The organism is Microbacterium sp. NPDC056044 (assembly GCF_042267145.1).
In the GTDB taxonomy this organism is placed as follows: Bacteria; Actinomycetota; Actinomycetes; order Actinomycetales; family Microbacteriaceae; genus Microbacterium.
In genome coordinates, this window is record NZ_JBHJWZ010000003.1 from 128269 (window position 1) to 351198 (window position 222930).

At 71.3% G+C, this 222930-nt stretch carries 218 protein-coding genes, 3 tRNA genes, 1 other RNA gene, 1 pseudogene and 1 riboswitch (2 of these 224 cut by a window edge); of the genes and pseudogenes, 88 read left to right on the top strand and 135 right to left on the bottom strand.

What is annotated here, in order from left to right; translation table 11 throughout:
• The 5 genes from ACFC1I_RS09340 to ACFC1I_RS09360 form a co-directional block, all read left to right on the top strand.
• Positions 1-472: the 3' portion of a metallophosphoesterase gene (locus tag ACFC1I_RS09340; protein ID WP_376008274.1), read on the top strand. Its footprint begins 461 nt before the window's first position; only the last 472 of its 933 coding nucleotides appear in the window; its start codon lies off the left edge, out of view; its stop codon occupies positions 470-472.
• Between the two features lie 105 nt (positions 473-577).
• On the top strand, positions 578-829 hold the full coding sequence (locus tag ACFC1I_RS09345) for a hypothetical protein (protein WP_376008276.1): 252 nt from the start codon (positions 578-580) through the stop codon (positions 827-829).
• Positions 826-2424, top strand: coding sequence for a hypothetical protein (locus tag ACFC1I_RS09350; RefSeq protein ID WP_376008278.1), 1599 nt, complete (start codon positions 826-828; stop codon positions 2422-2424). Before ACFC1I_RS09345 ends, ACFC1I_RS09350 begins: the two co-directional genes overlap by 4 nt.
• 18 nt (positions 2425-2442) lie before the next feature.
• Positions 2443-2519: transfer RNA gene (locus tag ACFC1I_RS09355), tRNA-Pro, on the top strand.
• A gap of 51 nt (positions 2520-2570) precedes the next feature.
• Positions 2571-3347: an HAD-IIB family hydrolase gene (locus tag ACFC1I_RS09360; RefSeq protein ID WP_376008280.1), complete on the top strand. Its 777-nt coding sequence runs from the start codon at positions 2571-2573 to the stop codon at positions 3345-3347.
• Between the two features lie 68 nt (positions 3348-3415).
• Here the strand turns inward: ACFC1I_RS09360 and ACFC1I_RS09365 are convergent, their stop codons facing one another.
• Both ACFC1I_RS09365 and ACFC1I_RS09370 read right to left on the bottom strand, forming a co-directional pair.
• Positions 3416-4804: an alpha-hydroxy-acid oxidizing protein gene (locus ACFC1I_RS09365; RefSeq protein ID WP_376008282.1), complete on the bottom strand. Its 1389-nt coding sequence runs from the start codon at positions 4802-4804 to the stop codon at positions 3416-3418.
• 18 nt (positions 4805-4822) lie between these two features.
• Positions 4823-5572 carry a FadR/GntR family transcriptional regulator gene (locus ACFC1I_RS09370; protein WP_376008284.1) on the bottom strand — a complete coding sequence of 250 codons (750 nt, stop codon included), beginning with the start codon at positions 5570-5572 and terminating at the stop codon, positions 4823-4825.
• Between the two features lie 144 nt (positions 5573-5716).
• Between ACFC1I_RS09370 and ACFC1I_RS09375 the strand changes: the two genes are divergently transcribed.
• Positions 5717-6547 (top strand): DUF1295 domain-containing protein, encoded by an 831-nt coding sequence (locus ACFC1I_RS09375; RefSeq protein WP_376008286.1) that lies wholly within the window; start codon positions 5717-5719, stop codon positions 6545-6547.
• A 27-nt stretch (positions 6548-6574) separates the two neighbouring features.
• On the opposite strand, the gene ACFC1I_RS09380 is transcribed toward ACFC1I_RS09375, so the two are convergent.
• From ACFC1I_RS09380 to ACFC1I_RS09400, 5 genes are all read right to left on the bottom strand, one after another.
• Entirely contained in the window at positions 6575-7222 is a 648-nt protein-coding gene (locus ACFC1I_RS09380; protein ID WP_376008288.1) for a thymidine kinase, read from the bottom strand.
• A gap of 74 nt (positions 7223-7296) precedes the next feature.
• Positions 7297-9351 (bottom strand): DUF2207 domain-containing protein, encoded by a 2055-nt coding sequence (locus ACFC1I_RS09385; protein ID WP_376008290.1) that lies wholly within the window; start codon positions 9349-9351, stop codon positions 7297-7299.
• A gap of 68 nt (positions 9352-9419) precedes the next feature.
• On the bottom strand, positions 9420-10934 hold the full coding sequence (locus tag ACFC1I_RS09390; RefSeq protein WP_376008292.1) for a malate:quinone oxidoreductase: 1515 nt from the start codon (positions 10932-10934) through the stop codon (positions 9420-9422).
• 146 nt (positions 10935-11080) lie between these two features.
• Positions 11081-12151 (bottom strand): aspartate-semialdehyde dehydrogenase, encoded by a 1071-nt coding sequence (locus ACFC1I_RS09395; protein WP_376008294.1) that lies wholly within the window; start codon positions 12149-12151, stop codon positions 11081-11083.
• 114 nt (positions 12152-12265) lie between these two features.
• Positions 12266-12835, bottom strand: coding sequence for a dihydrofolate reductase family protein (locus ACFC1I_RS09400; RefSeq protein ID WP_376008296.1), 570 nt, complete (start codon positions 12833-12835; stop codon positions 12266-12268).
• 78 nt (positions 12836-12913) lie between these two features.
• Between ACFC1I_RS09400 and ACFC1I_RS09405 the strand changes: the two genes are divergently transcribed.
• Positions 12914-13549 carry a TetR/AcrR family transcriptional regulator gene (locus ACFC1I_RS09405; protein WP_376008298.1) on the top strand — a complete coding sequence of 212 codons (636 nt, stop codon included), beginning with the start codon at positions 12914-12916 and terminating at the stop codon, positions 13547-13549.
• 106 nt (positions 13550-13655) lie between these two features.
• Here ACFC1I_RS09405 and ACFC1I_RS09410 read toward each other — a convergent pair whose 3' ends face one another.
• Positions 13656-14942 carry an aspartate kinase gene (locus ACFC1I_RS09410; protein ID WP_376009329.1) on the bottom strand — a complete coding sequence of 429 codons (1287 nt, stop codon included), beginning with the start codon at positions 14940-14942 and terminating at the stop codon, positions 13656-13658.
• A 154-nt stretch (positions 14943-15096) separates the two neighbouring features.
• On the opposite strand from ACFC1I_RS09410, the gene ACFC1I_RS09415 reads away from it, so the two are divergent.
• Positions 15097-15585 carry a hypothetical protein gene (locus tag ACFC1I_RS09415; protein ID WP_376008300.1) on the top strand — a complete coding sequence of 163 codons (489 nt, stop codon included), beginning with the start codon at positions 15097-15099 and terminating at the stop codon, positions 15583-15585.
• Positions 15586-15588: 3 nt separating this feature from the next.
• Here ACFC1I_RS09415 and ACFC1I_RS09420 read toward each other — a convergent pair whose 3' ends face one another.
• From ACFC1I_RS09420 to ACFC1I_RS09430, 3 genes are all read right to left on the bottom strand, one after another.
• Complete coding sequence (locus tag ACFC1I_RS09420; RefSeq protein ID WP_376008302.1) at positions 15589-16524, bottom strand: DMT family transporter; 936 nt, start codon at positions 16522-16524, stop codon at positions 15589-15591.
• Between the two features lie 202 nt (positions 16525-16726).
• Positions 16727-17320: a recombination mediator RecR gene (gene recR / locus ACFC1I_RS09425; RefSeq protein ID WP_116196093.1), complete on the bottom strand. Its 594-nt coding sequence runs from the start codon at positions 17318-17320 to the stop codon at positions 16727-16729.
• Positions 17321-17323: 3 nt separating this feature from the next.
• Positions 17324-19660: a DNA polymerase III subunit gamma and tau gene (locus ACFC1I_RS09430; RefSeq protein WP_376008304.1), complete on the bottom strand. Its 2337-nt coding sequence runs from the start codon at positions 19658-19660 to the stop codon at positions 17324-17326.
• A 110-nt stretch (positions 19661-19770) separates the two neighbouring features.
• Positions 19771-19865, top strand: a riboswitch (TPP riboswitch).
• Between ACFC1I_RS09430 and thiM the strand changes: the two genes are divergently transcribed.
• The 3 genes from thiM to thiD all read left to right on the top strand — a co-directional run bounded on the left by thiM (position 19856) and on the right by thiD (position 22826).
• Positions 19856-20674 carry a hydroxyethylthiazole kinase gene (gene thiM, locus ACFC1I_RS09435; protein WP_376008306.1) on the top strand — a complete coding sequence of 273 codons (819 nt, stop codon included), beginning with the start codon at positions 19856-19858 and terminating at the stop codon, positions 20672-20674. (Overlaps the previous riboswitch by 10 nt.)
• Positions 20671-21342 carry a thiamine phosphate synthase gene (thiE, locus tag ACFC1I_RS09440; protein WP_376008308.1) on the top strand — a complete coding sequence of 224 codons (672 nt, stop codon included), beginning with the start codon at positions 20671-20673 and terminating at the stop codon, positions 21340-21342. Before thiM ends, thiE begins: the two co-directional genes overlap by 4 nt.
• Positions 21342-22826, top strand: coding sequence for a bifunctional hydroxymethylpyrimidine kinase/phosphomethylpyrimidine kinase (gene thiD / locus ACFC1I_RS09445; RefSeq protein ID WP_376008310.1), 1485 nt, complete (start codon positions 21342-21344; stop codon positions 22824-22826). Before thiE ends, thiD begins: the two co-directional genes overlap by 1 nt.
• A 177-nt stretch (positions 22827-23003) precedes the next feature.
• On the opposite strand, the gene ACFC1I_RS09450 is transcribed toward thiD, so the two are convergent.
• The 4 genes from ACFC1I_RS09450 to pta all read right to left on the bottom strand — a co-directional run bounded on the left by ACFC1I_RS09450 (position 23004) and on the right by pta (position 29724).
• Positions 23004-25529 (bottom strand): glycoside hydrolase family 65 protein, encoded by a 2526-nt coding sequence (locus tag ACFC1I_RS09450; protein ID WP_376008312.1) that lies wholly within the window; start codon positions 25527-25529, stop codon positions 23004-23006.
• A complete protein-coding gene (locus tag ACFC1I_RS09455) occupies positions 25526-26257 on the bottom strand; it encodes an HAD family hydrolase (RefSeq protein ID WP_376008314.1) in 732 nt (243 codons plus the stop codon). The genes ACFC1I_RS09450 and ACFC1I_RS09455 overlap by 4 nt, the downstream gene beginning before the upstream one ends.
• 98 nt (positions 26258-26355) lie before the next feature.
• A complete protein-coding gene (locus tag ACFC1I_RS09460) occupies positions 26356-27582 on the bottom strand; it encodes an acetate/propionate family kinase (protein WP_376008316.1) in 1227 nt (408 codons plus the stop codon).
• Positions 27583-27585: 3 nt separating this feature from the next.
• Entirely contained in the window at positions 27586-29724 is a 2139-nt protein-coding gene (gene pta / locus ACFC1I_RS09465) for a phosphate acetyltransferase (protein ID WP_376008318.1), read from the bottom strand.
• 111 nt (positions 29725-29835) lie between these two features.
• On the opposite strand from pta, the gene ACFC1I_RS09470 reads away from it, so the two are divergent.
• Positions 29836-30507, top strand: a complete 672-nt coding sequence (locus tag ACFC1I_RS09470) for an NUDIX domain-containing protein (RefSeq protein WP_376008320.1) — start codon at positions 29836-29838, stop codon at positions 30505-30507.
• Here ACFC1I_RS09470 and ffs read toward each other — a convergent pair.
• An RNA gene (gene ffs / locus ACFC1I_RS09475) (signal recognition particle sRNA small type) lies at positions 30502-30598 on the bottom strand. The two genes, ACFC1I_RS09470 and ffs, sit on opposite strands and share 6 nt — an antisense overlap.
• Positions 30599-30778: 180 nt before the next feature.
• Between ffs and ACFC1I_RS09480 the strand changes: the two genes are divergently transcribed.
• The 5 genes from ACFC1I_RS09480 (at position 30779) to ACFC1I_RS09500 (ending at position 36790) form a co-directional block, all read left to right on the top strand.
• Positions 30779-31804, top strand: a complete 1026-nt coding sequence (locus tag ACFC1I_RS09480) for an AAA family ATPase (protein ID WP_376008322.1) — start codon at positions 30779-30781, stop codon at positions 31802-31804.
• 7 nt (positions 31805-31811) lie between these two features.
• Positions 31812-33071 carry a DUF58 domain-containing protein gene (locus ACFC1I_RS09485; RefSeq protein WP_376008324.1) on the top strand — a complete coding sequence of 420 codons (1260 nt, stop codon included), beginning with the start codon at positions 31812-31814 and terminating at the stop codon, positions 33069-33071.
• Complete coding sequence (locus ACFC1I_RS09490; RefSeq protein ID WP_376008326.1) at positions 33058-35337, top strand: transglutaminaseTgpA domain-containing protein; 2280 nt, start codon at positions 33058-33060, stop codon at positions 35335-35337. The genes ACFC1I_RS09485 and ACFC1I_RS09490 overlap by 14 nt, the downstream gene beginning before the upstream one ends.
• Before the next feature lie 41 nt (positions 35338-35378).
• Positions 35379-35466 (top strand) — tRNA-Ser (locus ACFC1I_RS09495).
• 262 nt (positions 35467-35728) lie between these two features.
• Positions 35729-36790 carry an FUSC family protein gene (locus ACFC1I_RS09500; protein WP_376008328.1) on the top strand — a complete coding sequence of 354 codons (1062 nt, stop codon included), beginning with the start codon at positions 35729-35731 and terminating at the stop codon, positions 36788-36790.
• Here ACFC1I_RS09500 and ACFC1I_RS09505 read toward each other — a convergent pair.
• Positions 36787-37029, bottom strand: coding sequence for a hypothetical protein (locus tag ACFC1I_RS09505; RefSeq protein ID WP_376008330.1), 243 nt, complete (start codon positions 37027-37029; stop codon positions 36787-36789). The genes ACFC1I_RS09500 and ACFC1I_RS09505 overlap by 4 nt on opposite strands.
• A 225-nt stretch (positions 37030-37254) precedes the next feature.
• Here ACFC1I_RS09505 and ACFC1I_RS09510 point away from each other — a divergent pair, with 225 nt between their 5' ends.
• The 5 genes from ACFC1I_RS09510 to ACFC1I_RS09530 all read left to right on the top strand — a co-directional run bounded on the left by ACFC1I_RS09510 (position 37255) and on the right by ACFC1I_RS09530 (position 42075).
• Positions 37255-37599, top strand: a complete 345-nt coding sequence (locus ACFC1I_RS09510) for an ATP-dependent DNA ligase (RefSeq protein ID WP_376008332.1) — start codon at positions 37255-37257, stop codon at positions 37597-37599.
• A 165-nt stretch (positions 37600-37764) separates the two neighbouring features.
• Entirely contained in the window at positions 37765-38811 is a 1047-nt protein-coding gene (locus ACFC1I_RS09515; protein ID WP_376008334.1) for a CorA family divalent cation transporter, read from the top strand.
• A gap of 95 nt (positions 38812-38906) precedes the next feature.
• Positions 38907-39956: an acyl-CoA dehydrogenase gene (locus ACFC1I_RS09520; protein ID WP_376008336.1), complete on the top strand. Its 1050-nt coding sequence runs from the start codon at positions 38907-38909 to the stop codon at positions 39954-39956.
• The gene (locus tag ACFC1I_RS09525; protein WP_376008338.1) at positions 39953-41305 is read left to right on the top strand and encodes a PIG-L family deacetylase; all 1353 of its coding nucleotides are present in this window, start codon (positions 39953-39955) and stop codon (positions 41303-41305) included. Before ACFC1I_RS09520 ends, ACFC1I_RS09525 begins: the two co-directional genes overlap by 4 nt.
• A complete protein-coding gene (locus ACFC1I_RS09530) occupies positions 41302-42075 on the top strand; it encodes a glycosyltransferase (protein ID WP_376008340.1) in 774 nt (257 codons plus the stop codon). Before ACFC1I_RS09525 ends, ACFC1I_RS09530 begins: the two co-directional genes overlap by 4 nt.
• A gap of 41 nt (positions 42076-42116) precedes the next feature.
• Here the strand turns inward: ACFC1I_RS09530 and dinB are convergent, their stop codons facing one another.
• Entirely contained in the window at positions 42117-43313 is a 1197-nt protein-coding gene (dinB, locus tag ACFC1I_RS09535) for a DNA polymerase IV (protein WP_376008342.1), read from the bottom strand.
• A 210-nt stretch (positions 43314-43523) separates the two neighbouring features.
• Between dinB and ACFC1I_RS09540 the strand changes: the two genes are divergently transcribed.
• Positions 43524-43883, top strand: coding sequence for a PRC-barrel domain-containing protein (locus ACFC1I_RS09540; protein WP_376008344.1), 360 nt, complete (start codon positions 43524-43526; stop codon positions 43881-43883).
• A gap of 89 nt (positions 43884-43972) precedes the next feature.
• Here ACFC1I_RS09540 and ACFC1I_RS09545 read toward each other — a convergent pair whose 3' ends face one another.
• Both ACFC1I_RS09545 and ACFC1I_RS09550 read right to left on the bottom strand, forming a co-directional pair.
• On the bottom strand, positions 43973-44548 hold the full coding sequence (locus ACFC1I_RS09545) for a Dps family protein (protein ID WP_376008346.1): 576 nt from the start codon (positions 44546-44548) through the stop codon (positions 43973-43975).
• Between the two features lie 441 nt (positions 44549-44989).
• Entirely contained in the window at positions 44990-45970 is a 981-nt protein-coding gene (locus ACFC1I_RS09550) for an FUSC family protein (RefSeq protein WP_376008348.1), read from the bottom strand.
• 91 nt (positions 45971-46061) lie between these two features.
• Between ACFC1I_RS09550 and ACFC1I_RS09555 the strand changes: the two genes are divergently transcribed.
• From ACFC1I_RS09555 to ACFC1I_RS09565, 3 genes and pseudogenes are all read left to right on the top strand, one after another.
• Positions 46062-46397, top strand: coding sequence for a DUF6804 family protein (locus ACFC1I_RS09555; protein ID WP_376008350.1), 336 nt, complete (start codon positions 46062-46064; stop codon positions 46395-46397).
• A 165-nt stretch (positions 46398-46562) separates the two neighbouring features.
• The gene (locus ACFC1I_RS09560) at positions 46563-47450 is read left to right on the top strand and encodes a hypothetical protein (protein WP_376008352.1); all 888 of its coding nucleotides are present in this window, start codon (positions 46563-46565) and stop codon (positions 47448-47450) included.
• Positions 47451-47462: 12 nt separating this feature from the next.
• A pseudogene (locus ACFC1I_RS09565) lies at positions 47463-48032 on the top strand (DUF222 domain-containing protein); the annotation flags it as partial.
• Here the strand turns inward: ACFC1I_RS09565 and ACFC1I_RS09570 are convergent.
• Positions 48033-48914, bottom strand: coding sequence for a metalloregulator ArsR/SmtB family transcription factor (locus ACFC1I_RS09570; RefSeq protein WP_376008355.1), 882 nt, complete (start codon positions 48912-48914; stop codon positions 48033-48035).
• 85 nt (positions 48915-48999) lie between these two features.
• Positions 49000-49524, bottom strand: a complete 525-nt coding sequence (locus tag ACFC1I_RS09575) for a TetR/AcrR family transcriptional regulator (RefSeq protein WP_376008357.1) — start codon at positions 49522-49524, stop codon at positions 49000-49002.
• 99 nt (positions 49525-49623) lie between these two features.
• On the opposite strand from ACFC1I_RS09575, the gene ACFC1I_RS09580 reads away from it, so the two are divergent.
• Positions 49624-50337 carry an MBL fold metallo-hydrolase gene (locus ACFC1I_RS09580; protein ID WP_376008359.1) on the top strand — a complete coding sequence of 238 codons (714 nt, stop codon included), beginning with the start codon at positions 49624-49626 and terminating at the stop codon, positions 50335-50337.
• 28 nt (positions 50338-50365) lie between these two features.
• Here ACFC1I_RS09580 and ACFC1I_RS09585 read toward each other — a convergent pair whose 3' ends face one another.
• From ACFC1I_RS09585 to ACFC1I_RS09595, 3 genes are all read right to left on the bottom strand, one after another.
• Positions 50366-51760: an FAD-binding oxidoreductase gene (locus ACFC1I_RS09585; protein ID WP_376008361.1), complete on the bottom strand. Its 1395-nt coding sequence runs from the start codon at positions 51758-51760 to the stop codon at positions 50366-50368.
• A gap of 133 nt (positions 51761-51893) precedes the next feature.
• A complete protein-coding gene (locus ACFC1I_RS09590; RefSeq protein WP_376008363.1) occupies positions 51894-52385 on the bottom strand; it encodes a bifunctional nuclease family protein in 492 nt (163 codons plus the stop codon).
• Positions 52386-52496: 111 nt separating this feature from the next.
• Positions 52497-53717, bottom strand: coding sequence for an MFS transporter (locus ACFC1I_RS09595; RefSeq protein ID WP_376008365.1), 1221 nt, complete (start codon positions 53715-53717; stop codon positions 52497-52499).
• A gap of 137 nt (positions 53718-53854) precedes the next feature.
• Between ACFC1I_RS09595 and ACFC1I_RS09600 the strand changes: the two genes are divergently transcribed.
• A complete protein-coding gene (locus ACFC1I_RS09600) occupies positions 53855-54307 on the top strand; it encodes a MarR family winged helix-turn-helix transcriptional regulator (RefSeq protein ID WP_376008368.1) in 453 nt (150 codons plus the stop codon).
• A gap of 25 nt (positions 54308-54332) precedes the next feature.
• Here ACFC1I_RS09600 and ACFC1I_RS09605 read toward each other — a convergent pair whose 3' ends face one another.
• Positions 54333-55286 carry an aldo/keto reductase gene (locus ACFC1I_RS09605; protein WP_376008370.1) on the bottom strand — a complete coding sequence of 318 codons (954 nt, stop codon included), beginning with the start codon at positions 55284-55286 and terminating at the stop codon, positions 54333-54335.
• Positions 55287-55421: 135 nt separating this feature from the next.
• On the opposite strand from ACFC1I_RS09605, the gene ACFC1I_RS09610 reads away from it, so the two are divergent.
• From ACFC1I_RS09610 to ACFC1I_RS09635, 6 genes are all read left to right on the top strand, one after another.
• Positions 55422-56453 carry an LLM class flavin-dependent oxidoreductase gene (locus ACFC1I_RS09610; RefSeq protein WP_376008372.1) on the top strand — a complete coding sequence of 344 codons (1032 nt, stop codon included), beginning with the start codon at positions 55422-55424 and terminating at the stop codon, positions 56451-56453.
• Between the two features lie 87 nt (positions 56454-56540).
• Positions 56541-56897, top strand: a complete 357-nt coding sequence (locus tag ACFC1I_RS09615) for an SPW repeat protein (protein WP_376008374.1) — start codon at positions 56541-56543, stop codon at positions 56895-56897.
• Positions 56898-56963: 66 nt separating this feature from the next.
• Positions 56964-57575 carry a TetR/AcrR family transcriptional regulator gene (locus ACFC1I_RS09620; RefSeq protein ID WP_376008376.1) on the top strand — a complete coding sequence of 204 codons (612 nt, stop codon included), beginning with the start codon at positions 56964-56966 and terminating at the stop codon, positions 57573-57575.
• A 149-nt stretch (positions 57576-57724) separates the two neighbouring features.
• The gene (locus tag ACFC1I_RS09625) at positions 57725-58666 is read left to right on the top strand and encodes a helix-turn-helix transcriptional regulator (RefSeq protein ID WP_376008378.1); all 942 of its coding nucleotides are present in this window, start codon (positions 57725-57727) and stop codon (positions 58664-58666) included.
• A 110-nt stretch (positions 58667-58776) separates the two neighbouring features.
• The gene (locus tag ACFC1I_RS09630) at positions 58777-59103 is read left to right on the top strand and encodes an ATP-dependent DNA ligase (protein ID WP_376008380.1); all 327 of its coding nucleotides are present in this window, start codon (positions 58777-58779) and stop codon (positions 59101-59103) included.
• A gap of 83 nt (positions 59104-59186) precedes the next feature.
• The gene (locus ACFC1I_RS09635) at positions 59187-59522 is read left to right on the top strand and encodes a cupin domain-containing protein (RefSeq protein WP_116196053.1); all 336 of its coding nucleotides are present in this window, start codon (positions 59187-59189) and stop codon (positions 59520-59522) included.
• 30 nt (positions 59523-59552) lie between these two features.
• On the opposite strand, the gene ACFC1I_RS09640 is transcribed toward ACFC1I_RS09635, so the two are convergent.
• The 3 genes from ACFC1I_RS09640 to ACFC1I_RS09650 are packed head-to-tail and all read right to left on the bottom strand — an operon-like array spanning position 59553 to position 62261.
• A complete protein-coding gene (locus ACFC1I_RS09640; protein ID WP_376008382.1) occupies positions 59553-60641 on the bottom strand; it encodes a DNA glycosylase AlkZ-like family protein in 1089 nt (362 codons plus the stop codon).
• The gene (locus tag ACFC1I_RS09645) at positions 60638-61861 is read right to left on the bottom strand and encodes a glycosyltransferase (protein WP_376008384.1); all 1224 of its coding nucleotides are present in this window, start codon (positions 61859-61861) and stop codon (positions 60638-60640) included. The genes ACFC1I_RS09640 and ACFC1I_RS09645 overlap by 4 nt, the downstream gene beginning before the upstream one ends.
• A gap of 37 nt (positions 61862-61898) precedes the next feature.
• Positions 61899-62261: a winged helix-turn-helix transcriptional regulator gene (locus ACFC1I_RS09650; protein WP_376008386.1), complete on the bottom strand. Its 363-nt coding sequence runs from the start codon at positions 62259-62261 to the stop codon at positions 61899-61901.
• A 110-nt stretch (positions 62262-62371) separates the two neighbouring features.
• On the opposite strand from ACFC1I_RS09650, the gene ACFC1I_RS09655 reads away from it, so the two are divergent.
• Complete coding sequence (locus tag ACFC1I_RS09655; RefSeq protein ID WP_376008388.1) at positions 62372-63247, top strand: SDR family oxidoreductase; 876 nt, start codon at positions 62372-62374, stop codon at positions 63245-63247.
• A 63-nt stretch (positions 63248-63310) separates the two neighbouring features.
• Here ACFC1I_RS09655 and ACFC1I_RS09660 read toward each other — a convergent pair whose 3' ends face one another.
• Together ACFC1I_RS09660 and ACFC1I_RS09665 are read right to left on the bottom strand one after the other, a co-directional pair.
• On the bottom strand, positions 63311-63712 hold the full coding sequence (locus ACFC1I_RS09660; protein ID WP_376008390.1) for a PPOX class F420-dependent oxidoreductase: 402 nt from the start codon (positions 63710-63712) through the stop codon (positions 63311-63313).
• A gap of 44 nt (positions 63713-63756) precedes the next feature.
• Positions 63757-65403: an ATP-binding cassette domain-containing protein gene (locus ACFC1I_RS09665; RefSeq protein WP_376008392.1), complete on the bottom strand. Its 1647-nt coding sequence runs from the start codon at positions 65401-65403 to the stop codon at positions 63757-63759.
• A gap of 242 nt (positions 65404-65645) precedes the next feature.
• Between ACFC1I_RS09665 and ACFC1I_RS09670 the strand changes: the two genes are divergently transcribed.
• Positions 65646-66221: a DUF2510 domain-containing protein gene (locus ACFC1I_RS09670; protein ID WP_376008394.1), complete on the top strand. Its 576-nt coding sequence runs from the start codon at positions 65646-65648 to the stop codon at positions 66219-66221.
• 12 nt (positions 66222-66233) lie between these two features.
• On the opposite strand, the gene ACFC1I_RS09675 is transcribed toward ACFC1I_RS09670, so the two are convergent.
• Positions 66234-66971 carry an NUDIX hydrolase gene (locus tag ACFC1I_RS09675; protein ID WP_376008396.1) on the bottom strand — a complete coding sequence of 246 codons (738 nt, stop codon included), beginning with the start codon at positions 66969-66971 and terminating at the stop codon, positions 66234-66236.
• 91 nt (positions 66972-67062) lie between these two features.
• Between ACFC1I_RS09675 and ACFC1I_RS09680 the strand changes: the two genes are divergently transcribed.
• Entirely contained in the window at positions 67063-68754 is a 1692-nt protein-coding gene (locus tag ACFC1I_RS09680; protein ID WP_376008398.1) for an FAD-dependent oxidoreductase, read from the top strand.
• A 13-nt stretch (positions 68755-68767) separates the two neighbouring features.
• Here the strand turns inward: ACFC1I_RS09680 and ACFC1I_RS09685 are convergent, their stop codons facing one another.
• On the bottom strand, positions 68768-70069 hold the full coding sequence (locus ACFC1I_RS09685) for a M18 family aminopeptidase (protein ID WP_376008400.1): 1302 nt from the start codon (positions 70067-70069) through the stop codon (positions 68768-68770).
• A 262-nt stretch (positions 70070-70331) separates the two neighbouring features.
• On the opposite strand from ACFC1I_RS09685, the gene ACFC1I_RS09690 reads away from it, so the two are divergent.
• The gene (locus ACFC1I_RS09690; protein ID WP_376008402.1) at positions 70332-71303 is read left to right on the top strand and encodes a lytic transglycosylase domain-containing protein; all 972 of its coding nucleotides are present in this window, start codon (positions 70332-70334) and stop codon (positions 71301-71303) included.
• Between the two features lie 58 nt (positions 71304-71361).
• Here the strand turns inward: ACFC1I_RS09690 and ACFC1I_RS09695 are convergent, their stop codons facing one another.
• The 5 genes from ACFC1I_RS09695 to ACFC1I_RS09715 form a co-directional block, all read right to left on the bottom strand.
• On the bottom strand, positions 71362-71913 hold the full coding sequence (locus tag ACFC1I_RS09695) for an NYN domain-containing protein (protein WP_376008404.1): 552 nt from the start codon (positions 71911-71913) through the stop codon (positions 71362-71364).
• A gap of 50 nt (positions 71914-71963) precedes the next feature.
• The gene (locus ACFC1I_RS09700) at positions 71964-72308 is read right to left on the bottom strand and encodes a DUF2200 domain-containing protein (protein WP_376008406.1); all 345 of its coding nucleotides are present in this window, start codon (positions 72306-72308) and stop codon (positions 71964-71966) included.
• Between the two features lie 257 nt (positions 72309-72565).
• The gene (locus ACFC1I_RS09705) at positions 72566-73525 is read right to left on the bottom strand and encodes an NAD(P)-dependent alcohol dehydrogenase (RefSeq protein WP_376008408.1); all 960 of its coding nucleotides are present in this window, start codon (positions 73523-73525) and stop codon (positions 72566-72568) included.
• 91 nt (positions 73526-73616) lie between these two features.
• Positions 73617-75635 (bottom strand): acyltransferase family protein, encoded by a 2019-nt coding sequence (locus ACFC1I_RS09710; RefSeq protein ID WP_376008410.1) that lies wholly within the window; start codon positions 75633-75635, stop codon positions 73617-73619.
• A gap of 93 nt (positions 75636-75728) precedes the next feature.
• Complete coding sequence (locus ACFC1I_RS09715) at positions 75729-77390, bottom strand: alpha-amylase family protein (protein ID WP_376008412.1); 1662 nt, start codon at positions 77388-77390, stop codon at positions 75729-75731.
• 226 nt (positions 77391-77616) lie between these two features.
• On the opposite strand from ACFC1I_RS09715, the gene ACFC1I_RS09720 reads away from it, so the two are divergent.
• The 4 genes from ACFC1I_RS09720 (at position 77617) to ACFC1I_RS09735 (ending at position 81330) form a co-directional block, all read left to right on the top strand.
• Entirely contained in the window at positions 77617-79119 is a 1503-nt protein-coding gene (locus ACFC1I_RS09720) for a SulP family inorganic anion transporter (protein ID WP_376008414.1), read from the top strand.
• 106 nt (positions 79120-79225) lie between these two features.
• Positions 79226-79693: a peptide-methionine (R)-S-oxide reductase MsrB gene (gene msrB, locus ACFC1I_RS09725; protein WP_376008416.1), complete on the top strand. Its 468-nt coding sequence runs from the start codon at positions 79226-79228 to the stop codon at positions 79691-79693.
• On the top strand, positions 79690-80244 hold the full coding sequence (msrA, locus tag ACFC1I_RS09730; RefSeq protein ID WP_376008418.1) for a peptide-methionine (S)-S-oxide reductase MsrA: 555 nt from the start codon (positions 79690-79692) through the stop codon (positions 80242-80244). Before msrB ends, msrA begins: the two co-directional genes overlap by 4 nt.
• Before the next feature lie 135 nt (positions 80245-80379).
• Positions 80380-81330 carry a hypothetical protein gene (locus ACFC1I_RS09735; RefSeq protein WP_376008420.1) on the top strand — a complete coding sequence of 317 codons (951 nt, stop codon included), beginning with the start codon at positions 80380-80382 and terminating at the stop codon, positions 81328-81330.
• A 3-nt stretch (positions 81331-81333) separates the two neighbouring features.
• On the opposite strand, the gene ACFC1I_RS09740 is transcribed toward ACFC1I_RS09735, so the two are convergent.
• The 3 genes from ACFC1I_RS09740 to ACFC1I_RS09750 all read right to left on the bottom strand — a co-directional run bounded on the left by ACFC1I_RS09740 (position 81334) and on the right by ACFC1I_RS09750 (position 83763).
• Positions 81334-81954 carry a GyrI-like domain-containing protein gene (locus ACFC1I_RS09740; RefSeq protein ID WP_376008421.1) on the bottom strand — a complete coding sequence of 207 codons (621 nt, stop codon included), beginning with the start codon at positions 81952-81954 and terminating at the stop codon, positions 81334-81336.
• Positions 81951-83039 (bottom strand): phosphogluconate dehydrogenase (NAD(+)-dependent, decarboxylating), encoded by a 1089-nt coding sequence (gnd, locus tag ACFC1I_RS09745; RefSeq protein ID WP_376008422.1) that lies wholly within the window; start codon positions 83037-83039, stop codon positions 81951-81953. Before gnd ends, ACFC1I_RS09740 begins: the two co-directional genes overlap by 4 nt.
• Before the next feature lie 70 nt (positions 83040-83109).
• Positions 83110-83763: a DUF1345 domain-containing protein gene (locus tag ACFC1I_RS09750; protein ID WP_376008423.1), complete on the bottom strand. Its 654-nt coding sequence runs from the start codon at positions 83761-83763 to the stop codon at positions 83110-83112.
• Positions 83764-83844: 81 nt separating this feature from the next.
• Here ACFC1I_RS09750 and ACFC1I_RS09755 point away from each other — a divergent pair, with 81 nt between their 5' ends.
• The gene (locus ACFC1I_RS09755; protein ID WP_376008425.1) at positions 83845-84387 is read left to right on the top strand and encodes a hypothetical protein; all 543 of its coding nucleotides are present in this window, start codon (positions 83845-83847) and stop codon (positions 84385-84387) included.
• A gap of 50 nt (positions 84388-84437) precedes the next feature.
• Here ACFC1I_RS09755 and ACFC1I_RS09760 read toward each other — a convergent pair whose 3' ends face one another.
• From ACFC1I_RS09760 to ACFC1I_RS09770, 3 genes are all read right to left on the bottom strand, one after another.
• Positions 84438-86138, bottom strand: coding sequence for an ABC1 kinase family protein (locus ACFC1I_RS09760; RefSeq protein ID WP_376008427.1), 1701 nt, complete (start codon positions 86136-86138; stop codon positions 84438-84440).
• 121 nt (positions 86139-86259) lie between these two features.
• Positions 86260-86817: a PadR family transcriptional regulator gene (locus ACFC1I_RS09765; RefSeq protein WP_376008429.1), complete on the bottom strand. Its 558-nt coding sequence runs from the start codon at positions 86815-86817 to the stop codon at positions 86260-86262.
• 127 nt (positions 86818-86944) lie between these two features.
• A complete protein-coding gene (locus tag ACFC1I_RS09770) occupies positions 86945-87439 on the bottom strand; it encodes a DUF427 domain-containing protein (protein ID WP_376008431.1) in 495 nt (164 codons plus the stop codon).
• Between the two features lie 137 nt (positions 87440-87576).
• On the opposite strand from ACFC1I_RS09770, the gene ACFC1I_RS09775 reads away from it, so the two are divergent.
• Positions 87577-88182: a flavodoxin family protein gene (locus tag ACFC1I_RS09775; RefSeq protein WP_376008433.1), complete on the top strand. Its 606-nt coding sequence runs from the start codon at positions 87577-87579 to the stop codon at positions 88180-88182.
• 6 nt (positions 88183-88188) lie between these two features.
• Here the strand turns inward: ACFC1I_RS09775 and ACFC1I_RS09780 are convergent, their stop codons facing one another.
• The gene (locus ACFC1I_RS09780; protein ID WP_376008435.1) at positions 88189-89607 is read right to left on the bottom strand and encodes a dihydrolipoyl dehydrogenase family protein; all 1419 of its coding nucleotides are present in this window, start codon (positions 89605-89607) and stop codon (positions 88189-88191) included.
• Between the two features lie 153 nt (positions 89608-89760).
• Between ACFC1I_RS09780 and ACFC1I_RS09785 the strand changes: the two genes are divergently transcribed.
• The 5 genes from ACFC1I_RS09785 to ACFC1I_RS09805 all read left to right on the top strand — a co-directional run bounded on the left by ACFC1I_RS09785 (position 89761) and on the right by ACFC1I_RS09805 (position 94503).
• Positions 89761-90588, top strand: coding sequence for an ABC transporter ATP-binding protein (locus tag ACFC1I_RS09785; RefSeq protein WP_376008437.1), 828 nt, complete (start codon positions 89761-89763; stop codon positions 90586-90588).
• Entirely contained in the window at positions 90585-91256 is a 672-nt protein-coding gene (locus tag ACFC1I_RS09790) for an ABC transporter permease (protein WP_376008439.1), read from the top strand. Before ACFC1I_RS09785 ends, ACFC1I_RS09790 begins: the two co-directional genes overlap by 4 nt.
• Positions 91253-91981 carry an ABC transporter permease gene (locus tag ACFC1I_RS09795; protein WP_376008442.1) on the top strand — a complete coding sequence of 243 codons (729 nt, stop codon included), beginning with the start codon at positions 91253-91255 and terminating at the stop codon, positions 91979-91981. Before ACFC1I_RS09790 ends, ACFC1I_RS09795 begins: the two co-directional genes overlap by 4 nt.
• Positions 91982-92009: 28 nt before the next feature.
• Entirely contained in the window at positions 92010-92927 is a 918-nt protein-coding gene (locus ACFC1I_RS09800) for an ABC transporter substrate-binding protein (RefSeq protein WP_376008444.1), read from the top strand.
• Between the two features lie 154 nt (positions 92928-93081).
• Positions 93082-94503: a hypothetical protein gene (locus tag ACFC1I_RS09805; protein WP_376008445.1), complete on the top strand. Its 1422-nt coding sequence runs from the start codon at positions 93082-93084 to the stop codon at positions 94501-94503.
• A gap of 19 nt (positions 94504-94522) precedes the next feature.
• Here the strand turns inward: ACFC1I_RS09805 and ACFC1I_RS09810 are convergent, their stop codons facing one another.
• Complete coding sequence (locus ACFC1I_RS09810; RefSeq protein WP_376008447.1) at positions 94523-94924, bottom strand: DUF3054 domain-containing protein; 402 nt, start codon at positions 94922-94924, stop codon at positions 94523-94525.
• The gene (locus ACFC1I_RS09815) at positions 94921-95664 is read right to left on the bottom strand and encodes a sulfurtransferase (protein ID WP_376008449.1); all 744 of its coding nucleotides are present in this window, start codon (positions 95662-95664) and stop codon (positions 94921-94923) included. The genes ACFC1I_RS09810 and ACFC1I_RS09815 overlap by 4 nt, the downstream gene beginning before the upstream one ends.
• 138 nt (positions 95665-95802) lie before the next feature.
• Here ACFC1I_RS09815 and ACFC1I_RS09820 point away from each other — a divergent pair, with 138 nt between their 5' ends.
• Positions 95803-96024 (top strand): hypothetical protein, encoded by a 222-nt coding sequence (locus ACFC1I_RS09820; protein ID WP_376008451.1) that lies wholly within the window; start codon positions 95803-95805, stop codon positions 96022-96024.
• A 59-nt stretch (positions 96025-96083) separates the two neighbouring features.
• Here ACFC1I_RS09820 and ACFC1I_RS09825 read toward each other — a convergent pair whose 3' ends face one another.
• Complete coding sequence (locus ACFC1I_RS09825) at positions 96084-97511, bottom strand: amidase (protein WP_376008453.1); 1428 nt, start codon at positions 97509-97511, stop codon at positions 96084-96086.
• Between the two features lie 326 nt (positions 97512-97837).
• On the opposite strand from ACFC1I_RS09825, the gene ACFC1I_RS09830 reads away from it, so the two are divergent.
• Positions 97838-98209 carry a hypothetical protein gene (locus tag ACFC1I_RS09830; RefSeq protein ID WP_376008455.1) on the top strand — a complete coding sequence of 124 codons (372 nt, stop codon included), beginning with the start codon at positions 97838-97840 and terminating at the stop codon, positions 98207-98209.
• 57 nt (positions 98210-98266) lie between these two features.
• The gene (locus ACFC1I_RS09835) at positions 98267-98875 is read left to right on the top strand and encodes an ArsR family transcriptional regulator (RefSeq protein WP_376008457.1); all 609 of its coding nucleotides are present in this window, start codon (positions 98267-98269) and stop codon (positions 98873-98875) included.
• 13 nt (positions 98876-98888) lie between these two features.
• On the opposite strand, the gene fdhD is transcribed toward ACFC1I_RS09835, so the two are convergent.
• Both fdhD and moaA read right to left on the bottom strand, forming a co-directional pair.
• The gene (gene fdhD / locus ACFC1I_RS09840; RefSeq protein ID WP_376008459.1) at positions 98889-99818 is read right to left on the bottom strand and encodes a formate dehydrogenase accessory sulfurtransferase FdhD; all 930 of its coding nucleotides are present in this window, start codon (positions 99816-99818) and stop codon (positions 98889-98891) included.
• Between the two features lies 1 nt (position 99819).
• Entirely contained in the window at positions 99820-100917 is a 1098-nt protein-coding gene (gene moaA / locus ACFC1I_RS09845) for a GTP 3',8-cyclase MoaA (protein WP_376008461.1), read from the bottom strand.
• A 230-nt stretch (positions 100918-101147) separates the two neighbouring features.
• Here moaA and ACFC1I_RS09850 point away from each other — a divergent pair, with 230 nt between their 5' ends.
• Positions 101148-102593 (top strand): cytochrome ubiquinol oxidase subunit I, encoded by a 1446-nt coding sequence (locus ACFC1I_RS09850; protein WP_376008463.1) that lies wholly within the window; start codon positions 101148-101150, stop codon positions 102591-102593.
• A gap of 18 nt (positions 102594-102611) precedes the next feature.
• Positions 102612-103646 (top strand): cytochrome d ubiquinol oxidase subunit II, encoded by a 1035-nt coding sequence (gene cydB, locus ACFC1I_RS09855; RefSeq protein ID WP_376008465.1) that lies wholly within the window; start codon positions 102612-102614, stop codon positions 103644-103646.
• A 49-nt stretch (positions 103647-103695) separates the two neighbouring features.
• Here cydB and ACFC1I_RS09860 read toward each other — a convergent pair whose 3' ends face one another.
• Complete coding sequence (locus ACFC1I_RS09860; protein ID WP_376008467.1) at positions 103696-104982, bottom strand: alpha/beta hydrolase; 1287 nt, start codon at positions 104980-104982, stop codon at positions 103696-103698.
• A gap of 88 nt (positions 104983-105070) precedes the next feature.
• On the opposite strand from ACFC1I_RS09860, the gene cydD reads away from it, so the two are divergent.
• The 3 genes from cydD to ACFC1I_RS09875 are packed head-to-tail and all read left to right on the top strand — an operon-like array spanning position 105071 to position 109422.
• Positions 105071-106774 (top strand): thiol reductant ABC exporter subunit CydD, encoded by a 1704-nt coding sequence (gene cydD / locus ACFC1I_RS09865; RefSeq protein ID WP_376008469.1) that lies wholly within the window; start codon positions 105071-105073, stop codon positions 106772-106774.
• Positions 106771-108468, top strand: a complete 1698-nt coding sequence (gene cydC, locus ACFC1I_RS09870) for a thiol reductant ABC exporter subunit CydC (RefSeq protein WP_376008471.1) — start codon at positions 106771-106773, stop codon at positions 108466-108468. The genes cydD and cydC overlap by 4 nt, the downstream gene beginning before the upstream one ends.
• Positions 108469-108477: 9 nt before the next feature.
• Complete coding sequence (locus ACFC1I_RS09875; protein ID WP_376008473.1) at positions 108478-109422, top strand: capsular polysaccharide synthesis protein; 945 nt, start codon at positions 108478-108480, stop codon at positions 109420-109422.
• Between the two features lie 6 nt (positions 109423-109428).
• Here the strand turns inward: ACFC1I_RS09875 and ACFC1I_RS09880 are convergent, their stop codons facing one another.
• From ACFC1I_RS09880 to ACFC1I_RS09970, 19 genes are all read right to left on the bottom strand, one after another.
• Complete coding sequence (locus ACFC1I_RS09880; RefSeq protein ID WP_376008475.1) at positions 109429-111024, bottom strand: SDR family oxidoreductase; 1596 nt, start codon at positions 111022-111024, stop codon at positions 109429-109431.
• 66 nt (positions 111025-111090) lie between these two features.
• Positions 111091-111702 carry a GNAT family N-acetyltransferase gene (locus ACFC1I_RS09885; RefSeq protein ID WP_376008478.1) on the bottom strand — a complete coding sequence of 204 codons (612 nt, stop codon included), beginning with the start codon at positions 111700-111702 and terminating at the stop codon, positions 111091-111093.
• A 36-nt stretch (positions 111703-111738) separates the two neighbouring features.
• A complete protein-coding gene (locus ACFC1I_RS09890; RefSeq protein ID WP_376008480.1) occupies positions 111739-112827 on the bottom strand; it encodes a sulfate/molybdate ABC transporter ATP-binding protein in 1089 nt (362 codons plus the stop codon).
• Positions 112824-113654, bottom strand: a complete 831-nt coding sequence (locus ACFC1I_RS09895; RefSeq protein WP_376008482.1) for an ABC transporter permease — start codon at positions 113652-113654, stop codon at positions 112824-112826. The genes ACFC1I_RS09890 and ACFC1I_RS09895 overlap by 4 nt, the downstream gene beginning before the upstream one ends.
• Positions 113651-114460: a molybdate ABC transporter substrate-binding protein gene (modA, locus tag ACFC1I_RS09900; RefSeq protein ID WP_376008484.1), complete on the bottom strand. Its 810-nt coding sequence runs from the start codon at positions 114458-114460 to the stop codon at positions 113651-113653. Before modA ends, ACFC1I_RS09895 begins: the two co-directional genes overlap by 4 nt.
• A 1-nt stretch (position 114461) precedes the next feature.
• On the bottom strand, positions 114462-114854 hold the full coding sequence (locus tag ACFC1I_RS09905) for a molybdopterin-binding protein (RefSeq protein WP_376008486.1): 393 nt from the start codon (positions 114852-114854) through the stop codon (positions 114462-114464).
• Positions 114855-114998: 144 nt separating this feature from the next.
• A complete protein-coding gene (locus tag ACFC1I_RS09910; RefSeq protein ID WP_376008488.1) occupies positions 114999-116354 on the bottom strand; it encodes an MFS transporter in 1356 nt (451 codons plus the stop codon).
• A gap of 238 nt (positions 116355-116592) precedes the next feature.
• Entirely contained in the window at positions 116593-117315 is a 723-nt protein-coding gene (locus tag ACFC1I_RS09915) for a helix-turn-helix domain-containing protein (RefSeq protein ID WP_376008490.1), read from the bottom strand.
• A 67-nt stretch (positions 117316-117382) separates the two neighbouring features.
• The gene (locus tag ACFC1I_RS09920; RefSeq protein ID WP_376008492.1) at positions 117383-117913 is read right to left on the bottom strand and encodes a gluconokinase; all 531 of its coding nucleotides are present in this window, start codon (positions 117911-117913) and stop codon (positions 117383-117385) included.
• A gap of 1 nt (position 117914) precedes the next feature.
• Complete coding sequence (locus tag ACFC1I_RS09925; protein ID WP_376008494.1) at positions 117915-118976, bottom strand: L-idonate 5-dehydrogenase; 1062 nt, start codon at positions 118974-118976, stop codon at positions 117915-117917.
• Positions 118966-119739: an SDR family oxidoreductase gene (locus ACFC1I_RS09930; protein WP_376008496.1), complete on the bottom strand. Its 774-nt coding sequence runs from the start codon at positions 119737-119739 to the stop codon at positions 118966-118968. Before ACFC1I_RS09930 ends, ACFC1I_RS09925 begins: the two co-directional genes overlap by 11 nt.
• A gap of 11 nt (positions 119740-119750) precedes the next feature.
• The gene (locus tag ACFC1I_RS09935) at positions 119751-120800 is read right to left on the bottom strand and encodes a D-2-hydroxyacid dehydrogenase (RefSeq protein ID WP_376008498.1); all 1050 of its coding nucleotides are present in this window, start codon (positions 120798-120800) and stop codon (positions 119751-119753) included.
• A gap of 18 nt (positions 120801-120818) precedes the next feature.
• On the bottom strand, positions 120819-122084 hold the full coding sequence (locus ACFC1I_RS09940) for a Glu/Leu/Phe/Val dehydrogenase (RefSeq protein WP_376008500.1): 1266 nt from the start codon (positions 122082-122084) through the stop codon (positions 120819-120821).
• Positions 122084-123319: an aspartate transaminase gene (locus ACFC1I_RS09945; protein WP_376008502.1), complete on the bottom strand. Its 1236-nt coding sequence runs from the start codon at positions 123317-123319 to the stop codon at positions 122084-122086. Before ACFC1I_RS09945 ends, ACFC1I_RS09940 begins: the two co-directional genes overlap by 1 nt.
• Positions 123316-124005 (bottom strand): 4-carboxy-4-hydroxy-2-oxoadipate aldolase/oxaloacetate decarboxylase, encoded by a 690-nt coding sequence (locus ACFC1I_RS09950; protein ID WP_376008504.1) that lies wholly within the window; start codon positions 124003-124005, stop codon positions 123316-123318. Before ACFC1I_RS09950 ends, ACFC1I_RS09945 begins: the two co-directional genes overlap by 4 nt.
• Before the next feature lie 11 nt (positions 124006-124016).
• Positions 124017-124772: an SDR family oxidoreductase gene (locus ACFC1I_RS09955; protein WP_376008506.1), complete on the bottom strand. Its 756-nt coding sequence runs from the start codon at positions 124770-124772 to the stop codon at positions 124017-124019.
• The gene (locus tag ACFC1I_RS09960; protein ID WP_376008508.1) at positions 124769-125776 is read right to left on the bottom strand and encodes a biotin-dependent carboxyltransferase family protein; all 1008 of its coding nucleotides are present in this window, start codon (positions 125774-125776) and stop codon (positions 124769-124771) included. The genes ACFC1I_RS09955 and ACFC1I_RS09960 overlap by 4 nt, the downstream gene beginning before the upstream one ends.
• Positions 125773-126483 carry an allophanate hydrolase subunit 1 gene (locus ACFC1I_RS09965; RefSeq protein ID WP_376008510.1) on the bottom strand — a complete coding sequence of 237 codons (711 nt, stop codon included), beginning with the start codon at positions 126481-126483 and terminating at the stop codon, positions 125773-125775. Before ACFC1I_RS09965 ends, ACFC1I_RS09960 begins: the two co-directional genes overlap by 4 nt.
• Positions 126480-127262 (bottom strand): LamB/YcsF family protein, encoded by a 783-nt coding sequence (locus tag ACFC1I_RS09970; protein WP_376008512.1) that lies wholly within the window; start codon positions 127260-127262, stop codon positions 126480-126482. The genes ACFC1I_RS09965 and ACFC1I_RS09970 overlap by 4 nt, the downstream gene beginning before the upstream one ends.
• A 189-nt stretch (positions 127263-127451) precedes the next feature.
• Here ACFC1I_RS09970 and ACFC1I_RS09975 point away from each other — a divergent pair, with 189 nt between their 5' ends.
• The 8 genes from ACFC1I_RS09975 (at position 127452) to ACFC1I_RS10010 (ending at position 132965) form a co-directional block, all read left to right on the top strand.
• Positions 127452-128459: a LacI family DNA-binding transcriptional regulator gene (locus ACFC1I_RS09975; protein ID WP_376008514.1), complete on the top strand. Its 1008-nt coding sequence runs from the start codon at positions 127452-127454 to the stop codon at positions 128457-128459.
• Positions 128460-128497: 38 nt separating this feature from the next.
• Entirely contained in the window at positions 128498-128860 is a 363-nt protein-coding gene (locus ACFC1I_RS09980) for an MmcQ/YjbR family DNA-binding protein (RefSeq protein WP_376008516.1), read from the top strand.
• 108 nt (positions 128861-128968) lie between these two features.
• Positions 128969-130117, top strand: coding sequence for a ThiF family adenylyltransferase (locus ACFC1I_RS09985; protein ID WP_376008518.1), 1149 nt, complete (start codon positions 128969-128971; stop codon positions 130115-130117).
• Complete coding sequence (gene glp, locus ACFC1I_RS09990; RefSeq protein ID WP_376008520.1) at positions 130114-131358, top strand: gephyrin-like molybdotransferase Glp; 1245 nt, start codon at positions 130114-130116, stop codon at positions 131356-131358. Before ACFC1I_RS09985 ends, glp begins: the two co-directional genes overlap by 4 nt.
• Positions 131355-131846 (top strand): cyclic pyranopterin monophosphate synthase MoaC, encoded by a 492-nt coding sequence (moaC, locus tag ACFC1I_RS09995; RefSeq protein ID WP_376008522.1) that lies wholly within the window; start codon positions 131355-131357, stop codon positions 131844-131846. Before glp ends, moaC begins: the two co-directional genes overlap by 4 nt.
• Positions 131843-132466, top strand: coding sequence for a molybdenum cofactor guanylyltransferase (locus ACFC1I_RS10000; protein WP_376008524.1), 624 nt, complete (start codon positions 131843-131845; stop codon positions 132464-132466). Before moaC ends, ACFC1I_RS10000 begins: the two co-directional genes overlap by 4 nt.
• The gene (locus tag ACFC1I_RS10005) at positions 132463-132732 is read left to right on the top strand and encodes a DUF6457 domain-containing protein (RefSeq protein ID WP_376008526.1); all 270 of its coding nucleotides are present in this window, start codon (positions 132463-132465) and stop codon (positions 132730-132732) included. The genes ACFC1I_RS10000 and ACFC1I_RS10005 overlap by 4 nt, the downstream gene beginning before the upstream one ends.
• Positions 132732-132965: a MoaD/ThiS family protein gene (locus tag ACFC1I_RS10010; protein ID WP_376008528.1), complete on the top strand. Its 234-nt coding sequence runs from the start codon at positions 132732-132734 to the stop codon at positions 132963-132965. Before ACFC1I_RS10005 ends, ACFC1I_RS10010 begins: the two co-directional genes overlap by 1 nt.
• 406 nt (positions 132966-133371) lie before the next feature.
• Here the strand turns inward: ACFC1I_RS10010 and ACFC1I_RS10015 are convergent, their stop codons facing one another.
• From ACFC1I_RS10015 to ACFC1I_RS10045, 7 genes are all read right to left on the bottom strand, one after another.
• Positions 133372-133812, bottom strand: a complete 441-nt coding sequence (locus ACFC1I_RS10015; RefSeq protein WP_376008530.1) for a molybdenum cofactor biosynthesis protein MoaE — start codon at positions 133810-133812, stop codon at positions 133372-133374.
• Positions 133812-134291, bottom strand: coding sequence for a molybdenum cofactor biosynthesis protein B (locus ACFC1I_RS10020; protein ID WP_376008532.1), 480 nt, complete (start codon positions 134289-134291; stop codon positions 133812-133814). The genes ACFC1I_RS10015 and ACFC1I_RS10020 overlap by 1 nt, the downstream gene beginning before the upstream one ends.
• A 27-nt stretch (positions 134292-134318) precedes the next feature.
• Positions 134319-136835, bottom strand: a complete 2517-nt coding sequence (locus tag ACFC1I_RS10025) for an FdhF/YdeP family oxidoreductase (RefSeq protein ID WP_376008534.1) — start codon at positions 136833-136835, stop codon at positions 134319-134321.
• Positions 136836-136903: 68 nt separating this feature from the next.
• Positions 136904-137515, bottom strand: a complete 612-nt coding sequence (locus ACFC1I_RS10030; RefSeq protein ID WP_376008536.1) for a hypothetical protein — start codon at positions 137513-137515, stop codon at positions 136904-136906.
• A 124-nt stretch (positions 137516-137639) separates the two neighbouring features.
• Positions 137640-138284: a DUF305 domain-containing protein gene (locus ACFC1I_RS10035; RefSeq protein ID WP_376008538.1), complete on the bottom strand. Its 645-nt coding sequence runs from the start codon at positions 138282-138284 to the stop codon at positions 137640-137642.
• A gap of 45 nt (positions 138285-138329) precedes the next feature.
• Positions 138330-140354, bottom strand: a complete 2025-nt coding sequence (locus ACFC1I_RS10040; protein ID WP_376008540.1) for a helicase HerA-like domain-containing protein — start codon at positions 140352-140354, stop codon at positions 138330-138332.
• A 4-nt stretch (positions 140355-140358) separates the two neighbouring features.
• A complete protein-coding gene (locus tag ACFC1I_RS10045) occupies positions 140359-141024 on the bottom strand; it encodes a phosphatase PAP2 family protein (protein ID WP_376008542.1) in 666 nt (221 codons plus the stop codon).
• Positions 141025-141277: 253 nt separating this feature from the next.
• Between ACFC1I_RS10045 and ACFC1I_RS10050 the strand changes: the two genes are divergently transcribed.
• Positions 141278-141775, top strand: a complete 498-nt coding sequence (locus tag ACFC1I_RS10050; RefSeq protein ID WP_376008544.1) for a nitroreductase family deazaflavin-dependent oxidoreductase — start codon at positions 141278-141280, stop codon at positions 141773-141775.
• Between the two features lie 16 nt (positions 141776-141791).
• Here ACFC1I_RS10050 and ACFC1I_RS10055 read toward each other — a convergent pair whose 3' ends face one another.
• Positions 141792-143102, bottom strand: coding sequence for a multidrug effflux MFS transporter (locus ACFC1I_RS10055; RefSeq protein WP_376009332.1), 1311 nt, complete (start codon positions 143100-143102; stop codon positions 141792-141794).
• Positions 143103-143569: 467 nt separating this feature from the next.
• On the opposite strand from ACFC1I_RS10055, the gene ACFC1I_RS10060 reads away from it, so the two are divergent.
• Entirely contained in the window at positions 143570-144280 is a 711-nt protein-coding gene (locus ACFC1I_RS10060; protein WP_376008546.1) for a DUF3105 domain-containing protein, read from the top strand.
• Between the two features lie 9 nt (positions 144281-144289).
• Positions 144290-144964 (top strand): DUF305 domain-containing protein, encoded by a 675-nt coding sequence (locus ACFC1I_RS10065; RefSeq protein ID WP_376008548.1) that lies wholly within the window; start codon positions 144290-144292, stop codon positions 144962-144964.
• Positions 144965-145039: 75 nt separating this feature from the next.
• Here ACFC1I_RS10065 and ACFC1I_RS10070 read toward each other — a convergent pair whose 3' ends face one another.
• The 3 genes from ACFC1I_RS10070 to ACFC1I_RS10080 form a co-directional block, all read right to left on the bottom strand.
• Entirely contained in the window at positions 145040-146023 is a 984-nt protein-coding gene (locus tag ACFC1I_RS10070; RefSeq protein ID WP_376008550.1) for a carbohydrate ABC transporter permease, read from the bottom strand.
• Complete coding sequence (locus tag ACFC1I_RS10075; protein ID WP_376008552.1) at positions 146020-146988, bottom strand: carbohydrate ABC transporter permease; 969 nt, start codon at positions 146986-146988, stop codon at positions 146020-146022. The genes ACFC1I_RS10070 and ACFC1I_RS10075 overlap by 4 nt, the downstream gene beginning before the upstream one ends.
• A gap of 80 nt (positions 146989-147068) precedes the next feature.
• Positions 147069-148412, bottom strand: a complete 1344-nt coding sequence (locus ACFC1I_RS10080; RefSeq protein WP_376008554.1) for an ABC transporter substrate-binding protein — start codon at positions 148410-148412, stop codon at positions 147069-147071.
• 239 nt (positions 148413-148651) lie between these two features.
• On the opposite strand from ACFC1I_RS10080, the gene ACFC1I_RS10085 reads away from it, so the two are divergent.
• A complete protein-coding gene (locus ACFC1I_RS10085; protein WP_376008556.1) occupies positions 148652-149701 on the top strand; it encodes a LacI family DNA-binding transcriptional regulator in 1050 nt (349 codons plus the stop codon).
• A gap of 11 nt (positions 149702-149712) precedes the next feature.
• Here ACFC1I_RS10085 and ACFC1I_RS10090 read toward each other — a convergent pair whose 3' ends face one another.
• From ACFC1I_RS10090 to rplJ, 7 genes are all read right to left on the bottom strand, one after another.
• Positions 149713-150819 carry a Gfo/Idh/MocA family protein gene (locus ACFC1I_RS10090; RefSeq protein ID WP_376008558.1) on the bottom strand — a complete coding sequence of 369 codons (1107 nt, stop codon included), beginning with the start codon at positions 150817-150819 and terminating at the stop codon, positions 149713-149715.
• On the bottom strand, positions 150816-152672 hold the full coding sequence (locus ACFC1I_RS10095; protein ID WP_376008560.1) for a DUF6807 family protein: 1857 nt from the start codon (positions 152670-152672) through the stop codon (positions 150816-150818). The genes ACFC1I_RS10090 and ACFC1I_RS10095 overlap by 4 nt, the downstream gene beginning before the upstream one ends.
• A 215-nt stretch (positions 152673-152887) precedes the next feature.
• Positions 152888-154225 carry an ABC transporter substrate-binding protein gene (locus tag ACFC1I_RS10100; protein ID WP_376008562.1) on the bottom strand — a complete coding sequence of 446 codons (1338 nt, stop codon included), beginning with the start codon at positions 154223-154225 and terminating at the stop codon, positions 152888-152890.
• A gap of 95 nt (positions 154226-154320) precedes the next feature.
• Positions 154321-155244 (bottom strand): carbohydrate ABC transporter permease, encoded by a 924-nt coding sequence (locus tag ACFC1I_RS10105; protein ID WP_376008564.1) that lies wholly within the window; start codon positions 155242-155244, stop codon positions 154321-154323.
• Entirely contained in the window at positions 155231-156157 is a 927-nt protein-coding gene (locus ACFC1I_RS10110) for a carbohydrate ABC transporter permease (protein WP_376008566.1), read from the bottom strand. Before ACFC1I_RS10110 ends, ACFC1I_RS10105 begins: the two co-directional genes overlap by 14 nt.
• 307 nt (positions 156158-156464) lie before the next feature.
• Complete coding sequence (rplL, locus tag ACFC1I_RS10115) at positions 156465-156851, bottom strand: 50S ribosomal protein L7/L12 (protein ID WP_203580323.1); 387 nt, start codon at positions 156849-156851, stop codon at positions 156465-156467.
• A gap of 42 nt (positions 156852-156893) precedes the next feature.
• On the bottom strand, positions 156894-157409 hold the full coding sequence (gene rplJ / locus ACFC1I_RS10120) for a 50S ribosomal protein L10 (RefSeq protein WP_045300342.1): 516 nt from the start codon (positions 157407-157409) through the stop codon (positions 156894-156896).
• A 359-nt stretch (positions 157410-157768) separates the two neighbouring features.
• Between rplJ and fdhA the strand changes: the two genes are divergently transcribed.
• Together fdhA and ACFC1I_RS10130 are read left to right on the top strand one after the other, a co-directional pair.
• Complete coding sequence (gene fdhA, locus ACFC1I_RS10125) at positions 157769-158989, top strand: formaldehyde dehydrogenase, glutathione-independent (protein ID WP_376008569.1); 1221 nt, start codon at positions 157769-157771, stop codon at positions 158987-158989.
• A gap of 55 nt (positions 158990-159044) precedes the next feature.
• Positions 159045-159449, top strand: a complete 405-nt coding sequence (locus tag ACFC1I_RS10130) for a heme-binding protein (protein ID WP_374975342.1) — start codon at positions 159045-159047, stop codon at positions 159447-159449.
• Positions 159450-159476: 27 nt separating this feature from the next.
• Here the strand turns inward: ACFC1I_RS10130 and ACFC1I_RS10135 are convergent, their stop codons facing one another.
• Positions 159477-160112 (bottom strand): VOC family protein, encoded by a 636-nt coding sequence (locus ACFC1I_RS10135; RefSeq protein ID WP_376008571.1) that lies wholly within the window; start codon positions 160110-160112, stop codon positions 159477-159479.
• A 106-nt stretch (positions 160113-160218) separates the two neighbouring features.
• Here ACFC1I_RS10135 and ACFC1I_RS10140 point away from each other — a divergent pair, with 106 nt between their 5' ends.
• Positions 160219-160923: a YqaJ viral recombinase family protein gene (locus ACFC1I_RS10140; protein WP_376009335.1), complete on the top strand. Its 705-nt coding sequence runs from the start codon at positions 160219-160221 to the stop codon at positions 160921-160923.
• 23 nt (positions 160924-160946) lie between these two features.
• Here ACFC1I_RS10140 and ACFC1I_RS10145 read toward each other — a convergent pair whose 3' ends face one another.
• From ACFC1I_RS10145 to ACFC1I_RS10170, 6 genes are all read right to left on the bottom strand, one after another.
• A complete protein-coding gene (locus tag ACFC1I_RS10145) occupies positions 160947-161450 on the bottom strand; it encodes a 2'-5' RNA ligase family protein (protein WP_376008573.1) in 504 nt (167 codons plus the stop codon).
• Between the two features lie 46 nt (positions 161451-161496).
• Positions 161497-163386, bottom strand: a complete 1890-nt coding sequence (locus ACFC1I_RS10150; RefSeq protein ID WP_376008575.1) for a dipeptide ABC transporter ATP-binding protein — start codon at positions 163384-163386, stop codon at positions 161497-161499.
• A complete protein-coding gene (locus ACFC1I_RS10155; protein WP_376008577.1) occupies positions 163383-164246 on the bottom strand; it encodes an ABC transporter permease in 864 nt (287 codons plus the stop codon). Before ACFC1I_RS10155 ends, ACFC1I_RS10150 begins: the two co-directional genes overlap by 4 nt.
• Positions 164243-165199, bottom strand: coding sequence for an ABC transporter permease (locus ACFC1I_RS10160; RefSeq protein ID WP_376008579.1), 957 nt, complete (start codon positions 165197-165199; stop codon positions 164243-164245). The genes ACFC1I_RS10155 and ACFC1I_RS10160 overlap by 4 nt, the downstream gene beginning before the upstream one ends.
• Positions 165200-165272: 73 nt before the next feature.
• A complete protein-coding gene (locus ACFC1I_RS10165) occupies positions 165273-166922 on the bottom strand; it encodes an ABC transporter substrate-binding protein (protein WP_376008581.1) in 1650 nt (549 codons plus the stop codon).
• 48 nt (positions 166923-166970) lie between these two features.
• Positions 166971-168728: an amidohydrolase gene (locus ACFC1I_RS10170; protein WP_376008583.1), complete on the bottom strand. Its 1758-nt coding sequence runs from the start codon at positions 168726-168728 to the stop codon at positions 166971-166973.
• Between the two features lie 166 nt (positions 168729-168894).
• Here ACFC1I_RS10170 and ACFC1I_RS10175 point away from each other — a divergent pair, with 166 nt between their 5' ends.
• Entirely contained in the window at positions 168895-169581 is a 687-nt protein-coding gene (locus ACFC1I_RS10175; RefSeq protein WP_376008585.1) for a TetR/AcrR family transcriptional regulator, read from the top strand.
• A gap of 123 nt (positions 169582-169704) precedes the next feature.
• Here the strand turns inward: ACFC1I_RS10175 and ACFC1I_RS10180 are convergent, their stop codons facing one another.
• Positions 169705-170694 carry a hypothetical protein gene (locus tag ACFC1I_RS10180; protein WP_376008587.1) on the bottom strand — a complete coding sequence of 330 codons (990 nt, stop codon included), beginning with the start codon at positions 170692-170694 and terminating at the stop codon, positions 169705-169707.
• 351 nt (positions 170695-171045) lie between these two features.
• Here ACFC1I_RS10180 and ACFC1I_RS10185 point away from each other — a divergent pair, with 351 nt between their 5' ends.
• Both ACFC1I_RS10185 and ACFC1I_RS10190 read left to right on the top strand, forming a co-directional pair.
• Positions 171046-172791: a DHA2 family efflux MFS transporter permease subunit gene (locus ACFC1I_RS10185; protein WP_376008589.1), complete on the top strand. Its 1746-nt coding sequence runs from the start codon at positions 171046-171048 to the stop codon at positions 172789-172791.
• An 11-nt stretch (positions 172792-172802) separates the two neighbouring features.
• A complete protein-coding gene (locus ACFC1I_RS10190; protein ID WP_376008592.1) occupies positions 172803-173267 on the top strand; it encodes a MarR family winged helix-turn-helix transcriptional regulator in 465 nt (154 codons plus the stop codon).
• Between the two features lie 23 nt (positions 173268-173290).
• Here the strand turns inward: ACFC1I_RS10190 and ACFC1I_RS10195 are convergent, their stop codons facing one another.
• Positions 173291-173587, bottom strand: coding sequence for a Dabb family protein (locus tag ACFC1I_RS10195; RefSeq protein ID WP_376008594.1), 297 nt, complete (start codon positions 173585-173587; stop codon positions 173291-173293).
• A gap of 186 nt (positions 173588-173773) precedes the next feature.
• Between ACFC1I_RS10195 and ACFC1I_RS10200 the strand changes: the two genes are divergently transcribed.
• Positions 173774-174799: an NADP-dependent oxidoreductase gene (locus tag ACFC1I_RS10200; protein WP_376008596.1), complete on the top strand. Its 1026-nt coding sequence runs from the start codon at positions 173774-173776 to the stop codon at positions 174797-174799.
• Between the two features lie 15 nt (positions 174800-174814).
• Here ACFC1I_RS10200 and ACFC1I_RS10205 read toward each other — a convergent pair whose 3' ends face one another.
• A complete protein-coding gene (locus ACFC1I_RS10205; protein WP_376008598.1) occupies positions 174815-175708 on the bottom strand; it encodes a LysR family transcriptional regulator ArgP in 894 nt (297 codons plus the stop codon).
• 71 nt (positions 175709-175779) lie between these two features.
• Between ACFC1I_RS10205 and lysE the strand changes: the two genes are divergently transcribed.
• A complete protein-coding gene (gene lysE, locus ACFC1I_RS10210; RefSeq protein WP_376008600.1) occupies positions 175780-176526 on the top strand; it encodes an L-lysine exporter in 747 nt (248 codons plus the stop codon).
• Positions 176527-176545: 19 nt separating this feature from the next.
• On the opposite strand, the gene ACFC1I_RS10215 is transcribed toward lysE, so the two are convergent.
• Complete coding sequence (locus ACFC1I_RS10215; RefSeq protein ID WP_376008602.1) at positions 176546-176923, bottom strand: iron chaperone; 378 nt, start codon at positions 176921-176923, stop codon at positions 176546-176548.
• Here ACFC1I_RS10215 and ACFC1I_RS10220 point away from each other — a divergent pair.
• Positions 176922-177245 carry an acylphosphatase gene (locus ACFC1I_RS10220; RefSeq protein WP_376008604.1) on the top strand — a complete coding sequence of 108 codons (324 nt, stop codon included), beginning with the start codon at positions 176922-176924 and terminating at the stop codon, positions 177243-177245. The genes ACFC1I_RS10215 and ACFC1I_RS10220 overlap by 2 nt on opposite strands.
• A 19-nt stretch (positions 177246-177264) precedes the next feature.
• Here ACFC1I_RS10220 and ACFC1I_RS10225 read toward each other — a convergent pair whose 3' ends face one another.
• From ACFC1I_RS10225 to ACFC1I_RS10255, 7 genes are all read right to left on the bottom strand, one after another.
• Positions 177265-178311 (bottom strand): NAD(P)H-dependent flavin oxidoreductase, encoded by a 1047-nt coding sequence (locus tag ACFC1I_RS10225; protein ID WP_376008606.1) that lies wholly within the window; start codon positions 178309-178311, stop codon positions 177265-177267.
• 209 nt (positions 178312-178520) lie between these two features.
• On the bottom strand, positions 178521-179213 hold the full coding sequence (gene rplA / locus ACFC1I_RS10230; RefSeq protein ID WP_376008608.1) for a 50S ribosomal protein L1: 693 nt from the start codon (positions 179211-179213) through the stop codon (positions 178521-178523).
• A 14-nt stretch (positions 179214-179227) separates the two neighbouring features.
• Positions 179228-179659: a 50S ribosomal protein L11 gene (gene rplK / locus ACFC1I_RS10235; protein ID WP_116195954.1), complete on the bottom strand. Its 432-nt coding sequence runs from the start codon at positions 179657-179659 to the stop codon at positions 179228-179230.
• Positions 179660-179788: 129 nt separating this feature from the next.
• On the bottom strand, positions 179789-180910 hold the full coding sequence (gene nusG, locus ACFC1I_RS10240; protein ID WP_376008611.1) for a transcription termination/antitermination protein NusG: 1122 nt from the start codon (positions 180908-180910) through the stop codon (positions 179789-179791).
• Positions 180911-180992: 82 nt separating this feature from the next.
• Positions 180993-181262, bottom strand: coding sequence for a preprotein translocase subunit SecE (gene secE / locus ACFC1I_RS10245; protein WP_376009338.1), 270 nt, complete (start codon positions 181260-181262; stop codon positions 180993-180995).
• A gap of 90 nt (positions 181263-181352) precedes the next feature.
• A tRNA-Trp gene (locus ACFC1I_RS10250) sits at positions 181353-181425 on the bottom strand.
• Between the two features lie 175 nt (positions 181426-181600).
• The gene (locus ACFC1I_RS10255; RefSeq protein ID WP_376008613.1) at positions 181601-182038 is read right to left on the bottom strand and encodes a pyridoxamine 5'-phosphate oxidase family protein; all 438 of its coding nucleotides are present in this window, start codon (positions 182036-182038) and stop codon (positions 181601-181603) included.
• Between the two features lie 63 nt (positions 182039-182101).
• Between ACFC1I_RS10255 and ACFC1I_RS10260 the strand changes: the two genes are divergently transcribed.
• Positions 182102-182725 (top strand): hypothetical protein, encoded by a 624-nt coding sequence (locus ACFC1I_RS10260; protein WP_376008615.1) that lies wholly within the window; start codon positions 182102-182104, stop codon positions 182723-182725.
• Positions 182726-182808: 83 nt separating this feature from the next.
• On the opposite strand, the gene ACFC1I_RS10265 is transcribed toward ACFC1I_RS10260, so the two are convergent.
• The 5 genes from ACFC1I_RS10265 to gabT all read right to left on the bottom strand — a co-directional run bounded on the left by ACFC1I_RS10265 (position 182809) and on the right by gabT (position 189491).
• Positions 182809-184170 carry an NAD-dependent succinate-semialdehyde dehydrogenase gene (locus ACFC1I_RS10265; protein ID WP_376008617.1) on the bottom strand — a complete coding sequence of 454 codons (1362 nt, stop codon included), beginning with the start codon at positions 184168-184170 and terminating at the stop codon, positions 182809-182811.
• A 28-nt stretch (positions 184171-184198) separates the two neighbouring features.
• On the bottom strand, positions 184199-185776 hold the full coding sequence (locus ACFC1I_RS10270) for an APC family permease (RefSeq protein WP_376008619.1): 1578 nt from the start codon (positions 185774-185776) through the stop codon (positions 184199-184201).
• Positions 185776-186657: a universal stress protein gene (locus ACFC1I_RS10275; protein WP_376008621.1), complete on the bottom strand. Its 882-nt coding sequence runs from the start codon at positions 186655-186657 to the stop codon at positions 185776-185778. Before ACFC1I_RS10275 ends, ACFC1I_RS10270 begins: the two co-directional genes overlap by 1 nt.
• Entirely contained in the window at positions 186654-188015 is a 1362-nt protein-coding gene (locus tag ACFC1I_RS10280) for a flavin monoamine oxidase family protein (protein ID WP_376008622.1), read from the bottom strand. The genes ACFC1I_RS10275 and ACFC1I_RS10280 overlap by 4 nt, the downstream gene beginning before the upstream one ends.
• Positions 188016-188114: 99 nt before the next feature.
• A complete protein-coding gene (gene gabT, locus ACFC1I_RS10285) occupies positions 188115-189491 on the bottom strand; it encodes a 4-aminobutyrate--2-oxoglutarate transaminase (protein WP_376008624.1) in 1377 nt (458 codons plus the stop codon).
• Between the two features lie 93 nt (positions 189492-189584).
• On the opposite strand from gabT, the gene ACFC1I_RS10290 reads away from it, so the two are divergent.
• Both ACFC1I_RS10290 and ACFC1I_RS10295 read left to right on the top strand, forming a co-directional pair.
• The gene (locus ACFC1I_RS10290) at positions 189585-191120 is read left to right on the top strand and encodes a PucR family transcriptional regulator (RefSeq protein ID WP_376008626.1); all 1536 of its coding nucleotides are present in this window, start codon (positions 189585-189587) and stop codon (positions 191118-191120) included.
• Positions 191121-191297: 177 nt separating this feature from the next.
• Positions 191298-192689: an NAD(P)/FAD-dependent oxidoreductase gene (locus ACFC1I_RS10295; RefSeq protein WP_376008628.1), complete on the top strand. Its 1392-nt coding sequence runs from the start codon at positions 191298-191300 to the stop codon at positions 192687-192689.
• Positions 192690-192693: 4 nt separating this feature from the next.
• Here ACFC1I_RS10295 and ACFC1I_RS10300 read toward each other — a convergent pair whose 3' ends face one another.
• Entirely contained in the window at positions 192694-194172 is a 1479-nt protein-coding gene (locus ACFC1I_RS10300; RefSeq protein WP_376008630.1) for a helix-turn-helix domain-containing protein, read from the bottom strand.
• 231 nt (positions 194173-194403) lie between these two features.
• Here ACFC1I_RS10300 and aceB point away from each other — a divergent pair, with 231 nt between their 5' ends.
• A complete protein-coding gene (gene aceB, locus ACFC1I_RS10305; RefSeq protein ID WP_376009341.1) occupies positions 194404-196044 on the top strand; it encodes a malate synthase A in 1641 nt (546 codons plus the stop codon).
• Positions 196045-196070: 26 nt separating this feature from the next.
• Entirely contained in the window at positions 196071-197666 is a 1596-nt protein-coding gene (locus ACFC1I_RS10310) for an isocitrate lyase (RefSeq protein ID WP_376008633.1), read from the top strand.
• Positions 197667-197723: 57 nt separating this feature from the next.
• Here ACFC1I_RS10310 and ACFC1I_RS10315 read toward each other — a convergent pair whose 3' ends face one another.
• The 5 genes from ACFC1I_RS10315 to ACFC1I_RS10335 form a co-directional block, all read right to left on the bottom strand.
• On the bottom strand, positions 197724-198356 hold the full coding sequence (locus ACFC1I_RS10315) for a response regulator (RefSeq protein WP_376008635.1): 633 nt from the start codon (positions 198354-198356) through the stop codon (positions 197724-197726).
• Positions 198353-199615: a sensor histidine kinase gene (locus ACFC1I_RS10320; protein ID WP_376008637.1), complete on the bottom strand. Its 1263-nt coding sequence runs from the start codon at positions 199613-199615 to the stop codon at positions 198353-198355. The genes ACFC1I_RS10315 and ACFC1I_RS10320 overlap by 4 nt, the downstream gene beginning before the upstream one ends.
• Positions 199616-199645: 30 nt before the next feature.
• On the bottom strand, positions 199646-200506 hold the full coding sequence (locus ACFC1I_RS10325; RefSeq protein ID WP_376008639.1) for an ABC transporter permease: 861 nt from the start codon (positions 200504-200506) through the stop codon (positions 199646-199648).
• Positions 200503-201405, bottom strand: coding sequence for an ABC transporter ATP-binding protein (locus tag ACFC1I_RS10330; RefSeq protein WP_376008641.1), 903 nt, complete (start codon positions 201403-201405; stop codon positions 200503-200505). The genes ACFC1I_RS10325 and ACFC1I_RS10330 overlap by 4 nt, the downstream gene beginning before the upstream one ends.
• A 121-nt stretch (positions 201406-201526) precedes the next feature.
• Positions 201527-201862 carry a hypothetical protein gene (locus tag ACFC1I_RS10335; protein ID WP_376008643.1) on the bottom strand — a complete coding sequence of 112 codons (336 nt, stop codon included), beginning with the start codon at positions 201860-201862 and terminating at the stop codon, positions 201527-201529.
• A 150-nt stretch (positions 201863-202012) separates the two neighbouring features.
• Between ACFC1I_RS10335 and ACFC1I_RS10340 the strand changes: the two genes are divergently transcribed.
• Positions 202013-203215, top strand: coding sequence for a pyridoxal phosphate-dependent aminotransferase (locus ACFC1I_RS10340; protein ID WP_376008645.1), 1203 nt, complete (start codon positions 202013-202015; stop codon positions 203213-203215).
• Between the two features lie 240 nt (positions 203216-203455).
• Here the strand turns inward: ACFC1I_RS10340 and ACFC1I_RS10345 are convergent, their stop codons facing one another.
• From ACFC1I_RS10345 to ACFC1I_RS10370, 6 genes are all read right to left on the bottom strand, one after another.
• Positions 203456-204592, bottom strand: coding sequence for a UDP-N-acetylmuramate dehydrogenase (locus ACFC1I_RS10345; RefSeq protein ID WP_376008647.1), 1137 nt, complete (start codon positions 204590-204592; stop codon positions 203456-203458).
• 5 nt (positions 204593-204597) lie between these two features.
• The gene (locus ACFC1I_RS10350; RefSeq protein WP_376008649.1) at positions 204598-205011 is read right to left on the bottom strand and encodes a MaoC/PaaZ C-terminal domain-containing protein; all 414 of its coding nucleotides are present in this window, start codon (positions 205009-205011) and stop codon (positions 204598-204600) included.
• Positions 205008-205457 (bottom strand): MaoC family dehydratase N-terminal domain-containing protein, encoded by a 450-nt coding sequence (locus ACFC1I_RS10355; protein WP_376008651.1) that lies wholly within the window; start codon positions 205455-205457, stop codon positions 205008-205010. The genes ACFC1I_RS10350 and ACFC1I_RS10355 overlap by 4 nt, the downstream gene beginning before the upstream one ends.
• Positions 205458-205466: 9 nt before the next feature.
• A complete protein-coding gene (locus ACFC1I_RS10360; protein WP_376008653.1) occupies positions 205467-206306 on the bottom strand; it encodes a sulfite exporter TauE/SafE family protein in 840 nt (279 codons plus the stop codon).
• Complete coding sequence (locus ACFC1I_RS10365; protein WP_376008654.1) at positions 206303-207136, bottom strand: DUF2510 domain-containing protein; 834 nt, start codon at positions 207134-207136, stop codon at positions 206303-206305. The genes ACFC1I_RS10360 and ACFC1I_RS10365 overlap by 4 nt, the downstream gene beginning before the upstream one ends.
• A gap of 86 nt (positions 207137-207222) precedes the next feature.
• Positions 207223-209370, bottom strand: coding sequence for a heavy metal translocating P-type ATPase (locus ACFC1I_RS10370; RefSeq protein WP_376009344.1), 2148 nt, complete (start codon positions 209368-209370; stop codon positions 207223-207225).
• A gap of 184 nt (positions 209371-209554) precedes the next feature.
• Between ACFC1I_RS10370 and ACFC1I_RS10375 the strand changes: the two genes are divergently transcribed.
• Positions 209555-210937, top strand: a complete 1383-nt coding sequence (locus ACFC1I_RS10375) for an alpha/beta fold hydrolase (protein ID WP_376008656.1) — start codon at positions 209555-209557, stop codon at positions 210935-210937.
• 19 nt (positions 210938-210956) lie between these two features.
• Here ACFC1I_RS10375 and ACFC1I_RS10380 read toward each other — a convergent pair whose 3' ends face one another.
• The 8 genes from ACFC1I_RS10380 to ACFC1I_RS10415 are packed head-to-tail and all read right to left on the bottom strand — an operon-like array spanning position 210957 to position 218074.
• Positions 210957-211451 (bottom strand): GNAT family N-acetyltransferase, encoded by a 495-nt coding sequence (locus ACFC1I_RS10380; RefSeq protein WP_376008658.1) that lies wholly within the window; start codon positions 211449-211451, stop codon positions 210957-210959.
• Positions 211452-211492: 41 nt separating this feature from the next.
• Positions 211493-213130 carry a CDP-alcohol phosphatidyltransferase gene (locus tag ACFC1I_RS10385; protein WP_376008660.1) on the bottom strand — a complete coding sequence of 546 codons (1638 nt, stop codon included), beginning with the start codon at positions 213128-213130 and terminating at the stop codon, positions 211493-211495.
• The gene (locus ACFC1I_RS10390) at positions 213127-213870 is read right to left on the bottom strand and encodes a RibD family protein (RefSeq protein ID WP_376008662.1); all 744 of its coding nucleotides are present in this window, start codon (positions 213868-213870) and stop codon (positions 213127-213129) included. Before ACFC1I_RS10390 ends, ACFC1I_RS10385 begins: the two co-directional genes overlap by 4 nt.
• Positions 213867-214820, bottom strand: a complete 954-nt coding sequence (locus ACFC1I_RS10395) for a lysylphosphatidylglycerol synthase domain-containing protein (protein ID WP_376008664.1) — start codon at positions 214818-214820, stop codon at positions 213867-213869. The genes ACFC1I_RS10390 and ACFC1I_RS10395 overlap by 4 nt, the downstream gene beginning before the upstream one ends.
• Entirely contained in the window at positions 214808-215644 is an 837-nt protein-coding gene (locus tag ACFC1I_RS10400; protein ID WP_376008666.1) for an SAM-dependent methyltransferase, read from the bottom strand. The genes ACFC1I_RS10395 and ACFC1I_RS10400 overlap by 13 nt, the downstream gene beginning before the upstream one ends.
• A complete protein-coding gene (locus ACFC1I_RS10405; protein ID WP_376008668.1) occupies positions 215641-216657 on the bottom strand; it encodes a glycosyltransferase family 4 protein in 1017 nt (338 codons plus the stop codon). The genes ACFC1I_RS10400 and ACFC1I_RS10405 overlap by 4 nt, the downstream gene beginning before the upstream one ends.
• Positions 216651-217046: a 6-pyruvoyl tetrahydropterin synthase family protein gene (locus tag ACFC1I_RS10410; RefSeq protein ID WP_376008670.1), complete on the bottom strand. Its 396-nt coding sequence runs from the start codon at positions 217044-217046 to the stop codon at positions 216651-216653. The genes ACFC1I_RS10405 and ACFC1I_RS10410 overlap by 7 nt, the downstream gene beginning before the upstream one ends.
• The gene (locus ACFC1I_RS10415) at positions 217043-218074 is read right to left on the bottom strand and encodes a zinc-binding alcohol dehydrogenase (RefSeq protein WP_376008672.1); all 1032 of its coding nucleotides are present in this window, start codon (positions 218072-218074) and stop codon (positions 217043-217045) included. Before ACFC1I_RS10415 ends, ACFC1I_RS10410 begins: the two co-directional genes overlap by 4 nt.
• Positions 218075-218094: 20 nt before the next feature.
• Here ACFC1I_RS10415 and ACFC1I_RS10420 point away from each other — a divergent pair, with 20 nt between their 5' ends.
• Both ACFC1I_RS10420 and ACFC1I_RS10425 read left to right on the top strand, forming a co-directional pair.
• Entirely contained in the window at positions 218095-218847 is a 753-nt protein-coding gene (locus ACFC1I_RS10420) for a CDP-alcohol phosphatidyltransferase family protein (RefSeq protein ID WP_376008674.1), read from the top strand.
• Between the two features lie 4 nt (positions 218848-218851).
• Positions 218852-219274: a hypothetical protein gene (locus ACFC1I_RS10425; RefSeq protein WP_376008675.1), complete on the top strand. Its 423-nt coding sequence runs from the start codon at positions 218852-218854 to the stop codon at positions 219272-219274.
• Between the two features lie 71 nt (positions 219275-219345).
• Here ACFC1I_RS10425 and ACFC1I_RS10430 read toward each other — a convergent pair whose 3' ends face one another.
• From ACFC1I_RS10430 to ACFC1I_RS10445, 4 genes are all read right to left on the bottom strand, one after another.
• Positions 219346-220716, bottom strand: a complete 1371-nt coding sequence (locus tag ACFC1I_RS10430) for an MFS transporter (protein WP_376008677.1) — start codon at positions 220714-220716, stop codon at positions 219346-219348.
• 168 nt (positions 220717-220884) lie between these two features.
• Positions 220885-221064, bottom strand: a complete 180-nt coding sequence (locus ACFC1I_RS10435; RefSeq protein WP_376008679.1) for a hypothetical protein — start codon at positions 221062-221064, stop codon at positions 220885-220887.
• Positions 221065-221194: 130 nt separating this feature from the next.
• Positions 221195-221401 (bottom strand): hypothetical protein, encoded by a 207-nt coding sequence (locus tag ACFC1I_RS10440; RefSeq protein WP_376008681.1) that lies wholly within the window; start codon positions 221399-221401, stop codon positions 221195-221197.
• Between the two features lie 52 nt (positions 221402-221453).
• A complete protein-coding gene (locus tag ACFC1I_RS10445) occupies positions 221454-222284 on the bottom strand; it encodes a zinc-ribbon domain-containing protein (protein ID WP_376008683.1) in 831 nt (276 codons plus the stop codon).
• Between the two features lie 145 nt (positions 222285-222429).
• Here ACFC1I_RS10445 and ACFC1I_RS10450 point away from each other — a divergent pair, with 145 nt between their 5' ends.
• Positions 222430-222930, top strand: partial view of a LuxR C-terminal-related transcriptional regulator gene (locus ACFC1I_RS10450; protein ID WP_376009347.1) — the 5' end (the start) only. 1734 nt of this gene lie beyond the right edge of the window; the window shows 501 of its 2235 coding nt (coding positions 1-501); it begins with the start codon at positions 222430-222432; its stop codon lies beyond the right edge, outside the window.

Sequence of the window (222930 nt, forward strand, 5' to 3'; positions counted from 1 at the left end):
CCTCGCCCGGGAACTCGGCTGGCTCGATCTCAACAACAGGGTCGGATCGTTGGATGCTGCGGGCCTGCGTATCGCCGCCTTCGGCGTGAGCGACGCCCATCGTGACTGGGATCGCCTCGAGACGCTTCCCGAGCCGCTGGCCGCGCTCCGCGCCCGGGAGTCCGCAGACCTCTCGATCGGCGTGACGCACGCTCCCTACCGCCGCGTGCTCGACGACTTCGTCGACCTGGGTGCCGACGCGATCTTCGGCGGCCACACGCACGGCGGCCAGGTCCGTGTGCCCGGCTTCGGCGCGCTCGTAGCCAACTGCGACATCCCGCTGCGTCAGGCGCGCGGCCTCAGCACCTGGACGCACGACGGCCGCTCGGTGCCGCTCAACGTGAGCGCCGGCCTCGGCCACTCGATCTACGCTCCGGTGCGCTTCGCGTGCCGCCCCGAGGCGTCGCTGATCACCTTCGTTCCGCGGGCGTAGCGGCAGCCCGAGCACGCCTCCTCCCCAACCGCGCCCGGCGGTCGATCGTCCACAGTTCGCACGGAACCGTCGCCACCGCCGGCGCGCGGCATCGATCCTCGATGCATGGCTGCTCCACGATCCCACCGACCCGACCCCGAGATTCTCGGCAACTCGCTCGTCACCACGACGGCGATCCACGGGATGGGCCTGCCCGTGCGTCTGCGACTGCTCGCGCTGCTGATCGCCCTCGTGATCGCGGCTGTCTCCGCGCCGTTCGCGTCCGCGACGGGCGGCGCCGACCGCGTCGACGGCCACCGCCTCCACGGCGTCGGCCGCCACGGCCCGTTCCTCCCCGTCATCGAGGATGCCGAGTGAACGCGCCCGTCACGGACTTCTCCGCCGCTGCGGTGCCGCACTCCGTCCGCCCGCGCGCGATGCCTCTGCCCGCGGTCCTGCTCGTCATGGCGGTCTTCGTGATCGGCATCGCGATCAACCCATTCATGTCATCCCGCGCCGACGCCGCCGAACGCGGCACGGGGTTCGGCACGTGGGCACCGATCTCCACCTACGGCTGGCACGGCTCGATGCTCGTCGGCGGTGTGCACACGTACTGCATCACCCCGGGCGCACCCGCCCCGACCGGTCAGACCACCGACCACGGCGTCCACGGATCGGCCGCCGGCCTGTCACCCCAGCAGCTCGCCGGGATCAACCACCTCGTGACGACGTACGGCCAGACGGAGGATCCTGTGCAGGCGGCCGCGGTGGCGTGGGCGGTCAAGGCGATCGCCGACCGCGAAGAGACGCTGCACGCCTTCGGGTACCGCGGCGACTCGCTCGCCGGGGCGATCCACTGGACGATGTCGGCACTCTCTCCCTCGCACGATCGCGCGGTGCAGGAGCGGGCCGTGGCCTACTACGACGAGGCGTCTCGTCTCGCGCCGGGCACCGCGAGCGCGACCGGCACGATGGTGTTCGAGACGGATGCTGCGGACCACCGCAGCGGGACCGTCCGCGTCGACGCGACCGCCGCGGCGACCGGAACGATCACCCTCACGAACGCGGTGTTCGCGGAGTCCGGTTCACCCACGCTGAAGAATGCGGCCGTCGGCTCGACCTACACCATCCGAACCTCGCCGCCCGCGGAGGGCCACCCGTATTCGGTGACCGGGACCGGCCGCTTCGACGCGGGTCTGGCGGCCGCCGTGCGCCACCACACGACTCCCGGCGGCCAGGAGACCGCCGGGCCCGCAGGGCACGTGCAGTTCGACGTGTCGGGTGCGGACGCCGCCCCGCGCATCCCCCCGTTCTCGCCGGCCATCTCGACACTGGTCGCCGCCCGGGACGCACGCAGCGGTCCGTACGTCGACGACGTCACCTTCACCGCGGGCGACACCTCCTGGCCGCGCGCCGACGACGGCTCGTACCTGCCGGTGACCGCGACCGCCGTCGTGTACCGCACCGACACCGAGCCTGTCGTGGGTTCCGACGCACCCGGCAGGGAGGCCATCGTCGGCACCCTCGAGGTCACCACCGACCCCGCAACGGGTCCGACTGCGCCGTACACCGTCGCCTCCCCGTGGGAGATGACAGCGCCGGGCTACTACACGGCCGTCTGGAGCCTGCGCGCCGCCGACCAGCTGCCGTCCGTCGCCGCCCACACGGGCGCAGACTTCGCCTGGACCGAGCGGTTCGGCGAGCCCTCCCAGGTCGCGGTGATCGCCCCGCCCCCACCACCCCCGCCGACCCCCACGCCCGCGCCCGCTGCCCAAGCGCCACAGGCACCGGCACCGGCAGCGGCACCGGCACCGGCACCGGCGGAGCCACGCCCCGCGGAGCTTGCTGCGACAGGGACGGATGCTGCCGCCCTCCGCGCGCCCGCCGCCATCGCGATCGCGCTGCTCAGCCTCGGCGCCGCGATCACCGCGTCGAGACGGCCGTGGTCAGCAGCACCCCTGACGATCGGTTAGACTCGGAGGGTTGCAAAACGGGGTGTGGCGCAGCTTGGTAGCGCGCTTCGTTCGGGACGAAGAGGCCGCAGGTTCAAATCCTGTCACCCCGACCACAGAGAGGCTCCGCCGGAAGGCGGAGCCTCTCGCATGAAAGGACGGACGACATGGCCCAGACCACCCCGCCCCTTCTCGTCGCGTTCGATCTCGACGACACGCTCGCGCCTTCCAAGAGCCAGATCGACCCCCGGATCGGCGAGCTGCTGATCGCCCTCGCCGAACGCGTCGAGGTCGCCATCATCTCCGGCGGTCAGCTCCTGCAGTTCACGACGCAGGTCGTCGACCGCCTTCCGGACGCCTCCGCCGACGCTCTCGCCCGCCTGCACCTGCTCCCGACCTGCGGCACGCAGTACTACCGGCTCGCCGAGGACGAGGTCGTCACGGTGTACAAGCGCTCCCTGACCGAAGACCAGAAGTCCCGCGCCCTCGCGGCCGTCGAGGGCGAAGCACGCCGCCTCGGGCTCTGGGAGTCCGAGACGTGGGGCGACATCCTCGAGGACCGCGGCTCGCAGATCACCTTCTCGGCGCTCGGCCAGCAGGCTCCGGTCCCCGCCAAGACCGCATGGGATCCCACCGGCGAGAAGAAGAACGGCCTGCGCGCGGCCGTCGCGGCGCTGCTGCCCGACCTCGAGGTGCGCTCCGGCGGCTCGACCTCGGTCGACATCACCGAGCGCGGCATCGATAAGGCCTACGGCATGCGCCAGCTCGCCGAGCAGACCGGCATCGCCCTCGACGACATGTTGTTCGTCGGCGACCGCCTCGATCCCGACGGCAACGACTATCCCGTCCTCGCGATGGGCGTGCGCTGCCATGCGGTCGACGGCTGGGAAGACACCGTCGTCTACCTCGAGCAGCTCATCCCCACGCTTCCCGTCCGCGTCTGACACCGCCGGACACACGGAGAGGGCGGGTTCCCACGGGAACCCGCCCTCTCCGCTTCAGCGTCGGGTGATCAGGCCTTCGCGCGCGAACCGGTGCTCTTCGCGGCCGGGGCCTTCGCGGGACGGGATGCCGCAGCATCCGTCTTCGCAGCGCTCGATGCCGTCGCGGCACGAGCGGCGCGCGGGCGGGGAGCCGAGGCCACGGCCGCCTCGGCCGCGGGGGCCGACACGGCGACCGGAACCAGTCGCTGCAGCTGCGTGACGTGGCGCGGCTCGAGCTCGGCGATCGACGAGACGCCGAGGAGCTTCATCGTGCGCTCGATCTCGCTGCTGAGGATCGCGATGGTGCGGTCGACGCCCCGGCGTCCGCCCGCCATGAGGCCGTAGAGGTACGCACGGCCGATCAGCGTGAACTTGGCGCCGAGTGCGATCGAGGCGACGATGTCGGCGCCGTTCATGATGCCGGTGTCGACCATGACGGTGGCGTCCTTGCCGACCTCGCGCACGACCTCGGGCAGGAGGCGGAACGGGATCGGCGCGCGGTCGAGCTGACGGCCGCCGTGGTTCGACAGGATGATGCCGTCGACACCGGCGTCGATGAGGCGCTTCGAGTCGGCGACGTTCTGCACGCCCTTGATCACGATCTTGCCCGGCCAGATCTCGCGGATGATCGCGAGGTCGTCGTAGCTGATGGTCGGGTCCATGGCCGAGTTGAGCAGTTCGCCCACGGTGCCGCCCGTGGTCGAGAGCGACGCGAACTCGAGCTTGGGCGTGGTGAGAAAGTCGTACCACCACCAGGGGCGCGGGATCGCGTTGACGATGGTGCCGAGCGTCAGCTGGGGCGGGATCGAGAAGCCGTTGCGCTTGTCGCGCAGGCGCGCGCCGGCGACCGGCGTGTCGACGGTGAACTGCAGCGTGTCGAAGCCGGCCTCGGCGGCGCGGCGGGCGAGGCCGTACGAGATCTCGCGGTCGCGCATGACGTACAGCTGGAACCAGTTGCGGCCGTTCGGGTTGGCGGCCTTCACGCCCTCGATCGACGTCGTGCCGAGCGTCGACAGCGTGAACGGGATGCCGGCGGCACCCGCGGCTCCCGCACCGGCGATCTCGCCCTCGGTCTGCATGAGACGCGTGAAGCCGGTCGGCGCGATGCCGAACGGCATCGCCGACGGGCCGCCGAGGATCTCGGTCGACATGTCGACGTTCTCGGCCGGGCGCAGCACGTCGGGGTGGAACTCGATGTCTTCGAACGCCTGACGCGCGCGCGACAGCGACAGCTCGCCCTCGGCGGCGCCGTCGGTGTAGTCGAAGGCGGCCTTGGGCGTGCGGCGCTTCGCGATGTCGCGCAGGTCGTAGATCGTGAGCGCGGACTCGAGGCGGCGCTTCTTGCCGTCGAGCTCGGGCTTCTTGAACTGCATGAGCTCGAGCAGCTCTTTGGGGTTGGGGAACTGGCGGGTGACCATGAGTACCTCTCCGATGGGTCAGATCTGGGTGCGGGCAGCGGCCTCGCGGGCGAGACCGGCCGCTGCGTAGTAGCCGACGATGTGGTCGTGGACGAGGGTGCGCGCGAGCGCGGGATCGCCCGCGTCGACGGCGTCGAGGATCGCGTGGTGCTCGCGGCGCAGGCGGTCGGCCGCAGCATCCCACTCCGCGATCCCCGCCGCGCCCGCCTGCACGTACGACTCGATCGCCGTGCGCAGGCCCGCCATCATCGCGGCGATGACGACGTTGCCGGACGCCTCGGCGAGGGCGAGGTGGAGCTGGGCGTCGAGGGCGAGGAACTCGGGGGCCGTGAGGTCGTCGGCGTCCATCGCGTCGAGCACGGCGCGAGCGCCCGCGGTCGAGCGCTCCTGGTCGGCGGCGAGCGCGTCGACGACGGCCGCCTCGAGCACGAGGCGGGTCGCGACGACGTCGTCGAACGGGAAGCCCTGCGCGGCCACCTGCAGCCGCAGCAGCGCTGACATGCCGCCCTCGGGAGTCGCGATGATGATCGCGCCGGAGGTCGGGCCCGACCCCGTGCCGGTGCGGATGAGCCCCATCACCTCGAGCACGCGCAGCGCCTCGCGAACGCTGGAGCGGCCGACGCCGAGGGTGGCGGCGAGCTCGCGCTCCGGGGCGAGACGGTCGCCGGGCTTCAGCGTGCCGTCGAGGAGGTCGGTCTCGATCTTCTCGAGCACGACGCGCCACGCGCGCGCGGGCGCGAGCGTGGGCGGAGTCGGGGTGCCTGCCACGGATCTCCTCGTCGATGTCGGATCCGGCGCCCTCCGTCGTTGAAGGGCACGGTGTGTGGTCAGACCACGATACCGTGTGGTCGGACCACAGACAACCCGAATAACCCCCTGCGTCGGACGCCGAGCGCACTACGCTGACCTTCCATGGACCCCCTCCTGCTCGTCCTCATCGTCGCGGGCGTCGCCGCCGCGTTCTGCTGGATCACCTCGCTCGTCACGAACGAGACCTCCTGGATCGACCGGCTGTGGTCGATCGTGCCGGTGGTCTATGTGTGGATCTTCGCCGCCGCGGCGCTCATCGCGGGCGTCGAGCCGACGCGCCTCGTCGTGATGGCGCTGCTCGTCACGGCCTGGGGCGCGCGGCTGACCTTCAACTTCGCGCGCAAGGGCGGCTACACCGGCATGGAGGACTACCGCTGGGCGATCCTCCGCGGCCGCATGACGCGCTGGCAGTTCCAGCTGTTCAACATCTTCTTCATCGTGCTCTTCCAGAGCGCCCTGCTCGTCCTCATCTCGCTTCCGGCCTACATCGCGTGGCAGCATCCCGTGCCGTTCACCGGATGGGATGCTGCGTTCGCCGTGTTGTTCGCCGCGTTCCTGGTGGGCGAGACCGTCGCGGATCAGCAGCAATGGCGGTTCCACCAGGCCAAGAAGGCGGCCGGCGGCACGCTCGAGCCCGGCTTCGTCACCGCGGGACTCTTCTCATACAGCCGGCACCCGAACTTCTTCTTCGAGCAGGCGCAGTGGTGGGCGTTCTACGCGCTCGGCGCGACCGCGCTCGTCGCCGACGGCGGCACCTGGCTGAACTGGACGATCTCGGGCGCCGCGCTGCTGACGATCCTGTTCATCGGCTCGACCGTGTTCACCGAGTCGATCTCGGCAGCCAAGTACCCGGCGTACCGGGAGTACCAGCGCACGACGTCGATGCTGATCCCGCTCCCCCGCCGCCGGGGACGCTCACCCGAGACGGCCTGAGCACACGCCGGCGCGTGGACGGGGCCGTCACTCCAGGCGGCCGCCCGACGCGCGCAGGTAGTCCTCGGCGCACAGTGACTCGTACGTGACGCGGTCGGCGGTGAGCTCGTCGATCGCGACCTGGTCGCCGTCGAAGACGAAACGGCCGCCGACCAGACGCGCGTTGAAGAGCGCCTTGCGACCGCACCGGCAGATGGTCTTGAGCTCCTCGAGACTGTGGGCGAGCTCGAGCAGTCGCGCCGAGCCGGGGAACGCCTGGGTCTGGAAGTCGGTCCGGATACCGTAGGCGAGCACCGGCACCCCGTCGAACACCACGATGCGCAGCAGGTCGTCGACCTGCTCGCGGGTGAGGAACTGCGCCTCGTCGATCAGCAGGCACGCGACGTCGACCTCGTGCTCCTCGGATTCGGGAACGAGCGTGTCGGCGGCGTCGGCGCGCACCCGCGCCCGGTGCTCGGCGAACAGGGCACGGATGTCGTCGTCGGGGCGCACCAGGAAGTCGACGTCCCGCGTCACACCGAGGCGGCTCGCGATCTGGCCGGCGCCCTTGGTGTCGATGGCGGGCTTGGCGAGGAGGACGTGCTGTCCGCGCTCCTCGTAGTTGTACGCGGCCTGGAGGAGCGACGTCGACTTGCCGGAGTTCATCGCCCCGTAGCGGAAGTAGAGCTTGGCCACGGATCGAGCGTAGTCGGTGGCGGTCACCGCACCGGCGCGCGCCCGGGAGCCAGGGGGCCGGCACCTGCCGTGCGTCAGCGTCCGCCGAACCCTCCCCCGCCGCCTCCGCCGCCGGAGAATCCGCCGCCCGACGAGCCGCCCGACGACGACCAGCTGCTGGAGAACGACGAGCCCGACGAACTCGACGAGCTCCCCCGCGAGACGGGCGTCGCGGCGAGGCGGCCGATCGACGAGGACGCCTCCGAGAGCGAGTTCGACGACACCGAATCGAACAGCGCCACGCGCGTCGATGCGAGGCCGGCGTCGGGGATCGGCTGCGCGGCGCGGATCACCTCGACCCACTCGCGCTGCATCCCGAACAGCACGGCGTACGGCAGCAGTCGCTCGTAGAGGTTCACGACGTCGGCTCCCGCGGCGTTCGGCGCATCGCCGTAGGCGCGTCGCCCGCCGGAGACGAGGTCGGCGGTCTGCGGGGACTGCGCGGCCTTCAGGCGGTCCTCCTCGGCGAGCGAGAGGTACTCGCGGATGCCGTCGAGGTACGTGCGGTGCCGCCCGCCGGCGAGGGTCAGCGTGGTCTTCGGCAGGCTGAAGAACGGCAGCACGATGAAGGCGCCGAACGCGCTCGCGATCGCGAGGAAGTTGATCCAGCCGCCGAGCGCCCCGAGATCCGCGAGCACGGAGGGCACCGCGTCGAGGAAGAAGGTGAGCAGGATGGCGACCGCCAGGCCGCCGAACTGGGCGAGCGAACGGATGCCTCCCACCCAGCCGGGCGTCCTGCTCCGGTAGCCGCGGTCCACGGTGGAGTCCTCGATGCGGCGCACGTAGGTCACGGCGCGCACCGGAGGCTTCTTCGCGAAGACGCCGAGATCGACGCGGTCGCCGGGCGCAGCATCCTTCCCGAAAAGGGTCGTCACGATACGGCGATCGTCGTGCTCGAGGCCCTCGGCGTCGCGCAGCGCGACGTGGAAGTCGTCGGCGTCGGACCGGTCGCCCGTCGCGGTGATCTCGACCTTGTCGCGCACGGCGAGGTCGACCACGTGCGCCGCCAGCGCCTTGGCGGGCACCCCCAGCACGCCCGCCGAGAGCGTCGGCGACTCGTCGACCGGCGGCGTGTACTCGACGATCACCGGTGAGCGGTCGGGGTTGCGTCGCAACCTCGCCTTCATCGCCAGCACGAACGCGAGTCCGCCGAACCCGGCGAGGAGGCCCAGCACCGGCAGGATCCACTCCCACCACGGGTAGGGCGGCGGCGGAGGTGGCGTGGGTGCGGCGAACGTGCCCTGCGCGAAGCCGAGCGCGACAGTGACGTTCTCGTCGGCGCCGAGATCCGTGTCGAATGCGGTGAGAGCCACCTGCGTCTCGCCGGCCCCGACGATGCCCCGGCCGAGCGCCCACGCGAGCACCTCGTCGGGCGGGGCGACCGGGTCGGAGGACTGGATGTCGCAGCGCTCGGTGGACCGGGCGGGACCGGTGTAGCAGAACGCCCGGTCGGTCAACAGTCCCGACGACGCGTCGCCGAGGATGCGGACGTTCGCGCGCACGGAGGCGAACGGCTGCGCGTGGTCGGTGCCGATCGTGTCCCAGGAGAACTCGTCGGCGTCGGTGTCGTCGTATCTCAGGACGACGTCGCTCATCGTGTACGAGATGACGTAGGTCTGCGCGCCGCGGACGTAGCTGTCGTCACCGGTGAGCACGTAGACGAAGTCCTCGTCCTCTTCCGTCCACCACGGGATCGGGGCGCCGCCGGCGCCGGTGACGTTCACCACCCGGGTGCCGTGCGCGATGCCGGAGTCGGCCTTCGGAAGCCATCGCACGATGCCCTTGTTCTGATCGAACTCGGGGAAGCGCGCGACGAGCGTCTCCGTCGTGAAGAGCTCGCTGCGCCCACCCGCTCCGCGCCCGAGCCAGTAGTCGGCCTCGAAGGAGTCGTAGGAGAAGTCGTCCACCGACGTCGTCACGCCGAGCGCCGCGGCGGCGTTCACCCCGCCGCCGCGCGCGGCGATTCCCGGTGTCGCCGCGGCTGCCGAAGGCGGCCCGCTCCGGACGAGGGCGACGGCGCCGGCCGCCGCGAGGGCGACCACGAGTGCGATCGCGACCGCCCAGGTTCGCCACGTCAGCCGTGCTCGCATGCCCCTACCCTAGGGGGCGCGGAGACGGCTCCCGCGGCGCGTCGGCGCGAGGCCGGTCGCGCGCCGGATCAGGCGGTGAGCGCCAGCGCCTCGGCGGTCTCGCCGAGGGATTCGCGCGCGACCTCGGGGCGTGCGTTGAGGGTGTCGCCGTAGCTCGGGATGAGCTCGCGCAGGCGCGGCTCCCACGCGTCGATGCGGTCGGGGAAGCAGGTCTTCAAGAGGCCGAGCATGATCGAGACCGCGGTCGAGGCGCCCGGAGACGCGCCGAGCAGACCGGCGATCGTGCCGTCGCCGCCCGTGACGACCTCGGTGCCGAACTGCAGGACGCCGCCCTTCTCGGGGTCCTTCTTCATGACCTGTGCGCGCTGGCCGGCCTGGATGAGGGTCCAGTCCTCGTCCTTCGCGGTGGGCATGAAGGTGCGCAGGCTGTCGACCTTCTTCTTGTGGTTCTTCAGCAGCTCGCCGACGAGGTAGGTGATGAGGCTGGGGTTGTCCCATGCGACCTTGAGCATCGGGCCGAGGTTGCCGGGGCGCACCTGGCCGACGATGTCGAACCACGAGCCGGTCTTGAGGAACTTGGGGCTGAACGTCGCGAACGGGCCGAACAGCAGCGACGCCTCGCCGTCGACGACGCGCGTGTCGAGGTGCGGCACCGACATGGGCGGTGCGCCGACGGACGCCTGCGAGTACACCTTGGCCTTGTGCTGCGCCACGACGGCGGGGTTCGAGGTCTTGAGGAACTGCCCGCCGATCGGGAAGACGCCGTAGCCCGAGATCTCGGGGATGCCCGAGCGCTGCAGCAGCTTGAGCGCCCACCCGCCCGCGCCCACGAAGACGAACTTCGCGCGGATCTCACCGGGCGTGCGGCCGATCGTGCGGCGGTACTTCACGCTCCAGGTGCCGTCGGACAGGCGCTTGAGCGTGCGGACTTCGGTGTTGGTGCGCACGTCGGCGCCGTTCTCGGCGAGCTTGTCGACGAGCTGGCGGGTCAGGGCGCCGAAGTCGACGTCGGTGCCGGCCGGCACCCGCGTCGCCGCGAACGGCTCACCCTTGCGGCGCTTCTGCATGAGCAGCGGCGCCCACGTGTTGATGACGCGGGAGTCCTCGCTGTACTCGATGCCGGCGAAGAGGGGCTCGTCCTTGAGCGCCTCGTAGCGCTTCTTGAGGTAAGCGACATCCTTCTCGCCCTGCACGAAGGTCATGTGCGGCGCCGAATTGATGAACGTCGAGGGAGCGTCGAGCACGCCGGCCTCGACGAGCGACGACCACAGCTGCCGGCTCTGCTGGAACTGCTCGTTGATCGAGATCGCCTTGGCGGGATCGACCGTGCCGTCCTTGCCCTCGGGCATGTAGTTCAGCTCGCACAGGGCGGCGTGGCCGGTGCCGGCGTTGTTCCACGCGTTCGAGCTCTCCAGCGCGACGTCGCTCAGCCGCTCGAACACGGCGATCTTGAGGTCGGGCTGCAGCTCCTGCAGGAGCGTCCCGAGCGTCGCGCTCATGATCCCGCCGCCGATCAGCAGCACGTCGACGGTCTCGACGTGGGAGTTGGGTTCGGTGTGGGTCTCAGCGGGCGTTGCGGTCACCAGATGATTCTAGTTCCGCCCGAAAGCACCCCAGGCCCCGGCGGGGTTCTCACGCCGAAAGTCCTGCGATTCTTGCCGAACCGAAAAGCGGACGGATGCTGCGGCCCGCAGCATCCGTCCGCCCTTGAAGCGTTGCGCGGGAAGCGTCAGGCGGTGACGCCCAGGTTCGCGGCGACGACCTCTGCGATCTGCACGGCGTTGAGCGCGGCACCCTTGCGGAGGTTGTCGTTCGAGATGAAGAGCACGAGGCCCTTGCCCTCGGGCGCGGACTGGTCGGCGCGGATGCGGCCGACGTAGCTCGGGTCGTTGCCCGCTGCCTGCAGCGGGGTCGGAACCTCTTCGACGACGACGCCGGGAGCCGAGGCGAGGATCTCGTAGGCGCGCTCGGGGGTGATGTCGCCCTTGAACTCGGCGTGGATCGACAGCGAGTGGCCGGTGAAGACGGGGACGCGCACGCACGTGCCCGCGACGCGGAGGTCGGGGAGCTCGAGGATCTTGCGGCTCTCGTTGCGGAGCTTCTTCTCTTCGTCGGTCTCGTTGAGGCCGTCGTCGACGAGGTTGCCGGCGAGCGGGATCACGTCGAACGCGATCGGGGCGACGTACTTCTCGGGCTGCGGGAAATCGACTGCCGAACCGTCGTGCACGAGGTCGAGCGTGTTGCCCTGCGCGAGCACGCCCTCGACCTGGCCCAGCAGCTCCTGCGCGCCCGCGAGACCCGAGCCCGACACCGCCTGGTACGTCGAGACGATGAGGCGCTCGAGGCCGGCCTCGGCGTCGAGGGGCTTCAGCACCGGCATCGCGGCCATCGTGGTGCAGTTCGGGTTCGCGATGATGCCCTTGGGCGGGTTCGCGATCGCGTGCGGGTTGACCTCGCTGACGACGAGCGGCACCTCGGGGTCCATGCGCCACGCGCTCGAGTTGTCGATGACGACGGCGCCGGCCTCGGCGAAGCGGGGCGCGTGCGCGCGGCTGCCGGTGGCGCCGGCCGAGAACAGGGCGACGTCGATGCCCGACGGGTCGGCGGTGGCGACGTCTTCGATGATCACCGTCTCGCCGCCGAACTCCACGGCGTTGCCGGCGGAGCGGGCGGTCGCGAAGAGGCGCAGCTCGCGGATCGGGAAGTTCCGCTCGGCCAGAATCTCGCGCATGACGGTCCCGACCTGGCCGGTGGCGCCGACGACGGCGACGGAGAGTCCTGAATCGGAGATGCGGGTCATGATGGTTCCTCAGCGGGGAGCGCGCGTGGAGCAGCGTGGAGCGGACGCGCGGGCGCCGTCGATCGCGCGGGGTTTGGGCGATTCTACCCGGCGCGCGGCGCCCGCGGTCCGGCGTTACGCCCGCCGGTACTCGTTCATGACGACGCCCGAGGCGAAGCTGCGGGACCGCTCGAGGAGGAACGACGACGGCGCGTACCCGCCGGCGAACAGCGGCAGGCCGTCGCCGAAGACGACCGGGTTCACCTTGAGCACGAGCCGGTCGATGTCGTCGCGCAGCTGGGCCGCGAGCACTCCCCCGCCGCACAGCCAGACGTCGGCGCCCGCCCGCGCCTTGAGGCCGGCAACGACCTCACGCGGGTCGTCGGCGGTGAGGCGCACGCCTTCCCCGACGTCGCCCGCGCCCCGGGAGCGCGAGAAGACGATCTGCTCGAGATGCGGATAGGGACTGTCGGTGAAGTCCAGACCGGCCGCGAACGTGTTCCAGCCCATCAGCACGGTCGAGAACCGCCCCCGCGGTGCGGTCATCCCGAGTGCGTCGTACATCGCCCCGGGGACGGTGTCGGCCCATTCGGAGTTGATGACGTCGAAGTGGTCGCCTTCGAGCGGGAAGGCGTCGAACGCGCCGTCGGGAGCGGCGATCCGCCCGTCGAGGCTGACGGCGGCGTAGTAGACGAGGTCACGCATGGGCGCAGCATCCTTTCACGACATCTGTAGTGATTGTCGAGACTACAACAACTGTCGTGGATTGGCTAGGGTGAGCCCGTGGCGAGAAACGACGAACGGCGACGCGAGCTCGCGGACGCGGGCATCTCGGTGCTGGCTGCCGAGGGCATGCGCGGCCTCACCCACCGCGCGGTCGACGCGCGCGCGGGCGCGCCGACGGGGACGGCGTCGAACTACTTCCGCAGCCGCGACGCGCTGGTCGCGGCGCTCGTGGAGCGGATCGGCGAACGGCTCGCCCCCGACCCGGCGTTGCACGCGCAGTGGCAGGGGCGCACCCCCGACCGTGCGCTGTTCGCCGACTACACGCGCGACATCGTGCGGCGGCTGACCACGGAGCGCGACGTGACGCTCGCACTGTTCACGCTGCGCCTCGAGGCGGCGCGCAACGAGCAGATCGCGCGGTCGCTCGGCGAGTGGATGCGCAGCGGGTTCGCCGCCGACGTCGCGTTCAACCGCACCGCGGGCCTGCCCGGCGACGCGTTCGAGATCGCGCTGTTCCACTACGCCATCGAGGGGCTGATCCTCGATCGGCTCACGGTGTCGGTCGACCCCGACACCTCGACCGACGACATCGTGGGCGCGCTGGTCGACGGTCTGCTGCAGGGCAGCAACCCCCGCGACCTGCATTCGAATCAGGCGATGAGGCGAGATCAGGCCGCATCGGACGCCGAATGACATGCGTTCGCGTCATCGCCTGATTCGGGTACACGCACGATGGTGTGCCCGACGGATGAGGATGACGGATGCTGCGGGCCGCAGCATCCGTCCCGTCAGAAGTCCGTCAGCGGCCGGTGCCGGCGTAGACGGTCGCCTCGATGTCGCCGTCCAGTCCGTAGGCGGTGTGGACGACGCGGGCGGCCTCGGCGAGGTCGTCGCCGCGCACCACGACCGAGATGCGGATCTCGGAGGTCGAGATCATCTCGATGTTGATGCCCGCGACGCTCAGCGCCTCGAAGAGGGTGGCCGAGACGCCCGAGTGGGTACGCATGCCGGCGCCGACGACCGAGAGCTTGCCGATCTGGTCGTCGTGCACCAGGTTCTGGAACCCGATCTCGGACTGGTCGCCGGCGAGCGCCTTGAGCGCCGTGGCCGCATCGGTCTTGGGGAGCGTGAACGAGATGTCGGTGCGGCCGGTCGTCGCGGCCGACACGTTCTGCACGATCATGTCGACGTTGGCGCCGGACTTCGCGACGACCTTGAAGATCTCGGCGGCCTTGCCGGGCACGTCGGGAACGCCGATCACGGTGATCTTGGCCTGGCCGAGGTCGGTGGCGACGCCGGCGACGATGGGCTCTTCCATCTCTTCTCCCTTTTCGCCCTCGGGGATGCTCATCCCGGGGCCGAGCACGTAGGTCCCCACGCCCGAGCTGAACGTGGAGCGGGCGTGGATGAGCACGCCGTGACGGCGTGCGTATTCGACGGCGCGGATGTACAGCACCTTCGCGCCGTTGGCGGCGAGCTCGAGCATCTCTTCGGCCGAGACGACGCCGAGCTTGCGCGCCTTCGGCACGACGCGCGGGTCGGCCGTGAAGATGCCCTCGACATCGCTGTAGATCTCGCAGACATCGGCCTGAAGCGCGGCAGCCAGGGCCACGGCCGTCGTGTCGGAGCCGCCGCGGCCGAGGGTGGTGATGTCGCGGGTGTCGCGGTTGAACCCCTGGAAGCCGGCGACGATGACGATCGCACCCTCGTCGAGGGCCTCGCGCAGACGGATCGGGGTCACGTCGACGATGCGCGCCGAGCCGTGGTCGGCGGTCGTGATCATGCCGGCCTGGCTGCCGGTGAACGAACGGGCCTCGAAGCCCATCGAGTGGATCGCCATCGCGAGCAGCGCCATCGAGATGCGCTCACCGCTCGACAGCAGCATGTCGAGCTCGCGCGGCGCGGGGATGGGCGCGACCTGGCCGGCGAGGTCGAGCAGCTCGTCGGTGGTGTCGCCCATCGCGCTGACGGCCACGACCACGTCATGGCCGGCGCGGCGCGTGTCGACGATGCGCTTCGCGACGCGCTTGATGCTCTCGGCATCAGCGACCGACGATCCGCCGTACTTCTGGACGATCAGCGCCACATCGAACTCCACGCGTTTTGTCTGAGGGTGGGCGAGAACGGATGCCGCGTCCCGCGGTCTCCTGTCACCCAAGGGTCCATCTTACGGACGCGCTCATGCGCGACCGGCCATGTGTCGGGTGACTCGGGCGGCGGGGCGCCACTAGCATCCGAGCATGGAGCAGATCGAGGCGTGGTCGGAGTTCAACGTCGCGATGGTCGGGGCGACGGCAGCCCTGGCGGGCCTCGTCATCGTCGCCGCCAGTGTCAACATCGGCGACATCATCAAGGAGGCCTCGCTCACGTCCCGCCTCGCGGCCGGCATCTCAGGGCTCGTGCTGGCGCTCATCGGCTCGGCGATCGGACTCATCCCCAGCGTCGGCGCTGTGCCCTACGGCGTCGCGATGATCCTCATCGCCCTCGGCGCCGCGGTGTTCCAGGTGCAGGCCACGCGCCGGATCTTCGAGAACCGGCACCCCGCCAACCGGATGCGCTGGCTCAAATCGGCGGTGGGCTTCGTCGCGCCGCTCGCCTACCTGGTCGGCGGCGCGCTGCTGACGGCAGGCCAGCCCGGGGGCCTCGCATGGTTCGCCGTCGGCTCGATCGTGGCGATCGTCGCCGCCCTGCTGGTGTCGTGGATCGTGCTGGTGGAGGTGCTGCGCTGACGCTCACCCGTTCGAGATCGGCGGCAGCTCGACCTCGGGCTCGCGCCTGCGGGCACGGAGGGCGCCTCCTGTGGCGGCGAGCCAGCAGCCGAGGATCACCAGCGGGAAGCCGATCAAGAGACCCGGGGTCAGCGGCTCGCCCAGGATGATCGTGCCCAGCACGATCGCGACCACCGGATTGACGTAGGTGAACAACGGCGCGCGGACCGGGCCGACGCGGGCGATGAGCGCGAAGAACGCGATGAACGCCACGGCCGTGCAGAGCACCGCGAGCGCGACCAGCGACACGGTGCTCTCGACCGTCGGCACCTGGTGCTGCGTCAGGAACGCGATCGGCGTGTAGAAGATGCCGACGGCGAAGAGGGCGAGCGTGATGGAGCCGAGGGACGGCACGTCGCGCAGCTTGGTCGCGATGACGAACGGCGCGATCGCGTAGAGGAGCGCGACGAGCAGCACCTCGCCGACAGCCAGCAGCCCGCCGCCGCCCTCGACGGCGAGCCCGGGCCCCGCGACGATCACGAACACACCGGCGAAGCCGATGAAGAGCCCGATCGCCCGAGCCGGGCTGAGCACCGAGCGGTCGCCGCCGCCGAACGCGATGAGCGCGGCGAACAGCGGGACGGTCGCGACGAGGAGCCCGGTGAGACCGGAGGGCAGCGTCTGCTCGGCGTGGCCGAGCAGCAGGAACGGCCCCGCCATCTCGATGGCGCCGAACAGGAGTACCCAGCCGATCTTCGCGAACGCGGGCCGCAGCGCCTTCTGGTGGAGCGCGAACGGGAGCAGCAGGAGCGCGCCGAGAAGTGTGCGCCCGGCGACCACCGCGGCCGGCGAGTACGACTCGACGGCGATGCTGATGAAGAGGTACGGGACGCCCCAGAGGAGCGCCATCGCGGCGAACAGCAGCCACGCACGGGTGTCGAATCTCTGCGAGGAGTTCATGCGCGTCGTCTCCGTCTGAGGTGGGGCAAGAGGCCGCCGCGAGCTGGGGCGGCGACGTCGTCGCCCCAGGTTCTGCGCTCACCGCACGATGCGCGAGTCGGCCGACCGCCAATCTACGGCGGACTTCCGACAACCGCGACAGCGCGGGAGCGTCAGTCGGGCTCGACGGTGGGGCCGCGCGACGCGCGGGCCTCCGAGCTGGTCAGACGGAGCGGCGGCCCTCGAAGGCGCGGCCGAGCGTGACCTCGTCGGCGTACTCGAGGTCGCCGCCGACCGGGAGGCCGGACGCGAGGCGCGTGACCGTGATCTCGAGGGTGTGCAGCAGCCGGCTCAGATAGGTCGCGGTCGCTTCGCCCTCGAGGTTGGGGTTCGTGGCGAGGATGACCTCCTGCACGGTGCCGTCGGCGAGCCGCTGCATGAGCTGCGTGATGCGCAGGTCGTCGGGGCCGATGCCCGCGATCGGGCTGATGGCGCCGCCGAGCACGTGGTACAGCCCGCGGAACTCGCGGGTGCGCTCGATGGCCGCGACGTCCTTCGCGTCCTCCACGACGCAGATGAGCGTCTGGTTGCGGCGCGGGTCGCGGCAGATGGAGCAGCGATCCTGCTCGGAGACGTTGCCGCACACCTCGCAGAAGCGCACCCGCTCGCGCACCTCGCTGAGGAGCTCGGCGAGATGCGACACGTCGAAGTTCGGCGTCTGCAGGATGTGGAACGCGATGCGCTGGGCCGACTTGGGCCCGATCCCGGGAAGGCGGCCGAACTCGTCGATGAGGTCTTGGACGATGCCGTCGTACATGGGTTAGCTGAACCTCGTCGGGGGCTCGTACGGCTCTTCGCGCACGAACGTGGCGCCGAGCACCTGGCGCACGACCGCCTCGCCGTAGCGCTGCACGCCGCCGTTGCGCGTCGTGACCACGGGGGTCAGCGGCGGCGCGACCGTGGGCGGCACGGGGAGGTCGGCCGCAGCATCCGTGTCGTCCGTGTCGTCGTCATCGTCGTCGCGCTCTGCCGGCGGGGCGACCTCGGTGCGCGGAAGCACCTGCCCCTCGCGGGGCGGGGCCAGCGTCGCGACCCGCGCGGTCGCGGCTTCGGCCTCTTCGGGTTCGTCGTCGACCGCGAACTGTGCGGGCGTCTCGACGGGGAATGCGGCCGGGCCTGGGTCGGGCGGTGGCGCATCGTCGTCGGACGGGATGGGCGCGACGGCCCAGTCGGTCACGGGGGCTGCGGCGGCGGGCGCCGGTGCCGCGGCCCGAGAGGGCGCAGGTGCAGAAGCTCGGGGAGCCGACGACCCGCGCGGTGTCTCTGGTGCGGAGGAACGCGGTGTCTCGGGCGCAGAGGCGCGCGGAGCGGAGGGCGTCGCAGCAGGCGAGGGCACGGCGCCGGGGCTCGTCGGTGCCGCGTTCGCCGGGACGTCGACCGTCGGTCGCGGCGCCTGAGGGACCGACTCCTGTCGCGGGGCGTCGCGCGGGGGACCTGCCGGCGCAGAACCGCCCGGGCCGCCGGCGCCACCCGCTCCCCCGCCACCGGCAGGGTCGTGACGGGCGATGTACTTCACGCGGATGCCGAGCACGGCCAGGATCGCCTGACGCAGGTCTTCGCTCGGGCCCTTGCCGGCGGCGAGCTGCTTGAACTTCGCGACATCGCTCTGGCTGGCGAAGGCGAGGGTGAGCACGTCGTCGTCGAGGGCGACCGTGCGGGCGCCGGAGGCGAGCATCCAGGACGAGCGGCTCACGTTCTCGAGCTGAGCGAGCACCTGGGGCCACGACTGCTGCAGGCGGTCGAGGGTGACGGGGCCGGTGGGAACCGGAGGCGCCGCCACCGGCGCAGGCTCGACGGGCGGCACGGCGGCAGCGGCCTGCGCAGCAGGAGCCGGTGCCGCCGCGGGCGCTGCCGTCCCAGCCGGGGCCGATACGGCCACCGAAGTCGGCGGCGCTGCAGGCGCCAGCGCAACCGGCGCGACCGCTGCCGGCGCACCGGCGGTCGGCGGCGCGGCGGTCGGCGCAGCACCGACCGGCGCGATCGCGGGCGCGGCCGCGGCACCGCGCGCCAGCACGCGGGCGACCATCAGCTCGAGCTGCAGGCGCGGCGACGTGGCGCCGGTCATGTCGTCGAGGGTCGCGATGACGAGGTCGGCGATGCCCGACAGGCGAGCCGTGCCGAACGCGTCGGCCTGACGCTGCATGCGGGCGAGGTCTTCGGCGGAGACGCCGCGGAGCACGGCCGCCGCTCCCTGACCCGTCGCCGACACGACGATGAGATCGCGGAGGCGCTCGAGCAGGTCGTCGACGAAGCGGCGCGGGTCCTGCCCGGTCTGCACCACGCGGTCGACGGCGGCGAACGCCGCCGACGCGTCGGACGCGCCGAAGGCGTCGATCACCTCGTCGAGGAGCTCGGCGTGCGTGTAGCCGAGCAGTGCGACGGCGCGGGCGTAGGTGACCTTCGCGTCCTCCGATCCGGCGATGAGCTGGTCGAGCAGCGACAGGGTGTCTCGCGGCGATCCGCCGCCGGCGCGCACGACGAGCGGCAGGACGCCCCGCTCGACGTCGACGCCCTCCTGCGTGCACAGCTGCTCGACGTACTCGAGCATCGCCGCCGGGGGCACGAGCCGGAACGGGTAGTGGTGCGTGCGCGAGCGGATGGTGCCGATGACCTTCTCGGGCTCGGTCGTCGCGAAGATGAACTTGACGTGCTCGGGCGGCTCTTCGACGAGCTTGAGCAGGGCGTTGAAGCCCTGCGGGGTGACCATGTGCGCCTCGTCGAGGATGAAGATCTTGAAGCGGTCGCGCGCCGGCGCGAACACCGCCCGCTCGCGCAGATCACGCGCGTCGTCGACGCCGTTGTGGCTGGCCGCGTCGATCTCGACGACATCGAGCGAACCGCCGCCGCCGCGACCGAGTTCGACGCAGCTGTCGCATGTGCCGCACGGCGTGTCGGTCGGGCCCTGCGCGCAGTTGAGGCACCGCGCGAGAATGCGGGCCGACGTGGTCTTTCCGCACCCGCGGGGGCCGGAGAACAGGTACGCGTGACCGACACGGTCGCCGCGCAGCGCGGTCATGAGCGGCTCGGTGACCTGCGACTGCCCGATCATCTCGCCGAACGACTCGGGCCGGTAGCGGCGATACAGGGCGGTGGTCACTCCCCCAGCCTACGGCGTGGCGCCGACATCGCGGCCTCGGGGTTCGGCGTCCCCGCCGGGCGTCGGCGACACACGGCGACGGCACGTCGGGATCGCCTGCTAGATTCCTCGGCAGTGACACGGGGTGCCCGCACGGCGGGCTGAGAACACACCCGTCGAACCTGATCTCGATCATGCGAGCGAAGGGATGTCGCGATGAACGCGCGCACCGAAGCACACCTGTCCGCCCTCTCCCCCGCCGCCGCGCTGACGGCGCTGCGCGAGGCCTCACCCCTGGTGCAGTGCATCACGAACGCCGTGGTGACGAACTACACCGCGAACGCCCTCCTGGCGGTCGGCGCCGCCCCCGCGATGTGCGACATCCCGGGCGAGGCCGGCCTCTTCGCCGGCGTCGCCGACGGCGTGCTCGTGAACCTCGGCACGCCCGCCGCCGAGCAGCGCGACGCCGCCCGCGAGGCGGTGCGCGCCGGCACCCCGTGGGTGCTCGACCCCGTCGCGGTCGGTGTGCTGCCCGTGCGCACGGCCCTCGCGGCCGAGCTGCTCGAGCACCGCCCCGCCATCGTCCGCGGCAACGCCTCCGAGATCCTGGCCGTCGCCGGGGAGGGCGGCGGCGGTCGCGGAGTCGACGCGACGGACGGAACGGATGCCGCGGCCGACGCCGCACGGTCGCTCGCGCTCCGCACGGGCGGCGTGGTGGCCGCGTCGGGTCCGGTCGATCTCATCACCGACGGCGAGCGGGTGGTGCGCGTCCATGGCGGGGACGCGCTCCTCACCCGCGTCACCGGCGGCGGCTGCTCGCTGGGCGCGGTGATGGCCGCGCTGGTCGGCGTGTGTGCTCCGTTCGAAGCGGCGGTGGCAGCATCCGTCCTCTATGCCGTCGCGTCGGAGCGGGCCGCGGCGCGCGCCGACGGACCGGGCTCGTTCGCGGTCGCCTTCCTCGATGCGCTCGACGCCGTCGCCGACGACCCCGCCGAGCTCGACGCTCGCGTCGACGCCGCCCTGGCACGGCGATGAGCCGGTGCGGAGCGCGCCTCGCGCTGCATCTCGTCACCGACGACCGGCTGCCGTTCGACCGGCTGCTCGCGGTGGTCGACGCCGCCGCCGGCGCGGGAGTCGACGTCGTGCAGCTGCGGGCGAAGTCGGTCACGGCCCGCGAGCTGATCCGTCAGGCGACGGCGCTGTCGGACGTCATCGACCGCCGGTGCCTGCTCCTCATCAACGACCGCGTCGACGTCGCCGTGGCGGCACGGGATGCCGGCGCCCGCGTGGACGGCGTGCATCTCGGCCAGAGCGACCTGCCGCCCGAGACCGCGCGCCGCCTCCTCGGGGCGCACGCCGTGATCGGATGGACCGCGAACTCCGCGGAGCACCGGACCGCGGCCGGGCTCGCCCGGAACGGCACGATCGACTACCTCGGGGTCGGGGTGATCCGGCCGACGTCGACCAAGCCCGACCACCCGCCGGCGCTCGGCATCGACGGTTTCGCCGCGTTCGTCGCGGGGACGGACCTTCCGTGCGTGGCGATCGGCGGAGTGGTCGAGTCGGATGTCGCGGCCCTGCGCGACGCCGGCGCGGCCGGTGTCGCCGTCGTCTCGGCGATCTGCGGAGCGGCCGATCCGGCCGCCGTGGCGCGTGCACTGCGGGCGGCGGCCGATGCGCCGCCGCTCGCGGGGGTGGCGTGATGACCGACACCGCGCTGACCGCGCCCGCACCGCGTGCGGTGCGGGCGGTGCGGGCGCGAACGATCCCGCGCGTGCTGAGCATCGCCGGCACCGACCCGACCGGGGGCGCCGGGGTGCAGGCCGACCTCAAGTCGATCGGCGCCCTCGGCGGCTACGGCATGGCGGTGGTCACCGCGCTCGTGGCGCAGAACACCCGGGGCGTGCGCGAGGTGCACGTGCCGCCGACGGCGATCCTGGCCGCACAGCTCGATGCCGTGTCGGACGACGTCGACATCGACGCCGTGAAGATCGGCATGCTGCAGTCCGCCGAGATCATCGAGACGGTGCGCGCGTGGCTCGGCCGGGTGCGCCCGCCGATCGTCGTGCTCGACCCGGTGATGGTCGCGACCAGCGGCGACCGGCTGCTCGACCCCGCGGCGGAGGAAGCGCTGCGCAGACTCGTGGCCGAGACCGACCTCGTGACGCCGAACCTCGCCGAGCTCGCGGTGCTCGCCGGGCGGGCGCGCGCGACCACGTGGGCGCAGGCGCTCGACGACGCCCAGGCCCTGGCCCGCGCGACCGGCACCACGGTGCTGCTCAAGGGCGGGCATCTCGAGGGCGCGGACTGCCCCGATGCGATCGTCGCGCCCGACGGCGCGGTGCACGACATCGCCGGCGCCCGCGTCGAGACGCGCAACACCCACGGCACCGGCTGCTCGCTGTCGTCGGCGATGGCGACGCTGCGAGCCGGAGGCGCGTCGTGGCCGCACGCGCTCGAGCGGGCGAAGACCTGGATCACCGGCGCCCTCGCGCACGCCGACGCGCTCCAGGTGGGTCATGGCCACGGCCCGATCGACCATTTCCACGAGCACCGGGGCGCAGCATCCGTCGCCGTATCGGCATGGTCGGCGCAGGTGTGGGATGCCGCGGCCGCGGTGCGCGCGGACGTCGACGACCTCGCGTTCGTGCGCGGGCTGGGCGACGGGACGCTGCCACCAGGGACGTTCCTGCGCTACCTCGCGCAGGACGCCGTCTACCTCGGCGAGTACTCGCGCGTACTGGCGAGGGCGAGCGCGCTCGCACCCACCCCGGACGAGCAGGCGTTCTGGGCGAAGGCCGCGGAGTCCTCGATCGTCGAGGAACGTCGGCTGCACGAGGCGCACCTCGGGCGCGCGACTGTCGTCCCCGCGCCGCAGACGCTCGCGTACACGAACCACCTGCACGCGTCGGCCCGCTCGTACGGCGAGCTCGTGGCCGCGCTGCTGCCGTGCTTCTGGCTGTACACCGACCTCGGCATCCGTCTCGCCGCCCGCCGCCACGACGCGCACCCGTACGACGACTGGCTCGCGATGTACGGCGACCCCGCGTTCACGGCCGCCACCGCACGGGCTACGGAGATCGCGGATGCCGCGGCCCGCGAAGCAGGACCGCTCGAGCGCGCCCGCATGGACGACGCGTTCGCCCGCTCGATGGCGCACGAGCGCGAGTTCTTCGCCCGCGCCTGACCCCCGGCGCCCGCCGGCGCGGGCGGGGCGGGGCTCGCTGCCCGCACCGGAATCAGGCGATGAGGCGAAATCAGGCCGGATCGAGTCCGGATCATCCTGTCTTCGCCTCATCGCCTGATTCGGAGACAGGCGGGCGGGCGAGAACGAGCACGCACGGACGGGCCTGGCCCCGGGTGGCTATACGTCGGCGCCGTGCTCGACGTCGGCGGCTCCGACGATGATCGGGATCGACGACGTGACGGTGGGGACCGACGCCGACAGCAGCGAGCCGTCCTCGCGGCGCGCATCGCCGAGCTCGCGCAGCGACGGCCGCCCCGGGATGACCGGGCCCTGCCCGTCGAGCGGGGCCACGACCTCTTCGCCGGCGCCGACGACGTAGCCGACGCCGCGCACGCTGAAGCCGACGGGGTCGCCCTCCGTCGCGCGCACGCGCAGCTCGTCGCGGGTGACGGTGACGACCAGGCGCGTGCCGTGCCAGTGCAGCACGAACTCGAGCGACGGCCAGTCCGCCGGCAGACGCGGGTCGAACGACAGCTCGCCGAAGTGGTCGCGCATGCCGCCGAAGCCCGCGACGAGGGCAGTCCACACGCCGCCCGCCGACGCCACGTGCACTCCGTCGGCGGCGTTGTGGTGCAGGTCGCCGAGGTCGACGAAGATCGACTGCCGGAAGTACTCGAGCGCCAGGTCCTGGTAGCCGACCTCGGCGGCGAGAATCGCCTGCACGACCGCCGACAGCGTCGAATCTCCCGTGGTCAGCGGGTCGTAGTACTCGAAGTCGGCCAGCTTGTCCTCGTCGGAGAAGTGGTTGCCCTGCAGGAACAGCGCGAGCACGACGTCGGCCTGCTTCAGCACCTGATACCGGTAGATCACCAGCGGGTGGAAGTGCAGCAGCAGCGGCCGCTTGTCGGGCGGGGTGTTCTCGAGATCCCAGATCTCGCGCTCGAGGAACACGTGATCCTGGGGATGGATGCCGAGGCTCGGGCTGAACGGGATGTGCATGGCCTCGGCGGCCCGCTCCCAGGCCTCGGGCTCGCCCGGCTCGAGGGCGAGGCGGTCCACCATCTGGCGGTACACCTCGCCGTCGGCCTCGGCCATCTCGCGGATGGTGCGGGCGGCGAAGCGGAGGTTGAACCGCGCCATGACGTTCGTGAACAGGTTGTCGTTGACGACGGTGGTGTACTCGTCGGGGCCTGTCACGCCGTGGATGTGGAAGGTGTCGCCCTCGCCGTCGAGCACGCCGTCGCTCGAGCGCCAGAAGCCGAGCGTGGCCCACAGGCGCGCCGTCTCGACGGCGATGTCGACGCCCTCCCGGAAGAGGAACTCGTTGTCACCCGTCGCCCGCACGTACTTGGCCAGGGCGAAGCTGACGTCGGCGTTGATGTGGTACTGCGCGGTCCCCGCGGCGTAGTACGCGGATGCCTCTTCGCCGTTGATGGTGCGCCACGGGAACAGCGCCCCGGCCTCGTTGAGCTGGAACGCCCGGCGCCGGGCGGCGGGCAGCATGAGGTACCGCATGCGCAGGGCGTTGCGGGCCCACAGCGGCGTCGTGTACGCGAGGAACGGGAGCACGTAGATCTCGGTGTCCCAGAAGTAGTGGCCGGAGTACCCCGAGCCCGTCATGCCCTTCGCCGGCACGCCCTGGCCGTCGGCACGCGCCGACGCCTGCGCGAGCTGGAACAGGCACCAGCGGGTCGCCTGCTGCAGGTCGTCGTGGCCGCCGATGCGCACGTCCGAGCGCTCCCAGAACGCGTCGAGCCATGCGCGCTGACGGACCCGGATCGTCTCGACGCCCTCGCCGAGCGCGCGGTCGAGGGAGCGGCGGCAGCGGTCGACGAGCTCGCGCGCGGGCACACCGCGGGAGGTGTGGTAGCTCACGAGCTTCGTCACGCGGATCGGGACGCCGGCCTTCGCGTTGACGCGGAACACGTTCTTCGCGATGTCGGGCTCGATGAGCGTGCGCGACGTGTACTCGTTCTCGGTCTCGACGAGGTGGTCGGCGACGACGGCGAGGGTCATGCCCGAGTCGGTCACGCGGTACGACAGCGCGGCGCGCAGCTTGTCCTGCCAGTACTCCTGCGGCTGCAGGACGCGCTCCTCGAGCTTCTCGGACTTGCGCGGGTCGAACCCGGCCCGGCGCGGCGCCAGCGGCGTGCCGCCGTAGACGTCCTCGCCGTCCTGCCGGTTGAGGATCTGGCAGCTGATCGTGACGGGCGCGTCGGCGTTCAGCACCGTGACGTCGATCGTCATGAGCGCGAGGTGCTTCTCCTCGAACGACACGAGTCGCTCGTAGTCGATGCGCACCTCCTTGCCCGACGGCGTCACCCACAGGATGTGCCGACGCTGCACGCCGTCGCGCATGTCGAGCGTCCGCTCGTACTCGCGCACGTCGGCGACGTCGAGCGACAGCGGCTCGTCGTCGACGTAGACGCGCATGACCTTGGCGTCGGGGGCGTTGATGATCGTCTGGCCGACCTCGGCGAACCCGTACGCCTGCTCGGCGTGACGGATCGGGAACGTCTCGTGGAAGCCGTTGATGAACGTGCCGTGCTCGTGCGCGTGACGGCCCTCGGGCTGGTTGCCGCGCAGACCCAGGTAGCCGTTGCCCACGGCGAACAGCGTCTCGGTGACGCCCGCGTCGTCTACATCGAACGACGTCTCGACGAGGCGCCACGGGTCGACGGGGAACCGGTCGCGATCGATCATCGTGCGAACTCCTCCAGATCCTTCACCACGACGTGCGCGCCGGCATCGACGAGGTCCTGCACGCCGACACCACGGTCGACGCCCACCACGAGCCCGAAGCCGCCGGCGGCCGCGGAGCGCACGCCGCTGATGGCGTCTTCGACGGCGGCGCTGCGTGCGGGTTCGACCCCCAGCATCCGTGCCGCCTCCACGAACACATCGGGTGCGGGCTTCGAGGCGAGGTGATCGCGCTCGGCGATGACGCCGTCCATGACGACGGTGAAGCGGTCACGGATGCCGGCTGCCGCCAGCACCTCCTCCGCGTTCTTGGAGCTCGACACCACCGCGACCGGGGTTCCGGCCGCCGCGAGCACGTCGAGCAGCTGCAGCGAACCGGGGTAGGCCGCGATGCCCTCGGCGCGGAGCACGCGCTCGAAGACCGCGTTCTTGCGGTTGCCGATGCCGCACACCGTGTCGGCGGTCACCGGGTCGGACGGCTGGCCCCACGGCACCTCGACATCGCGCGAGCGCAGCAGGCTCGCCACGCCGTCGTACCGCTTCTTGCCGTCGAGGTGGTCGAAGTAGTCGCGCTCGGTGTACGCCGGGGTGATGTCCCACGCGGCGAAGAGCTCCTCGAACATCGTCTGCCACGCGTGCATGTGCACTTCGGCGGTGGGCGTCAGGACGCCGTCCAGATCGAACAGCACGGCGTCGTAGGCGGTCAGATCGGGCAGGGCGTCGTCAGCCACAGAACCTCCGGGAACGGGAGCGGTACGGATGCTCGGCACGGCGTCGGGCCGTCCAGCAAGCGTAATGCGGTCGGGCGGGCGGAAGACACCCCGGAAGGTCAAGACGCGGCGACGCTCAGGGTCTGGCGGGCGATCTCGAGCTCCTCGTCGGTCGGCACGACGAGCACCGTCACCGCGGAGGCGTCCGTCGAGATGACCCGGATGCCGCGCTCGCGGCTCTCGTTGCGCTCGTGGTCGATCTCGACACCGGCGAAGCCGAGCGTGGCGAGCGCCTCGGCCCGGACGTGCGGGGCGTTCTCCCCCACGCCGGCCGTGAACGAGATGACGTCGGCGCCGCCGAGCTGCGCGAGGTACGCGCCGGCGTACGCGCGCAGCCGGTGCACGTACACCTCGAACGCCAGGATCGCGCGCTCCTCGCCCCGCTCGATGGCGGCGCGGATGTCGCGCAGATCGTTGGAGCCGGCGAGCCCGAGCAGGCCGCTGCGCTTGTTGAGCAGGTCGTCGAGGTCGTCGACCGACATGCCCGCGCGCCGTTCGAGCTGGAAGAGCACGGCAGGGTCGATGTCGCCGGAGCGCGTGCCCATCACGAGCCCCTCGAGCGGCGTGAAGCCCATCGACGTGTCGATCGAGCGTCCGCCGTCGATCGCGGTGACCGACGCCCCGTTGCCGAGGTGGAACACGATCTGCTTGAGCTCGGCGAGCGGACGGCCGACGAACGCCGCCGCCGCTTCGCTGACGAACTTGTGCGACGTGCCGTGGAATCCGTAGCGGCGGATGCGATGGGATGCTGCGACCTCGGCGTCGATCGCGTAGGTGTAGGCCGCGGGCGCCAGCGTCTGATGGAAGGCGGTGTCGAACACGGCGACGTGCGGCACGTCCGGGAACGCCGAGCGGGCCGCGACGATCCCGGCCAGGTTCGCCGGATTGTGGAGGGGCGCGAGCACAGAGAGCTCGTCGATGTTGATCTCGACCAGCGGCGTGATGAGCGTGGGCTCGAAGAAGCGCGCCCCGCCGTGCACGACGCGGTGCCCCACGGCCACGGGCGGTGTGTCGGCGAGCGACGAGCCGTCCGACGCGAACGCCTCGAGCATCACCGCGAAGCCCGCGGTGTGATCGGGGATCGGCAGCTCCCGGGTGCGCGTCGCATCGAGGAACGCCGGCGACGGGCCGTCCGTCGGCGTCGCGTAGACGGTGTGGCGGGCGACGCCGATCGCGTCGCCGATGCGCTCGACGAGGCCCGAGGCGAGCGTGCGCTCGGAGTCCATGTCGAGGAGCTGGTATTTGAACGACGACGAGCCGCTGTTGATCACGAGCACCGGGGTCATCGCTCACTCCCCCTGCGCCTGGATCGCGGTGATCGCGATGGTGTTGACGATGTCGTCGACCAGCGCGCCGCGCGACAGGTCGTTGATCGGCTTGTTGAGGCCCTGCAGCACCGGCCCGATGGCGACGGCGCCCGCCGACCGCTGCACCGCTTTATAGGTGTTGTTGCCGGTGTTGAGGTCGGGGAAGACGAACACCGTCGCGCGTCCCGCGACCGCCGACCCCGGCATCTTCGCCGCCGCCACCGCGGCGTCGGCCGCCGCGTCGTACTGGATCGGCCCTTCCACGAGCAGCTCGGGGGCGCGCGAGCGGACGAGGGCGGTAGCATCCCTCACCTTCTCGACGTCGGCACCCGATCCCGACTCGCCCGTCGAGTACGACAGCATCGCCACGCGCGGATCGATGCCGAACTGCGCGGCCGTCGCCGCCGACGAGATCGCGATGTCGGCGAGCTGCTCGCTCGTGGGGTCGGGGATCACGGCGCAGTCGCCGTAGACCAGCACGCGGTCGGCGAGCGCCATGAGGAAGACGCTCGAGACGACCGAGACGCCGGGCTTCGTCTTGATGATCTCGAACGCAGGGCGGATGGTGTGGGCCGTGGTGTGAGCGGCGCCCGACACCATGCCGTCGGCGAGTCCCAGGTGCACCATCATCGTGCCGAAGTACGACACATCGGTGACGGTGTCGGCGGCCTGCCCGACAGTGACGCCCTTGTGGGCGCGCAGGCGCGCGTACTCCTCCGCGAACTTGTGCACGTGGACGGCGTCCAGGGGCGAGAGCACCTCGGCACCCTGGATGTCGATGCCCAGTTCGATCGCGCGTGCGCGCACCTCGAACGGCTCGCCCAGGATCACGAGGTCGGCGATGCCGCGCTTGAGCACCGTCGCCGCGGCGCGCAGCACCCGGTCGTCGTCACCCTCGGGCAGCACGATGCGCTTGCGCTCGGCGCGCGCCCGCTCGATGAGCTGGAACTCGAACATCAACGGGGTGACGACCGTCGCACGGGCGAGCCCGAACGCGACGAGCAGCTCGTCGGTGTCGACGCTCTGCTCGAAGAGCGCGAGCGCCGTGTCATAGCGGCGCTGCGAGTCGGCCGCCAGGCGACCGCGGGTGCCCATGATGCGCACGGCGGTCTCGTACGTGCCGAGCTCGGTCGTGATGATCGGCACGCTCGAGCCGAGGCCGTCGAGCAGGCGGGTCACCGGCTCCGGGATCTCGAAGCCGCCGTTGAGCACGATGCCCGAGATCGAGGGGAACGTGCCCGACGCGTTGGCGAGCAGCGTGGCCAGGAGCACCTCGGAGCGGTCGGCCGGGATGACGACGACCCCGCCCTCGAGCAGTCGCGGCAGCACGTTCACCATCGACATGCCCGCCACCACCACCGCCAGCGCCTCCCGGGTCAGGCGGTCGGGATCGCCGGCGATCATCTCGCCGTCGACGGAGCGCATGATGCCGCGGATCGACGGCGCGACGAGGTAGCGGTCCTCGGGGATCGCCCAGACCGGCACGGGCGCGGCCGGGGCGCCGCCCAGGTGCGCGTGGATCGACCGGCGGATCGCCTCGACGGTCTCGTCCCCCCGCACCGGATCGGCGCGGTTCGCGACGACGGCGAACAGCTTCGCGCGGCTGTGCCCGAGCTCGGCGAGCGCGAGATCGGCGATCTGGCCCATCTCGGCGGGGGTGCGCGCGAGCGACGAGCCGAGCTGCTCGGGCTGCGTCTGGTTCTGCGCCGAGCGGCCGCCCAGCACCAGCAGCACCGGGGCGCCGAGGTTGGCGGCGATGCGGGCGTTGTACGCGAGCTCGGCGGGGCTGCCGACGTCGGTGTAGTCGCTGCCGACGATGACGACGGCGTCGCACTGGGCCTCGACGGCCTTGTAGCGCTCGACGATCGTCGCGAGCGCAGCATCCGGATCGTGCCTCACGTCGTCGTACGTGACGCCGATGCAGTCGTCGTACGGCAGGTCGACGCCGTCGTGGTCGAGCAGCATCTCGAGCACGTAGTCGCGCTCGACGGTCGACCGCGCGATCGCCCGGAAGACCCCCACGCGCGGGGTCGCATGGCTCAGCGCGTCGAGCACTCCGAGCGCGACCGTGGACTTCCCCGAATGACCCTCTGCCGACGTGATGTAGATGCTCTGCGCCACGCGTCCAGCCTATGGGCGGCACGGATGCTGCGGCCAGGCGTGCCACCGGATCAAAAGCGGTATGCCGGTCGGAGGCGGGAACGTCGCGCGTCCGCGGATACCCTCGACGGCATGCACGAGCCCCGCCCTGGAATCGACGTCCCCGATCACCGCGGCCGGGTCCGCCTCGACCAGACGGGACGGGACCTGGACCGCAATCCCGACGTGCGGGTGACGGACGTCGAGGTGCTCGCGTCGGCCTGGCACGTGCTGCGGCGCACGACGCTGGAGTACCGCGGGCCGTCCGGCGCCTGGGAGACGCAGCAGCGCGAGACGTACGATCGCGGCAACGGCGCGACGGTGCTGCTCTACGACCCCGCCCGGCGCACGGTGCTGCTGACGCGGCAGTTCCGCTACCCCGTCTACGTCAACGACCACCCCGACGGCATGCTGATCGAGACGGCCGCCGGCCTGCTCGACGAGGACGACCCCGCGACGGCGATCCGACGGGAGGCGGTCGAAGAGACCGGCGTCGACATCGGCGAGCTCGAGCACGTGTGGGACGTCTACATGAGCCCCGGCTCGGTCACTGAGCGGCTGCACTTCTTCGCCGCGCCCTACGACGGCACGGCCGGGCTCGGCGACCGCGGCGGCCTGGCGGAGGAGGGCGAGCACATCGAGCTGCTCGACCTCGGCATCGAGGAGGCGCTCGGGATGATCCGCGACGGGCGGATCCAGGATGCGAAGACCATCATGCTGTTGCAGTGGTCGGTGCTGGAGGGCCCCTTCGCCCGGAAAGATTAAGACTCTCCGCGAACCCGGCAGAGCCTGGTTACCCTTGCTACGTTTCCGTCCTGGGGGAGTTGGCCTGGATGCCGCCTCGCGGAGAGCTGGGTCCAGTCTAACCCGTCCGGCGACCCGGCCCCGACCGGCCGGCGCCGGCGGCGGTCGTCCAGGGTTCTCCCAGCAGGGCCGATACCCATCCGATATCGCCGCGATTAGGATCGGTCGCGTGGGCGAGGGAGCCCGCACCCACCCGCGACCCGCTCGTCCGAGGGCGGAACAGGAGCCCGCGATGGTCGATACCGCGATGACGGATGCTGCATCGAAAGGCTCGGGTGCGCTCGGGGCTTCCACGGCCGAGGGGTTCGCCCGTGTCACGGACGCGATCCTCGACTCGGTGGGCAGCGTCATCGACGGCAAGCCGGAGGCTGTGCGCAGCGCGCTGGTGTGCCTCCTCGCGGAGGGGCACCTCCTCATCGAGGACGTTCCCGGCGTCGGCAAGACGATGCTCGCTCGGGCCCTGGCCACCTCCGTGGACGCGACGGTCCGCCGCATCCAGTTCACACCCGACCTGCTCCCCGGCGACGTGACCGGCGTGAGCGTGTTCAACCCGGTCGAGCGCGAGTTCGAGTTCAAGCCCGGCGCGATCTTCGCGAACATCGTCATCGCCGACGAGATCAACCGCTCCTCCCCCAAGACGCAGTCGGCCCTCCTCGAGGCGATGGAGGAGCGCCAGGTCACCGTCGACGGCCGCACGCACTTCGTACCCGACCCGTTCCTCGTCGTCGCGACGCAGAACCCGCTCGAGATGGAAGGCACCTATGCGCTTCCCGAGGCGCAGCGCGACCGCTTCATGATGCGGATCTCGATGGGCTACCCCGACGCGCGGTCGGAAGCCCTCATGCTGCGCCAGCGCGACACCGTGAACCCGCTCGACCAGCTCGCGCCGGTCGTCTCGGCGGACGAGATCGCGGGACTCGTCGCCTGGGCTCGTGCGGTGCACGTCGCCCCCGCCATCGAGGACTACGCCGTGGCGCTCGCGCAGGCCACCCGCACGCACAGCGACCTGCGCCTGGGCGCGAGCCCCCGCGCCACGCTGCAGCTGGTGCGCGCCGCCAAGGTGTGGGCCGCGCTCGACGGCCGCGCCTTCGTCATCCCCGACGACATCACCGCCCTCCTCGCCCCGGTGTTCGCACACCGCCTCATCCCGACCCGCGCCGCGGGCGGCGCCCGCGCGTCGAGCGCCGCAGATGCGATCACGACGATCCTCGAGCGCATCGCCGCGAGCGTGCGGGTGCCGATCGCCGCACGTCAGTGACAGCACCATGAGACGCATCTGGCCGCTGACCGTCCGGGGCACCGGAGCGCTCGTCCTCGCCATCGCGTGCTTCATCGTCGCGGGCGAAGCGGGGCTCACCGAGCTGGTCTACTTCGGCATCCTGCTGCTGGCGGTCGCGGTCGCGAGCATCGCCTCGCTCTACGTGGGGCGCCGCTCCGACGCCGTCAGCCGCGCGCTGGTCCCGGACGTCGTCTCGGTCGGGCGCGAGGTCCGCGTCTCGGTGCGCGTCGAGGTGCGGACGGCTCTGCCGACGGCGCCCGGCACCTGGCGTGACGGTCTGCCGAAGGGACTCCGCGGCACTGCCGAGGGCGCGTTCCCCGCGCTCGGTTCGGGATTGCGCGGCGGCGAGCGCGGCGGGGCCCGCAGCATCGACCTCGTCTACACCGTGACCGGTGCCCGGCGCGGGGTCCACTCGCTCGGGCCGCTCACCGTGCGTTCGTCCGACCCCTTCGGGCTCGCGCGGCGCACTGTCGTGTTCAGCCAGCGCACGCCCGTCACGGTGGCGCCGGCGGTCGTCGACCTGCCGCCGCTCGTCGACTACGCGGGCGCCACCGGCGGCATGCTGCACACCACCACCGACCAGCTCGGCCAGGGCTCGGACAACCTCGTCGCGCGGCCGTACGCCCCCGGCGACTCGATGCGGCGCATCCACTGGCGGGCGACGGCTCATCGCGACGAGCTCATGGTGCGGCAGGAGGAGCAGGAGTCCACGCCCGAGGCCACTGTCGTCATCGATCGCGCCGCGCTGCGCTGGTCTCCCGAGGCGCTGCGCGCGCCCGGCGCCGACCCCGGCTTCGAGGCAGGCATCTCGGCGTGCGTGTCGGCGGTCGCCCGGCTCGTGCACGACGGCTACGCCGTCGAGGTGCTCGACTCCGAGGGCACCGTGCTCGTCGACCGCATCGACGGCGGCGACATGACCGAGGTCGACGCGATGCTGGTGCAGTTCGCGACGATCACCGCGCACCGCGACGACGCGCTCCCGCGACTGTCGCGCCTGTTCGCGGGAGCATCGACGGGGCCGATCGTGCTCATCGTCGGGCGGCTCGACCCGGCCGATGCCGTCGCGATCGGGCCGATCTCGCACCACAGCACGCTTCCCCTCCTGCTGTCGGCGGCCCCGGTCGGCGACGCGCTCGACATCGCCGCCGATCACGGCTGGCACGTGGCTGCCGTCGGCCCCGATCGCGACCTGGGTCTCGCGTGGGCGAACGCGATCGGCCGGGGGGTGCACCATGTCTTCGGCTGAGGCAGGCCGACAGGTGCGCGCCCGCGGCGGTGAGCGGCTGCTGACGTTCGCGATCCTCGCGGCGCTGCTGGCGGCCCTGCTGCCGGTCGTCCGGGTCATCGAGCCCGGGTGGTGGATCCTCGCCGCGCTCGCGCTGTCGGCGATGATCCTCGCGGCCGGCTACACCGCGCGCCTCTACCGGCTTCCGGCGGTCGCCGTCACCCTCATCGAGGTCGCCGTCTGGGTCGTGTTCATGACCCTGGTCTTCCTCCGGGACACCGCTCTGCTGTGGATCATCCCCACGCTCGACACCTTCCGCTCGGTGCCGCTGCTCGTCGAGGCCGCGGCGGAGGAGATCGCCGTCGGCGCGGCGCCCCTCGAGCCGACGCTGTCGCTGGCGCTCGTCGTGGTCGGGTCGATGGGGCTGCTCACGATCATCGTCGACCACGTCGTCGTGACCGCACGGATGCCGCTGCTCGCGTCCGTCGGCATCGTCGCGGTCTCGCTCATCCCGGCGATCGCGGCACCGAGCGAGGTCGACGTCATCGGCTTCGTGTTCCTCGCGGTGACGATCCTGTTCCTGCTGCGCTCCGAGACCAGATCGCGCGAGAAGCCGCTGGAGCGCGAGGCGGAGCGCACCGCCGGAGTGCCGGCGACCGCACTCGGCATCGGCGCGATCGCGATCGTCGTGGCGGTCGTCGCGACGCCGGTGCTGCCGCAGCCCGGTGCACGGGCGGGGTCGGGACTCGGCCCGGGACCCGGGATCGATGCGACGCTCCAGCTCGGCGACGACCTGCGCCGGCCGCAGGAGATGGAGGTGCTGCGGGTGCGCACCAACGCGCCGTCCGTGCCCTACCTGCGGGCCACGACCCTCTCGCGCTTCGACGGCGGCGCGTGGGAGCCCGACCGTTCGCAGACCGTGTCGCTCCAGAGCGAGCGCGCATTCGGCGTCGTGGACTCCGCCGCCGACATCCGCCTCGGCGAGTACACGGCGAAGGTCGACGTGGTGAACCTCGATTCGCAGTGGGCCCCGGTGCCGTATCCGGCCGTGGGGATCACGGGTCTCGGCGGAGGGATGTGGGGCGCGGTCCCCTACAACCACACGGTCGCGACGACCGGCGGCTCGACACAGGGCCAGTCGTATGAGGTCGCGTACAACGTCCCCCGGCCGTCGCTGGAGCAGATCAGGGCGGCCGTGTCGGTGGGATCGCAGGCGCGAGACGAGACGACACAGCTCCCCGACGACACCCCGCCGATCATCGGCGAGCTCGCCCTCCAGGTGACCGCCGACGCCACGACGGACTACGACCGGCTGACCGCGCTGCAGCGCTGGTTCCGCGGGACCGAGTTCCGGTACTCGCTCGAGTCGCCGGTCGAGGACGACTTCGACGGCAGTGGCGCGGAAGCGGTGGCCCGGTTCCTCGAAGTGCGCGAGGGCTACTGCATTCACTTCGCGTCGGCGTTCGCCCTCATGGCGCGCACCCTGCACATGCCGTCGCGGATCGTCGTCGGGTATCTGCCCGGCACACCCACCACCGACACGATCGACGACCAGCCGGTCTTCTCCGTGTCGAGCTCGCAGCTGCACGCGTGGCCCGAGGTGTTCTTCGACGGCATCGGCTGGGTGCCGTTCGAGCCCACCTCCGGGCTCGGCGTTCCGACGACGTTCTCGTCCGAGCTGACGCTCCCAGGTCAGACCACCGACCCCGATGCCACGACCCCGCAGTCGACCCCCACCCCGACGGCGCGCGGCGACCAGGCCCAGATCGACCTCGAAGAGCAGCGGCAGAACGCCTCCGGCGGGTCCGCCCAGGACAGCTTCGATCCGCTGCCGATACTCGGCGTGGTGGCCGCGGTGGCCGTGCTGCTCGCGCTGCCGTTCCTCATCCGCGAACTGCGGCGACGGCAGCAGGACGCCGCCGCGCGCGGCGGCGACGCGGCGGCGGCGTGGCAGTCCGTCCAGGAGGCCGCGATCGACGTCGGCATCGCCGTGCCTGCCAGCGAGACGCCGCGCGCGTTCGCCGGCAGGCTCGTCGCAGAGCACGGGGTCGCCGCATCCGAGATGAACACGGTCCTGCTCGCGATCGAGCGCGCCAGCTACTCGCGCGCCGGGACCCGCTCGTACTGGATGGGAGACGCGGCGGCCGATGCCGCAGCATCCGTCCGCACGTCCTTGCTGGCATCCGTGCCGCCCTCTCGCCGGATCCTGGCGCTGCTCGCACCGCGTTCGCTCGTGATCCGGCCGGGGAGCGTCTACGCCGGCAGCGCCCCGGTTCGGGCAGGGTAGCCGGGCAGGGTAGGATGGTCGGCGGCCCTCCGGGGCCACCCGGAGGATTCGCCTAGTGGCCTATGGCGCACGCTTGGAAAGCGTGTTGGGTGCAAGCCCTCGGGGGTTCGAATCCCCCATCCTCCGCCACAGTTCTGCATCAGCGCACGGTGTCGTCGACGCCTGACGTTCGCGCTGCGAGGTGCTCGCACTTCGAGCCTGCGCGCACGCGGCAACCCCGTCATCACCAGATTTCGGCCATGTCGGACGCGAAATCCGGGGTCCTATACTGAGGCCTGATCGGCGCCGATGCGCCGGGCCGATCACCGGCTCGAAGCCACGTCGATCGCACGGCGACAGGTGGCATCGGAGCCTCGGCGGGTGGGGCGCTCAGAGTCCGAACGGGGTCGTCATGAAGCTCAGCGAGGTGTTCGGCTTCGACAGGTCGAAACTGAACTGGCCGCTGGGGCTGACGGTGGCGGTCGCGATCTTCGTCCCGCTCGTTCTGCTCGCGCTGGTCGGCCAGGACGTCTACTGGCTGAGCGTGTCGTTCGGCGTGCTGTTCGTCGGGTTGGGCGACCCGGGCGGCCGGCTCGCGACGCGTGCGGCGTACGCGGCGGTCTTCGGTGTGATCGGCGCCGTGGTGACGGCCTGGGGCATCGCCGTGGGAAGCGCCGGCTGGGTGCTGGTGACCCTGTCGACCGTGGTGATCACCCTCGCGACGGGGCTGGTGATCCGATTCGGCGTGCGTCGATTCGTCACCGGGTCGCTCCTGACGGCGTGGTTCCTGATCGCCATCTCGCTCCCACCAGGATTCGGCGCGGCGGGGATCACGCTCAACCCGTGGCTCCAGGCGCTCGCCTGGCTGGCCGGTGCCGCCGCCTGGTTCGTGCTGAGTTCGATCGTCACGGTCATGCGCCGCCGACCGGAGCGGGATCCGCTCGTGGCGGAACTCCCGACCGACACGAAGGGCGGCGCGCTCACCAAGCCGGTCGTCGCCTACTCGGTGCTCCGCACCCTCGCGGTGTCCGGCGCGGTCGCGATCGCCTTCGGCTTCCAGCTGCCCTACGCCGACTGGATGCCTCTGGCAGCCCAGGTCGCCATGAAGCCCGACGCACGCCAGTCAAGACTGGCCGCGACGCAGCGGGTGGTCGGCACGGCGCTGGGCGCCGTCATCGCCATCGTCTTCCTGCTCACCGTCGACCAGACGTACGTCCTCGCCGGCGTGATGGTGCTGCTCGCGCTGGTGGGTGGGGCATTCCGGACAGCGAACTACGCGCTGTACACCACCGGGATCGCCGGGACCGCCCTCATCGCGCTGGACATCTCCGACCCGACGAACCTGGCTGATGAAGGGCTACGGATCCTCTTCACGCTGATCGGCGTCGGGATCGCGATCGGCGTCATGGCGCTGGCCGCTGTCATCGCGCGACCCTCCGCGGGCCGCGACGCGAGCGTGGAGGCCCAGGCCTAGTCCTCGCTGGGCCGACCGGCCTTGCGGCGTTCCAGCCGCCAGTGGATCTCGTGCGTCGTGGGGTGACGCCACTCGATCATCCGGTACTCGAAGCCGGGGAGCAGGACGATCGGGATCGGGTCAGGAGAAGCCGGTGCCACCGCGCCGACCACGATCTTCGCGTCGGTCGGGATGAACGGCGACTGCGCCGGGATGGGTGCAGTGAGGATCTCGACTGGGTCTCCGTACGGTCGCGCCATAACCGCAGGATAGCAGGCTCTGAGGAGTACCTGAGGGACTTCTGGATTGGGCTCTGCGGACCGTGAACCACTAGATAGCAACCCGATAGCAGGAGATGGAAGGCCGGCCTGTGCCCACCGTTCCGCCTGCCCGTCGACGCACTTCGGGTCTCTCTTGCCCCAAATGGATATCGGCGTACCGTGTGCAACAGGGAACGTCGACCCGATCGAGTGGAGGTGTCTTCGATGGGGAAGCTGATCTACGAGAACACCGTCAAGGTCGATTTCGAAGACCGCGCGCTGGCGCATCTCCAACTCGTCATCACCGCCAAGCTGCGGCGGAAGGAAGCGTTCCACTTCACCTGGAAGGATGACGCGAGCATCGGCAACGGCCGGACCTCGGTGTGGATCCATCCCGAGGCGAGCCTGGTCTTCAAGTACTACGGTTCCCGGCCGCCGCACCTCAACCATGCCTGGCTGGAAGCCCTCGTCGTCACGGCCAACTCGCCGGCCGGGCTCTATCTCGTTCCCGAACCTGCGGCACCCGCGAAGTCCATCGACGCCGGCGAGCTCCTCCCCGCCGACGCGTAGCCCCGGCTGGACGGCGCGGCGGACGGGGGTGCAGCGCGCGCCCGCGCGCAGGTGTGTGGCCCCGCCGCCTGTCAGACACCTCGCCGTGGCGGGGAACGACGCTCTTGTCAAGGGGCCTGACTTCCCCTGGCACGCGAGGAACTCTCGCGGCGAGGAGGAACCCCCATGGCCGAAGCAGCCGACCCGAAGGCGACGCCCCAGGGGGCGTCGGAGCAACCGGAAGCCGCGCGACGCAGCGCAGACATTCTCGTGGTGGGCGACGCGGTCGAGCCGACCGATGTCACGCTGGAGGAGGTTCCCGATCTCATCGACCACCTGCGACGCAAGGACGAGTTCGTGTGGCTGCATCTGCGCGAACCCGATGAGGACGCCGTGCGCCGAGCGCGGGATGTCCTCGGCATCCATCCCACCGCCGTCGCCGACGTCGTCTCGCGCCGGCAGCAGCCGAAGGTGCAGAAGTTCGACGAGCACTTGTTCGTCATGCTCTGGAATGTGCTGCGCCTCTCGGACACCTCACTCGTGCTGGGCGAGACCTACCTCTACATCGGGGAAGGCTGGCTCCTCACCGTGCAGCGCGGCAACGGAGCGGAACTGCCCGATCTGCCGACGCTGCTCCGGGACGCGCCGGCCGGCTCGCGTGCCGACACATTGCCCGCCGCGCACCGGATCATCGCCCAGATCGTCGACGGCTACGCGAAGGCAGCCGCCGAGATCGAGGAGGCGCTGGAGGAGCTCGAAGAGCAGATCTTCAGCGAAGGAGGGCGTGAGGATCACCATCGGATCTACCGCGTCCGCAAGAACATCGGTCGCGTGGACCGTGCGGTCTCGAGCATCGCCGCGGCGCTGCACGAGAGCACCCGGCACCTGGAGACCCTCACCGTCGGCAGCGAGCAGATCCTGCCGTATCTGCACGACCTGCTCGACGATGCGGCGGGCACCGCAGCGCTCATCAACAACCAGAGCAAGGGCCTCGACGCCATCCTCTCCAGCCACGAGAACAACACCGCTGCCCGCCAGAACCAGGACATGCGCACGATCTCGGCCTTCGCTGCTCTCCTCGCGCTGCCGACGCTCATCGCGGGGCTCTATGGGATGAACTTCAAGAATCTGCCGCTCGTGCAGTGGCAATACGGCTGGATCGTCATCGGGGTCACCATCGTCCTTGTCGATCTCGTGATCTACGCACTGTTCAAGCGCCGCCACTGGCTGTGAGCGTCCCGGCGCGGCAGAGAGATCCGGCTACCACGCCTCCCGCCGCCCGCGCAATCCCGGCGAGCGGGAGCCGACCAGCCCGTAGCGTCGGCGTCATGGCACCCGCAGCGCCGGTCCTGAGCCCGTGGCACGAGTCGGCAGAGTGCCCGGCGACAGCGGCGGCGATCGAGGGTCTGGGCACCGACGTCGCCGCGACCATCACGTGGGCCGTCCGGGTCGGACGGGATGCGCCCCTGCCCGGGAGCGGCGAAACCGCGCGGCTGTGGGAGCTGCTGGCAGACGCCGCTCGGGCGGACGTCGCCGCCGCGCGCATCCTGGAGCCTCATCTCGACGCGCTCGCGATCCTGGATCAGGCACGCGGCGACGGCGTCGATGTGGACCGTGAGCTCGACGAGATCGGCGCGGACCGCGATGCGTCCTGGGGAGTCTTCGCCGCCGAAGGCCCGGGCATGCGCCTCGAGGCGTCTCCGCACGGTGCAGACGGCTGGCGGCTGAACGGCACCAAGCCGTGGTGCTCGCTCGCCGCGTCGCTGAGCCACGCGGTCGTGACGGCATGGGTGACCCCTGACGCGCGCGGGCTGTTCGCGGTGCCGCTCAGCGCCACCGGGGTCTCGGCCCGTCCCGGGCCGTGGGTCTCGCGCGGACTCAGCCAGGTCGTCAGCGCTCCCGTCGACTTCGACGGGGTTCGCGCGGTGCCGATCGGTGAGCCGGGGTGGTACCTGTCCCGTGCCGGGTTCGCCTGGGGCGGCATCGGCGTCGCCGCGGCCTGGTGGGGCGGCGCCCTCCCCCTGCATGAGGCGTTGATCGCCGCCGCCGCCCGCGATGGAGCCGACCAGCTCTCGTGGTTCGCGGCGGGGAGCACGGATGCTGCGCTCTGGGGTGCGCGCGCGGTGCTGGCCGAGGCGGCCGAGGCGGTCGACTCGGGTCGGGGCGCCGAGGAGGCGGGCACTCTCGCCGCACGTGCGAGGGCGGTCGTCGCGGACGCCGTCGAGCGGGTCCTCGCGCTCTCCGACCGTGCGCTCGGACCTGGCCCACTGACCGCTGACGAGGATCATGCCCGCCGCGTGGCGGACCTGCGGATCTACGTGCGGCAGCACCACGGCGAACGCGATCTCGCTCGGCTCGGTGGGAGGCTGCTGCCGTGAGCGTGGCGTTCGATCACCGGGATCCGGGCACCGCCGAGGCCGATTGGGAGGCCGCCCGGCTGTGGGCCCGGGCGACGCCGCTGCGCGAGGCCGCGACACGACTCGTCGTACTGGCGGCGCACCCCGACGACGAGACCCTCGGCGCGGGCGGGCTCATCGCGTCCGCGGCCGCCGCGGGGACGGACGTGTCGGTGATCGTCGCGACGGACGGCGAGGCGTCGCACCCCGCCTCCTCGGTGGGCGGTGACCTCGGCACGCGACGGCGGCTCGAGGTCGTCGCCGCGCTGCGTGATCTCGCACCCGGTGCACGTCTGCGGTTCCTCGGCCTGCCGGACGGCGGGCTTCGCGAGTCGACGACGGCGCTGCGCGACGCGCTCCTGCGTGAACTCGGCCCGCTGCCGCACGGCGTTCTGCTCGCGGTCCCGTGGTGGGGCGACGGGCACCGCGATCACCGGGTCGCGGGCGAGGTCGCCCTCACGCTGCGCGGCCCGGGAGTGCACGTCGTCGGCTACCCCATCTGGCTGTGGCATTGGGGGGATCCCGCTGCCATCGACGCGGTCGTCGAACCTGCGCGCTGGCGGATGCTGCCGCTGACACCTGCCGTCTCGGATGCCAAGTCCGGGGCCCTCGCACGGCACGTGTCGCAGGTCACCCGGCAGTCCGACGCCGACGGCGAGGAGGCGATCCTGCACGACGGCATGCAAGCCCACTTCGCACGCCGGTACGAACTGTTCATCGATACCGAGAACTCCCCGGCGGGCGGCTCCGCAGACCCGGAGAGATTCGACGGGTACTTCCGCGCCCAGGCCGACCCCTGGGGGTTCGAGACGAGCTGGTACGAGGAGCGGAAGCGCTCGGTGCTGTTGGCCGCACTCCCCCGGCAGCGCTTCACCCGCGTGCTCGAACTGGGATGTGCCACCGGCGTACTGACGCGGGAGCTCTCCCACCGTGCGGACTCGGTGCTGGGAGTCGACGCTTCGCCCGCCGCCCTTATCCGCTCGCGGGAACGAGCCGTGGGCCTGGACGGCGTCTTCTTCGAGCACCGCACGCTGCCCGCGGACTGGCCCGAGGGGTCGTTCGACCTCGTGGTGCTCTCGGAACTGGGCTACTACTGGTCGGCGGAGGATCTGGCCTCCGCGCAGGAGCGGATCGCAGCATCCCTCACCCGTGAGGGTGTTCTGGTCGCGTGTCATTGGCGGCATCCGATGTCGGACGCGCCGCTCACCGGTGACCACGTCCACGCCGCCCTCAGCGATGACCCCTCGTGGACGAAGACGCTGCACCACCTCGAGCGGGACTTCGTGCTCGAGGTGTTCGAGCGGGTGGCCGGCGGGGAGCGTTCTGCATGAATCGGCACACGCAGGCTCTCGCCGTGGTCGTTCCTGCCCACGACGAGGAGGAGCTGCTCGGCGCCTGTCTCGAGTCGATCGCGACGGCGGTGGATGAGGCGCGCTCGGTGGTGCCCCGCATCGGCGTGTGGGTCGTGCTCGATGCCTGCACCGACGCGTCGGCGGCCATCGCCTCCGCGGCGGGCATGCAGGTCTTGACCGTCATCGAGCAAAGCGTGGGCTCCGCCCGTGCAGCGGGCATGCGCGCCGCACTCGAGCGATTCGCGGCGGTCTCGTCGCGGAAGCTCTGGACCGCGCATACCGACGCCGACTCCGTGGTGCCGAAGAACTGGCTGACCCACCAGCTGGATCTCGCCGAGCGCGGAGCCGACGTCGTCGTCGGCACGGTGCGCCCGGACTTCCGCGACCTCGACGCCGAGCAGACCGCGGCTTGGTGGGCCACGCACACCCCGGGCGTCGCGAACGGGCATGTACACGGCGCGAACTTGGGCATCCGTGCGAGCGCCCTTCTCGCCGCCGGCGGATTCACCGACGCGGCGGTGCACGAGGACGTGTGGCTCGTCGACGAGATCCGCGCGCGGGGCGGCCATCTGGTGGCGACGGATGCTGCGTGGGTGCGCACGAGCGGACGCCCGATCGGTCGTGCCCCTGGCGGGTACTCCCGCTACCTGCGAGAGGACCTCGTGCCACTCGCGCGGCAGGCCCGTGCACCGCTCCCCTTGCCGCGCGTCGATCGCCACTGGGAGAGCGACCCCTCCGAGGTGGCGTGACGGAACGTCGGGCGCTGCGTCGCCGGCGTTCCGCACCGCGATCACTCGTGCTCCGGCAGCAGCGGCGTCGACCAGCCCGGGTCGCGGCCGAGGTGGGCCGCCCGTGAGACGGATGCCGCGCCGAAGCGATCACGCACGGCGTCGAGCACGGTGTCGAGGCGCACGCCGTCGTCCCAGTCGATCGGAAGCTCGGGCGGGACGCTGTCGACGCGGCCCAGCTGCGACAGCGAGACGCCGATGAGGGTGATGCCGCGTTCCGCGATCTCGGGCTGCGCGACTGCCAGAAGCCCCTGCGCGACGGCGAGGATCAGCGCGGTGCGGTCCGTGGGCGAGCGGAAGGAGCGTGATCGGGTCGCCTTGGCGTAATCGCCGAAGCGGAGACGCAGGACGACCGTGCGACAGACGCGGTCGCCGTCGCGCAGACGGCGCGCGAGCCGATCGACGATCTGAGTGAGAATCACCTCGAGCTCTTCAGCCGTTCGCGGACGGGTGCCGAGGGCGCGCTGCGAGCCGATGGACCCGCGGCGCCGCGTCGTGTCGACCGGGCGCGGATCCCGCAGCCGCGCGAGCGCGTGCAGGTGCGCCCCGGCCGCCTTGCCCAGCAGTCTCTCGGCGGTCGCGGCCTCGAGCTCGGCCAGTTGGCCGACCGTGCGGATGCCGAGCCGGTGCAGCTTCTCGGCGGTCACGGCGCCGACGCCCCACAGCCGTTCCACCGGCAGCGGGAGGAGGAACTCCTCTTCCCGCTCCGGCTCGACCAGGAGCAGTCCGTCGGGCTTGCTGACGGCGCTGGCGACCTTGGCGAGGAACTTGGTGCGGGCGATCCCGACGGAGATCGGCAGACCGACCTCCGCACGGACCCGCTCGCGCAGCCGCACGGCGATCTGCTCGGGCGTGCCGGCGACGCGCCGGAGTCCGCCGACCTCGAGGAACGCCTCGTCGATCGAGAGGCCCTCGACGAGCGGCGTCGTGTCGCGGAAGATCGCGAAGACGGCCTTGCTGGCCGCGGAGTAGGTCTCCATGCGCGGCGGCACGACCACGGCATCCGGGCACAGGTCGCGAGCCTGGCGACCCCCCATCGCCGTGCGAACGCCCCGCGCCTTCGCCTCGTAACTCGCGGCCAGCACCACACCGCCGCCGACGATCACGGGCCTGCCTCGCAGCGCCGGAGCATCGCGCTGCTCGACCGAGGCGTAGAACGCGTCGAGATCTGCGTGCAGTACGGTCGCCTCGCCCCGCATGCCGCCTCCCATCGAACATTTGTTCTGGAATCGTCGCACCGACCGACGACATCGGCCAGGTGGTGGATGCGCCGCCGAGGCCCCTACGCCACTTGCGGCGGATGCGCCAGGGGGTCGCCGGATCTCGCGCGCATTTCTTAGCGTGGACATCGGAGCGACCACCCGGGTCGGCTTCCGCATCCATCCCTCGCATGAAGACAAGGAGCACTCATGTCCGCGAGTTGGGACGCCTGGGACTACCGTCAGTCGGTCGATCGCGGGGCAGGTTCCCGCGACCTGGTGGGCTACCACGTGCACGCCACGGATGGCGACATCGGAAAGATCGACGAGGCGAGCAATGATGCCGGCAGCAGTCGGCTCGTCGTCGACACCGGACCATGGATCTTCGGGCGGAAGGTGATCCTTCCGGCGGGGACCGTCGAACGCGTCGACGATGAAGACGAGAAGGTCTACGTCGATCTGACGAAGGACCAGATCAAGAACTCCCCGGAGTGGGACCAGTCCACGACGGGCCAGGACGACGCGTACCGTGGCCGGCTCGACACCTACTACGGCGACTTCTATCGCTGACCGGACCGGCGACCGGCGGGTCGCCCTCCTCCCGCACTGAATGGAACGGGGTGCAGCCTGACGGCTGCACCCCGTTTCGCACGTGTCCCTCAGCCGCGCTGGGGAACGCGATTCTCAGCGCTGACCATCCAGGCGTACTGCTCCAGCTTCTCGAGGATCTCGTGCAGGAGGTCGGCGCTGGTGGGATCCTCCTCGTCGACGGCGTCGTGGACGTCGCGGCAGGTGGAGACCGTGTTCTCGAGCCGCTCCGTGATCAGGTCGATCACGTCGGTCGTGGCGATCTCACCCTGCGGGAACTCGGGGAGGCTGGTGGTCTCGGCGACCGTGTCGCTGCGGCCGTCCGGAAGCGCGTGCAGCGCCCGCATCCGCTCCGCGACGGCGTCGCTGAACTCGCGCGCCGACTCGATGATCTCGTCCAGTTGGCGATGGGTATCCCGGAAGTTCTTGCCGACGACGTTCCAGTGCGCCTGCTTGCCCTGCGAGGCGAGCTCGATGAGGTCGACCAGCACCTTCTGCAGGTTGTCGCTGAGCGTCGCCGAGGCGGTGAAGCCGCTCTCGGCGTTCTGCTCGTCGGTGAGCTGGGCGCCGCGCGCGGGACGCCGCTTGTTGCGGGTGGCAGCACTGGTGGAGTTCTTCGTCGCGGAGTTCTTCGTTGTGGTGGCCATGATGCCGACCGTACGGACCGGCGCGGCGACGCGCGCAGGGATTGTGCCTGCTCGATGCTCGTGCTACCGGCCGAGTCCGGCCCCGCCGGCGAACCCGGACGCGGCGTCCGAGGCGCTTGCGGGACTGGCCGACCCGCCCCTGGACCTCCACGTCCAGGAGCGAGCCGCCGCAGTGCTGTGGACCGGGTCCCCCACGTCACGAGTACGCCCCAACCCGCACCGGCTAGAGAACGATGGTCACGCCGTCAGCTCGCCAGCCCCACACGCTGGCGGGGAAACGCGGCCGTCGGGTTCGACCTCGACACGACAGGCGCGAAACGTCCTCTATGAAGAGGCTATACCGCGCTTATCTGGTATGCATAGATCCTTTAAGGCGGCTCCCAGCTAACTCCCCGGCCACGCCGAGGAAGAAGCGCGCGCTTCTGACCGCGGGGCGCGTGGTCACGGCGCAGGGTGACCGATGCGGGAGGTCCGCGCGAGAGCCGGCACCGCCCACGCGGCGGCGAGCGCGAGGGCGACGCCGAGCAGCGTGAGCCCGACCCGTTCGAGGAACCAGTGGGCCGCAGCATCCGTCTCTCCCAGCTGCAGGAGCGACAGCACGACGACCGTGGAGAAGAAGGGGAAGATGTACCACCGGCTGCCGGCGGTCGCGGTCGCCACGGCGAGGGTCAGCACGAGGAGCCCGGCGATCGCGACCGGCGTCGGAGCGGTCGCCGCGATCGTGCAGGCGACGATCGCGCCGCCCGTGACCGACAGCGCGCGACCCCAGGCTCGCGCGCCGAGCTGGGACTTATCCGGGCGGCTCACCAGGAGCGCCGCCGTACAGGCCCAGCCCGCGTGGTCGACCCCGAGGAGGAAACCGGCCGCAGCGGCGAGGGAGGCGGCCGCTCCGATCTGGATGCCGTACACGAGCATGGCACGCCGCGGCAGCGTGGGCCGCGGAGCGCGGGGCGGAGACGGATGCTGCGGCCAGAGCAGCGATACGGCGCAGGCGTACGCAGAGCCGGCGAGGATGAGCGCCGCCGCGACGATGCCTGTCGTCCAGGACGATTCCGAGAGACCGGCGCCGTAGAGCGGCAGGCCGAGCATGAGTGCGAGCGGTGCGAGGCGGCGCGATCCGTCGGCAGTCCCGAGCGAAACGATCACGCACAGGACGAAGACCGCGCACACCGCGAGCACCGGGCGGGGCGCGACGAGGGCGCCGAGGAAGATCGAGAGGCCGGCGAGCGCGCCGACCAGGATCACGAAGATGCGCTCGCGCCGGGTCGCGCGCAGGCCGAGCGCCGCGGCGGGCAGCACGCCGACCGCGAGCGGTACGCCGACGGCGGGATCGAACAGCGAGAGCAGCGCCGCCGGCACCGCCAGGATCGCGCCGTGGGCGAGGTTCCTCCACGACCAGGCGATCGGCGCGCGCGACTCCATGACGCCAGCCTGCCGCATCGCCGGCGACGGCGGCGGCGCCGCGCGAGACGCCGATTCTTCCCCGCGGCCCTGGCGGTGAGAGAGTCGGGGCATGACGAACAGGGACCGAGCCGTCTCGGGCTACCAGCGCAACGCCTTCGCCCCCAGCCTGATCGCGGCGATCGCCCTGTTCCTGGCGCCTCTGCTGATCGGCGGCGACTGGTTCCTGCTCATCCGATTCGTCGTCGCGATCCTCGCGGTGATCGTCGCGTGGTTCGCGTTCCAGGCACGGCACTGGTGGTGGATCCCGGTGTTCGTCGCAATCGCCGTCCTCTGGAACCCCATCTTCCCCTTCGCGTTCGACGGGCCCGTCTGGACCGCCGCGCAACCGGTCGCCGCCGTGGTGTTCCTGGTCGCCGGGGCGACCATCCGCACTCCGAGGAGCTGACGGCACCGCCCGCAGCGGGTTCCGCCGGGGAGAAAGCTCCGGATGCACGGCTGGCGCCTCCTCCACAGGTCGGGGATTCGTGTGCTTGCGGCGGACTTTCCACAGGAGGGAAACAGCCGTGGATCTGGGGATTTCGATGTCGGAGGCCCTCGTCAGAATGGACCCATGACGAACCTCGCCGATGCCCTCGCCGGGCTCGGCGACGCGCTCGAAGAAGTGGTCGCGGCGGCGGTCGCCGAGGGTGGTCTCCACAGGTCCAGCGATGGCGAAGTGCTGGCGGCGTTGGCATCCGCGGGGCGGGTGCGCCGCCTCGCCGAGGCGGTGATGATGGAAGCGGTCGGGCAGATCGCGCACCGCGACGACGCGGCGCCGCACCCGGACCGGATCACCACCCGCTACGGCTGCCGCCGGACCACCGAGCTGGTGGAGCGGGCGACGCGGGTGTCGGGGCGCACCGCGGCCGAGGTCGTGAAGGCCGCCCGGGCGACGGGGCGACGCCGGTCGCTGTCGACCGGCGAAGTTCTGCCCGCGGAGTTCCCGCAGCTGCGGGACGCGGTGGCGTCCGGGGCGGTCGGCGTCGACGGGGTGGTCGCGGTGGTGGGGGCGTTCCGCAGCAGCATGGCAGGCAGGGACGGCATGCTCGCCGCCGACGAAGAACTCGCCGCGGCGGCACGGGGAGCGGGGGCGGATGCTGCGCCCGCTGCGTCGGCGGATGAGCTGCGCGCGCTCGCGCTGGTGTGGGCGGCGTACCTCGACCAGGACGGCATCGAGCCCACCGAGGCGAAGGCGATGGGCCGTCGCGCGTTCACGGTCGGCCGGCGCGGTGAGGACGGCCTCGTGCCGGTGCGCGGCAAGCTGCTGCCCGAAGTCGCCGCGCAGCTGCAGCTCGGTTTCGACAGCATCCTCAATCCCAAAGGCGACGGTGCGGCCTTGCCCGGCGGCCCCTGCTTCGTCGAAACCGAAGCCGAGACCCGGGCCGAGACCTCGTGGCGGGTGTTCGCGGATGAGAAGCCGGTCGAAGCGGCCGCCGATCAGCGCACCCCTGCCCAGTAGCAGCACGACGCGCTCGCGATGATCCTGGGCGTGGCAGCCGCCTCCGGCGGCCTTCCGACCCTGGGCGGTGCGGCACCGACACTGGTGGTGCAGGTCCGTGAAGAAGACCTCACCAGCGGCCGCGGTCACGCCTACCTCCCCGGTGACCCCGAACCGATCCCGCTGGCCGCGGCCCGCCACATCGCGTGCTGTGGCGCGGTGTGCCGGGTCGCGCTCAGCGAGAACGGGCGGATCGTCGCGATCGAGACCTCCGACCGGGTCTTCAACCACCACCAGCGCAAAGCCATCACCCTCCGCGACGGCGAATGCATCATCCCCGGCTGCCACGTCAGACCGCAATGGTGCGAGATCCACCACGTCGAAGAACACTCCAGAGGCGGACCGACTCACACCGACAACGGCGTCTTGCTGTGCTGGTTCCACCACCGCACCATCGACACCGGCGGCTGGCAGATCCGCATGCTCGACGGCGTCCCCTATGTCAAGGGACCGTACTGGTGGGACGCGCACGTGAAATGGCGTCCTGTCACCACATCCCCCACCCGACGAGCCGACCGGATCGCCGCGCGCCTCTCACCGTGATCAGTGGGTGAGGATCTCGTCCAGCAGCTGACGCACGCGGCTCTCGATGTCGTCACGGATGCTGCGCACCGCATCCATCGGCCGGCCCACCGGGTCTTCGAGCGGCCAATCGAGATAACGCCGCCCCGGGAGGACCGGGCAGGAGTCGCCGCACCCCATCGTCACCACCACGTCCGCCGCACGGACGACGTCCTCGGTGAGCGGCTTCGGGAACTCCCCGCCCACCGAGACACCGATCTCATCGAGCGCCTGGACGATCGTCGACCGCACCTCCGGCCCGGGCGACGAGCCGGCGCTGCGCACCCCGACACGCTCGCCCGCGAGGTGCCGGAGGATCCCCGATGCCAGCTGCGAGCGCCCCGAGTTCTGCACGCACACGAAGAGCACTTCGGGGCGCGCCGGCAGATCCCCTCGAGCCCGACGGAGCGCTTCGAGACGCGTCGCGGCGAACGCCGCCGTGCGCGACGCGAGCAAGGGCGACGTCGACCCGGCGGCGAGCAGGTCATAACTGCTGCGGACGCTCTCCCGCACCGTCTCAGGGCTGAACGTTCCACGGAATCGGAAGGCGAGATCGTCGACGATCCGCTCGAGGTCGGGTTCGCCGGGCGCCTCGTCGGCGTCACCGATGAGGGCGTTCACGCGGTCGATCTGGTCCGGGGCGATCGAGTACCAGACCCTGCGGCCGTCGCGCTCCCGCACGACGACGCCCTCCGACAGCAGCGCCTTCATGTGATGACTGACGGTGGGTTGCCGAAGGCCGAGCGCGTCGGCGAGCTTTCCCACCAGCGCGTGCCCGCCGTCCGCGTCACGGATCAGGCGAAGGATGCGGGCACGGGTCGGATCGGCGAGAACGCTGAGTCCGCGCTGGGCCGCGCCTTTCATAGACCGAAGTCTATCGACGCCGCCCGCGGCGCAGCGAGTCTCACGATCCACCGCGTACCCGGCCACCCGGTCCGACGCGCCCGGGTCAGGCTCCGAGACCGCGGCGCACCGCGGCGAGTCCGTACTCGAACGCGCCGTCGACGTCGCCGCCGAGCCGGAAGGCGCCGGCGAGCTCCATGTGGATGAACCCCGTCGCCCACGCCGTCACGAGGCGAGCGGCGTCGAGCGCATGCTCCTCGCCGGCGACGGCCGCGGCGCTGTCGACGATCGTGAGTCCCGCCCGATCGAGCAGCTCCTGGGGGGCTGCGGCCGCGAACATCAGCCGGAATCCCTCCGGGCGCTCGTGCGCGAGCGCCCGGTAGGCGCGAACGAGGCTTTCCAGGGAGCGATCGGATGCCTCGAGCCGGCCGGTCAGGTCGTCCACGGTCGCGGCGGCGACGGCCTCGATCAAAGCGTCGCGGTCACGCACACGCTTGTACAGCGACGGCGCCCGCACCCCCACGCGCTGCGCGACGCTCTGCATCGTGAGGCCGACGGGGCCGGACTCCTCCAGGATGTCTCGTCCCGCTGCGACGATCTCGGCATACGACGTGCGTTCCGGCGTCGGCATGGAGAACTCCCCTCGATGGCTATTGACAGTAGCCATCATAGCTACGTATCGTAGCCATGCCAAGTTCGGAGACACCGACGGCTCCCGCGAAGGATCCCCATGAAGCTCGCACCGCACCTTCACCGCATCGGCAACGACATCGTCGCCGCCTACCTCGTCGTGACGGACGACGGGGTCACCGTCGTCGACGCCGGGCTTCCCGGCCATTGGAACGACCTCGTCCACGAACTCGAAGGACTCGGCCTCTCCCCCGCCGACGTCAAAGGTGTCGTGCTCACCCACGGCGACAGCGACCACATCGGCTTCGCCGAGCGCCTGCGCCGCGAGCACGGCGTGCCCGTCTACGTCCACGAGGCCGACGCCGAGCGGGCCCGCACGGGCGAGAAGCCAAAGGTGTCGACCGGGCCGATGAGGCTCGGGCCGACGCTCGGCTTCTTCGCCTACGCGCTGCGCAAGCGCGCGATGCCCACGACCTACGTGTCGGAGGTCGTCGAGGTGCACGACGGCGATGTGCTGGATCTGCCGGGCTCACCCGCGATCGTGGGCATGCCCGGCCACTCGCCGGGCAGCATCGCGGTGCACATCCCCGTCGCCGACGCGGTGTTCGTGGGCGACGCGCTCACGACGCGCCACGTGCTCACCGGGCGCACGGGCATGCAGCCCGCCCCGTTCACCGACGACCCCGCCGAGGCCCTGGCATCGCTCGAACGCCTCGCCGCCCTGCAGGCCTCATGGGTGCTTCCCGGTCACGGTGCGCCGTGGAAGGGCTCACCGGCCGAGGTCGCGGCCGCCGTCCGGGCCGCCGCGACCTGACCCGCGGCCCGGACCCGATCGCCCGGGCTCAGACCGGCCGCGCAGCGGCGAAGAGGTTCGCCGGGTCGTAGTCGAGCTTGAGCTGACGCAGCCGCACCCACGCCGCACCGAAGGCCACCGACCGATCGGCGCCGGGCGCGTCCACGAACGTCAGCGCGAGCGCATCCACCCGCCAGGCGACCATGGCCGCGACGCCCGCGCGCACCGCCGCCGTCGCGGCGGCCGCGGCCTCGGGCCCCGGCACCATCGCGACCGAGTGCGCGAGGTACTCGCCGTCGAGCGCGGCGATCGCACCGCCGCCCTCGGGCCGCCGGTTCACGGCGCCGCCGATGTGACGCAGCTCCTGCACGAAGAGCCCGGGCGTCTGCGCCGCCTCGACGAAGGCATCCACGGCACGTGCCGGCAGCTCCCCCAGCACCGCGTGCCAGGTCACGGCGGACGACGGCTCGGGCGGGTCCATGTGCACGCCGACGAGAGCGGGCGCGGGGATGCGGGCGAACGTGTCGACCTCGGGCTGCAGGGCACGGAGCGGTTCGAGCAGAGCGGAGGCCGCAGCATCCGTCTCCTCGATCGCCCCGTCGATCACGACCACCGACCGGCCCGACAGGAACGGCGGCAGCTCGGGCATCGGCGGGATGTGGAGGATGCGCAGGGTCGTGGTGGCCGTCTCGGGCGCGGACCGCGTCCACTGCGCCCACGCGTGCGCGACGTCGGCGGCGCGTGACGCGTCCCACAGCAGCATGCCCGCGAAGACGTCGGCGAGCGGGAGCAGGTCGATCTCGATCGCGACGACGACGCCGAACGAGCCCGAGCCGCCGCGCAGCGCCCAGAACAGGTCGGGGTGCTCGTCGGCCGTCGCCCGCACCAGCGAGCCGTCGGCCGTCACGACCTCGACGGCGCGCACCGCGTTCACGGCCAGGCCGTGCCGGCGCGCATAGAACGACAGCCCGCCGCTCAGCGAGTACCCGACGACCGAGACGTCGCCGGCGCTGCCGTGCAGCGCCGTCAGTCCGTGCGGGGCGGCTGCCTCGAGCACGTCGTTCCAGAGCGAGCCGCCGAGAACGCGCGCCGTGCGCGCCTCAGGATCGACGGTGACGCCGCGCAGCGCCCGCAGCGAGACCAGCACGGTGTGCGCGAGGTCGGTGTCAGCGAGCGCGCCGGCAGCGTGGCCCGTCGACTGCGGTGCGATGCGCAGGCCCGAGAGCGTGGCGGCGCGGACGACGTCGACGACGTCCTGCGCGGACTCGGGGAGGACGACGGCGAACGGATGCTGCGCCACGGCGAGATTCCAGGGCGTGCGGGCGTGGTCGTACCCGGCGTCGCCGCGCAGCAGCGCGCGGTCGCCCAGGGCTGCGCGCAGCTCGGCCGCCGCGGCGGCGACGGCGGCGTGGGGCTCGTCGATGGCGAGGTCATTGAGGGACATGGGGGGTGCCTTTCGGTGAACGAGTGCGACGGAACGTCACGATCGACTCCGTCCGCGGCCGCGCCACACGCGGCGGCCACCCCACGAAAGAGCGGGCTCCGCCTCCCCAGATACACGGCGCCGCGAATCCGCCTCAGCCCTCGAAGTCCTCCGGCTCGACGTCGTCGAGGAACCGCTTGAACTCGTCGAGGCGCTCCGCGGCATCGGTCTCGGTGAGCACGTCGGGCACTCCCGCCTCGGCGAGCACGGCGTCGGCAACCCAGATCGGCGCGCCGACGCGCGACGCGAGCGCGACCGCATCGGACGGGCGGGCGTCGACGATGCGCTCACCGAGCGCCGTCGACAGCGTGATCTCGGCGTAGAACGTGCCGTCTTCGATGCGGGTGACCTCGACCTTCGCGGCGACCGCGTCGAGCGCGGTGAGGATGAGCCCCATGAGGTCGTGCGCGAGCGGCCGCGGCACCTCGGCGTTCTCGACGGCGACCAAGATCGACGTCGCCTCGAGCTGACCGATCCAGATCGGCAGCACGAATCCGTCGCCGGGGATCTGATCGACCGGCTTCAGCAGCAGCACGTGCTGCCCCGACGCATCGAGGGCCACACCGGCCACGCGGACCTGGACCATGCGCACCCCCTCACGTCGCGGCATCCATTCGTGCCGTGATTCTTCTGGCCATCGTAGGCACCGCGCGCGCACCCAGGACAGGGGGTGCGCGCGGTGTCAGCCGCAGCGGGATCAGACGACGGGAACGGGCACCGTGCTCGTCGTCGCGGGCACCGCCGGGCGCGTCGCCCGCAGGGCGCGGCTGCGGGCTCGATGGGCGGCGAGCGCCGCGACGATCATCACGACGAGACCGGCACCCGAGATGACCGCGCCGATCCAGACGGGAGCGGTGTAGCCCAGTCCCATGCTGATCCCGACCCCGCCCGCCCACGCGCCCAGCGCGTTGCCGACGTTGAACGCACCGATGTTGGCACCCGAGGCGAGCGTGGGGGCGCCGTCGGCGTAGTCCATGATGCGACTCTGCAGTCCCGGCACGGTGCCGAAGCCGAACGCACCCATGAGCACGAGTCCGGCGATCGTCGCGAGCTGCGAGCCGGCGAACAGCGCGAACGCGACCAGCACGACGACGAGCGCCGCGATGAAGGCGATCAGAGTCGCGTCCAGACGGCGGTCGGCGAGACGACCGCCCAGCCAGTTGCCGCCGACGAGGCCCGCGCCGAACAGCACGAGCAGCAACGGCACGGCCCCGGCCGAGAAGCCGCTCACCTCGGTGAGCGTGTAGGCGATGTAGGTGAACGCGCCGAACATGCCCCCGAAAGCCAGGACGGTGACGGCGAGCGACAGCCACACCTGGGTCGAGCGGAACGCACGCAGCTCGCGGCGCAGGCTGATCCGCTCCTGCACCCCGGTGGGGGCGGGGACGAGGGCGGCGATGCCGGCGAACGCGATGACGCCGATGCCGGCGATCACCCAGAACGTCGATCGCCACCCGAACTGCTGGCCGAGGAAGGTGCCGAACGGGACGCCGAGCACATTGGCCGCGGTGAGCCCGGTGAACATGATCGCGATGGCGCCGGCACGCTTCTCGGGCGCGACGAGGCTCGCCGCGACGACGGAGCCGATCCCGAAGAACGCGCCGTGCGCGAGCGCGGCGAGCACGCGGCCCGCCATGGCGATGCCATAGTCCGGCGCGAGGGCCGTCAGCACGTTGCCCGCGATGAAGAGCACGATGAGGCCGAGCAGCACGGGCTTGCGCGGCAGACGCGTCGTGGCGGCGGTGAGCCCGAGAGCACCAACGACGACGCCGAGGGCGTATCCGGAGATGAGCCAGCCCGCCGCCGCCTCGCTGACGGCGAAGTCGCGGGCGACCTCGGGCAGCAGGCCCATGATGACGAACTCCGTGAGTCCGATGCCGAAGGCGCCCATGGCGAGCGCGACGAGTCCGAGTGGCATGAGGGGTCTCCCGGTATGCTGGGGTTTAGTTGCACGCGCGGGATATTGCGTGAGCGAGATAAATAGTTGCACACGCTAGATACACGCGCAAACAACTATGCGTTCGCATCGACCCGTCGCATCGATCAGGAGGACTCATGGGCATCGCAGACGACGCCGTCGAGGTGCGCGCACAGGGCTGGCGCACCCTCGCCGCCCTGCACGGACTCATCGAGGCCGAGCTCGAGCGCGCACTCGCCGCTTCGGTCGAGCTTTCGGTGGTCGAGTACACCGTGCTCGATGCCCTCAGCCGTCAGGACGGCTGGCACATGCGCATGCAGCAGCTCGCGCGCGCGACCGCGCTGAGCCCGAGCGCCACCACGCGCCTTGTGAACCGCCTCGAGGACCGCGCTCTCATCACGCGCATCCTGTGCGCCGACGACCGGCGCGGCATCTACACCGAGCTCACTCCGGCCGGGCGCGCACTGTACGACCGCGCCCACCCCATCCACGACGAGACGCTCGTCCGAGTGCTCGCCGAGGCGGCGGAGCAGCCCGAGCTCGCGCCCGTCGTCGAGGTGCTGCAGACGGTGGCCCCGCAGCCGGCCTGAGCCGGCGCGGGGCCCCGACCTGGGATCAGACGGCGGCGGGCGTCCACTCCGACACGCGGCTGAGGGTCTCGACCTCGTCGGCCGTGAGCTCCACGCGGGCGCCGTCGAGCAGGTCCGCGACCTGCTCGACGCGCGACGCGCTCGCGATGGGCGCTGCCACCGTCGGCTGCGCGCGCAGCCACGCCAGGGCCGTCGCCGCGATCGAGACGCCGTGGGCACGGCCGATCCCCTCGAGCGCGTCGATGATCTCGAGCCCCTGCGCGGTCGCGTACTGCGACGCAGCGCCGGCCCGCGGGGAGGACTGATCCGCAGCATCCGTCGACCGGTACTTGCCGGTGAGGAAGCCCTTCGCGAGTGAGAAGTAGGGCACCAGGCTCAGGTCGAACTCCTGCGCCAGCGGGATGATGTGCTCCTCGATGTCGTTGCGGTGCACGAGGTTGTAGTGCGGCTGGATCGCGACCGGAAGCGCACTGCCCGCAACCTGGGCGAGACCGACCCACTCGCGGATGCGGTCGGCGCTGTAGTTCGACACCGCCGTGTAGCGCACGAGTCCGTCGGTGACGAGCTCGCCGAAGGCTGCGACGGTCTCCTCCAGCGGCACCGTCTCGTCGTCGAAGTGTGCGTAGTAGAGGTCGATCGTGTCGACGCCCAGGCGCTTCAGCGACGCTTCCGCGGCGGCCCGGACGTTCTTCGCCGACAGGCCCTTGAATTCGGGGTGCTGACTCACCTTCGTCGCGACGACGACGTTCCCGGGCTTCCGTGCCGCGAGCCACTCGCCGATGATCGTCTCGCTCTCGCCGCCGGAGTTGCCGTCGACCCACGCGCTGTACGAGTCGGCGGTGTCGATGAAGTTCCCGCCGCCGGCGTGGAACGCGTCGAGGATCCCGAACGACGCCGCGCGGTCGGCCGTCCAGCCGAACACGTTGCCGCCGAGCGAGAGGGGAAGGACGTCGAGGGAGCTGGTTCCGATGAAGGTCATGCTTCGAGGCAACCACGCAGCTCGCCGATGCCTTCCCGGATGTCGCGACATGACGCCGCACCATGCGTCGCGGCGCTCGCTAGACGAGAGTGCATTCACCGGAATGGATGCTGCGCGCGTACGGTTGCAGACGTCATGCAGCGATTCGGAACTCTCTCCTTCGGACACTACGGCCCGCTCGGCGGCGGGCGGCAGCTCACTGCGGCCGACTCGATGCTGCAGGCGATCGACCTCGCCCAGGGCATGGACGAGCTGGGGGTGAACGGCGCGTACTTCCGCGTCCATCACTTCGCCCGGCAGCAGTCCTCCCCCATGCCGCTGCTCGCGGCGATCGCGGCACGCACGAAGAACATCGAGGTCGGCACCGGCGTCATCGACATGCGCTACGAGAACCCTCTCTATCTCGCCGAGGAGGCAGCATCCGTCGATCTGATCTCGGGCGGCAGACTCGCACTCGGCGTCAGCCGCGGTTCACCCGAGACTGTCGTGCGCGGGTACGAGACGTTCGGCTACACGGGCTCCGAGGACCCCCGCGGCGCCGACATCGCACGCGAGCACTTCGATCTGTTCCTGCGGGCGATCGACGGTGAGGGACTGGCAGAAGCGGATGCCTCGTCCCCCTTCGGCGGCGGAGGCTCGGGGCTCCAGCGCGTCGAGCCGCACTCCCCCGGCCTGCGCTCGCGCGTGTGGTGGGGCGCGGGCAACCGCGACTCGGCCGAGTGGGCCGGCCGCACCGGGGTGAACCTGATGTCGTCGACGCTGTTGACCGAGGCCGACGGCACCCCGTTCGACCTGCTGCAGGCGCAGCAGATCGACGCGTTCCGCGCCGCGTGGCGCGACGCGGGGCACGCCGGCGAGCCGCGCGTGTCGGTGAGTCGCTCGATCTTCCCGATCACGACGGCAGAGGAGCGGATGTACTTCGGCGGCCGCCAGGACGGCGACCAGATCGGCGTGATCGACGGCATGCGCTCGACCTTCGGCAAGACGTATGCGGCTGAGCCGGACGAGCTCGTCGAGCAGCTGAAGGAGGACGCCGCCATCGCCTCGGCCGACACCCTGATGCTGACGATCCCGAGCCAGCTCGGGGTCGAGTTCAACCTGCGGGTGGTCGAGTCGTTCGCGAAGTACGTCGCACCCGAGCTGGGCTGGCAGTCCACGCGCGTCTGAACTTCTTGACCGGCCGGTCAGTCCGGCGTAGCGTTCGAATCGACCCCCGATCGGGAGCCAATCAGGTCTCGGAAGGAGGAGATCCGAATGAAGAAGTGGACTCGCTGGGAGGACTGGGTCGCAGTCGGTGTCGGCCTCGTGGCGGCAGTCTGCGCGTTCGCGCTGCCTCAGATGGGCGCGTCGATGCCGTGGATGCTGATCGTCGGCGTCCTGCTGATCGCCGCGGGCGTCGCGAACCTCGCGATGCCGGGGATGGTGGCGATGGAGTACGTCCAGCTCGCGCTGGGCGCGCTGCTCTTCGTCGCTCCGTGGCTCGGCGGCTACGCCGACATGCAGTCGGGCGCCGCCTGGGTCAGCTGGATCGGCGGAGCGGTCGCGGTGATCGTCGCCGCGCTCGCCGTGAGACCCGCCATGCACATGCACGACCAGGCCATCCCGCACTGAGGTGCGAGCCGAGACGGGGGCGCCGGATGACACCGACGCCCCCGCCGCATTCCTACAGGATCCGACATGAGCCGCAAACGTGAGAGCCGCACGCTCATCCTCGACGCCGCCGAGCGCCTCTTCGCGGAGCGCGGCTTCGACGCGACACCGACGACCGCGATCGCCGACCTCGCGGGCGTGCCCAAGGGCCTGCTGTTCTACTACTTCCCCACCAAGACCGATCTGCTGCGCGCACTCGTCGGCGAACGGCTCGAGCTGGATCCCATCGACACCTCGGGACTGATCGCGCGAGGTGATCCCGCGCAGACGCTGCTGAACGTGACCGGCCGGCTGCGCGAGCTCCAGGCGGAGTCCGCCGTGCGCCGCGTCATCGTGTGGCGCGAGCACCGCACGCATCCGGAAGTGCGCGAGAAGCTGCACGAGTACCGCAGCCAGCTGCAGGCAGTCGTGGAGCGCGTCCTCGGCGCAAGCATCCTCCACCCGATCGCCGCGCGCCGCGTGCGCACTGCGGCCGCGGCGTGGGTCGCGATCATCACCACGCCGACGCTCCTCGGCGTCGCCGGCGCAGAGCTCGCCGACGACGGCGCAGAGGGTGCGGAGGCGGATCCCGCCGAGCCCGCCGACCTGACCGCCCTCGCGGACCTGATCTCGGCGGGACTCCGCGAGTCGGCCGCCTGACCGAGGCCCCGATCCGCCGCCGACCCGATGGCGGTGACTGACCGCGGACCGTCGTCGGCGGCACGGCGGGATAGAGTATCGAGACTGCCGCGTACTCGCCCTGCGCGCGGAGCAGGCATTCGCCTGCACGCTGATTCAGGGGGGGATCCTTGGGCGAGCTGCTGACGCTTGCGTCGCGCGATGTCGGCGACGTCGAGGAGACGTGGCGACAGTTCGTGCCGTCGGCCGCGCTGCAGAAGGTCGATCCGCGCACGTTCGGGTTCTCGTGGACGTCGGCGGCGATGCCGGGCCTCTCCGTCGTGAATTACCGGCTGGCGGCATCCGTGCAGTCCGCCATCGACCCGGACGACCAGCTGATGGCCTGCCGGGTCGCCTCCCGCGGCGCCTGGGTGGGCACGCCCGGCGGCGATCTGAACGCGGGCCTGCCCTGGCTAGCTCTCGATGGCCCGACGACAGCCCGCTGGCAGCAGCAGGCCGACGTGCGCGCGTTCGTGTTCGACCGCGCTGAGGCGCAGGACCAGGCCCGCTGCATGGCCGGCGACGACCGCTTCGCCCTCCAGTCGTCGACCGTCGGGGCGTCCCCGGTGAGTCGCGACCTCGCAGCGCACTGGGAGCGCGTCTTCCAGCATGTCGCCGGCACCCTCTTCGCTCCCGGGCCCGACTCCGCGATCATCGAGGCGGAGCTGCGGCGCCACGCCCTGCACACCACACTCGCCGCCTTCTCCCCCGCTTTCGTGTCCGCGCTCGAACGATCGGCACAACGCACCGCCGCACCCCGAACCGTGCGCCGCGCGATCGCGTACATAGAGCAGCACGCGCACCAGGCGATCACCGTCGACGACGTCGCGACCGCTGCCGGCATCTCACCCCGCGGGCTGCAGTACGCGTTCCGGCGGGCGCTGGATCAGACCCCGATGGAGTATCTGCGACGGCAGCGGCTGGCCGGAGCGCACGCCGAACTGCAGGAGGCCACCGGCGCCGCCGTCTCGGAGATCGCCCAGCGCTGGGGCTTCGCCAGCCCGTCGCGGTTCGCGCGTCACTACCGCGAGGCCTACGGGCGATCGCCGCGTGAGACGATGCGCGGCCACTGAGCGGTCTTCGTTTCGGGTGCCGCGCTTTCGCGCGGCGATCCTCGACACGGGGCGGCGGTTCGATCTGACGGAGAGTCTGTTCACGGGCATCGCGCTCATGAAGGAGGCACGTGGGCAAGTTCATCTACGAGGGAGGCATCCGGGCGGAGTTCGACGACCGGGTGCTCTCGCACCTGCAGGTCGCCATGGGCACCAAGCTCCGCCGCAACGAGCCCTTCTTCTTCACGTGGGCCGGCGACATCAGCACCGGCGGTGGCCGCACCACCGTCTGGGTGCACTCGGGTGCCAGCCTCGTGTTCTCGTTCTACGGCGGACGGCCGGCGAAGACCAACCGCACCTGGCTCGAGGCGCTGATGCGCACCGCGAACTCCCCGGCCGGCCTTCACGTCGTGCCCGAACCGCCCGACGAGGGAAGCTCGGCCGAGACGCTCGGCTGAGCGCGGTCGCCGAAACGGACCCTGTCTCGGCGGCGACCGGCGAGGGTAGACTCCGGCCTGTCGAGGCGATGGAGGCGACGCGGATGGACAGCACGGATCTGGCCGATCTGATCGACGACCTGACGGCGAAGGCCCGCGACGCGTCGAGCGGGCGCGCCGCGCGCACCATCCGCGGCGGTCACGAGCATGCGCTGCGCGAGACCGTCATCGCGCTGCGCGCCGGGCACGAGCTCGCCGAGCACGAGAGCCCGCACGAGGCCACGCTCCAGGTGCTGCGGGGGCGGGTGCGCCTCATCGCCGGCGACGACGCGTGGGACGGGGCATCCGGCGACCATCTGACGGTCCCCCCGCAGCGCCACAGCCTCGCCGCGCTCGAGGACTCCGTCGTGCTGCTGACGGTCTCGAACCGCGTGCCCTGACCACCGCCCCGGGCGGCAGCATCCGCCCCGTCAGGGCAGTCCCGTGACCGATACGCCGAGCCACTCGGCGAGCTCCGCGATCTCGGCCCGCACCATCTCGGATTCCTCGGGCTCGAACGGCAGGAACTCGTGCAGGGCGTTCACCTTGAGCACCTCGTGATCGCGGTCGACCTCGGCGTCGAGCATTCCCACGAACCTGTCGCCCATCAGGATCGGATGCGCGAAGTAGCCGTAACGACGCTGTGCCTTCGGCTTGAACTGCTCGAGCACGTAGGTGAACTCGAAGAGCTCCTCGAGACGCTTGCGGTCGAACAGCAGGCTGTCGTACGGGTTGAGGAACGCGACACGACCGCCCGAGTCCTCCTCGTCGAGGGCGGCGAGCGCCTCGGGGTCGACGCGGTACTTCGTGGTGCTGCCCTCGACCACCGCGGGTTCGCCGGTGTCTTTCGCCACACCGCTCCAGTACCAGTGCGGCTTCGTGATGCCGGCGGACTGCAGGCGCCGTGCCGCGAGGAGCGCGGCGGCTTCGTCGTCGTCGTACTCGGGCAGATCCTGCGGATACACGCGGTCCGCGAGATCCCACCGTCGGTGCCGGCCTTCGCGACCGGTGACCGCGACCTCACCCTGGCGCAGCAGGAAGTCCAGCATGTGGGGCACCTGGTTCGACCCCGACCAGCCGTCGGGGGCGCGGCTCACCTGCGCGGTGTCGGGGATCTCGCTCGCGAGCAGCGGCCCTTCGGCGCGCAGCCGTGCGAGCACGTCGGCGCGGAAGCCGGCGTTCGCCTCGAGCCACTGACGGCTGCTCTCGCGCTGCGGCCACCGCCGCATGGCCGGGAGCATCAGCGGCAGCAGGCTCATCGGCCGGAAGGTGCCGTCGAACTCGAAGAGGAGCCGGTCGTCCTCGACGACCTTGCGCAGCTGGCCCGGCTCGTACGACCAGCCGATCCGCGACCACAGCACGGTGTGCTCGCACGGCGCGATGGTCGCCGTCGGGTCGATCTTGATGTAGCCGAGCTGCTCGGCGACCTCGACGACGTCGCCGGGGCGGTCGGCGTCGAGCAGCTGCGCCCGCACCACGATGCGGCGGGCCTGATCCCGCGTGAGCCGATGCGCGGTCACGCGATGCTCCTTTCGATGACGCGAGCGGATGCTGCGGCCCCGTCCTCGTCCGCATACTCGGCGCGCACGCGCTCGGCCGCGGCGCGAATCCCGTCGTCGGCCAGCAGTCGGCGCACGGCGTCAGCAAGCGCGGGCGTGCCCGCCTGCTTCGGCGACAGCGCCAGGGCGTTGCCCTGCCGGACGCACTGATCGACGTTCCAGACCTGCTCGGGCTGCAGCCCCATGCCGACGAACGGGATGCCGGCGGCGCACGCCGTCTGCACCGTGCCTTGGCCGCCGTGGAGCACCGCCGCGTCGACCAGCCCGCCGAGCAGGTGCGCCGGCAGCAGCCCGGTCACGTGCACGTTCGGCGGCAGCACGTCACCCTCCCGCAGATAGTGCTGGACCGGTGCGACGACGTTCACGGGGAGCGTGCCGAGCTGCGACGCCGCGGCGAGCACCATCCCGCGGCTCGCCGACGATCCCAGTCCGAGGTAGACGAGCGGCTCGGAGCGCTCGGCGAGCTCCGCGACGATCGGCGGCATCGGCGTGTCGAGGTGCGCGAAGATCGGCCCGACGCGCTGGTAGGCGGCGGGAAGCGTGTAGCCCTCGAGCTCCCACGGCATCACGGTGAGCAGGTTGTGGTCGGCTTCGAGCAGCGACACCACCGTCGTGAGCGGCGGTACCCCGTTCGCCTTCGCGACCCGTCCGAAGGCGCGGGGCGCGAGCGGCAGCCGGTTGTAGGCGAGGCGCAGCAGGCTGGTGGCCACGCGGTCGAGCAGGTGGGCCGTTCGGCCGGTCCCCCGCACCATCCCCAGCCGCGCGGTCTGCTCGACCTGGGGACGCGTGAGGGCGAAGGGCACGGCGTAGAACAGCGGAACCTTCTCGGCCCGCGCCGAGATCATCGACGTCACGTTCGACCCGATCACCACGGCCGCGGCATCCGTCTCCCGGATCAGTGCGCGCTCGGCGTCGACCCGCCCCGCGACCAAGGCTTCGGTGAGCGGGCTGCGCAGGGTCTTGCCCTGATCGAACTTCATCAGCTGCTCGCGCTGGGCGACGCTCATCACCGGCTCGCCCGCGCGGTAGTCGAAGCCCGCGTCGGTGATGAGGTGCGCGAAGTCCGGCTCGTAGCCCAGGAACACGACCCGGTGCCTCGGATCGAGGGCACGTGCCACCTCGATCATGCGCGTCACCTCGGCGAGGTTGAACGTCACCGGGCAGAAGAGGACGGTCGCCATGCCGCCATCCTGGCAGGCGCGTCGCGGCAGGGGCCCCTCAGCGCTCCACGATGTCGCCGGCGTTGACGCCGATCCACGCCATCAGCGGCATCATGTGCGCCATCAGCTCGTCGCCGAGCGGAGTCAGCGCGTACTCGACGCGCGGCGGCACCTCGGGGTAGGACGTGCGGGCGACGAACCCATCCTTCTCGAGGGTGCGCAGCGTTGAGGCGAGCATCTTGTCGCTGATGCCCTCGACGGTGCGGCGCAGCTCTCCCCAGCGGATCGTGCCCTCGGTGAGCGCCATCAGCACCAGCACGCCCCACTTGCTCATCACATGGTCGAGGACGACCCGCGTCGGGCACGCCTCGTCGAAGACGCCGGGAAGATCTGCCCGGATTTCCGCAAAACTCACCACCACGTGGGTACCTTACCTCGAAGTGGGTACCCTCCGGGCGGAATGCGCAAGACCGGCGGCCGCGTTGACGTCGGATGAACGCGCCCCGCGCACCTTCGACCGAAAGGACCCCCATGACCATCCTCGTGACCGCCGCCGGCGGACAGCTCGGCCGCCTCGCCGTCGAGGCCCTCCTGGACCGCGGCGTCGCCGCAGGCGACATCGTCGCCGGCGCCCGCACGACGTCGAAGGTCGCCGACCTCGCCGAGCGCGGCATCCGTGTCGTCGCACTGGATTACACGGTTCCCGAGACCGTCGCCGCGGCGCTCGAGGGCGTCGACAGCGTGCTGCTCATCTCGGGCTCCGAGCCCGGCACGCGCTACGAGGGCCACAAGAACGTCATCGACGCGGCGAAGGCCGCCGGGGTCGCCAAGCTCGCGTACACGAGCATCGCGCATGCCGATTCCGTCGACCTGGTGCTCGCGCCCGACCACAAGGCGACCGAGGAGTACCTCGCCGAGAGCGGCGTCCCCGCCGTGCTGCTGCGCAACAACTGGTACATCGAGAACTACGCCGCGGACGTGCTCCGCGCCGCCGAGACCGGCGTGATCGCCGCCTCCGTCGGCGACGCGACCATCGCCCCGGCGAGCCGCGCCGACTTCGCCGCGGCCGCCGCCGTGGTGCTCACCGAGGACGGCCACCTCGGCCGCACGTACGAGCTGTCGGGCGACACCGCCGTGTCGTACGCCGACATCGCCGCGGCCGCCGCCGAGGTGCTCGGCCGCGAAGTCGCCTATGCGCCGCTCTCGCGCGAGCAGCTCGAGGCCGCGCTCACCGAGGCGGGCCTGGACGCCGGCACCGTCTGGTTCGTCGCCGAACTCGACGCCGGCATCGCGCGCGGCGCGCTCTCCGACGCCGACCCGACGCTCGCGCGCCTGATCGGCCGCCCCACGACGACCCTCGTCGACGGCCTCCGCGCTGCCGTGGAGACGATGCGCGTCAACGCCTGACCGCACGGACCGAGAAGGGGGTGGATGCTGCGGCCGCAGCATCCACCCCCTCCCGTGTGCGCCTTACTGCCGGGTCGCGCGGTCGATCGACATGACGAGGATCACGCGGTCCTCCTTGTCGCGCGGCGGCGTGGAGCTCGGGTTGCCGTAGCGGTTCTGCAGCCGCACGTAGAACGCGCCCTCGGGGTCGGGCACGACGTCGACGAGCGTGCCCGCGACCTCGAGGTACCGGAACGGCGAGTCGGGGTCGAGGATCGACAGCGACATCGACGGGTTGTGCTGCAGGTTGCGGTACTTCTGCCGGTAGTTCGTGTGCGTGAACCGGACGTGCTCGCCGTCGAACTCGAACCACATCGGGTTGACCTGCACGGTGTCGTTGGGCCGGATGGTCCCGAGGTGCGCGTACACCGGAAGGTCGAGCAGGTGGCGGCGGTCAGCGGGCACGATGTCGTCGACGTGAGGCATGGCACCAGTCTGCCGTGGCTGCGGATGCCGAGGGCCGCCGCGCGTCATACGCGCACGCCGAGGTCGATGCGGTCCCACTCCCCGATGTCGCGCAGCAGCTGCCGGTCGTGCGTCGACACGACCACCGCGGCCGCGGTCGCGTCGAGCGCCGCGGTGAGCTCGTCGACGAGGGTGAACGACAGGTGGTTCGTCGGCTCGTCGAGCAGCAGCACGTGCGGACGCACCGCGAGTGCGAGCGCGAGGTCCAGCCGGCGGACCTGGCCCATCGACAGCTCGCCGACGCGCTTGCCGGTCTCGCGCGACGTGAGCAGCCCCAGCGCGCCGAGCCCGCCGGCCGCCGTGGCCGCGAGCCCGCCCGACGCGATGGCCTTGCCCAGCCATTCGTCGTAGAGCTCCGACGCGCGCCGGTCGGGATCGAGCGCCGACTCCTGACGGAGGAACGACAGACGGATGCTGCCACCCCGCCGCACCTCGCCGGCCTGGGCATCCGGCGCCGGGGTCGCGCCGGCGAGCACGCCCAGCAGCGTCGACTTGCCCGTGCCGTTGGGGCCCGTCACCACGACCCGCGCACCGCTGTGGAGTGCGAGCGAGACAGGCTGCAGCATCCGTCCGTCCACATACACGTCGTCGGCGACCAGCAGCGGCGCGCCGCCGCGCGACGGCAGCGCCGGGAAGGCGAACCGCATCGGCGGGGGCGGCACGGTCACCGCGTGCGCCTCGAGCGCCTCGCGGCGCCGGTGCACCGTCTGCGTGATTCCGGCGGCACGGGTGGCGCGACCGTGCTTGGCCGACCCCTTCTCGGGCCGCCAGCCGGTGACGAGCCGGTTCTGGGCGGCGCTGAGGTCGTCGCTGAGGCGCGCCCGCTCGGCCTGCTCGCGCTCGTACAGCTGCTGCCAGCGCTCACGCTCGGCCGCACGCCCGTCACGATAGGCGTCGAAGCCTCCGTACACGCGCGGGCGGTCGTCGGGAGTGGGGTCGAGGTCGACGAACGTGTCGGCGACGTCGGCGAGCAGTGCACGATCGTGACTGACGACGACCACGGCCCCGGCGCGGGCGCGCAGCTGCGCCGCGAGGAAGTCGAGGCTCTGCCGGTCGAGGTGGTTGGTCGGCTCGTCGAGCAGCAGGAAGTCGTCGTCTGCGCCGAGCAGGCACGCGAGACGCACGCGGTAGCGCTGCCCCACCGAGAGCTCGGCGAGCGGCCTCGTGCGATCGGTCTCGGCACCGAGCGCCTCGAGCGCGACCTCCACGCGCCGCTCGGCGTCCCACGCGTCGAGCGCGACCGCGCGGTCGAGCGCCTCGGCGTAGGCATCGGCCGCGGCGCCCGTCGGGTCGTCGGCGCCGAGGGCGATGGATGCTGCATCCAGCGCCTCGAGCGCGGCACGGGCGTCGGCGATGGCCTCGGCCACGGCGTCGCCGACCGTGCGCCGGTCCTCCGCCGGCATCTCCTGCTCGGCGAGCGCGAGGGTGCCCACGCGGGCGACCTCCCCCTCGTCGGGCAGCAGGGTGCCTGCCAGCAGGTGAAGGAGGGTCGACTTGCCGCGGCCGTTCTCGCCGACGATCGCGATGCGGGAGCCGGCGGTGACCACGAGGTCGACGTCGTTCAGGATCCGGTGGCCCGCGCGCGAGAACGAGACGCGAGCGGCGGTGAGCTGCGCGCGATCGCGCGCAGGGGTCTGCGTGAGGGAGGGCATGGTGTTCCACTTCCGAGGCCGAGGCCTCTGCGGCGCACGCGACGGCCGGAGGCGCGCATGCGCAGTGATCTGACGGAAGGTCCGCGAAGGGACCGGATGCTGCGGGCACGCGTCGCTCGGATGACTCGACGAGCGACGTGCGGGCGTGGCCGCGCCGTCGGATCAGAGGAAGATGTAGAAATGCACGGGTCGAGACTAGCCCAACTCGCTCGGCACCGGCCACCACGAACTACCCTCGGATCATGGCGACGCAGCCCGCACCCGGGTGGTACGACGACGGATCCGGCAAGCAGCGCTGGTGGGACGGCACGCACTGGACCGACCAGTACATCGATCTGCGCGAGCGCGACACCGAGCTCCGGACGGACGCCGGACCCGTCGGGTCCGGCCCCGCGCAGGCCGGCTGGTACGACGATCAGCGTGGCCGCACCCGCTGGTGGGACGGCCGGCGCTGGACGCACGACGTGCGGTACAGCGGCCAGGAGCAGGACTTCGCCGGCATCGTCATCGACGGCCGGTGGATCCACTTCGGCGACCTCAGCCAGCAGGTGAGCGAAGTGGCGGCATCCGCCGACTCCGGCGACGCGCTGCTGCGGCGGCCGGACTTCACCAAGGCGGCCACGGAGCGGCGCATGTTCGGTCCCGCCGGCGCCATCACGCCGCGCAACATCAACCGGTCGATCAACCGGGACGCGCCGCACCTGGTCGTCGCGGGGTCGCAGGTGTGGGTGGCGCCGTTCTCCGTCGCGCGCGATGCCGAGGCCCGCCGGTTCGTCACATGGGTGAACAGCAGCGCGGACCACTACCGCTACCGCTGAGCGCCGCCGTCGTCAGTCCGGCACGTCGAGCGGGATCTCGCGCTCTTCATCCCACGGCTCTGCCCAGCCGAGCCGGTCGAAGAGCGCGTCGAGCACCATGCCGGTGAAGCCCCACACCAGATGCTCGCCGGTCGCATGCCGCACGAGGAATCCAGGGCCGCGCCACTCCTCGCCACCCCGGCGGATCACCGTGACCCCGCGGTTCGCGGGGTTCAGCAGATCGGCGACGGGCATGCGGAAGACCTCGGCCGACTCGGCCACGTCGACCACGCGGACGGGTGACGGCTGCCGCCACCACCCCAGCACCGGCGTCACGACGTGGCGCGAGAAGGCGAGGGGGATGCGCAGGAGCTCTCCCAGCACCTCGACACCGGAAGGGTCGAGCCCGGTCTCTTCCCGTGCCTCGCGCAGCGCCGCGGCCACGGGTCCGTCGTCGCCCGGATCGATGCGGCCACCGGGGAACGCGATCTGGCCGGGGTGCGCGCGCAGGGTCGTCGCCCGGGCGAGCAGGAGCACGTCGAGGTCGCGCGAGACCGCCTGCGCCTGGGCGTCGTGGTCGCTCGGCAGGGTGTCGAGCACGCCGAAGAGCATGAGCACCGCCGCCGCGCGCGGATCGGCCGGTGACGGCAGATCCAGCAGCGGGCCGGCTCCGGTCCCGGACGCCTCGGCGAGCGCGGCGAGCTGGGCACGCGCACCGAGGGCATGACCCGGACGCGCCTCGCCGGTCTGCGGAGTCGTCGGCTGCGGCATCCGTTCAGGCTACGCCGCGTCGCCGACATGCGGCCCCGCCGGCGCAGAACGACGGTTGACCGCCGCTTCACGGTGACGCTATGGTCGGCCCGTGGCGCTCCGCGCCGCCGGGCGCACCGCGTCCCGTGTGCCTGCGCTGCTGGGGAGCCGCATGATCACCATCGACGGCCTTCGCGCCCTGCACGTGTTCTCCGCGGTGCCCGACGAGGCGCTCGCGTACCTGGCGGGCGCCGTCGAGGACATCCGCCTCGTCCCCGGCGAGTACTTCGCGCACGAAGGCGACGCGCGGGCGCTGTTCGTCGTCGTGGAGGGGCTCGCCGAGATCACCAAGGTCGTGAACGGCGAGGAGCGCGTCATCGGCACCCGCCGGCCGGGCCAGTTCTTCGGCGAGGTGCCGATGACGCTCAGCACGCCGTTCCCCGCGAGCGGCCGTGCCGGCGAGCCGACGCGCGTGCTCAAGCTCGAACCCGCCGTCTACTACTCGCTCGCCGCCGCGGCGCCGTCGGTGCCCGACCGGGTCGCCGGGCTCGCGCGACGCTATCTGGACTCGCTGCAGACGATGGCCGCCGAGCAGCACGAGTACGAGGTGCGGCTCATCCATCCGCGGCGCAGCGCCCGCGCGCACCGCGTGATCGGGTTCCTCACGCGCAACCAGGTCGACTTCGAGCGGGTGGAGACGGATGCAGCGCCCGACGCTGCGCAGCACCCCGTGCTGGAGCTGGCCGATGGGACGCGGTTCGAGAACCCCACGATGCGGCAGATCGCCGAGGCGGTGGGGCTCGACGTGGTGCCCGCCGCGGGTCGCTACGACGTCGTGATCCTCGGCGCCGGACCGGCCGGGCTCACCGCCGCCGTCAATGCGGCGGCAGAGGGGCTCGGGACGCTGGTCGTCGAGACCTTCGCGCCGGGCGGCCAGGCGGGCACCTCCACGAGGATCGAGAACTACACCGGCTTCCCCTTCGGCATCTCGGGCGACGACCTGGCGAGACGGGCCTTCACACAGGCCAAGCGCCTGGGCGCCGAGATCGTCGTGACACGCACGGTCGAGGCGCTCGACCCGGCGACGCGCGAGCTGACGCTCGACGGCGGCGACGTCGTGCGCGCCGAGGTGGTCATCCTCGCGACGGGTGTGGTCTGGCGCACCCTCCCGGTCGACGGGGTCGACCGGTTCCTCGGCAGCGGGATCTACTACGGCGCCGCCCGCAGCGACTCGGCGGTCGCCCAGGGCGCCGACGTGTGCATCATCGGCGCCGGCAACTCGGCAGGGCAGGCGGCGCTGTTCTTCAGCCGCCACGCCCGATCGGTGACGATGCTCGTGCGCGGCGAATCGCTCGAGGCGAGCATGTCGCGCTACCTCATCGACCAGATCGCGGCGATCCCGGCCATCCGCGTCGAGACGCGCAGCGAGGTCGTCGCGGTGCACGGCGGCGACTCGCTGAGCGCAGCCGACATCGCCGACCGGCGCACGGGCGCGGTGGAGCGCCGCGACGTCGACGTGCTCTTCGTCATGATCGGCGCCGACGCCGAGACCGGTTGGCTTCCTGCGGAGGTCGCCCGCGACGCGCGCGGATTCGTGCTCACCGGTGCCGATGCCGCCGAGTCGGGCTCGTGGCCCGAGCCGCGGCGGCCGTTCGCCCTCGAGACGACGGTGCCGGGGGTCTTCGCGATCGGCGACGTGCGATCGGGCTCCGTGAAGCGCGTGGTCGCCGGCGTCGGCGAGGGCGGCGCGGCGATCGCGTTCACGCACCAGTTCCTCGCGCTCGCCGACGGCGCGGGCTCCTGACCCCGCACCCGACTCAGCCGCGGAAGTAGGTCTCCGCGACGCGGGCGAGGTCCCAGAGGTCGCTCACGCCGGCGAGCTCGCGCGCCGAGTGCATGGAGAGGATCGGGATGCCGACGTCGACCGTGCGGATGCCGAGCCGGGTCGCCGTGATCGGGCCGATCGTCGAGCCGCAGGGCACCGCGTTGTTCGAGACGAACTCCTGGCTCGTGACGCCGGCCTCGGCGCACCAGCCGTTCCAGGCGGCCGCACCCGCGGCATCCGTCGCGTACCGCTGGTTGGCGTTGATCTTGAGGATCGGGCCCGAGCCGAGCACCGGCTGCACGACGGGGTCGTGCTTGTCGGCGTAGTTGGGATGCACCGAGTGGCCCACGTCGCTCGAGACACACCACGACGCCGCGAGCGCGCGCAGCTGCTGCTCGCGGTCGGCGCCGAGCGAGAGCCAGAGCCGCTCGAGGACGTCCGACAGGAAGGGGCCGGCCGCACCCGAGCGGGTACCCGATCCGACCTCCTCGTGGTCGAAGACCGCGAGCATCGCGATGTGATCGGCGTCGTGGCCGTCGGCCGCACGCTCGAGCGCGACGACACCGGCGTGCACCGACGCGAGGTCGTCGAGGCGGCCCGAGGCGAAGAACACGTCGTCGCGCCCGAAGGTCGCCCCGCGCGCGGAATCGGCGGTGACGATGTCGTAGCCCCGGATGCGCGCCGCGTCGATGCCCGCCTCGCGCGCGAGCTCGCCGAGGATGTCGGCCGACTCGGCCTCGCCGAGGCCCCACACCGGCTGCGTCTGGGACTGCTTGTCGAGGGCGAGGTGGTCGTTGACCTCGCGGTCGAGGTGGATGGCGAGCTGCGGCAGCCGCAGCAGCGGACCCGTCGCCGCCAGCACGCTCGTGCCGTCGTCGAGCACGAGTCGACCCGCGAGTCTCAACTCGCGGTCGAGCCACGAGTTGAGCAGCGGGCCGCCGTAGATCTCGACACCCGCCTGCAGCCAGCCGAGCTTGCCCGTCGTCGGCTTCGGCTTGAGCTTGAACCCCGGAGAGTCGCTGTGCGCGCCGAAGATGCGCACGCCCGTCGACGCCGTCGCGGCCGGCGGCACGACCCACGCGATCGCTGCGCCGTCCCGCACCACCACGTACTTGCCGCCGGCCGGCGCCGGCCACCCCGCCGCTTCGTCGAGGCGCACGAACCCGGCGCCCTCGAGACGGTTCGCGACCTCGGCGGCGGCGTGGAAGCTCGACGGCGACGCCGCCACGAACGCGGCGAGATCGTCGGCGTGCGCGAGGGATGCGGAGCGGGAGGGGGTGGTGGACGAGGGCACGGGTGGGGCCTCCTGGATGACGGTCGACGGGTGCTTCGATCGTAGTTCGGAGGACCTTCCCAGGCGCCCGCCGGGAGCCGGATCCGAGCCCTTGATCTGGCCTTTTCGAAGTTTCCGCTCACATGTAACGTTCAGGTAACGCACCGGAAGCGTCCAGAAAGGCCCGGGAGACTCGGGGACTTGTGCCCGCCCGAACGGTCACGACGCGCCGCCCGATGGCGCATTTCGCTGATACGGAACCCGGTCTTTTATGCGCTCCCACATGTCGATTCCGCCCGCCCGCCGCACGCTTCGCCGCGCCGAACGCCGCCTCCGCCGCCGCCCTGTGCTGGTCGCCGCGACGCTCGCCGTGGGCGTGCTGGCCACCGCCGCGTTCAGCTCGGCGACTCCCGCATCGCAGGCCGAGGCATCCGGTTCCCTGACGAATTTCGCGCTCGCGTCGTACTCGACGGCGTCCGCCGGCACAGAGGCCGCGGCCACCCCGAGCGCGCTCGAGAAGACGGTCGCCGACGCGACCGCCGCGGTGACTGCGGCGTCGACCGTGTCGAGCGACATCGCCGCGTCGGGTCTCGACGTCGGCACGCCCGACACGACCGTCGACACCACCGAGCTCGAGGGCGCCGTCGCCCAGCTGCAGCGCGCGCAGACGCTGCCGGCCGAGTACACGACGTCGTACACGGATGCCGTGACCACCCTCACCGCGTCGGTCAGCGAGCAGGCTGTCGGCCTGCGCGGCAAGCTCGACGCCGCCATCGCCCTCAAGGCGCAGCGCGAGGCCGAAGAGAAGGCCCGCCAGGAGGCGGAGGCAGCCGCTGCCGCGAAGGCGGCCGAAGAGGCCGCTGCCGCCGCCGCGAAGAAGTCGTCGGCTCCGCGTTCGTCCGGCGCAAGCGCACCCGTCTACGCCACCGGCGGTGCCGTGGGCGGCACCAGCCCGGCCGACGCGCAGGCGACCGCCCGCGCGATGCTCGGGAACTACGGCTGGGGCGACGACCAGTTCGGCTGCCTCGTGTCGCTGTGGAACAAGGAGTCGGGCTGGAACTACCAGGCGTACAACCGCGGCAGCGGTGCCTACGGCATTCCGCAGGCCCTGCCCGGCAGCAAGATGGGCAGCGCCGGTGCCGACTGGCAGACCAACCCCGCGACGCAGATCGCCTGGGGCCTCGGCTACATCTCGGGCCGCTACGGCAACCCGTGCGGCGCGTGGAGCCACTCGCAGTCCACCGGCTGGTACTGAGCCGGCTCTGTTCGGCTCCGGCCGGTCGACCCATCGCGGTCGACCGGCCGGAGCCGTTTCAGCGGAGGAAGTCGGTCGGGTCGAACTGCTCGATCGGGATGACACGCACGCGAGGCAGCTGCGCGTCGAAGGCCTCGACGTCGTACTCGAGGTCGAAGAACTCGACACCGGGGATGCCGGCGAACTCGGTGCTGCGGAACTCGTGGAAGGCGACCACTCCCACGCGGCGTCCGTCGCCTGCGAGGCGGGCGAGGTCGTCGGCGAAGTCCCGGTCGTGGCTGACGAGGGCGACGTCGTCGTCGCGATCGGCGAGGGCGCGCAGGGTGCGCTGGATCGCGATGTCGACGATCTTCTCGTCGGCGGGTCCCGACAGGGGAACGGGCTGATAGCCCAGCGCCAGGAGCGCCTGCACGAACGGCATCGGCAGGTGCGCGCTGGCGTTGAGGAAGAAGAGGCCCTTTGCGGGGCGGCCCCACCGCTCGGTGATGAACGTCAGGAGGCGGTCCCACCGCGGACGCTCGTCGGGCTGCGGACGGCGTCCCAGGATCGACCCGCCGAGGGTCGCGTCGATGTTCTCCCCGTCCACCAGGACCCAGCTGCTGCGCTCCACGCGTCTTCCCCTCCGTCGGACTCGCTCCGACGGTAGCAGGGCGCAGGTGCTCAGGCCGTGCGGAGGATCTTCTCCATCGACCTGCCGCGGGCGAGCTCATCGACGAGCTTGTCGAGGTAGCGGATCTTCTGCATCAGCGGATCCTCGATCTGCTCCACGCGCATGCCGCAGATGACACCCGTGATGAGCGAGGCGTTCGGGTTGAGGTCGGCGTCGGCGAAGAAGTCCTCGAACGTCGTGTGCTCGTCGAGGTGCTGCTTCAGCGCGGCGTCGTCGAAGCCGGTGAGCCACTCGATGATCTCGTCGAGCTCCTCGCTGGTGCGCCCCTTGCGCTCGACCTTCGTCACGTAGAGCGGGTAGACCGCGGCGAAGCTCGTCGAGAAGATCCGGTGCATGGCGACAGGCTAATACCGGACGGATGCCTCGGCACCCGGCATCGGCCGGCCACTCCGATGAAGATGGTCCCGGTGGGTTGCCCTCCCACCGGGACCATCACGCGTCGCGGGAGACGGTACGGCGACCCGAACGCCGAAGCTCGACCGCTACGCGCTGAACTGCGTGTGTTGCTCTGTCAGATTAGGCCGGGATCAGCGGATCCGTCAGCCCGTTGACAGGGCATGCACCGAGCTGATACTCGCAGTCTCATCGCCGCTCATTCCGCGCCGACGGCCACCACGACCTTGCCGAGTGCGCGGCCCTCGCCATGCCACGCCAGCGCCTCGGGCACCTGGTCGAGCCCGAACACGCGGTCGATGTGCACCCGCACCTCCCCCGCCGCGCAGCGGTCCGCGACCGGCACGAACGCCGAGGGCCCCTGCCGCACGAACAGCACGCCGAGACGCTTGCCGGTGACGGCTCCGAGCAGTGCGCCGGCCGTCAGCATCCGGATCAGCGCCCGTCCCGTGCCGCCGACCATCACGCACCGGCCGCCCGCGGCGAGCGCGCGTGCGTAGGCGAACACCGAACGCCGGGCGACGAGGTCCACGATCAGGTCGAACGGACCGTGTCGCGTGAAGTCGTCGCGGCGGTAGTCGATCACGTCGTCCGCGCCGAGCTCGCGGAGGAAGTCGAGCTTGCCGGCATTGTCGACCGCCGTCACGTGCACGCCCTTCGCGACCGCCAGCTGGATCGCGAGGCTCCCCGAGCCGCCGCCGGCGCCGTTGAGCAGCATCCGCGTTCCCGGCTCCGCCAGGGCGACGGCGTGCGTCGCGATCGCCGCCGCTTGCGGAAGAGCGGATGCCTCGGCGAACGACAATTGCGCCGGCTTCGGGGCGAGGGCCGACACGGGGGCGGCGACGAACTCGGCGAAGCCGCCGTAGCGGGGCATGACGTCGCCGAACACCTCGTCGCCGATCGCGAAGCGGGTCGCGCCGTCGCCCACTGCCACGACGCGACCGGCGATGTCGGAGCCGAGGATCGTGCGACGCGGCCGCCACAGCCCGCCGAGCCGGGCGTAGGCCGGGCTGCCGGTGAGACCCTCCCAGTCCGAGAGGTTGACGGACGTGGCGACGACCTCGACGAGCACCTCGCCCGCCCGGGGCACCGGACGCGGCACGTCGCGCAGCTCCAGCCGCTCGGGCGATCCGTACCGTTCGTAGACGACCGCGCGCATGCCTTACATCGTCCCGGTCGCCGCCGGTCTCGCGCAACGAGCGGCTCGCACAACGAGCGGCTCGCAGCGAGGCGACTCGGCGACGCCCCGCTCACCCGCCGGAGGCCGGCGGCAGCAGCGGCTGCAGCGCCCGGCCGAGCACGTCGGCCATGTCGGCGCTGATGGCGGCGGTGAGGTGGTGCGAGTCGCGGTACACCAGTGTGTTGCCGATGATCGGCGGGCACGCGTCCGCGTCGCACAGGTACTCGTTGAGATCGACGAGCGGGATGCGGCGCTTCGACGCGGCCGTCGCCTCGCCCTCGCGCGCGGGGCCCGCGAGCGCGACCGAACGCGGCTGCGCGCAGGCGACGGCATCGGAGAGGTGCGCCGACAGGCATGGTGCGGGATCCTCCCGCATGTCGGGGGTGTCCGCCATCATCGCGACGGGCGCGTCGATCGCATCGAGCGTGCGGCCGAATGCCGCCGCCCACGTCTTCGCGTCGTCGTCGACCCCGGCGGCGAGCTCCGGGTCGGTGAAGGTCGCCATGAGCACCAGCACGGGCGGCGAGGCGTTGATGCGGTCGATGACGGCATCACGCCATTCGGCGCACTGCGGGTACGGCGCGCCGCGGCGCAGCGAGTCGATGTCGGCCGCCGGGCACGAGCTCTTCGTGTGCACCTCGACCGAGTACCCCGCGGCCGTCGCGAAGCCCTCGAGCGCGGGGAACCACTGCGCCGCGTGCGAATCGCCGAAGAGCACGATGCGGGGAGCCGCGGGATCGCCGTACAGACAGCCCTGGGGATCGGTCGCCGCGATCCCCAGCATGCAGCCGTCGTCGTAGACCGCGGGAAGGCTGTCGCGCGCGTCCTCGAGGGCGGGCGCGAGGTTGTCGGGCACGAACTCGGTGCCCCGCGGGGCATCGGCGATGACGGTGGTCGACGCCGCGCGCTCCGCGTGCAGGGACCGGGTGTCGGCCACCGCGTACGCGGCGCTGGCGAGGCCGAGGCACGCGACCGACCCGGCGAGCGCGCCCGCCAGCGTGACGCGCGCCCGCCGCTTCGTGAGCAGGGGCGCGCGGCGCACCGGATCCTCGACGAACCGGTACAGCAGCCACGCCGCCGGCACGCACGCGAGCGCGATGGCGAGGGTCGTCCACAGGGGCAGCTCCCCCGGGAGCGCCGTCCCCGGCAGCACCAGCGCGGGCCAGTGCACCAGATACAGCGAGTACGAGATCGTCCCGATGAACACCATGCCCCGGGCTGACAGCATCCGTGTCGGCCCTCGTCGCGTCTCGCCCGCCGCGATCACGGCAGCCGTGCCGAGCACCGGAAGCGCCGCCGCCGCCCCCGGGAAGAGCGTCTCGGACGAGAAGAAGAGGACGGATGCTGCGACCACCGCGATTCCCGCCCACCCGACGGGCGCCGCCCAGCGCTCCCCCACGATCCCGGGTCTGTGCTGCAGCAGCACAGCCACGAGACCGCCCACGCCGAGCTCCCACGCGCGCGACGGCAGGGAGAAGAACGCCCACGGCTGCGCGGCGAACGTGAGCCACACGCACAGCGCGAAGGATGCCCCGATGACGGCGACGAGCACCACGATGAGCGCACGGCGCGAGCGCACCAGCACCCACACGAGAGCGAGCAGCGCCGGCCACAGGAGGTAGAACTGCTCCTCGACCCCCAGCGACCAGTAGTGCTGGAACAGGGACGGATTCGACGACTCAGCCAGGTAGTCCGAGTTCGCGGAGGCGAAGAAGTAGTTCGGCACGTACAGCGCCGTGGCGACCGCCGCCGCCCAGAGATCCTTCATCAGGAGCGGCGGGTACCAGATGAGCGCGGCGGCCACCGAAAGCGCGAGCACGACGAACGAGGCCGGCAGGATGCGGCGGGCACGGCGGGCGTAGAACTCGCCGAATCTCAGCGTGCCGTGGCGCTCGAGGCGGCCCAGGAGGTGCGACGTGATGAGGAAGCCCGAGATGACGAAGAAGACGTCGACGCCCACGTAGCCGCCGGGCAGGAACGGCAGGCCCGCGTGATAGAGCACGACCGCACCGACTGCGATCGCGCGCAGTCCCTGGATGTCGGCGCGGAACCCCGACGGGTCGGGCTGGGCGCGGGCTCGATCCACCACTCGACCGACCCTAAGTCGGCGGGGTGAACGGCGGACACCCCCTTGACGCCTCGGCGCGCACCCGCCACGATGCGGCCGCGGACGCGCCGTCGACTACGACACGCGTCCGTCGCCGGGGCGCGCCACCCGCAGCCAGCGGAAGCCGTAACCGGGGATCTCGAGCTCGACGCGGCCCTTCTCGTCGAGCTCGATGCGGTCCGAGCCCAGCAGGTCCACCAGGCACGTGCCTTCAGGCTCGTCCCGCAGCGCGAACCGCGTCGTCGCCGGCACCTCGTCGAAGTTGTGGATCGCGACCATCCGCCCGACGTCGGCGCGGAGCGAGTGCACGAGGATCGCCGCCACGGGCTGCTCGAGCACCTCGAACGTGCCCCAGCCGAGCTCGGGCGAGATGCGATACCGCGACGCGAGGTCGCGGAAGAAGTGCAGCAGCGAGCCGCGGTCGGTGATCTGTGCGGCGGCGTTGACGTGCTCGGGCGCGTAGCCGTCGCCCGGCGGGCGCGCGATCAACCGGGACGGCGGAGCCGACGAGAACCCTCCGCTGCGGTCGCCCGTCCACTGCATGGGCGTGCGCACCGCGCTGCGTCCCGGGATGTCGGCGTTCTCGCCCATCCCGATCTCCTCGCCATAGAACAGCACAGGGGTGCCCGGCAGGGTGAACAGCAGGCTGTACGCCATGCGGATGCGCCGCGGGTCGCCGAGCATCGGCGGCAGCCGTCGCGTGATGCCCCGGCCGTAGACGCGCTGGCTCTCGTCGGGCGCGAACGCGGCGAACACCTCCTCGCGCTCCGCGTCCGACAGCTTGTCGAGCGTCAGCTCGTCGTGGTTGCGCAGGAAGTTCGCCCACTGCACGTCGTCGGGCAGGATGGGGCGCGACGTGACCGCCTCGACGAGCGGTGCGGGGTTCCTGCGCGCGAGCGACAGGTAGAACGCCTGCATGCCGATGAAGTCGAACTGCATCGACAGCTCGTTCACGTCCGAACCGCCGAAGTACCGCACCTGCTGGTCGTACGGCAGGTTCACCTCGCCGAGCAGGATCGCCTCGCTCGAGCGGCGCTGCAGAAAACGCCGGAAGTCGCGCAGCAGCTCGTGCGGATCGGAGATCTGCGCACCCTGCGGCATCTCGAGGAAGAACGGCACCGCGTCGACGCGGAAGCCCGCGACGCCGAGCTGCAGCCAGTAGCCGATCACCCTCGCGAGTTCCTCCCGCACCGCGGGGTTCGCGATGTTGAGGTCGGGCTGGTGCTCGTAGAAGCTGTGCTGGTACCACTGCCCCGACGCCTCGTCCTCGGTCCAGATCCCCTTCGCGTCGCCCGGGAACACGGTGTTCTTCTGTCCCTTCGGCGGCGGATCGTCGCGCCACACGTAGTAGTCGCGATAGGGCGAGTGGATGCTCCGCTTCGCCTTGAGGAACCACGGATGCCGGTCGGACGTGTGGTTCACGACCAGGTCGACGATCACGCGCATGCCACGGTCGTTCGCCGTACGGATCACCTCCACGAACTCGCCGTGGTTGCCGAGCCGCGGATCGACGCCGTAGAAGTCGGTGATGTCGTACCCGTCGTCGCGGTCGGGCGTCGGGTAGAACGGCATCAGCCACAGGCAGGTCACGCCCAGCTGCGCGAGATAGTCGATGCGCTGCGCGAGACCCTGCATGTCGCCCGTACCATCCCCGTCGGAGTCCATGTACGTCTCGACGTCGAGGCAGTAAATGATGGCGCTCTTCCACCACAGGTCGCTCGTGTCGGTGATCTTCAACGTGCCTCCTCGGGACGGGGACGGATGCCGGCTGCCGCGGCCGTATGACGGCGCTCCGGCGCCACTCCGCCATACTCACGAGCGGCCGCACAACCCCGCGAGCCCCTTGAGATCGGCCGCCTGGTCGGGTACGCGGGTAGAGTCGAAGCGCCGCGCGGGTCGCGGCATCCATCCCCCTTCCTCCCCCTGCGGGCGCACCGGCGCGCGCGAAAAACGAGGAGCACCCGTGTCGACCGCCACCGGAACCGCTGATCGCTACCGCATCGAGCCGACCGTGCTGCAGGCGCTGCGCCGACCTCGTCTCCTCACGCGCGAGGTGATCGCCGGGCTCGTCACGGCGCTCGCGCTGATCCCCGAGGCCATCGCGTTCTCGGTGGTCGCGGGCGTGGATCCGCGGGTGGGACTGTTCTCGTCGTTCGTGCTCGCGGTCGTCATCGCGTTCACCGGCGGGCGTCCGGCGATGATCACCGCCGCCGCGGGCGCGGTGGCGCTCGTCATCGCGCCCGTCGCGCGCGAGTACGGGGCGGACTACCTCATCGTCACGATCGCCCTCGCGGGCGTGCTGCAGGTGCTGATGGCGGTGCTCGGCGTCGCCCGGCTCCTGCGGTTCATCCCGCGCAGCGTCATGGTCGGCTTCGTCAACTCCCTCGCGATCCTCATCTTCCTGTCGCAGCTGCCGCAGCTCGTCGACGTGCCGTGGGCGGTGTACGTGCTCGTCGCCGTCGGGCTCGGCATCCTGCTGGTGTGGCCGCGGATCACGCGCGCCGTCCCCGCACCGCTCATCGCGATCGTGGTGCTGACGGTGGTCGTGGTGACATTCGGCCTCTCGGCGGTGCCGAACGTCGCCGACCAGGGCGAACTCCCCCGCAGCCTTCCCGAGCTCCTCATCCCGAACGTGCCCCTCACGTGGGAGACGCTCCAGATCGTCATGCCGTACGCGTTCGCCGCCGCGCTCGTGGGCCTGCTCGAGTCGCTGATGACCGCGAAGCTCGTCGACGACATCACCGACACCCACTCGCGCAAGACCCGCGAGGCATGGGGACTCGGCGTCGCCAACATCGCCTCGGCCTTCTTCGGCGGCACCGGCGGCTGCGCCATGATCGGCCAGACGATGATCAACGTGAAGACGTCGGGCGGCCGCACCCGCATCTCGACGTTCCTCGCCGGAGTGTGGGTGCTCGTGCTGGTCGTCGCCCTGGGCGACATCGTGGGGCTCATCCCGATGGCGGCGCTCGTCGCCGTGATGATCGTGGTGTCGTTCATGACGTTCGACTGGCACAGCATCCGTCCGTCGACGCTCAAGCGCATGCCGGTCAGCGAGACGCTCGTGATGCTCGTGACGGTCGTCGCCACGGTCTGGACCCACAACCTCGCCATCGGCGTGATCCTCGGGGTGCTCGCCGCGATGGTGCTGTTCGCGCGCCGCGTCGCGCACTTCACCACCGTGACGCGCGAGGTCAAGGGCGACACCGCCCGCTACCGCGTGGACGGCGAGCTCTTCTTCGCCTCGAGCAACGACCTCACCACGCAGTTCGAGTACGCCGCCGACCCGCCGCACGTCGTGATCGACCTCTCGCGCACCCACGTCTGGGACGCCTCGACCGTGGCCGCCCTCGACGCCATCGTCACGAAGTACGAGGCCCGCGGCACGACGGTGGAGCTGCACGGGATGACGGATGCGGCGGCCCGCTTCCACGGCCGCCTCAGTGGCGAGCTCGGCTCCGCCTGAACCCTCAGAACTCACGGCTCGCTCCCAGGTTCGCGGGACCAAAACCCGCGAGCCATCCGTTCTTCCTCTATGACGCCGCAGCCAGCCGCGTCGAACTGGAGGAATCGTGAGCAACGAGTACCGCAAGACCCCCGAGGCGCTGAGCCGCCTCACCGACAACCAGTACCGCGTGACCCAGGAGGACGGCACCGAGCCCGCCTTCCGCAACGCGTACTGGAACAACCACGAGCCGGGCATCTACGTCGACGTCGTCTCGGGCCAGCCGCTCTTCTCGTCGACCGACAAGTACGACAGCGGAACCGGATGGCCGAGCTTCACCAAGCCCATCGAGAGCGACGCCGTGTCGACCAAGAAGGACTGGAAGCTCCTGCTGCCGCGCACCGAGGTGCGCTCGTCGGGCGCCGACAGCCACCTGGGTCACGTCTTCCCCGACGGCCCCCGGCAGGACGGCGGCCTGAGATACTGCATGAACTCCGCCGCACTGCGCTTCGTGCCCGCTTCGTCCCTCGAGGACGAGGGCTACGGAGCCTACCGACACCTCTTCACCACCGAGAACCAGGAGCACGCATCATGACCAGCGGTCCCTTCGACACCGGCGAGATCACCCGCACCCCCGGCACCGAGACGGCAGTCCTCGCCGGCGGCTGTTTCTGGGGCATGGAGGACCTCATCCGCCGCCAGCCCGGCGTGCTCGACACCCGTGTCGGCTACACCGGTGGCGAGAACGCCCACGCGACGTACCGCAAGCACCCCGGTCACGCCGAGGCGGTCGAGATCGTCTTCGACCCCGCCGAGACCACGTACCGCGACATCCTGGCGTTCTTCTTCCAGATCCACGACCCGTCCACCAAGGACCGCCAGGGCAACGACATCGGCTCGAGCTACCGCTCCGCGATCTTCCCGCTCTCCCCCGAGCAGGCCCAGGTCGCGCGCGACACCATCGCCGACGTCGATGCGTCGGGCCTCTGGCCGGGCAAGGCCGTCACCACGATCGAGCCCGAGGGCCCGTTCTGGGAGGCCGAGCCCGAGCACCAGGACTACCTGATCACGTATCCCAACGGGTACACCTGCCACTTCCCGCGAGCGGGCTGGGTGCTCCCCAAGCGCGCCGACGCGACGGCGTAAGACAGACGAGAAACGGATGCCGCGACCCGGCCGGGTCGCGGCATCCGTTCGTCCGCCGGGGTATCACCCCCGGCGTGCGCCCCCTCCTCTCAGCATGCGGCGCACCCCGCGCCGCGAGGCGAAGGGAGGGCGATCGTGGCTGATGCGACGCTGCCGACGCCCGGGACCGTCGGTATCAAGGCCCCCGAGCGCAGGTCGTGGCTCACCGTCGAGATCGCACGGATGCGCGATGCGGCGCGCGGACGCGCGGCGGCACGCAAGCGAGCGACCTCGCGGAAGAAGCCGATCGGGCTCCTCCACGTGGACGACGCGCAATTCCAGAAGGCGGCCTTGCTCGTCGCCTCCACCGCTCCGCAGGAGTTCGGGAAGCTGGACGAGATCATCCTGCGCGGCCGTTTCGTCCTGCGCGGCGAAGACGTCGCGACGCTCGACGAACTCGTCCACGAAGCCGTGCGGATCGCCGCGATCGGGTTCGACTCCCCCGGCCCTCACGCCGCCGAGATGACGGCCCTGGACGGCCGCATCAGCTACGCGACGGACTTCCTCGAGCGCCGGGAGGGCGAGATCGCCCGCCGCCGCTACGCGCGAGGCCTGCTCGGCGGGGTCACGATGACCTTCTTCCTGCTCGTCGTCATCGGCGCGGGCGGTGCTGCCGTCATCACGCTGTGGCGACACGGACCGATGCCCGTCGACCAGAGCGAGGCTCTCCGCGACGTGCTGGTGGCCGTCGGCGCGGGCGCCGCGGGCGCGTGTGTCAGCGTCATGCTGCGCATGCACCGCATGCACAACCTCACCATCGAGTCGGCCGCACGGGGCGCGGCGATCTACCGCATCTTCCTCGGCTGGTTCTTCGCCGCGGCCGTCGTGTTCTTCCTGAAGAGCGGCCTGCTGTCGGGCATCTTCACCGTTCCCGACGATCACGTCGCGAGCTGGTTCTTCTGGGGCGCCGTCGGCTTCCTGGCGGGGTTCAACGAGCGCTGGGCGACGAACCTCATCTCGCGCGGTCCGGGCAGCACGGCGGACGCCGCGCACGGCCACACGGCACAGGGCAGCACACCGGACGCGCAGAAGCCGCCGGCCACGTGAGCGTCAGCCCGCGGGCTCGACCGGCTGGCGCAGGATCGTGCGGAGCTTCTCGGGGGCGGTGCGGCGAGGGTCGGCGAGGTAGATCTCGTGGTGCCGCCCGCGCATCCGCAGGCCTGCCTCGGGGATGAACTGCTCGTGCATCTCAGCGAGCACGGGCGCCTCGTCATCGTACGACCCGACGTGGAGCGTCTGCACGGATCGCCCCTCTGCCAGCTCCTCGAGGCGGAGTCGGCCGAGCGCGGGTGACGCGCCCTTCACGCCTGCGGTCTCCCGCGCACGCTCGAAGTGCCCGCCGTCGAGCCACTCCGGGACCAGGCTCATCATCGTCCAGCTCCAGCGCGACTTGTCACGCTGGGACGTGAAGCTCGTCATGTCGTCCGCCCACCAGAGCCCTTCCAGCGGCATGACGACGTAGTCGCGGCCGAGCTCGGCCTTGCTCAGGAACTTGAGCTTGTACGCCACCCCGAACACCGCGGCCACGGCGTCGCCGTACTCCTGCGACGTGTTCGGGTCGCCGTGACCGTCGACCATGAGGTAGCGCATCGGCGGAACGTCGACGATCTCGAACGACCCCCGCGGCGCCGTGTAGGCCGCGATCGACTTCTTCAGGTCGACCTTGGTCACGAGGCGCCGTCGGTCTGGGACTGACCGCCGCTCGACGACTCCGACTTGCGCGAGCCCGCCTCGAGCACGTCGCCGGCGGGAAGCTCCTGGTGGCCGCCGAACTGCAGCCGCATCGCCGAGAGCACCTGGTTGGCGAAGTGGTCCTCGCCGCGCGACGCGAACCGCTCGAACAGGGATGCCGCGAGCACCGGCGCCGGAACGCCCGTGTCGACCGCTGCCTTGACCGTCCAACGCCCCTCGCCCGAGTCCGAGACGCGCCCCGCGAGCCCGTCGAGTGTGGGATTGCCCTGGAGTGCGGCCGCGGTCAGGTCGAGCAGCCATGACGAGATCACCGACCCGCGACGCCACAGCTCCGCGACCTTCGGGGTGTCGATCGTGAACTGGTAGAACTCGGGCTCCTCGAGCGGGGCGACCTCGGCAGAGTGCTCGGCCTCCTGGACCCCGGCATCCGCGTGCTCGAGGATGTTGAGGCCCTCGGCGAGTGCCGCCATCACGCCGTACTCGATGCCGTTGTGCACCATCTTCACGAAGTGGCCCGCACCGGACGGGCCGCAGTGCAGGTACCCGAGCTCCTCCGGGGCGAAGTCGCCGTCGCGTCCGGGCGTGCGCCCGACCTCGCCGCTGCCCGGGGCGATCGTCCGCAGGATCGGCTCGATGAGCGCGAACGCCTCGTCCGGCCCGCCGACCATCAGGCAGTACCCGCGCTCGAGGCCGAAGACGCCGCCGCTCGTGCCGACATCGACGTAGTGGATGCCGCTGTCCTGCAGCGCGGCCGCGCGCCTCACGTCGTCGCGGTAGTTCGAGTTCCCGCCGTCGATGATGACGTCGCCGGGCTCGAGCAGCGCGGCGACCTCGTCGACGACCTTGCCGGTCAGCCCGGCGGGGATCATGAGCCACACCGCCCGCGGCGCCTCGAGCTTCGACACGAGATCGGCGAGGCCGTCGGACCCGACGGCGCCCTCGCCCGCGAGCGCGGACACCGCGTCCGGGCTCACGTCGTACACGACGCACTCGTGCCCGTCGCGCATGAGGCGCCGCACGATGTTGCCGCCCATCCGGCCGAGACCCACCATTCCCAGTTGCATCGCCGCTCCTCCGCTCGTGTGTGGGTGAGCACCCCGCGGGCGCCCGTGCTGGCAGTCTAGAGAGCCGTGCTCACGCGTTGATGATCGTGCTGAACGCCAGCACGATGATGAGCGCATTGAGGAAGAAGCTCGTGGTCGTGTGCCAGACGACGGTCCACCGCATCCGCGTCGTCACCACCTGCACGTCCGACACCGAGAAGTTGGTCGCGTTCGTGAACGAGAAGTACACGAAGTCAGCCAGCCTCGGGCTCTCCGTGCCGGGGAAGATCAGCGGCGGCGTGTCGGAGGTCCGGTATCTGCGGTCGTAGATGCGCGAGAAGCCCCAGTGGAACAGCGCCCATGACAGCAGCATCGCGACCACGCCCACCGGCTCGACCCAGCTCGCCCAGTCGGGGTCGTTGCGGAGGGCGAGGAGCTCGGTCGCCGCGATGAGACCGACGATGCTGGCGAGGAAGGTCGCCGTCACGCTGATCGCCGCGACCACCGGGTGCGCGTCGAAGCGTCCGATCCATCGCGGAGCGGCGGTCCGCGAGCGCCTGACGCTCGTGCCGACCGCGATCACGGACGCGAGCCAGTAGAGGCCGCCGAGCGTGCACCACGCGATGAGCGCGTCGAAGGTGACGGATTCGTCGTCCGAGACGAACATGCGCAGGCCGAGCCAGATCAGCCCCAGCTGCACCAGCAGGTCCGCGACCCGCACGATCACCGCCCAGACCACACGCACCCCCGAGGACGAGTTCCTGCGTGCCACCGTAGCGGGTGACCGCCCGCCGGGCAGGACGCGCAGCACCCCTATGCTCCGATCATGCGGATCGTCGTCTCAGGCACCCACGCGAGCGGGAAGAGCACCCTCATCGGCGATTTCTCGGCGATGCACCCCGAGTTCGAGGTCCTGCCCGACCCGTACGAGCTCATCGACGGGGCGGGCGACGAGCCCGACGCCGGGCTCTTCCTCGCCCAGCTCGGGATCTCGGCCCGCCGGCTCCTCGAGGTCGAGCGGGGCGCCCGCGTCGTCGCCGAGCGAGGGCCGCTCGACTTCCTGGCCTACCTCGCCGCTCTCGACGCGCTGGGCCGGCCGTCCCGCGGCGGCCGCAGCATCCGTGCCCTCGAACTGACCGTCGCGGCGATGGCGCACGTCGATCTGCTCGTCGTGCTCCCGCTCAGCCGGGACATCCACGCGCCGGACGACGAGGACCCGGAGCTGCGCGAGGCCATGGACGACGCGCTGCTCGAGCTCACGGAAGACCCCGACCTCGTCGGCGGCGCCCGGGTGCTCGAAGTGAGCGGCGAGCCGGCGCACCGCCTCGCGCAGGTCGAGGCAGCGATCGCGGACCTCGGCGGCTCCTGAGGCGCGGGACGCAGCATCCGTCCGCCGACGTCCCGACGGAAGACGCGTCGTCAGTCGTGCGGGCCGCGCCGGCCGGAGAACCCCGCGAACAGGGCGTACAGCAGCGGCACGAGCGAGCCGATCATCAGCACGGTGCCGATCGTCAGGTCTTCGGCGCGCAGCACCGACCCGCTGATCAGCAGACCTGCGAACAGCACGGCCGCCACGACCCGCCGGATCAGGCGCTCGAGACGGCGCAGCCACCGGTCGAGCTTGGGCACGTCGGCGACGAGGCGTCCGTCCTCGATGCGCGTGACCATGTCGTCGAGGCGGCGCGGCAGCCGTGCCATGACGCCGGCGGTGGAGGCCGCCTCCTGCGCGAACGCCTTCGCGGCGTTGCCGCGCTCGTCGCGCAGCAGGCGCGCGGCGTACGGCTCGACGGCGTCCCACACGTTGAACGAGGGGTCGAGCGAGCTGCACATGCCGCTCGTGAGCGAGACCGCGCGGATGATCAGCAGGAAGTTCTCGGGCAGCTGGAACGGCAGCGACCGCATCACGTCGCCGAACTCCTTGGCGAACTGGCGGAACTCGCGAGGGTCGACCTCTTGCAGCTCCGCGAACCCCATGCCGCCGAAGCGCGCGAACAGCGCGGTCATCGCGCGCTCGAGCTCGACGGTGTCGGCCGACGGCAGGAGCACGCCGACGGCACGGATGCTCTCGATCATCTGCGCGCTGTTGCGCGATGCGACGGCGATCATCAGCCGCTGCAGGTTGTGACGCAGGTTGTCGGGGACCTCGCCCATCATGCCGAAGTCGATGAAAGTGAGGGTCCACGGGTGCCGGGTGTCGCCGGCGGCGCGCGTGACCGGGGTCACGAAGATGTTGCCGGGATGAGGATCGGCGTGGAAGAAGCCGCGCAGGAACAGCTGGTCGAACATCACATTCGCGAACTCGACGGCGACCTCGGCGGGGTCGATGCCCGCGGCCCGCAATCCCTCGACGTCGTTGATCTTGATGGCGGTGACGTCGGCGAGCGTCAGCACGCGCCGCGTCGTGCGCTCCCACGCGGTCTCGGGGACCGTCACGCGAGGGTCGCCGGCGAAGTCCGCGGCGAACCGCTCCGCGCTCTGCGCCTCGTGCAGGTAGTCGATCTCCTGACGGCTGGTGTGCGCGAACTCCTCCACCAGGGCGGGCAGGTCGACATGATCGCGCACGATCCGCACGCGAGTGAGCCAGCCGGCCACGCGGCGCAGTGCCGCCAGGTCGACGTCGACGATCTCCTCGATCCCCGGCCGCTGCACCTTGACGACGACGTCGGCGAACCCGGTCTGCGCCGCGTCGGCCGCGGTGAGCCGTGCGCGGTGCGCTTGACCGAGGGATGCTGCGGCCACGGGTGTCTCGTCGACCCACTCGAACGCGCGGCCGAGGGGGACGCCCAGCTCGGCCTCGGCGAGCGCGCGTATCGCGCGGAAGGCGACGGGCGGGACCTCGTCCTGAAGGCCCTCGAGCTCTTTCGTGATCTCGGGCGGGAGAACGTCGAGCCGCGACGAGAGGAACTGGCCGACCTTGATCATGAGCCCGCCGTACTGCACGGCGAGCACGTGGAACCGGCGGGCGATGTTCTGAAGGCGCTTGGTGCGCCCGCGTGCGGCGAGCCGGCCGAAGCCGAACCGCGGCAGCACCAGCTCGAACCACCAGGCCTGCACGATGTAGCGGCCGGCGAAGCGCAGGATCCGGCGGTAGCGGGCGCGCGGGTTCCCGACGTCGGCCATCGAAGCTCCTCGGACGGTGCTGTTCAGCGGTTAGGGGTGCCGGCGATCCCGGTCGCCCGGGATCGTGCGCCCCGCCGAACCCGCGGACTCGGGCCGACGCCGTCTGCCGGCACGCCGGCCGTCAGTCCTCAGCCAGGATCGAGTAGAGCTTACGCCGCGCGTCGTCGAGCACTTCGACGGCCTTGGCCACCTGCTCGGGCGTGCCGCTGCGGCCGACCGTCGCGGCCGCCTGGGCGAGCTTCGCCCCGGCCTTCGGCAGCGCGGCGCGACCCGAGTCACGCGACCCGGCCGCCTCCCACGGTGCCGACTGCCCTTCGGCGGCCGCCGCCTCGGCGCGACCCGCCTCGGTGAGCGAGTACGTCTTCTTGCCGTTGGACTCCTCGGCGGCGACGAGACCCTCGTCGGCGAGCAGCTGGAGCGTCGGGTACACCGAGCCGGGGCTCGGCTTCCACGCGCCGTCGCTGCGCTCCTCGATCTCCTGGATGATCTGGTACCCGTGCATGGGCTTCTCGGCGAGGATCGCGAGCACCGCCGCTCGCACATCGCCCTTGGCGACGCGCGGCGAGAAGCTGCGCTCGAATGTGTCTTTCAACTGGTCCATCGCGTCCCAGAAGCTGCTCGGAAGCCCCGAGCCCTGCCCCGACGGACGCGGACCGAATCCCTGGAATGAACCGCTCATGACGACCTCCCGAACGAGTGTGTGCCGACACCCTGACGATACCTACCGATATATCGGTGAACAAGGGATGGGCCTGAGCGTTCGCTGTGCGAATCCGGAAACGGGATGCTGCAGCATCCTGTCGCCGTCACCAGCCGAGTGAACCCGACTCCCCCTTGAACGGGCCGACGATGTCGGGGGTGATCCAGCCGCCGTAGAAGCGCCCGGGCTGCGCCACGACCTCCACGCCGTCGACCGTGCAGCCGTCCATCTCGCGCGGGTACACCGCGACCCGCCCGGCGAGCTGTTCGAACCCCGCGGCCGGACGCGGGTACGTCCACGCCGCACGCGGGCGCACCTGTTCGCCACCGCTCACATCGAAGTAGGCGGCGCCGCCTTTGAACTCGCAGAACGACGACCCCTCGCCCGGCGTGAGCGCTCCGTCGGCGAATGCCGGGATGGGCAGGTAGTAGACCGGCGGGTGGCTCGTCTCGAGCACGCGGACGACGTCGTCGGTGTCGACGATCACCTCGCCGCCCAGCCGGATCCGCACCCGGCGCGCGACCCGCTCGAGACGCGGTGGGCGCGGGTAGTCCCAGACCGATTCCTGGCCAGGGCCGACGGGCAGCGGCTCGGGTCGCATCACGGACCTCCTCGGGGGCGACGGTGCGGGGCCAGGGTACCTCGCGACGCTCCGGGCATCCTCCGCACCTCGTGTCAACCCCCGCGCCCGCGATCGATCGCGTCCGTAGCGTGCCCGGAGAAGCGAAAGGAATCCCCATGCTCCGCGCACTGGCACTCAACTGCACCCTCAAGCCGTCCCCGGCCGCCTCGAGCAGCGAGCTGCTCGCGCAGCAGGTGCTCGATGCGCTCGCAGAGCACGACGTCACCGGCGAGCAGGTGCGCGTCGTCGACTTCGATGTGAGACCCGGCGTCGAGGCCGACATGGGCGACGGCGACGAGTGGCCGCGGATCCGCGACAAGGTGATGTCGAGCGACATCCTCGTCTTCGCGACGCCGACCTGGATGGGTCACATGTCGAGCGTCGCGCAGCGCGTGCTCGAACGGCTCGATGCCGAACTGGCCGAGACCGACGACGAGGGCCGCGCGATCCTCGCCGGCAAGGTCGCCGTGACCGTCGTCGTCGGCAACGAGGACGGCGCCCACGCCATCACCGCCGACGCGTATCAGGCGCTCGGCGACGTCGGCTTCAGCATCCCGTCGCAGGGCGGCGTGTACTGGAACGGCGAGGCGATGCAGAAGACCGACTACAAGGATCTGCCGTCGACGCCCGAGAAGGTCGCCACGACGACCGCTACGCTCGCCCGCAACGCGGCGCACCTGGCGAAGCTCCTCACCGAGCGTCCCTACCCGGCGCCGCAGTAGGGCGCGTCAGCGGCCGTACTCCTCGAGCCACCGCAGCCACACCTCGCTGATGGTCGGATACGACGGCACCGCATGCCAGAGCCGCTCGATCGGCACCTCGCCGACGATCGCGATCGTGGCCGCGTGCAGCATCTCGCCGACGTCCTGTCCGACGAACGTCGCGCCGACTAGCACGCGCCGCTCCTCGTCGACGATCGCCCGCGCCTGACCCTGATAGTCGTCGGCAACCTCGCTCGCGCCCGCGATCCAGTAGAGGTCGTAATCGATGACCCGGATGCTGAGACCCGCCGCGCGCGCGGACTTCTCGGTGTGACCGACCGCCGCGATCTCGGGATCCGTGAAGACCACCTGCGGCACCGCCGAGTGGTCGGCGGTCGCGACGTGCCGGCCCCACGGCGCGTCGTCGACCTCGGCCGCCTTCGCGCGTGCGGCGATGACGTCGCCCGCGGCGCGGCCCTGGTACTTGCCCTGGTGGGTGAGCAGCGCGCGGTGGTTGACGTCGCCGACGGCGTACAGCCAGTCCACCCCGCGTACGCGCAGCGTGTCGTCGACGTCGAGCCAGGAACCGGGCTCGAGCCCGACCGTCTCGAGCCCCAGATCTTCGGTGCGCGGCACCCGGCCCGTCGCGACCAGCACCTGGGCGGCCCGCACCTCGGAGCCATCCGTCAGTGTGAGCACCACGTCGCCGTCGTCGTCGCGCGAGACCCGTTCGACCTCGACGCCGGTCTTGACGGTGGCCCCGGCATCCCTCAGCGCCTTCTCGACGGCCTCGCCGGCGAACGGCTCGACGCCGCGCAGCAGCCCGGAGCGGGCGATCACTGTCACGGCGCACCCGAACGACGTGTAGAGCGTCGCCATCTCGCTGCCGACGGTGCCGCCGCCGAGGATCGCGAGGGATGCCGGCACGTCGTGCACGCCCGTCGCCTCCCGGCTCGTCCACGGCTCGACCTCGCGCAGTCCCGGGATGTCGGGCAGGAGCGCTGCCGAACCGGTGGACACGACGACGGCGTGGCGGGCGACGAGACGGGTCTCGGCGCCGTCGGACCCTGTGACGGCGACCTCGCGCTCGCCCGTGAGCCGCCCGTGACCGCGGACGAGGTCGATGCCCGCGCCCTGCAGCCACTCGACCTGCGACGTGTCGTCCCAGTTGTGCACGAGCTCGTCGCGGCGCACCAGCGTCCTCGCGACGTCGACGGTGCCGGTCACGGCCTCCGCGGCGCCCTTCACCCGGAGCGCAGCCTGCACCGCGGCGCCCGCGCGCAGCATCGCCTTCGACGGGATGCACGCCCAGCACGAGCACTCGCCGCCGACGAGCTCGCTCTCGACCACGACGACCGACAGGCCGCCCTGCATGGCCCGGTCGGCGACGTTCTCGCCGACCGGTCCGCCACCGATCACGATGAGGTCGTACTCCCGCGCAGTCATGCGCCCCACCGTAGCGGGGTGAGCCGACACGGGCGAAGCGGTTGCCCGCGGCACGCGCAGACGGAAGGATGGCGCACGTCACGGCGTCTGTCCAGCCTCCGCCGCCATGTCCGCGGCCTGTGGTTATCTGGGAACCCCGGCCGAAAGGGCAGCATGTCGATCGAATTCCGCGGGGTCTCGAAGCGTTATCCCGATGGCACGGCCGCCGTCGAGGACTTCAGCGTGCTCATCCCGGCGCGCAAGACGACGGTGCTCGTCGGCTCTTCCGGCAGCGGCAAGACGACGCTGCTGCGCATGATCAACCGTCTCGTGGATCCGACCGGCGGCGTCATCACGATCGACGACGAGCCGATCTCGGAACGCGACCCCGTGACCCTGCGCCGGGGCATCGGGTACGTGCTGCAGAACGCCGGCCTGCTCCCGCACTTCTCCGTCGTCGACAACATCGCGACGGTCCCGGTGCTGAACGGCGTTCCGAAGGCGAAGGCGCGCGAGCGCGCGCTCGAGCTCATGGACGTCGTCGGCCTCGAGCGCGGGTTCGCCACGCGCTACCCGAGCCAGCTGTCGGGCGGCCAGCAGCAGCGCGTGGGCGTCGCGCGCGCTCTCGCGGTCGACCCCAACATCCTGCTGATGGACGAGCCGTTCGGCGCGGTCGACCCCATCGTGCGCCGGGAACTGCAGACCGAGACGCTCCGGCTGCAGGAAGAGCTCGACAAGACGATCGTCTTCGTCACCCACGACATCGACGAGGCGTTCCTGCTCGGCGACCAGGTGGTGATCCTCGAGAAGGGCGCGCGCATCGCCCAGATCGGCAGCCCGAGCGAGATCATCGAGAACCCGGCGAGCGACTTCGTCGCGGACTTCATCGGCGTCGAGCGCGGCTCGCGCGCGCTGCGCGCCAAGCCCACCGCGCATGGCACCGTGCTCGTCGACGCTGCCGGCCGCACCCAGGGGGTGCTCGTGGAGGAGCAGGCGCCGTGAACTGGGTCGCCGACAACCTCGACCTGATCTGGGCGCTGACGCTGAACCACCTGCGCCAGAGCGCCATCGCCATCGCGGCGGGATTCGTGCTGTCGGTGCCGCTCGGGTGGCTCGCGTTCCGGTACACGCCGCTGCGCGGCACGGTGCTCACGGTCGTCGGACTGCTGTTCACGATCCCGTCGTTCGCCCTGTTCCCGCTCATCTCCCTGTTCGGCGTGCCGCTGCTCTCCGAGACCAACCTCATCGTCGCCCTGACGATCTACGCCGTGGCGATCATGACCAGATCCGTCACCGACGGGCTCGCGTCGGTGGACTCGTCGACGCGCTCGGCGGCCGTCGCGGTCGGGTTCGGGCCGTGGCGGCGATTCTGGAAGGTCGACTTCCCCCTCTCCGGCCCGGTCGTGCTCGCCGGCCTGCGGGTGACCGCCATGTCGACGATCTCGCTGGCCACGGTGGGTGCGCTGATCGGCGTGCAGAACCTCGGCTATCTGTTCACGAACGGCTCTCAGCGCCGCATCATCGCCGAGGTCTTCGCGGGCGTCGTCGCCGTCGTGCTCATCGCCGTGATCGTCGACGCGCTGCTGATGCTGGCGGGGCGGGCGCTGATGCCGTGGACCCGGCGGGCGGCTCCGCTCCGCACCACCCGATCACGGGCGGTGACCGCATGAACTACCTGTTCGACGCGTTCGCGTGGATCTTCTCGCCCGCGCGGCTGACCGGCACGCTGCCGCTTCCGGTGGCGATCGCGCAGCACGTCGCGTTCACGTTCGGATCCGTGGCGATCGCGGCGGTGATCGCGGTGCCGATCGGCTGGCTGATCGGGCACACCGGGAAGGGGCGCGAGATCGCCGTGTTCCTGTCGGGGGCGGCCCGCGCGCTTCCCGCCCTCGGCCTCGTCGTGCTGCTGGTCATGCTCTTCGGCGTCAACCTCAAGACCGAGGCCGCCGTGACGGTGTTCGTCGTCCTGGCGATCCCGTCGATCCTCGCCGGGGCGTACGCGGGAGTCGAGTCGATCGACCGGGCGGTGATCGACGCGGGACGCGCGATGGGAATGACCGAGTGGCAGATCCTGTTCCGGATCGAGATGCCTCTCGGCCTTTCGCTCCTCATCGGCGGATTCCGCTCCGCGACTCTCCAGGTGGTGGCCACCGTGACCATCGCCGCATACGTGGGTCTGGGCGGCCTGGGCTTCTACCTGATCCAGGGCCTCAATCTGCGCGACTTCTCGGAGATCCTCGGCGCGTCCATCGTCATCGTCGCGCTCGCCCTCGTGCTCGACGGAGTGTTCGCCCTGCTCGCCCGTTTCGCCGTGCCGCGCATCGACGGCCCCCGCCGCCGATCGGCACGGGTCGACATCACCGACGCGGTCCGCGCCCTGCAGGTCTCCCCCTGATCCCTCACCACCACACCGGAGGTACGAAATGTCCACAGCACGAACCCGCCTGCTGGCGGCCCTTGCCGGAACAGCCGTCGCCGCCCTCGCCCTCGCGGGCTGCGCCTCGAGCAACCCGCTCGACAGCGGCAGCACTGCGGACGGCGGCGACACCGCGTCGTCGTCCACGATCGTCATCGGCTCGCAGGCGTACTACTCGAACGAGATCATCGCCGAGATCTACGCACAGGCGCTCGAGGGCGCCGGCTTCACGGTGGAGCGCCAGTTCAACATCGGACAGCGCGACACGTACATGCCCTCGCTCGAGGACGGATCGATCGACCTGTTCCCCGAGTACACCGGCAATCTCCTGCAGTTCTTCGAACCGGACACCACCGCCACCACGTCCGACGACGTGTACGCGGCGCTGAAGGACGCGCTGCCCGACGGCCTGACCGTCCTCGACCAGTCCCCGGCGACCGATCAGGATTCGTACAACGTCACCGCCGCGTTCGCCGAGGAGAACGACCTCACCTCGATCGCCGACCTCGCCGGCATCGACGGCCTCGTGCTGGGTGGCGCGCCCGAACTCGAGGAGCGCCCTTACGGGCCCACGGGCCTCAAGGACCTCTACGGCGTGAACGTCACCTTCAGTCCGACCGCCGACACCACCGTCGACGAGCTGGTCGCCGGCAACATCCAGGTGGCAAACGTGTACAGCGCCGACCCGCGCATCAAGACCGACGACCTCGTCACGCTCGACGATCCGAAGGGTCTCTTCCTCGCGTCGAACGTCGTTCCCGTGGTGAACGCCGACATCGCCGACGAGATCGCCGACGTCATCAACGCCGTGAGCGCCGCGCTCACGCCCGAGGGCCTCGTCGCCCTCAATGTCGAGTCGACGGTCGACCAGCGGTCGCCGGAAGACATCGCCGAGGACTGGCTCGCCGACAACGACCTGAGCTGACCCCACGTCGCGCACAGCGCCTCCTGCGCCGCCCAGTTGAGGGCTGCGCAGGAGGCGCTGCGTTCGTGTCGGCGCCTCCGCACGCGCGCCCGGCGGCACTCGCGTGCGTCCCTTCGCTAGGTTGGGCACCCGGGAGACCGAGAACAGGAGCCTCATGTCCGATCCCCTGACTCCGAGCGACCCCGCCGCCCCGGCGACGTCCGCCGACCCAGCGACACCCGCCGCCCCCGCCGACCCGGCAACACCCGCCGCCCCCGCCGCTCCGGCGGCGAACGACGCGCCGGGTGCCGCACCAGCGCCGCAGCCCTACCGCGCGCCCGACCTCGACGCCCCGCGCTACGCGGTCCCCGCCTACGCGGCGCCCGGGCCCGGCGACGTCGAGCCCGAGCCTGTGGCGCACGGCGCCCCGCGCCGCTACGCGGCACCGAGCGGCTACGCGGTGCCCGGCACCGCCTCGCACGGAGCCGGCCAGACACTTCCGCCCTACGCGCGGGACGCCGCCGCACCGATATCGGGTGCACCCGGAACTGCGCCCTACCCCGCGACGGGAGGCACGGCCTCCGCTGCGCCGGCAGCGCCGTACCCCGTGCCGGGCGTCCGAGCGGTCCGGCCCAAGGGTGTGGCCATCACCGCGCTGGTCCTCGCCGGCGTCGGCGTGATCGTGCTCCTCGTCGGCGCCGGCCTGGCCTCGTCGGGCGCTGGATGGCTGTCCCCGCTGCTCCTGTTCGCCGCGTTCGTGCTCTCTCTCGTCGCGCTCATCAGCAAGAACCAAGGCGGGAAGGGTTTTGGCGCCGGGGCGCTCATCCTCTCGCTCCTCGGCGGCCTCCTGTCCGTCGTCGTCGCGGTCGCCTGGATCTTCGGATCGTGGAGCGGCTCCTCGGGCGACGACGCCGACCCGGGCACGCGCGACGGCTCGTACGACGACTACACCGCGCCGGGCATCACGGCGCCGGGCACCGATGGGCAGCCGGACCCGGGCGTGGAGTTCGCGCCGCCCGTGCAGCTCACGGTGGCCGAGACCGCCTTCGGACAGGATTACGGCGACATGTGGTGGTATGTCGTCGTCGTCGACAACCCGAATGCCGACTACGTCTTCGACGCGTTCCTCGACGCCCAGGCGTTCGCCGACGACGGGGCGCTCCTCGGTTCGGGCACGACCTACACGACAGTCCTCTCCGGCAGGACCGCGATCATCGGCTACGTCACCGTCGAGGGCGGCAGAGTGATCGACCGCATCGACGTGAGGGTGCCTGAGGCGTCGACGGCGACGCTCGCGCCCGCCACTGAGACGGGCTCGTTCACCGTGGAGGCCGTCACCGGTGCGCCCGATGGCGGCGCCGGCACGTCGACCGACACCTCGCCCGGGACGGTGACCGGAAGCGTGCGCGGACGGTTCGCCGACGACCAGCGGAATGTGGCCGTCACGGTGATCGCGCGCGACGCCGGTGGCGGCATCGTGGCGGTCAGCACCGCCTACCTCGAGACCGTGCCGGGAGACGGCACACCGGTGCCGTTCGAAGCGTGGTTCGCCGAGCTTCCCGCCGATGCGACGTTCGAGGCATTCGCGCACCGGTGAGGGGCCGGGTTGAGCGCGCTCAGCGCCGGCGCACGCGTCGCACGATCGCGACGATGAGGCGCCACCCCACCAGTGCGAGCAGCAGCGTCAGCGACGCCACCATGATGAACGCGAGCGCCGTTCCCTGACCCGAGACCCAGCGCAGCAGCATCCCCCCGGCGACGGTGATCGCCCAGACGCCCAGGCCGGTGCGCACCGGCGCCGCGGGCGCGCGCCACGCACGGGTCACGAGCCAGCCGATGCCGAGCGCGGCGAGGAACGGCCACGCCGTCTGCCAGAGACCGGTCCAGACGTCGGAGTCATGACTGGCGCGGCCGATCGCAGCGAATGCGGTCACCAGCACGACGTCGACCGCGAGGGCGATCCACACGGCGACCCGCCCGCCCGAGCGGGCGTCGAACGCCGGCTCCGGCGCACTCACGCGAGCACCCCCGTACGCGGGGCGAGCCCCGGTGTGAGCGCCTCGCGCTCGTCGAACACGAAGCAGTCGCCGCTCCAGTGGGCGCCGCCCACGTGCTCGAAGTAGCCGAGGATGCCGCCGTCCAGCTGGTAGGCGTCGACGCCCGCCTCGCGCAGGTAGATGGCGGCCTTCTCGCAGCGGATGCCGCCGGTGCAATAGCTCACCACGGTCTTGCCCTCGAGGTCGGACGCGGCGGCGGCCGCAGCATCCGGGAACTGCGTGAAACGCTCGATGCGCCAATCCACTGCGCCGTCGAACGCGCCGTAGTCGACCTCGAACGCGTTGCGGGTGTCGAGCAGCACGACCTCGCGGCCGTCGTCATCGCGCCCGTTGTCGAGCCAGCGCCGCAGCGTCGCGGGCGCGACGGCGGGCGCGCGGTTGCCTTCGGGGCGGATGGTGGGGTGGTCCATGCGGATGATCTCGCGCTTGACCTTGACGAGCATCTTGCCGAAGGGCTGGTCGTCCGACCAGCTCTCCTTGGTGGTGAGCGCGGCGAAGCGCTCGTCGCTGCGCAGGTCGTCGATGAAGCCGCGCACGGCGTCGGCGTCGCCCGCGAGGAACAGGTTGATCCCCTCTTCGGCGAGCAGGATCGTGCCCTTCAGTCCCGCAGCGACCGCGCGCTCGCGCAGCAGCGGGCGCAGCTGCCCGGTGTCGTCGATGCGCGTGAACAGGTACGCCGAGATGTTGAGAACGGATGCCACGCCTCCAGCCTACGGAGCCCGGCGTAATGCCTTCGCCGGGCACGGTCAAGGCCCTCCCCGCGGTCGTGCTGCCTGCCGCACGCTGAGAGCACGTGAAGGGGTGCGCAGCGCACCCCACGATCCGCCCCAGGAGATGCCATGACCGATCCCACCGTCCCCGAGCCGCTGCCGGACCAGAACCCGCCGGGCGAGATGCCGGGAGGACCCGGTTCACCCGGTCCTGGAAGCCCGGACCCCGGTCCCGGGCCCAGCATTCCGCCGCCGCCGGAGGAGCCGTCGGCGCCGTGGCCCGAAGAGCCGCTCGCGCCGCACCCCGAGGAGCCGTCGTTCCCGCAGCCGCCGGAGACCCCGCTCCCGTAGCGCGGTACCGCTCAGGCAGGCGGGGCTGCGCAGCGACGGGTCCGCGCCACCGAGCCCGCTCAGCCGAGCGATGGAATCGGCCCCAGCCCCGGAACCGCCGCCTCGATCGCACGCCCCGCGTCGAACAGCAGCTGCTCGCCGAACGCGGGGCCGATGAGCTGCACGCCGGTGGGCATGCCGTCGGCGCCGAGGCCGGTGGGCAGCGCCAGCGCCGGCAGCCCGAGGAAGTTCACGACGACGGTCAGCCACAGGTCGCGCCACGCACGGTCCGCGGCCTCCTGCCCGCCGAGGTCGTAGTCGATCTCCCGCATGCGCGCGACCGACACCGGGCCGAGCAGCACCGGCACCTCCACCAGCAGCCGTCGCCACTCGGCCGCGAGCGCGGCCCGGCGCGCCCACGCCTCCGCGTACTCGCGCGCCGTCTCGTACGGGCGCGCCGCCGCGGTGCTGTCGCGGAGGAAGGCCGTGGCCGACCGCCCGAGGGGCTGACCCAGCGCCGCGGGGTCGAGCGAGATCAGCATGTCGGTGCACGACAGCCGCCGCCACAGCACGGCCGCCTCCTCGATGAGCGGGACCTCGACGTCGACGACCTCCCACCCGGCACGGCTGACGGATGCTGCGGCCCGGTCGATCCCGGCGGCCACCTCCGGATCCAGCTCCAGGCCGGCGAGGTCGCGCACGACCCCGATCCGTCGCGGCAGCCCGTCAAGGCGCACCACGGGCGCGGCGAGCGACACGGGGTCGTCAGCATCCCATCCCTGGATCACCTGGAGGGCGAGTGCGACGTCGTCGACGCGCCGCGCCATGGGCCCGTTCACGGAGAACTGCTGGAGCGTGAGCGCGACCGGCTGCCCCTGCACCGCCGCACGCGGGACAAGGCCCCGCGACGGGCGGAGGCCGACCACGCCCGCCGCATACGCGGGAAGGCGGAGCGAGCCGCCGAAGTCGTTGCCGAGGCCGATGGCGCTCATGCCTGTCGCCACCGCGACCGCGTCGCCGCCGCTGGAGCCGCCCGCACTGCGCTCGCGGTTCCACGGGTTGAGGGTGCGGCCGAACACGTCGTTGTCGGTGTCCCATCGCATGCCGAAGTCGGGCATGTTGCCGCGCGCGACCGGCACGGCACCCGCCTGCCGCAGACGCCGCACGATCGTGGCGTCACGTGCGGGCACCGCGTCGGCGAGCCCGCGCCAGCCGTTCGTGGTGGCCGACCAGGTGAGGTCGATGTTCTCCTTCACCGAGATCGGCACGCCCGCGAGGGGCCCGGGGTCGCGCCCCGCGGCGAGCGCGGCATCCACCTCGGCGGCGGCCGCCCTGGCGCGGTCGGGGAAGACGACGGTGAGCGCGTTGAGCGTCGGATCGACCCGGGCGATGCGGGCGAGATGCTCGTCGACGACCTCCTGCGCGGACACCTCCCGGGCCCGGACGGCAGCGGCGATCGCGGCAGCGGACGCGGAAGCGGAAGCGGGGAGAGGCGGCGGCTGGCTCATGTCGCTCCCATCCCACCACGAGCACGCGATCCGCGCCGTTCGGCGTGGGCGCCTAGCACTCAGGAGACGTACAGGCAATCCCCCCTTGCGCTGACCGCGTGCAGGCGTACCTTCTTCTCAGACCCCGCGATCGCCGCGCCCGAAGGACCACCCCCTGACGGACGACGCTCGTGGATGGTGAGCGCGGAGATCGCTCCCCCAGTGGCGGTTCTCCCTGGCGCCCCGACGCTGTCCGCCCGTCCCCGCCGGCGGGCAGCGCCATGTGCGGATCGAAATGGTGCGAATCGTGCGATGCCGCGCCACGCCGCGCCACTAGAGTCATGCCCATGGCATCAGGCAAGCAGCAGCAGAAGCCCGAACCCGAGCTCCACGGCGGCGTCCTCGCGGGCGGCGGAAGCTCGACCCTCTGGGGCTGGCTCATCGGACTCGTGGTCTTCGTGTTCGTCGCGGTCCCCATCTCGATCGCGGTGCGCTTCGCGACGCACCCGGCGACGCAGTCGCTGTTCGGCGGCCGCCTCGAGGAGGCCACGAGCGGCGCCTACTCGGCGTTCTGGTGGATCGTGGCGCTGTTCCTGTTCGCCATCCCCGTGCTGGTGGGCTGGGGCGTCGCCAAGCTCTCGGGTCGCACCCTCGCGATCATCGTCGGCATCGTCGCCGTCTTCTTCATCGCCATCCTCATCTTCGGCCAGCTGTTCTGACCCGGCGCGGGTGACCCCGCGCGTCCGGTCGTCATGGCGTCCCGCGATAATGGGACCATGACCACCGGGTACAGCGCGATCTCGAGCTACTCCCGCGTCGAGATCATGCACCTCCTGCAGGACCGCCCGCAGCGGGCGATCTCCGAGCTCGTCGAAGCGACGGGCCTCCACGCCAACACCGTGCGCGAGCACGTGCAGCGCCTCATCGACGCGGGCTACGTGATCGCCGAGACCGAGCGCCGCACGACGCGCGGGCGCCCGCGGGTGCTCTACTCCGCGGCGACCGGCTCGGAGGACGCCTCGAGTCCCGTCGCCGTCCGCCGGGCGGAGGAGGCGGCGCGGCGCGGTGATCTGCTGCGCCGCGTGTACGGATCCGACTCGGATGCCGAGCTCGGCGCCGACGCGCTGCACCAGCTCGACGCACTCGTCGAGGACCTCGGCGACGCCGGCTTCGACCCGCTCGTCGACGAGCGCGACCTCACGATCGACCTGACGCCCTGCCCGCACGTGCCCGCCGCCGAGCATCGCGGCGTGCTGTGCGACGTGCACGTCGGACTCATGGACAGCGTGCTGGCGCAGGCCGGCGGGCCGTTGCGCGTGGAGGGGATCGCACCGTCCTGCGACCCGACGCAGTGCGTCGTGCAGCTGGCCACCACCCGGGGCTGACTCGCCGCAGAGCTCAGCGCACCGCGGCCGCGACCCGCACCCGGTCGGGGCGCGAGTACACATTCATCGACGACCCGCGCACGAATCCGACGAGCGTGAGCCCCGAGGCCGCGGCCAGCTCGACGGCCAGCGACGACGGCGCCGAGACGGCGGACAGGATCGGGATGCCGGCCATCACGGCCTTCTGCACGAGCTCGAAGCTCGCGCGGCCCGAGACCTGCAGCACGGTGCCGCTGAGCGGCAGCCGGTCCTCCAGCACCGCCCAGCCGATCACCTTGTCGACGGCGTTGTGACGGCCGACGTCCTCGCGCAGCACGAGCAGCTCGCCGGATGCGGCGTCGAACAGCGCGGCGGCGTGCAGGCCTCCGGTCTTGTCGAACACCGTCTGCCCCGCGCGCAGCGCGTCGGGAAGACCCGTGAGCAGCGTCGCACCGACGGCCGCGGCATCCGTCCCGACGTCGTAGCGCGACTGCTTCTCGATCGCCTCGATCGACGCGGTGCCGCACACACCGCACGAGCTCGTTGTGTAGAAGTTGCGGGTGATGTCGGTCACGAGCGGCGCGAGCTCGGGGGCGAGCGCGATATCGAGCACGTTGTACGTGTTCTCGGAAGACGCCGGCACCGCCGGAGACGCCGCCGGCGCGGGGCCGACGCCGATCGACAGCAGGGGGGTCGGCGCGACCGAGCCCGTGCCCGGCCCGCCGCAGTGGATCGCCGAACGGAGGTCTCCGGCGGCCGAGATCACGCCCTCCGACACCAGGAAGCCGGCCGCGAGCTCGAGGTCGTTGCCGGGCGTGCGCATCGTGACGGTGAGCGCGTCGCCGGCGATGCGGATCTCGAGCGGCTCCTCCACCACGAGCGTGTCGGCGCGGCGGCGCACCGCGACGTCGCCGTCGTTCAGGGCGATGCGGGTGACGGGTGCGCGCGCGGTGATGCGGCCCATGTCAGCCGCCGATCGCGTTCATGCCGCGCGCGGGCTGCAGGAACGACGGGTCGTTGATCGCGTGTCCCGGGAGCTTTCCGCGGACGCAGGAGCGCAGCATCCCGTCGATCTCTCCGTCGTCGCCGCCCGCGCGGAGGATCGGCAGCAGGTCGTACTCGGTGGTCGAGAACAGGCAGTTGCGCAGCTGCCCGTCGGCGGTGAGCCGCAGCCGATCGCAGTCGCCGCAGAACGGCGCCGTCACCGACGCGATCACGCCCACCGAGTGCGGGCCGCCGTCGAGGGTCCACCGTGCCGCGGGGGCGCCGCCGCGGCCGGGCACCGGGGTGAGCGTCCAGTGCGCCGACAGCGCGGCGAGGATCTCGTCCTGCGTCACCATCCGCGAGCGGTCCCACGTGTGGCCGGCGTCCAGCGGCATCTGCTCGATGAAGCGCATCTGCGCGTCGTGCGCGATCGCGAACTCCACCAGGTCGACGAGCTCGTCGTCGTTGACGTCGCGCATCGCCACCGCATTGAGCTTGAGAGGACGGAGAGCGGATGCTGCGGCCGCCGCGATCCCGTCGAGCACATCGTCGAGGCGGTCGCGGCGGGTCAGCGCGTGGAACCGGTCGCGACGCAGCGTGTCGATGGAGATGTTGAGCCGGTCGAGCCCCGCGTCGACCAAGGCTGGAAGCAGCTCGGGCAGCCGGATGCCGTTGGTGGTCATCGCGATCTCAACGGGACGACCGTCCGGACCCGTGATCGCCGAGAGCCGGCGGACGACCTCGACGATGTCGGTGCGCAGCAGCGGCTCACCACCGGTGAGCCGGAACGTCGTGATGCCGTCCGTGGCGGCCACCCGCGCGATGCGGACGATCTCGTCCAGCGTCAGGATGCTCGTCTTCGCGAGCCACTCGTTGCCCTGCTCCGGCATGCAGTACGTGCACCGCAGCGAGCACCGGTCGGTGAGCGAGATCCGCAGGTCGCGGTGCACGCGTCCGTGTGTGTCGACGAGCGGGGCGCCGATCGACGCCCTCGCCGCCTCGACCTCGAACGCGCCGAGATCCGCGGATGCCGTGGGCAGAGGCATCCGTCGCCCGATCGTGACCGGGATCGCGCTCACGCTCCCGGCTCCGATCGCTGTGCCCGGCTCGCCATGCTTCCGAGGGTAGTCGCGCCGGGGACGACGGGCGCCGCCGCGGCCGCATTATTCACGGCGGCGGGGCTCGCCGCCGCCGCGGAATCCTGGGACTCTGGGTGCACGGGGCGCCCGCTGGGGGCATGTCTCCCCGTGTGGTCTGACCACATGCTACGGTGATCAGACCCAGTCCGGAACGATCGGAGAATCGCATCGTGGATCTGCTGGACCCTCTGCTGCTGGCGCGCTGGCAGTTCGGCCTCACGACGCTGTACCACTTCCTCTTCGTGCCCCTCACGCTGGGCATGGCGCTGACCGTCGCGATCTTCCAGACCGCCTGGTTCCGCACCGGGAACGTGAAGTGGCTCCACTTGGTCCGATTCTTCGGCAAGATCTTCTTGATCAATTTCGCGATGGGTGTCGTCACCGGCATCGTGCAGGAGTTCCAGTTCGGCATGAACTGGTCGTCGTACTCCCGCTTCGTCGGCGACGTCTTCGGCGCCCCGCTCGCCTTCGAAGGCCTCATGGCCTTCTTCTTCGAGGCGACCTTCATCGGCCTGTGGATCTTCGGCTGGGACAAGCTGCCCAGAGCCCTGCACCTCGCGAGCATCTGGATCGCGACGATCGGCGCGTGGTTCTCGGCGTACTTCATCCTCGCGGCCAACGCGTTCATGCAGAACCCGGTCGGCTTCAAGATGGCCGAGGACGGCTCGCGCGCCGAGATGACCGACTTCTGGGCCGTGCTCACGAACCCCGTCGCACTCGCCGCACTTCCCCACACGCTCTTCGCCGCCTTCATGATGACCGCGGGCGTGATCGTCTCGATCTCGGCCTGGCATCTGCTGCGCAAGCAGAACATCGACATGATGCGCTCGTCGCTGAAGTTCGGGCTGTGGGGCCTCATCGCCGCCTTCGCCGGTGTCGCGATCTCGGGCGACCAGCTCAGCCTCGTCATGGTGGCGACCCAGCCGATGAAGATGGCGGCCGCCGAGGCGATGTTCGACAGCGCCTGTGGCGCGGACGCCTCCTTCTCGATCTTCACGCTCGGCACCCCCGACGGGACCAGCGAGCTGTTCTCGATACGTGTGCCCTATCTGCTGGCGCTCCTGTCGACGCACTCGTTCACCGGCTGCGTCGAGGGCATCAACGACCTGAACCACGAGTACACGACCGAGATGTTCCCGCAGTTCGCCGACCAGGTCGACGGCAACTTCGCGCCGATCCTCTGGGTCACGTACTGGGCGTTCCGCTGGATGATCGGCCTCGGCGGCATCGCCGCGCTCGTCGCGGTCGTCGGCCTCTGGCTCACGCGCAAGAAGGCCAAGCGCGACGTGCCCGCGTGGGCCTGGCGCCTGGCGATCTGGGCGTGGCCGGCCTCCCTCCTCGCGATCCTCGTGGGCTGGGTCTTCACCGAGATGGGCCGCCAGCCCTGGATCGTGTTCAGCCTCATGCTGACCGAGGACGGCGTCTCACCCTCGGTGCCGGGCTGGACCGTGCTCATCTCGCTGACCGCGTTCACACTCATCTATGCGGCGCTGGCGGTGGTCGAGTTCGGACTCATCCTGAAGACCACCAAGAAGGGTCCCGAACCCCTCCCCGAGCCGGGGGCGCCGGATGCGCGCACCCAGGCGGTCGAAGACACCCCGACGACGGTCTACTAAGGGCTGCAGGAGCACATCATGGATCTCGCCTACCTCTGGTTCTGGATCGTCGGATTCCTCTTCGTCGGCTACTTCGTGCTCGACGGGTTCGACTTCGGCGTCGGCATGTCGCTGCCGTTCCTCGGCAAGAACGACGTCAGCCGCCGCCAGGTCATCAACACCATCGGCCCCGTGTGGGACCTCAACGAGACCTGGGTCATCGTCGCCGGCGCGTGCCTGTTCGCCGCGTTCCCGGAGTGGTACGCGACGCTCTTCAGCGGCTTCTACCTCGCACTGCTGCTGATCCTGCTCGCGCTGATCCTGCGCGGCGTCTCGTTCGAGTACCGCCACCAGCGCGATTCGCTGCGCTGGAAGAAGGGCTTCGACACGATGATCGTCGTCGGCTCGGCGGTCCCCGCCTTCCTGTGGGGCGTCGCCGTCGCGAACATCGTGCAGGGCGTGCCGCTCGACGCCGACCACGAGTTCACCGGCTCGCTGCTGACGCTGCTCAACCCGTACGGCCTGCTCGGCGGCCTGACGACGCTCCTGCTGTTCTTCACGCACGGCGTGTACTTCGTCGCGCTGAAGACCGACGGCCAGGTCGCGGCCGATGCCCGCAGGCTCGCCGGGCGTGCCGGACTCCTCACGATCGTGGTGGCTGCCGCGTTCCTCGCGTGGACCGTCGTCATGGCGTTCTCCGACGGCCGCGACTTCGCGATGATCACGGCGATCCTCTCCGCGGTGGCGGCGGTGCTCCTCATCGCCTCATGGATCTCGAATGCCCGCGGCCGCGAGGGCTGGGCGTTCGGCTTCGGCGCCTTCACGATCGTCACCGCGGTGCTCGCGGTGTGGTTCGCGCTGTTCCCGTACGTGATGCCGTCGACGGGCGACCCGGCCGGATCGCTCACGATCGAGAACGCGTCGAGCACCGATTACACGCTGACGATCATGTCGTGGGCGGCTCTCGTCTTCCTCCCGCTGGTGCTCGCGTACCAGGGCTGGACGTACTGGATCTTCCGCAAGCGCGTCACCCGCTCCCGCATCGAGAAGGCGGCCGCGGCGCCCACGCACTGACCTGTGCGGTCCCGGATGCTGCGGGCCGCAGCATCCGGGATCTCCATCGTCATTTCGCCGACAGCCCCAGAACCGGATACATCACGGTGAACCCCTCCTGCAGTCCGCCGGTCAGCGCGTCGCCGACATGACCGGCCCCGGGAACCTCGTAGTACGTGACCGTCATGCCCACGGCCTGCGCCTCGGACGAGACGTCCTTCGCGGCCTGGATGTAGGTCGGATCCTCGGAGCCCGCGGTGAACACCGCGGTCATGCCGTCGTAGGTGCCGGAGGGCGCCGCCTTCATGATGTCGATCGGCTTGGCCGCCTCGAAGGCCGCGGTGTCGCCGCCGTAGATCGTCGTGGTGACGCCGTCGGGGTCCTCGGATCCGGGGAAGGGCTCCCCCGAGATGTCGATGAGGTTCTTCCACTGGTCGGGGTACTTCGCGAGGTACTTCACGGCGCAGCCGCCGCCGTTGGAGTAGCCGGCGATGACCCAGTACTCCGGGTCCTGGATGATGTGGAGGTTCTGCTTCGCCCAGTCGACGACGTCCTTGGTGACGTAGGTCTCGGCGTTGCCGTACGCCTTCGAATCGGCGCAGGCGGGATCGTTCCCGTCAGGGCCGAGCTGGTCGGGCACGACGACGATCGGCGCGAGTCCCTTGTTCTTCGCCGCGAAGTCGTCGAGCACGCCGGCGATGTAGCTCGGGTCGGGGTTGCCGGGGTGGCCCATCATCAGGATGACGAGGGGCAGCGCGGGCGCGTCCTTCACGAGGGCGGCCGGCGGCAGGTAGATGCCGGCGGGGCGCGCGGTGAAGCCCGACACGGTGGCCGGGATGACCTGCGTGCCCTGCTGGCCCTTCGCGGGCATGTCGGCGGGCGGCGTGAACGTCTCGTACAGCGGACCGGCATCCGGATCGGCCGTCGCGGTGTTCGTCGGCACGACGATCGGGTTGTCGGCCGAGATGCCGAACAGGCTGCCGAGCGTCGGATTGAGGTTGTAGACCGCGTTGACGCCGATCGTGCCCGCGATCACGAAGACCACGATGCCGACGAGCGCCACGATCTTGCGCCACACCGGCGAACGCCAGAGGTTCGCGACCGCGACGCCGATCGCCGCGAAGGTGGCGGTCGCCCACGACACCACGGGGTCGGGGACCGCGTCGCCGAACAGGTTCGTGACGTCGGCGAAGACCCCGATGCCCAGGCCCACCAGCCCGCCCGCGACCAGTGCGATCAGCGCGGTGAGCACCCAGCGCCTCGTCGGGGTGCGGATCAGCAGCACCAGGAAGAGCGCCACGGCGAGGCCGTAGACGATCCACGGCACCGGACCCTCGATGATCGGGATGCTCCACATGCGCCTCAGCCCCTTCGCGCGGTGCGACACACAGTAGCGGTCGCCGCGCGGCCGGCGACAGACCGACGGATGGGTAGGCTCGAAGAGGATGAGTGAGACGGATGCCCCGCCTCGCGTGAACGGCAAGCCCGTCGACCCGCGGCTGCTGAGGTACGCGAGCGCCTCTCGCGGCTTCTTCGTCGCGATCGCCGCGATCGCGACCGCGCAGACCGCGGTGATCATCGCGTTCGCGTTCCTGCTGACGCGGGCGATCACCGGAGCGATCGACGGGATGCCGTGGCCCGACCTCGCGCCGACGCTCGGCGCCCTCGCGATCGTGGTCGCGCTGCGTGCGGTGCTGCTCTGGGCGCGCGAAGCCGTCGCCGCACGCGCGGCCGCACGCGTGCAGGGGCAGCTGCGCACCGCCCTCGTCACGGCGATCGGGGTGCTCGGGCCGGAGTGGCTCGGCGCACGAAACTCTGCCGCCCTCGCGGTGACCGCCGGCCGCGGCCTCGACGCCCTCGAGGCGTATTTCGGCCGCTACCTGCCGCAGCTCGTGCAGACCGTGATCGCGACACCGCTGATCCTCGCGGTGATGTGGTGGCAGGACTGGATCTCGGGGCTGACGGTGCTGCTCACCCTCCCCCTCATCCCCATCTTCATGGTGCTGATCGGCCTGGCCACGCGCGCGGTGCAGCAGCGGCAGTGGCAGACGCTCCAGCGCCTCGCCTCGCGGTTCGCCGACACCGTGCAGGGGCTGTCGACGCTCAAGGTGTTCGGGCGGCAGCACCGGGCCGCAGCATCCATCGAACGGGTCACCGGCGAGTACCGCCGCGAGACGATGCGGGTGCTCCGCGTGTCGTTCCTGTCGGGCTTCGCCCTCGAGTTCCTCGCGTCGATCGCGGTCGCGATCGTCGCGGTCTCGATCGGGTTCCGGCTCATCGACGGATCGCTGACCCTCGCGGTCGGACTGTTCGTGCTGCTGCTGGCGCCCGAGGCGTACCTGCCGCTGCGTCAGGTCGGCGTGCAGTTCCACGCCGCGTCCGAGGGCGTCGCCGCGACCGACGACGTGTTCGACGTGCTGGATGCCGCGCGCGGCACCACTGTCGACCTCACCCTCTCCCGCTCCGCTGTCACGGATGGTCGCGGCGGGCGGCAGGATGCGACAGGCGAGCAGAAGGACGGACTCGTTCTGGACGGCGTGCGCGTGCGGCGCGGAGAACGGATGCTGCCCCCCGTCGCACTCACGGCGGCCCCGGGCACCGTCACGCTCGTCGAGGGGCCGAGCGGCGCCGGCAAGTCGAGCCTGTTCGCCGCGCTGCGGGGCGCGGCCGCGTTCGACGGGGACGCGTCGTGGGCCGGCACCGACCTGCGCGCCCTCCCGCCGTCGTCCTGGCTCGCGTGGGCAGGCCAGCGCCCCGGGCTCCTCACCGGCAGCATCGCCGGCAACGTCGCGCTCGGCGACCCCGCACCCGACGCCGACACGGTGCGACGCGCGCTCGACCTCGCGTGCGCCGGTGCGCTCGACCCGGCGCAGGAACTCGGCGTGCAGGGCGCCGGCCTCTCGGGCGGCCAGGCCCAGCGCGTCGCGGTCGCCCGCGCGTTCTACCGGCATCTGCGCGGGAACGCCCCGGTGATCGCGCTCGACGAGCCCAGTTCGGCGCTCGACCCCGAGACCGAGGGCCGGCTGTGGCGCAGCGTGCGCCTGCTCGCCGACGAGGGCGCGACGGTGCTGCTGATCTCGCATCGCATATCCGCCCGCGCCATCGCCGACCACCTCGTCCGCCTCGAGCCGAGCGAGGTGCCCGCATGACCGCGCCTGCGACCTCGGCGGGGGCGGTGCTGCGCGGGGCGATGCCGCCGGCCCGGCGGTTCTGGTGGGCTCTCGCGGCCGGCTTCGCCTCGGAGGCCTCGGCCGTCGCGCTGCTCGCCGTCAGCGCGTGGCTCATCGTGCGCGCGAGCGAGCAGCCGCCGGTGCTGTACCTGTCGGCCGCGGTCGTGGGCGTGCGGTTCTTCGCGCTGTCACGGGCCTCGTTCCGTTACCTCGAGCGGCTCACGGGGCACGACGCGGCCCTGCGCCAGCTCGCCTCGACGCGCGCCGACCTCGTGCGCCGGCTCGTGCCGCTCGCTCCCGACGGCCTGGCCCGCACGCGCCGCGGCTCGGTGCTCGGCGCCCTGGTCGACGACGTCGACGACCTCCAGAACCTGCCGCTGCGCGTCGTGCAGCCCCTGGTCTCGTCGGCGCTGGTCGCCCTCGGCGCCGTCATGCTCGTCGCGTTCGTGTGGTGGCCGGCCGCGCTGACCCTGCTCGCGTGCCTCGTGGTCGCCGCCGCGATCGCGACGCTGTGGGGATGGATGTCGGGGGCCCGCGCCGAGCGCGCCATCGCGCCGCTGCGCGCCCGCCTCGCCGACGCCGTGCTCGACCACATCGGCAGCCTCGACGTGCTCACGGCCTTCGGTGCGGAGGCGCAGAGCCGCGAGCGCATCGCCCGCGCCGACGCCGACCTCCGCCGCGCCATCGTGCGCCGCTCGGGGGCGCAGGCCGGCACCGCCGCGCTCGTCTCGCTCCTCGCCGGCGCCGCGTCCATCGCCGCGGTCGTCGTCGCCGCGCCGGGTGCGGCGTCCGGCTCACTGACCGGTCCCTCCCTCGCGATCATCGTGCTCATCCCGATGGCGGTGTTCGAGGTGTTCGCGTCCGTGCCGATGGCGGCGTCCGCATGGCGGCAGGTGCGCGCGTCGGCCGAGCGCATCGCGGAATCGCTGCCGGCCACCACGCCCGCCGAACTCGCCCCCGAGTCCGTCGAACCCACCGGTGACGCCCCGGCGCTCGGCGACGGCATCCGGCTGCGCGCGGCGAACGTGCGCTGGCCCGCCGCCGCGCACCCCGCCCTCCGCGACATCGACCTCGCGATCCGCCCCGGCGAGCGCGTGCTCGTCCTCGGCTCGAGCGGTGCGGGCAAGAGCACCCTCGCCCACGCGCTGGTGCGGTTCCTCGAGACCGAGGGCGCCTACGACGTCGGCCCCCGCTCGGTGCACGACCTCTCCCCCGACGACGTGCGGCTCACGGTCGGCCTGTGCGAGCAGCATCCGATGCTCTTCGATGAAGACATCCGGCAGAACCTCATCTTCGCGCGCGACACCGCGACGGATGCCGAGCTCGAGGCAGCGCTCGACCGCGTCGGCCTCGGCGACTGGCTGCGCGGACGCGGCGGGCTCGACGCCCGCGTCGGCGAGCGCGGCGCGCTGGTCTCGGGAGGACAGGCGCAGCGGATCGCGCTCGCGCGGGCGCTGCTGCGCGGCTTCCCGGTGCTGGTGCTCGACGAGCCGACGGCGGGCGTCGACCCCGCGGCATCCGATCGCCTCCTCGCCGACCTGCTGGGCGCCGTGCGCGACGACCAGGCCGTGGTGCTCATCTCGCACGTCGCCGTGCCCGACGGGCTCGTCGACCGCATCGTGCGCATCGAGGACGGGCGTCTGGTCGCGGCTCCCGTCACGCCGACCGCATAGGCTCGCAGCGTGAGCGACGGCATCCCGAACCCGCTGCAGGGACTCGAGGCGCAGCTGCGGCGAGCCGACCGGTTCCGCGACACCGTCGACCCCGTCGCCGCGATCGCGGCGTACCGCACGTTCACCGACTTCCTGCGACCGCGTCTGCCCGGGCTGCGGGTGGCGGCGGGGCTGCCCGCAGAGCCCGGCACCCGCCGCGACGGCCGCCTGCTCGCCGAGCGCGACGGCGCCCGCGTCGACCCGGCTGCGCTGAAGCTCTACACGTTCTGGAACACGCCGCTCGCGTCCGCGCCGCCCCTGGTGAGGGCGTGCGTGGGCGAGATGACGCGGCTGCACGCCGACCTGCCGACCTCGCTGACCGTGCTCGACGGCGCCTCGGCGCGGGAGCTGGTGGAGATCCCGGATGCCGTCGCCGCCGCTCTGGAGAAGGACCACCCCGCGCACTTCTCCGACTTCGTGCGCATCAGTGTGCTCGACCGGCTCGGCGGCATCTGGGTCGACGCGACCTGCTGGGCACCGGCGCCGCTGCCCGACGCGGTGGCTCCCCTCCTCACGGCCGGCGCGCTGTACCCCCGCTGGACCCGCCGCCAGATCGGCAACTGGTTCATCGCCGCCGTTCCGGCCACGCCGCTCATCCGGCTGCAGAAGCTCGCGCTCAAGGCGTGGTGGGAGTCCGACGGCGGCATCCCCGACTACTTCCTCTACCACCGCATCTTCGAGGTGCTGCTGGATCTCGTGCCCGAGTTCCACGGACAGTGGGATGCTGCGCCCACGCTGTCCGGCGCCGCCGGCCACCTCCTCCAGCTCGGCATGATGCAGCCGTGGGAGCCCGACGCGGTGCGCTTCGTCGCGGGCGCGTCGATCGTGCAGAAGCTCAGCTACAAGTACGACGAGGTGCCGCCGGGGTCCGTGCTCGAGCGCCTGGTGTCGCAGCGGCCGCTGCTCGCCGGCTGACGCGGGTCAGGGTGCCTCACGCCCCGAGTTGGACGCGGGCGCTGCGACCGCCGCCTCCGCCCCGGCGTCGACGACGGCCTCCGCGGTCGCGGTGATGCGCCGCGCCATGCCCGCGAAGATGAACCCGTGGAACGGCAGCACGGCGAGCCAGTAGAGCCGGCCCGCGAGTCCCCGCGGGAAGTACACGGCGCGCTGGTCGTAGCGTGAGCCGCCGCGGTCGCCGTCGGGCGACGCCTTCAGCTCGAGCCACGCGAGCCCCGGCACCTTCATCTCGGCCCGGAGGCGCAGCATCCGTCCCGGTTCCAGAGCCTCGACCCGCCAGAAGTCGAGCGCGTCGCCGACCGCGAGCCGCTCCTTGCTGCGCCGGCCGCGGGCGAGGCCGATGCCGCCGACGAGGCGGTCCATCCAGCCGCGCACAGCCCACAGCAGCGGCGAGGAGTACCAGCCGTTCTCGCCGCCGATGCCCACGATCACGCCCCAGAGCGCCGCGGGCGACGCCGGCGTGTGGGCGGTGCGCACATCGGTGTACGCGACCCTGCCGGCCCAGTCGGGGTCGTTGGGCAGCGGGTCGCTCGGCGCGCCGAGCACCTCGGCGTCCTGCCAGCTCGTCTCGATCGCGTCGGCCTCGACCCGGCCGAGCGCGAGCCGCACGGCCGTGCGGTACGGCGTGAGGCCGCCTTCGGGCGGCGGGATGAGCGCGTCGACCGCGTGGTCCTTCACGATGCACTCGTTCTGCAGCGACTCGACGAGCGGGCGCGCAATCGACCGGGGAATCGGCGTCACGAGGTTCACCCAGTGCGATGCGAGTCGTGGCGTGAGCACCGGCAGCGCGGCGATGGGGCGCTGCGGCAGGCCCGCCTCGACCGCGTACCCGTTCATCATCTGGCCGTACCGCAGCACGTCCGGTCCGCCGATGTCGACAGCCCGGTTCACGTCGGCCGGCAGCCGCGCGGCGCCCAGCAGGTAGTGCAGCACGTCGCGCACGGCGATCGGCTGGATGCGGTTGCGCACCCACTTCGGCGCCGGCATGTACGGCAGCACCTCGGTGAGGTGACGGACCATCTCGAACGACGCCGAGCCCGACCCGATCACGACGCCCGCCTGCAGCACGATGGTCGGCACGCCGCTCTCGAGGAACGTCTCGCCAACCTCGACCCGCGAGCGCAGGTGCGGCGACAGGGTCAACTCGTCGGGGTGCAGTCCGCCGAGATACACGATTCGGCCCACGGATGCTTCGACCGCGGCCTTCGCGACGGTCTCGGCGGCGCGGCGGTCGGCGTCGGCGAACCCCGCACCGGCCGACATCGAGTGGACGAGGTAGTAGAGCACGTCGACATCGCGCGCGGCCTCGGAGACGGATGCCGCGTCCGCGGCGTCGCCGCCGACGACCTCGACGCGATCGCCCCACGGCAGCGCCGCCGCCCGCGCCGGGTCGCGGGCGAGCACGCGCACCTGGTACCCGGCGTTCAGCAGTCGCGGCACGAGGCGCCCGCCGATGTAGCCGGTGGCACCGAGCACGAGCGCGCGCGGGGCCGAGCCGTCCGCTCGCGGCTGGGCGGTCAGTGCCGGCTCACGGCCGGTCGGCGCCGAGACATCGTCCACGCCCGCAGACTACGGGAGCTCGCGGGACGCCCCAACGGCTTGACGCCCGGTGCTCGAAGGCGTAGGTCAGAGGCGCGTCGCGAAGACCTGGGTGCCCTCCGGCGACGGCAGCGGCTCGAACCCGACACGCGGGTAGAACGCGATCGCGCCGGTGTTGTCGGAGGACGCGACGAGGTGCAGGCCCCGAACGCCGGCGGTGCGCAGGGCGTCCTCCAAGGTCTCGATGAGGCGGCGGCCGAGTCCCTGTCCCTGCGTCTCGGGCAGCAGGTCGATGTGGAGGTGCGCCGGATACTCGTCGCCGAACGGCTGCGCGCCGCCCTGCCGCGCGTACGCGTAGCGGACGATGCCGTCCTGCCGCGACGCGCTCACCGGCAGCGGGTCGCCCTCGGGCCTCGGCCAGCGTTCGGCGAACCGCGGCCACCACTCGGTGCGGAACCAGTCCTCGAACGCGGCGGAGTCCGGCGCACCGACGATGTAGCCCACGACGCGTCCGTCGTCGGTCTCGACGACGAAGGCGAACTCGGGGTGGCGCGCCGCGTACGGCAGGACGAAGATCTCGGCCCAGAGATCGTCGTCGTCGAGCAGCCCGGTGGCGTCGGCGCCCGCGTCCGCGGTCTGGAGGCAGATCTCGGCGAGCGCGGCTTCGTCGCCGCGACGGAAGGGTCGGATTCGCATCACCGGCCGAGTCTACGACCCGCGCTCGGAGACCTCGCGTCAGGGCTCGGCGACGAACCGGACGTCGGCGGGATCGACGCGCAGCGTGATCGGGGCACCGGGCGCGAGGCCCGCGGCACGGTCGGCGGCGACGTCCACCGCGACATCGGGCTCGGCGGTGCGCACCCGCACGCCCGCGGGCGTCTGCTCGAGCCGCACGATGTGCGCCGTCCACTCGCCCGCCTGGCGCGGCGGTCCATCGATGACCCGCACGTCGCTCGGGCGGAAGACGGCGGCAAGCGACGGATGCTGCGCCTCCGCGGGCGCCGGGAGCTCGAGGCTCCCGGCACGCCAGGTCGAGGCATCCGCTCGCCCGGGGACCCGGTTGAGGCCCGCGACCGCCGCGGCGAACCGGGTCGCCGGGGACGCGAGCACCTCGCGCACCGGGCCGGACTGCGTGACCAGCCCCTCTTCGAGAACGACGAGGCGGCTCGCGAGGGCGACCGCGTCGACGGCGTCGTGGGTCGCGACGACCGCGGTCGTACCGGTCGCCGCGAGCTGCTGGTGCAGGAGCGCGCGCACGTCGGCGGCCGTCTCGGTGTCGAGCGAGGTGAGCGGCTCGTCGAGGAGGATCGCGGCGGGCGTCGTCGCGAGCGCCCGCGCGAGCGCGACGCGCTGCTGCTGGCCGCCCGACAACTGCGCGGGCCGGCGCCTGCCGAGCTCGTCGAGGCCGACGCGGCGGAGCCAGTCCGCGGCACCCTCCGCGGCGGCGGTCTTCGTCGCCCCGTGCACGCGCAGCCCGAAGGCGACGTTGTCGAGCGCGCTGAGGTGCGGGAAGAGGCGCGGATCCTGCCCGAGCAGCACCACCCCGCGCGACGCGGGCGGCGTGCGGCGCGACGGCGACGCGTCGAGGGTGCGCGCGCCCAGCCGCACGTGACCCTCGTCGAACCCCGTCAGCCCCGCGAGCACTCCGAGCAGCGTCGACTTGCCGGCGCCGCTCGGTCCCATCAGTGCGACGACCGATCCGGCCGGCACCTGCAGCACCGCGTCGAGGGCGAACCCGCCCCGGCGCACCACGACGCGGGCGTCGAGCCCGGCTGCGGCGCGGGCCGCAGCAGCCGTCCGCCCTTCGGACGCGACCGCGCTCATCGCGGAGCCTCCGCCCGCCACGCGCGCACGAGCAGCAGCACGCCCACCGCGGTGACGAGGAGCAGCAGCGACAGCGCGACGGCGGTGCCCTGCGAGACGCCGGCGCCGTTGAAGGCGGTGTAGATCGCGAGGGGCATGGTCTGCGTGACCCCCGGCGCGTTGCCGGCGAACAGCGCGGTCGCGCCGAACTCGCCGATGGCTCGCGCGAAGCACAGGACGATGCCGGCGACGAGGCCGGGGGCGGCCAGCGGCAGGGTCACGCGGGCGAGGATCGTCCAGCGCCCGGCGCCGAGCCCCGCGGCCGCCTGCTCGAACCCGACGCCGGTCGACCGCAGCGCGCCCTCGAGGGCGAGCACGAGGAACGGCAGCGCGACGAAGGTCTGCGCCATGACGACAGCACCCGTCGTGAACGGGATGCGGATGCCCCATTCCCCGAGGATCCCGCCGAGCCAGCTGGTGCGGCCGAACAGGAACAGCATGGCGACGCCGCCGACCATCGGCGGCAGCACGAGCGGCACCGTCACCAGAGCGCGCAGCACGGCGGCCGTCCGGACGGTGCTCCGCGCGATGAGGAGCGCCAGCGGCACCCCGAGCACGACGCACACGACGGTCGCCACCGCGCCGGTCGTGAGCGACAGCCCCAGGGCCGACAGCGCCTCGGGCGAGGTGACGTCGCTCCAGAGCGTCCCCCACTCGACACGCAGCACGAGCGCGCCCAGCGGCAGCACGAGAAGCGCGAGCCCGATGACCGCCGGCACGGCGAGCACGCGCGGTACGAACCCCGCGCGCTCCGAGCGCGCGGGGACGTACGTCGCGCCGGTGGTCACGGCGCCCCGAAGCCGAGGGCCGCGAGCACCTCCTGCCCCTGGTCGCTGAGCACGAACGCGACGAACGCCTCGGCGATCTCGGGGTCGGCCGCGGCGGACAGCGCCACGATCGGGTACCGGTTGACGACCTCGTCGGCCCCGTCGACCTCGACCGTGTCGACGTCGTCCGTGGTCGCAGCATCCGTCACGTACACGAGTCCCGCGTCGGCCTCGCCGGCCGCCACCTTCGTGAGCACCGCTGTCACGTTCTGCTCATAGCTGTCGACGCTCGGCGTGACGCCCGCGTTCGACAGCAGCGTCGTCGACGCCGCACCGCAGGGCACCTCGGCGGCGCACAGCACCACGGTGAGGTCGGCGTTCGCGAGGTCGTCGAGGCCCTCGACGCCGCCGGGGTTGCCGGCGGGCACGACGAGCACGAGCGTGTTGGTCGCGAACAGCTCGGGGCCCGACGCGAGCCCCTCGTCGACGACCTTCTGCATGTTCTTCTCGTCGGCCGACGCGAACACGTCGACGGGTGCGCCCTCGATGATCTGGGTCGCGAGCGTCGACGAGCCGTCGTACGTGATCGGCTGGACATCGACGGACGGATGCTGCGCCTCGAACTCCGTCGCCAGCCCGTCGAACGCCGCCTTGAGCGACGCCGCCGCGGAGATCGTGAGGTCGCCCGCGAGCTCCGGCTCGGCGGACGCGCTCGGCGCGGCGCTCGCGCCCGGGTCCTGATCGGCGCTGCCCGTGGCGCAGCCGGTGAGCAGCAGCGCGAGGGACGCGAGGACGACGGACGTGCGCAGCAGCGTGGAGCGGGCCATATCAGCCTTTCGGGGTTTCGACGATGACTGTCGTCGCCTTGACGACGGCGACGGCGAGCGAGCCGGGCTCGAGGCCGAGCTCGCGCACCGCCTCGGACGACATGAGGGAGACCACGCGGTGGGGGCCGGACTGGATGTCGACCTGGGCCATGACGCCGTCGACCTGCACACGGGTGACGAGCCCGACGAAGCGGTTGCGGGCGCTCGAGAGCACGTCGGCGGGGTCGTCCGGCGTCGCGGCGAGTTCGACCGCGTGCGCGGCGAGGGCGTCTCCGGGGATCTCGGCCGGTGAGGCTCCGGTGATGGGCAGGGTGCCGGCGTCGACCCACCGGCGCACGGTGTCGTCGCTCACACCGAGCAGGCGTGCCGCCTCGGAGATCTTGTAACTGGCCACGGCATCACGGTAGCACCGTAGATGCGGGCGAATTCACCTGTTTCCGCCGCTGACGCGGCATTCGAACAAGCGGCGGGGGAAAGCCGAGAGCCCGGGGTCGCCGATGCGGCGATCCCGGGCTCAGGGCTGGTGCACCCGTAGGGGTCAGGGAATGCGGATCGAGGCCGTGACGGCGTCGCGCTCCCGCTGGCTCTGCTGAACCTCGTCGACTTGGTGGAGCGTGTACCGACGGGTCTCGCGCGCCGTCAGGGCGGAGATCACGGCGACGAACATGAGCCCGAGGCCGAGCAGCGCCGGGCCGATCCAGTTCTGCAGGTCCTCGCCCGCCAGAGCGGTCGAGGCGACCGGCCCGATCGCACCTGCGATCGCGAAGCCGATCTGCGTGCCGACAGCGAGGCCCGAGACGCGCACGCGGTTCGGGAACATCTCCGCGAAGAACGCGGGCCACGCGGCGTTGGCCGTCGAGTAGAAGAAGCCGTTGCAGAGGATGCCGAGGACGAAGATCAGCGGCCAGTTGCCCTGGGTGATGGCCCAGAGGTAGGGCACGGTCGTCACACCGGCGCCGATGGCGCCGACGATGAAGACGGTCTTGCGTCCGATGATGTCGGCGACGTAGCCGGCGAGCGGGGTGTACAGCAGCGCGAGCAGGCTCGCGAGAACAGGCACCCAGAGCATCGTGGCCTTGTCCAGCCCGTAGCCGGTCGTCGCGAAGGCGACCGAGAACGTGGCGAACAGGTAGCTGACGCCGGCGATGATGGCGCAGGCGGCGACACGGATGATCGTGAGCCAGTGGAAGCGCAGGACCTGCTTCATCGGAGGGAGCTCTGCCTTGAGCGCCTGCGCCTCGATGAACGCGGGCGGCTCCTCGAGGTTTCGGCGGATCAGGTAGGCGACGACGACGACGATGGCCGAGAGCCAGAACGGCACGCGCCAGCCCCACGACAGGAGGGCTTCTTCGGGCAGCGCCGCGAACGGGATGAAGACGGCGGTCGCGAGCAGTCCGCCCGAAGCCGATCCGCTCGTCACGAAGCTCGCAGTGAAGGCCCGACGGTGATCGTGGGCGTGCTCGAGGCTCATCGAGATCGCACTCGCCTGCTCACCCGAGACCGACAGGCCCTGGATGAGCCGGATCAGCACGAGAAGGATGGGCGCCAAGACGCCGATCTGCTCGTACGTCGGCAGGCAGCCGATGATGAACGTGCACACGCCGATGCCGAAGAGGGTCAGCATCATCACGAACTTGCGGCCGAAGCGGTCTCCCAGCGGGCCGAGGATGAAGGCGCCCAGCGGCCGCACGACGTATCCGACGGCGAGCGTCGCCATGCTGAGGAGCACGCGGATGCCCTCGGGCAGCTCGGGCGGGAAGAAGAGGTCGTTGAGCACGAGCGCTGCCGCCGTGCCGTAGACGGCGAAGTCGTAGTACTCCAGCGTCGTTCCGACCCAGGAGGCGATCGCCGCCTTTACTGGGGTCTTCTTCGGAGTGGTGGTGGTGGTGGTCATCTCGCCTCCATTGGCGGGTCGGGGGGCACGGTCGGGTGCCGTGAGCGTTTCTGTGGGGGTGGGGGCAAGTTTTGCTTGTCGTCGAAGGGTATGGAGATGTCGAGCGGGAAGACAAGCATTGTGCCAAGCCTGTGCCAGCGAACCGTGGAACCTCAGTGATTTAGCGGCACAGCCGTCACACCAGGCACCTTCCTGTGCCAAGCCCGTTGCCACGATGCGCGGCTCGGCCAAGCCGGGATCAGTCGGCGAGGATGCGCTGCAATGTCGTGACGGAGACGCGCCGCCGCGCGGAGTCGGCCGGTTTCGCGAGGTCGGCGATCGTGGTGCGACCGACGCCCGTGCGCTCGGCGATCGCCCGCACCGAGAGGCCCTGCTCCACCCAGGTACGGATGCGGCGGGCCGCCTCGGAGGCGTCGATCGTCTCGGAGCGCGGCGGGATGCCGGCGGCTCGCGCGATGCCGCGCTTGTAGGCGGCGCGCGCGGCGCTGCAGGTCTGGCCCACGGGGTCTCCGGGGCAGAGCCGCGGGTCGCGGCATCCGAGCAGGTAGCCGTTCGAGGTGCCGTGCTCGATGGGCCGCCAGCGGCCGGCCTGGCGCTCGGCCGTGTAGGTGCTGAGGTAGCGGCGACGCGCCTCGGCGCACGTGATCTTCCCCTGCCTCCAGTGGGGGCACGAACGGTTCTCACGGCACCCGCGCTGGTAGCCCCACGTGGTGCCGTGGACGAGGGCTCGCCCCTCGCCGGCCGCCGCCGGCGGGCTCGCGCGCTTGCCTGCCGGCGCGTGCCGCGGAATCGGCTGGTCCTCGGGCAGCCTGCTCAAGGCGAAATCGGCGCGGCGCGCGATCACCGCCTCTGCGCACGTCAGGAACTGCGGCGACTCGTGGAAGCGGCAGGACGCGCGGCTGCGGCATCCGTCCCGATAGCCCGCCGCGGAGCCGTGCACCGTGTCGCCGGCGACGGTCATCGCGATGCGGGTCCTGCGGCGAGGCGCGCTCTCCCGGTGCCGGGACGCGCGGTCCCCGCGGCGGACCTCACGCGTACTCCTTGCGCGCCTTGATCCCGCGCGCGGCCGCGGTCACGATCCTGTCCACCCGCTGATCGGCCCGCACCGTGACGCCGCTCTCGGTGACGCGCAGCGGCTCGAGCGTGCGCAGCTGGTCGTCGAGGAGCCCGACCGGCATGAAGTGGTCGGGGCGCATGACCAGCCGCTTCGAGAGCACCGCGGCCGGAGCGTCGAGGTGCACGAAGAACGCGGACGGCGCGACGGAGCGGATGATGTCGCGGTACACGACCCGCAGCGCCGAGCAGGCCATCACCATGCCGCCCGCCTCGTGGCGCCGCAGCGTCGACCCGACGGCCTGCAGCCACGGCCGCCGGTCGTCGCCTGAGAGCGGCAGGCCGGCGGTCATCTTCGCGATGTTCTCGGCCGGATGCAGGTCGTCGGCGTCGGCGAAGGGCACCCCGAGGCGCTCGGCGAGAAGCTCGCCGATCGTCGACTTGCCTGACCCCGAGGCGCCCATGACGACGATGAGGGGTGCGGTCACCCAGTAGGAGGGAGCCATGTCAGAACCTCAGCAGCACCTTGCTGGACGAGCCGCTGTCGGCGGCCACGGCGAGCGCGTCCAGGGCCTCGTCGAGCGGGTACTCGTGCGAGACGACGGCGTCGATCTGGAGCGACCCGTCGGCAAGGGCAGCGATCACGCTGTCGATCTCGTCGTGGAACCGGAACGAGCCGACCACGTCGAGCTCCCTCGTGATGGCGGTCGCGAGCGGGACCGAGACGTCGCCGTCGGGGAGCAGGCCGACCAGCACCACACGGCCGCCGCGCGTGGCGGCCGACAGCGCCGATGCGACGCCGCGCGGGTTGCCGGACGACTCGAACACGATGTCGGCATCGGCCGCCGCGATCTCGTCCGCCTGAGATGCCAGCAGGGTGCGGGTCGCGCCGACCCGCTCGGCCACCTGGAGGGCGTACGGCTGGACGTCGACCGCGATGATCTCGGACGCGCCCTGCGCCGCCGCGACGGCGACGATCAGCGCGCCGATGGGGCCGGACCCCACCACGAGCACGCGTTTGCCCGCGACGGTGCCCGCGCGCCCCACGGCGTGCCAGGCGACGCTCGCCGGCTCGATCAGCGCCGCCGTCCGCAGCGGGAGCGATGCGGGGAGCGGACGCAGCATCGACACCGGCAGGGCGATGCGGTCGGCGAAGCCGCCGTCCTTGTGCGGGAACCTCGCGGCGGACCCGAGGTAGCTGACGCCGCCGGAGATGTTCGGGCGCGCCTCGGGGAAGCGCTGCGGGGACTCGCCGTACGTGGCCGGATGCACGGCGACCGGGGTGCCCTGCGCCGGGCCGGTGCCGTCGGCGGCGGGGGTCTCGACCACGCCGACGACCTCGTGGCCCAGGACCATCGGGGCGCGCAGGATGCTCTGGCCGGCGGCGCCGTGCTTCCAGTAGTGCAGATCGGAGCCGCAGATGCCGCCGTACGCGATGCGCAGCACTGCCTCGTCGGGAGCGGGATCGGGTGCGGCGACCTCGTCGATGCGGACGTCGTTCGCGGCGTGCACGACGAGCGCGCGGGTGCGGAGCGCCGGGGCGCCGGGGTTCGGGTGCTCAGACGACAACGCTCATACCTCCGTCGATGAAGATGACCTGTCCGTTGACATAGCGGGACGCGTCGGAGGCGAGCCACACCGCGGGACCGACGAGGTCGTCGACCTCGCCCCAGCGACCCGACGGCGTGCGGCCGACCACCCACGAGTTGAAGGCCGCGTCGTCGATGAGCGCCTGCGTCATCTCGGTGCGGATGTACCCGGGCGCGATGCCGTTGATCTGCAGTCCCCCGCTCGCCCACTCCGCGGTCATCGCCCGGGTGAGGTTGCGCAGGCCGCCCTTCGCGGCGGTGTACGGCGCGATGGTGGGCCGCGCCAGATCGGTCTGGATCGAGCAGATGTTGATGATCTTGCCGGCGCCGCGCCCGAGCATCCCCCGCGCCACGGTCCGCCCGACGAGGAAGGGCGCCGTGAGGTCCAGCTCGATCACGCGCCGCCAGTCGGCAGCGGCGAGCTCGGTCATCGGCTGACGGTGCTGCACCGCCGCGTTGTTGACGAGGATGTCGATGCCGCCGGTCTCGGACTCGATGCCGGCCACGGCCTCCTCGACGGCGTCCTCGTCGGTGATGTCGAAGGCGCGACCCGTGAAGCGCCGCTCGGGGTGGCGCTCTGCCAGCGCCGCGACGGCGCGCTCGACGCCCTCGGCGGTCGTGCCGTTGACGACGATGTCGGCGCCGGCGGCGGCGAGGCCGTCCGCGAGCGCGGACCCGATGCCGCGGGTGGAGCCCGTGATGAGGGCGGTTCTTCCCCGCAGGTCGAACAGAGAGGTGGTCATCGCGCGGCCTTTCAGTAGAACTCGACGGTGTCGACGACGTTGCGCAGCGGCCTGCCGTCGAGGAGGCGCGTGGCGTTGTCGGCGAAGAGCTCGGCGATGCGGCGCTCTTCGCGGGGGTCGAGTGCCGCGGTGTGCGGGCTCACGAGCACGTTGGGGTGGTCCCACAGCGGGCTGGTGCCGGCGAGCGGCTCGACGGCGAAGACGTCGAGGGCGGCGAAGCCCACACGGCCGTCGGCCAGGGCGCGCACCAGCGCGTCCTCGTCGATGACGGTGCCGCGGCCGACGTTGACCACGATGGCGCCGGGCTTCACGGCGTCGAACACCGCGTCGCCGACCAGTCCCTCGGTGGCGGTCGTGCCGGGCAGGGTGACGACGATCGCGTCGGCCTGCGGCAGGTACTCGGCGAGCCGGTCGATGCGCTCCCCCACGGTGCCTTCGGGTGCCCCTTCGCCCGAGCGGCTGAACCCGATGACGTTCGCGCCGAGCAGGCTCAGCGTGCGCGCGGTCTCTCGCCCGATGCCGCCGAGGCCCAGCACGACGATCGTCATGTCGGACACCTGCTTCATGGCCCACCGGCCGGTCCACCGGCGCCAGCGCTGCTGCGCGGCGAGCCGGGGAAGGTCCTTGGCCCCGGCCAGCACGCCGAACACCGCGAACTCCGCGAGCGGGCGCCCGTGCACGCCGGCGCTCGTGGTGAAGGTCACGCGCTCCAGCTCCCGCGATTCCAGCTCGGCCGCGCGCACCTGCGCGCCGCCGCCGGCGGCCATGGTCTGCACCCAGCGCAGGCCCGGGTTGGCGCGCACCGTGCGGGCGAGCGCGGCGGAATCGACATCGGGGATGCCGTACAGCACGTCGGCCGAGTCGACGAGCGCGTCGAACTCGCGCTGCTGCTCGGCGGTGCGCCGGAACGACGGGTCGCCGGAGAAGTCGGCGGCGTGCCGCATCGGCGGAAGGAGGTCGTGGTCGACGATGAGGTCGATGCGCGGCTCGGCATCGGTGATGACGGGAGCGAGTGCGGGATCGAAAGGTGCGGCGACGACGACGCGCAGGCGGTCGGACATGTTCTCTTTCAGGGCTTTCTAGGGGTACAGGCCGCGGCTCTGATGAGCCTCGGTCACGCGCTGGACGGCGAGGCGGGTGGCCGCACGGCGCAGGGTGGTGTGATGGACGGCGGCGAACGCCGAGACGGTGTCCCAGGCGTCGCGCATGCGCTCCTCGAGGCGCGACTCGACGAGGTCCAGGTTCCAGCGGTAGCTCTGGTTGGACTGCACCCACTCGAAGTACGAGACGACGACGCCGCCCGCGTTGGCGAGGATGTCGGGAACGACCAGCACGTCGGCGGCCTCGAGGATCTCGTCGGCCGCGCCGGTGGTCGGCCCGTTCGCGCCCTCGACGATGACGCGCGCGCGGATGCGCGGAGCGTTGTCGGCGGTGATCACGCCTTCGACGGCGGCGGGGACGAGGAGGTCGGCCTCGAGCTCGAGGAGGGTTGCCGGATCGATCGCGTCGGCGCCGGGGTAGCCGACGATCGAGCCGTGCAGGTCGACCCAGCGGCCGACGGCGTCGATGTCGAGCCCGGTGGCCGAGTGGATCGCGCCGTACCGGTCGCTGACGCCGAGCACGCGCGTGCCGGCCTGGTGGAGGAAGAGTGCGGCGTGGCGGCCGACCTTGCCGAATCCCTGCACGACTGCCGTCGCACGGGTCGCGTCGATCCCGCGGCTCGCGAGCGCGGCGAGCGCGACGTGCACGACGCCGCGCGAGGTCGCGGTGGCGCGTCCCAGCGAACCGCCGAGCGACACCGGCTTGCCGGTGACCGAGCCGCGCACGGTGTAGCCGCTGGCCACGGAGTACGTGTCCATCATCCACGCCATGGTCTGCTCGTCGGTGCCGATGTCGGGTGCGGGGATGTCGCGCTCCGGCCCGAGGATGGGCAGGATCTCGCTCGTGTAGCGCCGGGTGACGCGTTCGAGCTCCGCCACGGAGTACCGCGTCGGGTCGAGCGTGACGCCGCCCTTCGCCCCGCCGTACGGCAGGTCGAGCAGCGCGCACTTCCACGTCATCCACATCGCGAGCGCGCGCACCTCGTCGAGGTCGACGTGCTCGCTGTAGCGCAGGCCGCCCTTGGTCGGCCCGCGCGACGAGTTGTGCTGCACGCGGTAGCCGAGCAGCAGCTCGATGCTGCCGTCGTCGCGGCGCAGCGGCACCCCGACGCTCATCTCACGGCGCGCATGGGCGAGCTGCTCGTACACGGACTCGCCGAGGCCGAGCGACTCGACGGCGTCGCGCAGCTGGAGCCGTGCGTCGTCGAGCGGCGTCGTGGTGTCGAGCGACACCGCCAGTGTCATCAGTCGGCCTCTCCCAGCCGCGCGACGGCGTCGGCGATCGCGTCGGCGGCCGCCTCGATCGTGCCGAGGTCGGTGGCGATCGAGATGCGGAAGAACGGCGACTGGCCGTAGGCCGATCCCTGGATCACCGCGACGCCGGCGTCCTCCAGCAGGTGGAGGGTGACGTCCTGATCGTCGGCGAGCACGGCTCCCGCGGCGGTGCGGCGGCCGATGAGGCCGCTGCAGTCCACGTACACGTAGAACGCGCCGTCGGGCGTGAGGGGGCTCAGCCCGTCGATCGCGGCGAGCCGCGCGACGGCGACATCGCGCCGGCGCCGGTACTCGGCGACCGTCTCGGCGACGAAGTCCTGCGGGCCCGACAGCGCGGCCGCGGCGGCGGCCTGGCTGATCGACGACGGGCACGACGACGTCTGCGACTGGAGCGTGTTGATCGCGGCGACGAGCGCCGGGTCGCCCAGGGCGTACCCGAGCCGCCAGCCCGTCATCGCGTACGACTTCGACACGCCGTTGACCACGAGCACCTGGTTCTTCAGGTGCGGGGCGACCTGCACGAGGCTGGCCGCGCGCGCGGACGTGTACGAGATCTCGCTGTAGATCTCGTCCGACATGACGAGCAGCCCCGGGTTCTCGGCGACGACCTCGGCGAGCGCTGCGAGCTCCGCCTCGGTGTACACCACGCCCGTCGGGTTGCCCGGTGTGTTGAGGATCAGCCAGCGGGTGCGCGGCGTGATGGCCGCGCGGAGCGCGTCGGGCGTGATCTTGTAGCCGGCGTCGGCGGTGGTCTCGACGATCACCGGGACTCCGCCGTTGGCGCGCACCATGTCGGGGTACGACACCCAGTACGGCGCGGGCACGATGACCTCGTCGCCCTCGTCGACGCTCGCCATGAGCGCGAGGAAGATGACCTGCTTGCCGCCGCCGCCGACCGTGATCTCGGCGTCCGGGTACTCCACGCCCAGCGTCCGCAGCGCGTGCTCGCGGATCGCCTGGCGCAGCGCCGGGGTGCCGTTGACCGGCGTGTACTTCGTCTCGCCGGCGGCGATCGCGGCCACCGCGGCGTCCTTGACGTGCTGGGGCGTGTCGAAGTCCGGCTCGCCGACCGTCAGGTCCAGGATGCTGCGCCCCGAGGCCTTCAGCTCGCGCACGCGCTGCGCGGCCAGGGTGCTGGGCGACGGCTTGATCCGCTGCAGCCGGGCTGCGGGGCGGAACGCCGACGTGCTGGCGGCGACGCTCATGCCACGCTCACATCGAGGTCGGTGGTGAGGCCCTTGATGCGGAGCACCTCTTCGAGGTTGCAGAGCTCGATCGTCGTGCCGCCCGCGCGGTAGCGACGGATCAGGTCGGCCTCGTTGGCGTCGCGCGCGGCCGACAGCCGTGCGACCTCGGCGACCTCCTCGCGACGCACCACGACGACGCCGTCGGCGTCACCCTTGACGACATCGCCCGGGTAGATCACCTCATCGCCGAACACGAGCGGCTGGTTGATGTGGCCGAGGGTCTCCTTGACGGTGCCCTTGATCGAGACGCTCCCCGAGAAGACGGGGAGGCCGAGCTCGCGGAGCTCCTGCGTGTCGCGGACGCCCGAGTCGGTGACCACCGCGGCGATCCCCTTCGCCTGCGCGGCGTTGCCGAGCACGTCGCCGAACATGCCGGCCTCGGGGAAACCGCCGGCCGAGACGAGGAGGACGTCGCCGGGCTGCGCGAAGTGGATCGCGATCTGCAGCATCAGGTTGTCGCGCGGGGCGCAGACCACCGTGAACGCCGTGCCGACGAACGACGTGTTGCGGTCGATCGGCTTGATGGTGGAGCTGAGCGCGCCGCGGCGGCCCTGGGCCTCGTGGATGGTCGCGGCGGTGAACTGGCCGAGACGCGCGATGTCCTCGTCGGTCGCGCGGGGGATCTGAGTAGTGACGTGCACCATGGGGGTGTTCCTTAGCTGTCTTCGCGGCGGTCGAAGGTCAGTCCGCCGGGTACCTGGAATGTGGGCATGAGCTCGACGAGCCCGATGTTGACGTGCTGGGGCGCGTCGACGGCGAAGTCGATCGCGTTCACGATGTCTTGGACGGTCAGCGACTCGTACCCCTCGTAGTAGGTCGCCCATGCCGCCTGGTCGGTCTCGGGCGTGCCGCCGAGGTTGCGGGAGAAGATCTCGGTCTCGATGCGGCCGGGGCTCAGCTCGGTCACGCGGATGCGACGGCCCATCGTGTCGTTGCGCAGCTGACGCGACAGCTGGTGGATCGCAGCCTTGGTCGCGTGGTACGCGGTGTGACCGAAGAAGTTGTAGTGACCGGCGATCGAGCTGATGTTGAGGATGTGACCGCGGTCGCGCTCGACCATGCCGGGAAGCAGGCAGCGCACGACGTGCAGCACGGCGGTGAGGTTGACGTCGACCATGTCGTCCACGTCGTCGCGGGACGAGCCGAGGATGTTGCCCATCCGGCTCACTCCGGCGCTGTTGAGGACGATGTCGGCCTCGACGCCGGAAAGCGCCTCTTCGAGCGCGGCGGTGTCGCGCAGGTTCAGGGGGTGGACGATGGCACCCTGCTTCTCGAGCTCGCCGAGCCGCGCAGCGTCGCGGGCGATGGCGTGCACGGTGAGGCCGCGTGCGAGGAAGGCATCCACGGCGCCGCGACCGATGCCGCTCGTCGCGCCGGTGACGACGGCGGTCTTGTAGTCGGCGTAAGTCATGCTGCTCCTTTTCGATGGTGGTCTGCGGTGTCGAGCCCGAGGGACTCGAAGACGGTGGTGATGCGCCGACGCAGGTCGGCGAGGTGGTCGTGCTCGGCGCGCGCGGTCTCGACGCCGCGCTCGATGCTCACGTGACGGAACGCCACGGCGTCGCCCGGGCGCACCTGCGCGAGCCGGTTGAGCCCCGTCGCGGTGACGACGGCGAGCACCGGGTAGCCGGCGGTCACGCCGCGTCCGCGATGCAGGATCAGCAGCTCGTCACCGGGCGGGACCTCGACGGCGCCGACGGGGACGCCCCTCGAGGTGAGCTCGCCCGTCGTCTGGCGCTCCGGCAGCGCGCCCGACAGGCGCAGGCCGATGTGGTTGCTCTTCGCGCCCACCGTGAACGGGCGGTCCCACAGCCGGGCGGCCGTGGCGCCGAAGTCGGCGAGGTCGGGGCCGTCGGTGACGTCGACGCGCGCGACATCGCGCAGATACGGCGGAGTGGTGAGGCCCAGGTTGTAGAGCGCGGCGTCGTAGAAGGGGTTCGAGACCGGCGCGGTGGCGCGGGCCACCGGCACGGTGTCACCGGCGCCGAGCGGGCTGCCGAAGCCGATGACGGTGTCGGGCGCGCAGCTGCCGAGAAGCAACGGCGTCTCGAACGAGCCCCGCACCGCGACATAGCTGCGCAGGCCCCCGGTCATCGCCCGGAGCGACACCGTCTGACCGGCGCTGACCGAGACGGGCTGCCACTGCGGGCGCTCGACGCCGTCGATCTCGACGTCGACGGGCGCGCCGGTGACGGACACGAGCACGTCGACGCCGGCGGTGAACGAGAAGGCGATCGCCGTCACCTCGATGAGGGGCGCGCCGTCGGCGTTGCCGACCAGGATGTTCGCCGCGCGCGCCGAGAAGTGGTCGAGCGCGCCGTTGACGGGGACGCCGAAGCGCGGGCCGGAGGTGCGGCCGAGGTCGGTCAGCACCGAGATGCCCGGCTCGCGGATGAGGAGGTGCCCGGCGGTCATGCTGCAGCCATCCGTTCTCCGAGCCGGGCGTCGAACTCGGCGCGGTCGATCGGGCGGAACCGGATCGTGTCGCCCGGCGCGTAAGGGACGAACGGTTCGGTCGTGAGGTCCAGCACCGTGAGCGGGGTGCGTCCGATCAGCGCCCAGCCGCCGGGGGCGACCGCCGGCGTGATGGTGGCCTGGCGGCCGGCGACCGAGACGACGCCCTGCGGGACCGACGCCCGCGGGCTCGACAGTCGCGGGACCGGCATCGGGAAGGCGGGGCCGTCGAGCATCGGCGAGCCGCCGGGCGACCCGAGGCAGCGCACGGTGTACTCCGGCTCGGAGTGGATGCGGATGATCTCTTCGACCGAGAGCCCCTGCGCCGCCGCGACGTCTGCGAGGTCGGGGGCGAACTCGAGGTCGTACAGCACCGGCACGACGAAGTGCCGCGGGTTCGTGGTGAGCGGCGCGTCGACGTCGAGCGAATCGATGATGTGCTCGAGGAAGGGGATGAGCTTGTCGCGCGCGGCCCCGACCGGGTCGAGCTCGATCAGCAGGGCGTCGTACGTCGGGATGGTACCGACCACACCCGGGATCTCCCCGGCGTCGAGGTGGCGTGCGAGATGGTGGGCGAGCCGCCAGTTCGCCTCGCGATCGCCCAGCGTCGAGACCACGCGGAGCGCCGAGTCGCCGCTCGACGAGATGGTCGCCCGCTCGGTCGTCATCGCTTCTTGCCTTCCAGCACACGCTCGAGGCCGGTGATCGTCACGCCGGCTGCCACGAGCCCCTGACGGATCTCCCGCGCCAGCGCCACGGCGCCCGCGGTGTCGCCGTGGACGAGGACCGTGTCGCAGTCGACGGGGATGTCGCGGCCGCCGCGGCTCCGGATCACGCCCTCCGTGACCATGCGGACCGTGCGGTCGCGGATCTCGGCGGGGTCGTGGATCACCGCGCCCTCCTCGCTGCGCGGCACCAGCGTGCCGTCGTCCTGGTAGGCGCGGTCGGCGATCCCCACGATGCCGACACGGATGCCGGCGGCCCGGGCCGCGCGGGCCAGGCAGCCGTCCTGCGCGAGGACGATGAGGTCGCGGTCGACGTGGGTGACAGCATCCACCACCGCATCCGCGTAGTCCTGCCGGACCGCGACGAGATTGCCGAGCTTGCCGTGCGGGGCGATGTGCGCGACGCGCGTGCCGTGATACGCGGCGACCGCCTGCAGCGCGCCGAGCTGGTAGACCACGTCGGTGCGCACCTCGTGGGCGGTCAGCGCCATCTCGCGGCGTCCGAAGCCGACGAGATCGGGGAAGCTCGGATGGGCACCGACAGCGACACCGCGCTCGACGCATGCGCGGACTGTCGCATCCATGATCCGGGGATCGCCGGCGTGGAATCCGCACGCGATGTTCGCAGAGGTGAGGACGTCGAGGAGCGCCTCGTCGTCACCCATCCGCCAGTCTCCGAAACCCTCGCCGAGATCGGCGACCAGGTCGACTTCATTGCCCACGAGCACCTCCGGATGACATCTCTCTCGGCTCCCGGATCACGATACCGATGGCGGTACGAACTGTGCTGGTTTGTGCCAAGCTCGTGCACAGAAATGTGCTGATGCCACGTTTCGAGGCGCTATTCTCAGTTCGAGAGCCCTGCACTTTGGCACAGACTGTGCCGTGAACTCTTGCGAGAAGGAGAGCGGATGGCCATTCCCGACCGGCGTTTCCGGCGGCGTGTGACGCTGACCGACATCGCCCACGCCTGCGGGGTCGCCCCCTCGACCGTCTCCCGGGCGCTGAGCAATCCCAACCGCGTCAGCCCCGAGATGTACGAGCGGATCCGCGCGAAGGCCGTCGAGATGGGCTACGCGTCCGCCACGCTGCCGTCGGCCGGTCAATCGCGGGCGCGCGGCACGATCGGCCTCGTGCTGCCCAACATCAGCAACCCGTTCGTGTTCGATCTGATCCGCGGGAGCCAGGCGCAGTGCCAGGCCGCGGGGTTCCTCAGCCTCCTCATCAGCACCGAGGAATCCGCACACGTCGAGCAGGAGTGGCTCAGGGATCTGTCGCGGACCGTGGACGGCGTGGTCATCGCGTCGCCGCGCACCGACGACGACGCGCTCAAGGCCATCGCGGACGCCGTGCCGCTCGTCGTCATCAACCGCGAGGTGCCCGGCATCTCGGGCATCGTGATCGCCACGCCCGCGGCATCCGTCAACGCACTCGACTATCTGCACTCGCTCGGCCACCGCCGCGTCGCGTACGTCCGCGGTCCCGAGACGTCGTGGACCGACCGCACGCGCCTGGAGGCGCTGCTGCCCGCCGCCGAGCGCAACGGCACCGAGCTGGTGCCGCTCGGTGCGTTCCACCCGTCGCTCGAGGCGGGCGCCGCCGCGGCCGATGCGGTCGCGCTGTCGGGCGCGACCGCATCGCTCTTCTTCAACGACACCCTCGCGATCGGCGCCATGGCGCGTCTGCGCCACCGCGGAGTGCGGGTGCCCGAAGACATCAGCGTGATCGGCTGCGACGACATCTTCGGCGCCGCCACCGCCAACCCGCCGCTGACCACGATCACCTCCCCCGGCGAGCGCGCGGGCCGCGCGGCGACCGAACTGCTGATCAGCCAGCTGACCTCGAAGCCCCAGCCGCGCGTCGACTACCTGTCGGCGCACCTGACGGTCCGCGAGTCCACCGGCCCCGCTCGCGTCTGACCGGACCCGCCGTTCGCGGAGCGAGGATACTGGGCGGCATGAGCCCGGACGACATCCACGCGTACTGCGCCGCCAAGTGGGGAGCCTGGGAGGACGAGCCCTGGGAGGGCGACGTGGTCTTCAAGGTGGGGCCGGGCGACCGCGGCAAGATCTTCGTCTTCCTCGGCGACGGCAGCTCGATCGGCGTCAAAGCGGCGACGACCCGCGACGAGGCGGACGACTGGCTCGCCCGCTACCCGGACGACGCCCGCGTCTCGGCGTACATCGGACGCTCCGGCTGGAACACCCTCAGAACCGGCGGCGCGATCCCCGATGACGAGCTGCGCGAGGCGATCGACCGCTCCTATGAGCTCGTGCTCGCGGGGCTGCCGAAGAAGTACCGCGGCCCGGGCGCCGACTAGTCCTGCGCTCGCGCCGGTCGCTTCGCGGGCGGGCACGGGTACGGACAGCGCCGGTGCGCACGCAGCGTGAACGGCCTCCGCGCCGACCTGCGCGGCTAGCCTGAAGCCATGGCATTTCCCCCGCTCGTGGAGCCGGTCGCCGAACTGACCGACGCCGAACGCACGCGCACCGCCCGCCACCGGGTGCTGGCCGGTTTCGGCGAGATCGCCCAGCGCCGGCTCGCCGCCGCGCACGTCGCGGTGGTCGGGGCCGGTGGTCTCGGCTCGCCGGTCGTGCTCGCGCTCGCGGCCGCGGGTGTCGGCACCCTCACCGTGATCGACGACGACAGGGTCGAGGCATCCAATCTCCAGCGCCAGGTCATGCACCGGGTGAGCGATGTGGGCGCGGCGAAGGTCGATTCGGCGGTGCGCATCGCCGCCGACCTGTCGCCCACCACCGTGGTGCGGCCGGTGTCGGCGCTGCTCACACCGGCGAATGCCGCCGAGCTCCTCGCCGGCGCCGACGTCGTGGTCGACGGCACCGACACGTTCGAGACGCGCGAGGCCGTCGCCGCGGCGTGCGAACAGCTCGGTGTTCCGCTGGTGTGGGGTGTCGTGCAGGAGTTCCACGCGCAGGCCACCGTCTTCTGGTCGGCGCCGCCCGCAGGTGAGACGCCGGTGCGACTCGCAGACCTGTACCCGCCCGACGCCGGTCGCGAAGCGCCGTCGTGCGCGCAGGTCGGCGTGCTCGGCGCGCTATGCCTGCAGGTCGGGTCGATCCTCGCGACCGAGGCCGTGAAGCTGATCACCGGCGTGGGCGAGCCGCTCCTCGGCCGGGTGCTCGTGATCGACGCCCTCCGCGGACGGACGACCGAGGTGCCGCTGCGGCCGGCCGCGGATGCGGGACGGGATGCTGCGGCGCCGGCACTTGCGACCGCACCGGCGGCGCCGGAACCCGTGGCCGCGCAGGCACCCGCGATCCCCCAGCTCTCCCCCGCCGAGGCCCTTGCGGCGCAGCGCGCCGGCGCGGTGCTGCTGGACGTGCGCGAGCCCTTCGAGACCGAGCGGGGCGTCATCCCGGGTTCGGTGCTGCTGCCCCTCGGCGACGTGCTCGCGGATCCCTCTCGGGCCGAGGCTGCGGCGGTCGTCGTGGTGTGCCAGGTGGGTATGCGCGCGCAGCGCGCGGCGGTGGCGTTGCGCGGCGCCGGGATCGAGGCATCCGTCCTCGCCGGAGGCATCGACGCGTACAACCGCGACATCGCGGCGGTCCACGCGTGAGCGGGCTTCGCACCGTCGAGGACCAGCTCGCCGACGTGCTCGCCGCCGCTGGGCCGCTGCCCGGCGAGCGGGTGCCGCTGGCCGACGCGCACGGTCGCACGCTCGCGGAGCCTGTGCGGGCCGCCGTCGACATCCCCATCTTCGACAACTCCGCCATGGACGGCTTCGCCGTGCGCTTCGCGGATGTGAGGGATGCTGCGCCCGACGCCCCCGCGATGCTCCGGGTCGTCGCCGACCTGCCGGCAGGCACCGACGCCGACCCCGCGCTCGCGCCCGGAGAGGCCGCGCGCATCATGACGGGGTCGCCGGTCCCGTCGGACGCGGACGCCATCGTGCCGTTCGAAGACACCGCCGGCGGGCTCGCCGACTCGCTCGGCGCGATCTCGGTGCGGCGCGTGCCGCGCGCGGTCGGCGCACACATCCGCCGCGCCGGTGAGGATGCGCACGCCGGCGACGAGGTGCTCGCCGCCGGGGTCGCGCTCGGTGCGTTGCAGGTCGCGGCGGTCGCGGCCTGCGGAGTCGCCGAGGTCGTGGTGTCGCGGCGACCGCGCGTGGCTGTCGTCTCGACCGGTAGTGAGCTGGTCGAGCCCGGGGCGCCGCTGCGCCGCGGTCAGATCCCGGAGTCGAACAGCGTGCTGCTCGCGGCCCTCGCCGCGGATGCCGGCGCCGACGTCGTGCGCCGCGCGAGCGTTCCCGACGAGCCCGGCGACCTCGACGCCCTGCTCGCCGAGGTGACGGACCCGCGGTCCCCGCATCGCGCCGACGCCGTCGTGTTCTCAGGCGGCGTGAGCGCGGGCGCCTACGAGGTCGTCAAGACGACGCTCGCGCGCACGATGACGTTCTCGAAGATCGCGATGCAGCCGGGCAAGCCGCAGGGATTCGGCGTTCTCGACGCGGGGACACTGCTGTTCGGCCTGCCCGGCAACCCCGTCAGCGCCGCGGTGTCGTTCGAGGTCTTCGTGCGCCCCGCGCTGCTGCGCCTGCAGGGCCGCGCTGTCCTCGAGCGTCCGTTCCTCACACTGCCCGCAGCCGCCGGCTGGCGCACGCCGCCGGAGCGTCGGCAGTACCTCCCCGTCACGATCGATCGCACGGATCCGCGCTCCTGGCGCGTCGTCCCCGCGACCTCCGGCGGCTCGCATCTCGCCGGCGGGCTCGGCCGCGCCGAGGCCTACGCGGTCGTGCCGGCCGACGTCGACGCCGTCGAGGCCGGCGACCTCGTCGATGTCATGCTGATCTCATGAGCAGCGAGCAGCCGACGTTCACGCACCTCGACGAGGCGGGCCACGCGCGCATGGTCGACGTGACCCTCAAGCAGCCGACGGTGCGCTCGGCCACCGCGCGCGGGTTCGTGCGGTGCGCCGCCGATGTCGTCGCGGCGCTCCGCGACGGCTCTGTGCCCAAGGGCGACGTCCTCGCCGTCGCGCGCATCTCTGGGATCCAGGCCGCCAAGCGCACGCCCGAACTCCTGCCGCTCGCGCACGTCATCGGCGTGCACGGCGCCACGCTCGACCTCGCGATCGACGACGACGGCGTCCGCATCGAGGCGACGGTTCGCACCGCCGACCGCACGGGCGTCGAGATGGAAGCGCTCACCGCCGTCTCGGTCGCGGCCCTCGCGGTCGTCGACATGGTGAAGGGCCTCGACAAGGGCACCTCGATCGAGAATGTCCGCATCGTGACGAAGACCGGCGGCAAGAGCGGCGAGTGGCACCGCCCGGGCGAGGCATGACCTCGACTCACGCCCTCGGCGCGATCCTCCTCGCCGGCGGCCGCGCCTCCCGGGTCGACGGCGCCGCGAAGCCCCTGTTCGACGTCGGCGGGCGCACGCTGCTCGCCGCCGCGGTGTCGGCCGCGACGGATGCGGCAGCCCGGCCGATCACGGTGGTCGCACCGGTTCTCGACGAAGCGCTGCCCGTCACCTGGGTGCGCGAAGACCCGCCCTTCGCCGGTCCGGCGGCGGCGGTGGTCGCGGCCCTCGCCTCGTGGCCGGAGGCGGACGACCCGACCTGGACGCTCCTGCTCGCATGCGACCTCCCCGGCGTCGGCGCCGCCGTGCGGCGACTGGTGGACGACATCCTGCTCCTCCCCACCGACACCGACGGAATCTGCCTCGCCGACCCGACGAGCCGGCCGCAGTGGCTGATCGGCGCGTATCGCACGGCCGCGCTGCGGGCCGCAGCATCCGTCCTCCCCGATGCCGGTCGCGACGCGTCCGTGCGTGCCCTGCTCGCCGATCTCGCGATCGCGGTCGTCGCGGCGCCCGACGACCTGACCCGCGACGTCGACACGTGGGAGGATCTGGAGGAGGCCCGCAGGCGGGCCGAGCACGTCCCGGAGGAGCCGTCATGAGCGAGCAGTCCCGCACACTTCCGCCCGAAGCCCTCGACGCGTGGGCCGACGCCCTGCGCGAGCGGTTCGGCCTCGCACCCGAGGACCTTCCGGTGTCGCTGATCCTCGACCTCGCGCGTGACGTGGCGCTCGGCGTCGCCCGCCCCGCGGCGCCGTTCAGCGCGTTCGCCGCCGGTCTCGTCGCCGGCCGCGCGGGCGGCACGCCCGAAGACACCGCCGCCGCCGTCGCCGCGATCACCGCGATGGCGAACGAGTGGGAGGTCTAATGGCCGTCGTCCGCTACTTCGCCGCCGCCCAGGAGGCCACCGGCCTCGACACCGAACGCCGCTCCGAGGTCACGCTCGGCGCGCTGCGCGCGGCGGTGTCGGCGGCCCACCCCGGGCTCGGCGGCATCCTCCCCCGCTGCGCCGTGCTCGTCGGCGGCTCGCGCGTCTCCGACGACACGCCCCTCGGCGCCGACGAGCTCGTCGACGTGCTGCCGCCCTTCGCCGGGGGCTGATCCGCCGCGCGGCCCCTCCGCCGAACACAGAATCGGATCCGCAGGTGCGGACCGCGCAGGCGACACGCCGAGAATGGATGCCGCGCCACGGCGTGTCACCGCCGCCATCCGCAGGTGCGGATCCGATGTTGTGTCAGGGCGCGCAGCGCGGCTGCAGATCCGATGCGATCTGCAGCCCAGAGGGCCGTTCATGACGTGAGGCCCTCACTCCCGCCGATCTCCTCCGGTCCGGGGCTGGTTCCCCTCAGCTGCGCGGCCCCGCCGCGGTCGCCGAACACAGAATCGGATCCGCAGGTGCGGACCGCGCAGGCGACACGCCGAGAATGGATGCCGCGCCACGGCGTGTCGCCGCCGCCATCCTCAGGTGCGGATCCGATGTTGTGTCCGGGCGCGCAGCGCCGGGCGCTCAGCCGCCGAGGCCGAGCCAGGTGGCGGTGCCGTCGGATTCGAGCTGGCGCTTCCACACCGGGAGGTCGGTCTTGATCGACTCGATGAGCGTGCGGCAGACCTCGAACGCCTCGGCCCGGTGCGCGGACGTCACCGCGATCACGACGGCAGCATCGCCGACCTGCAGTGTGCCGACCCGGTGCGAGACCGCGACGAGCGCCCCGGTCGCCCCGACCGCCGCCGACGCCAGCCGGGCGAGCGTCGCCTCGGCATCGGGGTGGGCGGAGTATTCGAGTCCGACGACGGCGGTCGCAGCATCCGGATCATGATCGCGCACGCGACCCACGAACGTGCTGACCGCGCCCATGCGGGAGTCGTCGACCGCGCGCAGGTGCGCGTCGAGGTCGAGCGGTTCGGCGCTGATCGCCGCGATGCGCACGGCGTCTGTCGACACGGTCATCAGTGGTCGCTCCCACCGAGCTGGTCGAGCACGTGGCCGGCGACCGACAGCAGCACGGGCATGCCGGATGCCACGCCCCCGGGTGATCCGGGAAGATTCACGACGAGCACGCCGTGCGGGTCGACGACGCCGGCGAGCCCGCGCGTCAGCATGCCCGCGGGCTTCTCGGCCGCGCCGCGCCGTCGCAGCTCCTCCGCCAGCCCGGGGATCTGGCGCGTCACGACGCGCGCCGTGCCCTCGGGGGTCTGATCGCGCGGCGAGACGCCCGTGCCACCCGTCGTGACGATGAGCTTCACGCCCGCGACGACCTCGGCGGTGAGCGCGCGCTCGACGCTGTCGGCACCATCCGGCACGACGACCGCGTCCGCGCAGTCGAAGCCGGCGTCGCGCAGGGCGGCGACGGCGATCGGACCGCTCTCGTCCGCGCGCGAGCCCGCGGCCGAGCGGTCCGACACGGTGACGACGGCGGCTCGGGTCATGCCCCCCAGCCTAGGCGCGCGCCCGCCTCACGCGCGGCGCTCGAGCCGCACGATCACCGACTTCGACGTGGGCGTGCCCGAGACGTCGGCGACCGAGTCGAGCGGCACGAGCACGTTCGTCTCGGGGTAGTAGGCGGCGGCGTTCCCCCGCGGGGTGCGGTACGCGACGATGCGGAACTCCTCGGCGCGGCGCTCCTCGATCGTGCCGTCGGGGCGCGTCCACTCCGACACGAGGTCGACGACGTCGTTCTCGGCGAAGCCGAGCGACACGATGTCCTTCGCGTTCACGAGCACCACGCGCCGGCCGCCGTGGATGCCCCGGTACCGGTCGTCCTTGCCGTAGATCGTGGTGTTGTACTGGTCGTGCGAGCGCAGGGTCTGAAGCAGCAGCCGGCCCCGCGGGATCACCGGGTACTCCAGCGGATTCACCGTGAACCGCGCCTTGCCGTCGGCGGTGGCGAAGCGCCGCGCGTCGCGAGGCCCGTTCGGCAGGTGCAGCGTGCGCCCCTTGTCGATGCGCTCCTCGTAGTCGTCGAACCCCGGGATCACGCGCTCGATGTGCGCGCGGATGAGCGCGTAGTCGGCCTCGAGCGCCGCCCAGTCCGCCTGGGGGACGTTGGACGGATGCTGCAGCCCGGCCGGATCCGCCGGCTCGGCCTCTGCGGCACCGTGCTCGGGAAGCCCGTGGTCCGCGTTCACCGCCGTGCTCCCCCGCGCCGCGCCGGTGCTCGAATCAGGCGATGACGCACCATCAGGCACGTTCAGCCCCGAATCCACCTGATTTCGCCTCATCGCCTGATTCGAAGACACGAGCGCGGGGGTCGCAGCCGCCCCTTGGAACACGAGCGCGCTCAGGCGCGCGACGATCGCGACCTCGCTGAGGAGCTCCTCCGACGGCGGGGCGAGGCGGCCCCGAGACGAGTGGACGGCGCCCATCGAGTCCTCGACGGTGACGCGCTGCTCGCGGCCGCCGCGGCGGTCGCGGTCGGTGCGGCCGAGCGTCGGCAGGATCAGCGCGCGGCGGCCGGTGACGACGTGCGATCGGTTGAGCTTCGTCGACACCTGCACGGTGAGCCCGACGCGCTCCATCCCGGCTTCGACCACGGCGGTGTCGGGGGTCGCCGACACGAAGTTGCCGCCCATGCCCATGAAGAAGCGCACCTGGCCGTCGCGCATCGCGCGGATCGCCTGCACCGTGTCGAACCCGTGCTCGCGCGGCGCCTCGAACGCGAACTCGGCGTCGAGCGCGTCGAGGAACGCCGTCGCCGGCTTCTCGTAGATGCCCACGGTGCGATCGCCCTGCACGTTCGAGTGTCCGCGCACCGGGCAGACGCCGGCGCCCGGCCGCCCGATGTTGCCCTGCAGCAGCAGCACGTTGACGATGTCGCGCAGCGTGGCGACCGAGTGCTTGTGCTGCGTCAGCCCCATCGCCCAGCAGACGATCGTGGCCTTCGACGTGCGCACGGCCTCGCCGACGCGGCGCAGCGCCTTTTCGGGAAGGCCTGTGGCGACGACGAGGTCGCGCCACGCAGCATCCGTCATCGCCTGACGGTACGCGTCGAATCCGCTGGTGTGCGCCGCGATGAAGTCGTGGTCGAGCACGCCCTCGCCCGCCGCCTCGGCCTCGAGCAGGTGCTTGCCGATCGCCTGGAACAGCGCCTGATCGCCGCCGAGGCGGATCTGCACGAACTCGTCGGCGAGCTTCGTGCCGCCGAAGGCGACGCCGCGCACGGTCTGCGGGTTCTCGAAGCGCATGAGCCCCGCCTCGGGGAGCGGGTTCACCGCGATGATCGTCGCGCCGCGCTGCTTGGCCTTCTCGAGAGCCGACAGCATGCGCGGGTGGTTGGTGCCGGGGTTCTGGCCGGCGACGATGAGCAGGTCGGCCTCGTGGACGTCCTCGATCGACACCGTGCCCTTGCCGATGCCGATGGTCTCGGTGAGGGCGGATCCGGATGACTCGTGGCACATGTTCGAGCAGTCCGGCAGGTTGTTCGTGCCGATGCCGCGCACGAGTAGCTGGTACAGGAAGGCGGCCTCGTTCGAGGTCCGGCCGGAGGTGTAGAAGACTGCCTCGTCGGGGTCGTCCAGCGCGCGGAGCTCGTCGGCGACGAGGGCGAGCGCGTCGTCCCACGAGATCGGACGGTAGTGCGTCGCACCCTCGTCCCGCACCATGGGGTGCGTCAGCCGCCCCTGCTGACCGAGCCACCAGTCGTCGTGCGCGCGGAGCTCGTCGAGCGAGTGCGCCGCGAAGAACTCCGGCCCGACGCGGCGCAGCGTCGCCTCCTCGGCGACGGCCTTCGCGCCGTTCTCGCAGAACTCCGCGATGTGGCGCTTGTCCTCCTCGGGCCACGCGCAGCCGGGGCAGTCGAAGCCGTCCTTCTGGTTGACGCGCATGAGCGTCTGCACCGAGCGCGCGACGCCCATCTGCTCGTTCGCGATCTCGAGCGCGTGCAGCACCGCCGGCACGCCCACCGCGACTTTCTTGGGTCGCGTCGAGCGCACGCGGGTCTCGTCGATGTCGGCTGTCGGGGGCTTCGTCGCCATGTCTCCAGGCTATGCCTCGCGCGGCACCTCGGGGCCGGTGCGACCGCCCGTGTCCGCCGCGGCTGGGACTACAGCCGGTACAGGTTCCACAGGAACATGGCGGAGCCGTGCGTGCGGAGGGACTGCCACTCTTTCGCGGTGAGGCCGGCCTTGAGGTCTTTCAACGTCTGCTCGACTTTGGCACTGGTGAGCGTGGCCGAGGCGATCTCGTAGACCGCGTCCGCGCATCTCGCCTTCGACTGCCCGCTGCGCTTCATGGTGGCGACCTTCTGAAGCATCTGGTTGTACGACGCCTGGGCACTGCGGATGGAGGCCGCGTAGCTCTTGTCGATGGCGGCCGTCGATCCGAGATCCCGGCTCACGCCGGCACGCAGGGTGAGGACGGCGAGCGTCTGGTTCGGGGTGAGGACGTACGAGGGGAACAGCGAGTCGAAGGTCGCTTCGAGGGGCTTGCCGTCGTAGACGTTCGCGGCCAGCCTGGTCAGGATCTGCGACAGCTGCGCGTCGGTGTAGAACGGCGTGACGATGGTCTTGATCTTGGTGACCAGACTCTGCTGCGGAGTGGCCGTCGCCGCCGCCGCCTGCGTGGGCGGCGCCGCCTGCGCTGCACCGACGGCCGACGTGGTCACGAGAACGACAGAGAGGGCGAGTCCAGCCGCCGCACGAGGGAATCGACGCATGGGCGACATGGTATCCACCCGGCGCACGCGCGTATAGACTCCCCGTCCCATCCGTTCGCCCGCCTCGCGATGCCGCGAGGAACGGATGCCTCCGCCCCGCGCCCAGCCGTCCACCTCCGAGCGGTCAGGGCAGGGCGTCGAGGATCCCCTGCAGCGCCTCCTGGTCGGCCTCGGCTTGCGTCAGCACGTCGCGCGCGGACTCGGCCACCGCCGGATGCGGGTCTCCCTCGAGGATCACCCCGATGAGGGCGATCATGCCCGCGTTCTGGGCCTGGAGGATCTCGGCGAAGCGGCGCTCGGCGTCGGGGTGCTGTGCGTCGACGAAGCCCTGCAGCGTGCTCCACGACGGCATGCCCGGCATCTGCGCGTGGTCGGAACCGTGACCGCCGCACGGCCCCTCGGTGGGAGGTTCGGCCGGGCGCGCGTCAGCCCACGACAGGTACCACGCCCGCAGGTCCTCGAGCTCGTCCTCGTTGCGCGCGGCGACGCCGGTCGCGAAGCCCAGGGCACCGGCCTCGATCCCGTCCTTGCGCAGCAGGGTCTCGGCGAGCTCCTGCTCCTTGACCCGGTAGTAGATCATCGCCTCGACGTAGCAGTAGTCGTCGGCGGTCACCGGCGAGGCCGGCGATGCCGACGCCGAAGGCGGGGCGGACGCCGAGGGCGCAGCATCCGTCTCCGCAGTGAACGCCGAGACGGCGAGCCACACGCCTGCCGCGGCCGTCAGCACGGCGAGCGTCAGCGCGATGACGACGACTGCTCTACGGCGCACGCGGGGCCTTCCGGATCGGGAGCGACCCGCCGGGGTCGGGATGCGTCAGCGCTTGCCGGTGCCGAAGATCCCGCGGATCACCCCACCCAGTATCGTCTGGGTCGACTTCGAGTTGAGAATCTGCTCCATCGGCGACTTCTGAGCCGACCGCGACGTGCGGGTCGTGCCCGCCGTCTTCTTGAGCAGCCGCTCGTACTCCTGCTGCGCCTTCTTGTCGGCAGCGGCACTGGCCTTGTCGGCCGCGGCCTGCTGCTTGTCGATCGCGGCCTTCTGCTTCGCGTACTCGGCATCGGCCTTCGCCTTCGCGAGGGCGGCGTCCTCGGCGGCGGCCGCATCGTCGGCGGCCTTCATCTTGGCCGCGAGCACCTCGCGCGCCGACTCGCGGTCGATCGCCGTGCCGTACTTGGCCCGCAGCGGCGAGGCGTTCACGGCCGCCACGATCGCCGGCTCCGGCGTCGGCGACATGAGCCCCTGCGGTGCGCGCAGCCGCGTCCACGCGACCGGCGTCGGGGCGCCCTTCTCGCTCATCACCGTGACGATCGCCTCGCCCGTGCCGAGCTCCTGCAGCACGCGCTCGAGGTCGTAGCCCGACTTCGGGTAGGTGCCGACCGTCGCGCGCAGCGCCTTGGCGTCGTCGGGGGTGAACGCGCGCAGCGCGTGCTGCACGCGCGAGCCGAGCTGGCCCAGCACGTCGGAGGGCACGTCCTTCGGGGTCTGCGTCACGAAGAACACGCCGACGCCCTTCGACCGGATGAGCCGCACCGTCTGCACGATCGCGGCGAGGAAGTCCTTCGACGCGTCCTTGAACAGCAGGTGCGCCTCGTCGAAGAAGAAGACGAGCTTCGGCTTGTCGGCATCCCCCACCTCCGGGAGGATCTCGAACAGCTCCGCCAGCAGGTACATGAGGAACGTCGAGAACAGCGCCGGCTTGTCGATGACGCCGGGCACCTCGAGCAGGCTGATGACGCCGCGGCCGTCGGGTGCCGTGCGGAGGAAATCGGCCACGTCGAACTCGGGCTCGCCGAAGAACACGTCGGCTCCGGCATCCGCGAAGGTGATGAGCTCGCGCAGGATCACGCCGGCCGTCGCCGCCGACAGCCCGCCGAGCTCCTTGAGCTCGGCCTTGCCCTCGTCGCTCGTGAGGTGCGTGAGCACCGCGCGGAGGTCCGACAGGTCGACGAGCGCGAGGCCGTTCGCGTCCGCGTAGTGGAACACCAGGCCCAGGCTCGACTCCTGCGTGTCGTTGAGCCCCAGCACCTTCGACAGCAGCAGCGGGCCGAAACCCGACACCGTCGCCCGCACCGGCACGCCCTTGCCGACGCCGCCGAGCGCGAAGTACTCGGTGACGGATGCCTCGGGCTTCCAGTCCTGACCGATCGCCCGGGTGCGAGCGAGCAGCTTCTCGCTCGGCTCCCCCGGCGTCGCGACCCCCGACAGGTCGCCCTTGATGTCGGCGGCGAACACGGGCACGCCCTTCGCCGCGAGCTGTTCGGCGAGCCCCTGCAGGGTGCGCGTCTTGCCCGTGCCGGTCGCACCCGCGACGAGCCCGTGGCGGTTCATCATCGGCAACGGGATGCGGATCTGCGCCGACGGAACAGGGTCCCCGTTGAGAAGGGCGCCGAGATCGAGCGTCGGCGTCGTGGCGTCGAACGTGTACCCGGCGGTGATCTTCTCGACCTCTTGCGCGGTGAGCGGGCCGTGTGGCGGTTCCGAGATCGGCGGCTGGGGAGTCTGTGCCCGCGTCGTCGGCTCCGAGGCGGGCGCTCGCGCGGGCCCCTGGGCCGGCGAGCCCGAAGGCTGGCCCGCGTCTGTCGAGGCCGGGGCTTCGGCTGGTGCGGGCACGGATGCGGGTTGTGCGGGTTGTGCAGGTGCGGCGGCGCCGGCGGCGCGGGCCTTCGCGGCGGCGGCCTCGGCAGCGGCGAGCGCCGCCTTGGCCTGCGCGGCCTTCAGCTGGGCCTCGGCGGCCTCGGCTTCGGCGCGGAGCCGTGCGAGCTCCGCCTCGGCGGCGGCCACGGCCGGATCGGTCGCGGTGGGATCGGACGCAGACGGATCGGGCGCGGAGGCGGTCATGCGCTCAGCCTAGCCACGGGCGTTTGGCCGAGGCATCCATCCTCTCCCGCGCCATCGGAACGGCGAACGCCGCCGCCACAAGCAACGCCGCACCGGCGCCGAGGAGAGCGCCGCCGACGGTGTCGCTGAGCCAGTGCGCGTGCAGGTAGGTGCGGCTGAACGCCATCAGCACGACCCATACGGCGCCGACGATCCCGACCCACACGCGCGGGAAGATCACCACCGCGGCGACCGCGATCGTGGCCGCGTTGGCCACATGCCCCGACGGGTATGAACCGTAGTCCGAGACGATGAGGATGTCTTCGGGGCGCACGCGGCCGAAGAGGTGCTTCAGCACCTGCACGCCCGCCGCCGACACGGCCTCGGCGGCGAGGAAGTATGCGGCGGCCCACGGCCGTCGCAGCACGATGAGCGCGATGGCGCAGCCGATCGGCACCGCGAGCACGCCGAACCAGCCGCCGCCCAGGAAGTTCATCACCTGCGAGAAGCCGGTCAGCGCGGGGTGCCAGAGCTCGGCGACGAACAGGTTCCACGCCGTGTCGACGGCGAACGGCTCGTCGCCGCGCGCGAAGATCCACCAGCCGAGCAGGCACGACAGCACCACGAGCCCGGATCCGACCGCCAGGTAGGCGATCACCGGCGTCGCCACGCGCCGCTGGACTGTCGTCATCGCCCCATTCTGCCCGGCGGGCCCCGTGACGCCACCCCCTTGCGGCCCGGCACGCCGCATGCCGGACCTCGGCGACCACCCGCGTCGGCTCGACAGCGAACCCGCCACCGCGGGCACCCGAACCGACGCCATCGGCCGCCCGCACCCGCCCCGGCGACGACGCGCGTCGGCTCGGCGAACGAGAGCGGGCGCGCAGTCGGGATGGCACCGGGTGCTATCGTGCGGTCTCATCGCGAGTGCGAGGAGGCACAGCATGGCATCGGTCGTCGACGTGGTGCGCAGGCTCGTCGCGCCGCTCACGCGGACGCGGGTGTTCCGGCGGGTGATCGGCCCGGTGCTCCTGCCCCCGGTCGAGCGGTTCGTCGCGCGGGTGTCGCACGGACGCGTGCAGCTCAGCGCGCTGCTGGTCCCGTCGCTCGTGCTGCACACGATCGGCGCGAAGTCCGGCGCACCGCGGGACGTCCCCCTCATGTACACGCCCGACGGCCACGGCCGCGCCATCGTCGCCGGCACGAACTTCGCCGGCACGCATCACCCCGCGTGGACGGCGAACCTGCTCGCCCACCCGGACGCCGCGATCACCGTGCGCGGCCGCCGCATGCCCGTGCGCGCGACGCCGGTGCCGCCGTCCGAGCGCGACGCGGTGTGGGCGCGTATCGAGTCCCAGTGGCCCGGCTACCGCAACTACGAGCGGGAGTCCGGGCGCACCGTTCGCCTCTTCCGCCTGCAGCCGGTGCGACCGCAGGCCTGACGCGGGCCGACCCGGGTCAGGGCGCGAGGCGCTCCACCGTGCGCGGGCGCACGATCAGCCACAGCGCCAGCACGCCGACGACCGCGCAGCCCACCATCACCGAGGCCATCGTGGTGGCGGTGATGCCGGCGTCCTTCGCGATCCAGCCGACGAGCGGCGAGATGAGACCCGCGACGCCGAAGTTGGTCGCACCGATGATCGACTGCGCGGTGCCCGCGGCCTTGCCGTGACGGTCGAGCGCGAGCACCTGCACGCACGGGAACGTGAACCCGCACGCGGTCATGAAGAAGAACAGCGGCACGATCGTGCCCCACAGGCCCAGGCCCAGCTGGTCGGTGAGGATGATGACGGATGCTGCGACCACGAGCACTGCGGTCGACCACGCCATGACCCACTGCGGGCCGAACCGCGACGCGAGGCGCGACGCCGTCTGCACGCCGACGACGACGCCCAGCGAGTTGACGGCGAACATGAGGCCGTACTCCTGCGGGGAGAGGCCGTAGCTGAGCTGGAACAGGAACGACGAGCTCGACAGGTACGAGAACAGGCCCGAGAACGTCATGCCGCCGATGATCAGCACACCGATGAACACGCGGTCGCTGAAGACGCTGCGATAGCGCTGCCAGACAGTGGTCGCGCCCTTCTCGTGGCGGCGCGCGGGCGGCAGCGTCTCGGGAAGCAGCACGATCGACGCGATCAGCATGACCGCGCCGTACACGGCGAGCACGACGAAGATGCCGCGCCAGGGCATGACGGCAAGGAGTGCCGAGCCCACGAGCGGCGCGAGCACCGGCGCGACGCCCGAGACCAGCGCCAGACGGGACAGCATGACGACGAGGCGCCGCCCGCCGAACAGGTCGCGGACGATCGCCGCCGCCACGACACCGCCGGCCGCGGCGCCGGCACCCTGCAGCACGCGGGCGACCGAGAGCAGCTCGAGGGTGGGGGCGAGCGCCGCGCAGACGCTCGCGAGGACGTGCAGCGCCGTCACCGACAGCAGCGGGATGCGCCGGCCGACCTTGTCGCTCAGCGGCCCCACGATGAGCTGGCCCAGCGCGAAGCCGATCATCGTGCCCGTGAGGGTCAGCTGGATCATCGCTGCCGTGGTCTGGAAGTCCGCCTCGAGCACCGGGAACGCCGGCAGGTAGAGGTCGATCGTGAACGGACCCAGCGCCGTGAGCGCGCCGAGCAGCACGATGTACAGCACCCGGCGGCGGTGCGGGATCGAGTCACCCGGGTGCAGCACGATCGGCGCAGTGGCCGGGTTGCTCCCGAGCGTGCGGATCGCGCCCGTCGACGAGGGGTGCGGCTGGGGCGCAGCCGGCACCTGGGCGTCGGCGTCGGGCTTCTGCGCGTCAGGCTTCTGGGCTGCGGGCTTCTGAGTGGGGATGGAGGCGGTGTCGAGCAACAGTGGACTTCGTTTCGTGGCGGGGTTCGACGGGGCGGCGTGCGAGAGGGAACGGCGTCGACACCGGCGATGCCGGACTGGGCGCGCGAGGAGAGGAGCGGACCGAGGTGACGCGGGTCGTCCGGCGCTCAAGATCCGCGCCGGGCCCGCACGATCGACCACGAGGTCGAATCGATTCGAGTTCCCATGATAACGGATGCCGCGACCCCGCCCGCAAGCGGTATCCCGCAGCGGTGCGGGCCACTGTCGGCGGTGCCGCTGTCGGCTCCTTCTCAGGGGTCGGACTCATGCACTCGCATAGGATGAGGGCAACCCGCCAGCCGCCTTCACACGGCTCGAGCCGGGCGCCCAGACCCCTGTTCCATCGATTGGCAGAGATCACGAGCATGACCCCGACCTCCGACGAGAAGCGCAAGAGCGGCAATCCGGCCACCCAGGCGAAGATCGACCTCACCGTCAAGCAGCAGCGCGAGCAGAAGCGCCAGGAGAAGCTCGCCGAGTACCAGAGGCAGCTCGCCAAGCGCAAGCGCGGCAAGCTCGTGTGGTGGATCGTCGGCTCGACCGCCGCGGTGCTGGTCGTCGGCGCGATCGTCGCCTCGATCGTCTTCGCTCCCGCCCCCGCCCCCTCGTACGCCCGCGGAAACAGCGACGGCAGCAGCATCGAAGGCGTCGAGACGTTCGAGAACACGGCGAACCACGTCGAGGGCGACGTCGAATACCCCCAGACTCCCCCGGCCGGCGGCGACCACAACGCGTACTGGCTGAACTGCGGCGTGTACACCGAACCGGTGCCGAACGTGAACGCGGTGCACTCGCTCGAGCACGGCGCAGTGTGGGTCACGTACGATCCCGCGCAGGTCTCGGACGACGACGTCGCGAAGCTCGAGGCCGCACTGCCGTCGACCTACACGGTGCTGTCGCCCTATGAGGGCATGGACACCCCCATCGCGCTGAGCGCATGGAACGCCCAGCTCAAGCTCGACTCCGCCGACGACGAGCGCATCGAGGAGTTCATCAAGGCCTACTGGAACAGCACCAGCGCCCCCGAGCCGAACGCGGCCTGCACCGGCGCGTTCGAAGCCCCCGGCAAGAAGTAGGGCCGGGGCATGTCGGACGAGCCCACGACCGGGAACCCCCGGCGGTGGTTCGTCGTCGTGGTCGCGCTCGTCCTGATCGCGGGTCTCGCGTTCGCGGTCGGGCGCTTCTCGACCTTCGGCACGCAGGCCACCGCGTCGGCGCCGGGCACGAATTCGCCCGAGGCCGGGTTCTCCCGCGACATGCAGGTGCACCACGCCCAGGCGATCGAGATGGCGATGAACATCTACCGCAAGACCGATGACGACGAGCTGCGCGTGCTCTCGTACGACATCGCGACCGGCCAGGCCGGCCAGCGCGGCGAGATGTACGACTGGCTCGTGAAGTGGGGACTCTCGCCGTCCGGCGGCCCGATGATGCAGTGGATGGATGCCTCGGACGCGGGCCATGCGCACGGTGGGACGTCCGCCGAGCCGATGACCGACGAAGAGGCCCATGCGGCGATGGGCATGGCGTCCGCGGCCGAGATCGCCGCGCTCAAGGCGGCGACCGGCCAGGAGGCCGACTGCCGGTTCCTCACGCTGATGATCCGTCACCACGAGGGCGCGATCCCGATGGCCGAGGCTCTCCTCGAGCTCGGCACCGACCCGCGCGCCCTCGAGGTCGCGACCGCGATCAAGAACGGCCAGACCGCCGAGATCGACGCGATGCAGTCGATCCAGACGCGTCTCGGCTGCACCGGCTGACCCGGACGCTTCACCCGGTTGACGGATGTGGGGACCCGGCGCATGCGCCGGGTCCCCACATCCGTCTTCTGCCTGTCAGCCTTTCGTGCTGCCCGCGAGCAGTCCCCTGACGAAGAACCGCTGCAGCGAGAAGAACACGATCAGCGGCACGACGAGCGACACGAACGCCCCGGCGGTCAGTCGTTGCCAGTCCTGCCCTCGGGTGCCGATCATCTCTGCGAGCCGCTGCGTGAGCGGCGCGACGTCCTGTGTGCCGCCCGAGAAGATCAGAGCGACGAGCAGGTCGTTCCAGACCCAGAGGAACTGGAAGATCGCCACGGAAGCGATGGCGGGAGTCGCCAACGGGAGCACCACACGGAGGAAGATCTGGCTGTGCGACGCACCGTCGACGCGAGCGGCCTCGATCACTTCTCCCGGGATCTCCGAGATGAAGTTGTGCAGCAGGAAGATCGTCAGCGGCAGCGCGAAGATGGTGTGCGCGATCCACAGCGGCAGATAGTTCTGTGCGGGGATGATCGGCACGACGTCGTGCAGCCACTCCATGCCGGGCTTCAGCCAGATCGAGAACGTCTGCAGCAGCGGCACGAGCGCCATCTGGATCGGCACGATCTGCAGCGCGAAGATCAGGATGAACAGCCAGTTCGAGAACCGGAACTTCATCCACGCGAAGGCGTAGGCCGCCATCGACGCGAACACGAGCGGGAAGATCGTGGCCGGGATCGCGATCGCGAGCGAGTTGACGAAGTACGCACCGAGCTGCGGCGAGGAGCGCGACGGCGACAGCAGGACTTCACGGTAGTTGTCGAGCGTGAACCCGGGGTTCTGGAAGATCGTCCACCAGCCGGTGGTGTCGATGAGCTCCGCGGGACGGAACGACGAGATGAACAGACCGAAGGTCGGGATCGTCCAGAGGACCGCGATGATCAGCGCGGCGATCGTCGCCGTTCGTGAGGTCAGGCGACGCTTGACGCGGGAGGCCTGGGTGCCGGCTCCCGCGGCGTCTTGGTAGGCATCCTTCCCGTCTTCGGTGGGAAGGTCGACCGGAGCCACACTGCTCATCGGATCTCCCTCTGCTTGCGGAGCACGTTGACGTTGTAGATGACGATGGGTAGGACGAGGAGGAACAGGATCACGGCGAGTGCCGAGCCTCTGCCGATCTCACTGGCGCGGAACGCCTGCACGTACATCTCGTTCGCGACGACGCTCGTGTTGAAGTTTCCGCCGGTCATCGTGCGCACGATGTCGAAGACCTTCAGCGTCGCGATCGAGATCGTCGTGACGACCACGACCAGCGAACCGCGGATGCCCGGGACGGTCACGTTGCTGAACCGCTGCCAGGCGTTGGTGCCGTCAAGCTGGGCCGCCTCGATCTGCTCGGTCGGGATGCCCTTGATCGCGGCGCTCAGCACGACCATCGCGAATCCGGTCTGGATCCAGATCATCACGACGATGAGCAGCACGGTGTTGATGGGATCCGTCTGCATCCACTGCACCGGCTCGCCGCCGAAGGCGACCACCAACGCATTCAGCAGGCCGATCTGCTCGCGCCCTGCGGCCTTGTACTCGTACACGAAGCGCCAGATGATGCCGGCGCCCACGAACGAGATCGCCATCGGCATGAAGACGAGCGCCTTGTAGTACTTCTCGCCGCGCGACTTGTCGATCCAGACGGCGTAGAGCAGCCCGAGTCCCGTCGAGAACGTGGGGACGAGGAGCACCCAGATGATGGTGTTGATGAGCGTGCGGATCGCCGCCGGCTGGGTGAACACCCACGCGAAGTTGGTCCAGCTGAAGTTGCCGGAGCTGTCGAGGAACGCGAGCCCGGTCGTGCGGACCGCGGGCCACACCAGGCCGATCGCGAGCAGCGCGACCGCCGGAAGCAGGAACCACGTCAGCTGCCAGTAGTCCCGGCCCTTCTTCGGGGCGCGGTTCATGAGGAAGAGCAGGATGCCGATGATCGCCGCGAACACAGCGAGCCCCATCAGCACCTGAAGGATCTTTCCGATCAGATCGGCGGTCGTCATGTGCGTGCACCTCTCGTCTTCGAGGAGGGGATCGGGGCGGGTCGTGACCCGCCCCGATCCTCACGGATGCGGGATCCGCGCTACTGGGGCCAGCTGGACTCGACCGCGTCGACCGCCTGCTGCGTCGTCGCGTTGCCGGTGACCCAGGCCACGATCTGCTTCCAGAACGAGTCGGCACCGACTGCGCCCGGCATCAGGTCGGAGCCGTCGAACCGGAACGTGGTGTCGGGATCCTGGAGGATCTCCACACCCTGCTTCAGCAGCGGGCTGCCCGCGTTGTCCGGGTCGAGACCCTTGTTCGCACTGATGACGCCGCCGAGGCTCACGCGGTTGTTCGCCCACAGGTCGCTGGAGAGGTAGGCGCGCACCGCCTCGACCTCTTCGGCGTCGCGGAACGCGACGGGGAATTCGCCGCCACCGGTGACCGCCTGACCGGCGCCCGCGTCGACGGGCGGAAGGAGGAAGGCGTAGATGTCACCGTCCGGTGCCACCTCGGTGCCCTCGGGCCAGAACGACGAATAGAAGGTCGCCTGGTGGTGCAGCGAGCATTCGCCGTCGAGGATCGGAAGGCCGGCGTCGCGGAAGTTGGTCGCGACGATCGTCGAGACGTCTCCGAATCCACCGTTGACCATGTCGTCGCTCTTGATGATCTCGCCCACGCCGTCCCACGCCTCGACGATCTGCGGGTCGTTGAAGGGGATGTCGTGCGACACCCACTGGTCGTAGACGTCCGGGCCGGACTGACGCAGCACGTAGTCCTCGATCCAGTCGGTACCCGGCCACCCCGTGGCCTCGGCCGACTCGAAGCCCGCGCACCACGGCTGACGGCCGGTGTCTTCGGCGATCTGCTCCGACAGCGTCATGAGTTCGTCGATGGTCGTGGGGATCTCCCAGCCGTTCTCCTCGAACTCCGACGGCGAGTACCAGACGAAGCCCTTGATGGACGCCATCAGCGGCGCGGCGTAGAACACGTCGTCCACCGTGCCGTAGGTCTTCCAGATCGGGTCCCACCACTTGTCGACGTTCGCCTCGACCGCCTCGGAAGCGGGGATCAGCCAGCCACCGTCAGCCAGACGCTTCACCAGGCCCGGCTGCGGCGTGATGCCGATGTCGGGGGCGTTGCCGCCCTCGGCCAGCACTGCGATCTGCGCCTCGTACTCACCGGAGCCCTGGTAGTCGATGGCGATCCCGGTGCACTCCTCGAAGTCCGCCCAGGACTCCACGAGCGCATCGGCCTCAACCTCGAGGATCGTCCCGGAGATGGTGACCTCGGCACCGTCGAACGTACCGTACTCCTCGTAGTCGGAGCAGTCGGCGTCTCCGCCGCCCCCCTCGATGTCGCCGGTGCAGCCGGCGAGGGCGAGCGCTGCGACCGCCGCTCCCGCTGCTATCGCGATCAGACGACCGCGCTTGTGCACACTCATTCGTCCTCCTCTTTGAGTCGGCGGAGCCTGCCTCTCGGGCTCCGCTCTTACGAGATCGGGAACCGATTCCATGCTCAAACTAGGGGATGCTGCAAGGCCCGCACAATGACCCCTGATCACAACTCGGTAAACCCTGCTATCACGGTGGCGCCTCGCGCACGTTCACGGCACAATGTCCCTGGAACCGGTTCCAGGATCCCGGGCGACGGCGGCGTCCCCGGGAGCGCGAGGAGGACCCGATGGCGGGCATCGCCGACGTTGCGCGGGCGGCAGGCGTCTCGAAGTCGACGGCCTCGCGCGCGCTCACCGGTGCGGGTTACGTCTCGGCGGGCACCCGCCAGCGGGTGAGGGATGCCGCGACCGCCCTGGGCTATGTGCCCACGACGAGCGCCGTGAGCCTGGTGACGGGACGCACCCAGACGGTCGGCGTCGTGATGCCGTCACTCGACCGGTGGTTCTTCGCGCAGGTGCTCGAGGGCATCCAGGATGCGCTGCTCGAGCGCCGGTACGACCTCGCGCTCTACGGCGCGCCGCCCGAATCCGCTGCGCGCCGTGAGATGTTCGAGCATTTCCTCGCCCGCAAGAGGTTCGACGGCCTGATCGCGGTCGGCATCGAGCCCAGCGCACGCGAACTCGAGCGGCTCGTCGCGTTCGGCAAGCCGGTGGTCGCCGTCGGCGGCTACGACGTCGGCACCAACGCCGTCTCGATCGACGACGAGGCCGCCGCGCGCATCGCGACCGATCACCTCCTGGGTCTCGGCCATCGCGAGATCGCCTTCCTCGGCGGCGACCCCGACGGACGCCACACCAGCTTCGGCGACGGCCGGCGTCTGGACGGGTATCTCTCGGCGATGCGCGAGGCCGGGCTCGAGGCATCCACTCGTCATGTCCAGTCCGAGGTGACGATGCCCGGGGGTTACGGCGCCGCCGTCGAACTGCTCGGCGATCGACGCACGCGGCCGACCGCGATCGTCGGGGTGTGCGACGAGGTCGCCGTCGGAGCGATCATCGCGGCGCGGCGCCTCGGCATCCGCGTGCCCGAACGGCTCAGCGTCGTGGGAATCGACGACCACGCGTACGCCGAGATGTTCTCGCTCACGACGCTGCAGCAGCGCCCTCACCAGCAGGGGCGCGCCGCCGTGCAGCTGCTCATGTGGCAGCTCGACGACCCCGACGCCCCCACCCATCGGCTGTACGAGTCGTCGCCGCTGGTGGTCCGCAACTCCACCGCCCCGGTCGACGACGATGCGTCCGCGATCATCGGCGTCGGCCCGCTGGGCACCGCCTGAAGCGTGCCGCGTCAGAGCACGCCGAGGTCGCGGAAGGTGCGCCCCTCCCACGCCACGCGCTCGACCGCCTCCTCCACACCGATCACCGTGCGGAACGTCTCGTCGACGGATGATGCGACCCGCACCAGTTCCGGATCGATCGGAGTGGGCGGCGGACCGGTGACGATCTCTTCGAGCACGCGGGTGAAGGCCCCGGTGCGTTCAAGCGGGGCGAGCAGGTCGACCCCGTCGCGGATGTGCCGGATGAGATCGTCGAGGAGTCCGGTGCGGTCGAACGCGTAGGTGCGTGGCAGCACCGCGCCGTCACGATGGATGTGGAGCGTGTCGAGGGTGTAGACGTACACGAGGAAGCCCCGCGTGCCGCGCACGAGCACGTACGGCTCGTGGCGCTCTGGAGCCGTCACCGCGAGCCCCGCGGCCATCCGCGCTCCCCCGCGCAGCTCGACGACGAGCGACGACGTGTCGTCGGTTTCGATATCGTTCGCGCGGCGGAGGTCGGCGTCGATGCCGACGACATCCTCGGGGACTGCGGCACCGGCGATCGCGAACGCGGTGGCGATCGCGTGCGCGAGCGGATTCGTCGCGACGCCGTCGGCGACGGGTCGCCCGTCGATGACGCGGTGTCCGGCCCATGGCGCCCGCTGCCAGTACTCCTCCGACCGCGACCACAGCCCGACCGCTCCGAAGTGCAGCACCTCTCCGATGACACCGGAAGCCGCGGCATCCGCTGTCGCCGCCACCCCCGCGCTGCCGAGGGACTGGAAGCCGACCTGCACGGCCCGGGTCGCAGCATCCATCGCGCTGACAAGAGCGTGGTGATCAGCGACCGACGCCACCGGCGGCTTCTCGAGCAGCACGTGGGCGCCGCGCGCGAGCGCGAGGCGAGCAAGGCCGGCATGGGTGGGGATCGGGGTGCTGAGCACGACGATGTCGAGCTGCTCGGCATCGATCATCGCGGCGGCATCGACGAACACCCGCGCCGAGGAGGGAACGTCGCCGCCGCCCCGGGGGTCGGCGACGGCGACGAGTTCGAGGTCGGGTGCCGCGTGCACGGCGTCTACGTGGCGGCGCCCGTGGCCGTGGACTCCGGCCACGCCCACGCGGAGGCGTACGGTCACAGCCCCGCCTCGGCGCGCAGCGCGGGAAGGGCCGCCTCGACGGCCATGGCGTCGGCGAGTTCCTCGTCGAGCACGTAGGCCGTGAGCTCGAGGTCGAGCTCCCCGCCTTCGGGAATCGTCCGCGGTTCGTCCCACGCCACGGAAGGCCCGGCGCCGAGGTACTCGGCGAACCGCACGAACCACGGCAAACGCTCTTCACCCTGCGTCAGCACGACGGTCGTCCCGCGCTCGGGGAAAGTGAAGGCGATCCAGGGCGTCGCCGCCCCATGCACGTCGCGCTCGGTGTCGCCGGCGGGGCTGAACACCCGGGCGATCTCGGGGGCGAACCGCCAGAAGATGCCGCCGTACCCGGCGCCGTCGCGCCCGTTCGTCGCCGGAGAGCCGAACGTGATCGCATCGAGCGTCGCCTTGAGGTGACTGCGCCAGCGCAGCGCCCAGCCGTTCGCCAGCTCGGCGGAGCGCAGTTCGCGCACCTCGACGAGCTGCGTCGTGCCGTGTTCGTCGACCCAGCTCAGGCGCTCGTCGAGGGCGTGTCCCTCGATGTGCAGGCGGTCCCGGCGCTGTCGGCCGTGGTTGGGTACCATCACGGATCCCTCGCCGCGGACGTAGGTGCGCCCGCCCCAATAGGACGTGCCGTTGACGTCGGCGATTGCGAGGCTCACACCCAGATGGTGAGGGTGGTCGGTCGGCTCGGTCACGGTGAGCGGGGTTCCGGTTCGCGAGATCACGGCGTCGAGGTACGGCCGCGGCGACAGCACCGAGTCGACGTTGACGCCCTCTTCGTACTGGGCGACGACGGTGGATCCCAGCCGCAGGACCGGACGGGCGGGACCCACCCAGCCGCTGGCGTGGGATGCCGGACCGGAGCTTCGGCGCGCCACGAGGACGGGCCGGTAGAACAGAGGGTGGTCGGCGCTCTCGCCGTCCAATGCTTGACGCATGCGATTCCACGCCTGCCGCCCGATCTCGATCCGCGGGACCGACATGGTCGTCAGCGGCGGGGCGGCGAAACGAGACTGCGGGATGTCGTCGATCCCGACGATGGAGAGTTGTTCGGGCACCTCGACGCCCACCTCGCGCAGACGCGACATGAGTCCGAGCGCGACGAGGTCGTTGAAGGCGATGGCGGCGGTGGCCCCGGTCTCGAGGACGGCATCGGCTGCATCGTAGCCCGCCTCCATGCTCGATCCGGCCGGAATGGTGAGGAACTCGAGGTCGGGGTGCTCACGCGAGAGCTCCCCCAGCCCCAGCGCCCGCTGCTCGTTCGCGTAGCTGAGCGCGGGGCCCGCGACGTACGCGATGCGGCGGTGGCCGAAACCTCGCAGGTGCATCCCGAGTTCCTTGACGGCCGTGGTGTAGTCGACCGAGAGCTGCGCCGCGGCGGTGTCGTCGACCCGGCGGTTCACCACCACGACCGGCGTCGTCCGCTGGATGAGGTCGCGCAGCTCGGCGTCCGGCATACGCGGCGACACCAGTACCAGCGCGTCGCATTTGCTGCGCGCCTCGCTCGCGATGTCGGCCTCGACGCCCACCGCCTCGGCGCTGTCGGCGACCAGCACGCGGTAGCCGTCGCGGGCGGCGGCCACGGTGAGTCCCTTCAGCACTCCCTGGAACATCGGGTTCTCGAGATCGGGCACGAGCAACGCGATGGTGTGGCTGCTCCCCCGCACGAGGCTGCGTGCCGCCTCGCTCGGCGAGTAGTTCAGGGCTGCCACCGCGCGATTGACCTTCGCGACGATGGCGGGGTCGACAGTGGCGACGCCGTTGAGGACGCGCGACACGGATGCCTGCGACACACCGGCGTACTGTGCGACCTGCGCCATCGTGATCGGGCGCGACGTTACCTCGCTCAAGGAATCCCCTCCTCTCTCAATCTTGGGCGCCGACGGGCGCGATGGGGCGCATTCGACCGGACGACTTCCGGGCGGCGCTGCCGATCGGACCAGGGCCGGCGGGCGCGCCGCGGCGCGTCCGCCCGGGACCGGACCCCTCATCACTTCGGTCCGGCCCCGGACAGTCCTGGAGACGGCAGGGTCGCGCGCTCGGGTGGCGCGACCCCGATCGCCTGCTAGATCGCGGCGTCGTCGAGCGCCCGCTGCAGCTCCGCGATGAAGCTCGCGGCGGCTTCCTCGGGCGTCACCTCGCCGAACAGCACCCGCTGCGTGTGCTGGTCGATGATCGTCTCGATCGCGCCGCCGCCCGGCGGCGTCGCCGGGGGTGCGTCGCCGACGCGGGGTGCGATCTTGTCGAGGAAGTCGACGACCTCCTGGTTGACCTCGTCGAGCTTCGGCGTGATGTACGCGCGGATCTTGTCGTTGGCCGGCACACCGCGCTCGGCGAGCAGCAGGTCGGCCGCCTCCTCGCTGTTGGCGAGGAAGTCGAGGAACAGCGCGACCTCCGCGGGGTGCTCGGTCTTGGCCGAGGCCGACCAGAACATCGACGGCTTGTAGTACGCGGCCGCGTCTTCGCCCTCGTCGGGGGTCGGCACCATGAGCGGCACCAGGTTCTGGCCGCTCGCGTCACGCAGGGCGGCGACCTGATTCGACCACCACGGCCCGAACGCCGATTGGTTCGTCGCGGTGAAGGACTCGGCGAGGCCGGCCGACTCGCGTTCGATCGTCGCGGACGGCACGGGCGTACCGCCGGCCTCGGTGACGTCGAGCAGGTTCTGCCACCAGGCGGCCAGCGTCTTCTCGCTCGCGGTGACCTCGGGCGAGCCGTCCTCGGCGTACAGCGACTCGCCGTGCTGGCGCAGCCAGTTGTTGAGGCCGCCGTCCTCGAATCCCCACGACTGCGAGCCGACGACCGCGCCGCCGCCGGCGGCCGACACCGACTCGGCGACCTCGTTGAGGTCGTCCCACGACCACGTCTCATCGTCGGGCAGCTCGATGCCGAGGCTGTCCAGTACATCGACGTTCGCCATGTAGGTGTAGGTGTTGATGCCTACCGGAATGCCGTACTGCGTGCCGTCGAGCGCGCCGGTGCCGAGTACCGACTCCGGGAAGTCGCCCGTCGGCAGCTGGTCGCCGAGGGTGCCGAGGTCGAGCAGCACGCCGTTGGCGGCGTACGTCGAGAGCTGCTTCTCGTCCATCTGGATGATGTCGGGGGCGTCGCCCGCGGCCACGGTGGTGGCCAGCTTGTCCCAGTAGCCCGCCCAGTCGGTGTACTGCGGCTCGATGGTGATGTTCTCGTGCTCGGCTTCGAAGGCCGCGATGAGCTCCTCCGTGATCCCGTGGCGGACATCATTGCCCCACCAGGTGAAGCTGAGCGTCACGGGCTCGTCGGACAGGGTCGGTCCGGTGGCGGGGCTTTCCGTCGAACCCGCGCACGCCGTCAGCGCCAGCATCGTCGCTGCGCCGACGGACGTCAGCAGCAACCAGCGCGGTGCGGTTGTGGTGCGTCGCATGTCTTGCATCCTTTCGACCGAAGTCGGTGAGTGGTGTTGGTGCGGTGTGATGAGGGTGGGCCCGGCGGCCCGCGAAGAGGTGCGTGACGCGAGCGTCACTTGATCCCGGTCGTCGCGATCCCCTTGATGAGGAACTTCTGGCCGAACAGGAAGATCAGGAAGATCGGAATGAGCGAGACGACACTCATCGCGAACATCTGGGCGTAGTTGGTGGAGCTCTGAGCGTCCTCGAACGACCGCAGCGCGAGCGGCACGGTGTACAGCTCGGGCTTGGTCAGGAAGATCAGCTGCGAGAAGAAGTCATTCCACGTCCAGATGAAGGTGAAGATCGCGGTCGTCGCGAGCGCGGGCACCATGAGCGGCAGGATGATCTGCACGAATATCCGCGGGTGGCCCGCCCCGTCGATCCGCGCGGCCTCGTCGAGCTCCTTCGGGATGCCCCGGATGAACTGCACCATCAGGAAGATGAAGAACGCGTCGGTCGCGAGCAGCTTCGGCACGATGAGCGGCAGGAACGTGTTGACCCAGCCCAGCTGGGAGAACAGCACGTACTGCGGAACGATGATGACGTGGATCGGGAGCATGATGCTCAGGAGCATCACCGCGAACCAGAACCGCTTGCCGCTGAACGACAGCCGAGCGAACGCGTAGGCCGCCATCGAGCACGACACCAGGTTGCCGACGATGCAGCCGATCACGATCAGCGCCGAATTCCACATGTAGACGTTGAACGGATACGCGAGCGCGTTCCACCCGTCGGTGTAGTTCGAGACCTCGAAGCTGTCGGGGATGATGCTGGGATCGCGGAAGATCTCATCGTTCGGTCGCAGCGAGCTGACGACCATCCAGATCACGGGGTAGAGCATCGCGAGCGCGAGCGCGATGAGCAGCGTGTGGCGCACGACGCTCGCCATGGGCTTGCGGAAGGGGCTGCGCCGGCGGGTGAGCGGCGGGCGACCGGTGACGATCGTCTCTGTCGCGAGCGGGGCCGCCGTGGCGGCGTCGTCAATCTTGGTCATCGTAGAAAACCCAGAATCTCGAGGTCCAGAACATCAGGACGGTCAGAATGCCGATGATGACCAGCAGCAGCCACGCCATGGCCGAGGCGTAGCCCATGTTGTAGTTCGTGAAGCCCTGCTGGTACAGGTACAGCGTGTAGAAGAGCGTCGAGTCCACCGGGCCGCCGGTGCCGCCCGAGACGATGTACGCCTGGGTGAAGGACTGGAACGTGCCGATCAGCTGCAACACCGCGTTGAAGAAGATGATCGGGGTGAGCAGCGGGATCGTGATGCGGAACAGCTGCTGCCGGCGGCTGGCGCCGTCGACGTCCGCCGCCTCGTAGTACATCGTCGGGATCTGCCGGAGACCGGCGAGGAAGATCACCATCGGCGAGCCGAAGGTCCAGACGTTGAGGATCATGAGCGTGCCGAGGGCGGTGTCGGGGTTCGAGATCCACCCCTGCCCCTGGATGCCGAACACCGCGAGCACCTGGTTGACGAGTCCGTCGACGCCGAAGATCTGGCGCCACAGGATCGCGATCGCGACGCTCGCGCCGAGGAGCGACGGCAGGTAGAACGCCGAGCGGTAGAACGCCAGGCCTCGCAGGCCTCGGTCGAGCACGATCGCGAGGAACAGTGCGACGGCGAGCTGCAGCGGCAGCGACACGAACACATACGTGAAGGTGACCTGGAGTGCGGAGTGCAGCCGCTCGTCCTCCCACATGCGGGCGTAGTTCTGGAACCCGATCCACTTCGGCGCGCTGAGAAGGTTGTACCGCGTGAACGAGAGGCCGAACGAGGCGACCATCGGACCCATCGTGATCAGGATCAGCCCGACGAACCAGGGGGCGAGGAAGAGGTAGGCGGCCTTGTTCTGCTTCTTGCCGTCGGCCTTCGCGGACTTGAGCTTGCCGATCTCGCCGATCGCACTCATGCGGACTCCCCGCGTGCGCGGCCCGGGGGCAGCGTTCTGGGTCGGTGCGTCGTCGTCACCGTATCCTCCGGTCTCGTCTTCGAGGGTGAGAATGCGCTTTCTGGAATGCGCTTTCTCATTCTTGCCAGAACGGTGGCGATAGCGCAAGAGGTTCCGCCAAATCAGCACAGAATCGCGCCCAGCCCTCGAGAAAGGGATTTCACGGAATGCCCTGCCTCACGACCCGCGGAAGCCCGCGGACACGACGAAGGCCCCGGATGCCGAGCATCCGGGGCCTTCGCTGAATCGCTGCAGAAGCAGCGCGGGATTACTTGAGGGTAACCGTCGCGCCGGCCTCTTCGAGAGCGGCCTTCGCCTTGTCGGCGGTCTCCTTGTTGGCGCCCTCGAGGACGGCCTTCGGAGCACCGTCGACGACGGCCTTCGCCTCACCCAGGCCGAGCGAGGTGAGCTCGCGGACGACCTTGATGACCTGGATCTTCTTGTCGCCGGCGGCCTCGAGGACGACGTCGAACGAGTCCTTCTCCTCGGCCTCTTCCGGAGCGGCACCGGCGGGGGCACCCGCAGCGGCAACCGCGACCGGGGCGGCGGCGGTGACGTCGAAGGTCTCCTCGAACGCCTTGACGAACTCGCTGAGCTCGATGAGCGTGAGCTCCTTGAACGCGTCGAGCAGCTCCTCAGTGCTGAGCTTTGCCATGATGTTTCTCCTTGATAGTGGTTTGCTATGCCGGGGCCGTTATCAGGCCGCGGACTCCTGCTTCTCGCGCAGCGCGTCGACCGTGCGGACGGCCTTCGACGGAAGCGCATTGAAGACGTATGCCGCCTTGGTCATCGAGGCCTTCATCGCGCCGGCGAGCTTCGCCAGCAGGACTTCACGGCTCTCGAGGTCGGCGAGCTTGTTGACCTCGTCAGCGCTCAGGGGGTTTCCGTCGAAGAAACCGCCCTTGATCACGAGAAGAGGGTGTGCCTTGGCGAAGGCACGGAGACCCTTCGCGACGGAGACCGGGTCACCGTGCACGAATGCGATGGCCGACGGACCCTTGAGGTCGTCGTCCAGCGACGTGATCCCCGCGTTGTTCGCGGCGATCTTGGTCAGCGTGTTCTTCACCACGGCGTATTCCGCGTCCTGACGGATGCTGTTGCGCAGCTCCTTGAGCTGGGCAACCGTCAGACCGCGGTACTCGGTCAGCAGAACGGCGGTCGAGTCCTCGAAGTGCTTCGTGAGCTCGGCGACCGATGCTTCCTTCTGCGCCATGGCCACTCCTTGTGTGAATGAGACGCTCCGCGGTGGCGGGGCGCCGGCCGAAAGCTCCTGGTCATCCTCGTCGCGGCAACAAAAAAGCTCCGGCGCAAGCGCACGGAGCAGGATTCCTGTTGAGGAGAATCGTTCGTGACACCTGCGCGGGCCCCTGCGTTGCAGAGCTTCGATCTCCGCGCGTTCTCACGCACGTCGATGACCAGCGGTCTTCGGCTTCGTCAAGGGTACGTGATGCCGCACGCTTCGCCAAATCGAGCCCCCATTGCGCGAGCCCGCGCGAAGGGGAAGGCTCGGACGCGAGCCCCAGCACGACCGAGTCGCACGACCGCGTCTGTCGAGCGACGGAGAGGACGACGATGTCTGCAAACAGAGCGGTGGCCTACAAGGGCCCCGGCGAGGTCGAGGTCATCGACACCGACTACCCCGAGTTCGAGTTGAAGGACGGGCCCGGCGTCAATCCGGCGAACGTCGGCAGGAAGGTGCCGCACGGCGCGATCCTCAAGACCGTGTCGACGAACATCTGCGGCTCGGACCAGCACATGGTGCGCGGCCGCACGACCGCCCCAGCCGGCCTCGTGCTCGGCCACGAGATCACCGGCGAGGTGGTCGAGGTCGGTCCCGACGTGGAGTTCGTCAAGGTGGGCGACATCGTCTCGGTCCCCTTCAACATCGCGTGCGGCCGCTGCCGCAACTGCAAGGAGGGCAAGACCGGCATCTGCCTCAACGTCAACCCCGACCGGCCCGGCAGCGCCTACGGCTACGTCGACATGGGCGGCTGGGTCGGCGGCCAGGCCGAGTACGTGCTCGTCCCCTACGCGGACTGGAACCTGCTCGTCTTCCCCGATCGCGACCAGGCGCTCGAGAAGATCCTCGACCTCACGATGCTGTCCGACATCTTCCCCACCGGCTTCCACGGCGCCTACACGGCGGGCGTGCGACCCGGGTCGACGGTCTACATCGCGGGCGCCGGCCCCGTCGGGCTCGCCGCGGCCGTCGGCGCGCAGCTGCTGGGCGCGGCGGTCGTCATCGTCGGCGACCTCAACGCCGACCGCCTCGCCCGCGCCCGCTCGTTCGGCTGCGAGACCGTCGACGTGTCGAAGGGCGACCCGAAGGACCAGCTCGAGCAGATCCTCGGGGTACCCGAGGTCGATGCGGGTGTCGACGCCGTCGGCTTCGAGGCGAGAGGACACGGGACGGATGCCTCGCACGAGGCGCCCGCGACCGTGCTCAACTCCCTGATGGACCTGACTGCGGCGGGCGGCGCCCTCGGCATCCCGGGGCTGTATGTCACCGGCGACCCCGGCGGCATCGACGAGGCGGCGAAGGTCGGCTCGCTGTCGCTGCGGCTCGGCCTCGGCTGGGCCAAGTCGCTGTCGTTCACCACCGGGCAGTGCCCGGTCATGCGCTACAACCGGCAGCTCATGATGGCGATCCTCCACGACAAGGTGCACATCGCCGACGCGGTCGGCGCCACCCCGATCGGCCTCGAGGACGCCCCGCAGGGCTACGCGGACTTCGACCAGGGCGCGGCGAAGAAGTACGTGCTCAACCCCAACGGCTACATCAAGACGGCTTGATCGACACGGATGCCTCGGCCCCGAGGCATCCGTCCCGCTAAGAAAGGAACTCCCCATGTCCGTGACCCTCGCAGACGCTCGCCGGGTGATCGAAGCCGCTGAGAAGCGCGCCGACGAGATCGGCCAGCCCATGAACATCGCCGTCGTCGACGCCGGCGGGAACCTCGTCGCCCACGTGCGCCAGGACGGTGCTTGGATCGGCAGCATCGAGATCTCGATCAGCAAGGCGTGGACGTCGAAGGCCTTCGACATCTCCACGAAGGACCTCGGCGACAACTCGCAGCCGACGCAGCAGTTCTTCGGCATCCACACGACCAACGCCCACGGGCGCGGTGTCGCGATCTTCGCCGGCGGCGTGCCGCTGAGCCGCGACGGCAAGGTGGTCGGGGCGGTCGGCGTCAGCGGAGGCTCCGGCGAGCAGGACCAGACGGTGGCGGAGGCGGGCGCCGCGGCGTTCTGACGACGGCCAGGACGTCTCGCTCGGCGGTCAGGAGCGCCAGGGGCAGAGGTCGACTTTGTGGCCGTCGGCGTCGGCCAGCGTCCACCACTCCGGCGCGTGCGAGTCGTCGACGACGACGCCGCCCGCGGCCAGCGCGGCGTCGAGCCGCTTCTCGATGACGTCGCGCGGACCGTTGACGTCGAGATGCGAGCGGCCGCGCAGCGGCTTGTCGACCGGCTGGAACCAGATGAGCGGGCCGCGGCCGTCCTTGTCGAACAGCACGCCCTCGCGCACTTCCGAGAAGCCGGTCGCCGCCTTCCAGAACGGCACGACCGCACCGGGGTCGGGCGTGGCGAGCGCGAGCATGACGTCGAGCATGCGCCCGGTCTCGGCCGGGATGTCGAGCTCCTGCGCGGCCTGCGAGATCTGCGCGGCGAGCGCCGCATCCTTGCGTGTCAGTCCGCCCGCGGAGTGCGTCATGAGCCGCACGCGCACGCTGGTGTAGCGGACGTCCACGTCGGGATGGTGGTCGGCGGCCTCGGCCAGCTCGGCGATCGCCCCGAACAGCTGCGCCCCGACTGCGAACGTGCCCGTGCGGAACAGCGCGAACGCCCCCGTCACGCGCGGGTGCCAGTCCTCGACCCCGGGCATGCCGCGGAACTCGTCTCTCGTGATGGTCTCCATGCCCCCGAGGATGCCACCGTCCCCGCCCGCCGCAACCCCCCTTGCGTGCCACCGACGCGCGTCGCAGGCGGCGGATGTCTCAGCGGCGGCGTAGCCTCGAAGGGTGATTCCCGAGCACTCCGTCGCGCGCCCGTCCGGGCTCGCGGCGCAGGCACCGGAGGTCGCCGCCCGCATCGTGGCGGACTCGCGCGACCGGGTGGCCTGGGTGCGCGCCCGCTCGCGGGGCATCACCGCGACGGATGTCGCGACCCTGACCTCCGACAAGGCGATCGCCCGCGCGGCCGACGCCAAGCTGCTCGGCTCGGGCTTCTCGGGCAACGCGTACACCGCGCACGGACGCGCCCGCGAGCCCGAGATCGCCGCGTGGGTCGCGGCGACCCACGGCATCCAGCCGTCGTCGGCCCTCTTCCACGCGGTCGTCGAGAAGCGCCACCTCGCGACCCCGGACGGCATCGCGGTGGACGCGGCGGGCCGCATCACCCTCGCCGAGATCAAGACGACGAACAAGGCGTGGCGCAGCATCCCGCGCGGCTACCTCCGCCAGGTGTGGTGGCAGCAGCACGTGCTCGGCGCCGAGCGCACCCTCGTGGCCTGGGAGCAGCACGACGGCTTCGTGCCCGTCGGCGACGAACCCCGCTGCGCGTGGGTCGAGCGCGACGACGCCGAGATCGCGAAGCTCGTGCGCCTCGCGACCGCCCTCATCGACGAGCTCTACCTGCGGACGATGCGGGCACGCCAGGAGCCGGAACGGATGCCTCGTCCTCCGGCCGCGCCGCGCGAACCGTTCCGCGCACTCGCTCTCGCCGACTGACCGCTCACGCCGCAAGCCCGCATTCACCGGATCGTGGTGACACGCCGGTTCTCGGCATCCCACACCCGCGCGCCCGTCGCCTGCCCGCTGAGGTGCGGGGCTCTGATCGTGCGCATCGCCGTCGCCAGCCGCACCGCGGTGAGGCCTCGCGCCAGCGTGATGTGCGGCGTCCAGTGATCGACGCCGGTGTTCGAGTAGCGCGGCTCCGGCCTGCCGGCGAGCTCGGCGACCGCGCGGTGCACGGCCAGCAGGGCGGAGCTCACGATCACCTGCCGCGCGAGCACGTACCGATCCCGGTGGCCGAGGAGCAGGACTCCCCCGAGATCCAGCCCGACGGGAAGCATCTCGGCGAGACCGGCGAACACGGCAGGATCCAGCCGCTCTCGCACCGCGAGCGTGACATGCGGGCGGTTGCTCGGCGCCGGGTTGCGCCCCGAGCTCGGCAGGTCCGCCCCGAGCAGGCGGTCCCAGTCCTCCCGGACGGCACGGTCGATCTCGGCATCCGGGATCAGTTCGACGCTGAACACGCCTCCATCCTCCGCTGCGCAGGGCCTCGTCGCACGGCGGAATCCGTCACCGCGCCTGGCCCGACACCTCGATCCTCGCCTCCTCCACCGCCGCCGCCTCGGCGTCGCCGTCGGCCGGTGCCCCGTCCGCTTCGTCGTCGCCGATCCCCGCGGCCTCGATCTCGGCACCGGCCGCCTCGGCGTCCCACCCGGGTTTCGGCACCGAGTCGATGAGCAGCCGCGTGTACTCGTGCTGCGGGGAGGCGAGGAGCTCCACCGTGCGCCCGCGCTCGACGATCTCGCCGCGGCGCATCACGACGGTCTCGTCGCACACGCGCCTGACGACAGCGAGGTCGTGGCTGATGAAGAGCACGGTGAGCCCGCGCTCCCGCCGGATGCGGTCGACCAGGTCGAGCACCTGCGCCTGCACCGAGACGTCGAGCGCGCTCGTCGCCTCGTCCATCACGAGGACGTCCGGCTCGATCGCGAGGGCACGGGCGATCGCGACGCGCTGCCGCTGACCGCCGGAGAGGGTCCGCGGCCGCGCGGCGGCGTGCTTCTCCCCCAGTCCGACCTGGGCGAGCAGGTCGACCACCCGCGACCGCGCCTCGGTCGCGCTCAGCCGGGTGTGCAGGCGCAGGGCGTCCTCGATCGCCCGCCCGGCGGTGATGCGCGGGTCGAGCGACAGGTACGGGTCCTGGAACACCATCTGCACACTCCGCGCGTGGGCGAGCCGTTCGCGCCGGTTGCGAGGCACCGCCGTGCGCTCGCGGCCGTCGATGCGGATGTCGCCCGCGTCGGCGGCCTCGAGCCCCACGATCATGCGCGCGAGCGTCGACTTGCCCGACCCGGACTCCCCCACCACACCGAGCGCGCCGCCCCGCGGCACCGCGACCGACGCGTCGATCACCGCGCGCACCGCCTCTTTGCCCCGGCGCACATACGTCTTCGACACCCCGGCGGCCTCGAGCATCGGCGCTGCGGCAGTCGCCACGGCCGCGGCATGCGTTGCCGTGTCGTCGCGCACAGAATCGGAGATTTCCGACGACACGCCGGCGGTTGGATGCTGCGCCCCGGCGTGTTCTGCAGAACCGCCGATTCTGTGACCCGCGGTGGCACCGGGGGCGGCGCCGGTGAGGGTGGGGGTCGCGGCGACGAGGCGCCGGGTGTACTCGTCGCGCGGGTCGCGCAGCACGTCGTGTGCGCGGCCCTGTTCGACGATCCGGCCGCCGCTCATGACATAGACGCGGTCGCAGAGCGAGGCGGCGAGGTTGAGGTCGTGCGTGATGAAGAGCATGCCCATGCCGCGGCTCGCGCGCTGCTCGGCGAGCACGCCGATGATCTCGGCCTGCGTCGTGACGTCGAGCGCCGTCGTCGGCTCGTCGCACACGAGGAGCTTCGGCGACGTCGTCAGGGCTCCCGCGATCATGACGCGCTGCAGCATGCCGCCCGAGAACTCGTGCGGGTACTGGCGAAGGTGGTCCGCGGGGCGCGGCAGGCGCACCGCCTCGAGCAGGTCGACGGCGCGGGCTTGCGCAGCATCCGTCGACCATCCCTCTGCGAGCCGCAGCGCCTCCGTGAGGTGATCGCCGATGGTGCGCATCGGATTGATGCCCGCACGCGGATCCTGGAAGATCATCGCCGCGCCGTGGCGGCGCAGCTGCCGGAGTTCGGGCGCGGGGGCGGTGAGCACTCGGGCCCCGTCGAGCACGACCTCGCCGGTGATCGTGGAACGGTCGGGAACGAGCCCCAGCACCGTGCGGGCGGTCAGCGACTTGCCCGACCCGGACTCGCCGACGAGGCCGACGGTCTCGCCGGCGGCGACCGACAACGAGATGCCGTGCAGCAACCGGGTGCCGTCGGGCAGGTCGAGGGTGAGGTCGCGGATCTCGAGCAGGGCCGGGTTCGGTGCGTCCGGCGCGGCCGCCGGATCAACGACGGTCTCGGTTGCGGTCATGCCGGGATCTCCCCACCGATGCGGTCGGAGAGCTCTTCCCCGATGATGTTGACGGCCACGACGACCACGACGACGGCGACCGCCGGCACGATCGCGGGAAGGAAGTGCCCGCCGATGAGCCCGGCCTGCGCCTCGTTGATCATGGCGCCCCAGTCGGCGGTGGGCGGCTGCACGCCCAGGCCGAGGAACGACAGGGCAGCGAGCTCGGCGAGCACGTACCCGAAGTTGAGCGTCGACTGCGCCCCCACGATGGGCGTGACGTTCGGCAGCACGCGCCGCAGCGCGATCCACGCGCCGCCGAAGCCCTGCACGCGATACGCCGCGACGTAGGGCCTCGTGCGCTCGGCCGCGATGAGCGAGCGGGTCAGGCGCGCGACGAACGGGGCGTAGGCGATGCTCATCGCGATGACGGGAGCGACCAGCCCCTTGCCGAAGAGCGCGACCGCCATGATCGCGATGAGCAGGGACGGGAAGGCGAACAGCACGTCGAACAGGCGACCGAGCACGGAGTCGACCCAGCCGCCGCGCCAGCCGGCGACGAGACCGAGGAGGATGCCGAGCACCGTCGACGCGATCACCACGAGGAGCGGCCCGAGCAGGGCCGTGCGCGCACCGTAGATGAGGCGGCTCAAAGTGTCGCGGCCGAGACCGTCGGTTCCCAGCCAGTGCGCGGCGCTCGGCGGCGCGTTCACCGCGGCGAAGTCGACGGCGTCGGGGTTGTACGGCGCGAGGAACGGCGCGAAGATCGCGGCCAGCGTCATCGCGGCGAGGACGCCGAGTGCGATCGCGAAGGTCAGGCTGGTGCGGGGCAGCCGCGGCGCACGGAGCACCTTGACGGCGAGTGTGGGTGTGGTCGTCATCGGGCACCGGCTCCGGCAGCGGATCGGGGATCGATCCAGGGTTCGAGGACGTCGATCACGGCGTTCACGAGCACGAACGCGGTGACGACGAGGAGGACGATCGCCTGCACGACCGGGAAGTCGAGGCGGTCGACCGACTGCACGAGCAGCGAGCCCATGCCGGCGAGGCCGAACGCCGCCTCGACGATGGAACTGGCGACCAGGAGACCGGCCACCAGCATCCCGCTCACCGTCAGGATCGGCCCGACGGCGTTGCGGAACACGTGACGGCGGATCACGGTGCCGCGCTTGATGCCGCGGCTGATCGCGACCTCGACGTGCTCACGGTCCAGCTGGTCGATCATCGACGAACGCGTCACCTTGCCCACCAGCACGACGAAGACGATCGCGAGGGCGATCGAGGGCAGCACCAGGTGGTAGACCGTGTCCCAGAAGCCCTCGCCCGACCCGAACGACGGGAACCAGCCGAGCTGCACCGCGAACACCGCGATGAGCACGATCGATCCGACGAACGACGGGACGGCGCCGAGCACGGTGAGCCCGATGAGGATCGAGCGATCGGCGATACGACCGCGGTACAGCGCGGCGATCGCGCCGGCGATGAGGCCGACGACCGCGATCATCGTGCCCGCCATCACGACGAGGCCGAGGGTGACGGGCAGCCGCTCGCCGAGCACGACGGTGACATCCTGCCGGTACTGCAGCGAGCGGCCGAGGTCGCCCTGCAGGAGTCCCGCCACCCAGTTCAGGTACTGCTGCCACGGCGGCAGGTCGAGGCCGTACTGCGCAGTGACCTGAGCCACCGCCTCGGGGCTGGGCTTGCGCCCCCGCAGCAGGAACGCCACCGGGTCGCCGGGCACCAGGAAGCGCGAGAAGAACACCAGCACGGACGCCAGGAACAGCGTGAGCAGCAAGCCGCCGAGCTTGCCGGCGATCCGGCGGACGGTGATCATCGCTCCCCCGTTCCCTCCGGATCGACGCCGAGCCGGGCCGGGCCCGGCGGCGACCGCCGGACCCGCGCTCACGTCAACGGGAGCCAATGGTCGCCGCCCATGGGTAGTACATGAACGCCACGGACGGGGCGACCCCGGTCACCCGGTCGCCGAGGAACAGCGTCATCGGGCCCTGGAACAGCGGCAGCCACGGCAGCTGCTCGTTCGCGATGCGCTGCGCCTGCGCCGTGACCTCGCTGCGCGCGGCCGGGTCGTCGATCGTGACCGCCTCGTTCACGAGGGCGTCGAACTCGGGGTCGCTCCAGTTGCCGTAGTTGCTGAACTCTCCCGTGCGCAGCACGCTGTACATCTCGAGCGGGTCCGGGCTCGACAGGTACCACGAGGTGTAGAAGAGGTCGATGCCCTCGCGCGCGCTCGGGTCGGAGAACAGCGCGGTGTACGCGCTCGGGCTCACCGTCTCGATGGTCGCCGTGAGGCCGATCGACTGCGCGGCGGCGGCGGCGCCCTGCGAGATGACGGTGAAGTCGTTGCTGATCGGCGCGGTGGCGATCACGATCTCCTCACCCGCGACGCCCGCCTCGTCGATGAGCTTCTTGGCCGCTTCGATGTCGTGCGGGTACTCCTCCAGCCCGTCGAACGCCTCCTTCAGACCCGCGTCGCTCGCGCCGACCCACACCGACTCGGTGGTGAGCGCGTTCGTGACCTCGCCGTAGCCCTTGGCCGCAGCATCCAGGATCCCCTGCCGGTCCATCGCCATGAGCAGCGCGCGGCGCACGCGCTCATCGCCGAGCGGACCTTCGAGGTTGTTCACGATGAGGCTGCCGACCGCGGTGTTGAGGCCGAAGTACATGTCGCCCTCGCCGGAGTCCTGCAGCTGCCCGATCGCGTCGGCCGGGATCATCCACCCGCCGTCGACCTCACCGGACTTCAGCGCGTTGACACGCGCGTTCGGGTCGGTCATGAAGAGGATGTCGACCTCGCCGGCCTTGGCGCGCAGCGTGTCGTCCCAGTAGCCGTCGTAGCGGGTGAGCGTGACCGACTCCCCCGACTTCCACTCGGTGAGCGCGAAGGGGCCGGTGCAGTTGACGAGCCCCGTCGAGTTGCCGTAGTCGGCGCCCTTCTCGGCCAGTGTCGCCGCGGACTCGATGACACCGGCGGACCCGCCCATCGCGAGGTTGAACTGCGAGTCGGGGCCGTTCATCGTCACCGTGACCTGCCGGTCGCCGGTCTGCTCGATCGCGGCGACGTTCTGGTACACCGAGTACCACGACGAGCCCACCTCGGGGTCCAGGTGCCGGCTCATCGAGGCCACGGCGTCGGCCGCCGTCAGCGACGTGCCGTCGTGGAAGGTGACGCCGTCGCGGATCGTGTAGACCCACGTCTCGGGTGTCGGGTGCTCGAACGCCTCGGCGAGCCCCGGCGACAGCGTGAAATCGGGGTTCAGCCGCAGCAGCGACTCGCAGACGTTCGCGAGCACCTGGTTGTCGGCGTAGTCGAACGCGTACGCGTAGTCGAGCGAGTACGGCTCGGAGTAGCTCACCCACGAGTACGAGTCGATGTCGCCCGACGGCGCGGCCGTCTGGGCGGTGTACTCCCACTCGGGGGCTGCGGTGGCGTCGGGGCTCGACGTGTCGGCGCTGCACGCGGACAGGACGAGCGCGCCGGCCACGCCGACGCCCGCGAACGCGAGCAGGCGACGGGCGGTGCGTCGGGTGCGGATCATGGTGCTCCTCGGTGTCTGACGACGGTGTCGGGTGGCGGAGAAGGAAACTCAGGACGGGACGGATGCTGCGGCCTCGGCGTCGGCGTCGGCGTCCGCATCGGCGTCGACGCGCGAGAAGACGCGCTCTCCGTCGATCCAGGTCGAGGCGACGTGGCAGAGGTAGAGGTCTTCGGCGGGGACGGTGAACGGGTTCGGCTCGACGACGACGAGGTTCGCGAGGTAGCCGGCGCGGACGTAACCGGTGTCGTGGTCGCGGTGGTTCACGTACGCGGTGCCCGACGTGTAGGCGGCGAGCGCGGTGGCGAGGTCGAGGCGCTGGTGGGGGCCACCCAGCGGCTCGTCGTCGGACAGCGGGGCGACGCGGTTGACGGCGATGTGGACGCCCGCGAGCGGATCCGCGCTCGAGACCGGCCAGTCGCTGCCGCCCGCGAGGCGCACCCCGGCCCGCTGCAGATCGCCGAACGGGTACTGGCGCGATGCGGCGGACTCGGCGAGGAACGGCAGCGTGAGCTCGTCCATCTGGTCCTCGTGGCACGCCCACAGGGGCTGCATGTTGGCCACGGCGCCGGCCGCGGCGAAGCGCGGCACGTCGGCCGCGTCGACCACCTGGATGTGGGCGAGGTGGTGGCGCCCGTCGGTCGCGCCGTTGACCTCCGCCGCCGCCTCGACCGCGTCGAGCGCTTCGCGCACGGCCCGGTCGCCGAGAGCGTGGAAGTGCAGCTGGAAGCCCGCGGCATCGGCGGCGATGGCGTACTCGCGCAGGCGCTCGGACGGGATGAACGACAGGCCGCGGTTGTCGGTCGAGTGGCCGTGCCCGTCGCGGTACGGCTCGAGCATGGCGGCCGTGTGGTTCTCGGCGACGCCGTCGACCATGAACTTGATCGAGCCCAGCGAGAAGCGGTCCTCGCGCCCGAGCGCGGCGACCTCGTCGCGCGTGCGGATCATCCCTTCGAGCTGTTCGATCCCCTCACCGCGCTCCCACCACTGCGCCCCGACGACGTGGGCCTTGAGCGTTCCCTCGGCGAGGGCGCGGCGGTAGGAGGCGAGCCCGCCGGGGATCCCGGGGAAGTTTCCGACGAGGGCGTCCTGCCAGCCCGTGATGCCCTGCGCGATGAGGTCGTCCTGCGCGCGCAGCAGCCCCGCGTAGGCGAGGTCTTCCGAGACCTTCGGGCGCGCCTCTGCGAACAGGTCGGCTGCGCCCTCGTGGAAGGTGCCCGCCGGGAACCCGTCGGTCTCGCGCTCGATGCGCCCGTCGGCGGGGTCGGCCGTGGCCGCGTCGACGCCGGCCGCGCGCATCGCGGCGGTGTTCGCCCACGCGGAGTGGTGGTCGCGGCTCGCGAGCAGCACCGGGCGGTCGGGCACGATCGCGTCGAGCGCGCCGCGCAGCGGAGCCCCGCCCGCGAAGTGGTCCATCGACCATCCGCCGCCCACGATCCACTCGACGTCGGGGTTCTCGGCGGCGTAGCGCGCGATCGTGGCGAGCGTGTCGGCCGCGTCCTCCGAGCCGGTGAGGTTGCACTGCAGCAGCTCGACGCCGCCCGACATCGGGTGCACGTGGGCGTCCTGGAACCCCGGAGCGAGCAGCGCCCCCGCGAGGTCGACGACCTCGGTGTCGGGACCGATGAACACGGATGCCTCGTCCTCGGCGCACACCGCCGCGATGCGCCCGTCCCGCACGGCGACGGCCACGTCGCTGAGTGCCTCGGCGCTTCCCGCACGAACGAGGTCGGAGCTGAACAGCGCGCCTCGGATGAACACGGTGTCTGCGTACGGGGTGTCTGCATCTGCAGGAACGGCAGCGGCCACGGGACCTCTCCTTCGTCGTCGAACGGGTCGCTTGACGATAGACCGCTGTCATCGCTTCTGTCAACAGTGTTGACAGAAGCGATGACACACCGACTAGGCTCGGGACGTCACGACGCCGAGACAAGGGGTGCGTGGCACGATGGACGCGACGGCGAAAGCAGGGATCATGGCGGCACGCACCGGGGCGACGCCCGAGAAGCCGGGCGCGAAGCGCCTGGACCGGGCCACGATCATCGCGGCCGGTCTCGAGCTCGCAGAGACGACCGGCTCCCCCTCTCTCTCGATCCGCGACCTCGGCGCGAAGCTCGGCACCGATCCGACCGCCGTCTACCGCCACTTCCGCGGCAAGGAAGAGCTGATGAGCGCGCTGCTCGACGAGCTCACCCTGCGGAGCCTCGCCGCCGTCACTGCCGACCCCGAGGAGTGGCAGGAGCGCCTCCGCCAGCTCGCCTCGGCGACACTGACCGAGTTCGCCCGCTACCCCGCGGTGGGGCAGGAGGCGATCGTGCTCACCACGCACGGACCCGGAGAGCTCGACGCCATCGAGTTCATGCTCGACGCCTTCGCGCGCGCCGGCCTCACCGGCGACGCCCTGGTGCAGCACTACGCGCTGATGGCGACCCACGTGCTCTCGATCGCCGCGGGCGTCGCCCGCGCGCGTGCCGAGCGCACGACCACCGCGACCGCGGACTCCAGCCCCTGGTTCGAGGGCCCGCTGCTCGTCGACCCGATCAAGCACCCGCACATCGCGCAGATGTCCGCGCAGCTCCTGGACCTGAAGGACCGCGAGCTCTTCATGCTCGGCGTCGAGGCAGTGATCCGCTCCGCCGAGCGCGCCGCCCGCTCGACCTGACGCGCCCCGGGCGGCAGCATCCACCCCACCGCTCGTTCACATCACGTGCTCTCACCGAGCGCACGCGTTACGCACGCACACGACGGGTGGTCTCGGTGACAGCACGCGATGTGAACATCGGGGTCACGGGCGCGGCGGGGTGATCCCGAACGCGGCGAGGCGACGACCGAGCGCATCCGGCGTCAGGATGTGCGAGGCCTCGGCGCGGACGAAGCGACGCTGGGTCGTTCCGCGGATCCAGTCCTCGCGGCGCTTCTCTTCGAGAAGCACCTGCTTGACCGTCTTTCCCGACGCGAGCGCGAGTTCTTCGTATTTGCCCATGCCGTCGAACTCGTAGAAGCTCCGCACCTCCTCGAGGCCGATGTCGACGCGGAAGGTCCGCCCGTCCGGGCCGGGCACCAGCACCTGGAGCCGTAGCTCACGGAATCCGAGACGACTCAGCTGCAGTCGGCTCACGGCCTCCCCGGGAGACTCCGAGCGGCCATCGGCGAAGCGGATCACCGCTTCGGCCTGTCGAACGCCCCGGCAGCCGCGCGCGGCCTGGCATCTGTGCAGCATCCGCTCGCGCCACGCTTCCGCGGCGCGCTCGTCGTACTCGGATCCGCGCATCGCCTCCCGCCGCAGCGCGGCATCGGCCACGGCGACCGCCGCCTCCATGCTGAGGGTGCGCACTAAGTCGAAGACGGTGCGATCCAGCGTTGTGCATCGGATGCCGTTGACCACCGTGATGTCGCCGCCGGGAAGCAGATCGGCATGGTGTTGCAGCCCCACGCGGCCGGATCCCCGTCGCGCTTCGGGCTTGAGGAGGTGGACTGCCGACGGCGTGTGCCGATACAGGGGCAACTCCGCCAGAACCCCGGCCGACTCGTGGGAGGCGACGCCGCCGCCGTCGCGCATCTCCGCGACGGCGGCGCACACCTCGAGGAGGTGACGCGACTCCGGCCAGAGATCCTCCCAGAGCTTCGCCCCGACATATCGGTTGCGCTGCAGCCGCCGCAACTCCCCTCGCACCACCGCGTCACCGATCGCCCGCGCGGTCATGCCGCGCGCGCGCAATTGGTCGCGGGTGCGCACGGCGGCCATGGCCTGCTCGAAGGTCAGGTGGTGCGGCACACGCCTCAGCCTGCCCGGGCGACGCCCCGGACGCTCGACCGCCCCCGCAACCTGTGCGCTACTCGTCCCCCCACCGACATGTGGAGGAAGGGATGCCGCGGGTCGCAGCATCCGTCCCCCATCACTCGTTCACATCACGTGGTCTCGCCGAGCGCATGCGTTGCGAACGCACACGCCGGGTGATCTCGGTGAGAGCACCCGATGTGAACGCCAGACGGGGAGACCGGGCCGATAGTTGACGCACGTCAACCATTGACGTATAGTTGACTCAAATCAACTGTTGACTCGCGTCAACTTTCTTACGCGCCGATGCCGCCGCGAAACCACCACTCCTCGTTTCTAAGGACTCCTATGGCCACGTCCACCCCCGCGACCGGGTCGGTCGCCACCCAAGCCGCTGGCAGCAGAATCAGCACCGACGAGAAGCGCCGGCACCGCAAGATCCTGCAGGCGCTCACCGGCCTGCTGCTCGGCATGTTCGTGTCGATGCTCGCGTCGACCGTCGTGTCGACGTCGCTCCCCGTCATCGTCCACGACCTGGGCGGCGACCAGGCGGCGTTCACGTGGGTCGTCACCGCGACCCTGCTGACCACCGCGATCTCGACCCCGATCTGGGGCAAGCTCGCCGACCTCTTCAACCGCAAGCTGCTCATCCAGATCGCGATCGTGATCTTCGTGCTCGCCACCGCGGCCGCCGGCTTCTCGCAGGACCCCGGCACGCTCATCGCCTTCCGCGCGGTGCAGGGCATCGGCGCCGGCGGTCTGGCGGCGCTCAGCCAGGTCATCATGGCCGACATCATCAGCCCGCGCGAGCGCGGCCGGTACATGGGCCTGTTCGGCGCGGTCATGGCGGTCGCGACCGTCGGCGGCCCGCTCCTCGGCGGCTTCATCACCGACACGATCGACTGGCGCTGGAACTTCTTCATCGCGCTGCCGTTCGCCGTCGCCGCCCTCATCATCATGCAGCGGACGCTCCACCTGCCGCCGCGCCCCAAGAAGAAGGCGCGCATCGACTACTTCGGCATCGTGCTGCTGTCGACGGCCGTCTCGCTGCTGCTCATCTGGGTCACCAACGCGGGCAAGGACTACGACTGGTGGAGCACCGAGACCATCCTGATGGTCGGCGGCGCGCTCCTGGCAGCCGTGCTCTTCGTGATCGTCGAGCTGCGCTCGAAGGAGCCGCTCATCCCCCTCACGATGTTCCGCAACCGCACTTTCACGCTCGCGGTCATCGCGTCGATCTCGATCGGCATCGCGATGTTCGGCACCTCGGTGTTCCTCAGCCAGTACATGCAGCTGGCGCGCGGCGCGACCCCGACCGAGGCGGGTCTGATGACGATCCCGATGATCGGCGGACTCCTGCTCGCCTCGATCGTGATCGGCGGTCTCGTGACCCGCACCGGGCACTGGAAGCCGTACCTGATCGTGGGCGGCGTGCTCCTGATCGCCGGCTCGTACCTGCTGTCGACCATCCACTACGACACGAACTTCGTGCTGGTCTCGCTGTACATGTTCCTGCTCGGCGCGGGCGTCGGCATGACGATGCAGAACCTCGTGCTCATCGTGCAGAACACCTCCAAGCCGTCGGAGATCGGCGTCGCGAGCTCGGGAGTCACGTTCTTCCGCAGCCTGGGCGGCACGATCGGCGTCTCGGTGATGGGCGCGGCGCTCGCGACCTCGGCGACGAACCTGTTCACCGACCGCAAGGACGACATCGGCGCCGCGCTCATGGCGCTCGGCGAGAAGGGCGCGGCCATCGGCCAGCAGCTCGCATCGGGCACCATCCCGCAGGTCTCGGCGCTGCCAGAGTCGATCCGCGTGATCGTCGAGGACATCTACGCCCAGGCCATCGCCCACTCGTTCCTGATCGCCGTGCCGCTGGCCGTGGTCAGCCTCATCGCGATCATCTTCCTGCCCAACAAGCCGCTCACCCGAATGACCACGAGTGAGCGCGTGCAGGCGAGCGAGGCCGACCTCGCGACCGTCTCGGTCGCCGAGGGCATGGAGACGCTCGCACCGGCCGGCACGGATGCGGACACGGATGCTGCGGCCCCGGCCGCAGACGCCGCGGACGAGGCATCCGTCACCCGACGCTAATGTCGAACATGATGACCTCCGACGACACTCGAGCGGCGCGCACCGAGGCGGTGCGCGCCCTCGAGGCGGAGTTCGGGGAGCTGATCAACCGCTTCCGGCGGATCATCACCGAGAACGCCAACCGCGTGAGCCCCGGCATGCTGCCGGGCGCCTACAAGGTGTTCACCACCATCGTGCGCCGCGAGGGCATCACGCTCTCGGGCCTGGCCGAGTCGCTCATGTCCGACAAGGGCCAGATCAGCCGCACGGTGCGCGAGCTCGAGCAGCTCGGCCTCATCCAGCGCACGCCCGATCCGGACGACGGACGGTCGAGCCTGCTCTCCCCCACGCCGTTCGGCCTGGAGCGCCTCGCCGAGGCGCGCGCTCCGCAGGAGAGTCTGCTCGTCGACGCGCTCGAGGAGTGGCCCGTCGACGACATCCTCAACCTCACGCGGCTGCTGCACGCGCTCACGATCGGCGAGCGCCCGGAGTCCTGACTCGGCCCGCCCGACCGCGAACCTCAGGCCGCGACGAAGTCGTACTCCTGGAACTGCGCGACCTCGGGAACCCAGCGGTCGGCGACGAACGCGACATGGGTCGGGTGGTCGTTGTACGCCTGGTACGCCGCGTCGTCGGCGAACACCATCGAGAACTGGTGCGCGAGATCGCTCTTGGCGCTCACCTGCCGGTTGATGCGGAAGTCCTCGACGCCGGGGATCGAGGTGAGCGCGGCACGCGCATCGGCGAGGAACGCCGTCTCCTCCGGGGATCCGGCGGGGTGGGCGAGGCGGAAGACGACGGTGTGCTGAATCGGCATGGTTCCAGTCTTTCGCATCACCGGCGCCGCGCAGGCAGGGCCGCCCCTGCCCCGTGACCCGCACCCGACGTTTTGCGACACCGGTAGCACCCGCGTAACACGGGTGAGACGAACGCAGGGTTGACTGTACGCACGGGGGTTCAAGTTCTGGTGCCGACGGCGGCACACCCGCGGAGGGAGCGCACGATGAGGATCCGACCGCTGCGATCGGCACCCGACACACCGCTCGCCCCCGTCGAGGCGCCGCCCGCCGAGATGCGGGCGATGGTCGTCGACGCCCCGGGCGATGCGGATGCGCTGCACGCAGCATCCCTTCCCGTCCCCTCCCCCGTGCTGAGCGAGGTGCTGGTGCGGGTCGTGGCCGCGGGGATCAACCCGATCGACGCCAAGACCCGCGACGGCCGGGGCGTCTCCGGGGCGATCACCTCGTACCCCGCGACGCTGGGGTACGACTTCAGCGGCATCGTCGTGAAGAGTCCCTACGAGGCGCACCCGCTCGCGCCGGGCGCGGAGGTGTTCGGCATGGCGTCGTTCCCCCGCACCGGCGGCTCCTACGCCGAATACGTCGTGGCGCCGTCGCTCTCGGTCGCCCGCAAGCCCGCGTCGCTGTCGCACGTCGAGGCCGCCGGCGTGCCGCTCGCGGCGCTCACCGCGTGGGGGCTCGTGGTCGAGACGGCGCACGCGCACGAGGGTCAGCGCGTGCTGATCCACGCGGGCAGCGGCGGTGTCGGTCACTTCGCGGTGCAGTTCGCCGCCTACTTCGGCGCGCACGTCACCGCGACGGCCTCCGGCCGCAACGCCTCGTGGCTGCGCGAACTCGGTGCCGCCGTGGTCATCGACTACACGACCACGCGGTTCGAGGAGGTGGTCGGCGAGGTGGACGTCGTCATAGACCTCGTCGGCAACGTCCACGCCGAGACCGGCACGCGCTCGCTCCGGGTGCTCCGGCCGGGCGGGCTGTACGTGCTCGTGCCGACGGGCTCCTGGCCGGGCTACGCCGAAGCGGCGGCCGAGGCGGGCGTGCGCACCACCTCGTACAAGGTGATCCCCGACGGCGGGGCGCTCGCGACGATCGGGCGCCTGCTCGACTCCGGGAGCGTGCAGGTCTACATCGACCAGGTGTTCGACCTCGCCGAGGCGCCCGCCGCGCACCGCGCGATCGAGACCGGGCATACGCGCGGCAAGGTCGTGCTGCGCGTCAGCGACGGCTGACCCCTCGCCACCCCCTCACCGCAAGGGCCCGAGCACCCGGCGCCCCTCGGCGACGATCGCGTCGGCGATCGCGTCGAGCAGCGGCGAGCGCAGATTCCACTGCTGCCAGTGCAGCCCGACGTCGACCGGCTCACCGCCCAGCAGCACGAGTTCGCCGCGCTCGAGGGCGTCGTGGGACTGGAAGCGCGGCAGCATCGCCCAGCCGAGGCCGAGGCGCACCGCCGACGCGAAGTCGTTCGACGCGGGAACGTAGTGCCGGGGCGGCTGCGCGGGGTCGACGCCCTGCTGCGCGAGCCACTCGTTCTGCAGGTCGTCGCGCCGGTCGAAGTCCACGAGCGGCGCGTTGGCCAGTGCGGTCGCCCGGTCCCCGTCGAGCCAGCGGGCCACGAAGCCGGGCGTCGCCACCGCCTCGTAGCGCATCGCGCCGAGGGCCGCCGAGCGGCAGCCCGCCACCGGTGCGGCGCGCGACGTGACGGCCCCCATCACCGTTCCCGATTCGAGCAGGCTCGCCGTGAAGTCCTGGTCGTCGCGGTGAAGATCGAAGACGACGGGATGCTGCTCCCCGAGCCGCGCCAGAGGCTCCAGGAACCACGTGGCCAGCGAGTCGGCGTTGACCGCGAGCGGCACGACCGTGAGTGCCGCCTCGTCATCGCCGGCGCCGAGCTCGGCGAGGGCGTCGTGCTCGAGCAGCGCCGTCTGCCGCGCGAGCCGGATCACCGACATGCCTGCCTCCGTCGGCCGCACGGGCTTGGAACGCACCAGCACGAGCCGCCCAAGCTGCTCCTCGAGCGCCTTGATGCGCTGGCTCACCGCCGACGGCGTGACGTGCAGCCGCCGCGCGGCGGCGTCGAGCGTGCCCTCGTCGACGACGACGGCCAGGGTCTCTGCCAGCTCGAACGGGATGCGCATCTTCAGTCTGGCTAATGGTACTGAAGATGCATGAGCTGGACTACGGATGCTGCGGCTCGTAGCGTCGAGCCGTGCTCTCCCCCGTCCTCGCCGGCCTCGGCCTCGGTTTCTCGCTCATCATCGCCATCGGCGCGCAGAACCTGTTCGTGCTGCGCCAGGGGCTGCGGCGGGAGCACGTCCTCGCGGTGGCAGCGATCTGCGCGATCTCGGACGCCGTGCTCATCGCGCTCGGCGTCTCGGGCATCGGTCTCGTGCTGCAGGCGGTGCCCTGGCTCGTCGACGTCGTGCGCTGGGCGGGTGCGCTGTTCCTCGTGGCCTATGGCGTGCTGGCCGCGCGGCGCGCGTGGCGTCCGTCGGGCGAGACCCTCGGCACGAACGACGCCGCAGACCCGGGCTCGCCCGCCGCGGCCGCCGCGCGCCGCCCCGCCCCACCCGCCCACACCCACACGGGACAGGCCCTCGAACCCGACGCCTCCGCCTCCGCGGTGCAGAGCGACATCCGCACCGCACCCACCCCGTCCGCCCGCGCCCGCCTGATCCCCGTGCTCGTCACGTGCCTGGCGCTGACGTGGCTCAACCCGCACGTCTACCTCGACACCGTGTTCCTCCTCGGCACGGTCGCGAACACGCACGGCGACCAGCGCTGGCTCTTCGCGGCGGGCGCCATGGCCGCGAGCGTCATCTGGTTCTTCGGCCTCGCCTTCGGCGCGCGCCTGCTCGGCCGCTGGCTGTCGACGCCGCGCGCCTGGCGCATCCTCGACGCGGTGATCGCGGTCGTGATGATCGCCCTCGGCATCTCGCTCGTCCTGCCCCACTGAGCGGGCAGGCGCGCTCGCCTCACCGCTTGCGCAGTGACGGATCCTCGATCTCGGCCACCCGCGCCGCGACGATGGCGCGGATCGTGTCGTCCGGCAGGGGTCGCTCGGGCTGGAACCGGATCGTCCCCTTGTCGAACTCGAGCGACTGCTGCTCGGGCTCCGGCAGCCCCTCCGCCACCACCTCGGGCACCCGGCCGCTGAACGGGTACACCCCGATGTGCTTCTTGGTGCGCATCACGGCGATGAGCGCCTTGCCGCGGTAGAGCAGCGCGGGCATGCCGTAACTCTTGCCCTGCTCGACGTCGGGCAGCGTCTCGCGCACGACGTCGAAGACGTGCGACACGACCGCGCGGTCGCCGGGGTCGAGGCTCTCGAGGTACTCGTCGACGGTTCCCATGTCGGCATCCTGGCCGACCAGCGCCCGTCGCGGCAAGATGGGCGGCATGAGGCGCGTGCACGTGACGGTCCGCGGCGACGTGCAGGGCGTCGGCTACCGCTACACGATGCTCATCGTCGCGCGCGAGGCGGGTGCGGCCGGCTGGGTGCGCAACCGCCGCGACGGCTCGGTCGAGGCCGAGGTCGAGGGCACCGCCGGTCAGGTCGACGAGGTGCTCGCGTGGATGGCGCAGGGCCCACCCGGTTCCCGCGTCGCGCAGGCGACGGTGACGGATGCCGCCACCACCGGCGAACGCGGCTTCGAGGTGCGTCCCACCGAGTGACGCCCGCTCGTGATCGAGGTCAGGATGGGAAGCCGGCGGCGAGCTCGGCGAACACCTCCGCCGCGTCGTCGCTGGGGGCGAGCCCGGCGGCCTGACCGGCCCACAGTGACACGAGCTCCCCGTCGCCGCGACGTCCGGCCTCCGCGCGGAACTGGCCGGTGAGCCAGTTCTGCGCGGGGAACGGCGCGATGATCCCGGTCGTCTCGATCTCACGCATGGCGCGATTCGGGATGCCGCGTGCCAGCCGCCCGCTCATGGCGCGGGTGAGCACGGTGGCGGTGTCGGACGCGTCCGCGATCGCCTGCCGGTGCGCGTCGGTCGCCGCCGACTGGCTGGTGCGGAGGAACGCCGACCCGACCTGCACCCCCGACGCGCCGAGCGCGAGGGCGGCCGCGACGCCGCGGCGGTCGGCGATCCCGCCCGCCGCGATCACGGGGACGTCGACGGCGTCGACGACCTGCGAGACGAGCGCGAACGTGCCGACGAGCGACTGCTCGGCGGGCCGCAGGAAGGACACCCGGTGGCCGCCCGCCTCCGCGCCGGTCGCGACGACGGCGTCCACCCCGGCCGCCTCCAGCGCGACAGCCTCCGCGACGGTGGTGGCGGTGCCGATGACCCGGATGCCCCGGCTCCGCGCCGCGGCGATCACGTGTTCCGACGGCACGCCGAACACGACGCTCAACGCTGCGGGCGCAGCATCCATCACCGCCGTCAACTGGGAGTCGAGATCAGGCAGGAACTCGATCGGCTGCGTCGGGTGCGCAAGGCCCAGCTCGTCGTAGAGGGGCGCGACGGCCTCGATCGCGGGCTTCAGGTCGACCTCGCCGGGCGTGACCTCGTCGCCGGTGGGCAGCCACAGGTTGACCGCGAACGGGCGTCTGGTCGCGGAGTGCAGCGCCGCGATCGTGTCGCTGATGCGGTCGGCGGAGTAGCCGTACAGGCCGTACGACCCGAGCCCGCCGAGTTCGCTCACTGCGGCCGTCAGCTCGATCGACGACAGCCCGCCGAAGGGGCCGAGCACGATCGGCGCGTCGATTCCGAACAGGTCCCGCAGCGTCTTCGACATGCCCCCGACGCTACTCCGGCCTCGCCCAGCTCCCCCCCCACGTGTTTCCGAATCAGGCGATGAGGCGAATTCAGGCTCTTTGCTCGTCGATCGGCCCTGATTCCGCCTCATCGCCTGATTCGAAGACAGCCGAGCGGGATGCTGCGTCGCTGGGAACGACGAAGGCCCCACCCGAGACGGGTGGGGCCTTCGTGCGAATCTGCGCGAGATCAGACGATCGCGTTGACGTCCAGCGGGATGCCGGGGCCGAACGTGGTCGACACGGCGCCCTTCTGGATGTAACGGCCCTTCGAGCTCGAGGGCTTCAGACGCACGATCTCTTCGAGCGCGGCCTTCAGGTTCTCGTCGAGCTGCTCGGCCGAGAACGACGCCTTGCCGACGACGAAGTGCACGTTGGCGTGCTTGTCGACGCGGAACTCGATCTTGCCGCCCTTGATCTCCTCGACGGCCTTGGCCGGGTTGGGGGTCACGGTGCCGGTCTTCGGGTTGGGCATGAGGCCACGGGGGCCGAGCACCTTGCCGAGACGACCGACCTGGCCCATGAGCTCGGGCGTCGAGACGGCCGCGTCGAACGCGGTCCAGCCGCCGGCGACCTTCTCGATGAGCTCGGCGCCGCCGACCTCGTCCGCACCCGCGGCGATCGCGGCCTCAGCGGCCGGACCCGTCGCGAACACGATGACGCGGGCGGTCTTGCCGGTGCCGTGCGGGAGGATGACGGTGCCGCGCACCATCTGGTCGGCCTTGCGGGGGTCGACGGAGAGCTTGAGCGCGACCTCCACGGTCGAGTCGAACTTCGCCGAACCGGTCTCCTTCGCGAGCGCGACGGCCTCGGTCGGGGTGTAGAACTTGTCCGCCTCGATCTTGGCGGCAGCGGCCTGGAAGGCCTTGGACTTGGTAGCCATGTTTCCTATCCCCCTCAGTCCTCGACCGTGATGCCCATGGAACGGGCGGTGCCGGCGATGATCTTCGAGGCGGCCTCGATGTCGTTCGCGTTCAGGTCGGGCTGCTTCTGCTCGGCGATCTGGCGCACCTGGTCCTTGGTGAGCTTGCCCACCTTGGCCGTGTGCGGCGTCTTCGAGCCCTTCTGCACACCGGCAGCCTTCTTGATGAGCTCAGCGGCCGGCGGGGTCTTCAGGATGAACGTGAAGCTGCGGTCCTCGTAGACGGTGATCTCCACGGGGATGACGTTGCCGCGCTGCGACTCGGTCGCGGCGTTGTACGCCTTGCAGAACTCCATGATGTTGACGCCATGCTGACCGAGCGCGGGGCCGATCGGCGGCGCCGGGTTGGCTGCACCGGCGTTGATCTGAAGCTTGATCAGGCCGGTCACCTTCTTCTTCGGTGCCATTCTTCTTCCTTTCAGCGAACGGATGCTGGCGCATCCTGTTCTCCCGCGATTCCGGCCGTTCCGGAACGCGGTGTCGAACGCACGCGCGAAGTCGCGCGCGCAAACCTGCAGAGTCTACCAGCTGCTGGATCAGAGCTTGGTGACCTGGTCGAACGACAGCTCGACCGGGGTCTCGCGCTCGAAGAGCGAGACGAGGACCGTGAGCTTGCCGCTCTCGGGCTTGATCTCGCTGATCGTGCCGGGCAGGCCCGCGAACGAGCCTTCCTTGATCGTGATCGTCTCGCCGACCTCGAAGTCGACCTCGGCGGGGATGACGCGGGCCGCAGCGGCGGCGCCCTTCTTGGCCGCACCGCCCTTGGCGCCGGCGACCTCCTTGACCTCGACGAGGCTCTTCAGCATGTTGAAGGCCTCTTCGAAGCGCAGCGGCGTCGGATTGTGGGCGTTGCCGACGAAGCCGGTCACGCCGGGCGTGTGACGCACGACCGACCAGGTGTCCTCGTTGAGCTCCATGCGCACGAGCACGTAGCCGGGGATACGGACGCGCGTGACCATCTTGCGCTGGCCGTTCTTGATCTCGACGACGTCCTCCATCGGGACCTCGATCTGGTAGATCTCCTCCTCGACCTCGAGCGTCGACTTGCGCTGCTCGATGTTGGCCTTCACCTTGCGCTCGAAGCCGGCGTAGGAGTGGATGACGTACCACTTGCCCGGGAGGGTGCGCAGGTCCGCGCGGAACGCCTCGTAGGGGTCCTCGTCCTCGTCGTCCTCGTCGGTCGCGGGCGCCTCGGCGGCGTCGGCCGGCGAGACGGAGGCCTCGACGTCGTCGACGACGGCGGCTGCGGCATCCACCTCAGCGACGAAGTCCTCGTCCAGCGCGGGCTCGTCCTCGTCGCCGTTCACGTCGGGACCGTCGTAAGGGGTCACCTCTTCAGCGGCTTCGGCCTCGAGCTCGGCGACCTCCTCCGCGATGGAGTCGTTGATGACCTCGGCCGCAGCCTCGGTCTCGGCCGTCTCGTCAAGGTTGAGAGCGTCGTTCACGATGGCGTCCGCCTCCGGGTCGTCGATGTCGATGTCGTCCAGGTCGGCGTCGTCCTCCACGGCGTCGTCGACGATGTGGATCGCGAGGTGCTCGGCGGCCTCGACGGACCGCTCCTCCGCCGCGAGGACGTTGCCCTCCTGAGCTTCGTCGTCCTCCGACGACTGCTCCGCGGCCGTCGCCCAATCGGCGTCGTCGACATATCTTTCAGTCACGTGAGTTCTCTTCCGTTCCGTCCGCTGCCGGACCTGAGGTCCGCCCGTGTCATGCCCCTGGAGCGAGCCGGGGGCGGCGGGATCAGGCGGGCACTCCGAAGACGTACGACGTGATCCACACGAACAGCACGTCCAGGCCGTAGACCAGCCCCATCATCACGACGACGAAGCCGAGCACCACCAGCGTGTACTTCAGCAGCTCCTGGCGCGTCGGCGTGACGACCTTGCGGAGCTCGGCGAAGACCTGGCGGACGAACAGGGCGATACGAGCGAAGACGTTGGGCTTCTTCTCGCGGGGCGCGGCCGTTCCCTCAGCGGGGACGACTTCGCCCTTCGGCTCGTCCTGAACCATCGATGCCACCTGATTACCTTCCGTGAGCCGACACGGGTCGGCACACTGTGTTGTCAACCACCGGCATATCACCGGCGTTGCGCTGGCGCGCAGGGCGGACAGGAATCGAACCTGCAACCTGCGGTTTTGGAGACCGCTGCTCTGCCAATTGAGCTACCGCCCTAGAGACCCGGAGGTCTCGTGAAACCCGCACTCTTCCCCTCTCACCGCGGCTTGAGGATCCGTGCCCGACGACCGGGCACAGCGAAAGAATGCAGACTTCAACTGCACGATCCAGTGTACGGCATGCCCGCGGGCCCCGCGAACCGAGGCGGCCCCGCACACGCGCGTCCATGGGATCAGTACTGCTGGACGCCGTACCGGTCGGGCTCGGGCGCACGCTCGAACGCACGGCCCGACAGCGACGTCGCCTCGACGCGCACGTAGGTGTACTTGAGCGTGGGAATCCAGGGCTTGAGCCCCAGGCCGTCGGCGCGCTCCACCTCGGCCGAGCGGTCCAGCGGGTGCGCGCGACCGCGCAGGATCACGCTCCAGGCGTCGGTGTCGGTGTGGTCGTCGACCTCGAAGAGCACCTCGTCGTTGACCGTCAGCTCGAACAGCTTGCTCCCCTGCGCCGTGCGGAAGAGCACGCTCGTGCCGTCGACGACGTAGTTCACGGGGAAGATGTCGAGCACGTCGCCGACACGGGTGACGAGGCGCCCGAGCTCCTGCCCGCGCAGGCGCTCCCAGCACTCTTCATCGGAGAGGGAGACGACGGGGTCCGGTGTGTCTGCCATGACTCCATCCTCGCGCGCGCACCGCTTGCGCGACACCCCCGGATCCCGGCTTACCATTCCGGCATGGCCCTTGCGCAGACCCGGCTCGACGACCTGTGGGACTTCTCCGATGCGGCCGCGTCCGAGGCGCGCCTGCGCGCGGCGGCGGAGGCGGAGACGGATGCTGCGACCCGCGCCGAACTCGAGACGCAGGTCGCGCGGGCTCTGGGCCTGCAGGAGCGGTTCGACGAGGCCGACGCGATGCTCGACGCGGTCGCGATCGAGGATGCTGCCGTCGCGGCGCGAGCCGCGCTGGAGCGCGGCCGCGTGCGGAACTCCGGGGGCGATCCCGAAGCGGCGCTCCCGTACTTCCTCGCTGCCGTGGATGCGGCGTCCGGAGCCGGACTGACATTCCTGCAGGTCGACGCGCTGCACATGCTCGCCATCGCAGAGCCGGACCAGGCCGAGGAGTGGACCTCCGCGGCCCTCGGCGCGCTCGAGGGCGCCACGGATCCCCGCACGCTCCGCTGGAACGTCTCGCTGCACAACAACGCCGGCTGGCGGCTCTTCGACGCCGGCCGCGTCGAGGGCGCGATCACGGAGTTCGAGGCGGCGCGGGATGCCGCGGCCCGCTGGGGCACGCCGCAGCAGGTCGAGTGGGCCGACGAAGCCCTCGCCGAGGCCCGTGAGGCGCTCGGCGAGGGCTGAGCTCGCGAGACCGGGGACTCCCGCCGAGACCCAGGGCACTGCGCCCGGGCTCGACGAGAATCCCCTGTCTCGACGACGCGAGGTCAGGCGCCGATGCGGATGAGCTTCTTGTTGACGAACTCGTCGGCGGCCAGGAGGCCCATCTCGCGCGAGGTGCCGGAGCGCTTCACGCCGCCGAAGGGGAGGCCCGGCTCGTCGGCGAGCACGACGTTCACGTAGACCATGCCCGCGTCGATCTTGTCGGCGACGCGCTGGGCCTGCTCCTCGTCGGTCGTGAAGACGTACGATCCGAGGCCGTAGCTGGTGTCGTTCGCGAGCGCGACAGCCGCGTCCTCGTCGGCGACCTTGTAGACGACGCCCACGGGGCCGAAGAACTCCTCGCGGTACGCGTCCATGTCGCTGGTGACGTCGGCGAGCACCGTGCCCGGGTAGAAGGCGCCGTCGCGCTTTCCGCCGGCGACGAGCGTCGCGCCCTGCGCGACGGCCTTGTCGACCTGCTCCGCCAGGCGCTCCGCCGCGGTCAGCGACGACAGCGGGCCGAGCACGGTGTCGTCCTGGAACGGGTCGCCGACCTTCGCCCCCGACATCGCGGCCGTGAACTTCTCGAGGAACGCGTCGTACAGGCCGTCGACCACGATGAAGCGCTTGGCTGCGTTGCACGACTGCCCGTTGTTGTCGAGGCGCGCGTCGACCGCGGCCTGCACCGCCCCGTCGAGGTCGTCGGTCGAGAGCAGGATGAACGGGTCGGACCCGCCGAGTTCCAGCGCCACCTTCTTGAGGTTGCGGCCCGCGATCTCGGCGACCGCGGCGCCCGCGCGCTCGGAGCCCGTCACCGACACGCCCTGCACGCGGCGGTCCGCGATGACGGTCGCCGCCTGGTCGTTCGTCGCATAGATGTTCGTGTAGACGCCTTCGAGCCCGGCGTCGGCGTAGATCGCCGCGATGGCGGCCGCCGACTCGGGGCACTGCGGAGCGTGCTTCAACAGGATCGTGTTGCCCACCACGACGTTCGGCGCCGCGAAGCGGGCGACCTGGTAGTAGGGGAAGTTCCACGGCATGATGCCGAGCAGCACGCCCAGGGGCGAGCGGCGGATGACCGCGGTGCCGTCGCCGTCGATGTCGATCGGCTGGTCGCCGGTGATCTTCTCGGCATGGTCCGCGTAGTACTCGGTGATGTCGGCGGCGAAGTCGACCTCGCCGAGCGCGGCCTCCAGCGGCTTGCCCATCTCCCGCACGATGATCGCGGCGAGGTCGTCGCGACGCTCGCGGTGGAGCTCGGCGACCTTGCGGATCCGCGCTGCACGCTCGGCGACGGGCTGGTCGCGCCACGCGCGGTACGCAGCATCCGCTCCCGCGATCGCGGCCTCGAGCGCCTCATCGGTGATGGTCGGATACGTGGCCAGGGTCTCGCCCGTGGCCGGGTTGACGACGGCGTAGTCGGTCATTGCGTTCTCTCCGATCGGATGGTTGTGGTCAGTCTGCCTGCCGGCGGCGGCCGCGACGAAGGCTTTCGGGAGCGTCGATACTGAGTGTCTCACCGCGGAAGAACGCCGGACGCTTGATCGCCTGCCAGATCATGATGACGACGCCGGCGAGGATGACGACCACGCCCAGCACGAACACGAGGCCGAGACCGCCGATGCTCGATCCGCTGCCGTAGGCCGGGTCCATCGAGTCGATGAGCGTCGTGACGAACAGCACCGCGAGGATCGCGCCGCCCACGAGCGGGAACAGGAAGGTGAAGAAGAAGCTGCGCACCGAGTCGAACCACTGCTTGCGGAAGTACCAGACGCACGCGAACGCGGTGAGGCCGTAGTAAAAGCAGATCATCATGCCGAGCGACAGGATCGTGTCGGTGAGGACGTTCTCGCTGATCACGCGCATGACCGCGTAGAACACCGACGCGACGACCGCCGAGACGATGGTGGCGTATCCGGGCGTGAAGAACCGCGGGCTGACCCGGGCGAACTTCGACGGCAAGGCGCCGTAGTGCCCCATCGCGAGGAGCGTGCGGGCGGGACCGACCGCGGTCGACTGCAGCGACGCGGCCGAGCTCGACAGCACCGCGAGCGACACGAGGAACGCGAGCGGCCCGAGGATCGGGTCGGACAGCGCGAAGAAGACGTTCGCCGAGATGTCCTCGTTCGCGAGCCCCAGGGGCCCGTCGCCGACGCCCGCGAACATGATCAGGCCGATCGATAGCAGGAGGTACAGCGAGACGACGATCACGACCGTCAGCATGGCCGCACGGCCCGGCGTCTTCGCGGGGTTCTTGGTCTCCTCGTTCATCGTGAGGACGACGTCCCAGCCCCAGAAGATGAAGATCGACAGCGACAGTCCGGCCGCGAAGGCGCTGAACGTGGGCACCTCGAACGGGTTGAACCACGACCACGAGAACGCGGTGGGATCCGGCGCGTCGCCCGACACGGCCTTGACGATCGCGACCACCGCGAAGAGCACCAGCACGACGACCTGGAAGGTCACCAGGATGTACTGGAACTTCTGCGTGGTCTGCATGTCGCGGTACGAGATGAGCGTCGCGCCCAGCATGAACAGCAGGCACACCACCACGTTGATGAACGGGTTGAAGGCGAGGTCCGCGATCTCGGGGTTGCCCGTCAGCTGCGAGATCAACAGGAACAGGAACTCGACGGCGATGCCGGCGAGGTTCGACAGCACGATGACGGTCGCGGCGACGAGGCCCCAGCCGGTCATCCAGCCGATCCACGGGCCGAAGGCCCGCACGCCCCACGTGAACGACGTGCCCGAGTCGGGCATCGCGCGATTGAGCTCGCGGTAGCCGAACGCCGTCAGCAGCATGGGGATGAAGCCGACCAGGATGATCGCCGGCACCTGCGTGCCGACGACCGACACTGTCGGGCCGAGCGACGCGGTGAGCGTGTAGGCCGGGGCGATCGTCGAGACGCCGATGACGACGGCGCCGAGGACGCCGACCGCGCCGGCGCTCAGGCCCTTCTTCGACAGTTCACCGGCGTGCGCGCCGGACGACGGGGCCAGCGGCGCGGCGCCGCGACTCTCGGAAGCGCTCATCATCGTGCGCCTTTCTTGCCGCGCGTGCGGGGCACCACGACCATGGGAACGGGAAGCTCGTGCAGCATCTTCGCCGCCGTCGAGCCGAGGAACAGGCGCCGGCGCCGGGCCAGCCGACTCGAGCCGACGACCGCGAGTTCGCCCGGCTCCCACGCGAGGTGGGCGACGGCGTCCTCGATGCTGTCGCCGCGGGCGACGACGACGTCGGCCTCGACGCCTGCGGGGAGCGCCGCGAGCGCCTTGCCGAGCACGTCGTCGGCGTGGGCGGCGCCCGCGATGCGGATCACACCGGTGTCGACACTCGCCGGAAGGTCGACCGAGACCAGCGACAGCAGCCGCAGCTCGGCGCCGGTCGCCGTGGCGAGCGCCACGCTCTCGTCGAGCAGCGCGCTCGCGCCGGGGCGGGTGCCGATGGCCGCGGTGATGCGGGTGACGGTGGTCGCCCCCAGTCGCCGCGATCCCTCGGGCGCCAGCACGACCGGCACGTCCGAGGAGTGCAGCAGCTCGTTCGCGACGGTGCCGAGGCGGTGGCGGCCGCGGAGTCCGCCGTTGGCCGCGCCGACGACGATGTGGGATGCCGCGAGCTCATGTGCGGCGGCGATCAGGCCCTCGGCGAAGGAGTCGCCGAAGCGCACGTGCGACGCATGGGACACGGCATCCGGAATCGATGCCGCCGCCTCGGCGAGCCACGTCTCCGCCTGCGTCACGAGGTAGCGGTCGTAGCTCGCGTCGGGCGGGGTGATGACGCTGCGGTCCTCGGCGGGGAGCACCAGCACGAGGTCGAGCGGCGCGTCCATGGCCGCGGCCAGGCGCGCGCCCAGCGCGACGGCGTCGGCGCCGGCATCGGTCGCGGTGTAGCCGACGACGATGCGGCTGCTCATCGGCGCGCCGCTTCGACGATGTTGGCCGCGACGAGGCGTCCCATGCGGATCGCGCCGTCGACGTGCTGGTAGCCGGCGCCCGCCATGTCGCTGCACGCGAAGTGGATCGGGCCGACGGGTGTGCGAAGATCCGCGCCGTAGCGGGCGAGGCCGCCGAGGTCGAAGCTAGCGGCGTAGGCGCCGCGGGTCCACTCCTCGGCGCCCCAGTCGCTCTCGAAGTAGACGAGCGGGTTCTTGGCCTCGGGGCCGTAGTAGTGCGAGAGCGACTCGAGGATGCGCTCCTTGCGCTCCTCGGCCGACACGCGGAACAGGTCGTCGGCGTTGCGGTCCGAGACGAAGCCCACGAGGGTGCCGCGCTCGTCGCCGTGGTTGGTGTTGTCGTATGCCTCGTGCGAGATCTCGTACGGGCTGAACGCGGTGCCCGACAGGCCCTGCTCGCGCCAGAACGGGCGGTCGTACACCGCGTGCACCTTGATGACGAAGCCCATCGAGATGTGCTGGTGCATCTGCTGCTTGAGTCGCGGCAGCGGCGGCGCGAACTCGATCCACGGGTAGAGGATCGGCGCGTGCGCGAGGATCACGAAGCGCGCGCGCACCTCGAGGCCGTTGTCGGTGACGACACGGACGCCGTCGCCCTCCCAGTGCACCTCGGTCACCGGCTGGTCGAGGATGACGTCCTCGCCGAGCCGCTCGGCGAGGAGGAGCGGCACCTGCTGGAGGCCGCCGACCACGCGCTCGTCGAGGATGAAGTCCGCGTCGACGAGGTGCGAGAAGCTGCCGGCGCTGGCCGCCATGAGCAGGGCCTGCAGCGCCGAGAAGGCGTATGCGGGCTTGGTGAGCATCGCTCCGGCGATGAAGAGGGCGATGTTGTCGCGCGCCTCCTGGTCGGAGGTCATCTCCTCGAGCCACGCCTCGAACGAGACGCGGTCGAGCGCCTCGGCGTCGGGGTGCTCCCACGGCTTGTCGGGGTCGATCTCGGCGACCATCCCGTCGAGCACCTCTATGAGCCGCACGATCTCCTTCTCGGTCTCGGGTGCGACCGGGAAGATCTCGCCCGTGAAGCGGGTGAGCTCGCCGTTCCTGCCGATGTAGACCGATTCGCCTTCGCGGTACCGGCTGTAGGTCTCGAGCCCCAGCTCGGCGAGGGTCTCCTTGAGCGCGTCCTGGTCGGGCGACACCCACTGGCCGCCGATCTCGAGCATCGCGCCGTCGACGACGTCGGTCCACAGGCGCCCGCCCACGCGGTCGCGCGCCTCGAGCACGACGACCGAGAGGCCCGCCTTCTTCAGTTCGTTGGCGGCGGTCGTGCCGGCGGCGCCGGCGCCGACGATCACGACGTCACGGGTCAGCTCGGTCATTCGGACTCCTTCGTCAGGCGAGGTTGCGGTGGTCTGCGGTGAAGTGCGGGGACGGATGCTGCGACCCGGCGTGTTCGCGCGGGTCGCAGCATCCATTCATCACGAAGCAGCGAGAGCTGCCGCGACGACGTCGAGGCCCTCGTGGAGCAGGTCGTCGGTGATCGAGAGCGGCGGCAGGAAACGGATCACGTTGCCGTAGGTGCCGCAGGTGAGCACGATGACGCCCTGTGCGATGGACGACTTAGCGACCGCGGCGGTGAGCGCGGCGTCCGGCTCGCCCGTCGCGGGGTCCACGAACTCGGCGGCGATCATGGCGCCGTGGCCGCGCACGTCGCCGACGCGGGGGTCGGCGGCCTGCAGGTCCTGCAGGCGGCTCTTCAGGATCGCCTCGATCTCGCGGGCGCGCTCGAGCATCCCGTCGTTCTCGAACACGTCGATCGCGGCGAGCGCGGCGGCGCAGGCGATGGGGTTGCCGCCGTAGGTGCCGCCGAGGCCGCCCGCGTGCGAGGCGTCCATGATCTCGGCCCGGCCCGTCACGGCCGCCAAGGGCAGGCCCCCCGCGATGCCCTTGGCGGTCGTGATCAGGTCCGGCACGATGCCGAACACATCGCTCGCGAACATCTCCCCCGTGCGAGCGAAGCCGGTCTGGATCTCGTCGGCGATGAACACCACGTCGTTGGCGCGGCACCACTCGACGAGAGCGGGAAGGAAGCCGTCTGCGGGGACGATGAAGCCGCCCTCGCCCTGGATGGGCTCGATGATGATCGCGGCGAGGTTGTCGGCGCCGACCTGCTTCTCGATGATCGAGATGGCCTTCTTGGCCGCGAGGCCGCCGTCGAGCCCGTCGCGGTAGGGGTACGACAGCGGGGCGCGGTAGACCTCCGACGCGAACGGGCCGAAGCCGCTCTTGTAGGGCATCGACTTCGCGGTGAGCGCCATCGTGAGGTTGGTGCGGCCGTGGTAGCCGTGGTCGAACGCGACGACCGCCTGCTTGCCGGTGTACTTGCGGGCGATCTTGACCGCGTTCTCCACCGCCTCGGCACCCGAGTTGAACAGGGCGCTCTTCTTGGCGTGGTCGCCCGGCGTGATGCGGTTGAGGGCCTCGGCGACCGAGACGTACGAGTCGTACGGCGCGATCATGAAGCACGTGTGGGTGAACTGCGCGACCTGCTCCTGGACCGCCGCGACCACCTTGGGGTGCGCGTTGCCGATCGTCGTGACGGCGATGCCCGAGCCGAGATCGATGAGCGAGTTGCCGTCGGCGTCGACGATCACGCCGCCGCCGGCCGCAACGGCCTGCACGGGCGCGGTGTGGCCGACGCCCGCGGCGACCGCCTCGGCCTTGCGGTCGAGGAGCTCCTGCGAGCGGGGACCGGGGATGCTGGTGACCAGGCGGCGCTCCTGCGGAAGGGTCGGCCCACCGAGGGGCGTCTCGGCCTGAAGAGTCGTGCTCTGGGTGTCGGCTGCGCTGCTCATGCTGGGGAGCGTATGTCGTGGCCGCGAGACCCCGCACCCGCCCCGGTGTACATTCTGTGCGGCTTGCTGTACCGGCCGTACACTCGGAGCATCATGGACGCCGACGCCCCCACCCTTCGCGCCCTCCTCGCCCGGCGGGATCTGCAGCTGTCGCTCGCCGGCGACGACCTCGATCCGCAGGCCCTGGACCGCGGCATCCGCTGGGTGCACAGCTCGGACCTCGCCGATCCGACGCCGTTCCTCTCCGAAGGTCTCGTGCTGCTCACCACCGGCACCCAGTTCCCGCAGGGCGACGACGCCGACGCGGCGGCGGTGTACCGCTCGTACGTCCACCGCCTCGCGACCCGAGGCGTCGTCGGTCTCGGCTTCGGCACCGAGGTCGTGCGCGCCGGCATCCCGCCCGCCCTCGTCGACGCCTGCCGCGACGAGCGGATGCCGCTGTTCGAGGTGCCCTACCGCACACCCTTCATCGCCGTGGCCCGGGCCAACGCCGAGGCGATCGCCGCCGAGGCCTACGCGCGGCGCAGCTGGGCGCTCGCCGCGCAGCGCGCGATCGCGCTGGCGGCGCTCCGGCCCGACGGGCTCGGCGCGACGGTGGCCGAGCTCGCGAAGCAGCTCGACACGTGGGTCGGCATGTTCGATGCGGCGGGCGAGCTCTCCCGCGAGCACCCCGTGGGCGGGCTCGACGCCGAGACGGCCGCGGCGCTCCAGCGCGAGGTGACGGGCGTGCTCCACCGCGGCGCGCGGGCGGGATCGTCGCTGCACATCGACGAGACCCCCTTCTCGCTGCAGACACTCGGCCGGGGCGGGCATCTGCGCGGCGTCATCGCGATCGCCGCCGGAGACCTCGACCAGGAGGGCCGTGTGGTCGTCACCGCCGTCATCGCGATGGCGGGGCTCGCGCTCGAGCAGCAGCAGGGGCTCGGCCGCGCGCGCTCGGCGCTGCGCGCAGGTCTGGTGCAGTCGCTCCTCACCGGAGACCCCGCCCTCGCGCGTCGCACCTCGCGGGAGCTCTGGGGACCGCTGCCGTCAGCCCCGGTGGTCGTGGGGGTGACGGATGCTGCGGCCTCACGCGTCGACGGCATCGCCGAGCTGCTCGAGCTCTGGGCCGACGAGCGGCGCGGGGCGCTGTTCTTCGGTCGCGGCGAGGACGGGCTCGTGCTGGTCGTGCCTCACGACGATCGCTCCAGCATCGACGAGCTCGTGGGCAGGTTCGAGGTGCGCGTGGGCCTGTCGGACCCGACGGGCTACGACGGCTTCGCCGCCGCACTCGGGCAGGCGCGCGTCGCGCGGGATCGCGGCATCCGTCCCGTCACGGAGTTCGCCGAGGTCTCGCGTGCCGGGGTGCTGTCCGCGCTCACCGACGACGCGCGCGCCCTGGCGCGCGCCGAGCTCGCACCGCTCTCCGCCCACGACGCCGCGCAGGGCACGCGCCTCGTCGAGACGCTGCAGACGTGGCTCGACGAGGACTGCTCGCACGAGGCCACGGCACAGGCGCTCGGCGTGCACCGCCACACCGTGCGCACGCGGCTCGCCCTCATCGAGCGCGTGCTGAGTCGCGACCTCGCGTCGTTCGCGACCCGCGCCGAGCTGTGGGCGGCGCTGCGCGCCCTCGACCCGTCGGTGTGATCGCACGGGGTCTCAGTGCGGCCGTCCGCGGGCCGGGACACTCTCACAACCCCGTTGAACTTCCGGTTCACACAGCTCGACCCCGTAGGCATGCGGCGCACGGTCGGTCCGACTCGGCGGCGTGTTCGCAACACTCCGTGTCTCCGCGCGCGCCGCGGCACCCGGCAGGATGGGCGCATGACCGAGCCCGCTGTGCCCAACGGCGACGTGTCGTGGTGGTGGCGGAGCCTCGGCGGCACGCCGGCCCCGCGCGCTCCGCTGGCCGGCGACCTCGACGTGGATGTGGCGATCGTGGGCGGCGGCTACACCGGACTCTGGACCGCCTACTACCTGAAGCGCGCGCAGCCCGACCTCAGGGTCGTCGTGCTCGAGCAGCGCTTCGCCGGGTTCGGGGCGTCCGGGCGCAACGGCGGGTGGCTCACGAACACCATCACCGGCGGCCGCGAGCGCTACGCCGAATCGCACGGCCGCGATGCGGCGATCGCGCAGCAGCGGGCGCTCAACGAGACGGTCGACGAGGTCATCGCCGTCGCCGCGCGCGAGGGCATCGACGCCGACATCGCCAAGGGCGGCGAGTACGGCGTCGCCCGCACGCCGGCCCAGCTCGCGCGGCTGCGGGCGTCCGTCGCGGAAGAGCAGGCCTGGCCGCACACCGATCTGGAATGGATGGATGCTGCGGCCGCAGCATCCCGTATCCAGATCGCCGGAACCCTCGGCGCCGCGTGGCATCCGCACTGCGCCCGGGTGCACCCGGCGAAGCTCGTGCGCGGGCTCGCGGACGCGGTCGAGCGGCTCGGCGTGCGGATCTGCGAAGAGACGCACGTCCGCGAGATCTCCCCCGGCCGGGCCACGGCGGACCGCGGAACGGTGCGCGCGACCCACGTGCTGCGCGCCACCGAGGGTTTCACCGCCGACCTCCGCGGCGAGCACCGCACGTGGCTGCCGATGAACTCGTCGATGATCGTGACCGAGCCCCTGCCGACCTCGTTCTGGGACGCCGTCGGGTGGAACGGGTACGAGACGCTCGGCGACTTCGCCCACGTGTACATGTACGCGCAGCGCACCGCCGACGACCGCATCGCGTTCGGCGGGCGCGGCGTGCCCTACCGCTACGGCTCGCGCGTCGACACCGACGGCGCGACGCAGCAGCGCACGATCGCGTCGCTCGCGCGGCTGCTGCGCGAGTTCTTCCCGGGTGCTGCGGAGGTGCCGGTCGCGCACGCCTGGGCCGGCGTGCTCGGCGTGCCGCGCGACTGGGCGGCGACCGTCGTCCACGACCGGGCGACCGGCCTCGGCTGGGCAGGCGGCTACGTCGGCACGGGGGTGACCGCGACGAACCTGGCGGGCCGCACGATCGCCGACCTCGTGCTCGAGCGCGACACCGACCTCACGCGGCTCCCCTGGGTGGGCCACCGCGCGCGGCGCTGGGAGATCGAGCCGCTGCGCTGGACCGCCGTGAACGCGATCTACACCGCGTACCGGATGGCGGACCGGGCCGAGGCATCCGGATCCTCCGCCCGCACGGCGTGGCCCGCGCACGTCGCAGACGTCGTCGCGGGCCGCCACTGAGCGCTCAGCGCGGGGCGTGGGCCTCGAGGAACTCGTACACGTCGGTCGTGTCGACGCCGGGGAACGAGCCGGTCGGCAGCGTCGCCAGCAGCGTGCGCGGCGTGCGCACGTTCGGCCACGACTGCTCGCGCCACGACGCCTCGAGCTCGGCGGGTGCGCGGCGGCAGCACACCTCGACGGAGTGCTTCGAGACGCCGCGGTTCGGGGTGTCACGGCCCAGGAACCACTTCGTGTCGTCGAACCGCACGCCCACGCTGATCGAGTGGGCGCCCTCGCTCGAGAGCTCGACGCGGGCAGTGCACCAGTAGGTGCCGTTGCCGGTGTCGGTGTACTGGTAGTACGGGTTGAAGTGGTCGTCGACGTCGAAGACGACGCGTGAGGTCCACTTGCGGCAGCACATCTGCCCCTCAATCGCGCCGAGGCGGTCGGTCGGGAAGTTCACGTCGTCGTTCTCGTAGACCTTCGTGATGACGCCCGACTCGTGCACCTTCAGGAAGTGCACCGGCAGTCCCAGGTGCATGGTGGCGAGGTTCGTGAAGCGGTGCGCGGCCGTCTCGTACGACACCGAATACGCGTCGCGGAGATCCTCGATCGAGAGCGCGCGGTCGGTCTTGGCCTCCTGCAGGAACGGCACGGCGTGCGCCTCGGGGATCAGCAGGGCGCCGGTGAGGTAGTTCGTCTCGACGCGCTGACGCAGGAAGTCCGCGTACGAGGTGGGCTCGCGGTGGCCGAGGATGCGGCTCGACAGCGCCTGCAGCACCGCGGTGCGCGGGTCGCCCTTCGTCGTGAGGCGGCTCGACAGGTACAGCCGGCCGTTCTTGATGTCGGCGACCGACCGCGTCGTCTGCGGCAGGTCGGGGACGTAGTGCAGCGTGAAGCCGAGGTGCGCGGCGATGTCGGACGCCGTGCGCTGGGTCAGCGGGCCGCCCGGGTGGTCCACCGCATCGAGGATGCCGCGCGCCTCAAGCTCGAGTTCGGCGAAGTAGTTGTTCTGCGTGCGCATGAGCTTGCGCAGCGCCACGTTCGCGCGGCGGGCCTCCTCGGGCGTCGCGGCGCGCTCGTCGCGCAGCCGCTCGATCTCGCCCTGCAGCGCCAGCATCGCCTTGAGCGCCTCGGTCGGCACCGTCTTGCCGATGCGGAACGGCGGGATCCCGAGCGCCTGGAACGTCTGGCCGCGCATCGCCCGCTCCAGCGAGATCTCGAGCGTGGCGCGCTCGTCGAGCGGCTCCGACTCGAGGATCGCGTCGATCGACGAGCCCAGTGCCCGCGCGATCGCCTGCAGCAGCGTGAGCTTCGGCTCGCGGCGCCCGTTCTCGATCATCGACAGCTGGCTCGGCGCGCGGTCGACGGCGGCGGCGAGCTCTTCGAGCGTCATGCCGCGGTCGGTGCGCAGCTGCCGGATGCGCCGGCCGATGGTGAGGGGATCCACCTCATCATCGTCGAGGACTTCACCGGTCACATCGGCGGTCAACGTCGTCGTCATGCGGTGATTCTGTCACGAAAGCAGAAATACTCGAAAACTTCACACCCGATTTCACCGGGTGGAGCCCCGAACTTCACCGCAGAGTGGTCTCACGACCTCCCGCAGATCCAGAACGCGGATCACGGATGCCGCGACCCGGCCGACACCGCCGGGCCGCAGCATCCGCTCCAGAACTCCACACCTCGCTTCACACAGGAAGGCAGGACCATGACCCCTGCAACCGCCACCCCGATGCGTACGCGCACCGGCCCCATCCCCACCCAGACCCACGAGCCCTCGATCGAGATCGCCGGCCGTCTCGGCCCCCGCTACGACGAGGTCCTGACGCCCGAGGCGCTCGCGTTCCTCACTGAGCTGCACCACCGCTTCGCGGCCCGCCGCCACGACCGGCTCGCCGACCGCATGCGCCGCCGCTTCGAGATCGGCAACGGGCACGACCCGCAGTTCCGCGACGACACCCGCCACATCCGTGAGGACGCCGAGTGGAAGGTCGCCGGCGCCGGCCCCGGCCTCGAGGACCGCCGCGTGGAGATCACGGGCCCGACCGACCCCAAGATGACGATCAACGCGCTCAACTCCGGCGCCAAGGTGTGGCTCGCCGACCAGGAGGACGCCACCAGCCCGACGTGGAAGAACGTCGTCGAGGGCCAGCTGAGCCTGCGCGACGCGATCCGCGGCGAGCTCTCGTTCACGAGCCCCGAGGGCAAGCGCTACGAGGTCACCGCGACTGAGACGCCCACCATCGTGATGCGCCCGCGCGGGTGGCACCTGCCCGAGCAGCACATCCGCTTCACCGACCGCACCGGCCGCACGATGGCAGCATCCGGCTCGCTCGTGGACTTCGGCCTGTACTTCTTCCACAACGCAGAGCAGCTGATCGCGAACGGCCGCGGCCCCTACTTCTACATCGCCAAGCTCGAGTCGAGCGAAGAGGCGAAGCTGTGGGACGACGTGTTCACGTTCAGCGAGCAGTACGTCGGCATCCCGCACGGCACGATCCGCGCGACGGTGCTGATCGAGACGCTGCCTGCCGCGTTCGAGATGGAGGAGATCCTCTTCGAGCTGCGCGACCACATCGCGGGCCTCAACGCCGGCCGCTGGGACTACATCTTCTCGATCATCAAGAACTACCGCGGCCGCGGGGCGCGCTTCGTGCTCCCCGACCGCAGCGAGGTCACGATGACGGTCCCCTTCATGCGGGCGTACACCGAGCTGCTCGTGAAGACCTGCCACAAGCGCGGCGCCTTCGCGATCGGCGGCATGAGCGCCTTCATCCCGAACCGCCGCGACCCCGAGGTCACCGAACGCGCGTTCGAGAAGGTCGCGGCCGACAAGAAGCGCGAGGCCGGCGACGGCTTCGACGGCACGTGGGTCGCGCACCCCGACCTGATCCCGGTGGCGCGCGCCGAGTTCGACGCGGTGCTGGGCGATCGGCCGAACCAGCTCGACCGGCAGCGTCCCGAGGTCGAAGTGGCGGCCGCCGACCTGATCGACGTCCACATCGGACGCCCGATCACGACGGCCGGCGTGCACGGCAACGTGTCGGTGGCGATCCGCTACATCGAGGCGTGGCTGCGGGGCCTCGGCGCCGTCGCCATCGACAACCTCATGGAGGATGCCGCGACCGCCGAGATCTCGCGCTCGCAGGTGTGGCAGTGGATCCACCAGGACCAGACGACCGAAGACGGCACCCCGATCACCCGCGACTACATCGAGGGCCTGATCGTCACGGTGCTCGCCGAGGCGCAGCGTCACGACGGCGACCGCTTCGACGACGCGGCCGCGATCTTCCGCGAGGTCGCGCTCGGCCAGGAGTTCCCGGCGTTCCTGACCCTCCCGGCGTACACGAAGTACCTGGTCGAGACCGACTGATCCCCGACGACGAACAAGGAAGAGACATGACTGCTTACCAGGACGACATCGCAGCCATCCGCGCGCTCACCGAGCAGCACGGCTCGAGCTGGGACGCCATCAACCCCGAGTCCGCCGCGCGCATGCGGGCGCAGAACCGGTTCCGCACCGGACTCGAGATCGCCCAGTACACCGCCGACATCATGCGGCGCGACATGGCCGATTACGACGCCGACTCGTCGGTGTACACCCAGTCGCTCGGCGTCTGGCACGGCTTCATCGGGCAGCAGAAGCTCATCTCGATCAAGAAGCACCTGAAGTCGACGAACAAGCGCTACCTCTACCTCTCGGGGTGGATGGTCGCAGCTCTCCGCTCGGAGTTCGGGCCGCTCCCCGACCAGTCGATGCACGAGAAGACCTCGGTGCCGGCCCTCATCGAGGAGCTGTACACGTTCCTCCGCCAGGCGGACGCCCGCGAGCTCGACCTGCTGTTCACGCAGCTCGACAACGCCCGCGCCGCGGGGGATGAGACCGCGGTCGAGTTCATCCAGTCGCAGATCGACAACCACGAGACCCACGTGGTGCCGATCATCGCCGACATCGACGCCGGCTTCGGCAACCCCGAGGCCACGTACCTGCTGGCGAAGAAGATGATCGAGGCGGGCGCCTGCGCCATCCAGATCGAGAACCAGGTGTCGGACGAGAAGCAGTGCGGCCACCAGGACGGCAAGGTGACCGTCCCGCACGAGGACTTCATCGCGAAGCTCACCGCGGTGCGCTACGCGTTCCTCGAGCTGGGCATCGACAACGGCATCATCGTGGCCCGCACCGACTCGCTCGGCGCCGGCCTCACGCAGAAGCTGGCAGTCTCGCACCAGCCGGGCGACCTCGGCGACCAGTACAACGCGTTCCTCGACGCCGACGAGATCGCCGGTGAAGAGCTGGGCAACGGAGACGTCGTCATCAAGCGCGACGGCAAGCTGCTGCGCCCGAAGCGTCTCGCGAGCAACCTGTACCAGTTCCGCCCCGGAACCGGCGAGGAGCGCGTGGTGCTCGACTGCATCACGTCGCTGCAGAACGGCGCGGACCTGCTGTGGATCGAGACCGAGAAGCCGCACGTCGAGCAGATCGCGGGCATGGTCGACGCGATCCGCGAGGTGATCCCGAACGCGAAGCTCGTCTACAACAACAGCCCGTCGTTCAACTGGACCCTCAACTTCCGTCAGCAGGCCTACGACCAGCTCGCGGAGCAGGGTGCCGACGTCTCGGCCTACGACCGCGCCGACCTGATGAGCGTCGAATACGACGACACCGAGCTGGCGCGGCTCGCCGACGAGAAGATCCGCACGTTCCAGCGCGACGGCTCGGCGCGCGCGGGCATCTTCCACCACCTCATCACGCTGCCGACGTACCACACGGCCGCGCTGTCGACCGACTCGCTCGCGAAGGGCTACTTCGGCGACGAGGGCATGCTCGCGTACGTGAAGGGCGTGCAGCGTCGCGAGATCCGCGAGGGCATTGCGACGGTCAAGCACCAGAACATGGCAGGCAGCGACATCGGCGACAACCACAAGGAGTACTTCGCCGGCGACGCCGCCCTCAAGGCCGGCGGCCAGCACAACACGATGAACCAGTTCGGCTGAGTCCGGATTGATGCCTCGACCCGGCGACACCGCCGGGTCGAGGCATCCGTCGTCCCGTCAGCTCAGCAGCCCGCGCTCCATCGCCAGCGTCACGGCGCGGGTGCGATCGGCGACCCCGAGCTTCTCGAACACCTTGAGCAGATGCGTCTTGACCGTCGATTCGCCGATCCCGAGCACGGCAGCGATCTGCTTGTTGCTGTGGCCGGCCGCGACGAGCCGCAGCACATCGAGCTCCCTCGCGGTGAGCACCGTCTCGGGTTCGGGGCGCCGCATACGCTCGACGAGCCGCACGGCGACCTGCGGCGACAGCGCCGACTGCCCCGCAGCCACCGAGCGGATGCCGGCGACGATCTCGGCCTGCGGCGCGGCCTTCAGGAGATACCCGGTGGCGCCGGCCTCGATCGCGGCGAGGATCTGGTCGTCGGACTCGTACGTGGTGAGGATCAGCACGCGCGGCGCCGGGTCCCCCGCCTCTCCCCCGGCGATCCGGGCCGTCGCCGCGACGCCGTCGACATGCGGCATGCGCAGGTCCATCAGCACGACATCGGGACGGGTCGCGCCCGCGAGACGCACCGCTTCGTCGCCGTCGGATGCCTCGGCCACGACCTCGAAGCCGGGCTCGTCCGAGAGCAGCCCGGCGAGGCCGGCCCGCACCACCGGGTGGTCGTCGGCGATCAGCAGCCGGATCATGCGAGCTCTCCCTTGCGGACCGGGTCGACGGCGAGATCGCCCGCCGCGGTCGTCACGATGGGCGCGGACGGGCCCGCGACGCCCGGCGCACCCGACGGCGGCGCCGGAATGCTGACCGTCACCGTTGCACCGGCACCCGGTGCCGACGCGACGTCGAACGAGCCGCCGGCGAGCGCCACGCGCTCGCGCATGCCCTCGAGCCCGAACCCGCTCGTCGGTCGCGCCGTGTCGAACCCTCGCCCGTCGTCGTGCACCTCGAGCGCCGCGGCGCCGTCGGCCGTGACGGCGACGCGCACGCCCACCGTCGCCGCGGCCGCGTGCTTCGTCACGTTCGACAGCGCCTCCTGCAGGCAGCGCAGCAGCACCACCTGGGCCTCGCGGTCGAGGTCGCCCTGCACGCCGGCGGTGTCGAGCGCGATCCGCGCGGCGCCGTGCTCGCGGAACCGCTCGACGAGGCGCTCGACCGCCGCGCCGAACGCCGGTTCGCGGGGAACGGCCGCAGTGCGGGCGACGAGCGCGCGGGCTTCGGCCAGCGCGTCGCGCGCGACCTGCTCGACTGTCGCGATCGTGGTGGCCGCGGCATCCGTCTGTCCTTCTCTCGACTGCCGGCCCGCGCGCTCCGCGAAGATGACGAGGCCCGCGAGCGTCTGGGCGAGGGTGTCGTGGATGTCGCGGGCCAGGCGCTCGCGCTCGGCCGACGCGCCGCGCTCTCGGCTGAGCGCCTCGACCTGGCTCTGCGCGGCGGTGAGCTCGGCGAGGAGGCGCTCGCGCTCCTCGCCGTATTCGGCGATGCGGGCGATCCACAGGCCGATCGCGATCGCGAACGAGAGCGAGAACACGGCCGTCGTCGCACCGGCGAGCAACGAGTCGACGTTCGCGCCGTACCCGAAGCTCGCGCCGATGAACACGCTCCCCGCGATCACCGCCGAGCCGCCGACGCCGCGCTTGCGCGAGTCGCCGATCACCCACACCAGCGGGTAGGCGAGCGTCTGGAGCATCGCCATGAACGGGGCGGCGCCGGCGCCGATCCCGGTGGCGACGGCCGCCACCGAGAGGAACGCGGGATACCGCCACGCCGCGCTCGGCGACTCGACGGCGGCGCGGCCGATCAGGGCGTAGCCCAGCGCGAAGAGGACGATCGCGGCGAGGGCGATCGTCAGGCGCACGGCGCTCGGGGGCGGGAAGAGGAAGACGAGCGCGAGCGCGATGACGGACGACACGATCGACACGATCGCGTCCCATCCCCGCTTCGTCAGCATCGTTCCTCTTCCCGTCGGCCCACCGGCAGGCTACGCGTCGCGCCGGATCCACCGGAAGGTGAGGCGCGAGAGCACGAGCCCCACCACCAGCCAGACGCCCAGGGCGATCGCGACGCCGGCGAGATTCCATTCCCCGTTCTGTTCGAGCGTGGCATACGCGTCGGGCAGGAACACCGCGCGCATGCCCTGAGCCATCCACTTGAGCGGGAAGATCCCCGCGACGTTCTGCAGCCAGTCGGGCAGCTGCGAGAACGTGAGGTAGACGCCCGAGATGAACTGCAGCGCGAGTGCGATCGGCACGACGACGGCGGTCGCGCTCTTCGCGGTGCGCGGCACCGACGACAGCGCGACGCCGAGGAGGGCCGACGTCGTGAGGCCGAGGACGAAGACCCACGCGAACGTCGCCCAGCGCGCGGGCTCGGTGGGAAGCTCGACGCCGAGCACCGTCGACGCGAACACCAGCAGCAACGCGGACTGGAGCACGCCGGTGACCAGCACCTGCCCGATCTTGCCGATGAAGTAGCTCACCGGCGACAGCGGCGTGCCGCCCAGGCGCTTGAGCATGCCGTCGGAGCGCTCGACCGCGATGTCCATCGCGAGGTTCTGGAACCCCGAGAGCAGCAGACCCGCCGCGATCATGCCGGGCAGGTACAGCTCGGCCATCGAGATCGGCGGCACGCCCGGGGCGATCTGCACGTCCCCGTCCGACCCGAAGGCGACGCTGAACAGGCCCAGCATGAAGATCGGGAACAGGAAGGTGAAGAACAGCGTGTCTCCGGAGCGGAAGTACTGCATCAGCTCGAACCGCGCACGCCAGACGCCGACGGCGAGGAGATTGCGACGGCGGGGACGGATGCTGCGGACCGGCGTCCTCTCGACGGTGGCGCTCATCGCACCGCTCCCTTCTCGACGGGTGCGCCGGGCGCGGGGCTCCCGGTCCCTCCCCCGGTGGTCTCGCCGACCATCTCGAGGTAGACGTCCTCGAGGCTCGGCCGCACGATCTCGAGCTCGGCGGGCGCCTCGCCCAGCCGTGCCGCCAGGGCGGTCGCGAACGCGAAGGGGTCGTCGGAGCGCTCCTGCCGCAGCATCCCGTTCTCCCTCCACCGCACGATCGGAACGCGCGCGGCCTCGCCGCCGAACCCCGCGACAGGCCCGATCGCCTGCAGGCGGCCGGCCGCGATCACCGCGACGCGGTCGGCGAGCTGCGCGGCCTCGTCGAGGTAGTGGGTGGTGAGCACGATGGTCGTGCCCTCGGCCTGGAGGCGCCGGATGAGCTCCCAGAACTCGCGGCGCGCGTGCGGGTCGAAGCCCGTCGTGGGCTCGTCGAGGAAGAGCAGCTCGGGCCGGCCGATGATGCCGAGCGCCACGTCGACGCGCCGCTGCTGCCCGCCCGAGAGCTTCGAGATGCGGGTCTTCGCCTGCGACTCGAGGCCGACGGCGGCGATCACCTCGTCGACGTCGCGCGGGTCGGGGTAGAAGCCCGCGAACTGCCGCAGCTGCTCGCGGACGGTGACCATGCCCGACTGGCCGGTCGACTGGAGCACGATGCCGAGTCGCGCCTTGAGGTCGAGGCCGCCCGTGGCGGGGTCGACGCCGAGCACCTCGACGTCGCCGCCCGTGCGCCGCCGGTATCCCTCGAGGATCTCGACCGTCGTCGACTTGCCGGCGCCGTTCGGCCCGAGGAGGGCGAAGGTCTCGCCGCGCTCGATCTCGAACGACACCCCGTCGACGACCGCGCGATCGCCGTACGTCTTGCGCAGGTTCCGCACCCGCACCGCTTGTGTCTGCATGCTTCCAGCGTCGCGGAGGACGGATGCTGCGCCCAGCGGTCATCCGCAGGAGAAGGCATCCCCCATTCGGTGGATGCCGCGATCCACCTGGGCTCCGTACGCGGCCCGGAGCGCTGTGGGGTCAGTGACCGTGCGCGACCGTCACGGGAACGGGGACGGCGGCCTCCGCTTCCGCCCGCTCCTCCCCACGCAGCAGGCGCTGCCCGCGGATGCCGCCCGCAAGGGCCCAGGCGAGCAGCCACACGCCGGAGGCGACCGTGACGATGAACGAGACGCGCAGCCCGGCGTCGGGGTCGAGCAGCAGCACAAGGCTGATGAGGGCGACCAGGCCCCCGAGGATGGCGCCCGTGGCGCCGATCATCGTCAGCGCGCACCCGCGCGCGAGCCACCAGGCGATGCCACCGGCGATGACCAGCACGATGGCGAATACGACGGCTCCCCAGATCCACGCGTCCACGACGCACAGGGTATCCCTCCGGCGGCCGGATCGGGAAGAGCGCTTACCGGCCGGACGATCCGTCGCGCCCGGCGCGCATCGCCTCCCCGTGCATGACGCGCGGTGCGACCGGCGGCTGAAACGTCGCGACACGCCGACTACGCTCGAACCGTGACCGAACGCGCTCCCCTCTCCCGCAAGCTGTCCGCGATCGCCGAGTCCGCGACCCTGAAGGTCGACGCCAAGGCGAAGGCCCTGCAGGCCGCCGGCCGCCCCGTCATCTCTTATGCGGCGGGCGAGCCCGATTTCGCGACGCCGCAGTTCATCGTCGATGCCGCGGCCGAGGCGCTGCACAACCCCGCGAACTTCCGCTACACCCCCGCCGCCGGCCTCCCGGTGCTGCGCGAGGCGATCGCCGCGAAGACGCTGCGCGACTCGGGGCTCGAGGTCGACCCCTCGCAGGTGATCGTCACCAACGGCGGCAAGCAGGCCGTGTACCAGGCCTTCCAGACCGTGGTGAACCCGGGTGACGAGGTGCTGCTGCCCGCCCCGTACTGGACCACGTACCCCGAGGCGATCGCGCTGGCCGACGGCGTCCCGGTCGAGGTCTTCGCCGGCGCCGACCAGGACTACAAGGTGACGGTCGAGCAGCTCGAGGCCGCCCGCACCGACAAGACGACGGCGCTCGTGTTCGTCTCGCCGTCGAACCCGACCGGCTCGGTGTACACGCTCGAGGAGACCGAGGCGATCGGCCGCTGGGCTGTCGAGCACGGCATCTGGATCATCTCGGACGAGATCTACCAGAACCTCGTCTACGAAGGCACGCGCGCCGTGTCGATCGTGGAGGCGGTGCCGGAGGCAGCGGACCAGACGATCCTCGTGAACGGCGTCGCGAAGACCTACGCGATGACCGGCTGGCGGCTGGGCTGGATGGTCGGACCGAAAGACGCCATCAAGATCGCCGGCAACCTGCAGTCGCACCTGTGCTCGAACGTCAACAACATCGCGCAGCGCGCGGCGCTGGCGGCGCTCAGCGGCCCGCAGGACGAGGTCGAGCAGATGCGCCAGGCCTTCGACCGCCGCCGCAAGCTCATCGTCGCCGAGCTGTCGAAGATCGACGGTGTCGAGGTGCCCACGCCACTCGGCGCGTTCTACGCGTACCCCGATGTGCGCGGCCTCCTCGGCCGTGAGTGGGCGGGCGTCACGCCGACGACGTCCCTCGAGCTCGCCGACCTCATCCTCGAGAAGGCCGAGGTCGCCGTGGTCCCGGGCGAGGCCTTCGGCCCGTCCGGCTACCTGCGCCTGTCGTACGCCCTCGGCGACGACGCCCTCCTCGAGGGCGTGCAGCGGATGCAGCGCCTCTTCGCCTCGTAACCCGCAACACCGTCACGGAACGTGGATGCCTCGCCCCGAGGCATCCACGTTCCGTCATGTCCGTCGAAGCCCCCGCGAGGCCCGCCCGTCACCGGTGCTCGTGCGAAAACACGGGTCCGTGACGACGACACGCCGTGGTCGGGCGCGACGACGCGGCGTGTCGCGTCACGCACCCGTGTTTCGGCACGTGGACGGCGGGTCGACGGGGGCGACGGAGGAGACGGGGCCCGCCGGGTAGAGCTAGAGCTCGACGTTCAGGAGCACCGGCTCGGGCTGGAGGATCAGGCCGAACTCGGACTGAACCCTGCCCTGGATGAAACGGGCGAGCTCGGCGAGCTCGGCGGCGGTCGCGTGGCCGCGGTTCGTGAGGGCCAGCGCGTGCTTCGTCGACAGGCCGGCCCGCGAGCGCGGCAGCTTGAAGCCCTTGCGCACGCCGGCGTGCTCGATGAGCCAGCCGGCGCTCACCTTGACGTCGGACTCGACCGTGGTCGGCGCGGGCACGTAACCGTCGAAGTTCGCCAGCGGGATGACGAGCACGGGGTCGAGGTCGGGATGCACCGGCCAGCGCGGGCACGCGTCGGGGAGCGTGCGGGCGAAGGACGCCGACACCACGGCGTTCTGGAAGAACGATCCGGCACTGTACGTGTCGGGGTCGTCGGCGTCGAGCACCATGCCCTTGGTGGCCCGGGTCTCGAGGATCCTCTCGCGCACCCACGCGAGGGTCACCTCGTCGTCAGGACCGAGCCGCAGCGCCGTGCGGAGCTGGTCGCCGGCGATGAGACGCGCGGCCTGGCCGATCTCGGGCAGGTCGAGCGTCACGGAGAGGATCACCGCGCGGCGCGCGGGCACCGAGCCGTAGTGGTGCTTGAGCACCGAGGTGCGAAAGCCGAGCCCGAGCTCGGCGGCGGGCACGGTCGACACCTCGGCCGTCGACTCGTCGAGCAGCTCGACCTCGCTGAGGGTCTGCACGATCTCCTGGCCGTACGCGCCGATGTTCTGCACCGGCGCGGCGCCGACGGTTCCGGGGATCCCCGACATCGCCTCGACGCCGCCGAGGCCCTCGGCGACCGCGAAGGCGACGAGATCGTCCCAGCCATGGCCCGCCTGCACCTTCAGTCGCACGCGCCCTGGCAGAGGCGACGGCATCCGTTCGATGCCCGCCGTCAGCACGCGCACCACGGTGCCCTCGATGGGCTCGTCGCCGATGAACAGGTTCGATCCGCCGCCGAGCACGAGCCACTCGTCACCGGACGCCCAGACCTCGCGGAGGGCGTCGACGAGCTCGTCGGTCGTGCGGGCGTCGATCATGCGTTCCGGCGTGCCGCCTGTGCGCAGCGTCGTGAGCCGCGCGAGCGGGATGGGGGTGACCTCAGGCATGGATGTCAGACGGTGCGGATGCGCGCCTGCGCCTTGACCAGCACGGTGTTGCCGTCGAACGAGACGGTGAGGTCGATGCGGGCGGACTCGTCGTCGACCGCGCCGACCTTCGCGACGACCGTCACGTCGGCGCCGGTCTCGGGGTCGACCACCACGGGCTTGGTGAAGCGCACGCCGTACTCGAGGATGCGGCCGGTGTCGCCGACCCACGACTCGATCGTGCCGACGGCGAGGCCCATCGTGAGCATGCCGTGGGCGAGCACGCCCGGCAGGCCCACCGCGGCGGCCACGTCGTCGCGGTAGTGGATGGGATTGAAATCTCCGGATGCCCCGGCATAGCGCACCAGGGACTCCCGGGTGAGATGCACCGTGCGCTCGGCGACGAGGTCACCCACGGTCAGGTTCTCGAGCGCGCTCATGCGTCACCCTCCCCTACGAGGAGGACCGACGTCGTGGTCACGACGTGGGCTCCCGCGGCATCCGTGATCTCGGACTCGCTCGTGACCATCGCTGCGGCCCCCATCGCACGGATGCCGGTGACCGAGAGCTTCGCGGTGAGCTCGTCGCCCGCCACGATCGGCCGCGAGTAGCGGAACTTCTGCTCGGCGTGCAGCACGTTCTGGAGGACGATGCCCGAGTCGGGCTCGCCCAGCAGCTGCTGGAGCGTCGCGTCGGTCACGACGATCGCGAAGGTCGGCGGCGCGACGACGTCGGCGTAGCCGAGCGCCTGCGCGGCGGTGAGGTCGGTGTGCTGCGGGTCGTCGGCGAAGACGGCGCGCGCGAACTCGCGCACCTTCTCGCGACCCACGAGGTAGGGGGCGGTCGGCGCAAAGTCGCGGCCGACGAGCTCGGGGTTCACTGGCACCAGGCCATCCTACCGAGCGGGCTCCCCCGGCCCGGTTGGTCCGGTCGCCGGCCGAGGCCGTCCGCGCCACGCGCGCAGCCCCATCTGCACCGCGATGATCGCGAGGTAGGCGGCGAACAGCATGTTGCCGACGAACGGGTCGATGAGCGTCGCCGCCCACGCGCCGAGGGCGGTCGTGGTGCACGCGGCGATGCCGACGATCGCCGCGGCGACCAGGTCGACGTTGCGGCGGCGGATGTTGCCGAACGTGCCCGAGACCGCTGTCGGGATCATCATGAGGAGCGATGTGCCCTTGGCGACGAGGTCGCTCGTGCCGAACAGCACCATGAGTGCCGGCACGACGATGATGCCGCCGCCGACGCCGATGAGTCCCGACAGGATGCCGGTGGCCACGCCCAGCACCACGAGCAGGATCCCGCTCAGCACCGTGAGCGACAGTTCGGCGTCGCGCGACGGCACGACGATGAAGAGGCTCACGATCACGGCGGCGAGGAACCCGACGAACGACCACCGCAGCACCGTGAGCGAGAGCCGCGGCAGCAGCCACGTGCCGATCTGGGCGCCGACGACCGCACCGGCGGCGAGCAGCAGCGCCGGGATCCACGCGACCGAGCCGTGCACGGCGTACGAGATGACGCCGACCGTCGCGGTGGGCACGATCGCGGCGAGCGACGTCCCGGCCGCGAGGCGCTGATCGAACCGCAGGAAGAGCACGAGGAAGGGCACGATCACCGTGCCGCCGCCCACGCCGAACAGGCCGGACAAGAGGCCTGCGACGAGGCCGATGCCGATGCAGGTGAGGAAGAACCGAGCGTCGTGGGGAGGGCGCACCGTGTCGGGCGCGGTCATTCGTACGACAGCTCGTCGATCGCCCACTCGCCGTCCGACTGCACGAGCGTGTAGTGGTACACCGTGTTGCCGGGCTCGGGGTCGGTGGGCAGGCCATCCTCGTCGACGAGCGCGAGGTACGTCTCGTTCGTCGTGACCGCGATCTGGTCGCCCAGCGTCTCGACGTCGGTCACGGTGACCTTGTAGTCGTCGAAGTTCTCGTCGAAGCCCACGGACTGCGACTCGAAGGAGGCGCAGTCGTTCAGGCCGACGCTCGCGCGGAAGTCGGACGTCGTCGCGGTGGAGAGCTTGTCGCAGTCGCCCTCCTGCCAGGCGTCGTCGTACAGCGCGACGGCGGCGACCGCTGCCCGCTCGTCGTCGGACTGGCCGCTCGAGTTCGCGGTCGATGCCGACAGCAGCAGCAGCGGGATCACGACGGCCGCGGCGATCACGATGCCCAGCAGCACCACGCCGAGCACCACCCACAGGATCCACAGCTTCGACTTCTCGCGCGGCTCGGTCGCCGCGGCGAAGCCGCCACCGGCCGGGACGACACCGGCGGGCATTCCGGGATAGGCACCCTGCGGGTATCCCTCGGCCGACGCTGACCCGTCCTGCGCCGGGTACTGCTGCGCCGGGGAGCCGGGCTGCCCCGGGGCGTCGTACAGTGCCGCGAAGACCTCCGGCTCGGGCTGCGTCGACGCCTCGGCGCCGGCGACGATCTCGGCCTCGGTCGGCGCCGCCGAGTCCACCGGATCGGGCTCTGCGACGTGCTCCGTCCACTGCGTGCCGTCCCACCAGCGCAGCGAGCCGTGACCGTCGTCGTACCAGCCGGGAGGAGTCGTCGTCATCCTCAAACCCTATCCCCGCGACTTCGCCACGAACGGACGACGGATGCTGCGCCCCGGCGCCGGGGCGCAGCATCCGGTTCCCGCAATCAGCGGTCGAGAACGGCGCGGGTGCTGCGCTCCGGGGTCAGGTCGAGACGGCGCAGCAGCTGGGCGTTCAGCGCCACCACCACCGTCGACAGCGACATCAGGATCGCGCCGACCGACATCGGCAGCACGAAGCCGATCGGGGCGAGGACTCCGGCCGCGAGCGGGACCGAGAGCAGGTTGTAACCGGCGGCCCACCAGAGGTTCTGCGTCATCTTGCGGTAGCTCGCGCGCGACAGCTCGATGACCGACAGCACCGACCGTGGATCGCTCGACGCCAGGATCACGCCCGCCGACCCGATGGCGACGTCGGTGCCGGCGCCGATCGCGATGCCGACGTCGGCCCGCGCGAGCGCGGGTGCGTCGTTGACGCCGTCTCCCACCATTGCGACCTTGAGACCTTCGCCCTGCAGCTCGGCGACCTTGCGCTCCTTGTCTTCGGGGCGCACACCCGCGAAGACGCGGCGGATGCCGAGTTCCCGGGCGACCGACCGGGCCACCGGTTCGGCGTCGCCGGTGATCATCACGACCTCGATGCCGAGGGCGTGCAGCGCGTCGACCGCCTCGCGCGACTCGGGGCGGATCTCGTCGGCGAGCGCGACGGCACCGGCGACGACGCCGTCGCGCACGACGTGGAGCACGATCGAGCCGCGATCGTGCCAGGCCGCTGTCGCCGCCAGAGGCCGCGCGCCGACCTCGTCGAGCAGGCGGGGGCCGCCGACCCGGACGACGTGGCCGTCGACGGTCGCGGTCACGCCCACCGCCGGCGCCGACTGGAAGCCGGACGCGAGGGCGAGCGCGAGGCCGCGCTCGTGGGCGGCGCGCACGAGCGCCTTCGCGAGCGGGTGCTCGCTGTCGGCTTCGGCCGCCGCGGCGAGCGCGAGGACGTCGTCGGCATCGAGCGGGGCGACGGCTGTCACGTCGACCACCGTGGGCTCGCCCTTGGTGAGGGTGCCCGTCTTGTCGAACAGCACCGCGCCGATCGTGCGCATGCTCTCGAGTGCCAGACGGTCCTTGATGAGCACGCCGCCGCGCGCCGCGCGCTCGGTCGCGATCGACACGACGAGCGGGATCGCGAGGCCGAGCGCGTGAGGGCACGCGATCACGAGCACGGTGATGGTGCGCACGACCGCCTCGTCGGGGAGGCCGAACGCCGTCCACACGATCGCGGTGAGCGCCGCGGCGCCGAGCGCGAACCAGAACAGCCAGCCGGCAGCCCGGTCGGCCAGCCGCTGCGCGCGCGACGTCGAGCTCTGGGCTTCGGCGACGAGCCGCTGGATGCCGGCGAGGGTGGTGTCGTCGCCGGTCGCCGTGACCTCGACCCGCAGCCCCGAGTCGGTCGCGACGGTGCCGGCCGTCACGTGGTCGCCGACGCCGCGGGCGACGGGCCGCGACTCGCCGGTGACCATCGACTCGTCGAGGTCGGCGGCGCCCTCGACGATCCGCCCGTCGGCGGGAACGCTGCCGCCGGGCCGCACCACCACGAGGTCGCCGACGCGCAGCGCGGACGGCGCCACCGTGACGATGCGGTCGCCCTCCACGCGCTCGGCCTCGTCGGGGAGGAGCGCCGCGAGGGAGTCGAGCGCCGACGTCGTCTGGGCGAGCGAGCGCATCTCGATCCAGTGCCCGAGCAGCATGATCACGATGAGGAGGGCCAGCTCCCACCAGAACTCGAGTTCGTGGTGCAGCAGGCCCAGACTCGCGCCCCACGACGCGAAGAACGCGACAGTGATCGCGAGGCCGATGAGCAGCATCATGCCGGGCTTGCGGGCGCGCAGCTCCGACAGGGCGCCGGAGAGGAACGGCCAGCCGCCCCAGAAGTACATGACGGTGCCGACGAGCGGCGAGATCCACGCGACCCACGGCCCGTCGGGGAGCGGATAGCCGAGCACCATCGCGAACATGCCCGAGAACGCGACCACCGGCACCGCGAGGGCGAGGTTGATCCAGAACAGCCGGCGGAAGCGGGCGGCGTGGTCCGCGCCGTGGCCCGCATGACCTCCATGACCGGCGTGGCCGGCGTGGTCCTCCTGGCTCAGGTGCGCGGAGTGGTCGGTGGGGTGCGCGTGGACCGCGGCGGCATCCGTCGTGGCGGTGCCGCTCATCGGCACGTGGCCGGAGTGGTCATGGGCCGTGTGTTCGTCGGCCATGCGGCCATGGTCGCGATGCGGATCGGTCACGCTGCTCTCCTCGTCGACGTGCTTCCTTTATACCCCCTGGGGGTATCAGATGCAATCGGTCTCATGAGCGGTCTATTCCCGATCGGCCGCGAGGCGTGGCGGATGTCGGCGGGCCGCGCGACACTGACTTCAGCTGGAGTCTCGAGGAGCGCGAATGGACATCATCCTGGTCGCAGGCCTGTGGATGGGCGGATGGGCGTGGTACGAGGTCGCGCCCGCCCTGGCGAACGCGGGGCATCGGCCGGTGCCGATCACGCTGCCCGGCATGGAGTCGGCCGACGCCGACCGATCGGCGGTCACACTCGCCGATCACGTCGCCGCGGTCGTGGCCGCGATCGACGACGCACCGGGCGAGAGGGTCGTGCTGGTCGGGCACTCCGCCGGCGCGGGCATCGTGTACGCGGCGGCCGACGCACGGCCCGACCGCGTCGCGCGACTGATCCTCATCGGCGGCTTCCCGACCGCCGACGGCGACCCGCTGCTCGACGGGTTCGCGACGGAGGGCGGCGAGCTTGCGCTGCCGCCGTGGAGCGAGTTCGAAGAGGCGGATCTCCGCGATCTCGGCGAGGGCGGCATGACGGCGTTCCGCGCGTACGCGGTCCCCTCGCCCGCCGGCGTGGTCACCGGTACCCAGCGCCTCAGCGACGACCGTCGCCTCGACATCCCCGTCACCGCGGTCGCGACCGAGTACACGGTCGCCGACCTGCAGAGCTGGATCGACGCCGGTGCGCCGCCGGTGCGGGAGTTCGCGCGGCTGCGCGACGTGACCTACGTCGACCTGCCGACGGGGCACTGGCCGCAACTGACGCGTCCGCAGCACCTCGCCCGCGTCATCCTCGCGCAGCCGCCGCTGGGCGACGGCACCATCGCCCCAGAGGTCGAGACCATCAGCGCACAGGAGTTCCACGCAGCGGACGGCGTCGCGGACTGGCGCATCCTGTACTGGGGCGCGCACGCTTTCTTCCGCGCCGACTCGTTCGCGCACGGCGCGCGACTCGTGGCCGAGGTCGCCGCGATCGCCGACGGCCTCGACCACCACCCCGACATCGATCTGCGTCCGGAGGGCGTCTTCGTCAAGACCTTCAGCCGCCGCGACGGCGCGCTAAGCCGGACGGATGCCGAGCTCGCGGCATCCGTCTCACGCGCGGCCCGCGCACTCGGCCTCGAGCCCGACCCGTCCGTGCTCACCGTCGTCGGCATCGCCGTCGCCCAGGGCCCCGACGCCCATGTGCGGCCGTTCTGGAGCGCAGCGCTCGGCTACGACCCGCTCGGCGGCGAGGACGCGATCGATCCGCTGCGCCGCAACCCGCACGTGTGGTTCCACCCGCTCGAGCCGCCCAAGTCCGGCCGAGGCCGCACGCACATCGACATCTCGGTGCCGCGCGACCAGGTCGAGGCACGTGTCGCGGCGGCGCTGGCGGCGGGCGGGCGCATGGCCGACGACTCCCACGCGCCGGAGTGGTGGACCCTCACCTCGCCCGACAACCACGGCGTCGACATCGCCGCGTGGACCGACGACTCGGACTACTCGGGCTGAACTCTCCCCGGGCCGCCTGTCACCGCAGCATGCGCACGTCGATGATCGACGGCACCATCGGATCGGTCTGCTCGGCGCCGTCGAAGTCGAAACCGTTGCGTCGATAGAAGGCGATCGCCCGAGGATTCTCCTTCGCGACCCACAGCACAGCGGGCCCGTCGTCGAGCACCGCGTCCAGCAGCGCCTGCCCTGCCCCACCGCCGTGATCGGCGGCCGCGACGTAGAGCATGTAGAGCTGCCGCTCGCAGGGCGGCGGCGCTCCGTCGAACTCCAGGCCGGGGCCCGAGGTGGCGAAGCCGATGATGCGCCCTTCGCTCTCTGCGATCCAGACGCGCCATTCATCTCGGGGGTTGCCGAGGATGCGGGCCCACAAGCTCTGCCGCCCCTGCACGAACTCGTCGTCGAAGAAGCCGGCAGGCAGGAGGTGCGTGTAGGTCTCTCGCCACGTCGCCACATGGAGCGCGGCGATCTCGGCCGCGTCGCGCGGCTCGGGCACACGCAGAGTGAACGTCATGCCGTCATCCTGCCAGCGGGCGCGACACCCGGACAGGGGTGTCACCCGGCAGCGCCGTACGCGGTGAAGAAGCGGTCGCGGAACGCGTCCATGCGCCACACCGGCGATGCCTCCGACGGACGCAGCCCGGGCGTCCAGTTCCAGTCGGCGATCGCGTCGAGCACCGCCGGATCCTTCGCGATGACGCTGATCGGCACATCGCGGGAGGCGTGCTCGCCGCTCACGATCGACGCCGGCTGGTGATCGCCGAGCATGACCACGACGAGGTTCGGATCGTCGACGTTCTCGAGGAACGACAGCATCGACCCGAGTGTGTACTCGACGGATCTGCCGTAGGAGCGCCGCACCGTCTCGGGGTCCTTCCAGACCTCGCTCGCCTGCTGACCCTGCGCCGGCTGGTCGTCGTAGATCGAGCCGTCGCCGACGTCCGCCCAGGGCACCAGTTCGGGAAGCGGTGCCCACGGCGTGTGCGACGAGACCAGGTCGATCTCGGCCATCACCGGCCGGTCCGAGGTGGCGAGCACCTGGTCGGCGAAGTGCTTGAGCGTGTACTGGTCGGGGATGCGCGCGTACCCGAACGAGGGGCCCCGGTAGCCGACGCCGGTCGCGTCGAGCAGGGTGTCGTAACGGTAGAACGTCGATCCGACCTCCCACGGACGCCGGTTCGACGGCACGTCGCTGACGGTGCGCCAGCCCGCGCGGCCGAATGCCGCGCTCAGCGTGAGCCGGTCGGTCTGCGTCACCAGGTCGTACACGCCCTGCGCGTCGACCCAGACGCCGGTCTGCAGCGTGGCGTGCGCGAGCCAGCTCACCCCGCCGAACGTCGGCGACGTCATCCACGCGCTCCGCGCCGTGTAGCCGTCGGCCGCGAGCGACTCATCGCCGCCGCGCAGCACCTCGTCCACCCCGTCCGCGATGCCGTCGCCCTCGAGCGCCACGCGCCCGTAGCTCTCGACGAACACGAACAGCACGTCCTTGCCCTGCAGCACGGTCAGCAGGTCCGCCGCAGGAACGTCGGCGAACGGATCGTCGGCGACCTCGCGGGCGACCCGCGCCCTCGTCTCGAGCGCCGACACGGTGCGCGTCACGGCCGAGCCGACGGAGGAAGCGGATGCTGCGGCCGCGACCGGATCCGCGATGCGCAGCGGCGGCGCCACCGCCGCCATGACGATCCACGCCGCGGTCACGGCGGCGAGCGCGGTGCGGCCGCGGTCGCCGCGACGCCGCAGTGTCGCGTCGACGTACAACGCGGCCCACCCTGCCACGACCCCGACCGCGACGATCAGCGCGACAGCGGCAGCGAAGAGGGCGGTGGCGAGCGTCGGTCCGATCGACGAAGCGACGACCCCGTAGGCGTCGCCGAGCTGCAGCCAGTCGAGCGGCACGAAGTGGGTGCCGAGCGCCGCCTCGTATCCGCGATCGATGCTCGCGAGCAGCACGGCGACCGACACGAAGACCCCGAACGCGGTAGCCACGGCGAAGCGCAGCATCCGCCACGGAATCAGCGCGAGCACCAGCAGCGCCACGATCGACTCGACGGGGATGCGGACGAGGTCAGCGACCGAGCCCGTCGCCAGCGCACCGGGAATGAGGGGAAGCACGACCAGGGCGGCGATCGCACCGCCGAGCGCGAACCGCCTGCGCCAGAGGGGGACGACGCGCGCGGGCATCGTGCTCACGGGCGTTCGGCGATGGACTGCGCGGCTCCCGTCGGCTCGGCGTCGAGCATGCCGAAGCGGTCCGACAGGGCGTAGCGCAGGAGAACGACGTCGCCGATCTGGCGGGTGTCGGCGAGGTGCGCACGGCGGGAGGCCGTCCACGGGAAGGAACCGGGTCCGACGACGCGCGGCGCGCCGGTCTCACCGACGAAGAACGGTGCGACGACGAGGTGGAGCTCGTCGACGAGGTCGGCGCCGAGGAACTGGGTCAGCACCGTGCCGCCGCCCTCGACCATGAGGCTGCGGACCCCGTGGTGCGCGCCGAGGTCGTCGAGCAGGGCATCCATCGTGACGCAGTCGTCGCCCAGCCCGACGACGACGGCGCGACGGCCGAGCCGCGCACCGAGGTCCGCCGCGCGCTCACGCGGACAGTAGACGATGCGGGCGCCCTCCCCCGCCGTGAAGAACGCGGCGTCCGGTGAGAGCTCGCCGCTCGCGGTCACCGTCACCTTCGCCGGCGACTCCTGGCGGCCCGAGGCGAGCCGTTTCGCACGGCGCGCCGCATCTCGCACGAGCAGGCGCGGGTTGTCGCGGCGCACCGTGGAGGCCCCGACCATGATCGCGTCGTGCAGTGCGCGCACGTCGTCGACGCGGTCGAGGTCGGCGGCGTTCGACATCGCGAGCCGCGCGGGCTCGAGGCTGTCGAGGTAGCCGTCGATCGACATCGCGCAACTGAGGGTGACGTACGGTCGCTCGCTCATGCGGATCTCCTCTTCCCGATGATGCCTCCTGCGGGCAGCGATCGGAAGCGGCCGGTGAGCAGCGCGAGCGCGCCCGGCAGGACCGCGACCACCGTGAGCACGCCGAACGCGGTCGAGACGGCGACCCCCGCGCCGGCGCCGAGTCCCGCGAGCGCGAAGGCCGAGGCGGCGACGGCCTCGCGCGGTCCCCAGCCGCCGACGTTGACGGGGATGGCGGTCGCCCCGAGCACGATCAGCGCGACGACGGCGAGCTCGTCCGCGCGGGCATGCACCCCGGCCGCGAGGCCCGCGACCACGAAGGTGGCGGCGTGCGCCGCGAGCACGACGACCGACGCGACCGTGATCGCGCAGAGCGCGGCGGGACGGGTGAGGACGGGGCGCAGCATCCGGTACTCCCGTCGCAGAAGGGCGCGGCCGCGCCGGGTGGCGGCGACGACCCCGACGCCGACGATCACGAGCGCGGCAACGGCCCCGCTGATCCACGCCAGGGGTGCGAGCGGCGACGCCAGCCCCAGCGGCAGCAGGATGGCCAGCGTCAGCACGACCTGGACGAGCTGCCCGGCGACGCGTTCCGCCGCGACCGCACGGGCGGCGAGGTCGACGCGCTCGTGGTGCCGGCCGTGGACGTACGCGCGATGGACGTCGCCCACGACGCCGCCGGGCAGCACGGTGTTGAGGAACTGCGAGCGGTAGTACGCGGTGAACGCCTCGCTCCACGGCAACGGCAGCCCGAACCCGGTCGAGACGGTGCGCCAGCGCCACGCGGCGGCCGCCGTGGCGACGGCGGCCAGCGCCGCGGCGGCGAGGATGGTGGCCGGCGAGATCGAGGCGAGCCCCTCGAGGAACGGCCCGACGCCCACGACGGCGACCGTCCCGGCGACGACGGCGAGCGCCGCCGTGATCCGCAGCGCCGATCGCGCCCGCGGCGGGATCCTGCTCAGCGCGGCCATGCCAGCAGATCCTCGTGAGAGACGGTGACGTGCAGTCGCCCCTCCGCGGCCTGCGCCAGCCGGCGCTCGCGGTACTCGGCAGCGGCCGGCACGAGGTCGGGACGCTGCTCGAGCGCGGCGCTGATCCAGCCGTCCAGCCACTCGTCGACGAGCACCGTGTCGCGACCCGCGAGGCGCCACGGCGTCGCCGCCGTGCGGACGTTCCAGCCGGCGGCGGCGAATCGGGCCGCGACCAGGGCGACCGCGCCGGGTCCCAGCATCCGTCGTCCTGACGCATCGCGCCGCTGATGGTCGTTGAAGGCGGACTCGAGGGCACGCTCGACGCCGTCGGCCGGCTCCACGGGACGCAGCCGGACGGAGCCCATGACCGAGAGGCTGAACAGCGCCGGCGTGCCCGCGGCGACGCAGGCGGCGACGACGTGGGCGGCCTCGGCCTCGGTCAGCACGTCGAGCAGAGCGGAGGCCGTCACCGCCGCCGCCCCCTGGAAGGCATCGATCGGCAGGGAGGCGAGATGCTCCACCACGACGTCCGCCGCGATGGGCCGGCCGGCCCCGTCGACGACGGTGCGGAGGTCCAGGTGCGCGACGATGTCGGCGTCGCCGTCGCGCAGCACCCACCGCTGCGGCCCCGGCAGGCGTGGAGCCAGCCAGCGCGTCATCGATCCGGTGCCGGCGCCGAGGTCGTGCAGCACGAGGGGCGCCGACTGGGACGTCGGCGTGATCAGGCGCGCCAGTTCGCGGGCGAGGTCGACCGAGCGGGCGTCGTCGTCGGCGGGTGCCCGCAGCGCGAGCCACCCGGCGGTCGCCGTCGAGATCGCGGTCATGCCGCCTCCAGGGCGTCGGCCACCCGCGCGACGGTGTCGCGCCATGTCGGCAGCGCCGCCCGCGCCGCGAGCGCCTCGCGGCGCAGGCGCGCCCGCAGCGCGGGGTCGGTCAGCCAGGCGTCCAGGGCCTCGGCGAGCGCAGCCTCGTCGCCGGCGGGCACGAGCAGTCCCCCGCCCCCGGCGAGCGCGTCGGGGATCCCCCCGGTCTCGGCGCCCAGCACCGGGATCCCCCGCGCCCGCGCGTCGGCGATCGCCATGCCCGAGGCCTCGACGCGCGACGGCGCGATCAGCAGCCCGCAGCGGCGGTACGCCTCGGCGAGTGCGGGTTCGTCGAGCACCCCCGGCAGCTGCACCCTGCCGTCGAACGCCGCCGCCTGCCGCGCGATCTCGGCCGAGAACCCGGGGAACGCCTCGACCGACCCGGCGAACGTGCAGTGCCAGTCGCCCTTGCGCAACAGGGCGAGCGCGGCGAGCAGCGTGTCCTGTCCCTTGTGCGGCGCGATGACGCCCACGCACAGCAGTTCTCCGTCGTCGGCGGGCTGCTGCGGCCCCGCCGGGAGGACCCCGGGAACCGCGACGACCGTGCGACCGGGGTCGGCGAGCTCCCGCCGGGCGAGCTCGGCCGCGGTCCACGCGCTCGGCACGATCACGTCGTGCGCCGACGCGAGGGCGCGGCGCTCGGCGTCGATCGCCGCATCCGTCGCATCCGGAAAGACCGCCGTCACCATGTGCGCCAGCACCGTGAGGCGCAGCCGCGCCGCGGCCGCCTCCACCGCGGCCGGCGCCCACCCGGCCACCAGTCCGTCGACCAGCACCCGCGATGCGTCGGGCGCGTCATGGAGGACGGATGCCGCGTCCCCCGCGTCCGCCGCCTCGCGAACGTCCACGTCCCAGCCGAGGCCGCGCAGCCCGTCGCGGAGGTGCCGGTCGTAGACGTTGCCGCCGCTCACGCGCCGAGGGTCGTCGACCCCGGCGGGGACGACGAAGCGGAGGGACGGGACATCCGTCACCACGCCACCTCGTACGAGGCCCACGCCACGTGCGACTCGTGCAGCGTCACGACGATCCCGGTCAGGTGAGCGTCGCCCATGTCTCCTTCGCGGGCGCGCGCCGCGAGGCCGTCGCCGATGATCTGGCACAGCCGCTCGGTCGTGGTGTTCACACCCTGCAGGTCGGGGTGGTCATCGAGGTTGCGGTAGGTGAGCCCGGCGACGATCTCGCGGAGCACGTCGCTCGCACGGCCGATGTCGACGACGACGCCGTGCTCGTCGAGCTCGTCGGCGCGGAACGTCGCGTCGACGAGGAACGTCGCGCCGTGCAGCTGCTGCGCGGGCCCGAAGACGTCGCCGCGCAGGCTGTGCGCGATCATGAGGTGGTCGCGGACGGTGACGCTGAAGCTCATTCGGCAGTCCAATCGATCGTGTGGCACAGTTCTCCGGCAGTGCCGTCGGCGAGCGCGGCGGTGACCTCGGGCAGCCGGCGCCAGGAGGTGGTGCCGCCCAGAAGCGCGTCGTACGCCGGATCCTCGAGCAGACGCAGCGCGATCGCAAGACGGTTGCGCATCGTGCGCGAAGCTCTGCGGCGGACCGCGATGGCGCCGACCTGACTCGGCCGGATGGCGATGCGGCGGGAGTGGAAGTCGGCACCGAGCTCGAGCGAGACCGCGCGGCTGCCGTACCAGCTGGCGACGATCACCTCGCCGTCGGTGGGTGCGATGCCGAGCGCCAGCTGGAGTCCGGCGCCGGCGCCGCTCGCCTCGATCACGACATCCGCCCCGGGAAGCTCCTCGGACGCGAGCACGAAGCCGACCCCGAGCGCCTCGGCCGTCGTCGCACGCGCCGGGTCGACGTCGACGAGGGTGACTTCGGAACCCGGGATGCTGCGCGCCACCCGCGCGATCGCGGCGCCGATCATGCCCGCGCCGACGACGACGATCCGATCGCCGACCAGTGGGGCGGCATCCCAGAGCACGTTGACCGCCGTCTCGACCGCTCCGGCGAGCGCCGCGCGGCGCGGCGGGACCGCCTCCGGCACGGGGTGGAGGGCGTCGGCGGGCACGACGAAGCGCGACTGGTGCGGGAACAACGAGAACACGGTGCGGCCGTGGAGCGCCGCGGGCCCGTGCTCGACCGTTCCGACGTTGAGGTACCCGTACTTCACGGGGAAGGGGAACTCGCCCGCCTGGAACGGGGCGCGCATCCGCTCGTGCTCCGACACCGGCACCTCGCCTCGGGCGACCAGCGACTCGGTGCCGCGGCTCACGCCGGTGAAGAGCGTCCGCACCGACGCCTCACCGTCCGAGATCCCGGGGAGCGGCTCACTGCGGAACTCGCCCTGCCCGGGGCCGACCGTCCACCATGCGGTCGCAGCATCCGGAATCTCGTGGTGAACCTCAACGGGTCCCTGCGTCGTGTTCCCCGTGACCGCCATGACGAGTACACGGAGCGCGCATGGGAAAAGTTCAGTGGGTGCCCTGGTGGTGGGTCGCGGGCGGAGTCGCCGGGTTGGTCGCGATCGGGACGGCGACGCCGCTGACGGCGGCGGCTTGGACGGCCGGCGTCGGATACCTCGTCGTGTCGACGGCGCTCCTGCTGCGGGCGATCGCCCGTGGCCGGGTCGAGCGGTTCGGGCCCGCCAACGCCGTCACCGCGACGCGGTCGATGCTCGTGGGGCTCGTGACCGCGCTGGTGGCGGCCTCGTTCGCGCACACGGTGCCGACGGCGCTCCTGGTCACGCTCGCCGCGGTCGCACTCGCGCTGGACGGCGTCGACGGCTATGTCGCCCGCCGCACCCACAGCGAGAGCGAGCTGGGCGCGCGCTTCGACATGGAGGTCGACGCGTTCCTGCTGCTGGTGCTGTGCGTGTGCGACGTGCGCTTCGTCGGCTGGTGGGTGCTCACGATCGGCCTGCTGCGCTACGCCTTCGTCGTCGCGGGATGGATGCTGCCGTGGATGAGGCAGACGCTGCCGCCTCGTTACTGGCGCAAGGTCGTGACCGCCGCGTGCGGTGTCGCCCTGGCCGTGGTGGCGTCCCAGCTGCTGCCCCCGGCCGGGAACGTTCTCGTCGCCGCGGCGGCGCTCGCCCTCGTGCTCGAGTCGTTCGCGCGCGACGTCACCTGGCTCGTGCGAGTGAACCTCGCCGCCACCCCGCTCGTTTCCCTCGAGAAGGCGTCGACCATCTCACCTCCGGAAGAGAGCAGGTAGGACCATGACCGAATCCACCGGGCGGGCGCTCTGGACCATGCGCATCCTCAGCGCGATCGCCCTCCTCGCCACGGGCGGCATCCATCTCTACCTCGCGCTGAACGGCGTCGGCGGCATCCTGGGGGTGATGTTCATCCTGAACGCCGTGGCCGGCCTCGTCCTGGCAGCCGGGATGCTGCTCCTCCGCGGTCGGCTCCTGCAGCTCGTGACCGTACTCAGCCTCCTGTTCCTCATCGCGACGCTCGGCGCGCTCCTGCTCGCGCTCACCGTCGGGCTCTTCGGCATCCACGAGACGTGGGACTTCACCCTCGTTCCCGAGACGGTGATCGTCGAGTCGATCGGCATCGTGCTGCTCGGGATCACGACGGCGATGGTGCTGCGCCCGCAGCCCGTGCCGGGCATGCGCCGCAGCCCGCAGGGCGCGTAGCTCGCCGCGCCGACGGCCGGACGCCCCGACCGCGCCGCCACGTGGGGTGGCGGGGCGGTCGGGGGTGAGGCTCAGGCGCCGACGGACTCCTTCTCGGCGGCGAGCTTCTCCTCGTCGAGACGGTCGAGTTCGTGCAGCGACGATCCCTTGGTCTCACGCATCGAGATGACGGCGACGAGCGTGATGGCCGCGGCGATAGCGAGGTAGACGGCGACCGGGATGTACGAGCCGGTGCTGGCCAGCAGCGCCGTCGCGATGATCGGGGCGAGCGAGCCGGCGACGATCGAGGTCACCTGGTAGCCCAGCGAGACGCCCGAATAGCGCATGCGCGTCGGGAACATCTCGGACATGATCGCCGGCTGCGGCGCGTACATGAACGCGTGGATGAACAGACCGAGGCAGATCGCGGCCACGATGATCGCGGGATTGCGCGTGTCGAACATCGGGAAGGCGACGAAGCCCCACCCTGCCGCGCCGAGCGTGCCGATGAGGTACACCGGCTTGCGGCCGATCTTGTCGGTCAGTCCGCCGATGAGCGGGATGACGATCATGTGCACGATGTGCGCGATCACCAGGAGACCGAGGATCTCGGCCGTGTCGACCTTCAGCGCCACCGCCAGGTAGGTGATCGAGAAGGTCACGACGAGGTAGTACATGATGTTCTCCGCGAAGCGCAGACCCATCGCCGTGAGCACGCCGCGCGGGTAGCGCTTGATCACCTCGAGCACGCCGAAGCGCAGCGCCTTGGACTGCTCGACCTCCTTCTGGACCTCGAGGAAGATCGGCGCATCGGTCACGCGCGTGCGCACGTAGTACCCGATGGCGACGATGACGACCGACAGCCAGAACCCGATGCGCCAGCCCCACGAGAGGAACTGCTCCTCGGTGAGCGTGCGGCTGAGCACGAGCAGGACGACCGTCGCCACGAGGTTGCCGATCGGCACGGCCGCCTGCGGCCACGACGCCCAGAAGCCCCGTGTCCGGTTCGGCGAGTGCTCGGCGACGAGCAGGACCGCCCCGCCCCACTCGCCGCCGACGGCGAAGCCCTGCGCGAAGCGCAGCGCCACCAGGAGCGCGGGCGCCCAGTAGCCGATCATGTCGAATGTGGGGAGGCATCCCATGAGGAACGTCGCCACGCCGACGAGGATGATCGCGAACTGGAGCAGCTTCTTGCGCCCGTACTTGTCGCCGAAGTGGCCGAACACGATGCCGCCGAGCGGACGGGCGATGAAGCCGACCGCGTAGGTCACGAACGCCGCGATGATGGGGGCGTACGGGTCGTCCGACGGCGGGAACATGATCTTGTTGAAGACGAGCGTCGCGGCGGTGGCGTAGAGGAAGAACTCGTACCACTCGACGACGGTGCCCGCCATCGAGGCTGTGACGACGCGCCGCAGGCTCGACTGCTTCATCGAGGCCGGGGGTGTCTGGGGTGAAGCCATGCGCTGGTACCTCCTTGTAGAGCGCGGAAGCGGTCCGTGGGGAACCGCTCTGCGGGACGTTACCTGACGCACGATTCAGGTTTCAAGGGGCTTGACGCGGCTCTCTCCGTGAAGTTCGGGCGATCTTCCAGCTTTCAGACGGAGGACCGCCCGATCGGGGGGCCCTGCTCACTCCCACGAGGCGACGAGCATCCAGTGACCGTCGACCTCTTCGACGTCCATGACACGCGTGCGGTGGTCGACATCGCTGCGCGCGGTGAATCGCCAGCTCTGGAACAGCCGCCCGCCGTCGCTGCGCGTCGGGGTGTCGATGATGCGCCACCGCTCGTGGTCGACGACCAGCCGCACCGGCCTCCCTCGTTCACACCAGACCTGAACATCCTCACGTGCCACCATCCGCATGATGCCCCTCCTTCATCGAATCTATGTTCGATAGTAGGACGCGAAACGCACCCGCGCAACAGGGGATGCGTTCGTGCTACGCGCTGCGGCTGTCGGCCTCAGCGTCAGCATCCACCGCCGCGAGATGGATCGCAGCGACGCCGTCGCGGAGGGCGCCGACGGGCACCTCGACGGTCTCGTACTGGGACGTGAATCCGTTCTCGTCGACCACCGACACGGTGACCAGGGCGTGCCCTCGGCGCGGCAGTCGCGACGCGGTGCGGGCGATTCTCTTCGTCTTCATGTCCCCACCACCGTAACCAGGACCTCCGACACGGTGCCGTACGCGCGCGGCGTCACCTCAGATAGGCGTCGACGAGCAGAGGACCACGGATGCCGCGCAGCGCGTCGATGAGACGCTCGCTGCTGCGCGTGGTCCATGACGACATCACGAGGTCGTGCGGGCCGAGCGGCTCGAGCTTGCCGATGCGCACCCGGACGACCTCCCACCCCGCCGCACGCACGGCCCGGTCTTTGCGCCGGTCGACCTCCTCGCGTTTGCCCACGTGCTCGAGCCCGTGCTTGCCGACGCTGTCGTACTCGAGGGCGATCCGCAGCTCCGCCAGAAGGATGTCGGGCCAGACCTCGAGATGGTCGAAGAAGGGCCGCGCGGTGCGGATCGCGGTGAAGCCCGGCGTGACCGCCAGCTTCGCGAAGACGTCGGCCCGCATCCGCGCCTCGACAGCCGACGCTGGCTTCGGCGCGCACGCGCTCACGAACGGCTCCCCCACAGGCAGATCCGGAGTCTTCGTGCAGAGCGAGCGCGGCGGCCTCCGGCGCGGCGCAGGCTCGGCGCCGGGTGCGCGGATCGAGATGCGCGGCGGCTTCGCCGCCGCCGCGCACTCGGGGCACCAGGCGGATCGGCGCCGCTCACGGCCGGGGCGCTCACGCTGCTCGGACGGGGTGGCGACGAACGTGTGCCCGGCCTCGCACTGCCAGAGCAGGAGGACGTCGGCGGCCGGCGGCACCTGCGTCAGCGTGATGCCGGCATTGAGATCGGGGTGGTACTGCCGGATCAGCGCCGGATACGCCGCCCATTCCGACCGGTAGGTGCCCACCGGATAGGGCACGTCGACGCCCTTCGAGAACTGGCGCCTCGCCCACCACAGTTCCACGCGCTCCGGCATGAGCGCACTGTACGACGGGGCTCCGACACCTGCGCGGTCGCAGCGTTCCGGCATCCCGCCATCCCGCCGGTGTCTTCGTTACCGGTGCAGCGGGTGCGTTTGTGGTGCAGCGAACTCCCGCAATAGGATGCGGACCGTGCCGGACATGCTCCGAGATTCGCTCCTGGGGGGACGCGATCTGCAGGAAGTGCTGCTCGAGAGCAAGACCCAGGTTCCGCCCTGGCGGACCAATGCTGTCAGCAGGCGTCGTCAGATCGATCGTGCCCGCACCAGTGGCGCCCGCGTCGTCTCGATTGCCGCCCCCGCGGGGTACGGCAAGTCCACGCTGCTCGCCGAATGGGCCGCCACCGAATCACGCACGGTGGCATGGGTGTCCGCAGACCGCACCGACGATGATCCCGCCGCGCTGCTGCCCGTCGTGGCATCGGCGTGCTCGAGCTTCTCTCCCGTCGCCGAGGCGATGGTCGACGACATGCGAGGCGTCGGTGCGGGAGCGCTGGGCCGCTCAGCGCCGTTGCTCGCCGCCGCGCTCGCCTCGACGCCCGAGGATTTCGTGCTCTTCATCGATGATCTGCACCTGGTCGGTTCGACCGCGTGCCAGGACGCACTGGAGGTGCTGCTCGCGCGGGTGCCCGCAGGGTCGCAG

Excerpts from the sequence above, each read along its gene's own strand:
- ACFC1I_RS09490 (WP_376008326.1), top strand. The coding sequence starts at position 33,058 with ATGTCTTCGGCTGAGGCAGGCCGACAGGTGCGCGCCCGCGGCGGTGAG.
- ACFC1I_RS09575 (WP_376008357.1), bottom strand. The coding sequence starts at position 49,524 with ATGCCGACGCCGGAACGCACGTCGTATGCCGAGATCGTCGCAGCGGGA.
- cydC (WP_376008471.1), top strand. The coding sequence starts at position 106,771 with ATGACCGCGCCTGCGACCTCGGCGGGGGCGGTGCTGCGCGGGGCGATG.
- ACFC1I_RS10310 (WP_376008633.1), top strand. The coding sequence starts at position 196,071 with ATGACTGCTTACCAGGACGACATCGCAGCCATCCGCGCGCTCACCGAG.
- ACFC1I_RS10020 (WP_376008532.1), bottom strand. The coding sequence starts at position 134,291 with ATGACCCGAGCCGCCGTCGTCACCGTGTCGGACCGCTCGGCCGCGGGC.
- ACFC1I_RS09760 (WP_376008427.1), bottom strand. The coding sequence starts at position 86,138 with ATGGCCGACGTCGGGAACCCGCGCGCCCGCTACCGCCGGATCCTGCGC.
- ACFC1I_RS09540 (WP_376008344.1), top strand. The coding sequence starts at position 43,524 with ATGTCCGCGAGTTGGGACGCCTGGGACTACCGTCAGTCGGTCGATCGC.
- ACFC1I_RS09915 (WP_376008490.1), bottom strand. The coding sequence starts at position 117,315 with ATGACCGTCGCCGGCGACACGGTGCACGGCTCCGCGGCGGGCTATCGG.
- ACFC1I_RS10005 (WP_376008526.1), top strand. The coding sequence starts at position 132,463 with ATGAGCGAGCAGTCCCGCACACTTCCGCCCGAAGCCCTCGACGCGTGG.
- secE (WP_376009338.1), bottom strand. The coding sequence starts at position 181,262 with ATGGTTCAGGACGAGCCGAAGGGCGAAGTCGTCCCCGCTGAGGGAACG.
- ACFC1I_RS10025 (WP_376008534.1), bottom strand. The coding sequence starts at position 136,835 with ATGGCGACGAAGCCCCCGACAGCCGACATCGACGAGACCCGCGTGCGC.
- ACFC1I_RS10050 (WP_376008544.1), top strand. The coding sequence starts at position 141,278 with ATGGCATCGGTCGTCGACGTGGTGCGCAGGCTCGTCGCGCCGCTCACG.
- ACFC1I_RS09605 (WP_376008370.1), bottom strand. The coding sequence starts at position 55,286 with ATGACCTTCATCGGAACCAGCTCCCTCGACGTCCTTCCCCTCTCGCTC.
- ACFC1I_RS09980 (WP_376008516.1), top strand. The coding sequence starts at position 128,498 with ATGAGCCCGGACGACATCCACGCGTACTGCGCCGCCAAGTGGGGAGCC.
- ACFC1I_RS10100 (WP_376008562.1), bottom strand. The coding sequence starts at position 154,225 with ATGCGACGCACCACAACCGCACCGCGCTGGTTGCTGCTGACGTCCGTC.
- ACFC1I_RS10315 (WP_376008635.1), bottom strand. The coding sequence starts at position 198,356 with ATGATCCGGCTGCTGATCGCCGACGACCACCCGGTGGTGCGGGCCGGC.
- ACFC1I_RS09775 (WP_376008433.1), top strand. The coding sequence starts at position 87,577 with ATGCTCCGCGCACTGGCACTCAACTGCACCCTCAAGCCGTCCCCGGCC.
- ACFC1I_RS09415 (WP_376008300.1), top strand. The coding sequence starts at position 15,097 with ATGGAGCAGATCGAGGCGTGGTCGGAGTTCAACGTCGCGATGGTCGGG.
- ACFC1I_RS10030 (WP_376008536.1), bottom strand. The coding sequence starts at position 137,515 with ATGCGTCGATTCCCTCGTGCGGCGGCTGGACTCGCCCTCTCTGTCGTT.
- ACFC1I_RS09485 (WP_376008324.1), top strand. The coding sequence starts at position 31,812 with ATGAGACGCATCTGGCCGCTGACCGTCCGGGGCACCGGAGCGCTCGTC.
- ACFC1I_RS09765 (WP_376008429.1), bottom strand. The coding sequence starts at position 86,817 with ATGAGCGGTTCATTCCAGGGATTCGGTCCGCGTCCGTCGGGGCAGGGC.
- ACFC1I_RS09345 (WP_376008276.1), top strand. The coding sequence starts at position 578 with ATGGCTGCTCCACGATCCCACCGACCCGACCCCGAGATTCTCGGCAAC.
- ACFC1I_RS09520 (WP_376008336.1), top strand. The coding sequence starts at position 38,907 with ATGGCACCCGCAGCGCCGGTCCTGAGCCCGTGGCACGAGTCGGCAGAG.
- ACFC1I_RS09400 (WP_376008296.1), bottom strand. The coding sequence starts at position 12,835 with ATGCGTGACCTCGTCTACTACGCCGCCGTCAGCCTCGACGGGCGGATC.
- ACFC1I_RS10395 (WP_376008664.1), bottom strand. The coding sequence starts at position 214,820 with ATGGCCGCGCTGAGCAGGATCCCGCCGCGGGCGCGATCGGCGCTGCGG.
- ACFC1I_RS09480 (WP_376008322.1), top strand. The coding sequence starts at position 30,779 with ATGGTCGATACCGCGATGACGGATGCTGCATCGAAAGGCTCGGGTGCG.
- ACFC1I_RS09755 (WP_376008425.1), top strand. The coding sequence starts at position 83,845 with ATGCGGATCGTCGTCTCAGGCACCCACGCGAGCGGGAAGAGCACCCTC.
- ACFC1I_RS09675 (WP_376008396.1), bottom strand. The coding sequence starts at position 66,971 with ATGCCGCAGCCGACGACTCCGCAGACCGGCGAGGCGCGTCCGGGTCAT.
- rplJ (WP_045300342.1), bottom strand. The coding sequence starts at position 157,409 with ATGGCGCAGAAGGAAGCATCGGTCGCCGAGCTCACGAAGCACTTCGAG.
- recR (WP_116196093.1), bottom strand. The coding sequence starts at position 17,320 with ATGTACGACGGCATCGTCCAAGACCTCATCGACGAGTTCGGCCGCCTT.
- ACFC1I_RS09670 (WP_376008394.1), top strand. The coding sequence starts at position 65,646 with ATGGCGACGCAGCCCGCACCCGGGTGGTACGACGACGGATCCGGCAAG.
- rplK (WP_116195954.1), bottom strand. The coding sequence starts at position 179,659 with ATGGCACCGAAGAAGAAGGTGACCGGCCTGATCAAGCTTCAGATCAAC.
- ACFC1I_RS10045 (WP_376008542.1), bottom strand. The coding sequence starts at position 141,024 with ATGACGACAGTCCAGCGGCGCGTGGCGACGCCGGTGATCGCCTACCTG.
- ACFC1I_RS09700 (WP_376008406.1), bottom strand. The coding sequence starts at position 72,308 with ATGCACCGGATCTTCTCGACGAGCTTCGCCGCGGTCTACCCGCTCTAC.
- gnd (WP_376008422.1), bottom strand. The coding sequence starts at position 83,039 with ATGCAACTGGGAATGGTGGGTCTCGGCCGGATGGGCGGCAACATCGTG.
- ACFC1I_RS10105 (WP_376008564.1), bottom strand. The coding sequence starts at position 155,244 with ATGACCAAGATTGACGACGCCGCCACGGCGGCCCCGCTCGCGACAGAG.
- ACFC1I_RS10350 (WP_376008649.1), bottom strand. The coding sequence starts at position 205,011 with ATGAGCGCGCTCGAGAACCTGACCGTGGGTGACCTCGTCGCCGAGCGC.
- ACFC1I_RS10165 (WP_376008581.1), bottom strand. The coding sequence starts at position 166,922 with ATGATCCGCACCCGACGCACCGCCCGTCGCCTGCTCGCGTTCGCGGGC.
- ACFC1I_RS10155 (WP_376008577.1), bottom strand. The coding sequence starts at position 164,246 with ATGACGACCACACCCACACTCGCCGTCAAGGTGCTCCGTGCGCCGCGG.
- ACFC1I_RS10325 (WP_376008639.1), bottom strand. The coding sequence starts at position 200,506 with ATGAGCGCCACCGTCGAGAGGACGCCGGTCCGCAGCATCCGTCCCCGC.
- ACFC1I_RS09385 (WP_376008290.1), bottom strand. The coding sequence starts at position 9,351 with ATGCGAGCACGGCTGACGTGGCGAACCTGGGCGGTCGCGATCGCACTC.
- ACFC1I_RS09620 (WP_376008376.1), top strand. The coding sequence starts at position 56,964 with ATGAGCCGCAAACGTGAGAGCCGCACGCTCATCCTCGACGCCGCCGAG.
- ACFC1I_RS09945 (WP_376008502.1), bottom strand. The coding sequence starts at position 123,319 with ATGAGCGTCGCCGCCAGCACGTCGGCGTTCCGCCCCGCAGCCCGGCTG.
- ACFC1I_RS10190 (WP_376008592.1), top strand. The coding sequence starts at position 172,803 with ATGACCTCCGACGACACTCGAGCGGCGCGCACCGAGGCGGTGCGCGCC.
- ACFC1I_RS10400 (WP_376008666.1), bottom strand. The coding sequence starts at position 215,644 with ATGACCGCGATCTCGACGGCGACCGCCGGGTGGCTCGCGCTGCGGGCA.
- ACFC1I_RS10415 (WP_376008672.1), bottom strand. The coding sequence starts at position 218,074 with ATGGCGGTCACGGGGAACACGACGCAGGGACCCGTTGAGGTTCACCAC.
- ACFC1I_RS09580 (WP_376008359.1), top strand. The coding sequence starts at position 49,624 with ATGAAGCTCGCACCGCACCTTCACCGCATCGGCAACGACATCGTCGCC.
- ACFC1I_RS10150 (WP_376008575.1), bottom strand. The coding sequence starts at position 163,386 with ATGACCGCAACCGAGACCGTCGTTGATCCGGCGGCCGCGCCGGACGCA.
- ACFC1I_RS09360 (WP_376008280.1), top strand. The coding sequence starts at position 2,571 with ATGGCCCAGACCACCCCGCCCCTTCTCGTCGCGTTCGATCTCGACGAC.
- ACFC1I_RS09530 (WP_376008340.1), top strand. The coding sequence starts at position 41,302 with ATGAATCGGCACACGCAGGCTCTCGCCGTGGTCGTTCCTGCCCACGAC.
- fdhD (WP_376008459.1), bottom strand. The coding sequence starts at position 99,818 with ATGGGCCGCATCACCGCGCGCGCACCCGTCACCCGCATCGCCCTGAAC.
- ACFC1I_RS10070 (WP_376008550.1), bottom strand. The coding sequence starts at position 146,023 with ATGAGCAGTGTGGCTCCGGTCGACCTTCCCACCGAAGACGGGAAGGAT.
- ACFC1I_RS10060 (WP_376008546.1), top strand. The coding sequence starts at position 143,570 with ATGACCCCGACCTCCGACGAGAAGCGCAAGAGCGGCAATCCGGCCACC.
- ACFC1I_RS10225 (WP_376008606.1), bottom strand. The coding sequence starts at position 178,311 with ATGTCGAAGACGCTGCGGGACCTGTTCGGAATCGACGCGCCGATCGTG.
- ACFC1I_RS09550 (WP_376008348.1), bottom strand. The coding sequence starts at position 45,970 with ATGGAGTCGCGCGCGCCGATCGCCTGGTCGTGGAGGAACCTCGCCCAC.
- ACFC1I_RS09515 (WP_376008334.1), top strand. The coding sequence starts at position 37,765 with ATGGCCGAAGCAGCCGACCCGAAGGCGACGCCCCAGGGGGCGTCGGAG.
- ACFC1I_RS09375 (WP_376008286.1), top strand. The coding sequence starts at position 5,717 with ATGGACCCCCTCCTGCTCGTCCTCATCGTCGCGGGCGTCGCCGCCGCG.
- ACFC1I_RS09610 (WP_376008372.1), top strand. The coding sequence starts at position 55,422 with ATGCAGCGATTCGGAACTCTCTCCTTCGGACACTACGGCCCGCTCGGC.
- ACFC1I_RS09635 (WP_116196053.1), top strand. The coding sequence starts at position 59,187 with ATGGACAGCACGGATCTGGCCGATCTGATCGACGACCTGACGGCGAAG.
- ACFC1I_RS10110 (WP_376008566.1), bottom strand. The coding sequence starts at position 156,157 with ATGAGTGCGATCGGCGAGATCGGCAAGCTCAAGTCCGCGAAGGCCGAC.
- ACFC1I_RS09835 (WP_376008457.1), top strand. The coding sequence starts at position 98,267 with ATGACCACCGGGTACAGCGCGATCTCGAGCTACTCCCGCGTCGAGATC.
- ACFC1I_RS09940 (WP_376008500.1), bottom strand. The coding sequence starts at position 122,084 with ATGACACTGGCGGTGTCGCTCGACACCACGACGCCGCTCGACGACGCA.
- ACFC1I_RS09820 (WP_376008451.1), top strand. The coding sequence starts at position 95,803 with ATGACCGATCCCACCGTCCCCGAGCCGCTGCCGGACCAGAACCCGCCG.
- thiE (WP_376008308.1), top strand. The coding sequence starts at position 20,671 with ATGAGCCGGTGCGGAGCGCGCCTCGCGCTGCATCTCGTCACCGACGAC.
- ACFC1I_RS10260 (WP_376008615.1), top strand. The coding sequence starts at position 182,102 with ATGGCCCTTGCGCAGACCCGGCTCGACGACCTGTGGGACTTCTCCGAT.
- ACFC1I_RS10445 (WP_376008683.1), bottom strand. The coding sequence starts at position 222,284 with ATGCCGGAGCGCGTGGAACTGTGGTGGGCGAGGCGCCAGTTCTCGAAG.
- ACFC1I_RS10345 (WP_376008647.1), bottom strand. The coding sequence starts at position 204,592 with ATGCCTGAGGTCACCCCCATCCCGCTCGCGCGGCTCACGACGCTGCGC.
- ACFC1I_RS10075 (WP_376008552.1), bottom strand. The coding sequence starts at position 146,988 with ATGACGACCGCCGATCTGATCGGAAAGATCCTTCAGGTGCTGATGGGG.
- ACFC1I_RS10085 (WP_376008556.1), top strand. The coding sequence starts at position 148,652 with ATGGCGGGCATCGCCGACGTTGCGCGGGCGGCAGGCGTCTCGAAGTCG.
- ACFC1I_RS10290 (WP_376008626.1), top strand. The coding sequence starts at position 189,585 with ATGGACGCCGACGCCCCCACCCTTCGCGCCCTCCTCGCCCGGCGGGAT.
- ACFC1I_RS09930 (WP_376008496.1), bottom strand. The coding sequence starts at position 119,739 with ATGACCACCTCTCTGTTCGACCTGCGGGGAAGAACCGCCCTCATCACG.
- ACFC1I_RS10275 (WP_376008621.1), bottom strand. The coding sequence starts at position 186,657 with ATGAGCAGCCGCATCGTCGTCGGCTACACCGCGACCGATGCCGGCGCC.
- ACFC1I_RS09510 (WP_376008332.1), top strand. The coding sequence starts at position 37,255 with ATGGGGAAGCTGATCTACGAGAACACCGTCAAGGTCGATTTCGAAGAC.
- ACFC1I_RS09420 (WP_376008302.1), bottom strand. The coding sequence starts at position 16,524 with ATGAACTCCTCGCAGAGATTCGACACCCGTGCGTGGCTGCTGTTCGCC.
- ACFC1I_RS10160 (WP_376008579.1), bottom strand. The coding sequence starts at position 165,199 with ATGATCACCGTCCGCCGGATCGCCGGCAAGCTCGGCGGCTTGCTGCTC.
- ACFC1I_RS10425 (WP_376008675.1), top strand. The coding sequence starts at position 218,852 with ATGACCGAATCCACCGGGCGGGCGCTCTGGACCATGCGCATCCTCAGC.
- ACFC1I_RS09800 (WP_376008444.1), top strand. The coding sequence starts at position 92,010 with ATGTCCACAGCACGAACCCGCCTGCTGGCGGCCCTTGCCGGAACAGCC.
- ACFC1I_RS09920 (WP_376008492.1), bottom strand. The coding sequence starts at position 117,913 with ATGGCTCCCTCCTACTGGGTGACCGCACCCCTCATCGTCGTCATGGGC.
- ACFC1I_RS10135 (WP_376008571.1), bottom strand. The coding sequence starts at position 160,112 with ATGGAGACCATCACGAGAGACGAGTTCCGCGGCATGCCCGGGGTCGAG.
- ACFC1I_RS09780 (WP_376008435.1), bottom strand. The coding sequence starts at position 89,607 with ATGACTGCGCGGGAGTACGACCTCATCGTGATCGGTGGCGGACCGGTC.
- ACFC1I_RS09910 (WP_376008488.1), bottom strand. The coding sequence starts at position 116,354 with ATGACCACCACCACCACCACTCCGAAGAAGACCCCAGTAAAGGCGGCG.
- ACFC1I_RS09955 (WP_376008506.1), bottom strand. The coding sequence starts at position 124,772 with ATGACTTACGCCGACTACAAGACCGCCGTCGTCACCGGCGCGACGAGC.
- cydD (WP_376008469.1), top strand. The coding sequence starts at position 105,071 with ATGAGTGAGACGGATGCCCCGCCTCGCGTGAACGGCAAGCCCGTCGAC.
- modA (WP_376008484.1), bottom strand. The coding sequence starts at position 114,460 with ATGGCCCGCTCCACGCTGCTGCGCACGTCCGTCGTCCTCGCGTCCCTC.
- ACFC1I_RS09770 (WP_376008431.1), bottom strand. The coding sequence starts at position 87,439 with ATGCGACCCGAGCCGCTGCCCGTCGGCCCTGGCCAGGAATCGGTCTGG.
- ACFC1I_RS09590 (WP_376008363.1), bottom strand. The coding sequence starts at position 52,385 with ATGGTCCAGGTCCGCGTGGCCGGTGTGGCCCTCGATGCGTCGGGGCAG.
- ACFC1I_RS09585 (WP_376008361.1), bottom strand. The coding sequence starts at position 51,760 with ATGTCCCTCAATGACCTCGCCATCGACGAGCCCCACGCCGCCGTCGCC.
- thiD (WP_376008310.1), top strand. The coding sequence starts at position 21,342 with ATGACCGACACCGCGCTGACCGCGCCCGCACCGCGTGCGGTGCGGGCG.
- msrA (WP_376008418.1), top strand. The coding sequence starts at position 79,690 with ATGACCAGCGGTCCCTTCGACACCGGCGAGATCACCCGCACCCCCGGC.
- ACFC1I_RS09395 (WP_376008294.1), bottom strand. The coding sequence starts at position 12,151 with ATGACCCGCATCTCCGATTCAGGACTCTCCGTCGCCGTCGTCGGCGCC.
- ACFC1I_RS10130 (WP_374975342.1), top strand. The coding sequence starts at position 159,045 with ATGTCCGTGACCCTCGCAGACGCTCGCCGGGTGATCGAAGCCGCTGAG.
- ACFC1I_RS09600 (WP_376008368.1), top strand. The coding sequence starts at position 53,855 with ATGGGCATCGCAGACGACGCCGTCGAGGTGCGCGCACAGGGCTGGCGC.
- ACFC1I_RS09795 (WP_376008442.1), top strand. The coding sequence starts at position 91,253 with ATGAACTACCTGTTCGACGCGTTCGCGTGGATCTTCTCGCCCGCGCGG.
- ACFC1I_RS10365 (WP_376008654.1), bottom strand. The coding sequence starts at position 207,136 with ATGACGACGACTCCTCCCGGCTGGTACGACGACGGTCACGGCTCGCTG.
- ACFC1I_RS09985 (WP_376008518.1), top strand. The coding sequence starts at position 128,969 with ATGGCATTTCCCCCGCTCGTGGAGCCGGTCGCCGAACTGACCGACGCC.
- ACFC1I_RS09960 (WP_376008508.1), bottom strand. The coding sequence starts at position 125,776 with ATGACCGCCGGGCACCTCCTCATCCGCGAGCCGGGCATCTCGGTGCTG.
- ACFC1I_RS09690 (WP_376008402.1), top strand. The coding sequence starts at position 70,332 with ATGTCGATTCCGCCCGCCCGCCGCACGCTTCGCCGCGCCGAACGCCGC.
- ACFC1I_RS10205 (WP_376008598.1), bottom strand. The coding sequence starts at position 175,708 with ATGCGCATCCCGTTCGAGCTGGCAGAGACCCTGGCCGTCGTCGTCGAC.
- ACFC1I_RS09595 (WP_376008365.1), bottom strand. The coding sequence starts at position 53,717 with ATGCCACTCGGACTCGTCGCGCTCGCCATGGGCGCCTTCGGCATCGGA.
- ACFC1I_RS10420 (WP_376008674.1), top strand. The coding sequence starts at position 218,095 with ATGGGAAAAGTTCAGTGGGTGCCCTGGTGGTGGGTCGCGGGCGGAGTC.
- ACFC1I_RS09975 (WP_376008514.1), top strand. The coding sequence starts at position 127,452 with ATGGCCATTCCCGACCGGCGTTTCCGGCGGCGTGTGACGCTGACCGAC.
- ACFC1I_RS09785 (WP_376008437.1), top strand. The coding sequence starts at position 89,761 with ATGTCGATCGAATTCCGCGGGGTCTCGAAGCGTTATCCCGATGGCACG.
- rplA (WP_376008608.1), bottom strand. The coding sequence starts at position 179,213 with ATGGCTACCAAGTCCAAGGCCTTCCAGGCCGCTGCCGCCAAGATCGAG.
- ACFC1I_RS09505 (WP_376008330.1), bottom strand. The coding sequence starts at position 37,029 with ATGGCGCGACCGTACGGAGACCCAGTCGAGATCCTCACTGCACCCATC.
- ACFC1I_RS09805 (WP_376008445.1), top strand. The coding sequence starts at position 93,082 with ATGTCCGATCCCCTGACTCCGAGCGACCCCGCCGCCCCGGCGACGTCC.
- aceB (WP_376009341.1), top strand. The coding sequence starts at position 194,404 with ATGCGTACGCGCACCGGCCCCATCCCCACCCAGACCCACGAGCCCTCG.
- dinB (WP_376008342.1), bottom strand. The coding sequence starts at position 43,313 with ATGCGGGGCGAGGCGACCGTACTGCACGCAGATCTCGACGCGTTCTAC.
- ACFC1I_RS09825 (WP_376008453.1), bottom strand. The coding sequence starts at position 97,511 with ATGAGCCAGCCGCCGCCTCTCCCCGCTTCCGCTTCCGCGTCCGCTGCC.
- moaC (WP_376008522.1), top strand. The coding sequence starts at position 131,355 with ATGAGCAGCGAGCAGCCGACGTTCACGCACCTCGACGAGGCGGGCCAC.
- ACFC1I_RS09470 (WP_376008320.1), top strand. The coding sequence starts at position 29,836 with ATGCACGAGCCCCGCCCTGGAATCGACGTCCCCGATCACCGCGGCCGG.
- ACFC1I_RS10215 (WP_376008602.1), bottom strand. The coding sequence starts at position 176,923 with ATGGGAACCGTCGACGAGTACCTCGAGAGCCTCGACCCCGGCGACCGC.
- ACFC1I_RS09890 (WP_376008480.1), bottom strand. The coding sequence starts at position 112,827 with ATGAGCGCGGTCGCGTCCGAAGGGCGGACGGCTGCTGCGGCCCGCGCC.
- ACFC1I_RS10390 (WP_376008662.1), bottom strand. The coding sequence starts at position 213,870 with ATGAGCGAGCGACCGTACGTCACCCTCAGTTGCGCGATGTCGATCGAC.
- ACFC1I_RS10080 (WP_376008554.1), bottom strand. The coding sequence starts at position 148,412 with ATGAGTGTGCACAAGCGCGGTCGTCTGATCGCGATAGCAGCGGGAGCG.
- ACFC1I_RS09860 (WP_376008467.1), bottom strand. The coding sequence starts at position 104,982 with ATGTGGAGCATCCCGATCATCGAGGGTCCGGTGCCGTGGATCGTCTAC.
- ACFC1I_RS10360 (WP_376008653.1), bottom strand. The coding sequence starts at position 206,306 with ATGACCGCGCCCGACACGGTGCGCCCTCCCCACGACGCTCGGTTCTTC.
- fdhA (WP_376008569.1), top strand. The coding sequence starts at position 157,769 with ATGTCTGCAAACAGAGCGGTGGCCTACAAGGGCCCCGGCGAGGTCGAG.
- cydB (WP_376008465.1), top strand. The coding sequence starts at position 102,612 with ATGGATCTCGCCTACCTCTGGTTCTGGATCGTCGGATTCCTCTTCGTC.
- ACFC1I_RS10255 (WP_376008613.1), bottom strand. The coding sequence starts at position 182,038 with ATGGCAGACACACCGGACCCCGTCGTCTCCCTCTCCGATGAAGAGTGC.
- ACFC1I_RS10280 (WP_376008622.1), bottom strand. The coding sequence starts at position 188,015 with ATGACCGAGCTGACCCGTGACGTCGTGATCGTCGGCGCCGGCGCCGCC.
- ACFC1I_RS09560 (WP_376008352.1), top strand. The coding sequence starts at position 46,563 with ATGACGAACCTCGCCGATGCCCTCGCCGGGCTCGGCGACGCGCTCGAA.
- ACFC1I_RS10380 (WP_376008658.1), bottom strand. The coding sequence starts at position 211,451 with ATGACGTTCACTCTGCGTGTGCCCGAGCCGCGCGACGCGGCCGAGATC.
- ACFC1I_RS10300 (WP_376008630.1), bottom strand. The coding sequence starts at position 194,172 with ATGACGACGACGTTGACCGCCGATGTGACCGGTGAAGTCCTCGACGAT.
- ACFC1I_RS10375 (WP_376008656.1), top strand. The coding sequence starts at position 209,555 with ATGGACATCATCCTGGTCGCAGGCCTGTGGATGGGCGGATGGGCGTGG.
- ACFC1I_RS09460 (WP_376008316.1), bottom strand. The coding sequence starts at position 27,582 with ATGACCCCGGTGCTCGTGATCAACAGCGGCTCGTCGTCGTTCAAATAC.
- ACFC1I_RS09830 (WP_376008455.1), top strand. The coding sequence starts at position 97,838 with ATGGCATCAGGCAAGCAGCAGCAGAAGCCCGAACCCGAGCTCCACGGC.
- ACFC1I_RS09705 (WP_376008408.1), bottom strand. The coding sequence starts at position 73,525 with ATGCGCGCGGTCGTCTACGAACGGTACGGATCGCCCGAGCGGCTGGAG.
- ACFC1I_RS09545 (WP_376008346.1), bottom strand. The coding sequence starts at position 44,548 with ATGGCCACCACAACGAAGAACTCCGCGACGAAGAACTCCACCAGTGCT.
- gabT (WP_376008624.1), bottom strand. The coding sequence starts at position 189,491 with ATGAGCAGCGCAGCCGACACCCAGAGCACGACTCTTCAGGCCGAGACG.
- ACFC1I_RS10040 (WP_376008540.1), bottom strand. The coding sequence starts at position 140,354 with ATGACCGCCTCCGCGCCCGATCCGTCTGCGTCCGATCCCACCGCGACC.
- rplL (WP_203580323.1), bottom strand. The coding sequence starts at position 156,851 with ATGGCAAAGCTCAGCACTGAGGAGCTGCTCGACGCGTTCAAGGAGCTC.
- ACFC1I_RS09665 (WP_376008392.1), bottom strand. The coding sequence starts at position 65,403 with ATGCCCTCCCTCACGCAGACCCCTGCGCGCGATCGCGCGCAGCTCACC.
- ACFC1I_RS10440 (WP_376008681.1), bottom strand. The coding sequence starts at position 221,401 with ATGAAGACGAAGAGAATCGCCCGCACCGCGTCGCGACTGCCGCGCCGA.
- ACFC1I_RS10200 (WP_376008596.1), top strand. The coding sequence starts at position 173,774 with ATGAGGATCCGACCGCTGCGATCGGCACCCGACACACCGCTCGCCCCC.
- thiM (WP_376008306.1), top strand. The coding sequence starts at position 19,856 with ATGAACGCGCGCACCGAAGCACACCTGTCCGCCCTCTCCCCCGCCGCC.
- ACFC1I_RS10185 (WP_376008589.1), top strand. The coding sequence starts at position 171,046 with ATGGCCACGTCCACCCCCGCGACCGGGTCGGTCGCCACCCAAGCCGCT.
- ACFC1I_RS10010 (WP_376008528.1), top strand. The coding sequence starts at position 132,732 with ATGGCCGTCGTCCGCTACTTCGCCGCCGCCCAGGAGGCCACCGGCCTC.
- ACFC1I_RS10410 (WP_376008670.1), bottom strand. The coding sequence starts at position 217,046 with ATGAGCTTCAGCGTCACCGTCCGCGACCACCTCATGATCGCGCACAGC.
- ACFC1I_RS09645 (WP_376008384.1), bottom strand. The coding sequence starts at position 61,861 with ATGGCGACCGTCCTCTTCTGCCCGGTGACGTTCAACCTCGCCGAGGTG.
- ACFC1I_RS10370 (WP_376009344.1), bottom strand. The coding sequence starts at position 209,370 with ATGGCCGACGAACACACGGCCCATGACCACTCCGGCCACGTGCCGATG.
- ACFC1I_RS10270 (WP_376008619.1), bottom strand. The coding sequence starts at position 185,776 with ATGAGCGCTTCCGAGAGTCGCGGCGCCGCGCCGCTGGCCCCGTCGTCC.
- ACFC1I_RS10265 (WP_376008617.1), bottom strand. The coding sequence starts at position 184,170 with ATGACCGACTACGCCGTCGTCAACCCGGCCACGGGCGAGACCCTGGCC.
- ACFC1I_RS10320 (WP_376008637.1), bottom strand. The coding sequence starts at position 199,615 with ATGCTGACGAAGCGGGGATGGGACGCGATCGTGTCGATCGTGTCGTCC.
- ACFC1I_RS10175 (WP_376008585.1), top strand. The coding sequence starts at position 168,895 with ATGGCGGCACGCACCGGGGCGACGCCCGAGAAGCCGGGCGCGAAGCGC.
- ACFC1I_RS10220 (WP_376008604.1), top strand. The coding sequence starts at position 176,922 with ATGTCGGCATCCTGGCCGACCAGCGCCCGTCGCGGCAAGATGGGCGGC.
- ACFC1I_RS10015 (WP_376008530.1), bottom strand. The coding sequence starts at position 133,812 with ATGACCGTGTCGACAGACGCCGTGCGCATCGCGGCGATCAGCGCCGAA.
- ACFC1I_RS09615 (WP_376008374.1), top strand. The coding sequence starts at position 56,541 with ATGAAGAAGTGGACTCGCTGGGAGGACTGGGTCGCAGTCGGTGTCGGC.
- ACFC1I_RS09365 (WP_376008282.1), bottom strand. The coding sequence starts at position 4,804 with ATGGTCACCCGCCAGTTCCCCAACCCCAAAGAGCTGCTCGAGCTCATG.
- ACFC1I_RS10065 (WP_376008548.1), top strand. The coding sequence starts at position 144,290 with ATGTCGGACGAGCCCACGACCGGGAACCCCCGGCGGTGGTTCGTCGTC.
- ACFC1I_RS09935 (WP_376008498.1), bottom strand. The coding sequence starts at position 120,800 with ATGTCCGACCGCCTGCGCGTCGTCGTCGCCGCACCTTTCGATCCCGCA.
- ACFC1I_RS10195 (WP_376008594.1), bottom strand. The coding sequence starts at position 173,587 with ATGCCGATTCAGCACACCGTCGTCTTCCGCCTCGCCCACCCCGCCGGA.
- ACFC1I_RS09655 (WP_376008388.1), top strand. The coding sequence starts at position 62,372 with ATGACCATCCTCGTGACCGCCGCCGGCGGACAGCTCGGCCGCCTCGCC.
- ACFC1I_RS09660 (WP_376008390.1), bottom strand. The coding sequence starts at position 63,712 with ATGCCTCACGTCGACGACATCGTGCCCGCTGACCGCCGCCACCTGCTC.
- ACFC1I_RS09500 (WP_376008328.1), top strand. The coding sequence starts at position 35,729 with ATGAAGCTCAGCGAGGTGTTCGGCTTCGACAGGTCGAAACTGAACTGG.
- ACFC1I_RS10330 (WP_376008641.1), bottom strand. The coding sequence starts at position 201,405 with ATGCAGACACAAGCGGTGCGGGTGCGGAACCTGCGCAAGACGTACGGC.
- ACFC1I_RS10295 (WP_376008628.1), top strand. The coding sequence starts at position 191,298 with ATGACCGAGCCCGCTGTGCCCAACGGCGACGTGTCGTGGTGGTGGCGG.
- ACFC1I_RS10430 (WP_376008677.1), bottom strand. The coding sequence starts at position 220,716 with ATGGCTTCACCCCAGACACCCCCGGCCTCGATGAAGCAGTCGAGCCTG.
- ACFC1I_RS10000 (WP_376008524.1), top strand. The coding sequence starts at position 131,843 with ATGACCTCGACTCACGCCCTCGGCGCGATCCTCCTCGCCGGCGGCCGC.
- ACFC1I_RS09555 (WP_376008350.1), top strand. The coding sequence starts at position 46,062 with ATGACGAACAGGGACCGAGCCGTCTCGGGCTACCAGCGCAACGCCTTC.
- ACFC1I_RS09965 (WP_376008510.1), bottom strand. The coding sequence starts at position 126,483 with ATGACGACCGAGCGGGCGACCATCTCGTCGAGCGGCGACTCGGCGCTC.
- ACFC1I_RS09570 (WP_376008355.1), bottom strand. The coding sequence starts at position 48,914 with ATGAAAGGCGCGGCCCAGCGCGGACTCAGCGTTCTCGCCGATCCGACC.
- ACFC1I_RS09450 (WP_376008312.1), bottom strand. The coding sequence starts at position 25,529 with ATGATCGATCGCGACCGGTTCCCCGTCGACCCGTGGCGCCTCGTCGAG.
- ACFC1I_RS09950 (WP_376008504.1), bottom strand. The coding sequence starts at position 124,005 with ATGGTGCACGTCACTACTCAGATCCCCCGCGCGACCGACGAGGACATC.